The 230686-nt window shown below is 56.8% G+C and carries 187 protein-coding genes, 1 tRNA gene and 6 pseudogenes (3 of these 194 only partly in view); 93 read left to right on the top strand and 101 right to left on the bottom strand.

Features of this window, described 5'->3' with window-relative positions; genetic code table 11:
• On the bottom strand, window positions 1-4 hold the beginning of the coding sequence (locus tag ACOYW2_RS17130; protein ID WP_482767322.1) for a DUF748 domain-containing protein. Its footprint begins 1517 nt before the window's first position; the window shows 4 of its 1521 coding nt (coding positions 1-4); its start codon is at window positions 2-4; its stop codon lies off the left edge, out of view.
• A protein-coding gene (locus tag ACOYW2_RS17125; RefSeq protein ID WP_482767321.1) for a hypothetical protein crosses the window boundary here: on the bottom strand, window positions 1-491 show its 5' portion. It extends 31 nt beyond the left edge of the window; only the first 491 of its 522 coding nucleotides appear in the window; the start codon lies at window positions 489-491; its stop codon lies off the left edge, out of view. The genes ACOYW2_RS17130 and ACOYW2_RS17125 overlap by 35 nt, the downstream gene beginning before the upstream one ends.
• Entirely contained in the window at window positions 430-1008 is a 579-nt protein-coding gene (locus tag ACOYW2_RS17120; protein ID WP_482767320.1) for a hypothetical protein, read from the bottom strand. The genes ACOYW2_RS17125 and ACOYW2_RS17120 overlap by 62 nt, the downstream gene beginning before the upstream one ends.
• A 44-nt stretch (window positions 1009-1052) precedes the next feature.
• The gene (locus tag ACOYW2_RS17115; RefSeq protein ID WP_482771047.1) at window positions 1053-1523 is read right to left on the bottom strand and encodes a type II secretion system F family protein; all 471 of its coding nucleotides are present in this window, start codon (window positions 1521-1523) and stop codon (window positions 1053-1055) included.
• 225 nt (window positions 1524-1748) lie between these two features.
• Window positions 1749-2085 (bottom strand): annotated as a pseudogene (locus ACOYW2_RS17110) (type II secretion system F family protein); the annotation flags it as partial.
• Between ACOYW2_RS17110 and ACOYW2_RS17105 the strand changes: the two are divergent.
• Entirely contained in the window at window positions 2006-2173 is a 168-nt protein-coding gene (locus ACOYW2_RS17105; RefSeq protein ID WP_482771109.1) for a hypothetical protein, read from the top strand. The pseudogene ACOYW2_RS17110 and the gene ACOYW2_RS17105 overlap by 80 nt on opposite strands.
• Before the next feature lie 407 nt (window positions 2174-2580).
• Here the strand turns inward: ACOYW2_RS17105 and ACOYW2_RS17100 are convergent, their stop codons facing one another.
• The 23 genes from ACOYW2_RS17100 to ACOYW2_RS16990 all read right to left on the bottom strand — a co-directional run bounded on the left by ACOYW2_RS17100 (window position 2581) and on the right by ACOYW2_RS16990 (window position 26591).
• Window positions 2581-3195 carry a CPBP family intramembrane glutamic endopeptidase gene (locus tag ACOYW2_RS17100; RefSeq protein WP_482767319.1) on the bottom strand — a complete coding sequence of 205 codons (615 nt, stop codon included), beginning with the start codon at window positions 3193-3195 and terminating at the stop codon, window positions 2581-2583.
• A complete protein-coding gene (locus tag ACOYW2_RS17095; RefSeq protein WP_482767318.1) occupies window positions 3192-4604 on the bottom strand; it encodes a HEAT repeat domain-containing protein in 1413 nt (470 codons plus the stop codon). The genes ACOYW2_RS17100 and ACOYW2_RS17095 overlap by 4 nt, the downstream gene beginning before the upstream one ends.
• Before the next feature lie 197 nt (window positions 4605-4801).
• Window positions 4802-6067, bottom strand: coding sequence for a prolipoprotein diacylglyceryl transferase family protein (locus tag ACOYW2_RS17090; protein WP_482767317.1), 1266 nt, complete (start codon window positions 6065-6067; stop codon window positions 4802-4804).
• Window positions 6058-6294, bottom strand: a complete 237-nt coding sequence (locus tag ACOYW2_RS17085; protein ID WP_482767316.1) for a hypothetical protein — start codon at window positions 6292-6294, stop codon at window positions 6058-6060. Before ACOYW2_RS17085 ends, ACOYW2_RS17090 begins: the two co-directional genes overlap by 10 nt.
• The gene (locus ACOYW2_RS17080; RefSeq protein WP_482767315.1) at window positions 6291-6857 is read right to left on the bottom strand and encodes an eCIS core domain-containing protein; all 567 of its coding nucleotides are present in this window, start codon (window positions 6855-6857) and stop codon (window positions 6291-6293) included. The genes ACOYW2_RS17085 and ACOYW2_RS17080 overlap by 4 nt, the downstream gene beginning before the upstream one ends.
• Before the next feature lie 166 nt (window positions 6858-7023).
• Window positions 7024-7989, bottom strand: a complete 966-nt coding sequence (locus ACOYW2_RS17075) for a hypothetical protein (RefSeq protein WP_482767314.1) — start codon at window positions 7987-7989, stop codon at window positions 7024-7026.
• Between the two features lie 290 nt (window positions 7990-8279).
• A complete protein-coding gene (locus ACOYW2_RS17070) occupies window positions 8280-8684 on the bottom strand; it encodes a hypothetical protein (protein ID WP_482767313.1) in 405 nt (134 codons plus the stop codon).
• A gap of 6 nt (window positions 8685-8690) precedes the next feature.
• Window positions 8691-9908: a DUF6519 domain-containing protein gene (locus ACOYW2_RS17065; RefSeq protein ID WP_482767312.1), complete on the bottom strand. Its 1218-nt coding sequence runs from the start codon at window positions 9906-9908 to the stop codon at window positions 8691-8693.
• 13 nt (window positions 9909-9921) lie between these two features.
• Complete coding sequence (locus tag ACOYW2_RS17060) at window positions 9922-10449, bottom strand: hypothetical protein (protein ID WP_482767311.1); 528 nt, start codon at window positions 10447-10449, stop codon at window positions 9922-9924.
• Complete coding sequence (locus ACOYW2_RS17055; protein WP_482767310.1) at window positions 10437-12776, bottom strand: hypothetical protein; 2340 nt, start codon at window positions 12774-12776, stop codon at window positions 10437-10439. The genes ACOYW2_RS17060 and ACOYW2_RS17055 overlap by 13 nt, the downstream gene beginning before the upstream one ends.
• Window positions 12776-14350 (bottom strand): baseplate J/gp47 family protein, encoded by a 1575-nt coding sequence (locus tag ACOYW2_RS17050; RefSeq protein WP_482767309.1) that lies wholly within the window; start codon window positions 14348-14350, stop codon window positions 12776-12778. Before ACOYW2_RS17050 ends, ACOYW2_RS17055 begins: the two co-directional genes overlap by 1 nt.
• A 285-nt stretch (window positions 14351-14635) precedes the next feature.
• Window positions 14636-15001 (bottom strand): GPW/gp25 family protein, encoded by a 366-nt coding sequence (locus ACOYW2_RS17045; protein ID WP_482767308.1) that lies wholly within the window; start codon window positions 14999-15001, stop codon window positions 14636-14638.
• Complete coding sequence (locus ACOYW2_RS17040; protein WP_482767307.1) at window positions 14998-15396, bottom strand: hypothetical protein; 399 nt, start codon at window positions 15394-15396, stop codon at window positions 14998-15000. Before ACOYW2_RS17040 ends, ACOYW2_RS17045 begins: the two co-directional genes overlap by 4 nt.
• Window positions 15397-15809: 413 nt before the next feature.
• Entirely contained in the window at window positions 15810-16574 is a 765-nt protein-coding gene (locus ACOYW2_RS17035; protein WP_482767306.1) for a phage baseplate assembly protein V, read from the bottom strand.
• A gap of 13 nt (window positions 16575-16587) precedes the next feature.
• A complete protein-coding gene (locus ACOYW2_RS17030) occupies window positions 16588-17694 on the bottom strand; it encodes a phage late control D family protein (protein WP_482767305.1) in 1107 nt (368 codons plus the stop codon).
• Between the two features lie 45 nt (window positions 17695-17739).
• A complete protein-coding gene (locus ACOYW2_RS17025; RefSeq protein WP_482767304.1) occupies window positions 17740-18291 on the bottom strand; it encodes a hypothetical protein in 552 nt (183 codons plus the stop codon).
• Window positions 18292-18294: 3 nt separating this feature from the next.
• Window positions 18295-19002, bottom strand: a complete 708-nt coding sequence (locus ACOYW2_RS17020) for a CIS tube protein (protein ID WP_482767303.1) — start codon at window positions 19000-19002, stop codon at window positions 18295-18297.
• Entirely contained in the window at window positions 18999-21029 is a 2031-nt protein-coding gene (locus tag ACOYW2_RS17015) for an AAA family ATPase (RefSeq protein WP_482767302.1), read from the bottom strand. Before ACOYW2_RS17015 ends, ACOYW2_RS17020 begins: the two co-directional genes overlap by 4 nt.
• A 183-nt stretch (window positions 21030-21212) precedes the next feature.
• Window positions 21213-22052 (bottom strand): Pvc16 family protein, encoded by an 840-nt coding sequence (locus ACOYW2_RS17010; protein WP_482767301.1) that lies wholly within the window; start codon window positions 22050-22052, stop codon window positions 21213-21215.
• Window positions 22053-22064: 12 nt separating this feature from the next.
• Window positions 22065-22307 carry a hypothetical protein gene (locus ACOYW2_RS17005; RefSeq protein WP_482767300.1) on the bottom strand — a complete coding sequence of 81 codons (243 nt, stop codon included), beginning with the start codon at window positions 22305-22307 and terminating at the stop codon, window positions 22065-22067.
• Between the two features lie 920 nt (window positions 22308-23227).
• On the bottom strand, window positions 23228-24112 hold the full coding sequence (locus ACOYW2_RS17000) for a T4 family baseplate hub assembly chaperone (protein WP_482767299.1): 885 nt from the start codon (window positions 24110-24112) through the stop codon (window positions 23228-23230).
• Between the two features lie 6 nt (window positions 24113-24118).
• A complete protein-coding gene (locus tag ACOYW2_RS16995; protein ID WP_482767298.1) occupies window positions 24119-24619 on the bottom strand; it encodes a phage tail protein in 501 nt (166 codons plus the stop codon).
• A gap of 37 nt (window positions 24620-24656) precedes the next feature.
• Window positions 24657-26591 carry a phage tail sheath subtilisin-like domain-containing protein gene (locus ACOYW2_RS16990; protein WP_482767297.1) on the bottom strand — a complete coding sequence of 645 codons (1935 nt, stop codon included), beginning with the start codon at window positions 26589-26591 and terminating at the stop codon, window positions 24657-24659.
• A 760-nt stretch (window positions 26592-27351) separates the two neighbouring features.
• On the opposite strand from ACOYW2_RS16990, the gene ACOYW2_RS16985 reads away from it, so the two are divergent.
• Window positions 27352-28443 carry an endonuclease/exonuclease/phosphatase family protein gene (locus ACOYW2_RS16985; RefSeq protein WP_482767296.1) on the top strand — a complete coding sequence of 364 codons (1092 nt, stop codon included), beginning with the start codon at window positions 27352-27354 and terminating at the stop codon, window positions 28441-28443.
• A gap of 101 nt (window positions 28444-28544) precedes the next feature.
• Here ACOYW2_RS16985 and ACOYW2_RS16980 read toward each other — a convergent pair whose 3' ends face one another.
• Window positions 28545-29363: a crotonase/enoyl-CoA hydratase family protein gene (locus tag ACOYW2_RS16980; protein WP_180143862.1), complete on the bottom strand. Its 819-nt coding sequence runs from the start codon at window positions 29361-29363 to the stop codon at window positions 28545-28547.
• 296 nt (window positions 29364-29659) lie between these two features.
• On the bottom strand, window positions 29660-31669 hold the full coding sequence (locus ACOYW2_RS16975) for an oxidoreductase (RefSeq protein WP_482767294.1): 2010 nt from the start codon (window positions 31667-31669) through the stop codon (window positions 29660-29662).
• Window positions 31670-32075: 406 nt separating this feature from the next.
• Between ACOYW2_RS16975 and ACOYW2_RS16970 the strand changes: the two genes are divergently transcribed.
• The 4 genes from ACOYW2_RS16970 (at window position 32076) to ACOYW2_RS16955 (ending at window position 38043) form a co-directional block, all read left to right on the top strand.
• Complete coding sequence (locus ACOYW2_RS16970; protein ID WP_482419210.1) at window positions 32076-33569, top strand: SDR family oxidoreductase; 1494 nt, start codon at window positions 32076-32078, stop codon at window positions 33567-33569.
• 509 nt (window positions 33570-34078) lie between these two features.
• Window positions 34079-35662, top strand: a complete 1584-nt coding sequence (locus tag ACOYW2_RS16965) for a class I adenylate-forming enzyme family protein (protein WP_482767293.1) — start codon at window positions 34079-34081, stop codon at window positions 35660-35662.
• A gap of 33 nt (window positions 35663-35695) precedes the next feature.
• Complete coding sequence (locus tag ACOYW2_RS16960; RefSeq protein ID WP_482767292.1) at window positions 35696-37363, top strand: AAA family ATPase; 1668 nt, start codon at window positions 35696-35698, stop codon at window positions 37361-37363.
• Window positions 37360-38043 (top strand): hypothetical protein, encoded by a 684-nt coding sequence (locus tag ACOYW2_RS16955; protein WP_482767291.1) that lies wholly within the window; start codon window positions 37360-37362, stop codon window positions 38041-38043. The genes ACOYW2_RS16960 and ACOYW2_RS16955 overlap by 4 nt, the downstream gene beginning before the upstream one ends.
• An 87-nt stretch (window positions 38044-38130) precedes the next feature.
• Here ACOYW2_RS16955 and ACOYW2_RS16950 read toward each other — a convergent pair.
• Window positions 38131-38207 (bottom strand) — tRNA-Met (locus tag ACOYW2_RS16950).
• Window positions 38208-38427: 220 nt separating this feature from the next.
• Here ACOYW2_RS16950 and ACOYW2_RS16945 point away from each other — a divergent pair.
• From ACOYW2_RS16945 to ACOYW2_RS16925, 5 genes are all read left to right on the top strand, one after another.
• Window positions 38428-39354: a transposase gene (locus ACOYW2_RS16945; protein ID WP_482767290.1), complete on the top strand. Its 927-nt coding sequence runs from the start codon at window positions 38428-38430 to the stop codon at window positions 39352-39354.
• Window positions 39355-40180: 826 nt separating this feature from the next.
• Window positions 40181-41008, top strand: a complete 828-nt coding sequence (locus ACOYW2_RS16940; protein ID WP_482419206.1) for a hypothetical protein — start codon at window positions 40181-40183, stop codon at window positions 41006-41008.
• A complete protein-coding gene (locus ACOYW2_RS16935) occupies window positions 41009-42895 on the top strand; it encodes a helix-turn-helix transcriptional regulator (protein WP_482771046.1) in 1887 nt (628 codons plus the stop codon).
• A 318-nt stretch (window positions 42896-43213) separates the two neighbouring features.
• Complete coding sequence (locus ACOYW2_RS16930; protein WP_482767289.1) at window positions 43214-44659, top strand: amidohydrolase; 1446 nt, start codon at window positions 43214-43216, stop codon at window positions 44657-44659.
• A 71-nt stretch (window positions 44660-44730) separates the two neighbouring features.
• Window positions 44731-45843 carry a linear amide C-N hydrolase gene (locus ACOYW2_RS16925; RefSeq protein WP_482767288.1) on the top strand — a complete coding sequence of 371 codons (1113 nt, stop codon included), beginning with the start codon at window positions 44731-44733 and terminating at the stop codon, window positions 45841-45843.
• 288 nt (window positions 45844-46131) lie between these two features.
• Here the strand turns inward: ACOYW2_RS16925 and ACOYW2_RS16920 are convergent, their stop codons facing one another.
• Both ACOYW2_RS16920 and ACOYW2_RS16915 read right to left on the bottom strand, forming a co-directional pair.
• Window positions 46132-47346 (bottom strand): glycerophosphodiester phosphodiesterase family protein, encoded by a 1215-nt coding sequence (locus ACOYW2_RS16920; protein ID WP_482767287.1) that lies wholly within the window; start codon window positions 47344-47346, stop codon window positions 46132-46134.
• 586 nt (window positions 47347-47932) lie between these two features.
• The gene (locus ACOYW2_RS16915) at window positions 47933-48757 is read right to left on the bottom strand and encodes a hypothetical protein (protein ID WP_482767286.1); all 825 of its coding nucleotides are present in this window, start codon (window positions 48755-48757) and stop codon (window positions 47933-47935) included.
• Window positions 48758-49264: 507 nt separating this feature from the next.
• On the opposite strand from ACOYW2_RS16915, the gene ACOYW2_RS16910 reads away from it, so the two are divergent.
• From ACOYW2_RS16910 to ACOYW2_RS16875, 8 genes are all read left to right on the top strand, one after another.
• Window positions 49265-50125, top strand: coding sequence for a DUF4474 domain-containing protein (locus ACOYW2_RS16910; protein ID WP_482767285.1), 861 nt, complete (start codon window positions 49265-49267; stop codon window positions 50123-50125).
• A gap of 283 nt (window positions 50126-50408) precedes the next feature.
• Window positions 50409-50981 (top strand): flavodoxin family protein, encoded by a 573-nt coding sequence (locus ACOYW2_RS16905; RefSeq protein ID WP_482767284.1) that lies wholly within the window; start codon window positions 50409-50411, stop codon window positions 50979-50981.
• Between the two features lie 58 nt (window positions 50982-51039).
• Window positions 51040-51384 (top strand): VOC family protein, encoded by a 345-nt coding sequence (locus tag ACOYW2_RS16900; protein ID WP_482767283.1) that lies wholly within the window; start codon window positions 51040-51042, stop codon window positions 51382-51384.
• Window positions 51381-51911 carry a DUF1287 domain-containing protein gene (locus tag ACOYW2_RS16895; RefSeq protein ID WP_482767282.1) on the top strand — a complete coding sequence of 177 codons (531 nt, stop codon included), beginning with the start codon at window positions 51381-51383 and terminating at the stop codon, window positions 51909-51911. Before ACOYW2_RS16900 ends, ACOYW2_RS16895 begins: the two co-directional genes overlap by 4 nt.
• A 194-nt stretch (window positions 51912-52105) precedes the next feature.
• Window positions 52106-53248: a S41 family peptidase gene (locus tag ACOYW2_RS16890; protein WP_482767281.1), complete on the top strand. Its 1143-nt coding sequence runs from the start codon at window positions 52106-52108 to the stop codon at window positions 53246-53248.
• 252 nt (window positions 53249-53500) lie between these two features.
• A complete protein-coding gene (locus tag ACOYW2_RS16885; protein ID WP_482767280.1) occupies window positions 53501-54079 on the top strand; it encodes a Crp/Fnr family transcriptional regulator in 579 nt (192 codons plus the stop codon).
• Between the two features lie 247 nt (window positions 54080-54326).
• On the top strand, window positions 54327-54677 hold the full coding sequence (locus ACOYW2_RS16880; RefSeq protein WP_482771045.1) for an SDR family NAD(P)-dependent oxidoreductase: 351 nt from the start codon (window positions 54327-54329) through the stop codon (window positions 54675-54677).
• Entirely contained in the window at window positions 54568-54930 is a 363-nt protein-coding gene (locus ACOYW2_RS16875) for an SDR family NAD(P)-dependent oxidoreductase (protein ID WP_482767279.1), read from the top strand. Before ACOYW2_RS16880 ends, ACOYW2_RS16875 begins: the two co-directional genes overlap by 110 nt.
• Here ACOYW2_RS16875 and ACOYW2_RS16870 read toward each other — a convergent pair.
• Together ACOYW2_RS16870 and ACOYW2_RS16865 are read right to left on the bottom strand one after the other, a co-directional pair.
• Window positions 54916-55389, bottom strand: a complete 474-nt coding sequence (locus ACOYW2_RS16870; RefSeq protein ID WP_482767278.1) for a hypothetical protein — start codon at window positions 55387-55389, stop codon at window positions 54916-54918. The genes ACOYW2_RS16875 and ACOYW2_RS16870 overlap by 15 nt on opposite strands.
• A 50-nt stretch (window positions 55390-55439) precedes the next feature.
• Window positions 55440-56294, bottom strand: a complete 855-nt coding sequence (locus tag ACOYW2_RS16865; protein ID WP_482767276.1) for a rhodanese-like domain-containing protein — start codon at window positions 56292-56294, stop codon at window positions 55440-55442.
• Window positions 56295-57102: 808 nt separating this feature from the next.
• On the opposite strand from ACOYW2_RS16865, the gene ACOYW2_RS16860 reads away from it, so the two are divergent.
• The 3 genes from ACOYW2_RS16860 to ACOYW2_RS16850 all read left to right on the top strand — a co-directional run bounded on the left by ACOYW2_RS16860 (window position 57103) and on the right by ACOYW2_RS16850 (window position 60166).
• Window positions 57103-58443, top strand: a complete 1341-nt coding sequence (locus ACOYW2_RS16860) for an MATE family efflux transporter (RefSeq protein WP_482767275.1) — start codon at window positions 57103-57105, stop codon at window positions 58441-58443.
• Window positions 58444-58679: 236 nt separating this feature from the next.
• Window positions 58680-59444 (top strand): substrate-binding periplasmic protein, encoded by a 765-nt coding sequence (locus tag ACOYW2_RS16855; RefSeq protein ID WP_482767274.1) that lies wholly within the window; start codon window positions 58680-58682, stop codon window positions 59442-59444.
• A gap of 2 nt (window positions 59445-59446) precedes the next feature.
• A complete protein-coding gene (locus ACOYW2_RS16850; protein ID WP_482767273.1) occupies window positions 59447-60166 on the top strand; it encodes a class I SAM-dependent methyltransferase in 720 nt (239 codons plus the stop codon).
• Between the two features lie 271 nt (window positions 60167-60437).
• On the opposite strand, the gene ACOYW2_RS16845 is transcribed toward ACOYW2_RS16850, so the two are convergent.
• The 24 genes and pseudogenes from ACOYW2_RS16845 to ACOYW2_RS16730 all read right to left on the bottom strand — a co-directional run bounded on the left by ACOYW2_RS16845 (window position 60438) and on the right by ACOYW2_RS16730 (window position 85459).
• Window positions 60438-61916, bottom strand: a complete 1479-nt coding sequence (locus tag ACOYW2_RS16845; protein WP_482767272.1) for a hypothetical protein — start codon at window positions 61914-61916, stop codon at window positions 60438-60440.
• Between the two features lie 342 nt (window positions 61917-62258).
• Complete coding sequence (locus tag ACOYW2_RS16840) at window positions 62259-63575, bottom strand: hypothetical protein (protein ID WP_482767271.1); 1317 nt, start codon at window positions 63573-63575, stop codon at window positions 62259-62261.
• 210 nt (window positions 63576-63785) lie between these two features.
• Window positions 63786-65030: a tetratricopeptide repeat protein gene (locus ACOYW2_RS16835; protein ID WP_482767270.1), complete on the bottom strand. Its 1245-nt coding sequence runs from the start codon at window positions 65028-65030 to the stop codon at window positions 63786-63788.
• Between the two features lie 3 nt (window positions 65031-65033).
• A complete protein-coding gene (locus ACOYW2_RS16830; RefSeq protein ID WP_482423756.1) occupies window positions 65034-65240 on the bottom strand; it encodes an energy transducer TonB in 207 nt (68 codons plus the stop codon).
• 429 nt (window positions 65241-65669) lie between these two features.
• The gene (locus ACOYW2_RS16825; protein WP_482415423.1) at window positions 65670-66089 is read right to left on the bottom strand and encodes an ExbD/TolR family protein; all 420 of its coding nucleotides are present in this window, start codon (window positions 66087-66089) and stop codon (window positions 65670-65672) included.
• A complete protein-coding gene (locus tag ACOYW2_RS16820) occupies window positions 66086-66682 on the bottom strand; it encodes a MotA/TolQ/ExbB proton channel family protein (RefSeq protein WP_482415424.1) in 597 nt (198 codons plus the stop codon). The genes ACOYW2_RS16825 and ACOYW2_RS16820 overlap by 4 nt, the downstream gene beginning before the upstream one ends.
• 3 nt (window positions 66683-66685) lie before the next feature.
• Window positions 66686-68110 carry a MotA/TolQ/ExbB proton channel family protein gene (locus tag ACOYW2_RS16815; RefSeq protein ID WP_482767269.1) on the bottom strand — a complete coding sequence of 475 codons (1425 nt, stop codon included), beginning with the start codon at window positions 68108-68110 and terminating at the stop codon, window positions 66686-66688.
• Window positions 68107-68916 (bottom strand): DUF3450 domain-containing protein, encoded by an 810-nt coding sequence (locus ACOYW2_RS16810; protein ID WP_482767268.1) that lies wholly within the window; start codon window positions 68914-68916, stop codon window positions 68107-68109. Before ACOYW2_RS16810 ends, ACOYW2_RS16815 begins: the two co-directional genes overlap by 4 nt.
• A 156-nt stretch (window positions 68917-69072) precedes the next feature.
• A complete protein-coding gene (locus ACOYW2_RS16805) occupies window positions 69073-69438 on the bottom strand; it encodes a hypothetical protein (RefSeq protein WP_482771108.1) in 366 nt (121 codons plus the stop codon).
• A 601-nt stretch (window positions 69439-70039) separates the two neighbouring features.
• Window positions 70040-70108, bottom strand: a pseudogene (locus tag ACOYW2_RS16800) (hypothetical protein); the annotation flags it as partial.
• Window positions 70109-70180: 72 nt separating this feature from the next.
• Complete coding sequence (gene feoB / locus ACOYW2_RS16795) at window positions 70181-71539, bottom strand: ferrous iron transport protein B (RefSeq protein WP_482767267.1); 1359 nt, start codon at window positions 71537-71539, stop codon at window positions 70181-70183.
• Window positions 71540-71552: 13 nt separating this feature from the next.
• On the bottom strand, window positions 71553-71768 hold the full coding sequence (locus ACOYW2_RS16790) for a FeoA family protein (protein ID WP_482419181.1): 216 nt from the start codon (window positions 71766-71768) through the stop codon (window positions 71553-71555).
• Window positions 71769-71918: 150 nt separating this feature from the next.
• On the bottom strand, window positions 71919-72812 hold the full coding sequence (locus ACOYW2_RS16785; protein WP_482767266.1) for a DUF4198 domain-containing protein: 894 nt from the start codon (window positions 72810-72812) through the stop codon (window positions 71919-71921).
• An 8-nt stretch (window positions 72813-72820) separates the two neighbouring features.
• Entirely contained in the window at window positions 72821-73153 is a 333-nt protein-coding gene (locus ACOYW2_RS16780) for a hypothetical protein (RefSeq protein WP_482767265.1), read from the bottom strand.
• A 182-nt stretch (window positions 73154-73335) separates the two neighbouring features.
• Complete coding sequence (locus ACOYW2_RS16775; protein ID WP_482767264.1) at window positions 73336-73734, bottom strand: MMPL family transporter; 399 nt, start codon at window positions 73732-73734, stop codon at window positions 73336-73338.
• A 166-nt stretch (window positions 73735-73900) separates the two neighbouring features.
• A complete protein-coding gene (locus ACOYW2_RS16770) occupies window positions 73901-75757 on the bottom strand; it encodes an efflux RND transporter permease subunit (protein WP_482767263.1) in 1857 nt (618 codons plus the stop codon).
• A gap of 21 nt (window positions 75758-75778) precedes the next feature.
• Window positions 75779-76978 carry a DUF1302 family protein gene (locus tag ACOYW2_RS16765; RefSeq protein ID WP_482767262.1) on the bottom strand — a complete coding sequence of 400 codons (1200 nt, stop codon included), beginning with the start codon at window positions 76976-76978 and terminating at the stop codon, window positions 75779-75781.
• Window positions 76975-77709 (bottom strand): outer membrane lipoprotein-sorting protein, encoded by a 735-nt coding sequence (locus ACOYW2_RS16760; RefSeq protein WP_482767261.1) that lies wholly within the window; start codon window positions 77707-77709, stop codon window positions 76975-76977. Before ACOYW2_RS16760 ends, ACOYW2_RS16765 begins: the two co-directional genes overlap by 4 nt.
• A gap of 262 nt (window positions 77710-77971) precedes the next feature.
• Entirely contained in the window at window positions 77972-78424 is a 453-nt protein-coding gene (locus tag ACOYW2_RS16755) for a hypothetical protein (protein ID WP_482767260.1), read from the bottom strand.
• On the bottom strand, window positions 78421-79125 hold the full coding sequence (locus ACOYW2_RS16750; protein ID WP_482767259.1) for an MFS transporter: 705 nt from the start codon (window positions 79123-79125) through the stop codon (window positions 78421-78423). The genes ACOYW2_RS16755 and ACOYW2_RS16750 overlap by 4 nt, the downstream gene beginning before the upstream one ends.
• A 207-nt stretch (window positions 79126-79332) precedes the next feature.
• Window positions 79333-81066, bottom strand: a complete 1734-nt coding sequence (locus tag ACOYW2_RS16745) for an ABC transporter ATP-binding protein (protein WP_482767258.1) — start codon at window positions 81064-81066, stop codon at window positions 79333-79335.
• A 1-nt stretch (window position 81067) separates the two neighbouring features.
• A complete protein-coding gene (locus ACOYW2_RS16740) occupies window positions 81068-82801 on the bottom strand; it encodes an ABC transporter ATP-binding protein (RefSeq protein WP_482767256.1) in 1734 nt (577 codons plus the stop codon).
• A gap of 328 nt (window positions 82802-83129) precedes the next feature.
• Complete coding sequence (locus ACOYW2_RS16735; RefSeq protein WP_482767255.1) at window positions 83130-84227, bottom strand: ABC transporter substrate-binding protein; 1098 nt, start codon at window positions 84225-84227, stop codon at window positions 83130-83132.
• A gap of 233 nt (window positions 84228-84460) precedes the next feature.
• Complete coding sequence (locus ACOYW2_RS16730; RefSeq protein ID WP_482767254.1) at window positions 84461-85459, bottom strand: helix-turn-helix transcriptional regulator; 999 nt, start codon at window positions 85457-85459, stop codon at window positions 84461-84463.
• Window positions 85460-85977: 518 nt separating this feature from the next.
• Here ACOYW2_RS16730 and ACOYW2_RS16725 point away from each other — a divergent pair.
• From ACOYW2_RS16725 to ACOYW2_RS16560, 34 genes and pseudogenes are all read left to right on the top strand, one after another.
• A complete protein-coding gene (locus tag ACOYW2_RS16725; protein ID WP_482767253.1) occupies window positions 85978-87945 on the top strand; it encodes a TonB-dependent receptor in 1968 nt (655 codons plus the stop codon).
• Window positions 87946-88058: 113 nt separating this feature from the next.
• Window positions 88059-89006: a FecCD family ABC transporter permease gene (locus tag ACOYW2_RS16720; protein ID WP_482767252.1), complete on the top strand. Its 948-nt coding sequence runs from the start codon at window positions 88059-88061 to the stop codon at window positions 89004-89006.
• Window positions 89007-89129: 123 nt separating this feature from the next.
• On the top strand, window positions 89130-89909 hold the full coding sequence (locus ACOYW2_RS16715) for an ABC transporter ATP-binding protein (protein ID WP_482767251.1): 780 nt from the start codon (window positions 89130-89132) through the stop codon (window positions 89907-89909).
• 370 nt (window positions 89910-90279) lie between these two features.
• A complete protein-coding gene (locus ACOYW2_RS16710) occupies window positions 90280-92064 on the top strand; it encodes an ABC transporter ATP-binding protein (RefSeq protein ID WP_482767250.1) in 1785 nt (594 codons plus the stop codon).
• Window positions 92058-92909: an ABC transporter transmembrane domain-containing protein gene (locus tag ACOYW2_RS16705; protein ID WP_482767249.1), complete on the top strand. Its 852-nt coding sequence runs from the start codon at window positions 92058-92060 to the stop codon at window positions 92907-92909. The genes ACOYW2_RS16710 and ACOYW2_RS16705 overlap by 7 nt, the downstream gene beginning before the upstream one ends.
• Window positions 92899-93807, top strand: a complete 909-nt coding sequence (locus ACOYW2_RS16700) for an ABC transporter ATP-binding protein (protein WP_482767248.1) — start codon at window positions 92899-92901, stop codon at window positions 93805-93807. Before ACOYW2_RS16705 ends, ACOYW2_RS16700 begins: the two co-directional genes overlap by 11 nt.
• A 423-nt stretch (window positions 93808-94230) precedes the next feature.
• On the top strand, window positions 94231-95304 hold the full coding sequence (locus tag ACOYW2_RS16695) for a methyltransferase family protein (protein ID WP_482767247.1): 1074 nt from the start codon (window positions 94231-94233) through the stop codon (window positions 95302-95304).
• A gap of 14 nt (window positions 95305-95318) precedes the next feature.
• Window positions 95319-96338: a helix-turn-helix domain-containing protein gene (locus ACOYW2_RS16690; RefSeq protein ID WP_482419163.1), complete on the top strand. Its 1020-nt coding sequence runs from the start codon at window positions 95319-95321 to the stop codon at window positions 96336-96338.
• Between the two features lie 335 nt (window positions 96339-96673).
• Window positions 96674-98800 (top strand): TonB-dependent receptor, encoded by a 2127-nt coding sequence (locus tag ACOYW2_RS16685; protein ID WP_482419162.1) that lies wholly within the window; start codon window positions 96674-96676, stop codon window positions 98798-98800.
• An 893-nt stretch (window positions 98801-99693) separates the two neighbouring features.
• Window positions 99694-100962 (top strand): annotated as a pseudogene (locus ACOYW2_RS16680) (acyl carrier protein); the annotation flags it as partial.
• Window positions 100958-101113, top strand: a pseudogene (locus ACOYW2_RS16675) (hypothetical protein); the annotation flags it as partial. The pseudogenes ACOYW2_RS16680 and ACOYW2_RS16675, both read left to right, overlap by 5 nt.
• Window positions 101114-101188: 75 nt before the next feature.
• Window positions 101189-107554: an SDR family NAD(P)-dependent oxidoreductase gene (locus tag ACOYW2_RS16670; protein WP_482771044.1), complete on the top strand. Its 6366-nt coding sequence runs from the start codon at window positions 101189-101191 to the stop codon at window positions 107552-107554.
• Window positions 107555-107594: 40 nt separating this feature from the next.
• Window positions 107595-107954, top strand: a complete 360-nt coding sequence (locus ACOYW2_RS16665; RefSeq protein WP_482767246.1) for an AMP-binding protein — start codon at window positions 107595-107597, stop codon at window positions 107952-107954.
• Between the two features lie 96 nt (window positions 107955-108050).
• Window positions 108051-108659 carry a phosphopantetheine-binding protein gene (locus ACOYW2_RS16660; RefSeq protein WP_482767245.1) on the top strand — a complete coding sequence of 203 codons (609 nt, stop codon included), beginning with the start codon at window positions 108051-108053 and terminating at the stop codon, window positions 108657-108659.
• Window positions 108656-110326, top strand: a complete 1671-nt coding sequence (locus tag ACOYW2_RS16655) for a condensation domain-containing protein (protein WP_482767244.1) — start codon at window positions 108656-108658, stop codon at window positions 110324-110326. Before ACOYW2_RS16660 ends, ACOYW2_RS16655 begins: the two co-directional genes overlap by 4 nt.
• The gene (locus ACOYW2_RS16650; RefSeq protein WP_482767243.1) at window positions 110248-112359 is read left to right on the top strand and encodes an amino acid adenylation domain-containing protein; all 2112 of its coding nucleotides are present in this window, start codon (window positions 110248-110250) and stop codon (window positions 112357-112359) included. Before ACOYW2_RS16655 ends, ACOYW2_RS16650 begins: the two co-directional genes overlap by 79 nt.
• A complete protein-coding gene (locus ACOYW2_RS16645; protein WP_482767242.1) occupies window positions 112271-113410 on the top strand; it encodes a phosphopantetheine-binding protein in 1140 nt (379 codons plus the stop codon). The genes ACOYW2_RS16650 and ACOYW2_RS16645 overlap by 89 nt, the downstream gene beginning before the upstream one ends.
• Window positions 113411-113424: 14 nt before the next feature.
• Window positions 113425-119733 (top strand): amino acid adenylation domain-containing protein, encoded by a 6309-nt coding sequence (locus tag ACOYW2_RS16640; RefSeq protein WP_482767241.1) that lies wholly within the window; start codon window positions 113425-113427, stop codon window positions 119731-119733.
• Window positions 119734-119972: 239 nt separating this feature from the next.
• Entirely contained in the window at window positions 119973-122408 is a 2436-nt protein-coding gene (locus tag ACOYW2_RS16635; RefSeq protein WP_482767240.1) for a type I polyketide synthase, read from the top strand.
• A gap of 105 nt (window positions 122409-122513) precedes the next feature.
• The gene (locus tag ACOYW2_RS16630; protein ID WP_482767239.1) at window positions 122514-123800 is read left to right on the top strand and encodes a GMC family oxidoreductase N-terminal domain-containing protein; all 1287 of its coding nucleotides are present in this window, start codon (window positions 122514-122516) and stop codon (window positions 123798-123800) included.
• A gap of 391 nt (window positions 123801-124191) precedes the next feature.
• On the top strand, window positions 124192-125583 hold the full coding sequence (locus ACOYW2_RS16625) for an FAD-binding oxidoreductase (protein WP_482767238.1): 1392 nt from the start codon (window positions 124192-124194) through the stop codon (window positions 125581-125583).
• Complete coding sequence (locus tag ACOYW2_RS16620; RefSeq protein ID WP_482767237.1) at window positions 125584-126750, top strand: (Fe-S)-binding protein; 1167 nt, start codon at window positions 125584-125586, stop codon at window positions 126748-126750. It abuts the gene before it with no gap.
• A gap of 640 nt (window positions 126751-127390) precedes the next feature.
• Window positions 127391-129406 (top strand): TonB-dependent receptor, encoded by a 2016-nt coding sequence (locus tag ACOYW2_RS16615; protein ID WP_482767236.1) that lies wholly within the window; start codon window positions 127391-127393, stop codon window positions 129404-129406.
• Between the two features lie 617 nt (window positions 129407-130023).
• Window positions 130024-131040, top strand: a complete 1017-nt coding sequence (locus ACOYW2_RS16610; RefSeq protein ID WP_482767235.1) for a methyltransferase — start codon at window positions 130024-130026, stop codon at window positions 131038-131040.
• Between the two features lie 286 nt (window positions 131041-131326).
• The gene (locus tag ACOYW2_RS16605; protein ID WP_482419149.1) at window positions 131327-132466 is read left to right on the top strand and encodes a Gfo/Idh/MocA family oxidoreductase; all 1140 of its coding nucleotides are present in this window, start codon (window positions 131327-131329) and stop codon (window positions 132464-132466) included.
• A gap of 201 nt (window positions 132467-132667) precedes the next feature.
• Window positions 132668-134128, top strand: coding sequence for a DHA2 family efflux MFS transporter permease subunit (locus tag ACOYW2_RS16600; protein WP_482767233.1), 1461 nt, complete (start codon window positions 132668-132670; stop codon window positions 134126-134128).
• A gap of 52 nt (window positions 134129-134180) precedes the next feature.
• Entirely contained in the window at window positions 134181-134978 is a 798-nt protein-coding gene (locus tag ACOYW2_RS16595; RefSeq protein WP_482767232.1) for a thioesterase II family protein, read from the top strand.
• Between the two features lie 217 nt (window positions 134979-135195).
• Entirely contained in the window at window positions 135196-136137 is a 942-nt protein-coding gene (cysK, locus tag ACOYW2_RS16590) for a cysteine synthase A (protein ID WP_482419146.1), read from the top strand.
• A gap of 332 nt (window positions 136138-136469) precedes the next feature.
• On the top strand, window positions 136470-137012 hold the full coding sequence (locus ACOYW2_RS16585) for a transcription termination/antitermination NusG family protein (RefSeq protein WP_482419145.1): 543 nt from the start codon (window positions 136470-136472) through the stop codon (window positions 137010-137012).
• A 110-nt stretch (window positions 137013-137122) separates the two neighbouring features.
• The gene (locus ACOYW2_RS16580; protein ID WP_482767231.1) at window positions 137123-137878 is read left to right on the top strand and encodes a 4'-phosphopantetheinyl transferase family protein; all 756 of its coding nucleotides are present in this window, start codon (window positions 137123-137125) and stop codon (window positions 137876-137878) included.
• A gap of 207 nt (window positions 137879-138085) precedes the next feature.
• Complete coding sequence (locus tag ACOYW2_RS16575; protein WP_482767230.1) at window positions 138086-138940, top strand: methyltransferase; 855 nt, start codon at window positions 138086-138088, stop codon at window positions 138938-138940.
• A 2-nt stretch (window positions 138941-138942) separates the two neighbouring features.
• Entirely contained in the window at window positions 138943-139110 is a 168-nt protein-coding gene (locus ACOYW2_RS16570) for a hypothetical protein (protein WP_482767229.1), read from the top strand.
• A 296-nt stretch (window positions 139111-139406) separates the two neighbouring features.
• Complete coding sequence (locus tag ACOYW2_RS16565) at window positions 139407-140174, top strand: helix-turn-helix transcriptional regulator (RefSeq protein ID WP_482767228.1); 768 nt, start codon at window positions 139407-139409, stop codon at window positions 140172-140174.
• Window positions 140175-140506: 332 nt separating this feature from the next.
• A complete protein-coding gene (locus tag ACOYW2_RS16560) occupies window positions 140507-140818 on the top strand; it encodes a hypothetical protein (protein WP_482415461.1) in 312 nt (103 codons plus the stop codon).
• Window positions 140819-140938: 120 nt separating this feature from the next.
• Here ACOYW2_RS16560 and ACOYW2_RS16555 read toward each other — a convergent pair whose 3' ends face one another.
• The 12 genes from ACOYW2_RS16555 to ACOYW2_RS16500 form a co-directional block, all read right to left on the bottom strand.
• Complete coding sequence (locus ACOYW2_RS16555; protein WP_482767227.1) at window positions 140939-141934, bottom strand: hypothetical protein; 996 nt, start codon at window positions 141932-141934, stop codon at window positions 140939-140941.
• A gap of 189 nt (window positions 141935-142123) precedes the next feature.
• A complete protein-coding gene (locus tag ACOYW2_RS16550; protein WP_482423754.1) occupies window positions 142124-142294 on the bottom strand; it encodes a 4Fe-4S binding protein in 171 nt (56 codons plus the stop codon).
• A gap of 795 nt (window positions 142295-143089) precedes the next feature.
• On the bottom strand, window positions 143090-143371 hold the full coding sequence (locus ACOYW2_RS16545) for a hypothetical protein (RefSeq protein WP_482767226.1): 282 nt from the start codon (window positions 143369-143371) through the stop codon (window positions 143090-143092).
• Window positions 143372-143986: 615 nt separating this feature from the next.
• Window positions 143987-144958, bottom strand: coding sequence for a hypothetical protein (locus tag ACOYW2_RS16540; protein WP_482419140.1), 972 nt, complete (start codon window positions 144956-144958; stop codon window positions 143987-143989).
• 271 nt (window positions 144959-145229) lie between these two features.
• A complete protein-coding gene (locus tag ACOYW2_RS16535; protein WP_482419139.1) occupies window positions 145230-146036 on the bottom strand; it encodes a class I SAM-dependent methyltransferase in 807 nt (268 codons plus the stop codon).
• Between the two features lie 243 nt (window positions 146037-146279).
• A complete protein-coding gene (locus ACOYW2_RS16530) occupies window positions 146280-147389 on the bottom strand; it encodes a hypothetical protein (RefSeq protein WP_482767225.1) in 1110 nt (369 codons plus the stop codon).
• A 46-nt stretch (window positions 147390-147435) separates the two neighbouring features.
• The gene (locus tag ACOYW2_RS16525) at window positions 147436-149040 is read right to left on the bottom strand and encodes an ABC transporter ATP-binding protein (RefSeq protein WP_482767224.1); all 1605 of its coding nucleotides are present in this window, start codon (window positions 149038-149040) and stop codon (window positions 147436-147438) included.
• Window positions 149037-150071, bottom strand: coding sequence for an ABC transporter permease (locus tag ACOYW2_RS16520; protein ID WP_482767223.1), 1035 nt, complete (start codon window positions 150069-150071; stop codon window positions 149037-149039). The genes ACOYW2_RS16525 and ACOYW2_RS16520 overlap by 4 nt, the downstream gene beginning before the upstream one ends.
• Before the next feature lie 249 nt (window positions 150072-150320).
• Window positions 150321-151424, bottom strand: coding sequence for a microcin C ABC transporter permease YejB (locus ACOYW2_RS16515; RefSeq protein WP_482767222.1), 1104 nt, complete (start codon window positions 151422-151424; stop codon window positions 150321-150323).
• Between the two features lie 326 nt (window positions 151425-151750).
• Entirely contained in the window at window positions 151751-153589 is a 1839-nt protein-coding gene (locus tag ACOYW2_RS16510) for an extracellular solute-binding protein (protein WP_482767221.1), read from the bottom strand.
• A complete protein-coding gene (locus ACOYW2_RS16505; protein WP_482767220.1) occupies window positions 153586-153900 on the bottom strand; it encodes a hypothetical protein in 315 nt (104 codons plus the stop codon). The genes ACOYW2_RS16510 and ACOYW2_RS16505 overlap by 4 nt, the downstream gene beginning before the upstream one ends.
• The gene (locus ACOYW2_RS16500; RefSeq protein ID WP_482767219.1) at window positions 153893-156472 is read right to left on the bottom strand and encodes an insulinase family protein; all 2580 of its coding nucleotides are present in this window, start codon (window positions 156470-156472) and stop codon (window positions 153893-153895) included. The genes ACOYW2_RS16505 and ACOYW2_RS16500 overlap by 8 nt, the downstream gene beginning before the upstream one ends.
• Before the next feature lie 455 nt (window positions 156473-156927).
• Between ACOYW2_RS16500 and ACOYW2_RS16495 the strand changes: the two genes are divergently transcribed.
• The 6 genes from ACOYW2_RS16495 to ACOYW2_RS16470 all read left to right on the top strand — a co-directional run bounded on the left by ACOYW2_RS16495 (window position 156928) and on the right by ACOYW2_RS16470 (window position 166132).
• The gene (locus ACOYW2_RS16495) at window positions 156928-160131 is read left to right on the top strand and encodes a hypothetical protein (RefSeq protein WP_482767218.1); all 3204 of its coding nucleotides are present in this window, start codon (window positions 156928-156930) and stop codon (window positions 160129-160131) included.
• Between the two features lie 123 nt (window positions 160132-160254).
• On the top strand, window positions 160255-162882 hold the full coding sequence (locus tag ACOYW2_RS16490; RefSeq protein WP_482767217.1) for a TonB-dependent receptor: 2628 nt from the start codon (window positions 160255-160257) through the stop codon (window positions 162880-162882).
• On the top strand, window positions 162882-163505 hold the full coding sequence (locus tag ACOYW2_RS16485; RefSeq protein ID WP_482767216.1) for an ATP-binding cassette domain-containing protein: 624 nt from the start codon (window positions 162882-162884) through the stop codon (window positions 163503-163505). Before ACOYW2_RS16490 ends, ACOYW2_RS16485 begins: the two co-directional genes overlap by 1 nt.
• Window positions 163490-163783 carry a hypothetical protein gene (locus ACOYW2_RS16480; protein WP_482767215.1) on the top strand — a complete coding sequence of 98 codons (294 nt, stop codon included), beginning with the start codon at window positions 163490-163492 and terminating at the stop codon, window positions 163781-163783. Before ACOYW2_RS16485 ends, ACOYW2_RS16480 begins: the two co-directional genes overlap by 16 nt.
• 454 nt (window positions 163784-164237) lie before the next feature.
• Entirely contained in the window at window positions 164238-164903 is a 666-nt protein-coding gene (locus tag ACOYW2_RS16475; protein WP_482767214.1) for a hypothetical protein, read from the top strand.
• Window positions 164903-166132 carry a DUF4857 domain-containing protein gene (locus ACOYW2_RS16470; RefSeq protein ID WP_482767213.1) on the top strand — a complete coding sequence of 410 codons (1230 nt, stop codon included), beginning with the start codon at window positions 164903-164905 and terminating at the stop codon, window positions 166130-166132. Before ACOYW2_RS16475 ends, ACOYW2_RS16470 begins: the two co-directional genes overlap by 1 nt.
• A gap of 97 nt (window positions 166133-166229) precedes the next feature.
• Here the strand turns inward: ACOYW2_RS16470 and ACOYW2_RS16465 are convergent, their stop codons facing one another.
• A complete protein-coding gene (locus tag ACOYW2_RS16465; RefSeq protein WP_482767212.1) occupies window positions 166230-167036 on the bottom strand; it encodes an MYG1 family protein in 807 nt (268 codons plus the stop codon).
• Between the two features lie 440 nt (window positions 167037-167476).
• Here ACOYW2_RS16465 and ACOYW2_RS16460 point away from each other — a divergent pair, with 440 nt between their 5' ends.
• A complete protein-coding gene (locus tag ACOYW2_RS16460) occupies window positions 167477-168907 on the top strand; it encodes an MORN repeat-containing protein (protein WP_482767211.1) in 1431 nt (476 codons plus the stop codon).
• Window positions 168907-169080 carry a hypothetical protein gene (locus ACOYW2_RS16455; RefSeq protein ID WP_482767210.1) on the top strand — a complete coding sequence of 58 codons (174 nt, stop codon included), beginning with the start codon at window positions 168907-168909 and terminating at the stop codon, window positions 169078-169080. The genes ACOYW2_RS16460 and ACOYW2_RS16455 overlap by 1 nt, the downstream gene beginning before the upstream one ends.
• 60 nt (window positions 169081-169140) lie before the next feature.
• On the opposite strand, the gene ACOYW2_RS16450 is transcribed toward ACOYW2_RS16455, so the two are convergent.
• Window positions 169141-169836 carry a transglutaminase-like domain-containing protein gene (locus ACOYW2_RS16450; protein ID WP_482415484.1) on the bottom strand — a complete coding sequence of 232 codons (696 nt, stop codon included), beginning with the start codon at window positions 169834-169836 and terminating at the stop codon, window positions 169141-169143.
• A 444-nt stretch (window positions 169837-170280) separates the two neighbouring features.
• Here ACOYW2_RS16450 and ACOYW2_RS16445 point away from each other — a divergent pair, with 444 nt between their 5' ends.
• Entirely contained in the window at window positions 170281-171159 is an 879-nt protein-coding gene (locus tag ACOYW2_RS16445) for a flagellar basal body-associated FliL family protein (protein ID WP_482767209.1), read from the top strand.
• Window positions 171160-171172: 13 nt separating this feature from the next.
• Here the strand turns inward: ACOYW2_RS16445 and ACOYW2_RS16440 are convergent, their stop codons facing one another.
• A complete protein-coding gene (locus tag ACOYW2_RS16440) occupies window positions 171173-172090 on the bottom strand; it encodes a hypothetical protein (RefSeq protein WP_482767208.1) in 918 nt (305 codons plus the stop codon).
• 214 nt (window positions 172091-172304) lie between these two features.
• Between ACOYW2_RS16440 and ACOYW2_RS16435 the strand changes: the two genes are divergently transcribed.
• Window positions 172305-173348 carry a PAS domain-containing protein gene (locus ACOYW2_RS16435; protein WP_482767207.1) on the top strand — a complete coding sequence of 348 codons (1044 nt, stop codon included), beginning with the start codon at window positions 172305-172307 and terminating at the stop codon, window positions 173346-173348.
• Between the two features lie 66 nt (window positions 173349-173414).
• Here ACOYW2_RS16435 and ACOYW2_RS16430 read toward each other — a convergent pair whose 3' ends face one another.
• Window positions 173415-174035: an FmdE family protein gene (locus tag ACOYW2_RS16430; protein ID WP_482415488.1), complete on the bottom strand. Its 621-nt coding sequence runs from the start codon at window positions 174033-174035 to the stop codon at window positions 173415-173417.
• Window positions 174036-174297: 262 nt separating this feature from the next.
• Here ACOYW2_RS16430 and ACOYW2_RS16425 point away from each other — a divergent pair, with 262 nt between their 5' ends.
• The 9 genes from ACOYW2_RS16425 to ACOYW2_RS16385 all read left to right on the top strand — a co-directional run bounded on the left by ACOYW2_RS16425 (window position 174298) and on the right by ACOYW2_RS16385 (window position 182930).
• Window positions 174298-174882 carry a helix-turn-helix domain-containing protein gene (locus tag ACOYW2_RS16425; RefSeq protein ID WP_482415489.1) on the top strand — a complete coding sequence of 195 codons (585 nt, stop codon included), beginning with the start codon at window positions 174298-174300 and terminating at the stop codon, window positions 174880-174882.
• Between the two features lie 146 nt (window positions 174883-175028).
• Window positions 175029-176213: an aconitase family protein gene (locus ACOYW2_RS16420; RefSeq protein ID WP_482767206.1), complete on the top strand. Its 1185-nt coding sequence runs from the start codon at window positions 175029-175031 to the stop codon at window positions 176211-176213.
• Complete coding sequence (locus ACOYW2_RS16415) at window positions 176210-176734, top strand: 3-isopropylmalate dehydratase small subunit (protein ID WP_482767205.1); 525 nt, start codon at window positions 176210-176212, stop codon at window positions 176732-176734. The genes ACOYW2_RS16420 and ACOYW2_RS16415 overlap by 4 nt, the downstream gene beginning before the upstream one ends.
• Window positions 176735-176838: 104 nt before the next feature.
• A complete protein-coding gene (locus tag ACOYW2_RS16410) occupies window positions 176839-177279 on the top strand; it encodes a phosphoribosyl-ATP diphosphatase (RefSeq protein ID WP_482767204.1) in 441 nt (146 codons plus the stop codon).
• A gap of 56 nt (window positions 177280-177335) precedes the next feature.
• Window positions 177336-178187: an ATP phosphoribosyltransferase gene (hisG, locus tag ACOYW2_RS16405; RefSeq protein ID WP_482415493.1), complete on the top strand. Its 852-nt coding sequence runs from the start codon at window positions 177336-177338 to the stop codon at window positions 178185-178187.
• A gap of 88 nt (window positions 178188-178275) precedes the next feature.
• Window positions 178276-178665, top strand: a complete 390-nt coding sequence (locus ACOYW2_RS16400; RefSeq protein ID WP_180143703.1) for a hypothetical protein — start codon at window positions 178276-178278, stop codon at window positions 178663-178665.
• Window positions 178662-179468: a bifunctional hydroxymethylpyrimidine kinase/phosphomethylpyrimidine kinase gene (thiD, locus tag ACOYW2_RS16395; RefSeq protein ID WP_482767203.1), complete on the top strand. Its 807-nt coding sequence runs from the start codon at window positions 178662-178664 to the stop codon at window positions 179466-179468. The genes ACOYW2_RS16400 and thiD overlap by 4 nt, the downstream gene beginning before the upstream one ends.
• A gap of 224 nt (window positions 179469-179692) precedes the next feature.
• Window positions 179693-181087 (top strand): 23S rRNA (uracil(1939)-C(5))-methyltransferase RlmD, encoded by a 1395-nt coding sequence (rlmD, locus tag ACOYW2_RS16390; protein ID WP_482419111.1) that lies wholly within the window; start codon window positions 179693-179695, stop codon window positions 181085-181087.
• Window positions 181088-181595: 508 nt separating this feature from the next.
• Window positions 181596-182930, top strand: a complete 1335-nt coding sequence (locus ACOYW2_RS16385) for a KamA family radical SAM protein (protein ID WP_482767202.1) — start codon at window positions 181596-181598, stop codon at window positions 182928-182930.
• 100 nt (window positions 182931-183030) lie between these two features.
• Here ACOYW2_RS16385 and ACOYW2_RS16380 read toward each other — a convergent pair whose 3' ends face one another.
• The 3 genes and pseudogenes from ACOYW2_RS16380 to recJ form a co-directional block, all read right to left on the bottom strand.
• A complete protein-coding gene (locus ACOYW2_RS16380; protein ID WP_482415497.1) occupies window positions 183031-183456 on the bottom strand; it encodes a hypothetical protein in 426 nt (141 codons plus the stop codon).
• A 343-nt stretch (window positions 183457-183799) separates the two neighbouring features.
• Window positions 183800-184363, bottom strand: coding sequence for a hypothetical protein (locus tag ACOYW2_RS16375; RefSeq protein WP_482771043.1), 564 nt, complete (start codon window positions 184361-184363; stop codon window positions 183800-183802).
• Window positions 184302-185522 (bottom strand): annotated as a pseudogene (recJ, locus tag ACOYW2_RS16370) (single-stranded-DNA-specific exonuclease RecJ); the annotation flags it as partial. The gene ACOYW2_RS16375 and the pseudogene recJ, both read right to left, overlap by 62 nt.
• Window positions 185523-185845: 323 nt before the next feature.
• On the opposite strand from recJ, the gene ACOYW2_RS16365 reads away from it, so the two are divergent.
• The 5 genes from ACOYW2_RS16365 to ACOYW2_RS16345 all read left to right on the top strand — a co-directional run bounded on the left by ACOYW2_RS16365 (window position 185846) and on the right by ACOYW2_RS16345 (window position 189497).
• Complete coding sequence (locus ACOYW2_RS16365; protein ID WP_482415499.1) at window positions 185846-186082, top strand: DUF4911 domain-containing protein; 237 nt, start codon at window positions 185846-185848, stop codon at window positions 186080-186082.
• A gap of 64 nt (window positions 186083-186146) precedes the next feature.
• The gene (gene miaB, locus ACOYW2_RS16360; protein WP_482767201.1) at window positions 186147-187484 is read left to right on the top strand and encodes a tRNA (N6-isopentenyl adenosine(37)-C2)-methylthiotransferase MiaB; all 1338 of its coding nucleotides are present in this window, start codon (window positions 186147-186149) and stop codon (window positions 187482-187484) included.
• A gap of 355 nt (window positions 187485-187839) precedes the next feature.
• Window positions 187840-188109: a bifunctional nuclease family protein gene (locus tag ACOYW2_RS16355; protein WP_482767200.1), complete on the top strand. Its 270-nt coding sequence runs from the start codon at window positions 187840-187842 to the stop codon at window positions 188107-188109.
• A 135-nt stretch (window positions 188110-188244) separates the two neighbouring features.
• A complete protein-coding gene (locus ACOYW2_RS16350; RefSeq protein ID WP_482415501.1) occupies window positions 188245-188889 on the top strand; it encodes a histidinol phosphate phosphatase domain-containing protein in 645 nt (214 codons plus the stop codon).
• Between the two features lie 215 nt (window positions 188890-189104).
• Entirely contained in the window at window positions 189105-189497 is a 393-nt protein-coding gene (locus ACOYW2_RS16345) for a response regulator (RefSeq protein ID WP_482415502.1), read from the top strand.
• 196 nt (window positions 189498-189693) lie between these two features.
• Here ACOYW2_RS16345 and ACOYW2_RS16340 read toward each other — a convergent pair whose 3' ends face one another.
• Together ACOYW2_RS16340 and ACOYW2_RS16335 are read right to left on the bottom strand one after the other, a co-directional pair.
• Complete coding sequence (locus tag ACOYW2_RS16340; RefSeq protein WP_482767199.1) at window positions 189694-191100, bottom strand: ABC transporter substrate-binding protein; 1407 nt, start codon at window positions 191098-191100, stop codon at window positions 189694-189696.
• Window positions 191101-191218: 118 nt separating this feature from the next.
• Window positions 191219-191992: a type 2 periplasmic-binding domain-containing protein gene (locus tag ACOYW2_RS16335; protein WP_482767198.1), complete on the bottom strand. Its 774-nt coding sequence runs from the start codon at window positions 191990-191992 to the stop codon at window positions 191219-191221.
• 253 nt (window positions 191993-192245) lie between these two features.
• On the opposite strand from ACOYW2_RS16335, the gene ACOYW2_RS16330 reads away from it, so the two are divergent.
• Window positions 192246-192563 (top strand): hypothetical protein, encoded by a 318-nt coding sequence (locus ACOYW2_RS16330; protein ID WP_482767197.1) that lies wholly within the window; start codon window positions 192246-192248, stop codon window positions 192561-192563.
• Window positions 192564-192776: 213 nt separating this feature from the next.
• Window positions 192777-194138: an adenylosuccinate lyase gene (gene purB, locus ACOYW2_RS16325; protein WP_482415506.1), complete on the top strand. Its 1362-nt coding sequence runs from the start codon at window positions 192777-192779 to the stop codon at window positions 194136-194138.
• Window positions 194139-194212: 74 nt separating this feature from the next.
• Here the strand turns inward: purB and ACOYW2_RS16320 are convergent, their stop codons facing one another.
• Window positions 194213-195643, bottom strand: a complete 1431-nt coding sequence (locus ACOYW2_RS16320; RefSeq protein WP_482767195.1) for a sigma-54-dependent transcriptional regulator — start codon at window positions 195641-195643, stop codon at window positions 194213-194215.
• Window positions 195644-196004: 361 nt separating this feature from the next.
• Between ACOYW2_RS16320 and ACOYW2_RS16315 the strand changes: the two genes are divergently transcribed.
• The 3 genes from ACOYW2_RS16315 (at window position 196005) to ACOYW2_RS16305 (ending at window position 199231) form a co-directional block, all read left to right on the top strand.
• Window positions 196005-196673: an NUDIX hydrolase gene (locus tag ACOYW2_RS16315; protein WP_482767194.1), complete on the top strand. Its 669-nt coding sequence runs from the start codon at window positions 196005-196007 to the stop codon at window positions 196671-196673.
• Between the two features lie 334 nt (window positions 196674-197007).
• Window positions 197008-198279 carry a phosphopyruvate hydratase gene (gene eno / locus ACOYW2_RS16310; RefSeq protein ID WP_482415509.1) on the top strand — a complete coding sequence of 424 codons (1272 nt, stop codon included), beginning with the start codon at window positions 197008-197010 and terminating at the stop codon, window positions 198277-198279.
• Window positions 198280-198361: 82 nt separating this feature from the next.
• Window positions 198362-199231 (top strand): hypothetical protein, encoded by an 870-nt coding sequence (locus ACOYW2_RS16305; protein ID WP_482767193.1) that lies wholly within the window; start codon window positions 198362-198364, stop codon window positions 199229-199231.
• 13 nt (window positions 199232-199244) lie between these two features.
• On the opposite strand, the gene ACOYW2_RS16300 is transcribed toward ACOYW2_RS16305, so the two are convergent.
• A complete protein-coding gene (locus ACOYW2_RS16300; protein ID WP_482767192.1) occupies window positions 199245-199514 on the bottom strand; it encodes a hypothetical protein in 270 nt (89 codons plus the stop codon).
• A gap of 92 nt (window positions 199515-199606) precedes the next feature.
• On the opposite strand from ACOYW2_RS16300, the gene ACOYW2_RS16295 reads away from it, so the two are divergent.
• Both ACOYW2_RS16295 and pepN read left to right on the top strand, forming a co-directional pair.
• Window positions 199607-201247 carry a CTP synthase gene (locus ACOYW2_RS16295; protein ID WP_180143667.1) on the top strand — a complete coding sequence of 547 codons (1641 nt, stop codon included), beginning with the start codon at window positions 199607-199609 and terminating at the stop codon, window positions 201245-201247.
• An 812-nt stretch (window positions 201248-202059) separates the two neighbouring features.
• On the top strand, window positions 202060-204687 hold the full coding sequence (gene pepN / locus ACOYW2_RS16290) for an aminopeptidase N (RefSeq protein WP_482767191.1): 2628 nt from the start codon (window positions 202060-202062) through the stop codon (window positions 204685-204687).
• 464 nt (window positions 204688-205151) lie between these two features.
• Here the strand turns inward: pepN and ACOYW2_RS16285 are convergent, their stop codons facing one another.
• The 3 genes from ACOYW2_RS16285 to ACOYW2_RS16275 form a co-directional block, all read right to left on the bottom strand.
• Window positions 205152-206147 carry an aldo/keto reductase gene (locus tag ACOYW2_RS16285; protein ID WP_482767190.1) on the bottom strand — a complete coding sequence of 332 codons (996 nt, stop codon included), beginning with the start codon at window positions 206145-206147 and terminating at the stop codon, window positions 205152-205154.
• A 216-nt stretch (window positions 206148-206363) separates the two neighbouring features.
• On the bottom strand, window positions 206364-206870 hold the full coding sequence (locus tag ACOYW2_RS16280; RefSeq protein ID WP_482767189.1) for a MarR family winged helix-turn-helix transcriptional regulator: 507 nt from the start codon (window positions 206868-206870) through the stop codon (window positions 206364-206366).
• Window positions 206871-206947: 77 nt separating this feature from the next.
• A complete protein-coding gene (locus ACOYW2_RS16275) occupies window positions 206948-207580 on the bottom strand; it encodes a GntR family transcriptional regulator (protein ID WP_482767188.1) in 633 nt (210 codons plus the stop codon).
• Window positions 207581-208240: 660 nt separating this feature from the next.
• Here ACOYW2_RS16275 and ACOYW2_RS16270 point away from each other — a divergent pair.
• The 4 genes from ACOYW2_RS16270 (at window position 208241) to ACOYW2_RS16255 (ending at window position 212417) form a co-directional block, all read left to right on the top strand.
• Window positions 208241-209620 (top strand): FAD-dependent oxidoreductase, encoded by a 1380-nt coding sequence (locus tag ACOYW2_RS16270; RefSeq protein ID WP_482767187.1) that lies wholly within the window; start codon window positions 208241-208243, stop codon window positions 209618-209620.
• Between the two features lie 131 nt (window positions 209621-209751).
• Window positions 209752-210585, top strand: coding sequence for an enolase C-terminal domain-like protein (locus ACOYW2_RS16265; RefSeq protein WP_482767186.1), 834 nt, complete (start codon window positions 209752-209754; stop codon window positions 210583-210585).
• Window positions 210537-210845 carry an enolase C-terminal domain-like protein gene (locus ACOYW2_RS16260; protein ID WP_482767185.1) on the top strand — a complete coding sequence of 103 codons (309 nt, stop codon included), beginning with the start codon at window positions 210537-210539 and terminating at the stop codon, window positions 210843-210845. Before ACOYW2_RS16265 ends, ACOYW2_RS16260 begins: the two co-directional genes overlap by 49 nt.
• 9 nt (window positions 210846-210854) lie before the next feature.
• Window positions 210855-212417, top strand: coding sequence for a BCCT family transporter (locus tag ACOYW2_RS16255; RefSeq protein ID WP_482767184.1), 1563 nt, complete (start codon window positions 210855-210857; stop codon window positions 212415-212417).
• Between the two features lie 88 nt (window positions 212418-212505).
• On the opposite strand, the gene ACOYW2_RS16250 is transcribed toward ACOYW2_RS16255, so the two are convergent.
• Both ACOYW2_RS16250 and ACOYW2_RS16245 read right to left on the bottom strand, forming a co-directional pair.
• Window positions 212506-213477, bottom strand: coding sequence for a sensor histidine kinase (locus tag ACOYW2_RS16250; protein ID WP_482767183.1), 972 nt, complete (start codon window positions 213475-213477; stop codon window positions 212506-212508).
• A complete protein-coding gene (locus ACOYW2_RS16245; RefSeq protein ID WP_482767182.1) occupies window positions 213417-214949 on the bottom strand; it encodes a transporter substrate-binding domain-containing protein in 1533 nt (510 codons plus the stop codon). The genes ACOYW2_RS16250 and ACOYW2_RS16245 overlap by 61 nt, the downstream gene beginning before the upstream one ends.
• Before the next feature lie 678 nt (window positions 214950-215627).
• Here ACOYW2_RS16245 and ACOYW2_RS16240 point away from each other — a divergent pair.
• Window positions 215628-216236: a class I SAM-dependent methyltransferase gene (locus ACOYW2_RS16240; RefSeq protein ID WP_482767181.1), complete on the top strand. Its 609-nt coding sequence runs from the start codon at window positions 215628-215630 to the stop codon at window positions 216234-216236.
• On the opposite strand, the gene ACOYW2_RS16235 is transcribed toward ACOYW2_RS16240, so the two are convergent.
• The 14 genes and pseudogenes from ACOYW2_RS16235 to ACOYW2_RS16170 all read right to left on the bottom strand — a co-directional run bounded on the left by ACOYW2_RS16235 (window position 216188) and on the right by ACOYW2_RS16170 (window position 229927).
• Window positions 216188-216961 (bottom strand): hypothetical protein, encoded by a 774-nt coding sequence (locus tag ACOYW2_RS16235; protein ID WP_482767180.1) that lies wholly within the window; start codon window positions 216959-216961, stop codon window positions 216188-216190. The two genes, ACOYW2_RS16240 and ACOYW2_RS16235, sit on opposite strands and share 49 nt — an antisense overlap.
• 243 nt (window positions 216962-217204) lie before the next feature.
• Entirely contained in the window at window positions 217205-217582 is a 378-nt protein-coding gene (locus ACOYW2_RS16230) for a pyridoxamine 5'-phosphate oxidase family protein (RefSeq protein ID WP_482419081.1), read from the bottom strand.
• A 511-nt stretch (window positions 217583-218093) separates the two neighbouring features.
• A pseudogene (locus tag ACOYW2_RS16225) lies at window positions 218094-218964 on the bottom strand (DUF2860 family protein).
• Between the two features lie 253 nt (window positions 218965-219217).
• A complete protein-coding gene (locus ACOYW2_RS16220; RefSeq protein ID WP_482767179.1) occupies window positions 219218-219997 on the bottom strand; it encodes a hypothetical protein in 780 nt (259 codons plus the stop codon).
• Window positions 219998-220626: 629 nt separating this feature from the next.
• Window positions 220627-220833, bottom strand: coding sequence for a hypothetical protein (locus tag ACOYW2_RS16215; RefSeq protein WP_482767178.1), 207 nt, complete (start codon window positions 220831-220833; stop codon window positions 220627-220629).
• Window positions 220834-220942: 109 nt separating this feature from the next.
• A complete protein-coding gene (locus tag ACOYW2_RS16210) occupies window positions 220943-221359 on the bottom strand; it encodes an ExbD/TolR family protein (RefSeq protein WP_482767177.1) in 417 nt (138 codons plus the stop codon).
• A 268-nt stretch (window positions 221360-221627) separates the two neighbouring features.
• A complete protein-coding gene (locus ACOYW2_RS16205) occupies window positions 221628-222212 on the bottom strand; it encodes a MotA/TolQ/ExbB proton channel family protein (protein ID WP_482767176.1) in 585 nt (194 codons plus the stop codon).
• The gene (locus tag ACOYW2_RS16200; RefSeq protein WP_482767175.1) at window positions 222130-223650 is read right to left on the bottom strand and encodes a CobW family GTP-binding protein; all 1521 of its coding nucleotides are present in this window, start codon (window positions 223648-223650) and stop codon (window positions 222130-222132) included. The genes ACOYW2_RS16205 and ACOYW2_RS16200 overlap by 83 nt, the downstream gene beginning before the upstream one ends.
• Before the next feature lie 675 nt (window positions 223651-224325).
• The gene (locus ACOYW2_RS16195) at window positions 224326-225054 is read right to left on the bottom strand and encodes an MBL fold metallo-hydrolase (protein WP_482767174.1); all 729 of its coding nucleotides are present in this window, start codon (window positions 225052-225054) and stop codon (window positions 224326-224328) included.
• Entirely contained in the window at window positions 225042-225497 is a 456-nt protein-coding gene (locus ACOYW2_RS16190; RefSeq protein ID WP_482767173.1) for a twin-arginine translocation signal domain-containing protein, read from the bottom strand. The genes ACOYW2_RS16195 and ACOYW2_RS16190 overlap by 13 nt, the downstream gene beginning before the upstream one ends.
• Window positions 225494-226948, bottom strand: coding sequence for a hypothetical protein (locus ACOYW2_RS16185; RefSeq protein WP_482767172.1), 1455 nt, complete (start codon window positions 226946-226948; stop codon window positions 225494-225496). The genes ACOYW2_RS16190 and ACOYW2_RS16185 overlap by 4 nt, the downstream gene beginning before the upstream one ends.
• Before the next feature lie 308 nt (window positions 226949-227256).
• Window positions 227257-227484 (bottom strand): hypothetical protein, encoded by a 228-nt coding sequence (locus ACOYW2_RS16180; RefSeq protein ID WP_482767171.1) that lies wholly within the window; start codon window positions 227482-227484, stop codon window positions 227257-227259.
• Between the two features lie 28 nt (window positions 227485-227512).
• The gene (locus ACOYW2_RS16175) at window positions 227513-228196 is read right to left on the bottom strand and encodes a FadR/GntR family transcriptional regulator (RefSeq protein ID WP_482767170.1); all 684 of its coding nucleotides are present in this window, start codon (window positions 228194-228196) and stop codon (window positions 227513-227515) included.
• Window positions 228197-228634: 438 nt separating this feature from the next.
• Window positions 228635-229927 (bottom strand): PAS domain-containing protein, encoded by a 1293-nt coding sequence (locus ACOYW2_RS16170; RefSeq protein WP_482767169.1) that lies wholly within the window; start codon window positions 229925-229927, stop codon window positions 228635-228637.
• Between the two features lie 456 nt (window positions 229928-230383).
• Here ACOYW2_RS16170 and dbpA point away from each other — a divergent pair, with 456 nt between their 5' ends.
• Window positions 230384-230686: the 5' portion of an ATP-dependent RNA helicase DbpA gene (gene dbpA, locus ACOYW2_RS16165; protein ID WP_482767168.1), read on the top strand. It continues 1077 nt past the right edge of the window; 303 of the gene's 1380 nt are visible here — the first part of the coding sequence; its start codon is at window positions 230384-230386; its stop codon lies off the right edge, out of view.

Below are 230686 nucleotides of genomic sequence, written 5' to 3'. Positions count from 1 at the left end.
TCATGGCGAAGGCGGATTCCCCCTTCGGGGTAGGCGATATCAAGCTTGCCGTTGCTCAGGGAACCCAGGGTGCGAAGGTCGGTGAGGGAGCCGTCTTTGTCCAGGGCGACCCAGACATCCCCAAGCCAGGTGATCCCCGCATCCCGGAGGGTGACAGCCGGGTCTGTAAGGTGGCCGCCGACATGGGAGAGGGAAAGGGTCCCGGTCTGGCTGAGGGTGGTCCCGGCTTCAGGGGCTTGGGTGATGGTAAAGCGGGTGTCAACGGTCAGTTCGCCTTCAAGGGCGGCGACCCGGGGTGCAGCCAGCCCGGAAAACGGTGAAAGGGCAAAGTCGGTGAGCTGGACCCCGCCCTGCACAGATGTTTCAGGGCCAAAGGGGGCAAGATCCAGGGAGGCGAGCAGGGGGCTCTTGTTGAGGGTGCCGGTGATCTCAAGGCGTGATACCTGCTCGGGCTTCCACGAAGGCGGTGAGGGAGGCGTCCTCCAGGGCAATGGCCAGGTCCAGTTTGGGAAGGGACAGGTTCACCGAGGTGTTTCGTGCGGTGAAGGTATCCACGCCCACATGCCAGGGTGTTTTGCTTTCTTTGTCGTCACTGGCCGGGGGCTCGGCATGGGGTTCACCGGTGGAAATGGGGAACCCGCCTGCCATAAGGGACGTGTCCTGTCGAACCGTAAGGTCCAGCCCATCGATGTGAAGGGATTGGATGCGCAGCCGTTTACGCACCAGGTTCGTTATGGCAAGGTTCACGGCAAATCGATCCAGAGAAGATGCTTCGCCGCTTTGGGCGCGCAGGTGCACCCCTTCCACCACCAGGGTGCCGGCAAAGAGGTTTACGTCCACATTATCGATGCGGGCCTCCATGCCTTTGGACGTGAGCCAGAAGAGCGCTCCATGCTTGATGGCAAAAGGCACGGCGGACACGAAGAGAAGGATAACAAGGGCCGACACGGATGTGATGATGCCGCCCCGGGATTTGACGGTGGATTTGATCTGGCGCAATTGTTTCAATGTCTTACCGTTTGAGTCTGTGGCTTGGTTTGGCTGTGTCCGCCCTATCCGATGAGCTGGTTCATGGAAAAAATGGGCAGGCAGATGGAGAGGACAATGAATCCTACGGTGGCACCCATCACCAGGATAATCACCGGCTCGATCATGGAGGTGAGGCTCTCCAGGGACGACTCCACTTCTCCTTCGTAGACATCGGCTACCCGCCCCAGCATCTCTTCCAGCTTGCCGCTTTTTTCCCCCACCTTGACCATCTGCACGGCCAGCAGCGGAAAGACCCCGGACTGGCCCATGGCGTCTCCCAGATCTCCTCCCTTTTCAACTTCCCCGGCCGCACCGGCCGCTGCTTCGGCAAGGACCAGGTTGCCCGCCACGTTCCGTGCCACGTCCATGGCCGTGAGCATGGAGACACCGTTGGTGAGCAGGGAGCCTAAGGTGCGCGAGAAACGGGTGACAGCCACCTTTCGCACAAGGTCACCGGCAACGGGGAGGCGAAGCAGGCATCTGTCGATGAGCATGGCTCCCTTTTCCTTTTGCTTGAATCGTCTGAAGGCGGCGACCGTAAGGATCAACAGCAGGGGAAAAACCCACCAGAACGTACCGAGGATCTCCCCGCTGCGCAGGAGAATGCGTGTGGGCAGGGGCAGGGCCTGGCCCATGTCGTTGAAGATCCCCGCCATCCTGGGCACGATAATCGTCATGAGAAAATAGAGGATAAGCACCCCGATACAGGTCATGAGAAAGGGGTAGGTGAGGGCGGCCCGGATGCGGTTTGTCAGGGAGAGCTGGCGTTCGCCGATCTCGGCCAGGCGTTCCAGGACAACGTCCAGGGTGCCCGACGCCTCTCCGGCCATGACCATGTTGATAAAGACGGGGCTGAAAAATGCCCGGATAGGAGGAGAGGGCCTCGGCAAAGCTGCTCCCTTCCTCGATGCTGTCCTTGATGCGGGAGAAGACCTGCTTGAGGCGGGGTGTTTCCACCAGGTGGATAAGGGTGTCGATGGCAGAGACCAGGGTAAACCCGGCGTTGATGAGGGTGGCAAGCTGGCGCGTGGCCAGGGTGAGGTCCCTGGGGCGCACCCGGCTGAAGAGGGCGCCGATGCGGTTCAGGTTGAACCGGCCCGAGGCGATGCTGCGGTCGGACACTTCGGTGACCTTCACCGGATAGAGACGCCTGGCTGGAGTTGGTGGCAGCCTGGCTTGTCGCAGTCCATGATGCCCGTTGTTGTTTTTCCCTTGTCTGTGAGGGCGCTGTATTCAAAAAGTGGCATGGCTCAGTACTTGGATCACCTGTGATCGTTGTGACGCCTTTAAAAGGCGAGGTTGCACGACGTTAAGGCCGTTGTGTCACCGTGACGGGGGAAAGGGGGCCGGGTAACGGCGAATTGCTGCATGTCGTCTCAACGGTGATATGTGTCGGTATGTGGGTTTGGGTTGCGTTTTTTTAGTCTGACAGGTGGTCTCCTGCAACCCGGAACCCTGATTATTGTGGTTCTCCGGCCCGCTCTTTGAACTGACCGTAATCTGCGTATAGGCCCCTTTTTTTAGGGCCCGACAAATTTCGTCCATGATGCCTTATATAAGAGAAAGAGTAAAGAGCGCTGTGTTTCCCGCCCCATGGATGATGACGGGCACGGCCAGGTGACCCTCTTTTTCAAAGGCGACGGCAAAGAGAATCCCCCCGGCCAGTTGTGTGACGGGAACCACCCCATGCATGGCGTGGGCCGCAGCAAAAACCAGGGTGCTGATGAGGACCGCCGGGATTACCCCCATGGGTCGAAGCAGGCGGTACACGATGCCCCGGAAGAACAACTCCTCGGCCAGGGGGGCCACCAGGCAGCCCGTGACAAAGAAGAGGGCCAGGGTGGACGGATTCCGGGGCAGGTGCATCCTGACCAGGTGCAGGGGGTTGATGCCTGCAACAGCGAGAACCAGGGCGACTGCCCCCACAACGGCACCGAACCCCAGGCACCATACGGCGCCCCGTTTTGTGGCCTGGGTGAGGCCCTCGAAAGAGAGGCGCCCTAAGTCGCCCCGGACAAACCGGTCCCTGAGCAGGAGAACCATGATCGTGCCCTGGACGATTCGGAGAACAAGGATGAGAGCAAGGGGAGACGCCATGGGGGCAAGGCTTTGCCCGGCCGCCTCCAGCAGGAGTACAAGGGAGGCGGCAACAAGGCTTCTGGTCATTTGGGGCTCTGGTGCCATCCCAGCCTCCCCATGGCTCGGTAGCCATACCATTGAACGTACCATTGCGGGCGGCTGCCCACGGCCTTTTCCAGGGGGATGAGGTACCCCTTGTCCTTTGTCTGCCCCATGGCTCCCAGGGCCTGGCAGACCACGTTGGTGTCCGGGTCCCGGGAGAGTGTGGTGAGGATGTGTCGCCTGAGGCGGGGATCACGGATGCGGGGTGCTGCCAGGGCGGCCCGGTACCTTACAAGGGCGCTGGGGTGGGCGGCCGCCCGAAAGATCACCTCTCCGGCGGTGGCTTTGTGCGTTTTTGTCCGGGCCAGGGCGTCAAGGGCCCGGGTGGTACTGTCCGGCTGGGAGAGCCCCACGGCAAGGAGGGCCACGAACAGAAGCGCGCAGGATGCCACCGTCACGGTGGCTGCGCGCGCTGCCGTGGGCAACGGCAAAAAGAGGCCCAGGGCCAGGGTTGCCGAGGTGTGAAGGACAGAAGAGAGGGGAAAGGCCGTGAACAGGGAAAACCAGGTGAAGCTGCGCAACGGCCCAAAGGGATCGGCTGTTGCCGAAAACGCCCGGAAGGCCTTGGCGGGCTCGCGGAAAAAGTCCCGGGCCGCAACGGTTCGGGTCGCCCCGGGCGCTGCAAGGGTTACGGTGTCCCGGCCACGTTTCAGGGTGTAATCCGTGGGCCCTCCGGGCAGGGACAGGTGCCCCAGGCGCCTGATGGCGGAATGGGCCTTTGGGCTCTCTCCTTCGACGTTCACGGTGACCTGGCTCTTCTGGGACATGCCTTTAAAGGCCTCTGCGGGAAAGAGGGTGTAGGTGTAGTAAAAGTGACGCACCGCGTTCCCTGCCGGGTTGTCGAAGAGGAAGGCGTCCCGGAAGCCGCTGAACAACCCCCTGGGAAGGACCAGGTGGGTGCCTGCGATACAGAGGGCAAGGATGACGGGAATCAGGGCATGGAAGAGAAGGGGCTTAAAACGGGGCCCGGTGGCTTGTTGTCCTGCGGGCAGGAGCACGAGGTAAGCACCGACGGAGCCCAGGAGAAGGGGAGAGGTTTCAGAGCGGATTCCCAGGCTGAGAAGGCAGCCCACCAGAAAGAGTCCGTGGAGGCCTGTGGCTGTTTTTCGGGAGAGAACCCCTTGTCGGTAAAGGAATGGGGCCACCAGGGCACTGGCAAGGACAAAGGCACCGGAGGTGACCGTGAAAAATATCGCCCCGCACAGGGCCGCCTCCCAGCTGGCAAGGGGCGGCTGGGTGACCGGGTTGGGCAGGGCAAGGAGCCCTGCTTCTGCGATGGCCCTGGTTTTTTCCAGGAGAAAGAGGTTGCTCCTCCGGACAAAGACACTCGCCCCCAGATGGAACAGGCCAAGGGCCAGGATGCATGAGGCTGCGGATGTCAGGTATCGTTTCATCGCTATCCGGTGTGTTTGAGGTCGCTAACTTAAGGATGGCCATGGCCGTCGGCAGAGACTGGAAGGCGCCGATGACCTACTATGGCACGCTTTTTCGCGAAAAAAAAGGCACGTTCCCCCATCGGCTCATGGTGTGCCGATGGCGGTCGTGCCCATGGGGTGCCCGGAAAAGAGACGAAAACCGGTCGCTTTAGCCTTTACGGGTGTTTTGCCCGGGTGTTCTGGCGAGACGGTTCGGTGAGGGGGATCCTGCTGGTGTCGGCCATGGTTGAAATGACGGCAAGATTTCCAGCCAGCAGGTGAAAGATTCCCGGCCGTCCCTCGAACAGGAGGGCGGCGGGCTGTTTGACCAACCTCAGGCAGAGGCGGGCGAGCCTGCGGGCGTCATGATGTGAGAGAACGTGGTCTTGGGAGGAGAAGGCGATGTAAGAGATGGGGTTGCCTTCGTGGGCAAGGGATTCGGTGGAGATCCGGATACCGGAGCCCGTGGCTGTCAGCACGATGGCGGGCTGGCTCGTCCCGTCGGACGGGGAGGGGGCCTTTGCCTCCTCGCCAAACCATGAAAGACGTGCGGCCAGCTCCTTGACGTGGGCCGGGCGAAACAGGCGGGCTGTCTGGCGGTGCGAAGGGCTTACGGCCAGGACGCACCCTGCAGAAGCCGGCCCGGCACAGGCCAGGGCGTGCCAGGAAAAAAACGGGATGGCCTGGGTGGCTGCCGCAAAGAGGACGCCGAGCATGAGCAGCATGCTGAGGCACTGGGCTTCGGAGAAGGGGCCCAGAAAAGCCCGCGCCGTATCCCCTCGGTAGAATTCCAGGAAAAACCGGCCCAGGCCGTAGAGCACGAGGTAGGAGGAGAGGCCGCTGCCCGGGGGGAAACCGGCCAGCAGCAGGCCGGAGCCTGTGGCCACGCACAAAAAGCCCCAGAAGGCCTCCACCGCCTGGACCGGAAAGAGTCGGACACCCCTTAAGTATGCAGGAAATCCTGCGGCAACATGGGCATCTCCGTAACAGATGCCCCAGCCATGGGGCCTGCCGTGGCAGCACCCTGCCATGAAGCACCCGAAGCGCCCCGTGGCCTGGAGCAGGCCCACGGCCAGCATGACCACCTCGGCATGTGCCAGGGAATAGGAGAGGCCCAGGGCCATGCCGGAGAGGAGAAGGACGGGCACCAGGGTCACCACATGGCGCAGGTAGACGAAGGTCTCTTTCAGGGTCAGGATTTTTACGGCGAGGCTGTGGATCCAGAAGCAGAAAACCGCAAGGCCCATGAGAAAGAGGATGGCGTTCAGGGAGAGGCCGAGGCAATGGGTCAGCCCCGTGGCAAGGAGGAGGGCCGCACCGGCCCCCAAGGTCCCGAAGGCATGAAAAACCGGGATGCGTTTGCCGAGGACGGTGAGGGTGGGCGAGACGCGGCGGTCCCAGGAGGCAAGGCACGGCTCGGAGGGTTCAATGATTACATGCATTGGTCGTAGATGCGCTCCCAGTATATGCGCTCCTCGTGGGTGAGGTCATTTCCGTGCCGGGTCAGGAGTCGGACGATCTCCCTTTGGATCTGTGCACGGACAATGACGGGCACCGCGGCAACGGCTTCGGCCTGCACGTCCAGGGGGTACCCACCGGTGGCCGCCACCTCAAGGGGCGTGCTGGTGAACAGGGTGACCAGGGGCCCGGCCACCAGGGCTTTGTTCAACCAATCCCCCGACTCGATGATGTCCTTGATCGGCTTGGGCGCCTCCCGGTGAGTGGGGCCCGAACAAAGGCGGGCGGGTTTGGAGGGGCGGGTGGAGCTCTTGTGCATCGCTGGAGCCGGATGCCGGAGCGAACGGTTGGCCCTGCGTGGCGAGCCACATGGGACGAGATATCCCGGACACCGTGCCAGAGGGTTTTCAGGGCGCCGAAGGCATGGCGGTTGGCCTCGGCCTCCACGGTTGCCTCATTCCTGGTGGGGAGTGGGTGCCTCTTGGGTTCCGGCTGTGACTCCCGCTGGAGGGTGTGGGCCAGCTCATGGGCCAGGAGCACCTTTCCTGCCGGATGTCCGGGGAGGTAGGTGCCGGTGTCGAAGACAATGTCCTGCCCTGCGGTGAGGGCAAAGGCGTTGTGGGCTTTTGCCACTCCTGCGGCCCGGGCGCTGGTGTGGACGCGCACGTTGGAAAAATCGGCGTTGAAGGCTGACTCCATGCGGGCCCTGACCTCTCCGCTCAGGGGAGCCCCGTCCCCCAGCTCAGAGGCAAGGGGATGGCTGTGGTGGGCCATGGCCTCCATGGTTCTGTTTCCGAGGCATCGTCTTACCTGTTCACGGGTATCGGTGGGGCCGTGAGCTGCAACGAGTGGTTGCGTGTCTTTGGCATGGCTCGGGGAGCGTGTGCCCTTGGAACGGCGGCGTGTTTTGGGTGCCAAAAGGATCTCCCTATGGACAGGATCAGTCCCCTGACGGGGGTGTCAGGTCGTTGATGGTGAGGGCTCTCAACGCATCGTCGGTCATGGCCACCTGAAGGGACATCAGGGCCTGATGCAGCTCCAGGGGCTTTCCCGGGGTGTTTTCGGACGTCTTCAACAGGGTGCCCAGGGCCTCGGGGGGCCCGGCTATGAGGTCGCCCAGGGGGCGGCTGGCCGTACCGGAGAGAGCGGACAGAGACGGGGGAAAGTTCAGGATCATGCGCGCCTTGGTGCGGAACTCCAGGAGCTTTCCCGAGGGGACGGCATCGGTATGCTCGCCGGGGACCACCCGGGCAAGGTCGGAAAGGGTGCGGATCCCCCTGGCCGTGAGGGCCGCCTCATAGGTCTTGCCGATGCCGTCGATGCCCTGGAGGGGCAGAGACGCCCCGAAGGTCCCCAATGCCTTTTCCTGGAACGATTCTCCGGAAAAATCGAGGCGGAGGGTGCGGACAAGGGTGGTGCCGGGGGCCAGGTCGATGCGGGGGTGGATCGCCCGGTTGATCATCACCCCGCTGTCTTTTTCGTCCGTGGCGTCTCCGCCGAAGAGGGCAAATTCCCTGAGGCGGAGTCCGTTTTTGCCTCCCACCTCCCCTGCGGTGAAACGGACGCTGATTTCAAGGCAGCTTGTGGGTTCGGACACCGGGCAGTTGTCCGGATCGAGGAAGGCGAGGTCCGACGGGCTGAGGGTTTTTCGGCAGCACTCACGGGCAAGGCGCGTGTCCTGTGGGGACGGGACAGGCTGTTGCCCGTCCCAGCCTTTGTCCCCGGTGCCCACGGCAAGGCTGAGGATTCCCCGCGCCTGTTGATGCCCCTTCATGAGGGCGGCAAGGAGGGTGAAGCATCCGGACACGATCTGGTTGGACCGCCAGCCGCCGTCAAGCAGTACCCGGCGCCCTGCGTCAACCAGCGTGTCCCGGTAGGTTCCGCGGATGGAAAACACAGAAGACATCAAGGCTCCTGATCCATTGATCGCCTTTCGTTCGGGGCGCCAGCGCATCGTCCCTTCGGAGGATCCGGGGAGCCGGGGACCTTCCCCCCGCACTCCCCATCCCCTCCTAACCCTGTACTTCCGGGTGGGTACGGGAGCCCGCCTTTTCCCGCGGCGGCACGAGCCAACGGCCACGCGACGGCGGCGCCCCGAACGAAGGGCGATCAATGGAGAATAAACGTGATTGTGGTAACTATTCAGCTCAAAAAAGGCCTCCGACGGCCCTGCCGGAGGTACGCTTTTGGGACCGACTATTTTGAAATCAACGAGGCCAGGGGTGCAGGCAGGTTTTTGCGTTGCAGGCGCCTGCTGGTTTCCGGGTCGTTGAATCGGGCGAGCTGTTTGATGAGGGTCGGGTGGCGTTCCGGGTCCACGGCATCGGCCATTTTTCGGACCAGGGCACGCTCCCTGGGCTGGGACATGTCCGCGTGTTTGACGAGGACGCTCTGGATCAGGGGGTCGTCTATCTCCACCAGCACCGGCACAATGGCGTCAAAGCACGCCTCGTGGTCTTTGCGGAACTCGGGGATCACCTCGATCCAGCAGGACGCCGGGGTGTGCTTGAGAAAATCGAGAAATTTAAGGATCTTTTCGTCTTTGGAATCCAGGATACCAGCACGCTCAAAGGCTTTCCAGATCAATTTTTTTTGGGGCATGGGGTGTTAGTCCTCCGCAAAGGTGTAGACGTACCACATGAGGTCGACCTTTTCGTTGCTGGGCCCGTTTCGGATGTTGGTGAAGCGGATGTTGACGTCGTAGGCATTCTGGTCCTCCCGGGAGGTGTAGATGAACTCGCTGCTCACCTCGGCTTTGCCCGCCTCCGTGACATCGGTGATGGCCACGCACTGCATGTAGAGTTTTTTGATGCCCACAAGGGGGTCCACGTTGGCTTCCACCAGCTGGGTGACGGATTGCTCGGGCATCAGGTCCATGACACTGCCGCTGTTCACCAGGTCGATGCCCAGCTTTTTCCGGGTGACCGCACCGTTGGCAAGCCCTTCGGTGCCGATGGGCTTGCCGTTGTCTTCGCCGCTGTGGTCGTGGCCGCCTGCGGCAAAGGCGATTTTGGACTCATCAATGGCCGCGTCGGACCGGACCTGATCGTTGCCCACCACATGGTGCCGGAGCTGGCCTCCCTTGGTGAGGGACTCGTCAAGGCGGTTGCCGATGTTGCCCTTGATGCCCCGGGCGTCCCGGATCTCTTCGGAAAGGTTTGTCAGGCGAATCCCGGTGGCCCGAAGGTCTGCGATGTGATCTCCGGTGATGGTGGCCCTGCCCGCCGGGCGGTTGAGGCGGGCTATGGGGTAGAAGGCGTGGCCTGCGGCAGGGTTGGGCGGAAAGATGCTCCCTTCGGCCACGCGCACCGCCCATTCGCGCTTCAGGCGCACACAGGTCTCCAGGCCGATGGCGGGGTTGACCAGGGCGCCGTCCTCGTCGCTGTCCACTTCCCGTTCCCACACGTCCAGGTAGACCGTGTCGGTGCGGGTATTGCGGGGGGTGGTCAGGGGGGCGACGGGGTCGACCCCCCACTGATCTGCCAGGGACGGGGCGTTGAACAGGGGCTGGTGGGAAAAGCGCATGTTGGAGACGTTGATGATGTCCATGCCCTCCACCAGGCAGCGGCCCGCGCCTTCTGCGGTGCCGTCGCCCCCCCGGATAACAAAATCGTTTTGCCTTCCCGAGGCCGAGAGGATTTCAAAGCCGTCGTTGCCCTGGGGAACGCCGTTGCCTGCGAACCATTTGAGAAAGGCCTGGAGCTCGTATTTGCGGATATCCTCCTGCTCGTTCCAGTCCGCGTCCACCAGGGGAACCCCCTGCTGCAGGCGGACCCCCACGTAACGGTTGAGCCGATCAAAGGTGTCTCGTGAAAAATTGCCCATGCTCGCATCCTCGTTAGAAGTGTAATCGGATCTTTCGAATCAGCGTCGCTGATGCGTCTTTGTGGATGACCGGGTGCCGAATGGAGTTGATCATGAAGTACGTCCCGTCAAAGGTCCCGAACAGGCCGAACTCACGCAGGGGGCACGTGCCCTCCGGAGTCCCGGGGGCCGGGTACCCCGGTTCCAGGATGGCGGTGATCTGCAACCGGCTGGTGGGTGTGGCCACCTCGTTGTTGTCCTCGTCCAGATAGATCAGGTTCAGGGCGTTCAGGGGCATGGGGTGAGGACAGGGGGCAATGAGGTTCGTTGCCGACGGATCGGGTGCCGGGGGACCGTCCTGGTCCCATGAGGCCCGGCCCGTGCCGAAGGCGAGATGGTGGATGCCCCCCGAAGCATCGCCCTTCATGAACCCGGCCAGGAGAACCCGGCACTGCCGGGCGATGGTGTTGGAGGACCAGCCGCTGTCCGAGAGGACGCGTCCCTGGCCGTCCTTGAGAATATCGCGGTAGATACCCTTGAGTTGACCGCCTAATTGTTCCATGGGTCGTCGTCTCCTGTGAGGCCGGTGTGCCAGGTCCTGATGTGGATGTTTTCCTTCGGGGGCGAGGTCTTGACGCTTCCGCCACCGGGGGCTTTAGGGCCCCAGGATCGCAGCCTGCGCCATTGGGGGATTCTGTCGGTATGGTGATCCGTGACCCCCGGAAGGTGCTCCCGGCTCACCGTGGTCAGGCTGGCCTCGGTGCCGTCGTCGATGACACGGGGCGTTTCTGCCGTGGGGTCGTCGTAGGTGTAGATGTGTTCCGCGTACACCGCCGGTTCGATGATGAAGACATGGCGTGCCTGGATGGGGAGAAACCGGTGGATCACCCCGTCCAGGAGGTTGCGGTTTGTCAGGATGTGCTCGGGGTCTTCCCGGTCCGGGGTGAGGTAGATGCCCAGGGTCTCCCGGGAGTACCAGGTGGTGTCGTCCATCCTGCCGTTTGTACCGGTGTCGCAGGTGTACGTCTGAAAATCCTCGAAACTGCCGTGCCGTGCGTTTTTTGCCGTGTGTCCGGCCACGGCCGCCACGCTGCCGCAGCAGCGCAGATCCCGGGTTTCCGTGGCCCTGTAGACGGTACTTCTGTGGTTCAGGGGCTTGCAGGCCCGGTACAGGACCGTCAGGGTGCCTGAAAGGTTCAGAGGGCAGGGAAACCGTTCCGTATAAGGGGAGGCGGGGGGGCCTTCGGATTCCACCCAGCTGCCGGTGCCCCCATGGAATGTTGCCTGTCGGACGGAGCGGTCGCCCCCATGGTCCGAGCTGAAAAAGAGGTGGAGGCGCCCTGTGTCGTCCACCAAAGGGGCGGGGTCGGACTCCCCGGTGCGGTGCGGGGCGCAGGGCTTGCAGAGAACAGGGCCCCAGTCCGAGGTGTCATGGGGATCCATGCTTTCCTTGAACCGGTACATGACGCGCCATCGCTTTAGGGCCTCTCCCGGGCCGTGCACTCGCTCAGCCCAGAAAAGCCCTATACGCGGGCCGGTGTCCCCGGGGAGGCAACAGGCCGTGGGGGGATGGGCCAGAGGTGCCGGGGTGTCGGGCATACCGGGCATAACGGCGGTGGGGCCCGGTTTCCATGCATGTCCGTCGTGAAGGGTGTACCGGGTCTGCCACCTTTGGCGATGCTCCTCCTGCCAGAAGAGCCAGAGCCTGGTGCCGTCCGACACGGCCACAGGGTGCCTGCGCTGGCTGCGGGTGTCCATGAACACCTCGGCATCGGACCAGCGGCCGTTGCAAAGCCTGCGGAAGCAGATTCGCCATGTGCCTGAAGGGGTGTCCAGGGAACTCCAGAAGAGCCACAGGGTGTCCCCCAGGCGCGCCGTTGAAGGGTCCCTGTCTAAACTGGAGCCGCTGCTTAAAGGGAGACTCGCCCCCCAGCCTGTTTCCGGGTCGTGGCGCTTTCCCCAGATATCGCAGTGGTTTTTCCTGATCACATGGGAGAAAACCCAGGTGGCGTGGTCTTCATGCGTGGTGGACACGGGCCTGCCGTCAAAGGCTGCGTTTACGGAAAAAGGGGCCTCCCCCTGCCGCCATCTGCCCGAGGCATCGCGCTCGGTGTACCAGAGCATGAGCTGTTCCGGGGTGTTGGACAAAAAGATGTTGTGGACAAACTCTTTGGTGCGGCTCTCCCAGCCGGTGAGCCGTTTCACCGTGGCTTCCACCGTGGGAACCAGCCCCACGGTCTTGTAGAGGTGGGGGGCGCTCCTCACCTCGTTGCGCTGGGTGTCGAGTTCCTGGCGGTAGTCGGGCTGCCAGCCGATCCACCGGGCCAGCAGGGGCAAGAGGTTGCCGTCGATCCTGTCCCGGTTGTGAAGGTCCAGGCTGGCCCTGGCGTGGCTGTGGAGCTGGTCGAGGACGCTGCCCGGAAGTTCCAGAAAGCGCCGAAGCTGCCCGGCATTTTTAAGGGCTGTCGGCACACCTGCCGAGGCATCGGGTACGGTGGTATCGTAGCGGTGGGTGATCCTCGGGAGGAGGTCGTACATCATCTGGGCCGAGCCAAAGGGCGAGGTGGCCATGGCGTGGCAGCGGTTGCCGGGGGCTTCGGCATATCGGGCCGGAGAGCCCCCAAAGGGAAAGAGGCTGTAGTAGTGAACAGTCTCCCCCTTCAAGGGGGCGTCGGTAAATGCGTGCCGGAGTTTTCCGCCCTGTTCGGGTTGGGCACCGGGGGCAGGGCCGTCAAAGATCACTTCCCCGTCATCGGGGGCCACAGGGTAGGTGCCGGTACGGCGCACGATGCGGACACCGGCATGGCCGGACGGATCCGGGTTGGTCCAGGTGAGGCGGATGCCGTTGCCCTCGGCGGTGGCTTCGCCATGGAGGTCTTCAAGGCGCATTAGCGGCTCCCGTCCACCCGGAGACGCATGCCGTGGGCGTAGTCGGCGTTGCCGTCAGGTACCACGGGGATCTCGTGGTCTTCAAGGATGAGCTTGCCCGAGGGCGCCACCGTGCCGGGCGGTTCATCCTCCCGGCGGAACTCGTCGATGCTCACAAAGGCCACCCCTTCCACGGCCTCCATGGCCTCGTAGAACTTGCTGAGGTAGAGGGTCTGGCCGAAGTCCACCCGGGGCAGGGCCAGGAGCGCCCCTGCGGCGGCAAGGGTTTTATCCCTGACCTCTTCACGGGGGTAATGGCTTTGGATCCCGATCTCGGCAGAGATCCAGACGGGGACATAGGTGACATCTTCAATGCGAATCAGGGTGGTCACGGGCCGCTTGTCTTCGAAATAGGCCAGGAGGCTCTCTTCCAGCACATCGCTTACCCGGCCTCCGCCCTCCGGGGCCACGTGGAGGGTGACCCGGTTCCAGCTGTCGGCCACGGCCTTGACCTTGGCCACTCCCTTGAGGTTCAGGGCCAGGGCCTTGTAATCCTCTTCGGTGACGGCCCGCTTCAGGGAGCGGAAGACCGAAGGCGCGTGCATAACGGCATGCTCGATGCTCTCCCGGTTCGCGCCGCCTGTGGCTGCCTCATTTTGAATGACGATGACCACGTTGATCCGGGCAGCGTGGAGATGCCGGATTCCTCCAGCGGGCACGTTGCCCATGATGCCGCCGCCAACGCGGTAGGTTGCCGTGATTTCGGCCCCGCTCTCGGGCACGGCCCCGAAGGCCCCGTCCCCAAAGAGAATGGTGGCCCGGTCCCGGTCATCGATTTCGATGACATAGTCCTTCTGGTTGTTCCGGCTGAAGGCAAGGCTCTCCTGAAGAGTCCATTCGGTGACGGCGTCCCCCAGACGGGTGGTGACGAGGATGTCCCGGTGTCGCTTGCCGGAGGTCCCGGTCGCACGGAGGATCAGGCCGGTGCGGCCCAGGGGGAATCGCTGGTTCCGTCCCCCGTCGGAGAGTCCCAGGTGCTCCTCTTTCACAAGCCTGCCCTCCTCCACGGGGACCCCGCCCGTGCCGGTGACCGGGTCTTGTCGGAGGTGTTTCCGCTGGGTGGACGGGTCCACGGCCAGGGCGCCGCAGTCGATGACAAGGGGCGTGTCCCGGGTGTATTCGAAGCGGACGCTCGGGGTGCCGCTGTCGCTGGCCGTGGTAAATGCGTGGCCCTTTTCTATGGCGATGACGGCCCGGCAGCTCGCCGGAAAGGAGAGCTCCAGGGTGCAGGAGGCCGGGGACGCCGTTGCCAGGCTGTACCCGATGAGCTTCAGGTGGTCGATGACGCTTCGGCGGGTGCGGGCCGTGGAGAGAAAACTCTCGGTGGCCACCCGGTCCTGGTAGTAGCTGAGGATGTCCCCCATGTGGGCAAAGAGCTCTAAAAGGACGTTGCCGAAATCCGCCTCGGACTCACCCGGCCGCCATTCGGGCAGCCTGGACGAGACAAGCTCCTGCATGGCCCGCAGAAGGGAGTCGTAGTCCCGGGCCATGTAATCCACCACCTGGTGTTGTCCTGTGACCTTTATCTCTGCCATGTCGTTTCCCGAAGTTTTTTTTTGAAAGCGATCCGCCGGAGTTCTCCCTTTTAAAGTCAAGCAAATCACCAATGCCCTTCATCAGGCTTTCAGGAGAATGGAATGGGTCTCTCCTGAAAAGTCGATTGCCATATGCCACACCCCACGCGAATGCCCCGAAAACCTTTGCATGATGTCGGCCGGTCCACGGCATTCGTAATGCCTGTTTGTCAAACTTTTTAAAAGTTTGGCCCCCGGCAGGGCCGCCGGAGGCTGCTTAGGGCTGAATTGTTACTCGTTTTTTTACTATTTAAAATGAACGCGCACGGCCTGGCGGGTCTGGTCCTGCTTTTGGGTGTAGGCCACCTCGATGGTGACGGTTTCGTCCTGGTGGGAGACGTTGACGCCCTCCACGGTGATCTCATCGCCCATCCACCGCATGAGGGCGTGGCCGATGGTAAACTCCACGGCCGCGGCCAGCACCGGGTTGTTGCCTTCGAAGACGAGGTTGAAGAGCCCGCAGCCGAATTCGGGCAGGCGAACCCGCTCGCCGGGGGCCGTAAAGAGGACCTGGATGATCTTTCCCCGGATGGCTTCGTCCCCCCCTGTGGCGGTGATGCCACCGGCCTTGGTGACGGAAAAGGGAAACCCAAAGGCGGTGCGGGCGGTCATGCGAGGCGTCCTTTAAGGGCTGTGGGGGGAGCCGGGAGCTCACCGGGCTGGGGGAGGGCAGTCAGGTCGGCCTTGAGCTGAAGGTTTGCAGGCGTTTCTGCGGCCCATTGGTCCACGGCCTCAGCCACCCCTTTCTGCCACTGGGCCAGCGACTGCAGCCAGCGGTGGGTCTGGTCCACCCACTCCCAGAACGGGGGATCCTCCTGGGAGGATGAAACCGCGTCGGTGTGGGCGGTGACAATGCGGTAGACCGCCTCGGCCAGGGCTCCCATGTTTTCACGGACCGCGGGCTCGTCCATGTTCTTGCCCAGGCTCTCGTCTTCCCGCTCCAGGCGGGCGCGCATGGCGTTGATGAATTCGGTTGTGGCAATCTCATGGTTGGGCCCGAGCCCCATGGCACTCTCCTTAAAACATAGAAAAACGTGAATGACCTGGTTTAAACAAGCCTCCGGCGGCCCTGCCGGGGGCTAAACTTTTAAAAAGTTTAACAAACAGGTTTAAAAAAACAGATTCAGGTCAATTGACATCAAAGGCACATATGATTTCCCCCGAGGAATCCGCCTGCGCCCGTTTCGGCCTGTCACCAGTCAACCAGCGTTACCGGAGGCGCGACAACGTATCCTGTGACGTCGAAGCTTGTGAGGCAGCCCGCACAGAGCATCAACGTTTATGTCGGGCGTAGCCCGAGCCGAAGGCCATTGCGCTTTGCCCTGAGGAACGAAGGGCACAGCGCAATGGCAATATGCTTTCGAGGTGGCTCACCTCGCCGCCGGAGGCCTGCTTTTTAACCGGCTCGCTACGATGCACTTCAAGCAAACACCTGGGTGTTGCCGGTGACGCCCATGACCACCGGGGCGCCCAGGTTGCCGATGCCACTGTCTCCGATGCGGATCACGGGTGCCGATGCGGAGCCGAGTCTTACGGCGCTCCCCTTGACTTCCACGGTTCCGGCTCCGGCGTCCACGGACACGCCGGACCGGGTGAGGGTCACTGTTGCCCCGGAGGCAGTGGTGATGCTGATGTCGCCCTCGGCCAGGGTGATGTTGTGGCCTCCTGTGCCGTGGGTGATGGCGATGCCATTGCCGTCCATGGTGAGGACATGGTTGTGCCCGGCCTCCACCAGGGTGACCCGTTCGTCGCCGTCCCGGTCTTCAAACTGAAGGGTATGGCCCTTGGTGGTCTTGATGATTTTGGCCGTGGGCGGGTCCTGTACCTCGCCTTCTTGGGCGCCGTCGGTGCCGACGGGTTTGGGAGCCTCGCTCTCCCCGCCGGGCTTGCTCCAGTAGGTGCCCACCCAGATGGGAAACTCCAGGTTCCCTTCCTCAAACTCCACCCAGACCCCGGCCCCCACCTCCGGCACAAAGAGCAGGCCCTGGTTCGCGTCCCCGCCAAAGGGCACGCAGGCCGTGGCCCACCCTGTGACGGTGTCCGGGCCCAGTACGCTGGGAACCCTGATTTTTAGACGTCCGAGCCCCTCGGGGTCCCGATTGTCCACCACCAGGCCCCGGTACTTGCCGTAGTGGTGGTGGTCTATCTTGTCCGACAGCACGGATATCATCTGTTCAAGGGACACGGATCCTCCTTGGCTACAACCCGAAGGGGGCGTCGGAAAAGCTCTCCGATCCTGTGGGTTCCAGGGCATTGCGTGTGGCCGTGAACCTCTGGGTGTAGCCGTCGTCGGTGAAGGTGTGGGTGACGCGGGTGACGGCGTAAAGGCCGCTGAAGGTCTCGCCGATGCTTTTGATGGGGACCGTTTGGCGTGGTTTGAGCACGTGGCCGTAGTGGTTTCCCATGACTTCGCCGTGGCCGGTGACGAACCAGTGGGCCCGGCGGTGGATGGCTTGGGCGAAGAGGTCCATTTCGGGTTGGCCGGTGGTGACCTTCCGGTCCAGGTGCAGGGTGGCCGCCTGGATCCCGGAAGGGGCAAGGGCCGAGGCATCCAGGCGCCCCAGGGACGGGACGTCGTTGGATTCAATCGTTGTTGAAAGGACCTTTTTGTTCAGGCGGTCTACCTGGGCCATGGAGACGCGGCCAGGGCCCAGGGCGTTTACCGAGAGGGAGAAGCTGCGGACAGTGGTCTCGTCACCAAAGTGGACGGCAAGGACAGGCTGGGGTGCTGCGTTGAGGGTTGGCTTTTTAAAGCAGCCGGTGCCTTCGTCCATGTAGCAGTCACAGCCGTTACGAAGGGCCAGACGCCTGAGGAACTGGAGGTCGGTCTCCCGCTGGATGATGGTGGAGACGGCCTCGCCATGGACCACCCCGGTCTCCTCCACGTCTGCACCAAATCCGTGGCTTTCGAAAATTTCCCGGGCAATGTCGCTGTCCTTTTTATCGGGCCAGGCCTTGAGGGCTTCGTCCCTGTCCATGAGGACCGAGGCGTCCATGCCCCGGATCTCCAAAACGCAGGCCGCTGGGTCCGGGGCAAAGATGGGGGCCATGTGGGTGATATAGCCGCTTAACAGGGTGTCGTCGGCAGAGCCGAACCCGGCCCGGAGGGTGATTGATTTCCAGGGCCTGAGCCTTTCGTCTTCCAGGAGTTCCCAGGTCCCCTGGTGATCGCAGGAGAGGGTCAGCTGCATGGCAAAGGTGTCGGTTAGCCCGGTCTTTTTATCCACCTCCACCGAGACGAGGTGGGGGTAGAGGTCGTCGGCCTCTTCCCCTTGGATCTCTATGGCAAGGTGCTCGTTTTCCATGGCGGCTTTGTGACCCTTTATGGGTGAACCTGTTGCGGTGGCCCCTTACAGGTCCGCAAGGACAATGGATTTGCCCGTGCGTTCCACGGGTTGGGCCGTTCCCGCAATCCAGCCCGCCTCGGTGACGGCGGCGACCAGCTCCTCCGGGCACGTGGTGAGGCGGTTGTAGCAGATGATCAGGGTAGCTTCCGGGGCGTCTGCTGCTTCTGTGGGCAGGGGATCTTTAGCTTCGTCCATGAGCACGTCCTCAACCCCGGGAAGGGCGGTGAGCCTGCGGAGCAGGTCGCTTCGTCCGGGGGGGGGCGCTGCGTTGCCAGAGCCCATGGGGATGCGCACCGTGCGAAAGGGGCCGTCGCCCATGAGTTCCAGGGGGGAGAGGAACTCGGGGTTGGCGTCGGCGATGTGCCACCAGAGCTGCGGGGTGCGGTAGCAGGTCCAGGAGAGATGGTCCAGGCGGTCTGCGTCGGTGAGGGTGTGGCGAACGGTGCCGGTGGTGACCGGGGTGAGGCGAAGGGACACGGACGAGAGCTTTCGGCCCCTGGCGTCCGGGACCACCTCTGTCTCCTGATTTTTGTATCTCGAATGCTTGAAAAACATGGATTATCCCGGGATGACCACGTCGGTGATGCTGGCGATGTTGGCCAGGTTCAGGGCGGACATCACCTCTTTCATGGCCTTGGTGTAGGTGAAGACCGGGTTGGGCCCCTCGATGACGGTGAGGGAGACGGAGAGGGTGGCCCGGATTGGGTTGAGGTCGGTGCTGAACTCGGTCTCGGTGATGTTCATGCTGTTGATGTTGACGGGCAGGACCCGCTTTCGTCCCCAGATAAACAGGATCATGGGGGGATTTTCTCCCCGTGTGAACCGGAAGCCCAGGTCCGAGGCAAAGAAGCTCTCTTTTTTGGGGTAGAGCATGAGTTCCAGGGAGGAGAGCTGGGGCATGATCCCGAACTGGCTGGCCAGGGGGTCTCCCTCGTTCATCTTTTCCGTGGCGTCCAGGCGCATCTCAAACTGGATGGTCTCTTCCTGGACCGTTACCTTCTGGTCCCGCTGAAGCTCCAAAAGGTCCGAGTAGGTATCCTGTTGGTGGAACTGCCTCAGGGAGGGACCGGCTGTGGTGGTCCCTCCGGTTGCGGGGTTTCCTGTCACGGGAGACGCGGCTCCGGGGCCGGAGAAGGTGAGGGTTCGGTTCCGTTTCAGGTCCACGGGGTTGAACTGAAAGGGCACGATAAGGGGAGGAATGCTTAAGCCAAACTCCACAAAGGCCCCGCGCAGGATTTTGGGTGTGTTGGGAAAGCCGCCGCTCATTGTTCGGCCTCATCGGTCCAGAGTTTGCCCATTTTTTCGAACTCGCGCCTGACGCCGTGGAGGATGTGGCGTGTGGCGATGGCTTCATCTGCTTCGGCTGCCAGAAAAGCGCTGTTCAGGACAATGTTCTTGATGGTGCCCCCGGACACCTCGAACCTGCGGGCCAGGCTCTCAAAATCAAGGGACTCGGCCAGGGGGGCGCTTTCCGGCACATGGTTTCGCCAGATTTTTTCCCTGAGGCCCGCATCGGGAAAGGGGAACTCCACGATAAAGCGCAGCCTGCGCGTAAAGGCCTCGTCCATGTTGGAACGGAAGTTGGAGGCCAGGATCACCACCCCTTCGTACTCTTCCATTTTCTGGAGGAGGTAGCTCGTTTCGATGTTGGCGTATCTGTCGTGGGCGTCTTTGAGTTCCGTGCGTTTGCCGAAGATGGCATCGGCTTCGTCAAAAAAGAGGATGGCGTGGCTTTTTTCCGCTTCCCGGAAGATGGTGGCCAGGTTCTTTTCGGTTTCTCCGATGTATTTGCTCACAACGCCGGAGAGGTCGATTTTGTACAGGGAGAGCTGAAGGTCCCGGGCGATGACCTGGGCGGCCATGGTTTTTCCCGTGCCCGGAGGGCCGGAGAACAGGACGCTCAGACCTTTGCCGCTGTGCACCCTGGTGTCGAATCCCCAGTCGGAGAACACACGCTCCTTGTGTTTGACCTGGGCGCAGATTTCGTGGAGGAGCGCGGTTTTTTCCTTGGGCAGGACAAGGTCATCCCAGGACGAGCCTGGTTTGACATGGACGGAGAGGGCCGCCAGCCTGTCGCCGGACTGCTGCCTGCATCCGGCAAAGAGGTCGGGCAGGGTCAGGGGGGCCTCCGGGCTGTTCATGCGGGACTGCATCTCGGCAAACCGGGCGGCATCCCGGATCTGCCCGGGGGGCAGGGCGAACCATCGGGCAAGAAGGGCGGCCCACGGACCTCGGTTTTCAGGGGTAATTTCTTCAAGGGCTCGCTGCCAGGCCGTTTCCCGCACGGGCACGGGGGGGATGGGCAGGGCCAGGGACGCAAAGGGGAGGCCTTCAAGGGCTGCTTCGCGGGTCCAGGGGGCTTCCCCTGCCATAAAAACAGGCGATGCGAATTCGGTGATCCGTTGGGCGATTTTTTTTAGAAAGGACAGGGCCTCATCCGAGGAGAGGAGGGCCTGCATGTTGTCCAGAAGCAGAAGGGCCCCGGTGAGGAGGCCTTCTCGAAAAGCCAGCCACATGAGGTGGTCTGATTCCGGGGTGGCTGGGGCCACAAGGGAGAGATCGACGCGGAGCATGGGGCAGCCCAGCTCCCGGCAGACGGATCGGGCAAGGTGTCTCTTTTCGGCCCCCTTTGGGCCGTGGAGGTAGAGGACAGATGGGGTGCCCGCCTGCCTGCCCATGAGGTGGAGGGCCCGGGCCTTGACGTGGGGCGGGACCAGCACGCGATCTATAGGGTCTCCCTGCTCTTCGACTCGGGCAAATGCGTGGATGCGGGGATCCGGTGCGTTGTGGCCCAGGAGAAAACCGGTGATGCGGCGGTCGACCCGGAGGAAGGTGGCCAGGTCGCTGGCGCCCGAGGGGCTGTGGGGGTCTTCCACCGGTTGCAGGATGCCCCGCTGCAGGAGACGGGACTCCCGGGAGACGATGGCCCTTAAGCTCCATTTCTGGGCCGGGGTGCGGCAGAGCAGGGAGAGGATCAGGTCCATGCTGGGCCGCTTGCGGGTGATGTCGTCCTGGAGGTAGGCGTAGAGGGTGTCGTATTTTCGGTCCAGCTCCGGGGCCAGGCAGATGATGACCGTCTGGATCTCGATGGGGGAGAGGTCGTAGAGCCCGGCAAGGAGGGGCAGTGCCAGCGGGATGTTCCGGTCAAGGCTCGCCGACACCTTTCGGGCGATCTCCTGCCCCATCTTTTCCAGGTGGCCCGATAGATCGGAGAGGTCGGGGGCGCTCTCCGAAGGGACGCTTTCTTCTGCGAGGAGTCGGTCCACGTGGGTGTCGGAGATGTAAAGGCCCATGCTTGACTGGGCATCTTCCGGATCTTTGAAGGCTTCATGGCCGTGCCTCAGGGTGAGGACCCATCGCGGTCAAAATCCCACGTTGTCGTTCATCTGCCAGGTGGTCTGCGTTCCTGGCGTACCCCGTTTCCTCCGGGCGGGGTGATGATGCTGTCCCTGATATGGGGGAGGCCCCTTGGATAATCACGCCGTCACCTCGAAAAAGAGGGTTTTCCGGCAGAGGTGGGAGATGTCGATGCGCATCTCGTAGAAACCGGGGGCCAGGTCCGCCGGGATGGTAACCGGAAAGGCGTCGGAGGCCAGAGGCGTGCCGGAGTCGATGGCCCTTCGCATGACCGAGACATAGGCCCTCCAGCCCGTAAGGTGCCTGCCGGTGACCGTGACCACGGTTCCTGCCGGCGCGGCCGCGGGGGTGATGCCCGTGACCTCGGGGGGATGAAAGGGGGCCTTTACTTCGGGGACTCCCACGCGAAGGACGCGCTTGCCCACGGGGCGCTCCCGGGTAGCTGGCATGTCGATCTGTACCACCGAGACCTCATAGGCCACGGAAAGGCGGTAGGGTTGGGCAAAGGTGCTCCAGATGGAGCCCATGGACTCCAGGTCCACAGGCTCCTGCCGGATGGTGATCTGCTCCCGGGCGCTTTCAAGGCCCTGGCTGAGGTAAGGGGCGGGCACCACGGGGTTGGCGTGGAAGACCCGCATGGCTTCCCCCAGGATTTTGTGGGCATGGACGTTGCCGGTCTGGGGATCGGTGAGGGCCTTGGGCGTCATGAGGTAGAAAAGGTGCAGGGACAACGGGGGCGGCACAAGCCGGGCCGGGTCGTCGGCCCGGGGTTGCCAGTCCAGGTTCTTAAGGGACGGGCTCTCTTCCACGCGGTAGAGAAAGAGGTTCACGCGCCTGTCGCTGCCGGGCTCGTCCGGGGCAAGGAGGGTGACCCCGACTTTCGGGGTGAGGGTCATCTCCCCGAGCAACAGGTTGCGCAGGGACTCGCTGACCATGCCTATGGCGGTGGATTTACTCACGGTCCTCCAGGGTTATCGGATCATGTTCAACAGGGCCCGGCGCGTCCCATGGCTTCGCTGCCAGGTGGCTGCCCGGTTGGGGCCCTTTGGTGCCGCAGGCGTCTGTACCATGATGACGCGGGTGACGGGTGGCGGTTCCATGGGGGGCTCTTGCGGGGTCTCTGGGGCCGGAGTGACGGAGGCCTCTTGCCGGGGCGCCGGTGCCGGGGGCCCTGGGGCGGTGAGGCCTGGGAAGAGCCGACGCAGGCGATCCATGGGCGCTTCATCTTCTCCTGAGGGGGTGGCGGGCACCGGGGCGTGAGGGGGAGGGGAAAGTTCCCCGCACGCCCCATGGACCGGTGGCCGGATAGGGCCTTCCGGTGTGCCCGCCGTATCTGTGTGCTGTTTTGCCGGGGGGGCAGAGGCAAGCAGCGAAGCTGGTTCGTGAAACCGGTTTTTTTCTGCGTCTCTTTTGGGACTCGGCAGCTCAGGGGGTGTGTCCGCACAGGGCGTTGTGGATGGGGCCAGTTTTTTGTCCGGCACCGTGGGGACCTCTGTTGTGGGGGCGACATCTCCGGGGCCACGGGACAGGCCGGGATTCAGTGTGACGGAGGCGTCGGCGGCCTCGGGCCCGGTGCGGTGGAGCGGGGCGGGCCCTTCATTACATGGGCTTGGCCCTGGGGCTGACGGGGCGAGGCCATCTGTGGCGTCCATGTGCGGGAGGGGCTCGTTATGGAAGGCTCCGTCGTCCGGTTGCGGTGTGGCCTCTTTTTGTTCGGGCGTCGCCGTCCGGTGGCGAGTGGTTTGTGTCCTGGGTGCCTCCATGCCCGTCACCGGTGCGGATGGCTCCGGGAAGGTTGAGGGGATTATCGTCTCAATCCGCTCCCCAAGGCGGGGAGAGGTGCTCTCTTCACCGTGGGAGGAAGGGTTTGCCCCGAAGGTTTCGTGGGTCTCAATGGGCAATCTGGAAATGCGTGGCGACGTGTTCCAGGGGGGCCGGTGGCTCGGGCTCTGACCCTTGACGGCCCGGGAGGGCATCTTCGTACCTGAAGGTACCCGGGGGGGCAGTAAGGCGGCCCTGGGTTGTGGGAAGCGTGGGGTCGGGCAACCCGAGGAGGGCGTGGATCCGGTGGGCCGGTGGCTCAGATTTCTGGGGTGTCGGAGCCTGAGAAGCGCGCCTTTCCCGGGTGGGCGAATCAGACTGCATGACGGGCTCGTTCCACGGCCTCGGACAGGATATCGATGTACCTTCGCCGGTCTGTGCGGGTCATGCCGAGGATCTCTTTTTCGCTCCAGTGGTAGTGGTAGGCCAGGTAGTGCACCTCCTGAAAGAGGAGGTCGAGGCGGGTGCCCATCTCTTTGAGCACAAAGGCCTGGAGGTCGAAGGCCACGGAGAAGTTCCGTCGGCATTCGGGGCAGAAGGCCTCCATGGTGGTGACCACCTTGGGAGCAAAGCGGTCCATGGCTTCTTCAATACAGGTTTTGGCCTGCTGGGATAGGGCGTCGATCTCATCCCGGGCCGGGGCGTTGCCGTGGGGGCCCATGGTACGAATACAGCGGGTCAGGAGCAGGGTGGCTGCCAGCACCTCGTTTTCCGCTGCCAGGTGGGCGAGGTGCTCCTGGTCCTCGCCGTTGGGCAACCTGAAAGTAACGGTGCGAGGATCTTCGGCTTCGGCCGGGAGTTCCAGGGGCATGTAGCGGTGCGCCTGGGGGGCCCGGATTACGGGGACGGTATCCGTTGTGAACTCAATGTCCAGGCGTTCCCCGCAGTCGGGGCGGGAGCAGCGGGTGGTGACGTGCACCCGGGGGCCGAATGTGATCTCCCGAAGCTTCAGGAGGAGAAACTGCCGGTCTCCCACCAGGAGGCGGCGGGTGTGTGCGTCTGTGATCTTTTCCAGGGTGCCCATGCGCCGGATGCAGGCGGCGAGAATCCCTGTGACACGGGCGTCCGGCGAGGCATTGTCCTGTTGTGCCAGGGCTTTTTCCTGGTCGCCCGTCAGGGGGCCCAGGATCACCTCCCGGTGGATGCTTCCGTCTTCGTCCACATAGCCGCCGGGCAGCTCACAGGCAACGGTTTCCATGGGGCGTTACGCTTCCGAAGGCTCGGCAACGGAGGTGTCCCGTTCCCACCCTTCGTTTTCCAGCTTGATGGTGCGGATCATCACGGCGTCGGCCCCGGCGTCAAGCTCGGGCAGGGCCTGGTACTCGGAGACCCAGCAGCGATACACCTTGTAGGAGAGCACTTTGGTGCCCTGCATGTTGAAGACGTCTATGACCACGTCCTTGCGGAAATTCTTCAGGGACATGGAGGCGTCCCCCTGGAAGTTGTTGACGAGATTTGCCCACTCCTCAAAGGTGGTGTCGTGGGTGATGCCTGCCTCCAGGGTGATGCTCTCGTAGGATGTCTTGCCGGGGAGCTTCCTGCCGGAGCTGGGGTCGCCGCCCTCGCGCCAGTCCGTCACCGCAGTGGTCTTTTTCAAGGGGCTGCACTTGCTGAGGCCTGCGATGTATTTTCCGTCCCATTTTACCTTGAATTTAAAGTTGCGGTACGGGTCAAACCGGTGGGTGTTTACAGTGAACTGTGCCATGGGGGATCTCCCGTTGGAATAGGTGTCGGAGGTTGAGCTATCGTTGCCCTGCGGCCTGGCTGAGCTTGACCACCACGAACTCCGCGGGCTTGAGGGGGGCAAAGCCCACCAGTACGTTGACCACGCCCCGGTCGATGTCGGCCTGGGTGGTGGTTTCGCCGTCGCATTTGACAAAGAAGGCCTTGGACGGCGTGGCGCCCTGGAAGGCACCCTGGCGGAAGAGGGTCATCATGAAGGAGTTGATGTTCAGGCGGATCTGGGACCAGAGCTCCTCGTCGTTGGGTTCGAAGACGGTCCACTGGATGCCGTTGTAGATGCTTACCCTGAGCATCATGGCCATGCGCCGAACCGGGATGTATCGATACTCCGCATCGGAACTCAGGGTGCGGGCACCCCAGAGGACGATGCCGGAGCCCGGGAACTTTCGGATGACGCAGACGCTCTTCTTGTGCTTGTTGAGGTTGCCCTGCTGGGGATCCGTGAGGTCGGCGGCAAGGCCCACGGCGCCGCTGAGCATGGCCTCGGTTCCGGCCGGGGCTTTCCAGACGCCCCGTTTGGCGTCTGTACGGGAGTAGATGCCCGCCACGTAGCCGGACGGGGGCACGGTGATGGGTTCGGGGCTGAGCCCGGTGGGGTCCAGGGCTTTGAGCCAGGGGAAATACACGGCTCCAAAGGAGTTGGGGGTGTTGATGGCGTTCCTGTAAGCCATGGCGCCTTCAAGGGTGGTGGTCTCGATATTCATGTCCGCGATGTAAAAGCAGTCGCTTAACGGGCGGTTCCGGCAGTAGGCCATGCCCGCGTCGGCCACGGCCGGTGTGCCGATGCCCGGGATGGCGATGAGGCTGACGTCCAGGACGGTGTCCAGCCAGTTCAGGGCCTTGATGTAGTCGATGTCGTTCAGCGGGAGGGTGCCGTCGGTGCCCGGACGGATGGCGGTGACTGCACCGGACACGGTGTCGTCCCCCAGGAGGTAGGGGGTATCCGGCCTGGGGCGCATGGCCGAGGACCCCTCCGCCTCGATGCCTCCGTTGCGCGTGCCGAGGCGGAGGGCAGCCGAGGCATTGGTCAGGGGATCGGGTCCGTCGACCACCTCCACCCGGGAGTCCGCCGAGGTGTGGCCGGAGGTGATGCGAATCCGGTCGGTCTGTTCCACGGAGACCGTTACCTGGTAGGCGTCTGCCGGGGTGGAGTCCCTTAAGGGAACCAGGGCCCGCAGGGCAGCCTGCATGGCCGCGGCAACAGCGGGCAGGTCGGTGAGATCGGCTTCTTCCAGGGCTTCGGTGAGGTCCACGGTGCGGTACCCGTCGTTGTGGATGTTGATGCCGATCTGGCGCTGGTTTTCCCCCAGCAGGGTGCCTTCGGCAATGGCACCGCCCTGGCTGTAGCCCGGGATCTGGTTGCTGTTGGCCTCGTTGACGGCCACCCGGAGCACGCCGGACCGGGCATTCACCGCGGTTTGCACGTATTGCGGCGAGGCCGGGTTCATGGAGAGGTCTTCGTGGGTTTCGAGCCGTACGGCCGGGCCGTCCGGGATGTCGTTGTCCCGGTAGATGGCGAGGGTGAAGGCATTGAGGGGATCGTCGGAGGCGTCGCTGTCCACGACAACCATGAGCCGGTTTCCCCAGGCCCCCGGGGAGACGGCGGAAAAGGTGAGGCTCTCCTGGGCCGTGGTGCCCTGGTCCTGGACCGTGACTCCGGCTGTATCGGCACCTGCCGCCACCCTGCCCACATAGCACTGGCTCCCTCCGTTGTTGAAGAACTGGTAGACGGCGTGGGCAAGGAAATACCCCTTCATGAAGCCGCCGTAGGTGGCCTGGAATTCGGTGAAGTTAAAGATCTTTTTTACGGACCCGATGGGGCCCTGCTCGGCGACGCCGAAAAAAGCCGCCGTTGAGGTGCCCGCTGTTTCGATGGGCTTGACACCGCTGGACACCTCTTCCATGTAAACACCTGGATACGTCAATACTGCCATGGGATTCCTCCTGAAGTGAAAGCGTAGGGAGCTCGGACGGAGTGGGGGGCTGCTGGACCATGTGACGGCTGTGGCCGGGCATAGCTCCGCCTCCTGGGCTACATGCAAGGGAGCCCTGTCAGGCAACGAGGTCGGCTATATGAAAAAAGACCCGTGAAAAGCGCCTTGGTGTGATGGATCGGGGCTTGAGAACGTATGCGGTCAGTGGATTCGTATCGCCCCGTGCGATTCTCCCCGACGGGTGTCGCGGTTTATGAATCATGGGGTTCATGACCGCTGCCATGTGCACAGGCAGGCCGGAATGCTGGCGAGCCCTTTTGTGATGCCATCAATGAGCGATTTTAAGACAAAAAAGAAGTAGGCATGTAAGACGTGTACAACTTCTCATATGCGAGAATTGTCTATTGTCTATAGTCGCGGTTAGAGAGGATGTCAAGCGGCATTTGGTGTCAGTGAGTCAAAATTAACTTGTCGAGTAATCAGCGTTTTTTTGCGCAGGCTTTCCGGGGAGGCCGTTTGGGTAGGAAAGGGCTGAGTCGTCTGGAAGGGGATGTCATGCCGGGGGGAGACGGGGGGTGCTCTTTTACGATTCGCAGGGGCGATGGGGACGTCATTGTTTCGCAAGGCGTCAATACGAGACGCTGTCTTTTTTTCCGTTGGGGGGGTATGATATGCGGGAGCACGAAAAACCAGAACACAGGCCTGCGGGCGATGCCGGAAGGCCGGGTGCCCAACGCCCATGGAGAACGGGGGAGATGCGATGTACGGACTGATGAAATGCCTTGGCATTCTGTGTGCCGGAAGTCTCGTGATGCTTCTCGTGGCCGCTGTCTGGGTGTATCGGGGCGGGGAGCGTTTTGAGGCGGTGGCCTCGGCCAGCCTCACCGCCGGAGAGGGGCCTTCCCTTTCGCCCGGCCAGAGCCTTAAGGTCATGAGCTGGAACGTGCAGTATTTTGCCGGGAAGAACTATGTGTTTTACTATGATCTTCCCGGGTTTTCCGGGCCGGACAAACGTCCGTCACCACAGGATATGGACGCCACCTTTGCCGAAGCGGCCCGTGTCGTGGATGATGAATCCCCGGATATCCTCCTGCTCCAGGAGGTGGACCACGGGGCTTCCCGTACCGACGGACAGGACCAGGCCGCGAGGCTGGAGAGCCTGTTAAAGACCCGTTACCCTTTCAAAGCCGAGGCCTTTTACTGGAAAGCCCGCTTTGTACCCCACCCGAAGATCATGGGGGCTGTGGGCATGAAGCTGGTGATTTTTTCTCGCTACCGCCTGGAGGTCCCCGTCCGCATCGCCTTGCCCGGGGCTGGGGGCAATTTTTTCACCGAACGCCTCAACCTCCAGCGGTGCCTGCTGACCGCCGAACTTCCCGTTGCGGGCGGGGGGCGCCTGGCCCTGATCAATCTTCACCTGGAGGCCTTTCCGGTAACGCCGGACCTCCTTGCCCGCCAGCTTGGTGCCCTGGAGCATGTGATCCGTGTGTTCGAGCGGCAGGGTGCCTCCGTCATCTCAGGGGGGGACTTCAACCTGCTTCCCCCGGGCCAGTACGAGACCCTTGACGAGGAGCAGCGGGCCCTGTTCAACCCGGAAGGGGAGATGACGCCCCTGTTCAGCCGGTACACGGTGGTTCCCGGCCTTGACGACACCGACCCCGGAGGGGCGTCTCCCCACTACACCCACTTTCCCAACGACCCCGGCGTCTCCACACCCGACCGGACCCTGGATTACCTGGTGTGCTCAAGAGAGCTTGCCGTGACATCGGCCCGGGTCCGGTCCGAAGATACCCTCCATATCTCCGATCATCTTCCCGTGGTGGCGACTCTGACGGTCCCGGAGCAGGACTGACATCGCTTCGCAAGCATTCCGTTGTTTTCCATAAAAAACCCCCTGTTGCAGTCCACATAACTCGCAACAGGGGGCTTGGGGTGCCGGTGTGTTGAAACGGATCAGGTGCCGGTGAATTTGGGGGCACGTTTTTCGCCCATGGCGGTCACCGCTTCCATGAGGTCGTTGGAGGGGACGATGTTGCCGCTGATGGCGGCCACGTAGTTCAGGCCCTCGTCGATCTGGGAGGCAATGGCGTTGTTGAGGACGTCCTTGGATGCCTGCACCGCGATGGGGGCGGCTCCCAGGATCTCCTCGGCCAGGGCGCGGGCACCGGCGTACAGGGCGTCGACGTCTTCGAAGACCTCATTGACGAGGCTCACGTCGCGGGCCCTTGAGGCATCGATGAACTTGGCGGTGAAGGCCATCTCCCGGGCAACACCCTGTCCCACGATGAGGGGCAGGCGCTGGAGGACGCCCATGTCCGCCACCATGCCCACGGCAGCTTCCCTCAGGGAGAAGGTGGCGTCGGCAGAAGCCAGGCGGATGTCGCAGGCGCAGATGAGGTCCAGGCCGCCGCCGATGCACTTGCCCTGCACCGCGGCGATGACGGGCTTGCGGATCCGCTCGATGACGGTGAGGCCGTCCTGCATAAGCTTGAGTTTGCTGAGCAGGGGCCATTTCACGCCCCCTTTCTGCTCGGGGTCGAGGAGCTCGGGGAGCATGCCGATGATCTCAAAGAGGTCGATGCCCGCACAGAAGTCTTTTCCCTTGCCCGCCACGATAATGACCCGGACCTCCGGGTCTTCGTCCAGCTCTTTGAACACCCCCACGCTGTCAACCCAGGCAGGCGGGTTCATGGCGTTTTTCTTGTCCGGCCGGTTGAGCCACACCGTGGCGATGGGCCCCTCTTTTTCCACCAGATAGTAGTCGCTTTGCATTGTACTCTCTCCTTATATGATTCGAGTCCCTGTGGAACTTTTTACCCTTTGCTGAACCGCGATACGGGGTGGTTGAGTTGTTTATGTTGCATACTACATAATGACCTGCCAAGTCAATCTGACTTGTGGTGGCGGTGTTTTAATGTGGGAAAGCTCTAAAATTCGATACTAAATGGGTGTGTGGTGACTGGGTACGGTTATGCGGTGGGGTGGAGAGATATGTTGTAGACGTAGTTTTTTGTCGGGCCAGACAGGTGGGGACGGTGGGTCGTTTTTAAAAACGACCCACCGAAAGCTCAGTTCCCGGCATCCAGCTGAAGGGCGGCAAGGAACCCGCCGTGGATGGCGTGGTTGAATTTTCCGGGTGCCAGGCCGTCTCCAATGACGGTGAAGGGGACGCCGAGGCCGGGCAGGGCGGACGAAAGGGCGGTCACGGACCGGGAGCCCGTGGCCAGGATGACGGTGTCGAAATTTTCAGTCTGCTCGGCTTTGCCGTCGTCCCAGCAGATTTGATCGCTTGACAGCCTGGTCACGGTGGCACTGGTGATGAGGCGAACCCCGTAGCGTTTGAGGTTGTCCATCATGATCCACCGGGTGGATCGGCCCATGTCCCCTCCGGCCCGGGGGGCCATTTCAAAGACCGTGACCCGGTGGTTGCCGGTGAAAAGCCCTTTTTTGAGCCGATCCGGTGGGGCCGCGTCGTGGGCCGCGAGGAAGTGGAACATCTCCGGGGAGAGGGTGCCTTTGACGGCAATGTGCAGAGCGGTTTCAAGGCCCACGGCACCGCCGCCGACGATGGCGACGGTTTTGCCGAGGGGGCGGTCCTTTTTCAGGACATCCCATGATGAGAGGACTTTTTCGTTTTGGGCTCCGGGGATGGGGGGACGGGTGGGCTCAGCCCCTTCGGCCACGAAGACATGGTCGGGGTTCTCCTGCCTGATCAGCTCCGGGGTGACCGGGCAGGAGAGGGTGACGGCGACCTTGTGTCGGGCCAGCATGGCACGGTAGTAGCGGATGTATTCCAGGAGCTCTTCCTTGTGGGGCGGGGTGGCGGCCAGGCTGATCTGCCCGCCGATGGTGTCCCCAGCCTCAAAGAGATGCACGTGGTGGCCCATTTGTGCGGCGGTGACCGCGGCTTCCAGTCCTGCAGGGCCTGCCCCTGCCACCATCACCTTTTTTGGGGCGGTGGTGGGCCGGACAATGCGCTCGGCTTCGTATCCGGCCCGGGGGTTGCCGATGCAGGTGACGGGCATGCCGCTGAAGATCTCGTCGGTGCAGCCCTGGGAGCAGGCCACACAGGGGCGGATTTCGTCGACGCGTCCTTGAAGGGCCTTGGCGGGCCAGAAGGGGTCGGCGATGAGGACCCGTCCCAAGTTCACCATGTCGCAGTAACCGTCGTTCAAGAGTCGCTCGGCGTCCATGGGGGTGGTGATGCGGTTGGAGGCCATGACGGGAACAGAGACCGCCTTGCGGACCGTGGCGGCCAGGTAGGCGTAGCCGGTGCGGGGCAGCTCCATGGGGAGCTGGGGGACCTTGGACTCGTGCCAGCCGCCGGTGACGTTGATGAGGTTTACCCCGCTTTTTTCATAGGCCCGGGCAATGGCAGGGGTCACCTCGTCGGTGTTGCTCATTGGGACGAAGTCGTTGCCTGCCATGCGAACGGACAGAGGAAACCCTTCCCCCACGGCCTGCCTGCAGGCGGCGACCACTTCCGTGGGAAACCGGAGCCGGTTTTCAACGCTTCCCCCGTAATCATCGGTGCGTTTGTTGGTCTTGGGAGAGGAACTGGGTCGGTGAGGAGCTGCTGATGCGATGATCTCCACGCCGTCAAAGCCAGCCTTTACGGCCCGTGCCGCCGCGTCTGCAAAGGCCTGTCGCACCGTGTGGATGTCGTCGGGGCTCATCTCCCGGGGGGTGGTCTTGGAGTAAGGGGAGTAGACGGCGGAGGGAGCCATGGGGGCCTCACCGTTGATGAGCAGGGGGTGGGTGTAGGCACCGGCATGGAAGAGCTGGGTCCAGGGAGAACCCCCACGGGCCCGGATGGCATCGGTGACCCGGAGAAAGTCCGGGATGGCTTCGTCCGTGTCCAGGCCGAGGACCGCCAGGCCGGATCCGATGAAGTCCACGCCCACGGGCCCCACGGTGACGATGCCTGCACCGCCCCGGGCGATTTCGGTAAAGTAGTTTACGTACCGGTCGTTTAACTTGCGGTCCCAGCTGTAGAGAAGGCCGAGGGACGGGTAGGCGATGCGGTTTTTAACGGTGAGCGAGTTGATTGCGATGGGCGAGAACAGGGTGTCAAACATCGAGCCTCCTTGGCATGGGATATTCCGTAAGAGAAACCGAACGACGTTCCGTTGACGACGACATGGGTGCCTGGCGGGAAAATTCTCAAACCGGGCGCGTTTTTCGGTAAAATGCGTTTCGGAAAAAACGATGAGTGATGCGTGTGTTCCTGCGATGCACGGGCCGGGGAAACTGATGGACCCGATGAAAACGGTCTCAGCCTATCACGGGTTTTTCGGTTTTGTCCACAGGGAGTCAACCCTTTGGGACAAAACGACTTTCTGATGGGGTGAGGTGGTGTATAATGGGGGCTAAGGGCTCAAGGTTGAGGGCTAAAGGGTAAGGGGGTAAGGGGTAAGGGGTAAGGGGGTAAGGGGTAAGGGCTGGTGTGGGCGATGAGAGACCATTGAACCCAGGGAGTGAATTATGGATGAACGTCCGTTGATTTTGCTGACCGGAGCCACGGGGTATGTGGGGGGACGTCTGCTTCGCGTCCTCGAAGGGGAGGGGTTTCGGGTGCGGTGCCTGGCGAGGCGCGCGGCTTTTCTGAAGCACCGAACGGCGGAAGGCACCGAGGTGGCCAAGGGGGATGTCTTTGATGTGGCCTCCCTGGACCAGGCAATGGAGGGTGTTCACACGGCCCTGTACCTGATTCATTCCATGGGTGCCACAGGGGCCTTTGAGGAGATGGACCGGAAGGCGGCCACGAATTTTGTGGGGGCTGCCCAGCGTGCCGGTGTCCGGAAGCTTATTTACCTGGGGGGACTGGGGGAAGGGCCGAACCTGTCGGCCCACCTTCGAAGTCGCCAGGAGGTGGGCAGGATTTTCAGGCGCTCTTCGGTGCCCACGCTTGAATTTCGGGCTTCCATCGTCATTGGGTCTGGAAGCCTCTCCTTTGAACTGGTGCGGGCGCTCACGGAGCGGCTTCCCGTGATGCTCCTGCCGCGCTGGGTCAAGGTGATGGCTCAGCCCATCGGCATCGAAGACCTGATCCGGTACCTTACGGAATCCGTGACCCTGCCTCTGTCCGAGAGCCGCGTCGTGGAGGTGGGGGGCTCCGAGCCTCTCTCCTATCAGGACCTCATGGAGGCCTACGCAACGGAACGGGGGCTCTCCCGGCTCATGATCCCCGTGCCCATCCTCACTCCGGGGGTGAGCAGCCTCTGGCTGGGGCTGGTGACCCCTGTTTACGCCCGGGTGGGGAAAAAGCTCATCGAGGGGGTGAAAAATCAGACCGTGGTGCATGACCCGTCTGCCCGGGAGCTGTTCAGCGTGGTGCCCATGAGCGCCCGGGAGGCGATCCGGCGGGCCCTGATGAACGAGGAGCGGGCCTTTGCCGAGAGTCGGTGGACCGACGCCGTCTCTTCGGCGGGAGTCAAGCCGCCGGGGCCGGAGACCTCCTGGATGGGGGCCCGGTACATTGACCAGCGGAGTCGCCGGGTGAGCACCACCCCGGGCCGGGCCTTCTCCTCCATTGCCCGCATCGGGGGGCGAAACGGCTGGTACGCCTTTAATTTTCTCTGGCGGGTCCGCGGTGCCGTGGACTATTGGATGGGCGGGGTCGGGGTGAGGCGCGGGCGGCCCCACCGGCGGGAGCTCAGAAGCGGAGATCACCTTGATTTCTGGCGGGTGGAGCGGTTTGAAGAGGGCCAGCTCCTGCGGCTGATTTCGGAGATGAAGCTGCCCGGGAAGGCGTGGCTGGAGTTTGAGGTGAAGACCGAAGGCGACCGGGTGTGGATCCACCAGACCGCGATTTTCTACCCTTCGGGCTTTCTGGGGCGTCTTTACTGGATTGCTGTCAAACCTTTCCATGAGCTGGTGTTCCAGGGGATGATCCGCAACATGGTGCGCTGGGCCGAAGCCGAGGTGGACTCTCCCTTTGTAAGGGAACGTCGTCGCTTTCGGGGGCTCAAGGGGTGAGGTTCGTTTGTCAAACCCAACGGTAACCCTACAGATCAAGTAAGCCTTCCTTGGAGTCGTCTTTCCCCATTCAAAGGCAACTGAATAGCTGCATCCAACGCATAAATCGGGCGAACGTTTGGCCACCGGCAGCTTGTATGGGCCGAATCGACAGGATGAGACCAAGGCTAACCGTGACGCGCAGCCCGATATTGGAACGGTGGTCAGGGCCTTGTTTTCGGTGGCGGGATCCGTATGCGGATCTCCTTGCCTTCCCGTTATCAGGGGTAGAGGTTCTGCAGGGGCTGTGGTATGTGATAAGTTTCAATCGGCAGGCCCTCTTTTCTGGGCCGGTTTGATCACGGTCCCGTTGCTTTTGGTTTTTATTTTGACGGCCTTCGGAAAAAGTCGACCACGTGGTGCCTGCGGGCATCCGGGACATACGGGCTGGCGGCAGCGACAAGGCGGGACGGGGAATGTCGCGTGCGGCGCCGACTTTTTTTCGCCGGCATTTTTTACAGGGTTGCCTTATGTTGATTACGGATATACTGGCTGAAAACGCCTCCCTCTACGGTTGCGAAATCTCACTTATCGAACGCGAGCCCGCCAAGAACCTCCGGCGGGAAATCACCTGGGCCGGGTTCGACACCTACGCCACGGAGCTGGCTGCGGTCCTCCAGGGGCTCGGGGTGAGCAAAGGGGGGCGCGTGGTTCAGCTCATGAGCAACTCCCTGGAGTGGCTTCCCATCTATTTCGGCATCCTTCGAACCGGGGCCTGGGTGGTTCCCCTGAACTTTCGTTTTGACGCCGAGAAGATTGCCCTGTGCACCAACGTGGCCGAAGCCGAGGTGTTTGTTTTTGGCGAAGAGTTCATCGGTCGCCTGGAAGAGGTGAGGGGAGAGCTCTCTTCCAGCGTGAAACACTGGATCTTCGACGGTCCCAAGCGCTGCTGCCCGGACTGGGCCATGCACCTCGGGAGCCTTATGGATACGGATGAGACAGCCTTTGTTCCCGTTTCCCTGTCCAAGGCCGACACCGCGGCCCTCTACTTTACCTCCGGTACCACCGGAACCCCCAAGGCCGTGCGTCTCACCCACGGCAACCTGGCCTTTGCCTGCGAGGTGGAAAACGCCCACCACGGGCAGACCCACCTCGACAACTTTCTCTGCATCCCTCCCCTGTATCACACCGGCGCCAAAATGCACTGGTTCGGAAACTTCAAGGTGGGGGCGCGTACCGTTATCCTCAAAGGGGTCAAGCCCGAGTATATCCTGCGGGTGGCATCCGAAGAGCAGGTCTCCATTGTCTGGCTTTTGGTGCCCTGGGCCCACGACATTCTCATCGCCATCGAAAACGGCGACGTGGTGCTCACCGAGTACAACCTGGACGCCTGGCGCCTTATGCACATCGGTGCCCAGCCCGTGCCGCCATCCCTTATTGACGAGTGGAAGAAACTCTTTCCCCACCACGACTACGATACCAACTACGGCCTCACCGAGTGCTCAGGCCCCGGCTGTGTTCACTTGGGGCTTGAAAACGAGCACAAGGTGGGGGCCATCGGGCTGCCCGGGCACCAGTGGGCGGCCAAGGTGGTGGACGGTGCCTTGAACGAGCTTCCCGGTGGGGAGACCGGCGAGCTGATCATCAAGGGGCCCGGGGTCATGACCGAGTACTACAAAAACCCGGAAGAGACGGCCAAGTGCATCGTGGACGGCTGGCTCCGCACCGGGGACATGGCCCGGAAGGACAAAGACGGTTTTATCTGGCTCGTGGACCGGAAAAAAGACCTTATCATCTCCGGCGGGGAGAACATCTTCCCCGTGGAGATCGAGAACCACATCATCACCCACCCGGATGTGCAGGACGTGGGCATCATCGGTTACCCGGACCAGCGCCTGGGCGAGGTGGTGGCCGCCGTGGTGATGATCAAGGAGGGGCGCTCCATGACGCGGGACGCCCTGGAGGCCTTCTGCGAGAACCTTCCCCGCTACAAGCGGCCGCGAAAGATCTTTTTTGGCGAGGTGCCCCGAAACCCCACGGGAAAAATCGAAAAACCGAAGCTCAGGCGTAAGTATATCCGTACCAACCGGGACTTCCGAAAACTGTACGAGTAACATGCTTGTTTTCAAGCATACCCAGGGCAAGACATGTATCGACGACACTTTCATCTCAAGGAGCGGCCCTTTCAGCTGGTGCCGACGCCATCGTACCTGTTTCCTTCCCGGTGCCATCAGGAGGCCCTGGGCCACCTGACCTATGCCCTTGAAACCGGCGAAGGCTTTGTGGAGGTGACCGGCGAGGTGGGCACGGGCAAGACAACCCTGTTGCGCACCTTCCTTGGGGGGCTGGATGAGACGGTGTCCGTTGCCTGCATCTTCAACCCCACCTTGAATGCCGTGGAGCTGCTCCAGTCCATCAACCGCGATTTCGGCATCGACGCCGGATCTTCCAGCCGGTCGGACCTGACGGCGGCCCTTCAGCGGTTCCTCATTGAAAACCGGGAGATGGGGAAAAAGGCCCTGCTTGTCATCGACGAGGCCCAGAACCTTTCCATCGAAGTCCTGGAGGAGCTTCGCCTTCTCTCCAACCTGGAGACCACCCGCGCCAAACTGCTCCAGACCGTCCTCTGCGGCCAGCCCGAGCTCGGAGAGATGCTGGAACGCCATGAACTCCGCCAACTGGCCCAGCGGATCTCCCTGGCCTGCCGCCTGCAACCCCTCTCCTCCGAAGAGACCCATGACTACATTGTCCACCGTTTGAAACGGGCCTCCCTGGGGGCCCGGGGCGATCTCTTCACCCCCCGGGCCAGGGCACAGGTGTACCGCTATTCCGGGGGCACGCCGCGCGTCATCAACATCTGTTGTGACCGGGCCCTGCTTTGCGGGTACGTGGCGGGCAAGGACCGGGTGGACGCTGGCGCAGTAAAGAAGGCCGTGGCGGAGCTTGCGGACCGGCCCTACATGGATCGCACCCTTTTGGGGCGGCCCTTGCCGGCGTGGGGCGTGGCGGTGCTGGGCGTTGCCATTGTGTTCATGGCCGGGTTTCTGGTCTTCGGCACCTCCCTGTGGCATCCGGAGGCGACACAGACGGCTCCGGTTGCGGTTACGGATGGCCAGGGCAGTACAGCCCCTCCGGCCACCTACGGCCTGTTTGACCTGTTTGACGAGGCGGGTGTGGCAGAGTCCGTCCCATGGGGCGTTCGCCGGATCATGGGTGCGTGGGGGCACACGCTTTCCTCCTCCGAGCTTCCGGCCATCGGGGATCCCTACCTTCTTCTCTCTGCCGTGGCCGCGCCCCTGGGCATGGAGGTGATGCCCATGGACGGGGATCTGGATCGGGCCATGGCCTTCGGCCTGCCGGTCCTGATGCTTTTCGGTTCTGGCGGCCAGGGGCCTCTGGTGCTGGTGTTTGAAGGGGAGGAGGCCGGTGGGCTGTTGCGGTTTCAATCCCCCAAAGGGATCGTGGAGCTGTCTAAAGACGATGCCGACAGGCTCTGGTCTGGTCGGGCCCTTATCGCCTGCACCAATCCCCTGGGGTTCTCCGAGGTGGTGACGGAGCGCTCGGGCCTTCAGGAGGTCATCGCCCTTGAAGCGGCACTCTCACGGGCCGGGTTTCACGGGGTGAGCGTGGACGGGCGTTTTGACGTCGAGACCCTTCGGGCGGTGCATGCCCTGCAGGAGGCCTACGGCATTCTCTCTGACGGCATGGTGGGAGACCTTACCCGCGTGGCCCTTGCCGCAGCGCTGAAAAGTGGATTGCCCGATACCCCGGAGCGCGTAGCCGCCCATGACCGACAAAAAGGAGAGATCCCATGAGTTCGGTTTTGGAAGCCTTGAAGCGAATGGAAGAAGAGGAAAAATACGCTGAAAGCGTTGGGTTTACAAGGGCGGAGCCACGGCAAAAGACAGGCTTTGCCCGCCTGCTTCCCTTTGTGGTCGTTTTTGCCGCAGGCGTGGGGCTGGCCGGAGCAGGGTTTTATCTGGCCTATGGCCGGGGGCAGGCTGTGGTGGCCGATGAGGCGCCCCTTGGTGTGACCTCGGTTTTTCGCGTGGTGGCCCCGAGTTCTCCGGCCACCCAGAACTCTTCCGGTACCGGGCCGCAATCGCGTTCGGCTTCTTTGGTGGCTTCATCGCCTGGTGCGACGGCGTCTTTATCAGAGCCGGATTCACCAGTCGGACCCGCTGTGGAGCCGGAACCTGTTTTCGAATCAATTCAACCGTCCCAGGGGCAGGGCCAACCTGTTGCAGCGTTGACTGATGCGCCAGCATTGTCCCCGGACGAGTTGCGACAGCTTCCGGCCGCCGATTCCGGGACCTATCGTCTCCAGGGGGTGCGGTGGTCACAGACACCTTCCCGGCGTATCGCGGTTATCAACAGCCAGATTATCCGAGAGGGCGCTTCCGTGGACGGGGCAAAGGTTCTTTCTATCTCCAAAGAGGGCGTGGTGCTGGACATTGCCGGCGTGGAGATGTTTCTTGCCTTTGTGGGGCGCTGACGACGGGGCCTTGCGTCTCTGTGATTCTCCATTACCAACAAAAAAAGGCCCGGAAGATGACTCTTCCGGGCCTTTGTATTTTTTAAGTGGTAGCGGGAAGCGGATTTGAACCACTGACCTTCGGGTTATGAGCCCGACGAGCTACCAGACTGCTCCATCCCGCAACAACGAAGCGCACACTACAGCCCGAGCCGCATGATGTCAAGCTCAAAACCAACTTTGGGGACAGGTTCTTTATGCTGGACCCATCACACCGTCCTGTGAGATAGTAGCCTGTAACGTAGTATCATCCTCAAATTTTGGTGTATTTTAGTTTTTCTTCCCCCCATCCGTCACACAAACCATCCACATCAATGATTCTGCACGACCAGAGAGGAGGGTGTTATGCCGCGAGTTCCCCGTATGGTCATAACGGATGCCGGACAAAAAGCCGCTTACCATGTGATCAGCAGAACCGCCTTGGACGGCCTTCCCTTCGGGGCGGTTGAAAAAGACGAGTTACTGCGCATCATCCAGAGGTTCTCAGCGATTTATTGTGTCGAGGTTTTTGGGTTTGCGATTATGGGAAATCACTTCCATTTGCTCATCGAGGTAGCCCCGGAGGACATGGTTTCCGATGATGAGGTTCGAAGGCGCTTTCACCTTCTCTATGGGGAGAAGACGGTTTTCCCCGAAGGGAGACTGGCGGAGTACCGGGAGCGTTTTTGCAGCCTGTCGGCGTACGTCAAGGACATCAAGCAACGGTTCTCCTGTTTTTACAACAAGCGGAAAGAACGAAAGGGAACCCTGTGGGGAGAGCGTTTCAAGAGTGTGATCGTCGAGCAGGGAACCACATTGATCCATTGCCTGGCGTATGTCGACCTCAATGCGGTTCGGGCAGGAATCGTGAAGCGGCCGGAAGAGTATCGCTGGTGCTCCATTGGTTACCACGTCCAGACGGGAAACGGGAACGGGTTTCTCTCATCTGACCTGGGGACATCGGCATTCGGCGTTTCTCATCCTGCTTCGCAGCTCAAGACATACCGGGAGTACCTGTATCACGTGGGGGCTGTTGAAAAGAGGGGCAAGGCGAGTATTTCGCGATGGGTTTTGGATGAGGAAGCCGCCCAGGGGTTTGAGCTGACCCGAGCGCAACGGTTTCGGTACAGGACCCGCTATTTTACGGATTCAGGCATTATCGGGTCCCGCGCGTTCGTTGAAGCGGGCTATGAAAGGTTCAGGGATCGATTTCGTACTACGCGGGATAAAATACCGAGGCGCGTCAAGGGAGTTCAAGGGATGTATTCCCTAAAGCGCCTCGTCGATGCCTGATATGTGGCTGCCTCGTTTTTGAGGTCCTTGAGCCAACGAACTCAGCGGTGGGCTGAGAGCGCAAGGGCGGGGTGCGTCCGGAGGTGAGTGACGTCGGGCGGTTTTGAGGAGCTGGGCGCTCATTTGACTGATGGGTGGGGGATTCGAGTTGTAAAATAACATGGTAGTTGCCCGGTGGGTTATTTTTGGGGGGCGGGGAAACATCGCAAAGGAGAAAACCGTGTTGTTTTTGCATAAAGAGCCTGTCCCCTGTCCCCAAAATGTTCAATATTCTCTGTGGAGGTAGGAATTGCTTGTGAAACAGCAATGTCGCCAACATCTACTTGACCTAATCCCTTCACGTGTGAAATGGTCAATACGTTAATGCCGTAGTATCAATAACATGCCAGTTCCCTTGCAGCGCAACACGCTTTGCTGAACGCACGGCCCGTGCATGAAAGCAACAGGTTGCAGGCCTCCTGTTGCCGCCTCCCGTTTTCGAGTAATAACGCATTGTAACGATAATATCCCCTTCAGAGAAAGATAGAAAACTCGATCAGCAGGAAGGCGTGCTCATGCTGTCTGAAACCACCGGGTGCCCGGTGTGAACACTACCGATTCAGCCCGTCGGGCCGCACCACGGTAATCCGGTGTACGGCCTTGCCATTGTCTTCGGCCCCGTTGCCTGTACAACGTATCGCCTGTGTTTGCTCTGCGAAAAACATATGGCGTCCATATAGTACCCGGTATACGCCGGTTGATTAATGCATGCGACAAAGGGGAGGGTAACCTTGAATGGTGTGAGGGGGCCTGCATTGTCGCTACCAACCCATAGCTGACGATATCAATGAAACACGCTCTGCTTCATACCAAACTCCAGATACCTCCCGTGGCGCCCGACATTGTGCCGAGGAATCGATTACTGACCCTCCTGGACGAAGGGGGGAGACGGCCGCTGGCGTTGATTACCGCACCGGCAGGATACGGAAAAACGACCCTGGCCAGCTGTTGGGCCAATGCCTGCGGTTGCCCGTTCGGCTGGGTCTCCCTGGACAGGGAAGACGATGATCTGCGACAGTTCCTGGCCTATTTTCTTGCCGCCGTTCAGAAAGCCTTTCCGGGCATTGCCCTTGGTACCGAAGCCCTGCTGGAGGCCGGGCAGCTCCCGCCGGAGCCCGTCCTGTCCCGGTACCTGCTCAACGACCTCTACGGGTTGCCCGAACCCTTTGTCCTTGTGCTGGACGATTTTCATCGCATGACCGACCCCTCCATTTATGGGCTGGTATCTGATCTGCTCAAGCATCCTGCCAGGTTTCTGCACCTCGTTCTTTTGTCTCGGACAGATCCCCCGCTCCAAGTAGCACCCTTTCGGGGCCGCGGCCTTGTGACCGAGGTACGGGCCTCGGATTTGAGGCTGACCCTTGCCGAAGCCACAGCCTTCATGGACAAGCTGCTACCCGTAAACGTCGATGACGCCACAGCCTCCGTTCTGGAGAGCAAAACCGAAGGGTGGGCTGCCGGACTGCGTCTGGCCGGGCTCTACCTGCAAGGGGGGCAGGACCCCAGAAAAAAGGCGATGGAGCTGAGCGGCATCTCTTACCACATCGCCGACTACCTCCTGGCCGAAGTGGTATCCCGCCTCGATTCGGACACGGTCTCATATTCCGATCTGTAAATACCGCCGTCGTACCGTTTTTGCGCGCCCTTGTGCCGGTATATGCACCAGAGGCGATCTTTTTCCCATCGAAAGGACAGCGCGGAGGCTTTTATTGACAGGCTGGTGGAAAGCAACCTGTTTACTTTAGGCCTGGACAGCGACGGGTATTGGTTCCGCTTTCACCACCTTTTTCGGGACCTGCTCAACGGCATGCTAAAAAAGGTGAAAACCTCCCAGGAGATAGCGGATCTGCATCGTACCGCCGGGGCCTGGTTTGCAGAAAATAGCTATATTGAAGAGGCCCTTCATCACTTTTTGGCCTCCGGGGACACCGCGGAGGCCGTTCAGTTGGTGATGGACAACCGCCACGATTTGCTGAACAGCTCCCAGATTATCCGATTGGAACGGTTGCTGGCCATGCTGCCCGAGGGCGTTTCATCAGAGCACCCCCTGGTGGCTACGACGCATGCCTTCATAACCATCGAGCACGGGAATTATGCAGGGGCTCTGGAGTGGGCTGTCCAAGCCCAGAAGATGTTGGACGGGCTTTCGCCCGGGGCAAGGGGCCTAAGGGAGTTGAGGGCTGAAGTGCTTGTCCTGAACGGGCTCATGGCGCTTTTTTCCGGCTCACCGGACGGGGGCAGGCTGTATTCGGCGGAGGTGTTCGGCCAGCTCCCTGAACAGGCTGTTTTCATGAAGGCCTATGAGGTGGGCGTCTCGTCCTGCTTTCACCAGATGCGGAGAGACCGGGGGCATGTGGACGCCATGATCAAAGAGGCCCTGTTCAACCCGGAATGGCCGACCAATATCCAGGCCAGGATCTACTTCCATCTCTGTATCGCGCTCTATATGGACGGCGACCTGCCCGGGGTAATGCAAACGGTTGCTGCCTGCAGGCGGTTTGTGGGCGTTGCCCCCTTTCATCATACCAGGGCCTATGCTCACTATTTCCAAGGGGTCGCGGCGTATCTGCAAAATGATCTCAAGGGGGCTGAGGGGCACATGCTGAAGGTTCTGGAGATTCTGCATACGGCCAATGCCTCTTATGTCGCCGAGGCCGGGTTTGTCCTCTCCTGTATCTACCTGGCCTGGGGGGACGAGACCACCGCCGAGCTGGTACGCGAACAGGTCATCACCCACTGCCGACAGAATGGCCACGCCGTTGCCGAGGCTGTTGCCATGGCCTTTGAGGTAGAGGCCGCGGTCCGAAGCGACGACCTCCTCAAGGCAAAACAGCTCTGCGCCCGTGCGGATTTCAACCGTCGCCCGCCGTTGTGGTTTTTTTACGTCCCTCAGCTCACCCCCATCAAGTGCCTGCTGCAGGACGGCTCCAAGGAAGCCCTGCATCAGGCCCGTTCCAGGCTCCGGCTTCTGGACGGGCGCTTGCGCGAGATCAACCGCATCAATGTGCGTATTGAGGTTTCGGCTCTCCTGGCCCTTGTCTGCGGGAAGCAAGGAGACGAGGTGGCTGCGGCGGACTGCCTGGAAACCGCCCTGACCCTTGCCGAACCCGGGAATTGGATCCGAAGTTTCGTGGACCTTGGAGAGCCTATGGTTACCCTGTTGGATCGACTGATCGGCGATGGGCCGGTCAGGCCCTTTGCCAAGCGGGTCCTCGAAGCCTGTGGGGCCCGGAGCCCGGTACTGGCCCCTTCGGTGCCACGGGCCCCTGCCAAGCCCCAGGCCCTTGACCAGGGGGATGTCGAATTTCTTACGCGACGCGAATCCGAGATCGTCCCGCTCCTGGCCGAGGGCATGAGCAACAAAGAGATCGCCGGGATACTCTGTGTGTCCGAAGGGACCGTCAAGACCCACCTGAAGAACATATTCAAGAAGCTGGGCGCAAACAGTCGGATCGACGCATTGAATCGCGCTCGGGAATCGGGTCAGTTCATCGCCAACTAATATAAACAGGGCTGTTGTTTGCCTTCTCATGGGTACCTTTTTTGGGGGGGAGGCCATGCTGCTTTCTACCCCAAAAGGGGTAGACGAATTCGTGAAAAATACCCCTTTTGGGAGATTTACACCGAGGGGCCGTAACGCTAAGGTGACTGTTTCCTACTGATCCATTTATCACTGAAAAAAGGGAGGTTATCCATGTTGCGTGAGGTGCGGTTGTTCTCCGGGGGCTTTGGCTTGCCCGCAATGCGTTTTGTGTGTGGTGTGTTGATTCTGGCGTTGTGCATGCTTTGCATGCCGCCAACGGTTCGGTGTGAAGCAGGGGTGTCGCAGGCAGAAACCATCGAAGCGGTGGACAAGGTTTCGGATACCATCGAAAAGGTCGGGCTGAAACTCTGGGAGCTCTCGGAAGTTTCCCTGATGGAGTTCGAGTCCTCAGCGTACCTAAAAACGCTGCTCAAGAAAAACGGGTTCAAGCTGACCAGCGAGGGGACCAGCGGTGTCCCCACGGCCTTTGTGGCCGAGTTTGGCTCAGGGAAACCCGTCCTCGGCATCATGCTGGAATACGATGCCTTGCCCGACCTGGGCAACGAAGTCGTCCCCTTTAAAAAGCAGAGAGAAGACGGTGTCACCGCAGGCCACGCCTGCGGACACAACCTCATCGGTGCCGGAGCCCTGGGGTCTGCCCTGGCCATCAAGGACCTGATGAAGAAAAAAGGGATCAAGGGAACCCTGAGGGTGTACGGCGGAGCCGCCGAGGAGACAGAGGGCGCCAAGGTCTATATGGCCCGCGATGGTCTGTTTGACGATGTGGATACCATGCTGCACTGGCATCCCCTGGACAAGGCCGTTGTGGCCAACATACGGACAACGGCCATCACCCATGTCTATGTCGAGTTCAACGGAAAAACCGCCCACGCGGGGATGGCCCCGTGGGAAGGCCGAAGCGCCCTGGACGCCGTGGAACTGTTTCTGCACGGCGTAAATCTGATGCGGGAGCATGTGCTGCCCACCTGCCGCATTCACTACATTGTCAAAAACGGCGGTCTTGCCCCCAACATCGTCCCAGACAAAGCCTCGGTGGTGATGACCTTTCGCGGGGAGTCCAGGGATGTGGTGAACGACGGCGTTGCCTGGATCAAGGAGATGGTCGACGGGGCTGCGCGAATGACCCAGACACGGGGCATGGCCGTGGATTACTACGGCATGTACGATACCCTGCCCAACACCCCCCTTGCCGAGCGGATGCAGGGGTACATGGAGGCTGTCGGCTTACCCCGGTACACCAAGGAAGAGATCCGTTTTGCCAAAAAGCTGCAAAAAGAGGTGGGCCTGGAGCAGGCCGGTATGGCGTCTGCGATACTTCCCCTGCCCAACGAGGTGATGGTGGGAGGGAGCACCGATGTGGGGGATGTCAGCTGGAACACGCCGACCATGGGACTGCTCTTGCCTTCCAGCCCGTCGGGCATCGGGGTGCACACCTGGATGGCCACGGCCAGCCACGGGTCGAGCATCGGTATAAAATCCGCGGTGATGGCAGCAAAGGTCATGGCGATGACCGGCATGGACGTCTTGACGGATGATGCATTTTTAAAGGCGGTAAAGGCAGATTTCAAGCGGCGGACCAAAGGGAAAAAGTACATCTCCCCCATTCGGGGTGAGATCAAGGAACCCATCGGCCTGCCCGACGAAATGCGGTCCCACGGAAGCATCATTGAGTTAAAGGAGGATTTTTACAAGCAGGCTGGTGACGACGCTTTTTTTGACTGATCCAGCGGGTATGTCCGACGTCGGGTTGGCTCTGGTAGCTATATGAATCCATAAATATGGGAGAGCGACTGATGATTGAAAAGAGATTGACGGGATGGCTGGTTGGTGCGCTGCTGCTGGTAACTTTCTGTTTTGCTTCGGCTGAAGCCTGCACCGGGATTCGGTTGATGGCACAAGACGGCTCGTGCGTTTATGGCCGCACCATGGAGTGGGGGAACTTTGACCTGGACTCCAGGGTCGCCATTGTTCCCAGGGGGTATGCGTTCAAGGGGACGACGCCGGACGGGAACAACGGGAAAGAGTGGAAAGGGAAGTACGGTGTTGTTGGCCTGGACATGCTTGAAAAGGACCTTCTTGCCGACGGCATGAACGAGAAGGGGCTTACGGTGGGGCTCTTTTACCATCCGGGCACCGCCGAATATGCCGCCTATGAACGGACCAAGGCAAAAAACACCATCACCGCCGTGGATATGGTGTCGTACATCCTTTCACAGTACGCCACCGTGGACGAAGCCAAAAAAGGGCTGGAGAAGGTGCGCGTTGTCCCTGTGGTGGAAAAAGCCCTGGGCATTCCCGTGGATGCCCACTGGGTTGTCACCGAACCTTCGGGCAAGTCTGTGGTCATCGAGTGCCTGAGGGGGCAGGTCCGGTTTTTCGATAACCCCCTGGGGGTGATCACCAACTCACCCACCTACGACTGGCACATGACCAACCTGCGGAATTATGTGAACCTGTCCGCTGTTGCCATCCCGAATAAGACCATAGAGGAACTTGACTTTCGTCCCTTGGGCGGGGGCAGTGGCATGATCGGGCTTCCCGGTGACTTCACGCCGCCTTCCCGCTTTGTAAGGGCCGTGGCCTGGACCCAGACCGCCCGGCTTACCAAGGACTCCCAAGAGACGGTTTATGAATTGTTTCGGATTCTCGATAACTTCAACCTGCCCCTGGGTTCCGCCGAAGGCTCGGACAGTGAGGGCGTCGATATTAAAGGCATGAGGAGCGCAACCCTCTGGACCACGGCCTGGGATCAACATGATAAAATCCTTTATTTCCACACGCAGCACGACCGGCGCGTGCGAAAAGTCGATCTGGATCGCATCGATTTTACCAGGAAGAAGATCTGGCACATCACCCTCGATACCAAAAAAGAGCAGGATGTCAAAGACATCACACCCTCTGTATAGGGGCTTCCCCGTGGGAAGGGCATGTGACCGGCCACTTGCCGGGGGCCTTTCTCGTGTAGCCTGAGGCTCGTGGACAGCGTGGCAACAGGGCGATGGTTTTTCGCCCGGTTGCCACGTTTTTTTATGTCAATGGCAAAAAGAGCCTGTCCCCATTTGAAGACCCATCATCTGAACGCTTTGAATAACGCCGGGGCACAAACGGGTTACGTGAGGCCCCGGCAGGGTTTTACGGGTGGTTAAAGGTATTTGACGATGGTTGACATTAAGAGCCTGTCCCCCTTGAATTAGTTATTTGTGGAACCCGTGGACCTCGAACTGGGAGTCGTCCTGGGTGGCACGCCTGAAGAGAAGGGAGTAGGGCTCCTCATCGAGGACCTCATCCATGCGGTCCGGAAAGTTGGTGATCACCCCGTCGACTCCGTAGTCGAGGCATGACCGCATGGAGGCCTTTCGGTTCAGGGTCCAGTAGTAGCTTTTCTTGAAGTGTCCGTTGGCGTCCCGCATGTTGGTCATGGCCTGGACCCAGGCCATCCAGCTGGGCATGGACGAGGGGTGGACGCTGCTGGCCCCCACCCCGATAAAGGTGGAACCGATGGCCTCTACCTTTTCGGCCCAGGTATCGGGGGTAAGGCCTGAGTAATCCTGAAGGTAGGAGTCGATACCCGCATTGTAGAGAATGTGGCCGTCCGCATCCTCTTTTTTAAGCACGTCGTTAAAAATCGCAGCCTGGTCACGGGGCACGGAGAACACGGCGAGGCGTGCGGGGATGCCTGCGTCCATAAGCCGTCGGGCCAGGGTCCGGGCGTAGTCTGCCGGGTCAATATCTTTGTCCTGCTTGCAGTCGAGCTCGATAAGGGCGATGTTCCGTTTGTCGATATGGGCTTTGAGGTTCAGGAGGAAGTCGTCAAAGCGCGACGCAGGTGTAAAGCAGATATCGCCGGAGTGGTACACCTTGAAGCCGATGCTGCCGTCTTCCTCCACCGGTGTCAGGTCAAACTCAATGGCATTGGCGTTTTTATCCACCATGCGGTTGACCTTGTCGATGGTGCTGCACCGGTGGGCGATGTTGTAAAAGGGACGCCGGGTTTCAATGGCGTTGAGGTTGACTGTTCCTGTCCAGATGTAAGTGTTTCCGCCCCCGTAGTAGAGCTCAAAGCGGACATCTGACGCGGGCTCTACCAGGTCCACCTCAAGGATGGCTCGCTGAAATCCGCCATCACGGTACGAAGGGAATTCCCGGCTGATGAGGGGAGTGGAGGCGATCAGCTCCGAGCCGGACCACGCCCGCAGTTCGCCCAGGCAAACCCCGTCATATTCTTTGTGCCATACCTGGAACAGGACCGCATATTGCCCTTTGGCGAGGTCAATGGGACAGGTTTCAAGCATGGAACCCGGTGCCTGATCTTTCTCCACTGTCCAGGTCGGGATCCAGTTGAGCCCACCATGGGAAGAGAGGTAGCCGATTTGATGGCTTTGGCCGGTCTCAGGCATCCAGGTTGTCATGGCGGGGGACGCCATCCTTTCTTCAGCAAAGCTCGTTATTGAAGAGAGCAAACATGCCAGGCAACACACCATAAGAATACTACATGATTTTCTTCTTTCCATAATCTACTACTCCTTTGAAAATTAAGTTAAAGACCTATTGGCATAAGGAGAAATAGCGGTCAATAGTAAACGGTGTTAGATAATGGCTCCGTGGTTTTGGCTAAAGAATGGGTGGCAAAGAAGCTTCACAGGACGCGGCGGGTGACGGAAACTTCGTGATGTTTGATATGCTATAAAATTGTAATAACATGGGGCCCTACGGGTTTTCTCCCGAGGAACTTGAAACGGAGCTTTCAAGGTATGTGAGCAGTAACTAAGGGCTATGCCCTAAAAGAATAATATATAACGATATTCCGCCTTAAATTCGTTGTGTGCCGAAGCAACGATCAAAAAATCATGCTGAGGACTTATGGGATGATCCCGTCATGTGTAAGTTGTTCTTGGTATGGCCCTAATACAGCCACGGCCGGATGAGTCCGTTACCTGACCCGGGGCAGCTCCCACCCATCTTGGAGCTGCCCTTCGCTTTCCGACAGGGGCGCTGCTACAAGAGGTCGTAGTGCCGGAAGAGCCCCGAGCGAATTTTCAGGGCAGTGAGCCCGGCTGTTTCGTATGGCGAATACTCGAGGGTCCGAGAGTATTGCCTGAAGAGGTATTCTCTTCCCTGGAGGGTAAAGTGGACGTCGCAGGAGAGATACTCCTCCCGGGGACCACGGCTGCTGTAGCTGATCGAGCACTTGTCGCTTTGGATGTTTTCCATGGGGATGACGGTTTCCGAAAGGGGCCCGAAGTTCTCGTAAAAGGCAAGGCCGAAGGTGAGGACTCCCACTGCGGTCATGATCCGGGCCATACGGGGGGATTTATCCATTTTTATTGCCAGGGCCCCTGCACCGACCATGAAGGCGATTGTCATGAAGGTCAACGCCCAGGTTGCAAGGGGCAACTCACGGAAAAAGAGGGTATCCTGAAGGCCGGTGCAAATAAGGCTGTTGGTGACCACGGCAAACCACAATGCCTGGCCCCAGACCCGGGCTTCGGCTTCCCTGGCGAAAAAAGCCGTCATAAAAAAGCAGCCTGCAAAATAGGCCAGAGCAAGCCCCAGGGGAACTGTTAAACAAGCCGTCAGAGCTATGAATACCAGTGCAGAATCAAATCCTGCCCGGGTCCCATGGTGCCATCCTGCCGCCGCAACGGCTCCGAACAGTCCCAGGACCACCCACCAATACCTGATGCAGAAAATCATCAGGTGGGCCACGACTGTGTTGATCGCCCCCGAGAGGATAGAGGCCGGGTAGATGAGGCCTAGATCCGAAGGGGTGGCTTGTTCCTCCTGATGTTCATCATCGTTCAATTCTGCTTCGTCACACATCTATTCGTTATCCTTACGTGTAAATACAGTCATAACCAAGGCATCCCGGGGCATGGGCTCCTTGCTTTGTGCCCAGGCCCGCTTTTCCTGCGTCTTTGACATCGGTGGGGCTTGAAAGGCAATAACGTCCCTTTCCGTTTGCTTTTCAAGCTGACGCTGTCTTACGCCAAATTCCTCGTGGGGGCAAGTCATGGTTGATAATGGAAAAGAAGCAAAGGGGACAGGCTCTATGCCTTATATGTTTTCATCGACGACTGCCTTGACATATGCAGGCATTTGTTGGATAGAATTGAATTATTCATGTAGTAATATTGGGGCGCAATGCTTTGCGGCTGTTTAGTAATTTTGCGGGTGGGCTATCGTTTTTGTTTTAGGGGTAAACGATACAACACGTTGTAAAATAGAGCTAAATCGTATGGTCTGTGTGCTGCTTGTGTTTGTGTGTTTTTCTCTATGTGTGGTTTGGTTTTAATTCTATTGTAAATTTCAGAGCGTTAACCTGTCCTGATGAAACGGTTTGCGTCGATTTGCCTGTTTGCGGTGTCTGTTCTTCTGGTACCTGTTATTTCAAGCGCCGGGAACTCAGAGTGTACTTATAAATTACTGGCCGGTACCGTGCATGCCGCCGGGTTTGAATACAATGACGATCAAGATATCTACATGACGCGGCACCATGCACTCCAGCGTAAGTTCGGTTACAACAACATTTACGACAAATGCGCGGCGCCCCTGGGCATGGTTATCGATGTGGAACCGGTGCGGTTTGAGTACGACGGCCAGAGGTATATGGTTGAGCTCTGGAAAGGGCAGTATTTTTCGGCCATCGGAGCGGAAATCGGGTTTTACGTGGGAACAAAGCTGAATATCGCCGGGGAGGACCATTACCGGTGTGCGGATACCGAAGAGGAACTCGATATTGTCTTTACCATGAAGAACCAGGGTGTCCCGGAATACTCGGTGAGCGGACGGCACTGGTGGCTCACAGGGTTCAAGCCCGGCGTGTTCGCCCGTCCCGACCAGCTGACCCTTGAAGACATCGAGATCACGTTTCACTCCCAAGGCATGGCCGAAGCTTTTGCAGAGGCACTCTACAGGCTGGGATACAGTGATGCCGGAGACCGTGTGTGGTGTGAGGGAAGAACCGTGGGCTTTGTTTTTTCGACCCCCAGAAACCCTCAACCCTGGGATCAGGACAAGCTGGATATCGTTCTGGCCGCAAACAGGGTCCGGGTTGACGTGGTGCTGGACATCCAGGCGTCCCTGGGATTTGAGAGTTTCAGCCCGGAGAGCATTGCCGAGGCCCTGAGCAGGGATTTCTGGTCCGGTATGCACCTGTACAACCAGCTCAAAAAGATTGTTGCTGATTAAAAATCAGAAAACCGCCCAGGCGTTACCATAGGAACGAGGCGCGTCAAGCCGTGGCACGGGGTACCGTGCTGCGGCTTTTTTGGTTGGCTGCAAGGGTATCATGGGTGTCAATGCCTCCTGATATTCGGTTTTTATCAAGGATAACGGCTTTTTTGATGAGGAATCATTTTCTCCTATGAAAAAAGTGCATGACGTGTATCTTGGTGAGCAGGCTGATGCATTATTTACTCTGATGCCCACAAGAACCGTTTTTTTCCATAAGCGCCTGAAAGGAAAATACCACATGAAAATTGTCTGCCTGACGGGAAGTCCGAGGTACCGTGGAAACAGTGCGTCCATAGCAAAACGATTCATGGAGACAGCAACGAACCGGGGTGCCGAAACCACGACGCATGCCCTCAACAAGCTCACGTACAAGGGATGCCAGGCCTGCATGGGGTGCAAGACCACATCCGATACCTGTGTCCTGGATGATGATTTGAGGCAGGTTCTGGAGGATGTCGTAACAGCTGATGTGCTGGTCATGGCATCCCCGATTTACTACGGGGATGTGACATCCCAGATGAAGGGTTTTATGGATCGGACCTACTCATTTTATGTCCCAGAGTTCCACTCCAAGGCACGGCCGAGCAGGCTGGCCCCCGGTAAAAAATTCGTCATGATCACGACCCAGGGCCAACCGGATGAAAACATGTTTGCCGATGTGTTTCCCAAATACCATTTCTTTTTTCAAACCCATGGGTTTAAAGAGGGGTACTCGATTCGGGGGTGCGGCCTGACCCGCCCGGACGATGTGATGAACCGCCAAGAGATCCTGGCGAAGGCCGAAGAACTTGTCGGGGTGTTGGTGGGTTGAATCGATGACATCGATTTTTTAAAAGAATGGTTTCGGGAGGGGGCGAACGAGGAGGAAGATGAAATTCAATCATGTTGGAATACCTACGGAAGGCAGGTTTGAAGGCGAAATAGATTTGCCTCATCTGCACATGACAGTCTCTGATCATGAGAACAATCCCTATGGCATCCAGTGGCAACGCTATTGGGAGAATGCCCCGTACCCGGAACTGGTCAAGACCGTTCCCCATGTGGCCTTTGAAGTGGATGACCTGCAGGCAGAAATCAAGGGCAAAAAAGTGATCATCCAGCCCAATTCGCCCAGTGAAGGGCTGATCGTGGCCTTTATTGAAGTCAATGGAGCGCCGGTGGAGTTGATGCAATACACAAGCGAATCGGTCTGTGACCGACCCGGAACAGCATGATGGGTGGTATTCGTATCAAGACATATCTTGCGGCTTTGTTTTTATCCCTTGTCTTTATAGCAGACGGCGTTGCCGGTCCCGTGGACGACATGGTGGCGGGCGCCTATGGAGAGATCGCAAACAAGACGGCGTACAACACGGAGATGCTGAGCCGCTATTTTCCTCCCACCTACAAGGGGGGAGAAGACACGGGGGCTCCGGTTTACCCGGGGGGCGACGTCAACCCTCGGGAAGGCGTCTGTGCGGATCTGGTGGTGCGGGCCCTTCGGTGCGGGGGCGTTGACCTGCAAAGGGCAGTCCATGAGGATGTGGTGGCCCACATGGGGGCCTACGGCGTCAAGACCCCCGACCGATACAGCGACCACAGGCGGGTCTGGATCCTTCGGACTTTTTTTAAGCGGCAGTGGGCATCCCTTTCAACGGAGCTGAAAGACCCCGGCGACTGGCAGGCCGGGGATATCGTGATCTGGCACACGGGCTCAAAGAAAGAAAAGGCACCTCCGGACATCGGGATGGCCGGGGCATAAAATGCTGGGATGGGTTTCCGTTCGTTATCCACAACATGCGATACGTCCCCTGTGTTTCTGCTGGTGTCACCCTGGAGGAAGATGTCCTGGAGGGCCTCTCGGTTCTGGGGATTTCGGTTCGAAAGTGGCAGGTTATCGGGCATTATCGGCTTAAGTGACGGCATTTACCCTGACACAAGGGGCGAGAAACCATCATGACACACCCTTGGATCCATGGACGATTTCAGCTACTACTCACGAGCCTTGCTGTTTTATTCTGGGCCGGGGCCGTTCAGGCCGGGAACGCCCCTTCGCAGGGCCAGCTGTTCGGGGAGATCACCGGTATCGTGGAGACGCATTTTTTTGATCCCCACCGCATCAAGCAGGCGTTTCCGGCAATCAAGGAGCAATACCGGCCGCAGATCCTGGGGGCTTCCCCCGAGGCAATTCCCCGTCTTGTCAACGCCATGCTGGGCGAACTCAACGCTTCCCATACCTGTTACGTAACGCCGGATGATCCCGAGTATTACTACCTGGCCGCCCTTTTTTCCAGGATACCGGAGATCGGGGTCCTGTTTCTGAAGGGGCTGCGCATTACGGTTGGTCTTTACCCGGATGGATCAGGGGGGCGGGTCCATGTGGCGAGCCTCCTTGCCGGGGGCGCCGCCGAAAAAGCCGGGATCTTAAAGGGCGACGAGATCCTCTCCGTGAACGGCAAGCCGTTTACCCCTGTTGCCGCGTTAAGGCCCCTGGTGGGCACCGATGCGGTGTTCGAGGTGAGGCGAAAAAAATCCACGGCGCCATTTTCGGTGACGATGCAGCCGGTGCTCATGAACCCCAAAGAGGAGATGCTGGAGGCGCAGAAGGCCAGCGTTCGCGTGATGGAAAAGGGTGGCCGCCGCATCGGTTACATCCATATCTATTCCTACGCCGGGGAAGAGTATCACAAGGCGCTGCGAGACGCCCTGGCCTGGGGCCCGCTGAAAGATGCCGATGCCCTGATCATCGATCTGCGTTATGGCCTTGGGGGGGCGTGGCCCTCGGATCCCACACTGAACTGGAACATTCCGGTGCTGGAGGTTATCGACAGGGAGGGGAATAGAAACAGGGTGGACACCCAGTGGCGCAAGCCCGCAGTCTACCTTGTGAACGGTTACACCCGCAGCGGCAAGGAGCTCTTGGCCTTTGGCGCCAAAAAATACGGCGCGCCCACGGTCATCGGAGAGCGCACGGCAGGCCAGAGACCTGGCAGGACGATTGTTCCCGCTCTCCCCAACAAGGCCCTTCTTTTCTTGCCGTCCAGGGGTGCCGCATCGACGGGGTGGATCTCGAGGTATCCTGGGCTGGTGCTGTATTGAGTCCCCTTTGAGGTTCCCTACTGTGGCGGGCAGGACGCCCAACTCCACAAGGCCGCAGAATACCTTTTGAACCAATTGAAGGTTTTATAATATTTAGGTGTCACGTTGCCTTCTGTCATGTTGATTGGCCTGAATCTGTTATTTAAAAGATGTTTGTCAAACGTTTCAAAAGTTTGGCCCCCGGCAGGGCCGCCGGAGGCTTTTTTTATCTGCATCAAACCATTGATGGCTTAACCGTTGCAGGCTGAGGTCATGACATTGCCCCATTTTCCCATGCCATCACTTATCGATACATTGACAGAAGCCCTGGGCGATGCCCGGCACCTCCCGGCCCATGGAGCGGAAGAGCTTTCAAGCCTGTTTATCCAAAGGCGTTACCCACGCAGCACCATCCTGGTTTTGGCCGGAGATTTATGGGATCGGGTGTATTATATCCGCAAGGGGATGATTCGGCTGTACTATACGGACAGCCAGGGGCGTGAGTTTAACAAGGGCTTTTTTCGGGAAGGACAGCTTCTCTGGCCGGTGGCGCCCTATGCCCGGAAAGGTGGCACCTTTCATCCTCGGCTGAAGATCTCCAGGTCTCTGTTCTGCGGGTTTCAAACGCCTTTTATCGGTGGCTCTCCACGTACTGTGCTGGGACATTTTGCCCTGCCCTATGCCTATGCAGGGGCTTCTCCGGGCACCAGGTCCCCACGAAGGTTGGAGCCGGTGCAGCTTCGTTGCCACCATCCCGACCTGACCGAGCGCATTCCGGATTATCACCTGGCCTCCTACCTGGGCATGACCAATGTGTCCCTCTCCCGGATTAAAAAAAAATATTATGCTTAACCTATGTTAATGATCGTTTTTCTCTTTTCGTTATCCTGCCCGTGCAGTTCGCATGATTCACGATAGCAAAAAAGAGGAGGCGATCCATGGAATCGTTACGCGGTAAAACAGCCCTTATCACCGGAGGGAGCGACGGCATTGGTTTTGCCATTGCCACGGAAACTTTTGCGGCCCGGTGATGCGTCGATTGGAAGGGACCCGGAGAAGCTGAGCGGAGGAAAAAGGGCCTTGGGCAGAACCCGTGGATATGCGCTCGCGGTTGTGGGTAGCATCAGATAACAGGGATGAGGTGACGGGTGTTGCCGGGTTGGTGGCTGACCATGGCTTGAGGATTGACATCATCGTCAACAATGCAGGGATCGCCCGGTTCGTTCCCTTTGAGGATACCGATGAATCCCTGCTCGCATATCACCTTGCGCTGAACGTCTGTGCCCCGTATGCCATCTGCCAAGTCTTTCTGGAGGACCTGCTGGGCGTCCCGGAGCATTATGGATGTTGTCGGTATATTTTTGCGCGTCGATATGTTCCGGACAGGCCGTCCACGGCGTATTCCCTCACCAAGGGGGCCGCAGTCCTTCACCAGGGCCCTTGCCTTTGAACTGGTTAGGGCTGTCTGGTTTAATGCCATTGCCCCCGGCACCGTCACCACGCCCCAGGTCGAGAAAAACATGGAGCGCCTTGACCAGGGGGCAAAGGATCGGTTCAAGGCCATGGTCCGGTCGATCTATCCCATGCAGGCCCTGGGCGACCCGGAAGATGTCGCCCATCTGGCTGCGTTTCTGGCGTCGGATCAGGCCCGGTGGATTACCGGGGGGATCTTCCCGGTGGACGGGGGCTTAACGACGAACTGACGACGCGGTGTTTTCCGGCAGGCCGGTTTCAACGGGGTTGCCCGGGGTGTTGCTCCAGCCAATCCATCCGTCGCTGAAGATGCCGATGTCCTTGAGCCCGATGACATCGGCGTCGTAGTAGATCTCGGCCACACGCCAGCCGCTGCCGCACATGAAGGAGAGGCGGGCGGTGTCGACCGTCCTGGCCCTTCCACAGGGCCAGGATTTCGTCTGCGTTTCGCATGGTCTTGTCCGGGTTTTGTAGTACTCCAGCGTCGTAGGCGCTCTTTTTGCCTGTGCATAGCCAAAGACCTCAAATCTGGGAATTCCACCCTTTTTCTTGTGATAGGCATAGCCGGAGGATTCGCCGATGTGCTCGGCCCAGGTCCGGTTGTCCACCAGGGTGAATGTCTTGGGGGTACGGAGTCCGGCCCGGGTCTCTTCCATGGTGCTGATGACGTCCGGGTTGCCGGGGGACACCACCTTTCAGCTTGAGCCGTAGTCGCCGTCGCTGGCGACGGGTTTCCAGGTCAGCCTGGCCAGGGTCCAGGAGAGGGTCCCGCCGTCAGAGGACGCACACCCTGATGCTGCATGTATTCCAGCACCGTGGCCACCCGAAAGGCGGCCAGGGGTTCCTCGGAAGTAACGATGACGGTGTCATCCCGGGTGAATCCGAAGGAGAGGGCCATCTCTTTCAAGGTCTGGTCATCGGCCAGCATCCACATAACGGGCTCGGTTTCCGTGGGCGGCTCCACGCGATCCGTGTTGATGTGAAAGGCCCCCGGGATATGGCCCTTGGCATAGGAGTTTTTCTCTTCTCCCCAGCTTGCCTCGGCCACGATGATGCTTTGGCTGTTTTCAAAACTCTCCGGTCGGTTTCCGTCGATGATCTCCTTGAGTACAACGGCCGGCACCAGCAGCTGGTGGTTGGGATAGCGTTCCAGGGGCAGTTTTTTGTCCTTTGCCCAGGCGGTGATGTCGTAGCGGTGCAGGCGGGTGTAGCCCCTTGAGGTGAGGTAGGCTGCCACAGCGGAGGCGTCCTGTCCGTTGGCATCGTAGAGAAGCACGTTTTTGTCGGCATATGCTCTTTGTCCAGAAAGGATCTCTTTCAGGGTCGCGTCACGCTGGTCCCCGCCCACCTTCAGCCAGTTGGCAGAGAAGTCCGTGGCACCCGGGATGTGGCCGCCCCGGCTTACGCCGCCCAGCCTCCAGCCGTTGTAGGCGCTGTTCAGTCGGGTGTCCACGATAACCCAGTCGTCAGCGCCCATGGCGGCAACAACCTGGGGGGTGTCCATGACGGGTACGGCCTGTTCCGCCCGGATCTCGGCGGTCAGCCCACAAAGGAAGAGCAGCAGGGCTGCTAAGCTTGCGCATCTGTTTTTCATCTCAAATCTGTCTCCTGCTGTGTGGATAGGCCCCAGGTGAGGGCCTTCAGTGGCAATGTCCTTAAAACCTGTGATGTGTAGTCCTGACGGGGAACGAAGTCAAATTGATCCTGTGAATGCAGTGGCTTGTTTCTATAGGCTGTTTCTCTATCTGGTATCATGGCTGCTGATACCCTTACCAGGCAGCTCTGTCGGGGCCGAGCGTTTGCCTGGACTAGAATACGGATTTAACAAAGGTCTTCATGGTTCATTTTTGTAATGCGAAAAAATGGAAATTATTTCGTGGAGCCCAGGCTCTCCGCCAAACCTGTTTGTCAAATTTTTTAAGGTTTTGGCCCCCGGCAGGGCCGCCGGAGGCAAAAAAATCATGAAAAATCGGCCAAAACGGAGCGCCGCACTCCGGTGCGGCTTACTCGTCCGTCGTTATCCGTGCCGCACAGGAGTGCGGCGCTCCAGGGGGAGAGGGAGGAAGAGGCCGGCCTTGATCACCGGAACGTTTTTGCGGGGCTTTTTTCAAAAAGCGACCCGCCGGAGGCCACTGAATGTTTAAATGCGGTGGCCCTGCGAACCAGGGTGATTTTCGTTGACAAAAAAACAGCGGTGCGTGTAAAAAGAGGCACTTCAAAAAAATGGAAACGATGTGTTGTTAAAAGAGGTTACTTTTGGATTTCTTCCTCCTCTTTTAGAAAGTGGCTGCGTTTTCCCGAAGGAATCCTGATAATCATCCAATTATCGGGACCCTTCAACCCACCTTTATGTGCTCCCGATGATTGATTTGTTTCCCTTATGTTTTTTTGAAGGAGCACACATGCCTGCCTTTGGTCGATCCTTAAAGGAGATCTTCCTTTTTTCACTTCCCATTATCGCAGGGCAACTGGGCCAGATGCTGTTCGGCATCGGGGACATCGTGGTTGCCGGGCGTTACTCCACCGAGGTTCTCTCCGCCCTCGGCATCGCCACCGCTATTTTTTCTCCCTTTCTGCTCATCGGAACGGGGATTACCTTTGCCGTGAGCCCCCTCAAGGCACGGATGATCGCCGAGAAGCGGGACGTCAGCGCAGTGCCCGGGACCACCCTGGCCCTTGGGTTTTTGGCCGGTACGGTGCTTGCTTTGATGGTTGTCGCCTCGGGCTTCTGCGTGTCGGTCCTGGGGCTTGCTCCCGCCATTGAGGAGCTGGTGGTGATTTACCTTATGATCTGTGCGGGCTCTATGATTCCTGTGATGATTTTTCAGGTGCTCAAGGAGAATCTCCAGGCCCGGGAAAAGACCCTCTTTGCCAACAGCCTGATCCTGTTTTTCAACCTCGTGAATGTCGGGGCCAACGTCTTTTTTATCTTTACCCTGGACTGGGGCATTGCCGGGGCGGCCGTGGCAACAACCCTGTCCCGGACCCTCATGGCGGTGATCCTTTATGCCCATGCAGCCCGGCAGCTCACCATCACCCGGCAGGTCTCCTTTCCGATCATGGGGCATCTCCTTAAAAAAGGCCTTCCCATCGGCCTCAACGGGCTGCTCATCGGCCTGATCTTTTCCCTGGTCACGGTGCTGGCCGGGAAGATGTCGGTCACGGCTTCAGCGGCAAATAACATCCTCATCAACATCTCGTCCCTTACCTACATGGTGCCCTATGCCCTGGCCGGAGCCGCTTCGGTGAAGGTTGCCGGGGCGTTCGGGCGCAGGGATTTTCACGCCGTGACCTCCTATGCCCTGGCCACCCTGTGCCTGGGGTTTATGTCCGCCACGGTGATGGGCTCGTTGTTTTATGCCGTTCCTGAAGCGATTCTTTCCCTGGTCACGGCAGATCCCCGGGTGATCCGTTACGGTGTGGGCCTGCTTCTTGTGGGGGCGTTTTATCAAGTGCCCGACGCCATTCAGGTGACGGTCCAGGGATGCCTGCGGGGCCTTGAGGTGACCTTTCGACCCATGGTCTATATTTTTCTCGGTATCTGGGGCGTGGGGTTTCCCGTGGGGTGCTTTTTCGCCTACGCAAAGGGCATGGAGGCCGCAGGACTCTGGATGGGCATGGCCGTTGGGCTGACCGCCGTGGCCGTTGTAAACGCCGCTCTTTTTGTGCGGATCCTCATGGGGTACAGGCGCTCTCCAGCCGCTGAACCGCAGGCCTTGGTGCCTTGCGCGATACAGCAGTGAACCGTGAGAAGGGTCGTACCGCAATCGTTCCTGTTTTGATATAATCCAAGGACCTGTCCATGTCGGTGGTGTAACCCTTCAGCTTGTTGTTATCAACGACAGTTTGAGCTGAACCCTTACCCGTGGCCTGGACACAGGCAACATCCCGGAAACAGAACGGGGACGATGTGATGTGTCGGTGGTGTGTGTATATTGCGGCGGCCTGTATCCTCTGGTTTGCAGCCTGGCATGATTCCATGGCCGCGACGAATGTGGTGGTGTTCTGTATAGACAATTACCCTCCCTACAGCTATGACGTGAATGGCCGGGCCATGGGGATCTATCCCTCTATTTTCAGGCGGGCCTTTTCCCGGATGGACGGGTATCGGGTGACCCTGCTCCCCATTCCCTGGAAACGGGGGCTGCACTACCTGAAAAACGGACAAGGTTTTGCCATTGTGCCCGTCTATTTCAAGCCGGAGCTTCGGCCGTACATCTGGCCGTACAGCATCCCGGTGCTGCGGCAGGAGGAGGTGCTTCTCTGCCGTGAACATGTCCTTGCCACCCGAAGCAGCCAACGCTGGCCCGAGGGGTTCTACGGGCTGACCATCGGTAAAAACGCCGGGTATGCAACGGGAGGAAAGGCCTTTAACGAGGCCGTGGCCCGGGGGGATGTTTTTTTGTCCGAGGCCAAAAGCAACCGGATCAACCTTTTAAAGCTCGGGCTCGGGCGAACGGATTGCTACCTCAACGATCGCCTCTCCATTGCATGGGAACTTGGTCAGCTCATGGGTGAGGGGCTTTACGACGAGGGCGGGACACACGCCGTCCTCGGCGAGCCCATTTCCATTCACTGGGAGTGGGGGCATTTGGGAGTGACCCGCATGGATTTCGGGCGGTACCATTTTAAATCAGATTTTCTGGAGCAGTTGAACGGGATTCTTTTGGCCATGCAGGCCACAGGAGAGATTCGGGAGATTGTGGAAGGCATCATGGGGGCTCCTTGCCCCAAGGGGCCGTAAGGATGACGATGATTTACGACAACGATGCGTTTTTTGAGCAGTACAAGCGGTTGCGGCTTGAGGACACAGGCCTGAACGGAAAGATGGAAGAGCCCTGCATGCGGCCCATGCTGGGGGATGTCTCCGGCCTGAGGGTCCTGGACATCGGGGCAGGCTTCGGCCACCAGGCCGCCTGGCTGAAGGAGCACAACGCGCGGTCGGTGGTGGCCCTGGACCCGTCGGCCAACATGTTTGCCCACGCCACGGCCCGACATGCGGGCAAGGGGATTGCCTTTGTGCACGGCTACTACGAAGACCAGGTGTTTGACGACCCCTTTGATCTCATCGTCAGTTCCATGGCCCTCCATTACGTGGAGGACCTGGCCCCGTTTTTTGCCAAGTGCCATGGCGATCTGGCCGAGGGCGGCCACCTGGTGTTTTCCATGGAGCACCCGGTGTGCACGGCAAACCCCACGGGGTACAGCGAGGATGAGGGCGGGAAGTTCTGGCGCCTGACGGATTATTTTCGCGAAGGCGAACGGGTCCAGACCTGGTTCGTGGACGGGGTGAGGAAAACCCACCGCACGCTCTCAACGGTTATCAACGCCCTCATTGCCGCAGGGTTTACCATCCGGCAGGTGGAGGAGCCGGTCCCCATGGACAGGGAGTACCCGGAAGGCGAAAAGACAACGGACTACTTCTGGATACGCCCCTCCATCGTGGTGATTAAAGCGGGAAAGTAAACACGAAAGTAGCTAGTCAGGTTGCCTCCGGCGGGTCGCTTTTTGAAAAAAGCTCCGCAAAAACTTTCCGGCCATCAAGGCGCTTCTCCTCAGTCCCTACGGGACTGAGGAGAAGCGCCTTGATAAAAGAAAAAATGAGAGGGGCTGTGCACTGTTGCTGGGTGGCCCAAAAAAATGAAACTTGTTTGCCAATCGTTATGAGCGTTTGGTCCCCGGCAGGGCTGCCGGGGACCAATTATTCATATGCGTGTGCCCGTGCCTCACCGGGCAGCTATTTTGAAAACGCCATTTTCATGGAGAGGGAGGTTGTGTGAAGTTTCACCGCATCGGTTTTTGCCTCCATGGAGATGTTGACGAACCGCTTTTCCTCTCCTTTTCCCACGTAAAAATAACGCCTCAGCAGGTCGGTGACCTCCTTGTCCTCGGAACGCCTGAGTTCCGCAGGGATTTCAATGGCGCCTTTTAAGTCCACGAAGTCGCCGTCTTCCCCGGGGTGTTCCCGGACGGTGTTTCGCAGGGTGAAGTGGTGGTGGAGCGGGAGGGTGATCCAGGTGCCGCCCTCTGTCTTGAGCCTGAGTTCGGCAGGGGAGGCCACCAGGCTGAACCCGGTGAGTTCCGCCTCCACGTTTCCGTGGATGAGGTTGGTCATGGTGCCGGAAAACGCGTACTCCGGCGCGTCCCCCAGGGTGAGGTGGGACATGTTCTCCGGCGGGTTCTCAATGAAATCCTCTTCGGGGATGATCCGTCCCGGGGTTTCCACAAAGCGCCAGAAAATTCCTTCCAGGTTTTTTTCAAAATACCCGGGCTTTCCTTCCTCGTTAACCCCTTCCACCCGTAAAATCCGATCGCTTTCTCCCGGAACCCCGTCTTCAGGAAAGAGGATGGTGATGTTTTTGGTGATGCGTCCGTGGATTTTGGGCTGGTTGTACCACACCTGATCCGGGACCCTTCGTTTTCTTACCAGGCTAAAGTTGAGAATGGCATCGTTGGTGGCGTAGTGGACGTCGTCTTCGTAGGTGTAGTTGAAAAAGGGGTTGCCGCCGCCGATATCAAAGTCGTTCTGGTGGGTGTACATATCCCCGTAGCGGTTGATGACAAACAGGGTTGAGGATGCAGCGCTTAAGTTCTCGGCGATGAATCGGTCCCTGAAAGGCCCTGCGATGCGGTAGCCCCAGTCCGGCGGGGTCCAGGGGTCGGTGAAGTGGATCTCCCGGCCGTTTTCAAACAGGGCGTAGATGGTGGTGACCATGCAGGGGTAAGCGTTGCCGTTCTGGTCGTAGTAGAACTTGTTGCGCAACAGGTCGTCCTGGGACAGGGCCCAGCCCCGGATGTTTTCCGGCAGGGAGATCCCTGCGCCGACCCCCAGGGGCGTTCCCCAGTGGTCCGTCCACGAGATGGAGCCCGGGGACGCGTACCCGTTTTTGCAGTAGAAAATCTGCCGTGTCTCGGAGACGGCGATGAGGATGGGGCCGTCCACGGAGATCTCCTCCATGGCATCGGCGGTGATGGGGTTGCCCAACAGGTTTTCCGGGGACCCGGTGTTCCCGAGGAGCTGCCACGAGATCCCGTCGACCCGCTCTTTAACGTAGATCAGGCCGTCGTGGATGGCAAAATAGTACACTTCGTTGAATGCCCGGGTGGACGATCTCAAGCTGATCACGTCGGGCAGGTCAGGGAGCTGGGCCGTCGCCGGAGCGACGCAGGCGAGTAGAAAAAGGAACATCGACACCAAAAACACCTTCGTTTTCATGAATCCTCCATACAATTGAAATGAACACTATCGGGATTTCTCAGGTAAGGATACGCTCTTATATCGAAACACGAGCAATGTGTTGTAAACGAGTGTTTTAGTCACTGGGTTTTTACACCACACCTTGATTCATTTCAAGTCGATTCCTCTTCTTTGTTAGTTATTCTTGATTGCCGTGCGATAACTATGCAGTTGCCTCCGGCGGGCCACCGGAGGCTTTTTTTATTTGGATTGCTAGTTGTGGCGTGTCATTGGGTCCCTTACACGCACGGCTCCGGGCTGCCCATCTCTTCGTAGAGGGCAAGGTAGTCGATGAGTCCCCGGGTGAACTGGGCATGCGCATCACCGGCGGTTGTGGGGCAAGGAATCTTGGCCCTCAATGCGGACCAGGCCGGCATCCGCCCAGCAGTGGAGCAGGGGCAGAAGGGCCATGGGGGAGGATTCGCCCGCGTGTCGGCCCAGCCCGGCCAGGTCGAGGGCCAGGGTCTGCATCTGCGATCTGATGAGGCTGGCGAGACGGTGATTGGCCACCGGAGCAAGGATCATGGCCACGGGTTTCTCCCGTCCCGCGGTGTTGAGGTAGTCATCCAGCCGGTCGGTCATGAGAACGCGATGACCGTCCACAAAGCCTTCCGCTCCGCATCCAAAGGGGATGCTGGGGGCCTGCTGTGACGCCAGAAAAGAAGAGAGATTTCGTTCCCTGGGGGTGCATGCCCAATGCCCTGCTGAGATGCGGCGGCAGGTGGTGGCGGCCAGGGTCTCTGAGCCCTTCTCGAAGAGGGCATACTGTTCCCGGACAAGGGCGGTATCCCGGCCATGGAGGGGCACGTGGGGTACGAGATCGATGCCGTCGGGGTTTAAAGACACAAGGGTTTCCAGATCCTGTTGAAACATGTCGGCGCTCTGGCCGGAGAGACCGTATGTCAACCCCACGCTCACGGTGGCCTGGCCGGTGCTGATAAGCTCCGATAAGCTGTTTGAAGCCTTTTCACCGTCGGCCCGCCGCCCCATGGCTTGCCGGAGCGGGGTCTGGAAGCTGAGCATGTCCAGGGAGACTCGGTTGACCCCTGCGCGTGTGATGGCGCGGGCCATCTCCGATGTCATGTCGGCGATGCGCCCTTCAACCGTTATTTCGCAGTCGTTGGCCAGGGGGAGGTTGCGGCGAGCGGCTTCAATGATACGGGCAAGGTCTGAAGGGGCCAGGGCAGTCGGGATACCACCGTTTACGAGGAACGCGTGGATAGGCTTGCCCTGGGTGCTGAGTCGCGTTCCGTCACGCATGATGTCGCAAATGACAGCATCAGCGTAGGCCGTACTGAGCTGTGCGTCCACCGGGATCTGGCTTGGGATCTCATCCCCTGCTGTGCCCGTGCCGAAGGGGACGCGGAGGGTCGCCGCCTGCCTCGGATGGAGAGGGGCTTCTGACAAGGAGTGCCAGAGGCTTCGGGCTCCGGGCCCGGTGACGGGCGCCAGACCTCCTGTTGCATAGGGTTCGGGCTCTTCATTGCCAAAGGCGCAGGAGGGCGACGCGTTTGTTGGGCGAGGGAAGCATCCCAGGGACTTGGCTTTTCGGAAAAAACGGGTAAAGGCATCCACGGGGGTGTCTTCCGGAGCCATATCGCGGGTCAAGGGCGGTACGGGAACCTGAAAGGTTGGCATGGGGGGCCTCCTGTCTGTTTTGTTTTTGGGTTGTGGTAAAAAATTTGGCATTCCGAATTTGATGGCCAAAAAAATATATGAGTATTCCGTTATGCCTCAGGCGGACCTGCCCGAGGCATAACGGAATGGTTACCAAAAAACAAAAAAGGGGAGTTGCAAGGCGGGTGAATGCTTTCCGACTTCAGAGGGGCCGGGGCGCTCTTTATCGCTTCAGCCCCTCACTGCCGGGGGCTGGCTTTTGGTTTTGTTGCGCTCTGCAAGGAGTTTTACCACGTGGTCCCTCAATCGTTTTGCCTGGCATTTGGGGGCGCGTTTAACGGCCTTGTTCAACCACGGCAGGGCTTCTTCGGGTTTTTCCTGCTGAAAGAGCACATAACCCAGCATCATGAGGGCATGGCCCTGGTTCGGGGTGAAGGAAAGGACCTTGCGGAAAGCCTCTTCTGCCCCGTTGAGGTCGTCTGCCTCGAACCGCAGCTGGCCGGTGAGGAGCCAGAGACGCTCTGTGTCCCATGTGACAACGCCCTGTTCCAGAACTGCCAGGGCCGCCTCGGGTTTGAATCCTGCCATGAGGGCCTCGGCCTCTTTTCGGGTGAGCTCGGCGGTGCCTTTTCCTTTTTCCGTCAGGCGCCGGTAGCAGGCGGCGGCATCCAGGGGGAGGTCTTCAGCCCGGAAGAGGTCCCCTAAGGTGAGAAGCTCTGCGTCGGTGATGTCCCCCAGGTGATCCAGGTTTCGGAGCTGGACCATGGCCTCGGGATAGCGCTTTTCCTGAAGGAGAAGGCCTGCAAGGCTCCTGCGGAGTTTGGGTTCCCCCCCCATGATGGGCAGGCGATCCGTAAGGGCCTTGATCACGGCCGGACGTTTTCCTGCCTGGGGAGCCGCGGCTGCTGCCAGTTCAACCCACCCCACATTCCGGCAGTCCGGGAACCGGGCAAACAGATCCAGGCAGAGGGTGACGCAGGTCCCCCAGGATTTTTCCCGGTACCGGGAGAGGGCTTCAAAATAGCGAAGGGCAGGGCGGGTCTCTCCGGTGAGGACAAAGGCTTTGCCCAGTGCTTCGGCAGCTTCTCCGAAGTGCTCGGTTTCGTAGGCGACCCGGCCCAGGTTCTGCCAGGCCGGCGCAAAGCTGTCGCAGAGGGCGGTGGCGTTTCTGAAACGCTCCAGGGCTTTGTCAGGCTCTTCGGCCTGGACCAGCTGAACGCCCAGGTGAAACTCCAGGAGATGGTGGCTTCGTTTGCCCGCGCGTTTTGCTGCCTTGGTAAGGGTGGCCAGGGCCTCTTCCGGGCGTTCGTTCTCAATGGCCTTGGACGCTTTGGTCAGGGCCATGGCCACCGAGGGCGAGGGCTGAGAGTCGCAGGTCCCTGCCAGGCTTTCCGTTGCCAGGGCCATGAGCCCGGCGCAGAGGAAGACCCCTATAAGGCGTGCGGCAGACAGTGGAGAATGTGTGATGGGTCCCATGGGTCAATTCTCCAGGTTGAAGTTGATGGTTTTGGTAACGCGGACCCGCACAGGCTCTCCGGTGATCTCCCCCGGGGTAAAGGTCCAGCGGCCGATGGCATCCATGACCGCCCTGTCGAAGACGCCGGGCGGGTTGGACCCCGTGATCTCCACATCGTGGATACGGCCGTCTTTTTCCACGAGGAACTTCACGGTGACACTTCCCGAGATTCCCCACGTTGCGATCGAACGGGTAGATGGGCGCCACGTTGTGGGAGGGCATGGGCAGTTTGTCGAGTTGTGCCTCGCCGAAGACCATGTCCACCGGACCCGGTTTGAAGGCTGTGGTGTCCAATTCCGGGAGCGCCGGTCCCACCTTGAGGGTGGGGGCGGCGGCCGTGTGTACCGGGGTGGGGTCGATGGGCAGGTCCAACCTCGGTTTCATGGGTTTTTCCTGTTTCACCGGTTTCTCTTGCGGCTTTACCGGGGGCGGCGGCGTCAGCTCCTTTAATTTCACCATGGTCACGGGCCGCAGGCGAAAGGTCTCATCGCTCCTTGCCGGGGCGGTGCGCATGCCCGGCAGCAGGGCAAAGAGAAAGATGTTCACCCCCAGGGCCAGGAGGCCCGCAAGGACCATGGGGTTTCGGGGGCCGGTGGCGATCATGCATCCCCCTTGTTCTGGGTTGCAACGCTGACCCGTGAAGCTCCGGCCAGACGGCACTGGTCCATGACCCGGATGAGGGTCCCGGTGGGGCAGGCTTTGTCGGCGATCACCACCACATCGGCGTCGGGCTTGTCGGCCACGGCACGCGCGATGTGGAGGCGAACGCTTCGGATGTCAATGGGTTTTCCGTCGTAGTGGACCGAGCCGTCTTCGGCGATCCCCACGAGGATGGCGTTCTTCTTGGACACCACGCTGGTCTCTGCCTGGGGCCGGTTGATGTCGATGCCGGTCTCTTTGACAAAGCTGGTGGTGACCATAAAAAAGATGAGAAGCAGAAACACCAGGTCGATGAGGGGAGAGATATTCACCTCCGGTGTGCTGCTGTTGCGTCTCAGGGAGTCCCGGACCCGTATCACGTCATGCTCCTTTGAATGATGCTGATGGTTTCGTCGAGTTTGGCGGAGAGGCGATGGGCCCGCCGCATGAGAAGCACGCCCATGAACATCCCGGGGATGGCCACGGACAGGCCGCTCTGGGTGGTGATGAGGGATTCGGAGATCCCTCCGGCCATGGCACGGGCGTTGCCCGTGCCGAAGAGGGCGATGACGTCAAAGGTGGTGATCATGCCGCTCACCGTGCCCAGAAGCCCCAAAAGGGGCGCCACAGCGGCCAGGGTGGCGATGAGGCCGATGCGCCGGGTGAGGTGGGGCCGTTTCTGGAGCCGGTATTGGTGGAGAAGGCCCCGGTTCACCTTGGGGGAGTCGGTGCCGTATTCGGCCATGAACCGAACCAGTTCCCGGCGAAGCCCGGGAAGGTTCGGCCCGGGATCTCCCTTTCGCACCAGGGCAAGGGCCGCGCCCAGGTCGAGGTCCTGCTTTTCAACCTGCCGGTAGACGAGGAGCCGCTCGAAGATGAGGGCCCAGAGAACCAGGGAGCAGATCATGATGGGAACCATCACCGCGCCGCCGCTGTCGATGTAGCCGAAAATGGCCGTGAGGAGATCTCCCATGGATCAGGCCCTCACCTGTTTGGCGCAGCCCTGTGCGCAGCACCCGATGGTTTCCCGGTGGACGATGTTGGTCAGGGCCACGGCTTTTTCTTCCATGTCGCCGATGATGTGCTCCACCCGGCGGTTCAGCACGGTGTGCAAAAGCATGATGGGTATGGCCACGGCAAGGCCCAGCATGGTTGTGATCAGGGCCGTGGAGATGCCCCCGGACATCATGCGCGGGTCGCCGGTACCGGCGATGTGGATCACTTCAAAGGTATCGATCATGCCGGTGACCGTGCCTAAAAGGCCAAGCAGGGGAGCCACGGCCCCGAGCATGCCGAGGAAGGGGAGGAACCGCTCCAGGCGGGGAAGCTCTTTTAAGATCGCCTCCTGGAGGATGGTCTCCAGTACCTGGCGTCGTTCACCCCTGGCCTGGAGCCCTTTTCTCAGGACGTTGTACACCGGCGTGGTTTTCTGCTCCTTGACGATGAGATCGCACTCTTCCCACTGCCCGTAGCCTGCCAGCTCGTTGACCTTGCCCATGGTGTTGTCCGTGTTGTCGTGGACCTTTTTCAAGAACAGGGTGCGCTCGATGCCGATGAAGAGCCCGGCCAGGCCGATGAGGACGATGGGCCACACCAGGGGACCCCCGTTGCGGACGCGTTCGGTAAAGCTCGGGGTGCGTCGCAGGTGGTCCAGGGCCGCTCCGGAGCTCAGGTCCAGGGGCAGGGTGTCTGTTTTGCCCTTGACGTACCGGTTGAGACGCCACCCGACGATGCGTCCCGGCGGTGCGGGAAGCTCGGTGAAGGAGAGGGTGGCTGGGGCATAGAGAAGGGGTTCTGCGCCCTCGTCCTTGACGGCCAGGGTCATGAAGGGCCCTGCCGACAAGAGGGGAAGCTCCCGGGAGATGCCGTCCCGGCCGGTGACGGTGGCGGTGCGCATGGCCACTTCGCTGCACCGGGCGATCTCGTCGGCAAAATACCCAAAGAGGGCTTCCAGGTCCGTGATGCCGGGGAACTGGGTGCCGTCGGCCAGGGTCTCCAGGTGGGCCAGTCGCTCGGGGGCAAAGACGGAAAAGGGTGAGGCCATGCAGAGATCCCGGAGGTTTTTCGCTGCCGTGCGCACAATGGCCACGATGCGTCCCACCTCCTTGTCCAGGCGGTTCCGTTTTTCGGTGAGGGCGGTGACCCGGGTCGTGAGTTCGTCGCCGCGTTTCGTCTCTGTCACAACCTGGGCCTTGAGCCGTTTGATGTCGGCGGCCAGGCGGTTGATTTCACGGGTAAGGCTCTCCCGGTCTCCGGCGATGCGGGTGCGGGATTCCCGGTCTGCGGTCTGTCGTTCGATAAGGGCTGTTTCCGCGTTTTTCATGGCCTGCCGGAGGTCTGCGGACCAGGCCGCGGTGGCCGTCGCAAGGCAGAGGACAGCAACAATGAGTATGCGTTTCATGGGGTCACGATCCTCCCGATGGGCAGACTGACAAGCTCGGCACTTCGCTCTCGCTGGGCAAGGGCGATGGCTTTCTTGAGGTGGGGAGCACAGTTGGCGGGAAGGGGCTCATAGGCACCTTTTTCCGGACTGAAGACCCCGCACCCCTTTTCGTCGAGGGTGAGGTAGTAAAGGGACAATCGGCCGACCTTGAGGAGCTGGACGGTGATGGGCTCGCCCTCCACCTCAATCTCTTCCTGCCAGGCTTCGCTGGTGTGGCCGAACTGGGTCTCGATGGTGAACAGCTCCAAAAGCCGCTCCAGCTTTTCAGCCTGCTTGGTGGCCGGTGCCTTGACCCAGTCGGTGAGGGCGGCAAGGCGCGTATCCCGTTCGTTTTTCAAAAAGGGGAGGCTCTGGGTAACCACCTGGGCCGCGCGCTGCGCCTGATCGGCGATGAGCGGGGAGAGCCCTTCGGTGAGGTGAGATGCCTTGGCGATCTCCCCGTCTAGGCGGGCGGCCTCTTTTTCCTTTCGGCCGTTTGCCCAGAGAAGGGCGTTCACCTCTTCCTGAAGGCTTCGTTGTGTGCTCTCCAGTTGGGAGATTTTCGCCTCCAGGGTGCGGCGCTCTTTTTCCCAGGCCCCCTCCCGTTTCTGGGTGGTGTGGGCAAGGGAAATGTCCTGGCGGACGGTTTCATCCAGTGGAAGGGAGTCGGACCATGTGAGGCCTGGTCCTGTGAAACCGACCGCCAGGGACAACAGGAGAAGCGTTCCGACCCGTTTTGACGTACGGCGCCTCTGGCGTTTCGTGGGTGTGGGATGATGAACCATGGGGAAATTATCTTTAGGTTGATGAATAGTGAAAAGAAAAATAACGCAACAATGACGGGCGACTCAGGGCCTGAACACCCTAAGTTTTTAACGGCTGACAAATTGTGTGTCAATACATTTTTTAAGGTGCTGCTAAAAAGTTTGGGATACCTAAATCTATGGGGCTCCTTTGGGTCGCAATGGAAAGAGCCCCGCGGTAACGGTGACAAGGAGGGCCACTAGGTAAAACCCGGCCATGGCTTCCATACCCGTGAGGCCAAGGACCGAGCCCAGGGTGAAGAGTCCCGAGGCGATGGCAAGGGCAAGAAACGCCGGGAAAACAATGGAAAAACCCATCCATGCAAAGGACCCTGTCTGGAGCTTGACCATCATGGCCGCGGGCAGGCATGGGGGGTAGAGGGCCATGAAGAGCATCAGGGTCAGGGCGTGCAACGGGGTAAACCCTCTCTCCCGGTTTTTCATGCCTTCGGAGATGCTTTGCCCGCCGCTTTCCGGCTGGTAGAGGGCGCCTAGGGTGGCCACGCTGTTCTCCTTGGCCATGAGGGCGCTGAGCAGGCAGTGTCTGGAACTGCCAGGAGAATCCGGCGTGACGGGTGACAGGTTCCAGGGCCTTTCCTGCCATGCCGATGAAGCTGGATTCCATCACCTCCTGTTGCATGGTGTGTTTCAGTTTCTTTCTGCTGCGAATCAGTTTTTTCAGGTCTCTCCGGATACGTCTGCCGTCCGGGTTTTTCCCGGGATTGACCATGGTGAAAAATTCAGGAGAGAGGTCTGTGAACCGAGCATCGACTTTTTCCCTGGCTGCCGGGGTTGAGGCGCCGAAACGGGCAGATTTGTAGCTGTCGGCATAGCGGACCAGGGCCTCGACCCTCTCGTCGGTCATGCCCACGGCCAGGGGATTCTCTGCGACCTTTTCAAGAAAGGCTGCCTTGATCTCATGGGCCTTGCGGTCAAAGTGTGCGGTGCGTTCGTCGCTCAGGCCGGGAAATTCGATGAGCACAAAGACGATGACGGCCACGGCAGCCACCACGGTGACGATTTTTTTGACGAAGAGCCACACCTTGGAGACTGCGCTTTGGATGACGCTGCGAACCCTGGGGAGGTGATAGGCGGGCATCTCCATGATAAACGGTGCCACAGGCCTTCGGGCCAGGGCCGTTGCCGTGAGGAGCCTGGAGACCGGGAGCACCATGAACAGGGTCACCGTGGAGATGAAAAAGAGGGCTGCACCTTTATGTTGCGGGAAATTATGACTGATCGGAGGTCAGAGGGGGATTTTTGCGAGGCAGTTGAGCATGGGGATGATGAGGATGGTTGCCATGCGTGCCCTGTCGTCGGGGATGCCCCGGGTGGACATGATGGCCGGAACGGCGCAGCCCCCTGCGTAGACCCCGCCCAGAACCATGGGCAAGGTGGATTGACCGTGGAGTCCGTATCGGTGGAAAATCTTGTCCAGGATAAAGGCCATCCTGGGCATGTACCCGCTGTCTTCCAGGACGGCGATGAGGGCAAACAGGATCAGGAAAATGGGAATGTAGTTGAGAAGGGCCAGGATGCTGTCGGCGACCCAGAGGCCCAGGGCGCGGGCCATGGGATCATGGATGAAGCCTGCATCGGGCAGCAGGGTCGTCAGGATGGTTTTCCCCTTGAGGAGCAGGGGCCAGGTGAGGCCGGTGAGGCGGTATCCCTGGACAATGGCCAGCTGGTAGAGGAGCCAGACCACAGCCACCAGAAGGATCGGGCCGAAGATACGGTGACAGACCACGGCGTCCACGCGGTCGGACAAGGGGCGCTTCGGTTTTGTTCGGGTGGACAGGCACGCCTCGGCAATCTCCGAGGCCTTTTCCCTCCTTTTTTCGGCAATGTATCGGGACGGGGCCATGCCCGTGTCGGAGCGAAAGGCGATGCGGTGCCCGTCTGCAAGGGAGAAGAGAGAGGCAAACTGCAAGAGGATCCGTCCCGGGGTGGTGTCGGCCCGGTGGTCCCCGGACAGGAGCTTCAGGGCCACCCAGCGGTGTCCAGCAGGATCCAGTGCCATCTCCATCACCTTTTTGGAGAGGTCGGCGATGGCCGGTTCCAAGGCCCCGTAGTGGACAAGGTGCGTGTCAGCCGTGGTGTGCTCATGGACCATGCGTCGGGTGATGGCGCTCTCAAGGGCGTCTTTGCCGGTGCCTTTTTTAATGGCCGTGGGGATCACCTCAAGGCCCAGGGCACGTCCCAGGGCATCGGTGTCGAGGCGAATTCCCCGTGCCTCGGCCGCATCCATCATGTTGGCGTTGACCAGCATGGGCACGCCGAGCTCCATGAGCTGGAGGGTTAAGGGAAGGCTGCGTTTGAGGTTGGTGGTGTCCAGGACATTGATCACCAGATCTGGGCGGCAGTCCACCAGAAAATCGCAGGCCACCTGCTCTTCCAGGGAGTAGGAGGTGATGGCGTAGGTTCCTGGCAGGTCCACCAGCGTGGTCCGGGTGCCGTTGGCGGACAGGGTGCCGGAGCGTTTTTCAACGGTGACGCCGGGGTAGTTGGCGATGTGCTGGTTGGCCCCTGTCAGGGCATTGAACACAGTGGATTTCCCGCAGTTGGGCTGACCGGCCAGGGCCGCCAAGGGCGTGCATTGCTTCATGTCTTTTCCATTCCTACGCAGGTGGCTTAACACTTTTCCTGATGCTCAGGTAAGGCATCAGCCGCTCTACTTCAATTTCGATGGGGTCCTTTAAGGGGGCGCTTCGGATTACTTTGATCACCGCACCCCGGCAGATGCCGATGCCCGCAAGGCGCCTGTCCAGCATGCCCGATGCCGTGATGGTGGTTACCCGGCCGGTTTCCCCGGGCGGGATGTCGTTCAGGTTCATACGAATGCTCCAAATAAAAAATAAATACACACCTTACGACTAAATGCCGCTGCGCTTTAACCCGAGAAACGAGGGGTAAAGCGCAGCGGCAACCGGCTCACCTTGCCGCCGGAGGCATCGCTTTTGTAAGGTTGATTTTTGTACCGCCCCTTAAGGCTTGGCCTTCAAGGTCAGGGTGGAGCTGTAGTAGACCGTGGTGCATTTGCCTTGCAGGTCCTTGAGCTCATTGTCGGCGGTGACTTCCTTGCGTACCATGGTGCTGATGCGCCAGGCTCCGGCCGCGGGGATGCGGAACTGGGCCTTGCCGTCCATGATGTTGGAGGCGAGGCAGAAGTGGTCGGGGCCTCCGAAGGCGTTGCTGCTGGCATTCAGGATGTTCATGCCGTCCATGTCGCAGTTGAGTTTTTTCCCCTTAAGGGTGACCTCAAAGGTGACAAGGTCGCCGACGCGGACATTTGAAAGGTCGCAGGTGGGTGTGATCTCCAGTTCGTGTCCGGCCTTTCCGGGCTGGCTCCACTCTCCGACAGTCATGTAAGATTTTGCTTCTGCCTTGTAGCGGGCACTGAAGTTGAAGGAGGCGGCGCCACGGATGGTGTCCATGGGTTTGGTGGCCATGTTCACCTTGCCCTTTTTGTCCACGTACTGGGTGAAATAGGTGACCTTGGAATCGGTGACCACCTGCCAGGTCCCTTTTTTCGTTTTGTCGGTGAGGGTGAACTTGCGGAGGCCCAGATCCCCGCCCTCCAGGTCCATGCCCCCGTTGCTGCGGGTTGCCTTCTCTTTTTTGATGACCGGAAGGGGAAGGTCCGTTGCCTTTGCATCGGGGCTGATGAGCACATACCGGCCAATCTCCACATTTCCCCAGTCTGATGCCAGAAAATCGTCCAGGGGCATGGTGTGACCCCAGCCGATAGAGGACAACGCATGGCCCGGCGGGTGGGTAAACGAACTGTCCAGGTTGACCCACAGGGAGTGGGCCATGGCGTTGGCGCTGATGAGAAGGGTGGTTGCTGCGGTGGCGATGATCGCCAGTTGTTTTTTCATGGGGTACCTCATTTAGCGTGTTTGTCCTTGGGCTTTTCCGGGCCGGCTTCCCGGACGATATGACCGGGCCCGGCATCCAGAACGATGTCGTAGGTTCCCGACGGCTGGGCGAAGGTGTACTCCCCCAATTCGTCGAGTTGTTTTTTTAAGAGAACCTTTCCGCTGGGGTCTTCAAGCCGGATTTCAACGGCCGAGGCAGCAGATCCGGTGGAAAAGACCCCCTCCACGGTGACCGTGCCGTCTTCGTTGTCGTAGACGGACATGAACAGGGTGTGGGCCGAGGCGGTGGTCGCAAGGCAGAGCGCCAGAGCCCATGCAAGAAGAATGGATCGAAATGTCATATCGGGGTTCCTTTCATGGCCATGGTTTGGTTGAAACCTGCCTCCGACGGCAAGGTGGGCCACCTCGAAAGCAGGTTACGAATGTGATGTTGACTGGCCTGTATCTGTTATTGTGAATGTGTTTGTTAAACGTTTTGAATTGTTTGCCCCGGCAGGACCGCCGGAGGCACCTCGAACGTTGATTATCGGGTTTCACGGGCGCAGCCCGTCAGCACAGGCGCCCCACCTGGAGCGCGAACATCGGGAGCCTTCTCGGCCTTGGCGTCAAGGGGCTGTCGCTCTTTGCCGAAGGGCTTTGTCCACAGCAACAGGGCCGGGGTGACAAAGAGATCGGCGGCCAGGGCCGTGAGGATGCCGATGCCCGTCAGGAGCCCCAGGTGCACGTAAACCTTGGCCACCGAGGTGGTATAAACCGAAAAGTTGGCGGTGATGATCACCGAGGTCATGCAGATAGCCACCCCGATGGTGTTGAAGGTGCGGCGGATGCTTGTGTCGTAGTTGCCCGTCCTTTGGAACTCCAGGCGGCAGTGGTTGATGAAGTGGATGGTGTCGTCCACGGCAAGGCCCAGAAGCATGGGCATGATGGTGATGGTGGTAACTGCTCGGGGAATGTCTCCCAGCCCATGAGCCCGCCGATGGCAAGGGCCGGGGCGATGTTGGGGATCATGGCAATGAGGCCGATTTTTATGCTGCCGAAGACCAGCATCATGAGAAGGGTTACCACGCCCAGGGCGATGGCAAAGGAGATCAATTGGCCGTTGGAGACGATGGCCTGCATGAAGGTGAACTTGGCGATGGATCCGGCCAGGCCGATGGTGGCATGGGGAAAGAGGGTCTGGGCATGGGCCTTGAGGGATTCGAGTTCCCGTTTGGCTTGCGGGAACTGTGCTGATTCCCCATTTCGATCTGCATGCGCAGGCGCTGGTAGTCGTAGTCCACCCATTTTTCCGCCTCGGCACCCCCTGCGTTTTCATAGAGCAGGAGTAGCTGGGCCACCATCTGCCGGTTTTCCGGGATGGTGTGGAAGGCGTCGTCCCCGCTGTGGAGGGAGCGGTTCATGTCCTTGATGATGGGGATGAGGGAGGTGACCCGCTTGGTGAGTTCGTACCCCTCGGCCTCCCGGATCAGCTCTGCAAAGGTCTCCAGATTGGCCGGCAGCTTGGCATCGCCGGCTTCGGGGAAGGTGACGGTGAGGTCGTAGGAGTAGAGGGAGCCCACCTTGGAGTTGGCCACATGATGGATTTTGGCCACGTAGGGAATTTTCAGGCCGAAGCTCTTGATGATGTCAAAGGAGACCTCGAACCGGGAGATGCCCGCTGCGCACAGGAGAAAAAGCGTCATGAATACGGCAGCCGTTGTGGTGGGACGTGCAAGCACCCTGTGACTGAGGCCCTCCAGAAGCCCGGTGGTGTGGTGGTGGGCGCGCCTGGCCTTGGGCTTTCGGTCTTTTCCGAAGCTCAGTACCGACGGAACGAGGAAGAGGGTGAGAACAAAGGTGACGGCCACCAGGGCCGAGGCCGTGGACCCCACCCATCGGATGGTACGGACCGGGACAAAGTGGAAGGAGAGCAGGGCGCCCATGGTGGTCAGGGCGGTGAAAAAGACCGGCCAGCCGCATTCTGAGACGGCAAAGAGCACCGACTCTTTCCGGTTGCCGGTTTCGGCAAAGTGGCGGTTGAAGAACCCGAAGAGGTGAATGGCATAGCCGATGGCCACGGCAAGGCCTAAGTAGACGGGGACCAGGATCATGGAGGGGTCGATTTGTGTGCCGAGGAACCCCTGGATACCGAAGGTGATGACAAAGGCGGAAAAGGCCATGAGCATGGGGAGCACCACGCCGGTGATCGTCCGGATGGCAAGGGCCAGGACGATGACCGTGGCAATGATGGACAGGCGCATGTTCCGGACGGTCTCTTTTTTGAAAAAGGCGGTTTTGTCAAAGGCAAGGTGCGGCAGGCCCGCCCCCCTGGGGTTGAGGATTTTGTATTTTTCCTGGGTGATGATCCGGCTGGCCACCTCCCCGGCCGCGATGTCCGGGCCCACATTTTCGGCGTTTCGCCATTTTTCGGGGTAGGTCTTCATGCGCAGGAGGATCCAGGTCTGGCGCGAGTCGTCGGAGACGATGCGGTTGACAAAAAGATCCCGGGACAGGGCCTTGGCGCGGATGACATCAAGCTCTTCAGGGCTCTGGGGGACCGGATCGGGGACCAAGTCGGAGATGGACAGGCCCACGTCGTTGCCTTCGGTAAACTCGCAGTCGGTGATGGAGAGCACATCGTCGGAGAAGGGCACCTTGGCCTTGAGCTCTGCCCCGAGCTCCCGGATGGCGGTGAGCACCTCCGGGGTGAACACATCATCCACCTCTACGAGGACGGCCACGTATTCGTTGTTGCCGAAGATGGATTTGAACTCGTCGTCGGCAATTTTCATGGGATCGTTTTCCAGGAACCAGTTGTCCCAGGAGGTGTCGAACTGAATGTGCTTCATGCCGCTGACGCAGAAACCTGTGATGAGGAAAAAGAGAAGGATGCTGACCCACCTCAGGCGGAGGATTGTCTCCGCCATGCGGTGGAACGCGTGGTTGATCTTGATAAGGTTGAGCATGGGATAATCTCCTGAGGTGAGTTAGAAACTGTACTTGGCTTTGACCCAGACCTGAGTGTTGTCTTTGTACCGACCGTAGATGCCGCTTCGGGTGCCGGCAAAGATATCTGCGCCGGCCATGGCGTGGAATCCGTCGGTGACCTCAACGTCTGCTTCGAAGCGGTTAAAGAGGTCTCCGTCGTTGAGGGTGACATAGCCCATGTCCGAGAGTTCCAGCTTTTCCCTGAACAGCTTTTTTGCCACCCTGAGGGTGACAAGGCCCCGGTCTTCATCCTGGGTGGTGTCCCCGTTGTGGCGCACAATGTGTTCCCCCAGGGTCTGGACGGTGAAGGTCCAGTTCTCCCCCGGGTACCAGTCGCAGCCCGCAATGGCCTTGATCAGGGGCTTTTCTATATCCGGCGCCCCTTGCTCTGCCGCAGGAAAGGAGGCGCTGGAGAACCAGGCCGCCTCCCCCCTGAGCACCAGGGACCCCAGGGGCACCGAGACGGTGGTGCCCGCAAAGGAGGTGCGGCGATAGCCCAAAGGCTCGGGGTCGGTGTCTGCGGCGACCTGTGCGGGGAGGTCGTTCCAGAGGCGGGCCCAGGAAAAGGTGAGGTCTACCCCGGGAAGGAACCAGCTCGCCCGAACCCCCACTTCGCCATTTTCGAGCGTGTTGTCCGGCTCGGTGGGGGTGGGGTCGGGACCTGTGCCCACGCGCCATGGGCTGTCCGCTTCGGGGAGCTTCGCCGGCTCGAAAAAAGGAATCAGAACGGTTTCTATGGTGAGATCACCCGAACCCGTATACCGGAGGTTCACGGCGTCGATGGGCATGCGGATCTCATCTAAGTCTCGAGTTGCGTATTCGGTTAAGTCCGAGGGGCAGAGAACATCGGTTACCTGGAGGCCGTCGGAGTTGCCCCAGATGATAATCTGGCGTCCTGCCCGGACATCCCAGCCATCCCCTGCGTAGTCCACGTACCCTTCGTGGAGGGTTACCTCCGAAGACTCCTCATCGATGTGGTTCTCCGAGGCGTTGATGGATGCGAAAAAGGCGGCGTCGTCCCGGCTGCCCTCGGTTTCCAGCCTCAGCCGCGTCTCCGAGGCGAGGAATTCATGGGGGGATTTCACCTGCACGGCGTGACGGGTCTCCAGGTACCCTGCAAAGGGCAGCTGCTCTGCCCCTGCCCATGTGGCGGCCAGGAGGAGAGCACAGGCGGCTGCAGCCAGGGGAACTACCCTCATCGACGCAGCCCCCGGGTCAGGGCGTTGACCTTGAACTGGCTGTCTTTCAATCCGGTGTCATAGCGCACATCCCGAAAGGTCATGAGGGTTGTGTGGTGCTCCACGTTGTTTTCCATGCGCATGGCCGTGACGGTCCAGAAACCCCCGATCTTTTCCACGGTATCCACGGTGTACGTTTTTAAGTGCCCGTCCTTGTCGTAGTACTCTGTCTTCAGGGGCAGGTCTTTTTCCTTGTCGATCCAGTTGATCTTTTTTGTGTACATGTCGGTGGGATCCACGGGCACGGACTCCACCACCCAGCAGTCAACCCCTTCCAGGGTTTCCTCCCTGAGGAGACGGTGAGTGTCCTCGTCCACGTTTCGATCCCCCATGTCGTCATAGGTAAAATCGGTTCCCATGAAGTAGTCGTTGGTGGCCTCTCCGCTGATGCGGCGCGTGTTTCTCAAGGCAGGCATGTAGAGCCACCTGTCGTCGTCTTTGTCCGGGTCGTCATAGTCCCAGCTGAGAAAGGCGGTGCCCGCCACATCGGCAGGCTTTTTGAAACGCATGAGCTTTCGGGTGTCTTTGCCGTAATCTTTGCGCCAGGAGACAACCTGGCGGATACGCTTGCGCCCCCTTCGGTTGATGAGGGTCATGGAGAGCTCGGAGATGCGGTCGTCCCCGTCGGGGCACTCATCCACCAGGACCATGATGTCCCTGCCCGAAATATCCTGGGCATGTACCCAGGACACTGAAAAAAACATGCCCATAAGGAGAGTGCAAAGGGGTATCGAAAGTTGTCTGACGCAGCGTCTGTTCATGTTGTCACCTTAGCTTTTGCAATCTAAAGAAAATTAGGGTTGACGAAGTTTGATGAAGAAAGAGTCTTAGCAGGTAGAAAAAATGCCCGTCAACACGCGGTGCCCTGATATGTCGCCTTGGGGTATCCAAACACCTTGGGGGGGTATTTTTGTCCCCGACAGCCACGGTGCGGGCTGATGTTTCATGCTCGGGTTACGGGTGCTGAGGGCCGCCGGCTGTCACGTGGCTGCGCATGTCCCGAAGGGCCTTCAGGAGAAACACCAGGGCAGCGGCCCCTGCAAAGCCTGCGGCACATCCGAAGATGGTGGGAATACCCGGGGAGGGTGTCAGGCCCTCAAGGGCTCCGAAGAACAGAGGGGAGAAGAACTGGCCGGAAAAGAGAAAGATGCTGACCATGGCCATGGCTTTGGTGTTCTGCGCCTTTGGAACGCCGTGGACCACCATGAGGAGGATCATGGGATAGAGGTTCCCGAAGCTTGCGCCGATGAGGGAGACCGCGAAAAAGAGAAGGGGGAGGGTGGGCGAGCCGGAGAGAAGGAAGAACCCTGCCCCCATGAGGCCCATCTGAACGGGGGCCATGAGGTGGTTCAAGACCCCTTTGGTTTTGGCGAAGAGGGACCCGGAGACAAAGGCAAAGCCTGTCACCAGGGCCAGTGCCAGGCCGCATTCCCCAAGCCGCTCTCCTTTATAAACAGGGCGATGTTGGTGGGAAGGACGTAAAAAAGGGTCATCATGGCAAAGGCTGCGCCTGCGGCAAGGTAGGTGACGGAGGGCAGTTTGTCCCCCTTCTTCTGGATATGCGTCTGCCGTTCGGGCTCCGGGAGGAAACATGCCACAAAGAAGGCGGCCACCAGGGCCAGGAAGTAGACGAAAAAGGAGTATCTCCAGCAGAAGGAGGCGAGCCACCCGGAGAGGATCACGGCGATGATGCCCCCAAGGTTGTTGGAGGCCGTGACCCATCCGGTCATCTTGGCGGCCTCTTCGCCTTTGAAGAAATCGGAGACCAGGGCGGTGGATACCGGCATGAGGAGCCCCACACCGATTCCCAGGAGGCCTCGCATCCACAGGATCAGGTCCATGCTCGATACCAGGCCACCGCCGACGCCGCCGGCCATGTAAAGGGCAAGGCCCAGAAACAGGATGGTCCGTTTTTTCATGACCCGTGTGAGCCTTGCGGATAGAAGGGATGCCGGGATGATGGTCATGGAGGGCAGGGTTACGATGAGCCGGATAAGCATGGCATCGGCATGGGGAAATGCAGCGGCAATGATCCCCAGGGCAGGGGAGATGGCCGCGCTTGCCATGATGGTCAGTAACGAGATGGACAGGATGGCTGCTTTGAGCATGGATGGTCTCCTTATGGTTCAACACTGTTTTTCGCCTGGAGTAATGATTCAGCTTGCCTCCGGCGGGTCGCTTTTAGAAAAAAACATCCGTCAGGTCAAAGCGGCAGGCGTAGCGATAACGTTCGCGTGAGCCGAAACCGTTCGTAAAACCTGTTTGGCAACCTTTTTAAAAGGTTGGCCCCCGGCAGGGTCGCCGGAGGCGTCATTTTAATTGTTCACAGCCCACGCCTGCCCCTGTTGCTGGGATTCCCACAAGCTGTGATAGAGGGATTTTTTCCGGAGAAACTGGGCGTGGGTTCCCTCCTCCACCAGGGTCCCTTTGTTGAAGACCACGATTTTGTCGGCGTTGGCGATGGTCTTCAGGTGGTGGGCGATGGCCAGCACCGTTTTGTTCTCGGCCATGTTGCTGATGGCCTTCTGGATTTGCCGCTCGTTGACGGGGTCCAGGCTGCTGGATGCTTCATCCAGAATTACAATGGGTGCGTCCCGGAGGATGGCCCTGGCGATGGAGATTCTTTGCTTTTGCCCGCCGGAGAGGCCCACCCCGTTTTCGCCCACGAGGGTGTCGTAGCCTTGGGGCAAGCCCATGATAAAGTCATGGATCATGGCTTTGCGGGCTGCGTTGTGCACCTCCTCCGGGGTGGCTGTGCGGTTGCCGATTTTGATGTTTTCATAGATGGTGTCGCCAAAGAGGATGACGTCCTGCATGACGATGCTGATGCAGGAGAGCAGGGTGTCGTAGTCCATGTCCCGGATGTCGGTTCCGCCGATGGTGATGCGGCCGCCGTCGATCTCCCAGAAGCGCAGCAGCAGGTTGGTGAGGGTTGTCTTTCCGGAGCCCGAAGGACCCACAAGGGCCGTGAGGCAGTTGACCTCGGCCGTAAAGGAGCAGTTTGAAAGGGCAAACCCGTCGCGGTCGTAGGCAAATTGCACATCCTCAAAGGCGACATCGAACCTATCGGGTTTTTCGTGTTTGCCGGAGGAGGCCACGGCAGGCTCCTGTGTGATGCCCAGGATGCGGTGGTAGCTGTCCCTGCCCTTGATGTAGTACAGCCAGTACATCTCCGCGTTGGCAAAGGGCTTGTAGAATTCCCGGCTCAGGATGAGGAAGAGGGCGTACTCCAGAATGGAGAGCCGAGCTCCCAGCACCATGAAGGCCCCTCCTGCGACGAGGACCGCCAGGCTCATCTCCACGAAAAACTGATACATGCAGATGACCCCTGCGGCGGTTCTGGCAGAGGCTTTGCTGCTCATGCCGAAGCGCTCAATGCTTTTTTCGAGGCCGGTGCGGATGGCGTCGTTGTCGCTGAAGGCCTTGATGACGGGGATGCCCCGGCCATACTCCATAAATCGGCTGACCATGTCGGCCATGTCGTCACGGGTTCGTTCCATGCCCTTACCCCCGGCCCGTGCCCCGGCCACCAGCACGATGAGGCCCACGGGAAGAAGGGAGACCATGTACAGGCCCAGGGCCGGGTTGACGGCAAAGAGGATGCCTCCGGTGATGAGGGCCACGATGAGGTCGCTGATGAGTCGGCTGCCGATGTGGGCCACGACCATCTCCACGCTTTCGATGTCCTGATGGATGATGGTGGTGACGTTTCCCAGACGCTCCCGGGTGTAGTAGCCCAGGGAGAGCCGTTTCATTTTCCGTGTGATCTCCTCCCGGAGCCTTGCCACGATGCCGTATCCTGCGAAGTGCTTGGCAATGTCCGCCCCGGAGAAAAGGAACCCCTTGACTATGATGAGCACGGCGAGCCCTGCGGCATGGAGGGCAATGGAGCCGGTGGAGGCGTCCGTCATGACCCCGTAGATCATGTGCATGATCACCGCCAGGATGGCGATGCCGCTAAGGGACCAGAGCACCCAGAGGAAGGTGGCAAGGGCCATGAGCTTCAGGTGGTGTCTGGCAATATCCGATAAAAACGGTGGTCTGGTCATGTCAATGGGCCTCCTTGATGGTCCATGTGTCCGCGCTGGACTTTTCGTTCCACAGGTGTCGGTAGAGGGCGTTGTCCCGGTAAAGCTCGGCGTGGGTGCCCTGGCCCGCGAGTGTGCCGTTGTCGAGGAGGAAAATCCGGTCCGCGTTGACAATGGTGCTGAGGTGATGGGTGATCATGATCACGGTCTTGTCGCTTCTCAGCTCATTGACGGCTTTCTGGATCAGGGTTTCGCTCATGGCGTCTACCGAGGAGGTGGCCTCGTCGAGGATGATGATGGGGGCGTCCTTGAGCAGGGCCCTGGCAATGGCTATGCGCTGCCTCTCCCCTCCGGAGATCCGGGCCCCTTTTTCCCCGGTGAGGGTGTCGTAGCCGTCGGGCAGGGCGCAGATGAAATCGTGGATGCGGGCCCTTTTTGCGGCAGCTTCCACCTCGGCATCGGTGGCTTTGCTTTTTCCAATTCGGATGTTTTCCCGGATGGTGGTGTTGAAGAGATAGACGTCCTGCTGCACGATGGAGATCATGGCTGAGATTTGTTTCTCGGTGAAGGTGCCTATGTCATTGCCGTTGATGAGCACGCGCCCTTTGGTGGCCCTGAAGAATCCCATGATGAGGTGGGCCACGGAGCTTTTTCCTGCCCCGGACACCCCGGTGAGGGCCACCAGAGAGCCTCCCGGAATGGTCAGGCTGACGTCCGACAGGGCGTTTCGGTTGTCTTCGTAGGAAAAAGAGACCTGCTCCAGCCGGATATCCCCGGGTTCCCCGTCGGCAGGGAAAAGGCATTCCCTAGGTCGCCCGTTAAGGATCTTCGCGATGTTCATTGATGAATTTCTGAAGACGATGCCGAAGTGTTTGGACAGGGAGAGGCGGGCCAGGGACGCGCAGAATGCCGAGGCGAGAAAAACGGCCAGGACCAGTTCATATAAGGTGATCTCGCCTTTGCGAAGCAGCAGGCAGCCGATGACGGCAAGGACGGCGATGCCTGCCTCGAGGATCACCCCGGAGATGCCCGCTGGCACCACCATGGACAGGCTCATTTTTCGGACGTAGTCGTTGTATGCGTTCATGGTCCGCACCACCTTTTCCGTGCGGTTCTCGGTTTTGCCGAATGCCTTGATGGCCGGAATGGTGGCGATGTACTCCATAAGCTCTTCGGACATGGTCTTCAGGCTGAGGAAATAGGCGGCGAACATCTCTTTCCAGTGGCGCTGCAGAATTCGGTTGGTGATGATGACAAGGGGTACAATGCCCATGAGGCAGAGCCCGAGCCGGTAGTCGATGAAGGTGACGATGGCTGTGGCGCAAAAGGAAATGAGGATGGCTGAGGCAATTTCCGGAAGCCCGTGGGCAAGGTAGAGCTCCACCTGTTCCACATCAAAGTTGAGGGTTTTCGTGAGCTCCCCCATTTTGTGCTTGTGGAAAAAGCCGATGTTCATGCGCTCCAGGTGCCGGACCAGTCGAAGCCGGATGGTTGCCAGGACCCTGAAGGCGGTGGTGTGGGCCAGCACATGGGCTGCACCGTAACACACCGCCTTCACCGTAAGGACGGCGACAATACCCACGAGGAGAAGCACTACAGCCTGCCGCTCCGGGGCGGGACCCGCCAGCTCGCGGACCAATTCCATGACAAAGACAAAGGGGACGATGCCCGCTGCGACGCTGAGCGAAAGCATGAGGCCCGCCAGAATCAGGGTGCGCCTTTCGCCGGACGCGAGAAGGCTTTTTTGGTTATCCATACATACCTCTTATTGGTGTGGGTTGTTCATGGTGCCAAGATAGCGGGGTGCCCTTTTTCGTGCTTTGCATGGGCTCTTAAAAAGTGTGCTTTGGTGCTGTTGAGAGTGTTTTCGATGAATAAAACAGGAAAAAAAGTTTTCGGCGGCAAGGTTGAGCACCTTGAAACCCTATGGCGAATACCATCGCCATGGATGTGGTTTCTCCGCGAATTTCAAAGCATCGGCTCCTGTAGGATGGGCAAAGGTAGTGCCGTGCCCATCGGGCGCGGGAGTAACCGGTTTCGCCGGGGGCACGGTGTCGCTTCTCCTGATCGTTAATTCGGACATTTTATGGGTAGGTAAACACACCGGTCTCATCCAGGTTGATGTCGGTTTTTAAAAACCGATGCAGGTATTCCTGGAAGACGGCCTGGGGGTTTTGATCTTCAAAGAGCTTCGGGTGGAGCCATTTGGCCAGATAGGCATTGGCCACGGTGATGCGGGCCGTGCCGAAAAATTCCCCGGAGATCATGTGGACCCGGCCGGTTTGTGCCGCACGGGTGACGGCCACATAGGGAAGGTTCATGAAGTTTTGCCGCTGGGTCGCGACGATGCCTGGGGCAGAAATATGGGCTCCGTAGCCGTTTCTTACGGGTTCGCCGCAGATAATCACATCGATCTCCTGGGCCGCGAGCCACTCCGGGTTCACGGACTGGACCCATCCGCCTGTGGCCCGGATGTCTGCGGCCACATTGATTCCTCCGATAATGCGGTTTCTCTCCTTGATGCCTTCAAAGTCGTTGGTGAAGGTCATGATGTCGTCGTATTGCCCCCACCCGGTCTTGAAAAGGTATCGCTGCTTCCGGGTATCGTCCAGCGCCCCTGTCCTGTCGGTAATCCGTTGGACGAGGCTCCGGTGCCACCGGGTGAACGCCCGGGTCTCTTTTTCTTTTCCAAGCACTTTTCCCAGGAGTTCCATGTTCTCTTCAAGGGTGGAGATGCGGTTGAGTTCCACCACAAACACCGGGATACCGGGGGAGAGTTTTGCCTCCATCTCTTCAAAGCCCCCCATGGAGATATCCGCGCACAGGAAGAGGTCCGGCGCGGTGTCAAGGACCAGTTCATGGTTGAGGCTGTAAGGCCCTCCCGATTGCAGCGTGATCACCGGGACGTCCTGCAGGTTGTTGAATACCAGGGCATCTGTGGTGTGGTGATCCCGGGCCACCACCCGGTCCCAGCATCCCAGGATTTTCAGGGCCTCGGAGATACTCACGTGGTTTAAGGCGATGCGTTTTATCGTTGAGGGAACCTCCACGTGCCTGCCTCGGTTGTCGGTGATGGTGCGGGCTTCCTTTGGGACGGCCGAGGTGGTGGGGAGGGCCAGGCAGTCCCCGGGAAGGGATGCCGCGATGAGCAGGGACAGCGACAGAAGAAAATGTTTCATCATGACCTCAATGTGGGGTGGAGGAAATTATCCTTTGGGCGGCATCTGCCCTGACTGAGAGATGTCACCCCCGGCTTTGGGGTCTATGCGTATCATTTTTCGGGGGGAGGGCACGTTGCATGGCGACAGAAAAAAGGTGCAGCCCTGCGTTGGCAGTGTTGGAAGCGCGTTGTGTGGGGAAGGGAACGACCGGACAAGGTGGGCAACCCGCTGGAAAGCAGGTTGCCGTCGGAAATTCAAAGCTCAGCTGAGACCCGCCGATGGTAGGCCTTGGGGCTGATGCCGTAGAACTGCTTGAACGCACGGGAAAAGGTCCCTGGCTGGGAGTAGCCCACGGTGTAGGCCACCTCCGTGACGTTCATCTCCCTGCTCTCCAGCAGTTTTTTGGCCTCTTCCATTTTTTGTTGTCTGAAACATCCGAATACGCTGGTTCCAAAGACTTTGTGGAATCCCTGGTTGAGTTTGTCCTTGTTCATGCCCACCCGCCTTGCGAGTTCATTGAGTTGGGGCGGGTTTTCAAAATCTTGTCCCAAGATGGCTTTGGCTTCATGGATTTTTGCGATGTCGCTTGTGGTGAAAGCCGGGGCGGTGAAGTGGAAATCATTTTGGGTGTGTTGCAGGGCTGCAAAGTACAGGACAATGAGCTCAATGGCTTTGCTTTCTAAGTAGACCCTGCGGAAGGCTTCTGTATACGGGCAGCCGAGGATTTGGATGATGGCCATTTTCATGTCCGAAGTCATGGGGATGTTGCTGATGATGCTTGTGTCATCCGTCAGGCTTCGGGGGGCGGTGATCTGGGGAGGGAGGACCTTTGAAAGGCCCTTGATTTCGGTGCACAGCACTTCCGGTGAAAAGCGGATGGTAATGAGCTTTAAGGGGTCATCGGATGAAATAACGGTGGCGCACTCAAGCTTTGGCGCCAGGAAAAAACTGGCGTTTCCCGCATCAATGGTCAGTTGTTTGTCAAGCCTGTCCACATGGCCTTGGAGGGAGCCCGAGATGCAGAAGAAGATTTCAATGGGCGACGGCTGAACTTCCATGGAGGCGGCCACGGGTTTACGGAACTCGAAGTTTTCGATGAGAAGGTTGAGGCCCGGTCGGATAGGCATTTCGTTGACTGTACCACGGCCTGTTTTGGACTCCCAGGCTTTCTGGTTCTCGTGGTAGGAATCACAATTCTGTATCAATTTTTCTGTGAGGAAATCGTCAAAATCGTTGATGGAAATGGTGTGCATCCTGCCACGTCTCCTGGTCTTTTTTACCGGCAGCCCTGTCGGGGATAAATATTGAAAGGTCAGCTGCATTTGGTTTTGACTTGTCACCCGATTACGCTCGATTGGCGTTTCCTTTACATAAAGGTGGTCAGTCCGGGAATAAGAGAATGATTTTTGCTGATCTTAGTGCTTCCTTGATATGTTAGGTTAGGCTAAATCAAAAATCAATGGTTTTTATTTCATGGCAGGAAGGAGAAAAACGAGGTTAGATGCAAATCTCGGTAGGGCTAAATTTATTAGTGAATATGCAAAAAGCAATGACTCTCACCTGGTGTATGGTCGGTAAACTCCCAAGCGTGCAAGGGTGTGTTGTGTCATCGTCTCCATGGGCCTTAAGCGCGTTAACAACACAGCAGCCGCTTTTTATGAACCGTCGCCGACCATCCATGGAATAACGAAATTCCCGTGTCGGGCGGCTCCTGACAGAAAAGAGGAATTGTTATGCGTATTCGTTTATCTGTTTTTTTGTTTTTTTACTTTTGTTTATCGGCACGGCCGGAGCGGAAGAACCGCTCTCTCTGGAAAACCTGACCGTCACGGCGGAAAAACAGGAAGAGGATCTCCAGAAGGTCCCGGTGAGCGTCACGGCTTTAACCGGTATGGAGATTGAAGACAGGCGTATTCACTCCATATCGGATGTGGCGGATTTTACACCCAACTTTATAAACTTCGACACCGGAATCGTGGGTCTTTCGACCCCTTCTATCCGAGGGATACATCAGGAGTCCAGTGGAACGTCTCCTGTGGGGCTCTTTGTGGACGGTGTTCCCATTCTTACGGCCACGGGGTTCAATGACCAGCTTTTGGATATCGAACGGGTTGAGGTGCTCCGCGGGCCCCAGGGGACACTCTACGGGGGAGGCACCGAAGCCGGTGCCATCAACGTCATTACCCGCCAGCCGGACAATGAGGTTAGGGGAAAGGCAAGCCTCGAGGCGGGGGAGGACGACAAGCTGAGGCTCACGGCGAGCCTGAGCAGCCCGATAAAAAAAGACGTGCTCGCTTTCAGCCTGTCCGCCCTTCACTACGAAAAGGACGGCTACATCAAAAACACCAACACCGGGAAGATGGGCAACAACCGGGACTACGATTACGGCAAGGCCATTCTTCGGTGGACGCCGAGTTCTACTCTGGATATTTCGCTGATTGCCAGCGGGCTCAAGCATGACGACGGAGCACAGGGACTGGCACTGGGACCGGAAAGTATCAACATGTTAGGGCTGACCCCTAAGGAACGTGAGGTTGATTCCGACCTCCAGGGATGGAACAAGAGCGAGTCCAACATGCAGGCCCTGAAGGTGGCCTGGGATATGGGTGAACATTGCAAGATTGAGTCCGTCACAACCCGGAGGCGGTATCGCAGCCACTACCAGAACGACTGGGACTTTACCCCCTATGCCGTCATGCATAAGGAGATGGACAATACCCTGCGGAATGTATCCGAAGAGCTGAAGTTTTCCTGGAAAGGCGAGGGGGCCAGCGTGGTGACCGGGGTGTACGCCGACATGGATGACAACGATTTTACCGATATCAATTTGGTGGACGGTAAGGTGGAGGAAAATCACAACACCTCGGGCAAAGGCCTGGGGCTGTTTGTTCACGGCGAAAAATCACTCACGGACAAACTTTCCGTGGTGACCGGCGTGCGTTACGACTGGGCCGAAGGAGAGTTCGACGACTCAATACGGTCCCGTGAAATCGATGAATCCTGGTCCGAGATCTCCCCGAAGCTCAGCTTCAAGTACGCGGCAACCCCTGAGATGATGGTGTATGCCGGGGCGTCCAAGGGGTATCGAAAAGGCGGGTTCAACGACCATGCAGGCGCTACGGACCCTGAAACCTACGATGAAGAGTCCCTTATTTCCTATGAGATCGGCACGAAGAATCAATGGCTGGGAAACCGGCTCAGGGTGAACGCATCGGTGTATTACATGGATATCAGCGACATGCAGGTGCGTGTTGATTCTGGCGGTCCTGGGGAAAACTATACAGAGAACGCGGCCGAGGCCTACTCCACAGGTGCCGAGGTGGAGGTCACCGGGCGGGTGACCACCGGCCTGACCCTATCCGGCACCTTTGGCTACAACCGCACCGCCTTCAAAGACTACAGCGATGCGGAAGGCGATTACGACGGCAACAAGAACCCCTACGCCCCCGATTACACTTACAGCCTTAATGGATTGTACCGTCACCCCGTCGGTATCTTCACCAACCTGTCTTATGTGGGCACAGGGGAGATGTACCTGGACAAGAAGAACGTCTACAAACGCGATGCCTACGGCGTGGTTAACGCCAAGGTAGGGTACGAAACGGATCACCTGGATATCTATGTCTACGCCGACAACCTGTTTGACGAGGAGTACAACGCCATCGGGTATTTTGGCGGGTTCTACAATGTGTACAGCCCCCCGCGGGAAGTGGGCGTCAAAGTGGCCTGCAGGTTCTGATCGGCTTTCGACAGGGCCGCCGGAAGCGTTTTTCGATTTGAACCGTTAAACCTGAATTTTTTTCTGGGGTTTCATGCCGATGGTGTGTGGAACCCCGATGGAGGAGGTCTCACGTGGATAAAACCATGGCCGCCCGAATGGAGCGTGCCTGTATCAACAATGCGTACCTGGTGCACAGGGGGCGGAAAAAAATGTTTATCGTGGCCGCTGTTCCCGTGTTGTGCCTGATGGTCCTTTTTTCTGTTGCCTCGGGATGTGTGTCCCTCTCCCCCGGCGATGTGTTCCGGAGCCTGTCCGGGGTGTTGGCGGCAGGGGCCGGGGGCGTCTCTTCCCAGGTTGACCTCATCGTCTGGCAACTGAGGCTTCCCCGTATTTTTATGGGGCTGTTGGCGGGGATGGCACTGGGGGGCTCCGGTGCCGTGATGCAGGTGGTGCTGAGGAACCCCCTGGCCGATCCGTACATGCTGGGCATTGCATCGGCTGCAGGGTTCGGCGCTTCCCTGGCCCTTATCTTTGGGGTGGGGGTCCTCGGGGGGCCTTACATGGTTATCGGCAACGCTTTTCTTTTTGCCCTCATGGCTTCCGGTCTCATCATGGTGTTGTCCGGCGGTGGTTCGGCCACCCCGGAATCCATGGTGCTCACCGGCTTGGCCCTTCTCTTCTTTTTCCAGGCACTGACCACCATCGTTCAGTACTTCGGAGATTCCGACGCGGTAAAGGCCTCTGTGTTCTGGAGCGTGGGAAACCTGGGTCGGTCGGATTGGGGGAAGTTGACCGTGCTATTCCCCCTGGTGTGCACCGGGCTGGTGCTGCTCTTCTGGCGAAGCAGGGATCTCAATATCATGAATGCCGGGGACGATGCTGCCATGAGCCTGGGGGTTCCGGTGGCGTTTACCCGGGCTTTCTCCATGGTGGTCTGTTCCCTGCTTGTGGCCGGGGTGGTGAGTTTTACCGGGACCATCGGGTTTGTCGGGCTCGTGGCCCCCCATATGGTGCGTCTTGTCATCGGAAGCGATGTCCGGTTTCTTGTTCCGGCGTCTGCCCTGGTGGCTATCTTCTGACTGGCATCTGATACCTGGTCGGGCCGCCCTGTCGCCGGTGATCCTGCCTGTGGGGGCGGTGACGGCTTTTCTCGGGGTGCCGCTTTTGATCTTTCTGATTCGCAGGGAGCGGGGAGGGGCAACATGAAGATAGAGATAGAAAACCTCACGTTTTCCTATGGACGGCGGAAGGTGCTCAATGGGGTGGATATGGTGGCGCAACCGTCGCAGGTCACCTGTGTGGTGGGGCCCAACGGAAGCGGAAAGAGCACCCTTGTAAAATGCATCGAGGCCCTTGTGACCCCTTCGGGAGGGACGGTACTTTTGGGCGGGCGTGACCCACGGAACATGACGCGAAGCGACATTGCGCGGCGTATCGGGTATGTGCCCCAGCGGTTCCACCTGGCATTTCCCATGTCGGTGTTTGATCTGGTTCTCATGGGGCGAAGGCCCCATGTTTCATGGAAAAGCAGCGCAAAAGATATGGATATTGTCATTGATACCCTGATTCAGATGGGGCTTGAAGAGATTGCCATGAGGCCTTTTCAACGATTGTCCGGAGGACAGCAACAGCGGGTCATGGTGGCCAGAGCCCTTGCCCAGCAACCTGAGTGCATGCTCCTGGACGAACCCACGTCGGCCCTTGATATCGCCCACCAGCTGGACCTGATGGATACGGTGTCTTTTTATGCTCGGGAAAAGGGGCTTTCGGTCTTCATGGTGATGCATGATTTGAACCTTGCCGCCAGGTATGCTGACTCCATTGCGATGATGAAGGGGGGGCGGGTTTACGTCCAGGGCGAACCTGAACGCGTTTTGACACGGAAAAATCTGTCGGCAGTGTATGGGGTGAGGGCGTTGGTCGGTAAAGAAAAAGGAAGGGTTACCGTTGTTCCTGTGGCAAGGGACTTAAATCCGTCTTAGCCGGGATATTTCACGAGCCGAGTGCACCCCTATTCAAGGCATCAAGACATTGGCTCGGCCTGGGCGGTTTTTTCAACAATCCGGGTTAAGCTCTGTTTGGGCCGTCATGACAGCAAGGCCCCCTGTGATCTTTCAGGGGGCCTTTTTTGCATGTTGATAGCAGAGCATTGGCGGTTTGGATGCTCCGTGGCGATGTATTTGTACCCCGAAACGGGGAGATCTTCCCTTTGAGTTGACAAGCAATTACGCTGAGCCTAAATAATTTGGCCATCTACTATTTTGTATTGCCCCGCTAAATTTTGTCTGGGGTTGTGTGTGCAGCTCGGCTGGGGCCCTCAGATTCACTCGTCATTATTTGGGAGAAATGGTTATGAACGCTAAAAACCGGGCGGGATTCGGCAGGCTCTTGGCCATTGCCGGCCAGAAAAAGTGGCACCTGATCGTATCCGTCCTGCTGGCGGGTCTCAGCTCGCTGTGTGCGATGGTTCCATACATCACCATTTATTTAAGCATCATCAAGCTGCTGGACCCCACCTTCGGTCCTCAGGACTATCCGTATGTCACCCGTCTGGCATTGTGGGCGGTGGCCGGGGTGTTGGGGCGTTTTTTTCTTTTGCTCGCTTCCACCATGTTTTCCCACGTGGCGGCGTTCAATATCCTCTACGGATTGCGTGCAGCCCTTGCGCGCCATTTGGGAACGCTTCACATGGGCTATTTCAGCGAGACACGCAGTGGTGAGATCAAAAAAATACTCATGGAAGACGTGGAGGAGATTGAGCAGTTCATCGCCCATCATGTGCCCGACCTGGCCAGCGGGGTTGTACTTCCTGTTGTAACGGTGGCCTGTCTTTTTGCCGTGGACTGGCGAATGGCCCTGGTGGCACTGATCCCCTTGCCCCTGGCCCTGTGCCTTCAGTACTTCGCCTTTGGGAGCGGAGACCGGGATGAGCTGATGAAAAACTACCACGATTCCCTGGAAGCCATGAACGGGAACATGGTCGAGTATGTTCGGGGCATGCCGGTTGTGAAGGTGTTCAACCAGAGTGTGAACTCCTTTTCAAGGCTGAAGGCGTCTGTGTATGCGTACCGGGATTTCGTGAACCTGTGGACGGAAAAGGCTGCGCCACCCTGGGCTGCGTTTACTGTTATCACCACCTCGTCTCTCTTTTTTATCCTGCCGGCCGGCATCTGGTTTTATATGAAGGGGAGCCTCTCTCTTTCCGCACTGCTCCTTTTTTTGATGCTGGGGTCGGGGTACATGTTGCCCCTATTAAAGGTGGCCCTCATGGGTGGCACCATGAGCCGCATCGTGGAGGGGGTCTCGCGGCTGGATGCGATTCTTAAACAACCCGGAATTAAAGACGCTTCAACACCTGTGTTACCGGAACGGCATTCCATTGAGTTTCGGAATGTCTCCTTCGGATACGACGAGCGACTGGTGCTCCGGAATACGTCATTTTTTGTTGAAGAGGGGTCGGTCACAGCGTTGGTGGGTTCCAGCGGGGCCGGGAAAAGTACCATCGCCCAGCTCCTCTTGCGCATGTGGGACGTGCAGGGTGGAGAGATTCTAGTGGGAGGTGTCGATATACGTGAGATTCCCCATGAGCGCCTGATGAATCTTTTTGGGTTCGTGTTCCAGGATGCGTTCATGTTCAGCGATACGGTCTATGAAAATATCCGCATGGGCATGGAAGGCGTGACGGAAGGTGAGGTGTTAAAGGCTGCGGAAGCGGCCCAGTGCATGGACTTTATCAATGCGCTTCCCAAAGGCCTGTACACCCGCATCGGGGAGGGCGGAGAGGTTCACCTCAGCGGTGGGGAGAGACAGCGGCTTTCACTGGCCCGTATTTTCTTGAAAAACGCCCCCATCGTCATTCTGGACGAGGCCACAGCCTATGCTGATGCGGAAAATGAATCGAAGATCCAGGCTGCATTTTCCGAGGTCATGACAGGTCGGACCGTGATTGTCATTGCGCACCGCCTTTCCACCATCACAGATGCGGATACCATCTTGGTCATCGATGACGGCGGTGTGGCCGAGAGAGGTCCCCACGAAACCCTGGTGGAACAAGGGGGGCTGTACCGTGGCATGTGGGATGCCCACACAGCGGCTAAATACTGGAGTTTTTCTATTAATGGAGGTGAGTCATGTTGAAGTCCCTTAAGGTCATTGCGGGGAACATGCGTCCTATTTATGCGGCCACGTGGATAAATACCCTTCACATGATGCTGAACGGTGCGCCATACGGTTTTCTTTTTGTCGTGCTCATGGAGCTGTTGAAACCTCGGGCCGAGATTAACTTTGTTCGTATCGCCTGGTTGTTCGGAATAATGGCGGTGATTCTCGTTTTCAATATACGTCTTGCCATGAAGGCCCACACCAAATCATATAAGACGAGCTATACCCTTGCTGCCGAGGCACGCCTGAGGCTTGGCGATCACTTGAGAAAGCTCTCCATGGGTTTTTTCAAAAAAAGGGACCCCGGCGACATCACTGCCCTTCTCCTTCAGGACATGGCGAAGGTAGAGCAGGTCTTCAGCCACCTTTTTGTCGATGCCCTGGCTTGTCTCATCATTCCGGGGATCATGGCGCTGGTTTTTTTTGTTGCCGATGCCAGGATGGCATCCTTTATGGTGGCGGCGGTGATCCTGGCGGTCCCGGCCTTGATAGCGGGACAGAAAATCATCGCCTGGTTTGGGCGGGAACATATCCTTACCCGCAACCGTGTCAGCTCTCGCCTGTTGGAGTACCTCCAAGGCATCAAGGTCTTAAAGGCCTTCAACCTTACCGGCTCAAGATTCCATCGCCTTGACGACGTGCTTGCGAAATTCAAATCCGACAGCATCAGGTTGGAGGCCGCGGCAGCAGGCCCGGTTATGGTTTTTCTGACCGTCCTGGAACTTGGATTTGTCGGTCTTTTGCTTTTTGGGGATGCATCTTTACGTGCATGGGAGCATCACCATCCCCATTTTGATGATATTTCTCGTCATGGGGTATAAATTTTTTGAGCCCTTGAGTAACTTCGGGCTGTTTGTCTCGGAGATGCGCTACATGAGTCTTGCCGCATCTCGGGTTACCGACGTTTTGGACACTCCCCCCCTTCCCGAACCGGTCTCAGGGAAGGTTCCGGACAACCATGACATCGCTTTTTCCAACGTGAGCTTCGGTTACGATGGCACCGAGGTGCTTTCGGGCATCCATGCCACCTTTCCAGAACAGAGCATCACGGCCCTGGTAGGACCTTCCGGGGGCGGAAAAACCACGATGACGAGCCTTGTCTCCCGTTTCTGGGATGTTGACTCCGGCTGCGTCTCCATCGGCGGCGTGGATGTCAGGGAGATGAAAACCGACGACCTCCACAACATGATCAGCATGGTTTTTCAGGATGTCTACCTCTTTCAGGATACGATTTTCAACAATATTCGTGTGGGCAAAAAGGACGCTACCCGGGAAGAGGTTATGGCCGCTGCCAAGGTGGCCCGGTGCCATGAATTCATTGAGCGGCTTGAGGATGGATACGACTCCATGGTGGGAGGGGACACTGTCTCTCCGGGGGGAAAGACGAAGATATCCATCGCTCGGGCGATCTTAAAGGATGCACCCATTGTTCTTCTGGATGAAGCCACCGCGTCCCTTGACCCGGAAAATGAGATGCACCTGCAACAGGCCATTGGCGATCTTGTCAAGTCAAAGACCCTTGTTGTGATCGCTCATCGCCTGAGCACCATTGTGCATGCCGATCAGATTCTTGTCCTCGACAAAGGACGGATCATCGAGCAGGGGACCCATGACGACCTTCTGGATGGGGACGGCCTGTATGCGACGCTCTGGAATGAGCAGCAGCAGACCAAAGGGTGGAAGTTTGGGGCCAAGAGGCGGCTTGGGCTGGCAGGCTGACGGTGGCGTTTCGGGTAGCCCACGAGGCGAGTTCGATCCTGCTCAAGCCATGGGCGCTCCCGGTTGCCTGGCCTTCTTCCAAGCGTCAGGTAAGGTGACTGCTTTCGCCTCGCCGGGTCGAAACATTTACCCGCAAACGGTGGGTTGCCGTTTGGTTTTCATGAGCTAACCGGGCCAAGCGCTCTGCCACGGGGGGGGAGATAGGATGGAGCATGCCTTCCGTTTTTCGAGGTATTCCGGGAGCTGTTAGACTTCAGCCTGTCCGCCCTCCCGGTTTATTTGTTCACCTTGTTGAAACGGTTGTATCTGTTTCAGGTTGAAGCGTTTTGAGTCAAAGAGGGAGATGGCGGAAGTAGGGCTGCCTCTAAAAGTTAGTATCCCCAAAAATAACTTGACATGCCATTCGGTGTTTGAATAGCATGCGTGGAAGTGAAAGATTATATCTTCTCGTTTCTTGTAAAGGAATGTTCCATGATTGCCCCAAAGCTTAATGTAGATTTTAGAGAAACTGGCAACATGCTGTTTACTTCTTACATTCCTCAGATTATTCGGCTGGCTGTGGATCTTGGGGTGTTTGATGCTCTTGCCGATGGGCCCATGGACGCGGAGGGACTTTTCGTTGCATTGGGAACCGATGAAGAGATGACCATGGCCCTTCTGGGTGTTCTCAATGAAAGTGGCTATTTAATCAAGGAAAAGTCGGGATACGCCTTGACCCCGGTTTCGCAAACTTTTTTTGTCTCCTCTTCTTCGGCCTTCCAGGGGCGGGTGCTGACGTCCATGGGACATGTTTCCAATCTTTTGGGAAAAGCTGAAAAGATCATGACCCAGGGAGCCCCTCCCCGGGATGAGAAGAGCTGGGCCAATGCTGAGATGGTGGAGACCATGCTCCAGAGTGGAAGGGGGGGAAGCATCCAAAGCGCAGTGACGTTTATTGCCTCTTTACCCGAATTTTCCTCTATGCGGAGGATGTGCGATATTGCGGGGAGTTACGGTTATTATTCCATGGGAATCCTGGACCGCAACCCGCTTCTTTCAGCCGTTGTGTGTGACCTGCCGGAGGTGGCGGCGTTGGCTGCCCCATATATTGCCACCGAGGGGTACGGGGATCGGATTGAGGCGAGGGGGGTCGATCTTGAGGCCGGTGGTGATTTCGGGACGGGATATGACCTGGTGTTTGTCTCCAACTATCTCTATTCGTGGAGCCTGGATAACCGCCTCGTCGATTTTCTGAAACGGGTTCGTGCTGCGTTGAACCCGGGCGGTGTGATTGTTTCCCGTCACATGTCCTTGGAAGTCAAAGGAGAAGCTCTTAAGGGCCAGCTGGTTATGGAGTACATGTCGCGTTTGGGGGGGTACCCCACCCATGTGATCTCAGAGAAATGCCTCACCGAGGCACTCTCCAAGGCAGGCTTTTTTGATTTTGCCATCACTGGGCCGGAGTCCGAGTCGTATGACAACACGTTGACGATCGCTGCACGTGTGGCAGTATCTTAAAAAAGAGAATCGCGATGAGTCGGGACATTCAGCAGGAGACCACAGACAACGTTCAAACTTTTTTTTCCAGTGACTATCGAAAGACCTCCGAGACCGAGCCCTATGGAGAAGGCGTCAGCTCCCTATCGGGTCTGCCGGAAGATACCTCTTTCTATAAAGTGATCCCCATTCGCCAGGGACTTACCGTCACGGTGGGCCGGTTTTGCGGGAGCTGGCGCATGGTGATGGACTTTGAAATTGCCGGTGCTCCCATTGAGTTTGATTACTGGCTTAGCGGTTCAGGGCAATGCGATATCGTGGGGTTGGGGCCTTCCCCATCGGTGTTCTGGAATGAGGGCAAAACCATGTCCGCGCGCTACGCCCCTGACATTTCGGGGCGGTGTACTTCTGTCTGTACGTCCGAGATGTGCATTGTGGGGCTTCAGGTCGATCCCATTCTTTTTCATGCACTGGTGGGGGATGCCGTTGCGGACTTTCCGGATCGCTTCAGGCTCACCTCAGAAGGAGAGATCAAAGACAAGTTTGTCTTGAAAGAGACTCTCTCTCCGTCCATTCAGTTGGCTTGCCACCAGCTTCTCACCTGCCCCTTTACCGGGGGGTGCCGGGATCTTTTTTTCGAAAGCAAGGCCCTGGAGCTTCTTTCACTTCAGACAAGCGCCCTTTCATCCTCCCCTTGCGGCTCAGAAAAGGGGCTTACCCGGCGGGATATCGATCGAATTCATGAAGCACGTGACTGTCTGGTCGCCGACTTGAAAGAGCCTCCCACCATCGCACTTTTGGCAAGGCAAACGGGCATCAACGAAACAAAGCTCAAAGCAAATTTTCGTACCGTTTACGGTACGACGATTTTTGACTACCTGAGGCGTTACAAGATGGAAGTGGCCCGGACGTGGCTGGAAGCGGGGGCGAAAAACGTCAGTGAAGCCGCCTACGATGTAGGTTACGCCAACGTCAGTCATTTTATCAGGGCCTATCGCACCATTTTCGGTGTCAACCCGGGGGTCTTTGTCAGACGGAATCGAGCGGTGCTGTAAGCTTGGTACTACCAAGCCCGTCCATGGCCTGATTTTAAGTCATGCTCGTTTTTTTTTGCAGGCTTTTGGATATTCGGCTTTTCCTTTTTCTGCTTGGCGATTATTCAGATTTTCTCTCGGATGTTCGTTTTTTCCACGTATCATCCACCATTTGAATTAGGCCGAAGACCCTCTTCCACGTTAGCACATCTCGGATGTTTCACGTCTTGGAAATCACGTTAAAAATCAAAAGGAGCTTCGTTGTGTCATCTATCGGGGCAAGGGCTCTGTAAATGGAGTGATAACGATTTATCATTGTAACAGAATTGTAGTATTTGGATGGGGACGTATGAGACATGATGAAATGTAGATGGGTTTTTTGTGCGGTTTTGTTCGCAGCTGTTCCACTCTTTGTTCTACCGGGTCTGTGTTACGCCGAAAAGGATGATGCGCATGGGCTTGAATCAATGACAGTCACGGCAGACAAGCGGGAGGAAAACATTCAAGACGTTCCGTCGGCAATTTCCGCCTTTTCGAAAATAGATCTGGACGATTCCGACATCGAGGACGTGGGGGATCTTGTAGGGTTTGTACCGAATATGTATTTCGGGTCTTCCATGCAGGGCTATAACGAGATCAATTTCAGGGGGATAAGCATCAGCCAGTTTACGGGGAAGAATCCCGTGGTCATTTTTATTGACGGTATTGCTCAGGATCATTACTCCAATTATGCGGTCGACATGACAAATGTGGAGAGAGTCGAGGTGCTTCGAGGCTCTCAGGGGACGTTGTACGGAAAAAACGCCATTGGCGGCGTCATAAACGTCATTTCCAAAAAGCCGGGCAATGAGTTTGAAGGCGAGGTGACGGCACAAGCCGCTGAATACGACTCGTATGGTATCAAGGGGTTCATGAATACTCCTCTCATCAAAGATAAGCTTTCGCTCTCACTTTCGGGAAGATACTATACCACGGACGGCTTCATGGAAAATGATCATCCCGATGGCGGCACGTTTGATGACGAGGAAGTCTTGAATTTGAGATCTCGTTTCAGGTGGCTTTTGACGGACCGGTTGGAGGCTAATCTTCATGCCGGAATGTCCCAAAGATGGGATGGCAGTGGTGTACAAAATGCCGCGAATGCGGGGGTGACTGAATACCATGCGTATAAAAATCCCCACGATAAATCGGAACCAAGTACCTCAAATGCCGCGTTGAATATTACCTATGAAGGAGATTCGTTCGATTTTACATCCATTGGGACCTATAGCTACGATAAAATGGATGCATGGATGGACCAGTGCTATGTCAGCAAGACGAAACCCGTCAGTCTGTGCAATTCTGATAATCGCATCTTTTCACAGGAGTTTCGCCTTCAATCACCGAGCAAGAATGAGGGTATTAAATGGCTTGGTGGTGTTTACTATTCGAGTGATATCCTCGACTATGAAAATAACGCGATGCTTTTTGATACCAAGGCCTGGTACGGCTATGACGTAAAATACAACTGGGCAGATGAAACACAAGAAGATACCGTGGCGGCCTTTACCCAGATGACATTTCCTCTTCCGGGCAGTCTCGCATTAACTGCGGGCCTGAGGTATGAAAGGGTCAACAAGTCCATGGATTATCGCTACGAGGTGACCCGAAACGATACAGGTGAGATTTTAGCGGCTGATCCCTTCAGCACGCCCGGGGCGCCAAAGCCAGCCCTTGTAACCTACACCATACAGGACAACTGGGATTCTCTTCTTCCAAAGGGGGTTCTCTCCTGGAAACCAACGGAGGATGCCATGGTCTATGCAAGTGTTACCAAGGGCTATCTTGCCGGTGGGTTCAACCTCTGTGAAAACATCAAAGAGCAGGCCAAATTCGAAGAGCAGTCTTCAATCGATTATGAACTTGGGGTGAAGACCTCATGGTTTCGCAACAAATTGGTTTGCAATGCCAATATTTTCTATATGGATATCAGCGATATGCATGTCTACTATGCGCCTGATCCCCTTACCTATATTACCTCCAATGCCGGTGAAGCTCACTCCCAGGGCGTTGAGCTCGAGCTCAATGCAAGGCCCGTCAAAGGTCTTGACATCATGGCTTCATTTGGCTTGGTCGATGCAGAATACGATCAATACACAAACACTGCCGGAATTGACTGCTCGGGTAAAAAGCTCGTTCGTACCCCAGACTACACCTTGAACCTGGCTGTTCAGTACAGGCATGCCACAGGGTTCTATACGAGAGTAGGCATGCAGGGCTATGGCGAGAATTATTTTGATGATGTCAACACCGTGAGTCAGGGCGCCTATGAAATATACAATGCTAAAATAGGGTACGAAGGCTCAATTGCAGATATCTATCTATACGGAACGAACTTATTTGATGAGGAGTATTTCAGTTTTGGCCGAACCAATTCAATCGGGCTCATGGCCAACGTCGGGCAACCGCAAACTTTTGGGGTCATGGCGACCGTCCGATTCTGAGGCGTAAAGCAGGCCGAAACACCCGCAAATGCCGCAGCGACTTACCTCTTATTTCACGTGGTAAATCATTGCGGCATTTTTTTTGTTTTGGTGGTTGGCGTTTGAGGTACAGATTCTATTCAATGGCATCACGATTTTACACAGGCGATAACATAAGGGTGGACACTGTGGTACAGATAGTTTCTCGGAGATTCAATACGTTTTCGCATGTACGATTCCTGTGATGTTCTTCGAGAATCCGGGGCGTTTCAATGCTGGTGGCATGGCTTACGGCGTGTGGTAACTTGTTTGATTTTTGTCGAAAAATATTGGGGTTCTAAAATAAGTTTGGAAACCCAAAAAAAGTATTGACACCCATTGCGAAAGGGACTATTCCTAACTGGGGTCAAAAAAGTAATAACCTACATAGCGAAGTAAGTCTGCCATAGAGCGACAACACACTTCTTTCTATTATTGTCTATGGATATCTTTATTTTCTTCACCATGTGAGGGCCGTCAACGTCCTTTCTGTCCAGGGGTGAACGAATGCCGTGCGTGCATTTATTTGAGATATCCTCCTTCCTTAAAAGAACGACAATCCTGAAAAATAATCTGACTCAACGTTGCCATCCGTATGGCGGTGTACGGCAGTTTCCCTGAGGTTTTCAGCCTCCGCTCATAAGGTGCGGGCCACCGAAAAGGGGGAGGTCGCGTTGGGCTCCTGATTGATTCCAGAGCCGTTTGTCTCCCTTGAACAGTGGGAGAAGGGATAAATTATCGTATCACCTGCCATGCTTTTCCTGTTCAAGAGAAAAAGCGGTTTTTTGCGGACATGTCCGCAATAATGACTAAAGTCCAATAGATCATTGGCACTGACGCTAAGATTTATTTCATGCTGTGACACATTGATTAAAATGGAGAACAAGATGAACACCCCTCCTGCAATGATCCAATCCGTTTCTGAGTGGTTGCATAATCAGGTAGCGCTAAAGAGTGATCGAGAAATCAATGAAATTGATATTCATGCATCCTTTTCATCTATTGGGCTAAAATCGAAAGACTTGTTGACCCTTGTGGAGGAGCTCGGGGACTGGTCAGGTTTAAAGCTTGCCCCCACACTCGGCTTTGACTACCCGACTATTGATGCATTGGCACATTACATTGCCAAGACGCCGAAACCCAATGCAACGGCGACATCAAGCAAAGGCTCCGTGGAATCCTATGCGGAGACGCTGTCTGACCCGAGTCGTTACGTCGCTGGCTCTTCCCGTGAGCCCATTGCCGTTGTCGGTATAGGTTGCCGGTTTCCCGGGGGCTGCAATACTCCTGAGGCCTATTGGGAATTTCTTGAAAACGCAGGGGATGCCATTTCTGAAGTGCCTGCCGACAGGTGGGATATTGATTCCTTTTATGATCCGGATCCGCTGCTCCCTGGAAAAATGAATACCCGGTGGGGCGGTTTTCTCGATCATGTTGACCAGTTTGAACCCTCCTTTTTCGGCATTTCCCCAAGGGAAGCCAAGGGAATCGATCCCCAACAGCGCCTTGTTATGGAGGTCGGTTGGGAAGCATTGGAAGACGCCGGTGAAATACCGGCTCATCTCAAAGGAAGCGCAACCGGCGTCTTTATTGGTATCAGTGGCAGCGACTACGGTAAACGCCTGTTCAAGGACCCTGCAAGACTTGATCTGTACAGCGGGACAGGGAATTCCACGTCCATCGCAGCCAATCGCCTGTCATACTATCTTGGACTGCGTGGGCCCAGTATGGCTGTTGACACGGCCTGCTCATCGTCCCTTGTTGCCATTCATCTTGCATGCCAAAGCCTCGGTAACTCGGATTGCAACCTGGCGTTGGCGGGGGGGGTGAACCTTATCCTCTCACCTGAAATGACGATTATTTTTTCAAAATCAAGGCTCATGGCCCCCGACGGACGATGCAAAACATTTGATTCGTCTGCAAATGGATATGTTCGCTCTGAGGGGTGCGGTATCGTCGCATTGAAAAGATACTCTGATGCCGTGAAAGACGGCAACCAAATTTACGGGCTGATACGGTCTACGCACATCAATCATGACGGGGAAAGCAACGGGCTTACCGTCCCCAACGGATTTGCCCAGGAACTCTTGATCAGAGACAACCTGAGCAAGGCAGGGGTGGCGCCATCGCAAGTAAGTTATGCCGAAACCCATGGAAAATACAGCTATTGGCGATCCTATCGAGGTGAACTCCCTTGGTTCTATTTTTCGGGAAAACCGGTCCCCAACGAGCCCTCTTGTCATCGGATCCGTAAAAACAAACATAGGCCACTTAGAGCAAGCCGCAGGGGTCGCTGGGCTCATAAAGGTCCTTTTGTGCCTCAAGCACGAGAAAATTCCGCCTCATCTCCACTTTAACACGATCAATCCATTGATTGCCCTTGATGAGATCCCGGCGGTCATTCCACTGCAAACGCTTCCATGGGGGGCGGGACACGAGAAGCGAATTGCAACGGTCAGTGGGTTCAGTTTTGGCGGAGTCAATGCCCATGCTGTGATTGAAGAAGCACCGGTGGACGATGTCGTGAACGATGAATGCCAACGCACCTCCCATGTGTTGACGGTCTCGGCCAGAGACGAAAATGCCCTTCGGGAAATGGCCGCCCAATACCAAACATACCTCACGTCCCACCCTGAGACCGATGCCGGCAGTTTTTGCTACACAGCCAACGCCTGTCGTTCGGATTTTCCATGGCGGCTGGCAATTCCCGGGAGGAGTCCAAAAGATTTGGAAAACGGCCTGACAGCGTTTTTGACGAATACGTATTACCCCGGGATGCATGCAGGAGAAGGCAAGCCCGGTGAAAAGCCGGTGTTTTTATATACAGGCCAGGGCTCTCAATATGTGGGAATGGGCCGTGAATTGTACAGGTCACAGCCGGTATTTCGTAAAGAGATGGACCGGTGCAATGAAATCCTTGAAGCAACGTATCAGATCCCTCTTCTTTATGGACAACAGGATGAGGCCCTGCTGAATCAGACCGCAAACACCCAGCCCCTCCTGTTTAGCCTGGAATATTCAATGACCCGTATGTACCAAGCGTGGGGCGTTGAGCCGTCGGTTGTCATGGGACATAGTGTCGGAGAGTATGTGGCAGCATGTATTGCCGGGGTTTTCAGCCTGGAAGATGGGTTGAGGCTCATTGCCACGCGAGGCAAATTAATTCAGAGCTTGCCCTTGAACGGCAAAATGGCCGTTCTTTTCACAGGCGACAGCCATGCCGAATCCGCCATGTCTTCTTTTCAGGGCAAATTGTCCATTGCCGCTCTCAATGGACCTGAAAACACGGTGATCTCCGGTGACGGGGACGCCGTTGACAAGGTCGTCGATCTTTTATCCTCCGAAGGCATTCAATGTGTCGGCCTCCCTGTTTCCCATGCCTTTCACTCTGCACTCATGGATCCTATCCTGGATGCGTTTAGACACGTGGCAGAAGACATTTCGTACGCCCCTCCGAAAATCCCATATGTTTCCAATGTGACCGGGCAGGTAATCAAAGACGACGAGGTCTGTTCTGCAGAGTACTGGTGTCGCCACATTCGTTCAACGGTTCGGTTTGAATCAGGCATTCGGGCGATTTACGAGGAAGGGCACCGCTTGTACCTTGAGATAGGCCCCAATCCTGTTTTGGCGGGGATGGCCAGCTCGTTTCTCCCCAAAGATGAGGTGTTGTTTGCTTCATCCCTCAAAAAAGGAGGCGAGGATTGGCCGTCTGTGATGGAGGGTCTTGGGGGGCTTTATACCCGGGGGGCCTCTGTGAACTGGGGACAACTGGACCGGGCTCATCACAAAACGGTGCTCTCCATCCCAACGTATCCGTTTCAGCGCCAGAGGTGTTGGTACAAAGAGGATGGACAAGCCCCTTCCGCCTTCCACGCCTTCGAAGCCAACGCCTCTGAGTTTCATCCTTCAAAGGGAACGCGGCTGCCCATTTGCCTGGACCAGGCTATTTATCATTATGCATGCAATACAAAATCCTATTTTTTGAATGATCACCGGGTCTACAACCACGCTGTGATGTCGGGTTCAACCATGGCATCCATGGTCCTGTTTATTATGGAAGAACGGTTTGGACGTGGCACGTATCATCTGGAAAACATGTTTGTGCGCGAAGCCCTTTATGTCCCGGAGGAAGAGACGGTCAGTGTGCAGGTGGTATTTACCGATGGCGGAGACCGTTTGGGATCATTCAAACTGCTCAGCGCTGTTTCGGACGGGAACCGCTCCGACGTCCGCTGGAAACTGCATATGGAAGGTGAGGTTGACTGCACACAGGCTGTTAAAGACCTCTCCACGTCAGAGCTCGTGTTCTCTCCTGACACGATAAAGAAACGATGTCATCAGCAACTCTCCGGAGAGAGCCTTTATGGAGAAATCCGGGCCGGAGGGCTTCAACTGGCAAACCATTTCACATGGCTTGAACACATCTGGAGAAGAGACGGCGAGGCTTTGGCTGAAATGCGGTTGCCCGGTCCCGGGGAGGGGTATGAGAAAGGTCATCTTCCTCCGGGGTTGATCGACTCGTGTACCCAGCTTCTTTTTGCCTGCTTTGGGCTGAACGCTGACTCGGCATATATGTTCCTGGGGTTCGACAGGTTTACCTACTACGGATATCCGTCGGGAAGGCTTTATTGTCACATGGAGCTTCAATCGGATGTGTCGGAAACAGATCTGATTGTTGGAAACTACCGGCTATGGAGTGAAAACAACGAACTGATCGCCGAGGCTGAGGGCGTTCATCTGAAGCAGGCTCCCCGGGAAGCGCTATTATCCGGCTTTGAAAAACCAGAAAAAGCCCCGTTTTTTACCATGGCATGGCAACCTTCGGATCAAAAAAGGATCCGGCAAAATACCCAGAGCATCGATCCCGGCAAATGGTTGATTGTTGCCGATTGCCATGACACCGGCGTCTCCCTGTGCGAGGCGTTTGAAACCGAGGAGCTTCAGCCCCGCCTTGTCTGCCGGGAAACCGGGGCCACAGAGGCTGAACGGGATTCTTTGTCCCTTGAATGGACTCAACCCGATGAACTTGAACAGCTACTCACAGAGCTCCTTCGTCAGGAAACCTTTTCCGGGATCGTGAATATATGCGGCATCAGCAGTCCCATGCCGGATACCTTTCTCCACGGCACATCTGATGGTATCGCGAGTATCGGATGCCATACCACCCTTGCCCTTGTCCGGGCCCTTGCCAGTTCCTCACATGGAAACTCCCCGAAATTATGGTTGGTCACCGGCGGTGTTCAACGGGTCGGTCATGGTCATCACCCGATAAATCCTGCGCAGTCTTCGGTATGGGGGGTAGGCAAAGTCATTGCGTTGGAGCATCCGGATTTTTTCGGGGGAATGGTGGATCTGTCACCGGAAAACGGGCAGTTCGAGTTCTCACGGCTTATACAGGACCTGACGCACTCTGACGGGGAGACAATGGTTGCCCTCCGAGGAGACACGCGGTACCTGGCACGGCTTCACCCCCTTGACGACAAGGATTCAGGCGTTACCCCGCATACCTTTTCCGGCGACGCAACCTATCTCATCACCGGGGGACTGGGGGGCCTTGGCATGGGGCTGGCGCAGTGGCTTTCGGCCAAAGGGGCCGGCCACCTTGTCCTCATGGGGCGGCATGCCCCATCGGCCGAGGCAGAAAAGAGCATTCAGGCAATGGAGCGGAAGGGCACCCATATTTTTGTGGCGCAAGCCGATGTTGCCGATGGCGTTGCTTTGGAAAAGGTGTTCACCGATTTGACGGGAACCATGCCCCCTCTGAAGGGTGTTTTTCACTTGGCGGGTGTGCTTGATGACGGGATGTTGCATCAGCTTGAATGGGATCGCTTTGCGCCGGTAATGGCCCCAAAGGTGATGGGCGCCTGGAATCTTCATCTGCTTACGAAAAACATGCCGCTGGATCACTTTGTCCTTTTTTCTTCTGTGGCCTCGCTGCTTGGCTCCACAGGGCAGGGGAGCTACGCAGCTGGAAACCAGTTTATGGATACACTCGCGGAGTTAAGGCGCGGGGAGGGGCGTCCGGCCTTAAGCATCAACTGGGGACCGTGGTCCGGTTTTGGAATGGCGGCCTCTTTAGATGCAGCAGACATGGAACGTTGGAAAAAGGGGGGAATGACACCACTGGCGATGGATCAGGGGTTTGGCTTTTTGGACACCCTTATTGGGGCGAACCACAGCCAGGTCGGTGTATTCAACGTCAACTGGCAGGCATACGTTCGTTACCACCTTAATAATACGGTCCCACCTGTTTTGTCCCGCGTTGCGTCACAACCTGCCAATGAACCGGAAGACTCCCAATTAGCAGGTGTTCCTGCTCTCGATCAGCTCAGAAATGCTGAACCCGAAGAGCAAAAATTGCTTGTTTCCGAGCAAATCGGCACTGATCTGAGGGACGTGATGTGGCTGGACAAAGGGACACGGTTTGACCCTGATGTATCTCTCTTGGAGATGGGCCTGGACTCTTTGATGGTCATCGAGCTCAGGAACCGCTTCAGGAAACATTTTTCAGTGGATATTTCCCTGAGAGACTTCTTGAAAAAACCCACAATCCGTAAAATCACCGACATGGTTCTGGCACGGCTTGTCGAATCAAAGGCAGGCGAGCTGAACGATGTCGTTTATCCGGCAATCATCCACAAACCGGATGAGAGATTTGAGCCTTTCCCCTTAACGGACATCCAGCATGCCTACTGGATGGGAAGGAGCGGTGGGCTCAGCCTCGGGAACGTTTCCTGCCATGTCTACCCGGAGGTTGAGGTGGCTGACTTGGACATTGACCAACTCAATAAGGCCATCGCAAAACTTGTAAATCGCCACGAGATGTTGAGGGCGGTTGTGCATCCTGATGGCCGACAGCAAATACGCGAGCAGGTTCCGGCATATGACATGAAAATTCAGGATTTGAGGGGGGGCGATCCTGATGACGTACAGGCGAAACTTCAAGAGGTCAGGGTTCAGATGTCTCACCAGGTTCGTCCTTCAGAGACGGGACCTTTGTTTGAAATCAGGGCCTCCCTTCTTGACGGAGGTATCACCCGCCTTCACATCAGCTTTGACCTTCTTATCGGCGACGGTTGGAGTTTCAATATTCTTATCAGTGAACTCTATGAGTTCTACCTAAACCCTGATGTGGATCTGCCCCCCCTGGAACTTACGTTTCGGGATTATGTTCTCGCTCAGGAGGCCACCAAAGAGACGGACCTGTATCATCAATCCATGGACTATTGGAAAAGGCGGCTTCCGGGGCTTCCTCCCGCTCCGGAACTTCCCCTTGCCACAAACCCCGATGATCTAAAAGACCAGCGGTTCATTCGGCTGCAGTCACGGATGGAAAAAGAGAGGTGGAAACGGCTTAAAGACCATGCAGCCAAATCGGGATTAACAGCTTCCGGTATCCTTTTGTCCGCATTTTCAGAAATCTTGGCCGCCTGGAGCAAATCCCCTGATTTTACGATCAATCTCACCATGTTTAACCGGCTGCCACTTCATGAAAAGGTCAATGAGATTGTTGGGGACTTTACAACGCTGACCTTACTGGAGGTCAACAACGATAGCAGTCTTCCCTTTGAAACGCGGGCCCGCACTATTCAGGAAAGGCTGTGGGAAGACATGGAATACAGACATGTCTCCGGTGTGGAAGTGCTGCGGGAGATTGCCAGGCAACGGGGCGAAAGTTCGAGTGTCCATTACCCCGTTGTCTTTACAAGCGTGCTTCCATACAGCGGGCAAGCAGATGATTCTACGGCCATCAGCCTTCCCTCCGAGTTGCCCATCGATTTGGTGTACTGCATTTCCCAGACGCCGCAGGTCTGGCTGGACCATCAGATTTTTGAGCAGAACGGTGACCTGACATTTAATTGGGATGCGGTGGAAGGTCTTTTCCCGGACGGGATGTTGGAAGATATGTTTGGCGCTTACTGCAAGCTGATCAACCGATTGGCAGACGACGATGATGCCTGGCACGAAACACATCTGCAGGTAATTCCCGAGACGCAAAAGTATATGCGTAAGACGGTAAACGCCACAGGTGCGGACCTGTCCGAAGAGCTGCTCCATACGCTGTTTCATCAACGGGCACTCCTGCAACCTCAAGACGATGCTGTGATTACGCCTGAACGGCGGATGAGCTACGAAGAAGTGGCGGGGCGCTCCGAGGCGATCGCTCAGATTCTCCGCAGCGAAGGGGTGCTGCCCAATACCCTTGTTGCCGTTGTCATGGAGAAAGGCTGGGAGCAGGTGGTCGCTGTCCTCGGTACGCTCTATTCGGGTGCAGCATATCTGCCCGTTGATCCGTTTGTTCCAAAAGAAAGGCTTGGTCATATTCTGGATAGCGGGGACGTCCACTTTGTTCTTACCCAATCGTGGCTGGAAAACGACATTGACTGGCCGGAGGGCACGACGAGAATCTTTGTCGACCATGGCGGATGCTCGGATCGTCGGATGCCCCTTGTTCCGGTGCAGACGAAAGATGACCTTGCCTATGTCATTTATACGTCAGGTTCGACCGGGCTGCCCAAGGGCGTGATGATTGACCATAAGGGTGCAGTCAATACCATCCTCGATATCAACGATCGTTTTTCAATCGATGCCCAGGACAAAGTGCTTGCCCTTTCAGAGCTGAATTTCGACCTGTCCGTATACGACATATTCGGGACACTTGCCTCCGGTGGGGCACTTGTCATTCCGTCAGCACAGCGGAAGCATCGAAGTGGCACAATGGCCTCGAATTGATGAACGACAAAGGGCTACTGTCTGGAATTCCGTTCCGGCAATGATGTCCATGATGGTCGAACATCTTTCGAATGGGACGAGTGACACGATGAACGAGTTAAGGCTCGTCCTGTTAAGCGGTGACAAGGTCCCTGTTTCACTCCCTGAAACAATTGAAGCGATTACGGAAGACGTTGAGATTGTAAGCCTTGGGGGTGCCACGGAAGCATCTGTATGGTCCATCTGCTATCCAATAAAAGAGATGAAACGTATCTCAAAATCAATACCCTATGGTTGCCCTATGCGTAACCAGAAGTTTTATGTGCTGAGCAACGGAATGGAGGACTGCCCGAACTGGGTTCCCGGCGGGCTGTACATAAGCGGAACCGGTCTTTCAACAGGTTACTGGAATAGCATTTAAACACAGAAGAGCTTTATTACACATAAACTGACCGGTGAACGACTGTATAAAACCGGAGATATAGGGCGTTATCTCCCTGATGGGAATATCGAGTTTTTGGGGAGGGAAGATCATCAGGTCAAAATATCCGGACACAGAATTGAGCTCGGTGAGATTGAAGAGGTTGTGAAAGAGTGCCCCAGCGTCCGTGACTCTGTTGTTTTGGTGCAAGCCGAAAAGTATCTGGCGGCCTATTTCACTGGCTCAGGTGATATGGCGATAAATTTCCGGACGAAGGCAAGGGACCATGCACAAAGTAAACTACCGGAATACATGGTGCCTCAGTTTTATATTCAACTGGACTCATTTCCTTTGAACCAAAATGGCAAAGTCGACAGAAAACGTCTTCCGCCCGTCGATTACAGCGAGATCAACCAAGACAGCGATGTTGTTCCACCGGGAACATACATAGAGCAAGAGCTCTTTGACATATGGAAAAAATGCCTGAAAACAGATCAATTCGGGATCTATGAGAATTTTTTCCATCTTGGTGGTGATTCCATTTTGGCCGTCAGACTTGTGAATAAAATCAACGATAAGTTTCTTTTGGATTTGACGATAAAAAACCTGATGCAACATTCCAATATAAAAAGGTTAGCTCATTTTATTGAGATGATTTGTGTCGATACGGAACGGGACGCCGAAATAGAGGAGGGTGTTATATGACCGCTTCACAATTATTGAAAAGATTATCGGAAGAAGGCATCAGATTGTGGGAGAAGGAAGGCGAACTTAAATTTCGTGCACCCAAGGGCGCTCTTAACGATGGTCTAAAAAATGAAATTTCGAGCTGTAAACATGAAATCATTTCATTGTTGAGACATTCCGACCACTCCGTTCCCGGTGAATTACGAGCTGAACCTGACCTGGAAAATCGCAACGAGCCTTTCCCGTTATCAGATGTCCAAAGTGCCTATCTCATCGGGAGAGGAGATGCGTTTGAACTGGGGAATACATCATGCCACTCGTACTATGAGACAGAGCAATCTGATATTGATATCGATCGCTTGAACCTGGCTTTAAACAAGCTGGTTGCAAAACACGAGGCCCTGAGGCTGGTTTTCATGGATGGCGGCGAACAGAAAATACTTAAAGAGGTGCCGCCCTACAACGTCACGGTCAATGATTTCAGAGGTCTGGGAGAAGCGGACGCAGCACGCCGTCATGATAAAATCCGTGAGGGCCTATCCCATAAAACATACGAAGCCGGAACATGGCCTCTTTTTGATGTCGGGGTGAACCGTTTCAATGGGTTTGTGTCTTTGTACTTCAGTCTTGACCTGTTAACCGCAGACTTTTACAGCGCCTTTATCCTGTATAGAGACCTTGTTAAATTTTACGAAGATCCGGACCAGCCATACGAGGTGCCTGAATTTTCCTTCAGGGATTACGTCCTGAAAGAGCATGAACTCATTGATTCAAAGCAGTTTAAAAGGGCAAGAGATTACTGGATGGGTCGTATTCAATCTTTTCCCGCGGCTCCTCAACTCCCCCTTGCAAAGGATCCGGGCTCCATCAAGCGGCCGACATTTGTACGTAAAGAGTCCACCCTTGATGAAACATCCTGGCTGAACCTCAAAAAAAGAGCTGCTCAATATGAATTGACTCCATCGGTTGTTCTGATGACAGCCTATTCTGAAGTTCTCTCAAGGTGGAGCAAAAATGATCATTTTGCCATCAACCTGACCTTGTTCAACCGGCTTCCCGTTCACCCTGATGTGATGGATATTGCCGGAGATTTTACGTGCGTCAACCTCCTTGAAGTGGATACGAACAGTGGCGAATCCTTTGGGGAAAAAGCCAACGTCATTCAAACTCGGCTCTGGGAGGACATGGACAACAGGCACTTTGGCGGTGTGAAATTCATCCGTGAACTTGCCAGGGACCGCAATGCAGAGGGCAAAGCATTAATGCCTGTGGTGTTCAGCAGCACCATTGGAGTGGAAAACAAAAACCTGACAGATTTCGATGTCACACGGCTTGGCGTTCTCAAGTACGGCATCACCCAGACCCCCCAGGTGTACCTTGACCATCAGGTAATCGAACATGAAGGGACGCTTTATTATAACTGGGATGCGATAGACGAGCTTTTCCCGGACAATGTACTCGATGACATGTTCGAGGCTTACACAGAGCTCATCACGCTTCGCGGTGATAATTACAAGCCTGGAGTGCACTGGAGGGGGATCTTGTCCCTGTCAAAACGCCGGGAGTCTTTGCCGGTGTCGCAGATGAGGAGAGCCTTCCTGCAGGCATGCTCCATACCCTGTTTGATGAGCAGGCGGCTAACCACCCGGAAAATGAGGCTGTTATCACCTCCGACAGGCGATTGAGCTATGGAGAGCTTAAAGAGATCTCTGATACCATCGGAGGGCTCCTCCGGAGGGAAGGCGCATTACCTCAAACCCTCGTCGGCATCGTGATGGAAAAAGGGTGGGAACAGGTTGCCGGTGTCCTCGGTATCTTAAAGTCCGGGGCGGCCTACTTACCCATTGACCCGGAGGTGCCGTCGGAACGTCTGGATCACCTGTTGTCAGACGCTGGGGTCGGTATCGTCCTTACGCAGTCCAAATATGCGGACCGCCATGCGATCGAGTGGCCCGGGCACCTCAACATTATTGCCGTAGATGAGATTGATCAATGCGCCGGTCCCACGGATGGTGCATACCCTGTTCAGAGCCCCGACGATCTGGCATACGTCATTTACACTTCAGGATCAACGGGTGCTCCCAAAGGGGTCATGATTGATCATAAGAGCGCCGTCAATACCATTCTTGATGTGAACAGCAGGTTTTCCATGACGCCTGAGGACAGGGTCTTTGCCCTTGCCGCATTGAACTTCGACTTGTCTGTGTTTGACATATTCGGAGCCCTTGCCTCAGGGGCGGCAATCGTGATTCCGGATCATAAGGGTGCCAATGACCCTTCCCACTGGTTAAGCAAAATAAACGGCGAGAAGATTACTGTCTGGAACTCAGTCCCTCAGCTGATGCAGATGCTTGTGGAGTATGCAGCGGATGGGCAGGGGCTGTCTTCCCGTTCGTTAAGGCTTGTGATGATGAGCGGAGACTGGATTCCCCTTGACCTTCCCGGTAAGATTCGGGCTCTTTTCAAAGATATTGAAATGATAAGCCTCGGAGGGGCAACCGAGGCATCGATATGGTCGATTTATTACCCGATCCATGGAATTGAACCGGAATGGAGCAGTATTCCATACGGGCGACCGATGAAGAATCAAAGTGTTTATGTGCTCGATAAAAAGCTTCAGTTCTGCCCGGCATGGGTTACCGGGGATCTCTACATCGGAGGCGCTGGGCTTGCACAGGGGTACTGGAACGACAAAGAGAAAACAGACAATTCATTTTTCATACACCCTGTAACCAAAGAGCGTTTGTACAAGACCGGGGACCTTGGCAGGTATTACCCTGATGGGAATATCCAATTTGAAGGAAGAGAGGATTTTCAGGTCAAGATCAGCGGCTATCGAATCGAGCTCGGTGAGATAGAGGCGGCCATTGGCGCCCATCCGGGGATAAAAGAATCGGTTGTCTCGGTGTGCGGTAACGCCGCAGGTGAAAAGCAGATTGCCGCTTATGTCGTATTAAATGAAGACCCGGATTCTTCTCTGCTCCATGATGCAGACCCTTCGATTGTTGATTCTTGTGCATTGCAGCATTTTATTGAAGAGAAACTTGATCCCGATGTCCTAAGCGGCTTAAGTCGTTCTGAACTCGAATTGTTTTATCGCTATATGGAAGAAGTAAGCCTCGAATCTATTTGCGATGCATTTTATTCCATCGGTATTTTTACTACGCCTGAAGAAGAGGTCTCGGTTTCCGGGATCATGGAAAGAGGCAACGTCGACCAAAAATACGAACATCTTGTTTTGCAATGGATAGAGTTGCTTCTGGATAGGGGGCTGTTGAATCCCACGGCACCCGCCACGTATTCAATTTCCCCTCAATACCCAAATAAAAAGAACGTTGAATCCATTTTTTCAAAGATCGAGAGCAACCCATCTTTACTCAAGGCTGTTGAAGGGATCCATACCTACCTGACGATGCTCAAAGCGAGCTTTAAGACCATTATTCAGGGTGAGCGAGACGCACTTGAGTTGTTCTTTTGCGATGACCACCGGATTTCACCGGAGAGACTCTCGCGTATGATGCCCGGAACGGATGCAATCGACCAAACAATCGGCGGGTTCCTTAACTTTCTCTGTGAGAGGGGAACCGATGCAAGGCCATTGAACATCCTTGAAGCAGGAGCTCGAACCGGTGAAGCAACAGCCTCCCTTCTTCCCTACCTGCCTCATCGTCATGTTATTTATACGAGCCATACCTCGTCGTTTTTTAACAAAAAATAGGCTTTCGGAAAAAAACAACGGCTACCCGTTTGTGCAGTCTGTCGTATTCGATATCGATCAGGAGCCGTTGGTGCAAGGGTATCAACCTCATTCATTCGATGTGGTCCTGATGTTGAATTCTCTCCACAGGTCCACAGACGTAAGGAGAGCCCTTCAACATATCAAAACGCTCTTATCGCCCGGTGGGATTCTCATCGTATCGGAAAATACAATCAACAGCAGCCTCCAAAAAGTCAGCGTTGGATTTATTGAAGCCGGATTCCAAGGTCTTGAAGATGAACGGGCAGGCTCGGGACGTCCGCTTCTTTCCTCGGAGAGGTGGCTGGCGATACTCGAAGCCGAGGGATTCGAAACGCCATTTTCCATGTTTGGAGATGCCCCTCAAATGATGGCCCAGGACATAATCATTGCAAAAACACCATCCGTCCAGAGATATTTCGGGCCAGAGACATTAAGTGGGTTTCTTAACACGAAGCTTCCCCAGTACATGATCCCATCGTTTTATATCCAACTGTCATCCATTCCTCTTACCGGTAACGGAAAAGTTGATCGCAAAGCACTGCCGGTACCTTTCAGAGAAAATTCAAGCAATGAAAAGGAATTTATGTCCAGCTCACCGGAGATCTTTTTGGCTCAGATATGGGAACGTATTCTGAAAACAGACCACATAAGTGTCCATAGCGGTTTTTTTGACTTGGGCGGCGATTCCCTGTTGGGAACCCGCATTATCGCCAAGGTGCGAGAAAAATCAGGCATTGATATCACACTTCGGATGTTGTTCGAATTTCCCACGATAAAAGAACTGGCAGAACAGATTGACGGCGTGTCGGGTGCGTCCGAACAATCAGGCAACGAGCCTGCAGGTCTTTCCCGGATTCGCCCTGATAGAGACAACCGATTCGACCCCTTTCCTATCACGGATGTACAACATGCTTATCTGGTTGGACGAAGCGGTTTGTATGAACTTGGAAGGTTGGAGCCCATTGTTACTTTGAATTTGATGGGGTTGATCCCGATATTGACAAGCTGTCCCGTGCCATCAATCGCCTGATCGGACACCATGATATGATGCGATCTGTGTTTATGCACGATGAGATGCAGCAGGCCATCATAAAGGACGTCCCTGCCTATGGGGTAGAAACCTATGATCTAAACACCCTGTCCCCCGAAGATGCAGACAATGAATTGCTCCACATTCGGGACATGATGTCCCATCAGATCATTGCCACAGATACGTGGCCTCTTTTTGATATTAGGGCATCGCTGTTTAATGCCAATTGCTTTCGGGTTCACATCAGTTTTGACAATTCGGTCTTCGACGGTTGGAGTATGTTTCATTTAATCAGCGAAATGTCGAAGCTTTACAGTGAACCCGATGCGCCACTGCCGGAGCTTGATCTGTCATTTCGCGATTATGTTGTGGCAATGGAAAAAATGAAGGGCTCCCATCTGTATCTTAGAGATCAGGAGTACTGGCTGGATCGCTTGCATGAGCTTCCGCCTAGTCCCGATCTTCCGATGGTCAAAAAACCTGAATCCGGTGTCCACTATCCTTTCACCCGATTTGAATTCAAACTAGAAAAGAGGACCTGGGATAAGCTTAAAAAAAGGGCAAAGGGGATAGGCATCACGCCGTCTGCGTTGTTGCTTTCCGCATATGCCGAGATTCTGAACTCAAGGTCATCGAATGATGAATTTACCATTAATTTAACCACCTTCAACAGAATACCTCTCCATGGGCAGGTCAACGAAATAGTGGGTGATTTTACGTCGTTGACTCTGCTTGGCGTCTCTTCGTGCAGTGGCATGACGTTTCTGGATAGGGCCAAGAACCTTCAAAAACAATTGTGGGAGGATATGGACCATCCATACTTCAGCGGGGTTCAGGCTCTGCGGGAGCTCGCCAAGTTAAAGGGGGGAGCGGAACACGCCAGCATGCCATATGTGTTCACAAGTGCGCTGGGCCTGAATTCCTCTGAGCAGAGGGCCGTTGGAGATAACAGCATCGGGCGGTTAAACTACAGCATTTCACAGACGCCGCAGGTCTTGATCGACCATCAGGTATACGAAACATCGGAGTATCTTGTTTTAATATGGGATACGGTCAATGAGTTTTTTCCGGAAGGATTTATCGCGGATATGTTTGATGTTTACTCATCGTTTGTCATCGGCTTGGCCGATGAGAATGAATTGTGGGAAACTCAACTTCTTGAACTCATGTCTGAAGACCAGCGCAGGCACTTAGATGATGTCAACAACACACGCTATGAATATGCGCCCCGCTTGCTTCACACGCCCTTTGAAGAGCAGGCCCTGGCAAACCCGGACCGTGACGCTGTGGTCTCGTTAAATTCAGTGGTGAGCTATGGCACATTGCACCGTATAGCCGGCACTGTCGCCGGTATCCTCTCGGCAGAATGTGTAAGGCCGAATACGCTTGTCGGCATTGTGATGGATAAAGGGTGGGAGCAGGTAGCTGGTGTGCTGGGCATACTAATGTCTGGCGCGGCCTATCTGCCCATGACGCCGGATACCCCTGAAGACCGACTGCACTATCTTGTTTCCGAAAGTAACGTAACGCACATCTTGACCCAGTCATGGCTTGAACAAGAGGTACCGTGGCCTGAATCGGTGACCTTGCATTTTATCGATCAGATAGAAGGGGACCAAGATCCTCATATCTCTGTGCACCAGGCTCAAACCCCTGATGATCTGGCATATGTCATCTATACATCAGGGTCAACAGGGGTGCCCAAAGGTGTCATGCTTGACCATAAAGGGCCCTTAAATACCATCGAAGATGTCAATGAGCGATGTTCGTTGAGTTCTGAGGATCGGGTGCTGGCCCTTGCCGAACTGAACTTTGACCTTTCTGTTTACGATATTTTCGGGACGCTTGCAGCCGGCGGGACAATTGTCATTCCGGAACCGCATCGGCGAAAAGATCCATCACATTGGCTGGAGTTGGTGAACCAATTTGGTGTGACCATTTGGAACTCTGTCCCGCAACTTATGCAGATGTTTACCGACCATTTTATGGTTACAAAAGAGAACGTATCTGAATCGCTGAGATTGGTCATGATGAGCGGTGACTGGGTCCCGACCGACCTTCCGGCGAAAATCCGTTCTACGTTTGAGGGGGCAGAGATTATCAGCATGGGCGGTGCTACCGAAGCGTCTATCTGGTCAATATTATACAAAGTCGGACGCGTGGACCCAGGCGCGAAAAGCATTCCTTATGGCCAACCCATGCAGAATCAAAGATTTTACGTTTTAAACGAAAAGATGGGCAATTGCCCTGTATGGGTTACCGGTAATCTGTATATTGGTGGTTTGGGCCTTGCCAAGGGGTATTGGAAAGACACACAAAAGACCATAAACGCCTTTGTCCATAATCCGCATACGGGCGAGAAATTATACGCTACAGGCGATCGAGGGCGTTTTTTACCTGATGGCAATATCGAATTTTTGGGACGAGAAGATTTTCAGGTTAAGATCAGGGGGTATCGGATTGAACTTGAGGAAATCGAAGTCACCGTCAAATTGCTATGTGACATTTCAGAGTGCATCGTCACAGCTGCAGTTGATGATTCCGGAAATAAAAGGCTGGTTGCTTATGTGGTACATGATGAACCCATCTCAGGGGATGAGGCTCGTCGCAAAGAGGTGACGGCAGAGATATTGGCTTTCATACGAAAGAAATTACCCGAATATATGGTCCCGTCAGGCATTGTGTTTCTCAATGAACTGCCTCTGAATGCAAACGGTAAAATCGACAGGAAAGCACTTCCCGAGCCTTCAGATCACATGGTGTCGGATACCAAAGTCAGCGCCGAACCGGAGAGTTACCATGAAAAAGAGATTGCAAAGATCTGGGAAAAGGCGCTGTCTATAGAACATATCGATATTCATGCTAATTTTTTCGAAATAGGCGGTGATTCGTTAATTGCCGTTCAACTCGTGAATGAATTTTACGAACGATTTGAGGTGGATGTCCCATTTTCAGAACTGTTTGAATTTCCGACCATCGCCGGCATGGCAGAGACGGTTCTTAAAGCCCTGGGGGAGTCAACGGGCACCCCTGGGATGAAAGAAGAAAAGCTTCCGCAAATCGAGCCTGATGCGGCTAACCGTTATCAACCATTTCCGCTCACAGACGTTCAGCACGCCTATTGGGTTGGGCGAAGCAACGCATTTGAGTTGGGGAATGTGGCAACACATTCCTATTTTGAAGTAGAAAATTCTCATATGGATATTGAACGGCTGAATCGGGCATGGCTGAAAGTTGTTGAACGCCATGAAATGCTGCGGGCGGTCGTGTTGCCTGATGGTAAGCAAGTCGTTTTAGAACATGTGTTACCGTATGAATTCAAAAAGTATGATTTACGGACCGAGGCGCCCGAATCCATTCGGTCTGAACTGGACCGCATCAGAAAAGAGATGGAACACCAGATGTTGCCGGTGGGGGAGTGGCCTCTCTTTGATATCAGAATTTCCACATACGATTCCCATGTGGTTCGGATACATCTCAGTTTTGATGCCCTCATCGTTGATGGGTGGAGCATGGGGGTGATATTTGATGACTGGTATCGTTTCTACATGGATGATGACCTCCCCGTCGAACAACCTCATCTTTCCTACAGGGATTATGTTTTAGCCGAGGGCGTGTTCCGGGATTCTGAGTTGTACAAGCGCGACAAAGAGTATGCGTTCAAGCGCTTACCCACCTTGCCATTGGCCCCGGAATTGCCCCTGTGCACCGAAATTGCGGCCATTTCCAAGCCGGAGTTTCGCCGGTTAAATTTCACCCTTGATAAGAGAAAGTGGCAGCAATTAAAGAACCGGGCAAAACAACATAATCTGACACCCTCAGGTATATTGATTGCTGCCTACGCCAAGGTGCTGGGAACATGGACCAAAAACGCCGATTTTACGATCAACCTCACGTTTTTTAACAGGCTTCCCCTTCACCCGGAGGTCAACGATATTGTCGGTGATTTTACCTCACTTACCTTGTTGCCTGTAATCAATCAGGGAGATCGATCCTTCGAGCAATGGGCAGAGGCGATACAACATCAATTGTGGCAGGAACTCGAGCACAGGTATTTTAACGGTGTCCGAACCATTCGTGAGTTTGCCCAGCTCAGGGGAAATATCCAGTCGGCCGTTATGCCGGTGGTCTTTACGAGCTTCCTGGGGCTGGAGTCCAAAGATAACGAAACCTCTCCGCTCTCTAAAATGGGCAATATCATCTACAACGTCAGCCAGACCCCCCAGGTCATTTTGGATAACCAGGTTGGTGAGAGAGATGGCGCCCTTTCCGTAAACTGGGATGTGGTGGCCGAACTCTTCTCTCCTGGCCTGTTGGAAGACATGTTCGACACCTATTGTTTGTTGCTGGAAGCGTTGGCCGATGGGGAAAGTGCCTGGGGCCTTACACATTCATCCTTGATTCCTGAAAAACAGCAGGAGCAGCGAAGAGCATACAACGCGACAGCCGTTCCCTCCTCTTTGAGGACATTGCTTCCTGACTTGTTTTTAGAACAGGTCAGAATTCATAAAGACAAGAAAGCCATCATTACGACAGATCGCTCATTTACCTACGGCGAATTGTCGGGCATGGCAACACATCTCGGTCACCACCTTCAAAAAATGGGGGTCGGACCGAACCGACTTATCGCCATTGTCATGGAAAAGGGGTGGGAGCAGGTCACCGCAGCGTTAGGCATCTTGATGTCGGGCGGAGCATATCTTCCCATTGCTGTGGATACGCCCACGGAAAAATTGAAACACATTCTCCGTGACGCCGAGGTTGATATTGTCTTGACGCAGTCCTGGTTAGAGGACGATCTCGCATCCTTTGAGGGTGTTATCACGCTCTCTGTGGATACAATAGATCCGGTGGACGATGGGCTGGCACGGCTTGATGTGCCGAAAAACAATGAAGATCTGGCCTATGTGATCTACACCTCCGGATCAACCGGTGTTCCCAAAGGGGTGATGATTGACCATAAAGGGGCCGTCAATACACTGATGGATATTAATGGGCGCTTTGGTATCAGCAGTGAGGACCGCGTCCTTGCGATTTCAGCATTGAATTTTGACCTTTCCGTGTTTGACATCTTCGGCACCCTTGCTGCAGGGGGGACGATTGTGATGCCCAACCCGGCATACCTGAAGGATCCGGAGCATTTGCTGGGCTTGATCCGACAGGAAAAAGTGACGGTTTGGAACTCGGTCCCGATGCTGATGAGAATGCTGCTTGAGTCTCTTTCAGAGACGGAGAGTTCCGCAATCCAGAGCCTTAGATTGATTCTGCTGAGTGGCGACTGGATTCCTACGAATCTGCCGGACCGAATCAAACATCATATCCAGGATGTTCAGGTTGTCGGCTTGGGAGGGGCAACAGAGGCTTCGATATGGTCCATTTTATATCCCGTTGATGGCGTTAATCCTGAATGGAAGAGTATTCCCTATGGTCGTCCTATGTCAAATCAACAGGTTTATGTTCTGAACGAAAATCTTGAGGAGTGTCCCGATCATGTTGTCGGCGAATTGTACATTGGAGGGGACGGACTGGCAAAAGGCTATTGGAAGGACAATGAAAAAACGGATTTTCACTTTTTCATTCACCCTCGAAATGGCCGGAGACTCTACCGGACCTGTGATTTCGGCAGGTACATGCCTGAAGGGTATATCGAGTTCATGGGACGGGAAGACCTTCAGGTGAAAATCAGCGGGTACCGTATCGAGCTGGGCGAGGTGGAGTCTGTCGTTCACAGGTTCCCTGATATCAAGGAGGCCGTTGTTCTTGCTGTAGAAGGGACGGAAAAGGAGAAGTTTCTATCCGGGTATGTGGTGCCTCACCCTGAGCACGACGTTTCCATTGAAGCTCTCCAGGCGTTCTTAAAAGAGCGTCTCAACGACTACATGATACCTACGACGTGGACCGTATTGGACAAGCTCCCGCTGAGCTCCAACGGGAAAGTCGATCGCAAGGCTTTGGTCAACTCAGAACGTAAATCCGTCAACATGTCTACCTCGTATGTCCCCCCGAGAAATGAGCTGGAAGAGGACATATGTTCCATCGTTAAAGAGATCCTGGGCGTCGACAGGGTGAGCGTCAACGAGAAATTTTTCAATTTGGGCGCAACCTCGTTGGATATTGTAAGAATGCAAAACAAACTGCTCAGTGCGTTGAACCGCAAGATTACGGTCATGGATTTGTTCGAATATTCGACTGTTGAGGCGTTGGCTCAACACATGGTTCAACGGGACAATGTAAATCAACCTGAAAAGAGCGTACAGAGTCGGGTACAAAACCGCAGGCAAATGATCAGCAAACGAAGAAAACGTGTTCTGAACGATCGATAATACATGGCCGGAAGAGATTCTGGGAATAAAGGCTGTCCCGGTTATGTTGCGGCATGAAACAGCCGGGACAAAGCCTTTTGTCTCCAGAACGCACAGCCCGATGACACACACCCTTCCTTCTCCGTTCCGCCCCTGGATCCGGAGTATCACTTTACAACGCTTACTGATGGCATACGCAGTGTGTATGGTCCCATTGATGTTCATTTCTTATGCGTTTACTCATAACGAGGAGATAAGCAGTGGTAAACACCGATGAGTATGAGGATATTGAGCCCATTGCAATTGTCGGCGCAAGTTGCCGATTCCCTGGTGCAGATACGATAGATCAATTTTGGAGTAACCTCTGCAATGGCGTGGAGTCCGTCACTTTTTTTGAAGAGTCCGAGCTTATTGAGGCAAATATTCCATCTCATATTTATAACGACCCTGACTATGTCAATGCAGCCTGTGTCATTGATGACATAGATAAGTTTGATTTCTCTTTTTTTGAGTACTCCAAGGAGGAAGCAGAACTCATCGACCCACAACAGCGACTTTTTTTGGAATGCGCCTATGAAGCTGTTGAAGATGCAGGGTATTCGATTCGGGCATATGACGGAGTCACAGGGGTTTTCGGGGGCACGCGAACCAGTGGGTACACCAAGCTGTTAAGTGCCCCCTTGATGCGTCCGGGATCATTGAAAAGTTTTGAAGTGATTCTTGGTAATGCGGTGGACCAGACCTGCCTTCGCGTCGCCTATGGTTTGAACCTCAAGGGGCCGAGTATTGGGGTTCAGACGGTATGCTCAACATCACTGGTTGCCGTTCATATGGCCTGTGAAGCCCTTCAAAACGGAGAATGTGACATGGCTTTGGTCGGTGCCGCAGCCGTGCATGTTCCGAGAAACCAGGGCTATTTGCATGAAGACGGAATGGTTCTTTCCCCTGATGGGCACTGTCGAGCTTTTGACATAAACGCTCAAGGGTCGGTGCCTGGAAATGGGCTGGGTGTTGTTGTGTTGAAGCGTTTATCCGATGTGGAAGTTGACAAGGACCATGTCTATGCTGTTGTCAAAGGAACGGCTGTCAATAACGATGGGGCCTCCAAAATCGGGTATCGTGCCCCAAGCATTGAAGGGCAGGTTGCCGTTATTGACGAGGCCTTTCAAGTGGCGGGTGTTGATTCGAGCACCATCTCCTATGTCGAGGCCAATGGTACCGGGACGTATCATGGGGATTCTGTAGAAATCGAGGCCCTGTCACGGGTTTTCAAGGGCCAGGGCGACCGGCAGTCGGTTTGTGGTATTGGGAGTGTAAAGACAAACCTTGGTCATTTGACGCACGCCGCAGGAATAGCAGCCCTGATCAAAACAATGCTGTCGTTGAAATACAAACAACTGCCACCAAGCCTGAATTGTGAGGTGCCCACTCCGCAGTTGCAGGACACTCCTTTTTACGTCGTCAGGGACCTTTCCAAGTGGAGATCAAACGGCCTTCCCAGGCGCGCCGGGGTTAATGCATTTGCCATCGGGGGTAGCAACGCACATGCGGTTCTGGAAGAGGCTCCGCCAAGCCCGAGGCAACATGAACAAAGGCTGGGGGAATATCAAATCCTCACCCTTTCGGCAAAAACCGAAAACGCGTTGGCCCGCATGGTCAAGCGGTATGACCTTTTTTTCAAAACGCATGAAGATGCATCTTTTCACGATGCGTGTTTTACCTCCAATGTCGGAAGAGACCATTTTCAACATCGTATCGCACTTGTTTCACACTCCACGGATGACTTGTCAGGACAACTCTCAGCCCGAAATCCGGCGTCAAAAAAGGTGGCGGAGCCGCTACCGTCTGTCCGCAACGACAGGTTGATTACGGCATTTCTTTTTTCCGGTGAAATGGAGTCGGTGAAGGGAGCATACGAGAATCTTTACGCATCGTACCCACAGTTTAAGGATAGTTTGGATTTATGCGGGGAGCTTGCGAAAAACTACCAGGATGCCCCTTTACTGCCATCTGTCGTGGGCGGGAAACCATCAGGTAATAATACCTATTCGCCGGTTGAAGTCTTTGCGTTGGAATATGCGATAGCCATGGCGTGGATAGCTTGGGGAATAGTCCCTTCTGTGGTTGTGGGCCATGGCGTGGGCATTTGCACGGCTGCCTGTGTTGCAGGCGTCCTCAGCGTAGAAGATGGCATCAAGCTTCTGGTGGCAAGGGAACGTTTTATTGAAGGCAGCACGGAGGACTCTTCTGACTTGCTCGAGGACACAATGAGAACTCTTACGTTGTCACCATCCCGTATCCCTATTGTTTCGCCTTTTACCGGGGTTGTTGATCACCCGGAAGAATGGATTCGTAACGAATATTGGAACAGCAAGATAGACGAGGGCGTTCACCCACTGAAGATTCCTGAATACCTCAAAAGCTGCAGGGTGAATAGCGTTATGGAGATGGGGCCGGACTCATCGTTCTTCGGCTCATGTCGAGAGGTATTTTCGAAAACAAAGGGTCCGGGGCACGATGCAGATCACCGAGACATGAACCTCGAATTATCACTTTTAAAGCGGCTGGGCTCGCTTTACACCAGCGGGGCAGACGTGAACTGGAAAGCGTTTCATGCTGGGGGCTCCTCTCACCGAATGTCACTTCCGACATACCCATTTGAGCGAACGAGATGCTGGTTTGAAGGGCAGGAATAAAAGGCAGAAAGCGCGGTGTGGATTGGCACGATGGAGAAGGCTTCATCGAGCTACTCGCCACAGCGGTCAAGTTTAACCAATGGTCACAATAGCAAAGGGACTCATATGAAAACCGACGCAATCGTTGTTGGATCAGGGGCTGGGGGGGCTACCGTTGCACGGGAGCTTGCACGAAAGGGAAAACGTGTCGTCATACTGGAATGGGGGAAGGACAATCCCCCCAATGGTGGTTTTTTTGCGCATCCATTGAGGTTCTTCGGCGGAATGCAGCATAAAACAAAAGCGTTTTTGAAATCATCCGACGATCCGTTTATGGAAATTGTTCGCTGCATCACAACAGGGGGGGGGACCCTTGCTTACGGGGGCGTCTCCTGGGATCCACCCTATGAGTTGTTTGACAAGTTTGAGATAGATTTAAAGAGCGAGGTAGAAGAGATAAAGCAGGAGATCACAATAAAACCTCTAAAATTAGGACAAATGGGGCCGGCTGCAAAGCGTATCAATCAATCTGCCTTAGACCTGGGACTGAAGTGGGAAAAAATCGACAGGTTTTTCCTTTCAGCTGATAAATTCAAGCAAACATCTTATCTGTTCGGTGATAAAACCGGGGCACGGTGGGATGCCCGTCAATGGGTCATGGAAGCTGTCGACAACGGAGCCACCTTATACAACGAAACTTTTTGCGACGAAGTTCTTATAGAAAATGGGAAAGCGGTAGGTGTCGTGGCTTTGGATAAAGATGGCGAGAAAACACGGATGATGGCAGATACTGTTGTTGTTGCAGCAGGTGGGCTCGGATCACCGGAAATTCTAAAGAAAGCAAAAATAAACGAAGCAGGCAACGGCATTTTTGTCGATCCGTATTTTGTCGCCACCGGCTATCTGGATCATAATGTGTCCGGTGGCCAGGAGGTTACAAGGCAAGCTGGCCTCCTTCTTAAGGAGGATGGCTTGGCTCTGGGTGATTCTGCTTTACCGACACCAGCCTACAGAAAACTGGCCCTGAGCCATAAGAAGTTCAATAAACTCTTTAAGCAAAAGAAAGCGTTGTCGATTCTTGTTGAAATCGACGACAATTTAAGCGGGTGTGTTGATAACGACTATAAAATAGTCAAACCTCTTTCTCAAGAGGATCTTGGGAAATTAGAAAAAGGAAAAGGGATCGCTCGGAAGATCCTTGAAAATGCAGGGGCGAAAGATATTTGGTTTACACGGATTGCGGGCGTCCACCCTGGTGGCTCATGTAAAATTGGAGAGGTCGTGGATTCAAATTTACAAACACAGGTGAAAAATCTGTACGTATGTGACGCAAGTGTTATTCCTGAATCCATGGCCATTCCCCCTGTGTTGACAATCATGGCACTTGCCAAGCGGCTGGCTAAGACATTGTAGTTTCCATGGGCCTGCATGCGGCTTTATGGTATTCACACGTCGAGCGTGTCCATGATCGGGGCTTCCGAGTTGCAGTTGTCGTTGTTTGCTTCAACACTCTGAAAAACGGAAGATGGATACGCTCGACTCCCTTGAGGGGGGAGAGCGATGCGTTGTATTGTCATCGCTCCCATGTTTTTCATTCGGCTCATAAGCCAGAGCCAATACCATGAGAGTACTCCTGTAAGGTTGATTCAACGAAACACAGGGATGATACGCACAGATCGGCATGTTAACCGTGTCCCTGGTCATTTGATCATCTATCCATCCTGTTTTCATATCGTCCCCGGCACCATTTACTTGTCGTTTTGACTAACCATAATGAAACATTTCTACGTTCAGGGATTTTCGCATGCAACGTAACATATATGATGCTTTACAGCAGGTCGTTGGGCATGAGTTTGTCTCCAATCGGCAGGAAGAGCTTTATTTATACTCACGTGATCTGGGCTCATCCAAGCCCGGCCAGGTCGATTATGTGGTGATGCCGGGTACGGCAGAGGAGGTTCAGGCCATCATACGAATCGCATGCCGGCATCGTATCCCGGTAGTTCCCATTGGAGGGGGCTTGAATTTGTCCGGCTTAACCATTCCGAAGCGCGGTGGTATCGCACTGGACATGAAACGGATGGATTCAATTTTAGAGGTCAATGAAAATAGCCGGTTTGCATTAATAGAAGCCGGGGTAACCATTGGCAAACTGATTGCTTACCTGAACTCTCATCATCCCGATTTACGATTTTCCATAGCAGATGCTCCCCCCATGGCAACCGTTACAGGGAATTTTGTGTTCAATGGGTCCGGCCATCTTTCAAAATATGGTGTGCATCCGGACATGATCAACGGGCTTGAGGTGGTTCTGCCGACCGGCGAGATTTGTACTCTCGGATCGTGTGCTTTGTCTGCTTCCTGGTTTGGAAAAAGCCCACTGCCGGATTTAACTGGACTGTTTACCAATTGGTTCGGAACAACGGGTGTTGTAACGAAGTTATCTTTGAAGCTTTATCCCAGGCATCGTATCAGGGAGATGTGTATCTTTGCGTTGCGTAATCCGGAATCAATACCCGATGTTGTCAGGAAGGTCACAGCCACGGAAATGATGGAAGACCTTCTTGTGCTTGTTTTTAGAATGGAGGGACGACGTAACCTGACCCACCTTTTGTTTATCTATATTACGGCGGATTCACAAAAAGAGTTCGATTTAAAAGTGGCGCTTTTCAAGGAGATGTTTATGCAGCACGGGAAGCCTGCCTCCGATATAGCGCATTTCCCCAAAGAGATGCTTCCGCCGGAATTTATAGCCAACTACATGGCAGAGCCCAAGTACGGAATGGAGGTGGCGGATATAAAAAAAGGTGGAGGGTTTGAGTATTTGGGTGTGAACTTTCCCCTTGATTCGATACCGGAAGCCTACCGCCAAGGGGTTAAGATTGCGGATAAATATGGTTTCGATGGCCCCCTTCTTACCATACGGAATATCGGTGTGGGCCACAGCGTGATTTTTACGTTCATGTATCCATTTAACAGGGCTGATGAGAAGAGCCTTGAAGCCTGTCGACGTGCTTTGATGGAAACAACAGAGATGGCCCTTAAGATAGGGGGGGTGCCCTGGAAACCAACAGTTGAAGAGCAGCAACGGGTTCTCGAGAAAATGAATCCTGAAACCGTTGACGTGATGAACAAAGTAAGAGCTCTTCTGGATCCCAGTGGGATCATGAATCCAGGACATTGGGAGATTCAGTAAATGGGTTTTGACGACTACAAAGATATTCTCCACAGATGTTTCAGGTGTGGATATTGTAAATTTCCGTCAGAATATTCGGATTTCAATTGCCCTTCATATAAAAAGTTCAAACTGGAGTCCTACTCTCCCGGTGGCCGTATGTGGTTGATCAGGGCCGTTGTAAATGGGGATATGCAGTTATCAGAGCACTATTCAGAAATTCTTTATTCATGTTCCATGTGTGGAAATTGCAAAGAGAATTGTTGCCTTGATTTCAAAGATGAAATTTTGAATATACTCACATGTGCCAGAGCCGAAGCTGTCAATGAATCCATCATGCCGTCCAAGGTTCAAGAATATTTTGAAAACATCCTTGCCTTTGGCAATCCATGGAAAAAGTCGAAAAAAAAACGGGGTGACTGGGCAAAGGGTCTGAGTATCAACCCTTTTGAAGGCGATGAATACCTATACTATATCGGTGATGTTGGCTCCTATGAACCCCGATGCCTTGAGGTAAGCATGGCCCTTGGAAACATCTTACTGATGGCCGGTATCTCGTTTGGGATATTGGGTTGTGAGGAGATATCTGACGGCAATGATGTCAAGTGTATGGGCGAAGAAAGCCTGTTTGATTATATGATGCAGAGGAATATAGGGGTTTTTCGGAAAAAAGGTGTGCAGAAAATTATAACCCTTTCTCCTCATGCATATAACGCCATGCACAATCATTACCGAAAAATAGACAAATCAATAGAGGTATTTCACTACCTTGACATCTTGAAGCTTGTCTTGGAAGAAGGAAAGCTTCACATGGAGACGACTGATCCGATTCGAGTAACTTACCACGATTCATGCTTTCTTGGCCGCTGGAACGGGAAGTATCAAACCCCCCGGGAGGTCCTTGGCCTGATTCCCAATGTTGATTTGGTTGAAATGGAAAGGAACAAAGAAAATGCCTTCTGCTGTGGCGGCGGGAATGGGAATTATTATACGGATATGCTCGGTGGCGGGAAAGACAGCCCAGCCAGGATTCGAATACGCGAGGCCATTGCAACAGGAGCTGAGATCTTGGCTGTTTCCTGTCCCATATGCCTTATGATGTTTGAAGAAGCCATTGCAAGTGAAAAGGCTCAGAGTGTGATAAAAGTCCTTGATATAAGTGAGATTATGCTCAAAAGAGTTTCTTGAAAATAGTTGCTGGGTGAACGCCCATGTCACCCAGTATATCCATCCCCCGGATTGATCAGGGGGGGGGAGTCGCCTGCCCTATTCCACTTATTCGCCAGAACTGCAGATGTCCAGTCTTGCCTCAATGCACTGGTAACGCCGTAAATGTGTGAAATCATCTCACCCGAAGGTTGAAAAAATCGAGCAGAAAATCGTGAATTACATTTAGTCTTTTTGAAATGCCTGGTTTTTTTACAAAGGTATCATTTTTCCATGAAATATCCAGACTAAGGTGGACAGGGCTTCCCTTACTCTCATGTTAATCTGCTTTTAGATAACTTTCCTATATATCATTGATTTTCCCAATCTTCATGTTTGGCCAACCCGAACGCCATGTAGCCAGGTCATAAGATCTATGGTGTGGCATCCAATGTCCATACACCCGCAGCTCGGAATATTCTGGGAACGTAGCTGTGTAAGCACCGTATGAGCATGAGGATAACACATTGTAAGTGGATAGTAATAATCAATATTAATGCTGTTTTTGAACAAGAGGGGTAGGATCATACTCGGGCTTTTGTGCGGGAATTGGTTATGTTTTTTGACCCTTCCAGTCCTTGTGTATGTAAAACAGGGCAATATCTAACATTTGTTAGAATCAATGACAGTTACGGCAAACAAGCGAGAGGAAAACATCCAGGATGTTCCGTCCGCCATTTCGGCATTCTCGAAAATGGAGCTGGATGATTCCGACATCGAAGATCTGGGGGACCTTGTGCAATTTGTCCCCAACATGTATTCCGGTTCTTCCATGCAGGGATATCAGGAGATAAACTTCAGGGGGATAAGCATCAGTCAGTTTACAGGGAAGAACCCTGTGGTTATTTTTGTCGACGGCATTGCTCAGGATCATTACTCGAATTATGACGTGGACATGACCAATGTGGAGAGGGTGGAAGTCCTTCGTGGCCCCCAGGGGACATTGTACGGTAAAAACGCCATTGGCGGCGTGATAAATATTATCTCAAAAAAACCAGGCAATGAATTGGAAGGGGAGGTAACGGCGCAGGCTGCTGAATACGACACCTACGGTGTAAAAGGGTTCGTAAATACGCCTCTTGTCAAAGATAAGCTCTCGCTTTCACTTACAGGGCGATATTACACCACGGACGGGTTCATGGAAAACGATCACCCTGCCGGGGGCACGTTTGATGATGAAGAGGTTTTGAGTTTGAGGTCTCGGTTTAGATGGATCTTCACGGATCGCCTGGAGGCCAATTTTCATGCAGGAATGTCCCAACGATGGGATGGCAGTGGTGTACAGACCAAGGCAACACCAGATAAAGTTGAGTACCATGCCTATAAAAATCCCGATGATAAATCAGAGCCCAGTACGACCAGTGCAGCGCTGAATATTTCCTATGAAGGCGATTCGTTTGATTTTACCTCCATCGGTACGTATAGCTACGATAAGATGGATGCCTGGATGGACCAGTGCTATGTCGCATTGTGGAAACCGGTCAACTTTTGTAATTCCGACAACCGCATTTTCTCTCAGGAATTTCGAATTCAGTCCCCCAGCAAGGATGATGGAATCAAATGGCTCGGTGGGGTCTACTATTCCAGCGATCTCCTTGACTATGAAAACAACGCGCATCTGTTTGATACCAAGGCGATGTACGGCTATGATCTAAAATACAACTGGGCTGATGAAACCCAGGAAGACACCGCAGCAGCTTTTACCCAGATGACATTTCCACTTCCGGGAAAGCTGGCCTTTACAGCGGGTCTCAGGTACGAGCGGGTCAACAAGTCCATGGACTATCGCTATGAGGTAACCCGAAACGACACAGGGGAGATTTTACCGGCTGATCCCTTCAGCAAGCCAGGATCTCCCAAGCCGACCCTGGTAACGTATACGATCCAAGACAACTGGGACGCGATTCTTCCCAAGGGCGTTCTCTCCTGGCAGCCAACCAAGGATGCCATGTTTTATGCCAGTGTAGCCAAAGGGTACCTTGCAGGGGGATTTAACCTGTGTGAACACATAAAGGAACAGGCCAAATTCGACGAACAATATTCCATTGACTATGAGCTGGGGGTCAAAACGTCATGGTTTCAAAACAGGCTGATTTGTAATGCCAATATTTTCTACATGGATATCAATGATATGCATGTGTATTATGCCCCCGACGCGTTTACCTATATTACGTCCAATGCCGGCGAGGCACACTCCCAGGGCCTTGAACTCGAAATTGATGCAAGACCGGTGGAAGGGCTCGACATCATGGCCTCTTTTGGTTTGGTTGATGCGGAATATGATGAATACACAAACACTGCCGGGATTGATTGCTCAGGGAATAGACTTGTGCGTACACCTGATTACACCATTAACCTGGCTGTCCAGTACAGGCATCATTCAGGGTTTTACTCACGCATCGGTATGCAGGGATATGGCAAGAACTATTTTGATGATGTCAATACCGTAGGGCAAGATGCCTACGAATTATACAATGCAAAAATCGGCTATGAGGGGGCTGTCGCAGACATATATCTTTATGGAACAAATTTACTCGATGAGGAATACTTCAGCTTCGGCAGAACCAATTCAATGGGGCTTATGGCAAACGTCGGTCAACCCCAAACCTTTGGCGTCATGGCGACGGTCCGTTTCTGATGGAAAGAGAGCAGCCGGAACGATGACATCAATGCCAGGTTTTATAAGTTCAAGTGTTTTCGTTTTGCGTAACTCTTGAAATCAAATCGTCCTACTTAGCCCGAATACTTCACGAGTCGGGTGCACCCATATTCAAGGCACCAGATCCGCAGATGCAGTTGTCTGCCTCAACGCTCTGATAACGCAGAAAATGGGTGTGCTCGGCTCGCCCGAAGGTGAGAAACACGGCCAGAAAAAGATGAATGACATTTTGTATTTTTCATATACCTGAATTTTTCAGGTAACAATTCGTTATGATATCTTATTGGCTTGATCTGGCCGCTTTCTCGTGAAATATTCGGGTTAGGGCTTGGGCCCGCTTGATCATGACACGAGTATATCCTGAGCAAAAAAAACGCCTACCCGTCGATATCGTGTCCGGCGGCTGTCAACTTACCCTAAGCCTGATCTGGCTCATTCGTACCTCAGCCATATCGCATTTCCCTTCAGCAAGTGAACGATCAAAGAAATGACATGTGACGTGCTGGATCCATTCACCGCGGTTTGGCCTAATTTGAGGCCTGTTATGGCCCTGTATGACATTGGTCATTTCGTAAAAGAAGCATATTGGAGATACAGTGAAAAAATTACAAGTAATTGAGGAGTCGTGGCGTGATATTTATGAACTTAGCAAGAGAAAAGTTCAGGGTGATATTCTTATCTCTGCTCTCAACTGGCATCTTTTTGATTTGATGAGAGAGCCCTGTCCTGTCTCTGGAATTGCTGAAAAATGTCAGTTTAACCAGAGAAATCTTGAGTTGTTTCTCAATTGTCTCGCCGGTATGGACCTCATAAATAAGTCCGAGGGGCTTTTCTGGAATACCAAAAAAAGCGATGCCTTTCTGGTCTCTTCAAGCCCTTCGTACATTGGTACATTTTTGAATTTTATGAATGCATGGCATGGTAATTTTGCGTTGAACTTGGAGGAGCTTGTTAAAAATGGCCCTCCTTCCAGTCAAAAAGCCCATACTATCTCAGATGCATCATTATGGGCAAAGAGTGCTCGTGACTCTGCTGCATGTCAGTTCGGTGCAGCGCAGAACATGACGAAAATCATCAGTGCCTTGCCCGAATTCCCAAAGATGAGGAAGATGCTTGATTTGGGTGGCGGTGCCGGCTTTTATACAATTGGCATTGTTTCTGCTCACCCAAGCCTGAAAGGCGTTGTTTTTGATCAACCTGCGGTAGCTACGGTCACTCGGGAATTCATTGAAGAGTATGGGGCCGAAGATCGAATAACCGTTATGGAGGGTGATTACAAGACAGATAACTACGGGGACTCCTATGACCTTGTTTTTGCGAGTGCAACGCTTAATTTCGTAAAAGGCTCATTAAGCGAGATATGCAAAAAAATCTATGATGCCCTTAACCCCGGCGGGATTTTTATTGCTCATCAGGATGGTATCACACATGAGCGGACAAAGCCCGTATACCATGTAGCGGATAACCTTTCAGCTGAGCTGAAAGGGATGGATCTTCTGCTTCCCAGGGGAATGGTTGCCGCTGCAATGCTTGATGCTGGTTTTAGATCAGTCCAAAGCTTTCCCATTGAATCCAACACAGGGGATATGGATGTAGATATTGCAAGGAAATAACAGCCCACTCTTTTTATAACAGAAGATCATTTCAAGGCCGTATGTTGTAGGCCTTCTACTCGAAAGCCGCCCTGCCTGTCTCCGGGTGCCAAAACCCCCTTTAAATCATTTTTGCTGCGGTTGAATCGAGGATTGTTCTGGCCTTCGGTCACAAGAAACCCTCGACGCTATACACGTTCACAAGGGACTTCCTTGCTGTTTGCAGGCGTTCATATGCTTCCTTGCGGCTTTTTTTTGAACCATGTCTGGTTACCCGTAAAAGATAAGATTGCTGAATAGGTGGAAAATGAAGAAATATAACGTTCTTGTCTGTGGTACGAATTTTGGGAAATTTTACCTTTCGGCCCTTTTAAGCGAGAACTCAGGCTTTCGCCTGGGTGGTATCCTTGCAAAGGGAAGTAAGCGTTCTGAAACAATTGCGAGTGAACTGGGCGTTCAATTATACACGTCTGTTGATGAGGTTCCCGAAACAATCGATATTGCCTGTGTTGTCGTCAAGTCAACATTGCTTGGCGGTCAAGGGACAAACCTATCAATGCAATTGCTGAAGAGGGGGATCAACGTTATCCAAGAGCACCCTGTGCACCCCGGGGACATCAGGCAGTGCTTTAAATGCGCCAGGGAGAGCGGGAGTCACTATCACATCAACAGCCATTTTGTTCATGTAAAACCCATCAAGGTCTTTATCGATTACGTCTCCAAAACCATAGGGTGTGAGCGTCCATTGTTTGTGGATGCTTCCACGGCACTGATTTATTCAACCATCGATATTATCGGGCAGGCCTTGGGCCGGCTTGAACCTTATCAATTCACCGACCCGGTTGAGTGGACGGATTCGGTATCCTCTGTGATGGAAACAGAGTTTCTGCCATTTAAATGCCTTCAGGGGGTCATCGCCGGGGTACCGGTAACCTTTAAGCTCCAAAATTATTTTGACCCCGGTAATTTGGATCAAAACTACCTGATGATGCACAGGGTGACCATAGGTTCAGAAAGTGGCAACACAACCCTTCTCAGTTCCCATGGACCCGTCGTGTGGACTCAGGGGTATCCGGTGCCGACCAAAGGCGCACATGCGCGTGCGACATCGGAGAGTGGCCATATCTCTTTCGAATACCATAAATCAAAATACGAACACTACACTCAGCCAACCTCCGTTGTCTTTTCCGACACGACAGGGCCCTCATTCAATGAGGTAACAAGTCTCTACTGGCCAGATGCCATTTTATCGGCGTTGGAGCTGATGCAAGAGCAAATAGAAACCGGAGTGACAGGGAAATATCAAACCGAGGGGTATCTGAAGGGGATAAGTGACATATGGTTGGAGATGATGAAACGCTTTGGAAAACCCAATTTTATCAAGATCGACGAATTGGTCAGCAACATTCCTGACCCTTGTGAGTATGGGAATTTTGTCAATGCGTAGAGACTCGTCAGCATGACGCGAAGTGAGATGAAAGCAAAGCCTCCGGATAACTCTTTGTTTTTGAGCTGGAGCAGCTCTTTTTGCCATCCACGATGGAGGACCCGTATCGTGTGGTGTGCCGTGTCGGTGATGCTCATTTTTGCGAAAAGATAAAGAACGGATTTAACGAGTGCAAGCCTAAATTTACCAATGAGGTTAACCATGCTTAAGGAAAACCAAAATGTTGTCCAGAAGTGGCGTATTTTATTTGCAGTGATGATCGGGGGCTTCATGGCCTCTGTCGACGGCAGTATCGTAAACCTTATTTTGCCGACGCTTGTGAAAGACCTCAAAACCGATTTTGCAATTGTTCAGTGGGTTGTCGTAAGTTATCTCCTTACTGTCACAACACTGATACTTATTATGGGCCGCCTCGGTGACATGGTGGGGAAAAAAAAGATTTATCTTTTGGGCTTCGTCCTTTTCACGACAGGCTCTGTTCTGTGCGGGCTGGCCACTTCGGTTCATTGGTTAATCGGGTTCCGTGTTCTCCAGGGGCTCGGGGGCACAATGATCCTTGCCCTTGGTTTTGCTGTTGCAACAGAAGCCTTCCCACCTGCAGAGCGCGGGAAGGCGATGGGGCTGCTTGCATCGGTTGTCTCTTTGGGGGTCATTGTTGGCCCTGTTATTGGTGGTTTCTTAGTAGACTTTCTTTCCTGGCACTGGATCTTTTTTGTCAACCTCCCCATTGGTATTTTTGGCAGTATCATGGTTGTGAGATACGTCCCTGACAACAGCACGCCCCTAACGCCGACATTCGATTTTAAGGGGGCAACAGTTTTTTTTCTGTGCATGTTTTCCCTTCTTATGGGCCTGACTTTTGGGCAACGATCCGGTTTTGACAAAATTGATGTATTGAGCATGCTTGGTTTCTCCCTTGTCTGTGCATTCGTATTTGTGGTGGTCGAACTCAAGAGCAAAAGTCCTGTGATGGACTTGAGGATGTTTAAACATGTTTTTTTAAGCGTTAACTTGTTGATTACTTTTTTCTTCTATTTGGCTATCAGTGGGGTTTTTCTCCTTTCGCCTTTCTATTTTCAGAACATCCTTGGCTATATGGCGAACCAGGTGGGATTGCTGTTTGGCGCCATGTCCTTGATGATGGTTCTGTTTTCTCCTGTGTCAGGTGTCTTGTCGGATCGGTTTGGCGCATCCACAATGATCATTGCGTCGCTTCTGCTTATGGTTTTTTCCTATGGGCTGCTTGCCGTGGGGATTAGTCCAAATACCAACACCCTTCAGTGTATCGTTGCGATGCTGTTTCTTGGAACAGGTATGGGGCTTTTCATGTCTCCCAGCCACAGTGCTGTCATGGGGACGATACCGAAAGAATATCTCGGTATTGTTTCAGGCCTCCTGATACTTGCAAGGACCCTTGGGCAGGTCGTCGGGGTATCGATTCTTGGCGCAATCTGGAGCAGCCGTGTCAGGCTTTACAGTGACGGCGACTTCCATGGTGCTATCACCATGGCTCCTGTAAATGCCAGAATTCATGGGTTTCAGGATATCTCTTTATTTGCCGTGGTTGTTACAGGCTTGTCCCTTTTGCTTATTGTATGGGGGGCAGTTCATGAAAGGCGCAACAAAACCATGGAGTCGGCACATGCCATGACAGCGGAGTAAATTTCACTGCTTGGGGCAATACATAAATACAAGATTGGTTTGTTAGGTGGAGATGGTGCATAAAATGATTTGTTCCCAATGGCTTATGCCTGGAAAGAGACGTGGTAGCGAGCAGCTTCGGCTTTTCTGTTTTCCCTATGCCGGGGGTGGTGCGTCAATATATCGGCTGTGGGCAGACTTATTGCCCGAGAATGTGGGCGTTTACCCTGTTCAGCTCCCAGGCAGAGAAAACCGGATTGCCGAAACGCCTGTAGACAATATGAAGGAGCTTGTTGATTTGCTTTCACGCGAGCTTGTTCCCTATCTGGACCGTCCCTTTGTTCTATTCGGGCATAGCATTGGCGCAAGGATAGCCTTTGAACTGGCTCAGAACCTTCGTGCATCGCTGGGACTCAGCCCATGCAGCCTGATCGTTTCCGGAAGCCGTGCCCCGCATATCCCGGAGCCGAATCCCCTCCATCACCTTCCGGATGAAGAGTTTATGCGTGAGTTGCGTCGTTTTTCAGGAACACCTGAGGCCGTTTTGCAAAGCAGGGAACTCATGGAGATGTTCATACCGATTCTACGTGCTGACTTTTCCATCGACGAAACATATGTCTTTTCGCATTCAGCACCCCTCGATTGCCCTGTTTTTGCGTTTGGCGGGACAGGGGATATCGAGGCGAAAACAGAGGAACTCGAAGCATGGGCGGATCATACGTCCGGTGATTTCCGTCTCGAAATGATCAGGGGAGATCATTTTTTTCTCCATACCGAAAGGGAGGAGCTTTTGCGATTTATTTCACGAATAATTCTCAGATCTCTTGAAGAGACCGCCAATCCATCCGAGCAGGCCTTCAGCCCTGCCTGAATTAATCGACGGGGTTCCCTTCGTGGCGGGACAACGATGTTGACCTGGCCCTGAGAACTCGAATCTGTTTCCTTATCCATAATATGGCATTCACAAAATAAGCAGGTTGCTGGGCCGCTGGCGAGCCGTTTTGTGCTCGGCTCTGCCCGTGGATATGTCGGTGCCGTCACGGCTGAAACATGAACGTATGATTCGTATCTAAATGGAGGTTCATCACATGATTTCAAAAGGTATTTTAGAACAGATAGGGTCTACCCCAATGCTTCACATCGGTCTTGGGGAAAGCGATAGCATGAATATCTATGCCAAGGCTGAGTACCTGAATCCCGGCGGTTCAATCAAAGACAGGGTCGCTCTTTATATTATAGAAGAAGCTGAAAAAAGAGGAGAGTTGAAAAAAGGTATGGTCATAACGGAAGCCACCAGTGGGAACACAGGGATTGCCGTTGCCTTGGTTGGTTCGGTCAAAGGGTATGCTGTTAAGATTATCATGCCGGAAAATATGAGTGATGAGAGGAAAAAGATGATCAGGGCTCTCAATGCGGAGCTTATTTTGACCGCTTCGGAAAAAAACGTCCCGGGAGCTGTCTCGATGCTGAATGATATCAAGCTGAAAAGTGATAATATTTATGTCCCCGATCAGTTCGAAAATCATGACAACAGCAAGGCGCACTATCTTTCCACTGGCCCGGAAATATGGGCCGCCATGAACGGGCAGGTGGACGTATTCGTTTCGGGGCTCGGAAGCGGAGGAACGCTTATGGGAACAGGCAGATACCTTAAAGAAAAAAATCCTGACATTAAAATCGTTGCGGTTGAGCCGAAGAATGTTTCAGCCCTTTTGGGGCATGAACCGGGGCTTCACAGGATAGAAGGGATAGGCGACGGATTTGTCCCTTCCATTGTGGACACGAATCTCATCGATGCAGTTATCGAAGTTGATGATGATGATGCCGTTGACATGACACGGCGTCTTGCAAGTGAAAAAGGCTTTCTTGTCGGGATTTCCTCCGGCGCCAACATGTGTGCGGCGCTGAAAATGAGGCGGTTGTTTGGACAGGGTAAAAAAATTGCGACCATTTTCCCGGATGGTGCGGAACGATATTTCAGCACTGGGCTTTTTGTAGATCAGCGTCGCTCTTTTTCTGTTGCCATATAAACACCTGCCGCTATGAATCAGGTCGACATTGATGCGATCCGAATAGCTTTCGGGTTTTTTCTATAACGGTTTTTGATAGAATATCCTGAAACGTCTTTTTAGTGCTCCGAGTGGGTGAAATATGCGTTCCTGCGCCTGTTGATCTTGTTGTGGATTAAAAAGTTTGTTAAAGCAAAAAAAATAAGTTTTGGCGTAGCAAGCAGGCTTGCCTGGGCATGCCGTCTTGAGGTGGCTGTTGCGCCCATAGTGGCCAGGTGTCGATTAGGTATTCGACCATGCTTAACGACTTTTTTCTTCACTGACAAGGCAAGTCGAACTCTCCCGGGGAAACAATGAATCAAGCCCATGAATCCAGTAACTGGTATGTATTGCACACAATGGCTGGCCGCGAACAAACCGTTGCCCTTAAGTTAAATCAGTTCTTGAGTCAGGATGTGACTTTTTACCTTCCAAGGAAAGAAGTGATTCATACCTTCAAGGGCCAGGAAAAACGGGTGCACATGGCCCTTTTCCCGGGGTACCTGTTTGTTCAGAACGATATTGAAATACTTGCTCACCACCTGGCACAAAAGGAGTGGGTCGGGACGGCCGCCCCTCTTAAATTCCATGATCGGTTTGTCAGTGTTTTTCCCCATGAGATGGAGTACCTTTTTTCCATGGCAGGGCCGGATGGGGTGATCCCTGTCTCAAAGGGGGTGTGTCAGGGTGGGCGGGTTAAAATTGTCCATGGGCCACTCAAGGAACGCGAGGGGGATATCTTATTTGTCAATCGGAGAAAAAAAAAAGCCCGGGTGCGCGTGAGCTTGGTGAGCCGTTGCGTTGACGTGACCCTCGGGCTTGAGCTGGTCCGTGAGTCGCAGGGTGTTGAGGCATAAGGTTTAGCGCTGGGGATCGATTTGAGCGACCTTTAAGCTTGCAATACACCGATTCATAATCGTGTTTACCTTGCGGACGAGTGAATCGATACCGTGAAGGAGCCCATTTAATGATCGTGACGTCTGCATTTCACCCGCCTCCTTTAACCCTTGTGACACACACTCTCACCTCTGATCTTTGCAAATCGTTTTGCCCTCCTCCTTTAAAAAAGCATCAGGTACACCTGTGGGTGGCGTCACTGCCCTTTCTTTCTCCCTTGATTCCACAGATGCTTCAATTCCTGTCCCGTCGGGACCACCAAAAAGCCCAGCATTTTTTTCGTGATGAGGATCAACGGCGTGCCCTTGTTTCACGGGGTGTGCTCCGTTGTCTTTTGGGTGGCTATCTCGGTTCAAGCCCTCGGCAGCTCCACCTGGCGGAGGGCCCATACGGAAAGCCCGGGCTTCGCATGGCGGAGGGGGGCGCCTGTCTTTCCTTTAACGTCTCGCATAGCAGCAATCTGCTCCTTTTCGCCTTTTCGCGTTACTCCTGCGTAGGGGCAGACGTGGAGCGTGTGAGGTTGATGGATGATGCTCTGTCCGTGGCGGATGCTTTTTTTCACCCAGAGGAATCTGCATGGCTTCGCAGGGTTCACCGCGGAGGGCAATTGGCGGCTTTTTTTGACCTCTGGACGAGAAAAGAGGCGTACGTAAAGGCTACGGGTGAGGGGCTGAGCTGCTCGTTGGAGTCCTTTTCTGTGGGAGAGGGGACAGATGCGGACGGGTATTTTCGGGTGAGTCTTCCCGACCGGGGGGACGGGGTGTGGGCGACTGGTTTGTCATTTGCCCCTGCGCAAGGCTACTCAGCGGCCGTTGTGGCCTTTTGACAAACGTGTCGGTCTGGAACAGGGGTCCCGGCCTTTCTTCTGTAGTAAGGTAAGGCGCCTGGCAGTTGGGGTAGGGATTATGGATGGAGCCTGATGTAAAAAAAAAAGTTTGGCATGCCTAAAATAGCTTGACATGCCTTCCTTTTCTTCTTAGCATGATCGCCAAAAGGGGGATGATACCTCTGACTTAATAATAAGGAACAATAGATGAAACTCCCAAAGCTTACCGCTGATTTTAAAGATACTTTCAATATGCTGTTCACCGCCCATATGCCCCAGATTATTCAAACGGCCGTTGGATTAGGCGTTTTTGACGCCTTGGAGAGTGGCTCCATGGACACCCATGGCCTTTCCGGGGCTCTTGGGACCGATGCGGGCATGACCCAGGCCCTTCTTGAGATTCTTCGCGAAGGAGGATACCTTTCCGGAGAGGATGGGACGTATGCCCTAAACTCGGTATCCCGTGAATTTTTCGTCTCATCTTCCCCGGCATTTCAAGGAAAGGTGCTGACAGCCATGGGAAACATGTCCAATCTCTTGAGCAACGCCCAACAGATCATGACCGAAGGGGGCGCTGCCCATGATGACAGAGCGTGGGCGAACGGGGAGATGATGGATACCATGCTCCAAGGGGGCCGGGGTGGGAAAATTCAGAGCGCGACGTCGTTCATCGCATCGTTGCCAGAATTTACTTCCATGCGTCGCATGTGCGACATCGCCGGAAGTTTCGGCTATTTTTCCATGGGGATCCTGGACCGGAACCCGGACCTTTCGGCGGTTGTGTATGACTTGCCCGAGGTGGCGGAGGCTGCGGGGCCGTATATCTCGAAAGCGGGTTATGAAGGGCGCCTCGAAGCGCGGGGCGTGGACCTTGAGTCCGGTGAGGACTTCGGGACGGGGTATGACCTGGTGTTTGTCTCCAACTACCTCTACGAGTGGAGCCGCGATCATCGCATCGTTGATTTCCTGAAGCAGGTTCGTGCTGCCTTGAACCCCGGAGGGGTGTTCGTCTCCAGGCACATGACCCTGGACGTCAGAGGGAAAAGGCCTGGAAAGGGTTGATCATGGAATTCATGACCCGCCTGGGCGGATATCCCACCCATGCCATCTCCGAAGCTCGGTTAACCGATGCGCTGAAGCAGGCAGGATTCTGTGACGTAACCGTGAGACAACCCGAAGACGGGTCATATGACAACACTCTGGATATCGCCGCTCGCGTGGCCGTTTCCTAATCGACACATTTCCACAGAACCCACGTGGTGTTGACGGGATTACCAATGGAACGAGAGATGCTTCAGCAGAGATCGGAAGATGGCACGGCTTTTCTTTTCAGTGATTACAGAAAGACGTCGGAGGCTTCACCCTATGGGGAGATTGCCAGTTCCATGGCCGGGCTTTCGGAAGAGTATGCCAGTTACGAGGTGATCCCTATTCGCCGCGGTCTCCATGTTACCGTGAGCCGGTTCAGTGCCCGCAGGCCGCTGGTCCTTGGTTTGAATGTGCGGGGAGCCCACATCTCGGCGGCTTGGTGCTGGCTGACGATAAGGGCATGGCGATCCTGGACATGACCCGATCCTGGTGTCGAAGCAGCGCCGGCGCTGCAAACGCCAGCTATGCCCCGAATACCTCAGGACGCTGCGAGGCGGTGGGCGATACGGATATCTGTATTGTGGGGCTCTCTGTGGACCCGTCCCTTCTCTACTCCCTGGTGGGGGAAGATGCGTCCTGCCTGCCGCCTCGGCTTCGTCCCATCGCCGAAGGAGAGGGGAGGGACAAGGACAAGTTTACCGTCACCGGAAGCCTCCCTCCCGCCATGCAAGCCGCCTGCCATCAGATACTCTCCTGTCCCTTTGACGGTGAGTGTCGGGAGCTTTTCCTCGAGAGCAAAGCCCTTGAGCTTCTCTGCCTCCAGGTGAATGCCCTGGCGCCAGCCCACAGAGAGATAGGCCGGCCTTTTACCCCACAGGAAACCGACAGGATCCATTCCGCAAGGGATTACCTTGTGGCGGACCTGAAAAATCCCCCCTCCATTGCCACGTTGGCCCGTCAGACGGGCATCAACGAGACAAAGCTCAAAGAAGGCTTCCGTCGCGTCTACGGAACCACTGTTTTTGGTTATTTGAGACGTCACAAAATGGAGGTGGCTCGTGCCTTTCTGGAGGCGGGGGCGAAAAACGTCAGTGAAGCTGCCTACGACGTGGGGTATGTCAATGTAAGCCACTTTATCTGCGCCTACCGGAAAGCCTTCGGCGTGAACCCTGGTGAGGTTGCCCGGCAGTGTCGTTCTGCTTTTTAAATGCAGAGCAACTGGGTTCATCCGGGGTAACTCAATGACGTGTGCAGTGCTTTATAACCAAGGTGTTGATAAAACACCAGACTGAGCCCCAATCTCAGGCTGTTAAGCGGGTGGTGCACCGTCATGGGGCTCTTTTCTTTTTTCTGTTTTTTTAACCCATGTCCAACATAAAGACAGGCTATTTGGGCAATATTTTTTAGGCTCCACTAAAATTATTGCCCATGATCAAAAAAGTGATTAGGATGAATATGGTGCGGTTGTGCCTTGAAATGATGAGATTTAATTTTTGCCTGCCCGGCAGGTCTAACCTTTAATCTAAAGGAGAGAAACACATGGAACCCAACCGATTCGGAACAAGCCGCGAGATGGTCATCGATGAAATCGAGGTGCACGGTATGAGGCAGGTAATGGCCATTGACGAAAAAGGCCTCTACCTCACGACCCCGGATAAGGTGGGCCGCAACCTGGCCGACGTCAACCGCTATGGGGGGCAGCGAAAGCAGTGTATCGAAACCCTGGAGTCCCTGGGGTACGACACCGAAAAGATCCGTAACGAGAACCACCATATCGTGGCGGCCCTTGCGTCAAACGGGCCCGTTGAAAAGAAACTTAACCCCATCAAGGCCTCTAAGCGCGGGGAGTGATGTCTCCCTCAATGTGTTTGGCGAATTACGGCCCCGGTATTTCGGGGCCATTCTCGCCAGTGCTTGCCAGTTTTGGCCGACGTATTTGCAGACGTGGCTGCAAGGTTACTGTGTGCGGATTCAGGGTTCTCTTGTTTCAACTCTATCGGCAATGTAGCGAACAAGTGCGCTAACGTCGGGATGTGTTTCTGATTTTGCTCTGGCCATTTCAAGGTGACTTTCGTTGAGCACAAACCCCTCTTTTTCAAGGGCCTGGATGTAGCTCACAGGTTGCGAGGCTTCCACGGCAATATCCATCATGGTTTGGTCGAATATGCGGATTTCAGTGAGATCGGATGTGTGGGCTTTTAAAAAGTCAAGGGAACCGAGAGAACCGTATTTGGCAGCATCGTAGTAGTTTCTCTCTTTGATGGTGAACCCCGTGTCTAACAAGTAGTTTAACGTGTCTGGCTCTGCCCTCGTCGTGGTGATGGCCCAGTCCAGGGCATCTCTGCCGCGTAGAGTTTGATGGCTGATGATGTCCAAATCTTCGAGCCTTTTCAGCATGTCCATATTGCCATACAGGACCCCATCAAAGAAAAGATTTTCTTCCCTTGCGTTCGTTTTGGTGATGGGAGCTCCAAGTCCAATGATCCAGTCCAAGGTTTCCACCGATCCGGACATGACAGCGGCTGACAGAATATTCGGATGGCGCGTAACGTCCACTAAGCCCGCATCAACCAGCCGTTTCGCATCAGTTAGATTACGTCGTACGATGCTGTGGAATAAAGTCACATGGTTTCGTGTGTTTAATGGTCGGTTGATATCAATGTTATGTTTCAGGATATAGGCGATCAATGCGTCGATGTCTTCAGTGTTGTAAATATCGAATAACTGACGTGTGACCTTCCTTGGCAAAGACGTGGAAGAAGCAGGCACAAGGTCCGAAGGCACGACCTCTGTGTCGGTTTTTGGAGAGCTTTTTGCCGGTGAGGTAGTGACGTGATTTGTTTGGGGTTTTTTCGAATAGGGAGGAGGGATCATGTCCGTCTTTTGTTTATGGCTTTCTTGCCTGTTTATTTGGATAGGAGCAGATGCATGAGGCTGAGTATTCTCAAACCGTGTTGGGATCACCATATAGGTCACTATTGATAGTAATATACAGAGGCTGCATACGATTACTTTTTTTTTGTTAAGCATAAGCATTGTTGCCGTTTTTAAATGGTTCTGCGGTTTTTGGGGCGTATCCATGGGGCAAAGTCGGTGTGGCTATTACAATTTTAGGTGATAGTTGGTTTTTGATACTGTTTTTGAAAGGGGGCGCTACTATCTTTCAATGATAGCATCTGTGGGGCATACTTTTACACATTCACCACAACAAATACATTGGTCTGGATCTATGACCGCACATTCACTATCGTTCCACTGATAAATAGCAGACACGGGACATTCATCCTCACAGGCTCGGCAGTTTATGCATTTATCACAGTCAATCATGTAGCAAGACTCTTCCCACCAATTTCGTGAGGTTGTTTTATTCATGACAGCTATTGGTTCTGCTTCAAGGCTCTTTTTTAAAGGTGATAGGAGGGTTGGGTAGGTTGTGAGTGTCGAAATGAATAAATATTTGATGAATTTGCGGCGATCCATGTTTCTCTCTTCTATGTAGGAAATTTCATTAGGCTTGCTAAATAAAATTTGTTTCAGCGAAAATATATTTAAAAGCAAGCCTGAGGTCAAGTTTTTTTATCTTGTTGTTTGGTTGGTAGTAATTGTGTGGGGGCATTGGGCTTTATGGCGGTTTGCTGTGACCTGTTTATCAGTTCTTATTGTTAGTTGGGGGCAGCGTTTAAATCCACAGTTCGATATCTCTAATCATAGGAGGGTCGACATAGCCAGGTGTGGTTTATTCGGCAAGCGGCTCGGGGCCTCTCCGGGCATGAAGAGGGGTTGAGGTTCGGGGAACGCTTCAAGACTACGCAGTCCTTGTTCTCAAGGGGCTGCACCCGTTGGTTGTAATCCGCAAGGGGACCTGGTAATCCCTTTCCTTATGGAGGATGAGAAGGGGGAGGGTCATTTTTGCAGGCCGGTAGCTTTTGAGATCGAGCCAGTAAGAGGCAGGCCGTCCCATGGGAAGTCGTTGAGCTGACGTGCCTGTTGTGAGCGAGGCACTTTGCCGAAATGTTTTCGGCTTAGAGCAGGCCAGTGGGCTCCATACCTATAAGGGTTCTGCGGGCAGGAACCGCAGATCCACGATGGTTCCCTTTTTATCCGTACTGAGCTTAAAGCCTATCACCTGTTTTTCAAAATGGCAGCGAAGTGTCGCAACCGTATGAGAAGCATTTGTTTCGTGTTTGCTTTTAATTGTTTTTCCCAATGGACCACCCTGGGAGAGAATGGATAGCCAGGCTGCTTTAAATCTTTCAGGAAGGCCTGCCTCAACTCATCGGAAAACGATGCCTCCAACTTTGTATACGCCTCTTCCAACAGGCACCCGAGGGCTTCCTCTGCAGCTTGAAATGGGTGCTGATCTGCCGCGGATGTTTTTTCACCGGCCACCCCTGTCGTTGTCATGCATATCGCCATGGCCGTTAGTGTGGGTATCATTCGCATGTGTCGATTCTTCATAACGGTGAAGTAACTACTCAGCTGCTCCCGGCAGGACCGCCGGCGGCTTTTATTCTGAACGTTTTTTATTAAATGTCCGGGATAGAGAGCAGAAACGCAAGCGCCTGTGTCGTCGATAAATCAGGATACCGGCGTGCCGGGACGGGCAGAGACTGAAGACGATGTGCTGGCCCATACGATCCCGCAGATGGAGGTTAGTTCTGCCACTTTGTTTTCCGGTATGATGACAAAACTGAACGATTCTGTAGGCTGTGTCCTTCTGGTTCGCGTTTCATAGACTTCATTTGGAGGTAACGATGAGTGGGGGCCATTCTCCCTCAGTTTTCGAAAAGGAGGTGGGCTTCCACGCAAAGTGGCGCAGGGAACAGATGCACTGGGGAACAGCTCAGTACTGTTGGAAAAGATCAAGCTCGCACAGGAGCTGGACTGTCAGAGTCTTCAATTGAGGTGGGACGTGACTATCTCTGGCCTTACAAAAAAAGGCCCCGAAATTCGGGGCCTTTTTTTGTGGCTACATGGATGATTTATTTTATCGTGAAGGGGTGGGTAGGGGTGTGCCCGTTATCCTTCGCACTGTTTTTCAAGCTCATCGAACTTGTCGGGATCTGAAAAGGAGAGGTCCACAATGGCCTTGGGGATGGCGCTCTGCTCGCACATGGTGCGGATCTCTTTTTCCACGTCACTGAAGTACTGGATCTCACGGATGGCATAGATGTGTTCAGCCATCTGGTCCATGGGAATGTCTTCGAGGGCCGGGCCTTCTGCCTCGGCTTTTTTCTTGGCCGCGGCTTCTTCTGCCAGTCGCTGCTGCTCTTTCAGCTCTTCTTCCATGGCTTTTTTGGCTTTGTCGATGTCTGCCTGAGCGATCTGAGCGACCTCAATGATGAGTTCTTCCGGGATATCATTGCTGAAAAGGAATTTTACCTTTTCATGGTCGGGCTTGCCTTCGACGGTTTCAAGCAGAGACAGTACATTGTTTCTTGCCGCGATTTCTGCGGCGATATCCGCATGTACCTGATCCAGTTTTTCCTGGGGAATACCCATGCGCTCCAAGATCACCGGGCTTTCCACGGTCTCTTCAATCAAGAGCCGAATGCCCAGGTCGCCGTCCAGGCCCTTGGCTTTCTGGACAAGCAGATCCAGCTTGGCCTCTTCAAACATTTGGAGCAGGGCGTCTCGCCTGTCCGTTTTCTGGATCCTTTCCCAGGTTTTGCCCAGGTTATCCGTGACCCTGTAGGATGCATGGCAGGGGTTGGCAAGGTCTTCAAGGGTCAGTTCGGAAAGTGCCTTGGTCAGGTCCTTGAGCATGGGCCTTCCAACCTTCAGCATGTCCTCCAAAGCCCATCTCAGTGCCATCATTTTAATTCCGGATTTCGAAACCGCATACCCTTTACCGTCCAGCTCCCCAACTATCTTCTGGACAGTTTTTTCCTTGTTCTCTTCGGTGATGTTCTGTCCCTCAAGGGCAAGCAGATTCTCTTCAATGGCCAACCAAAGGGGCGTCATTACAATCGTCTCTTCATTTGTTGTCATGTTTCTTTTCCTTTTTATCTGGGATGAATCCCCATGGTCCTGAAGTCATTAACAGACACAACATGCTGCCGAATAAAACGCCGGAGGCGTGTCATGCGGGCTCTTGTTTGTGCCAAGCTAACATTATAGGCCCTTTCAAACAAGAGGATTGTACGATGTCATCATTGAAATGAATGATGACATTCAAAGGAACGTCCCTGCACGTTTGACAAAATGTTTCCTCCGTCTGAGGTTAAGGCGGATGAGGAGCGGGTCCCGCGCTGTCGTGACCTCATAACCTCACATGGACAATTTTCATGGCCTTTCTGAAAAACGGCAGCAGGGAGAGGCATCGGAACATTGGAGAGTGCCTGTTCCTGTGGCGGTCAAAGTAGTACCACTCTTTCACAAAACGCAGGCCCAGGCCCCAGGTCTCCAGCTCTTTGCCGGAGACAATGCCCCATTTGAAGGTTGCGTCGTAGTTTTTCACGTCCGGGTGCGCGTTTGAGCTTCTGGCGATAAAGGGGGACATGGCCTCGAAAAGCATGGCGGCATTCGGCACATTTTTTTGGATGGCTTCAAAGAGGGGTTTGATTTCGTCTTCCGTGAAATACATGAGGAGGCCTTCGGCAATGAACAGGGTGGGCCTGTCTTTGGGAATATCGTCCAGCCAGGATATGTCCAGGACGGATGTGCCGATAAAGCGAAACCGGTCTGTCTCCTGGAAGAAACTGCGCCGGATGTCGATGACATCTTTCATATCCAGGTCAAACCAGGTTACGCGGCCGTTATCCAGGCGCAGGAAGCGGGTATCCAGCCCACACCCTAAGTTGACAACCACCGCCTCGGGGTTGGTATCGAGAAATCGGCGTGTCTGCTCGTCAAGGATTTCGGTGCGGATGGCCACCCCGGTCTGGGACATGTCCGACACCTCTTTTTCTCCCGAAAAGTCATGGCCGATTTGCTTCAGGATGTCACACGATAGGGGATCGTGAATGATTCCGTCCGGTCGCTGGGTTTCAAGATACCTTGCCCTTAAGGGGATCAGTAAGGTCTCCGAGACATTTTTCAGCTGCGGTTTTGAGAAAGGGGCGTTCATTGTGTCTCCCTGAACTGGCGTGGGGGTGTTTTGCGATGTGAAATCTTTATAGGGTGCACTTTTTCTTGGCTTGCCGTACTACTTTCAATAAGGCGTATGCAGGTCGGTTGTCAAGGGGAATAGATAAAGCAGGAGGTGGATCTTGTGCTTTTCGGAGAGAAGCCTCTGCGCCTTTAAAAAAGAATCGTCATCATCGCGGTAATCCGCGTAAGTAAATATTTGTGTTTTTTTTGCCAGGGCGAGTCATTTCTGACGTGATTTCAATCTCATATAATTCAGAACCTCTTTTGCAAAAGGGTACCCGTCGGAGGAGGCGGAACCGTGTAATTTTTCCGTCCCTCCTTCAAGGGTAAGGACTCCGTCAAATGCAACATTTTCTTTCGCTTTCTGGAGGTGTTTCGGTTGAATGGCGAGCCCCTGCTCCAGGAGAAATGCAACGGTGCGTGTTGTGGTTCTCGGGCTTAAAAGGGCGATATCCAGAGCATCTTTATCATCGAACTCTAATTCGGACAGGGGCAAATGTCGGGCATGGTGGGCCAGGGATTCCAGGCGACCGTGCATGATGGCGTTATACACCGCACGCTTTTCGAACCGGATGCCTGCCTCTTCGAGAATGACAAAACACTCCGGGTCCCAGCACTTCTGTTCAATGGCAATAAGCTCCTTTTCTGTGAAATCATCTGGGGTGATAGTAACACCTTCCTCCTGCAACTTTTTCATGATGTCGGGGCTGCCGGCATAAGCCTGCAGCTTGAATGCCTCTACGCCATCGCGGGGAATAAGGTGTGGGTATGCTTCAACGAGAAAACTCAGAATCTCTTCGTCCCGACTGAGGAGAAGATAGGAAAATAGATCACGGCCGGGCTCATCAAGGGCGGCTCCGGCATCCATCAACTTTTGCAGTATCTCGACGCTGACAGGTTCCGTGGAATGGGTAATCCAGCGTTCACACAACCGAAGGGCATGGGGATCATCTGTGAAGGCGTTTATATCAAGATTATGACGTGAAATATAAGCCAGGAACCCTTCCAGATCGTTGCCTTTGATCAGGGCGTCAAGGTGTTCGGCATGGTGCTTCGGGATCATGCCTTGCACGTGGCTTTCGATCTCATCTTTTGCTGACGTCACCGTGGGGGAGGTCGATGGCTCTTTTCGGGGCTTCGGAACCATAGCTTCACTCTGGATAGCTGAATAATGGTCTGCTGATGTACTCTCAGGCTTCTTTTCGGGATATTCTGTCAATATTGAGCTTGTCTCTGATTTCGGTTCTGAAACATCAGCATGCTGGCTGTGAAACAACCAGGCAAAAAGAGAGACGCATAGAATGGTGGCAACAAGAATCGATTTATTCAACGAAACCTCCTCGTACGCATGAGCACTTCATGTGAACCATGACATCTTAGCGTTCACCCACTGGGGTATTTCTGTGTGCCGCCATGGTTTCCCCTTTCAGCAGCATCCGTGTGTAGTCGTGTGAGGGCGAGGCAAAGACGGTGTCTGCTGGTCCCCATTCCACGAGTTTTCCAGCCTTCATCACCGCGATGTCGTGGCTGATGGCACGGATCACGTCCAGGTCGTGACTGATGAAGAGGTAAGAGAGGCCCAGTTTGGCCTGGAGCTCTTTCAATAAGGAGACGATCTGGAACTGGATGTTGCGGTCCAGGGACGAGGTGGGCTCGTCCAGAATCACCAGCTTGGGGGAGAGGGCAAGGGCCCTGGCAATGGCGATGCGCTGCTTCTGCCCCCCTGAGAATTGATGGGGGTACTTCTCCTTGTCTTGGGGGGCAAGGCCCACGTCGGTGAGGCATCGGTCTACCACTTTTTCGGTGTAGGGCCCCGGGTGGTTGAAGGCGCGCAGGCCTTCGCCCACAATATCGCCCACGGTCATCTTGGGGTTGAAGCTGCTGTGGGGATCCTGGAACACCACCTGGATGCTTCGGCGGAGCTGCCTTAGGGATTCCCCTGTGAGTTCGGATAGGGGCTCTCCGTCAAAGCGCATGGTGCCGGTGGAGGGGATGAGACGCAGGACGGCCCGGGCCAGGGTGCTTTTGCCGGATCCGCTTTCGCCGACAATCCCTAAGGTGGTGCCCTCGGTGAGGGTCAGGGAGACACCGTCCACCGCCTTCAAAGGGGGCTCTTTTTTGAACCGGGACTGGCGGGCATAGGTGACGCCGATGCCTTCGAGTTCAAGGAGTTTTTTCTTCTCCCGGGGCGCTTTGACGGGGCCCCCGTGGCTTTTGTTCAGGAGCATCCGGGTGTAGGCGGTTTTGGGGGCGCCAAAGAGTTCGCTTGTGGGGGCGCTCTCCACAATGCGCCCCTCTTTGGCCACCACCACCCGATCGGCATGGGACCGCACCACGGCCAGGTCGTGGGTAATAAGGAGGATGGCGGTGCCGTAACGGTCCCGAACCCCGGTGATGAGGGTGAGGATCTGTTCCTGGAGCGTTGCATCCAGGGCCGTGGTGGGCTCGTCGGCCACGATGAGTTTCGGGTTTCCCATGAGGGCCATGGCGATCATGATGCGCTGTTTTTCTCCGCCGGAGAAGGTGTGGGGCAGATGGCCGATGCGCTTCTCCGGGTGCCTGATCCCGGCATCGCCCAGGAGCTGTACCGCCTTTTCCATGGCTGTTCTGGTGTCCGTCCCTTCCACGATGCGGGCCCACTCCGTCATCTGTCGGCCCACGGGGTGCAAGGGGTTCAGGGAGGTCCCCGGCTCCTGGAAGATGTAAGCGATCTCCCGGCCCCGGTAGCTGCGAAGCACCCGGTCTGATAGGCCGGTGAGCTCGGTGCCGTCAAAGGAGACGGAGCCCCGGACCTGTGCCGCCAGGTGCTTCTGGAGCTGGACAACGGCATGGGAACACACCGATTTGCCGGAGCCGCTTTCCCCCACAAGGGCCACCACCTCGCCCTGGCCCACATCAAAGCTCATGTCGTGAACCGCGGGGCTCAAGCCCTGGCTGGTTCGAAAATCCACGGCCAGGTTCTGGATGGAGAGAAGTGTCATGATGCCTCCTTTTGGATGTGCTTGGGGTCCATGGCATTTCGGACGCCTTCTCCGATGAGGACCAGCAGGGTGAGCATGGACGCTACGATGGCAAAGGCTGAAAGGCCCAGCCAGGGGGCGTGGAGGTTGGATTTTCCTGCGGCGAGCAGCTCGCCCAGGGAGGGTGATCCCGGCGGCATGCCGAACCCAAGGAAGTCCAGGGAGGTGAGGATGCCGATGGAGCCCGAGAGGATAAAGGGAAGAAAGGTCATGGCTGCCACCATGGCATTGGGCAGGATGTGGCGGGTGATGATCTCCCGGTCCTTCACGCCCAGGGCCCGGGCCGCCTGCACATAGTCAAGCTGCCTCCCCTTGAGGAACTCGGCGCGGACCACGCCTACGAGGCGCATCCACCCGAAGAGGACCATCAGGGCCAGGAGCCACCAGAAGCCCGGGGTCATGAAGCTGTTCATGATGATGAGAAGGTAAAGCATGGGAATACCCGACCAGATCTCCATGAGCCGCTGGCCCCACAGGTCCACCCGGCCCCCGTAATACCCCTGGATGGCCCCTGCGGCGATGCCCAGGGCCGAAGTGACAAAGGTGAAGGCAAACCCGAAGAGAACCGAGAGGCGAAACCCGTAGAGGATGCGTGCAAAAACGTCCCGGCCCAGATCATCGGTGCCCAGGGGGTTGGAAAGGGAAGGGGCCGTGGGCGGCGGCACGGGCAGGTCGTACCGAATGGTGTCGTAGCTGAAACGCACCGGCGGCCAGAGGATCCAGCCGTCCTCTTCGATGGCATGGATCAGGTAAGGGTCGGAATAACAGGCCTCGGACGGGAGAAACCCTCCGAAATCCCGGTCGCTGTAGGAGACCACCAGGGGGAAACAGTGCCTTCCTTTGTAATGAACGTAAAGGGGCGTGTCGTTGGCGATGAGCTCTGCTGCCAGGCTCATGGCAAAAAGAACGCCGAAGACCAGCAAGGAGATAAAGGCGCGCCGGTCTCTCCTGAAGACAGACAGGCGCTTGCGCGTAAGGGGCGATAATTTCATGATGCAGCGTGTATCCATGTGCATGGTTTGGGTGCACGGTTTGGGTCGATGGGTGGGTAAAAAGCTGCCTCCGGCGGCAAGGTGAGCCACCTTGAAAGCTGGTTACCTCAGCGATTTACCCTTCGTTCCTCAGGGAAAATCACTGAGGTGTTCGTGGATTGTCTCTTTGTTTCTAACGAGTAACTATTCAGCTTATGTTTGCCTCCGGCGGCCCTGCCGGAGGCAGGCTTTGAACATGGCAAGCTTTGATCAGTTCCCCGACGACCCGAAGGAGATCCTGGGGTCCACCAGGGTGTAGGTGAGGTCACTGACGATGCTCAAGGCCAGGCCCATGAGGGTGAAAATATAGAGGGTGGCGAACATCACGGGGTAGTCGCGCCCCATGGCCGCCTCAAAGCCCATGAGTCCCATGCCGTCCAGGGAGAAGATCACCTCGGTCATGAGGGAGCCTGTAAAGAACATGGAGATAAAGGCTGCGGGAAACCCTGAAATGACGATGAGCATGGCGTTTCGGAAGATGTGTCCGTAGAGGATGCGTTTTTCCGTGATGCCCTTGGCCCGTGCGGTGGTGACGTACTGGGCGCTGATCTCGTCCAAAAAGGCGTTTTTGGTGAGCATGGTCAGGGATGCAAAACCGCCGATGACCATGGTGGTGATGGGCAGCACCATGTGCCAGAGGTAGTCCAGGATCTTTCCCCAGGTGCTCAGCTGGCCAATGTTGTCCGAGACCAGGCCGCGCAGGGGGAACAGGGTCAGGTAGTTGCCCCCGGCCAGAAAGATGATGAGCACGATGGCAAAGAGGAACATGGGCACGGCATCCCCCACGATGACGGCAAGGGAACTCCAGAGATCGAACCGGCTGCCGTGGCGCACGGCCTTGGCGATTCCCAGGGGGATGGATATGAGGTAGATGAGCACCGTGCTCCAGACCCCTAAGGAGATGGAGACGGGCAGCTTCTCCTTGATGAGGTCCACCACGCGCTTGTCCCTGAAGAAACTCTCGCCGAAGTCAAAGCACGAAAAATCCCTCAACATAAGGAGGTAACGGGTGAAGACAGGTTTGTCGAAGTTGTAGAGGCGCTCAATCTCCTGGATCACCTCGGGCGGAATGCCGTCGGCCCCTTTATAGGGCGACGACGACTCCCCCAGGGCCTCCTCCGTGTCCGAAGGGCCGCTCGTCTCTTGAGTGCCCGTGGCCCGGTCCACGGCCGAGACCTCGGTGCCGCTGAGCCGGGCGATCATGGTCTCCACCGGCCCCCCCGGGGCCGCCTGGACCAGAAAAAAATTGATGGTGATGATGCCCAAAAGGGTGGGGAAGATCAGAAACACCCGTTTGGCGATGTACTCTTTCATAAGGACTCCGAAAAAAATATGCCTTCGGCTCGGGCTGCGCCCGACATGAACGCTGATGGTTTATGCGGACTGGATCGCAAGCTTCGACGTTACAGGATACGTTGTCACCACTTGCCCAGTGTTGATTTAACCGCACGGCCTCCGGCGGCAAGGTGTGCCACCTTGAAAGCACGTTGCGAATGCGCTTTCCCCTTCGTTCCTCAGGGGAAGAGCTTTCGCGAAGCTTTTTGTGAAATTGAGCAAAACCTGTTTGTCAAACTTTTCAAAAGTTTGGCCCCCGGCAGGGCCGCCGGAGGCATTTTTAACTTGGCTGCAGGGGGCTTTTATTAGCTACGTGTTTTAGAGATCAGGCAGTCGGGCATGGCTGCGTCTTTTGCCGGGTCAATCCACCAGGCATTGATGCTCAGGCCGTGGGTGGGCAGTTTGTTGGGCCTGCCGAATCGGTCCCAGTAGGCGATGCGAAAGCGGTCGCTGTAGCCGTCGGGGATGATGTAGTACCCGTTGAGCAGGAGCCGGTCCAGGGCCCGGGTGCGTGCCACCAGGGATTCGCGATCCGGGGCGGCGATGATTTTTTCCACCAGGGCATCCACGGCCGGATCGGCGATGCCGCAGAGGTTGCGGCTCCCTTTGACACCTGCGGTTTCGCTGTGCCACATGCCCCGCTGTTCGTTGCCCGGGGAGAGGGACTGGCGGAACCGGGAAAAGATCATCATGTACTCTCTGTTTCGAACCTTTTGGGTGTAGTGGGTGGAATCCACCAGGTGCAGGGTGAGCTCGATGCCAAGGCGCTTCAGGTTTTGCCTGAAGGGAAGGAATCTTTTCTGGGTGGCCTTGGAGCCCATGAGGATCTCCAGCTTCAATGGTTTGCCGTGTGGGTCCCGCATGGCCCCGTCCTTGAAGGCATACCCTGATTCGGTCAGGATAGCTGCTGCCTGGCGCAGCCGGTTGCGGTCCATGCCCGAGCCGTCTCCTTTGTAGAGGGAAAAGGGGGTGGTGAAGACCTCCGGGGGCACCAGGTCCCTGATGGATTCCAGGGTGTTCAGCTCTTGCCCGGTGGGCAGGCCGCTGCAGGCAAATTCCGAGTTGGAGAAGTAGCTGGTGTGGCGCTTGAGCTGGCCAAAGTAGATTTTGTTGTTGACCCAGTCGAAGTCAAAGGCCCGGGTGAGGGCCCGCCGGACGTTTCGGTCGTTCAAGGGGGGCACCTGAGTGTTCATGATGACCCCTCGCATGCCGGTGGGCATGCTGTGGGGGATTTCTTCTTTTTTAATCCATCCCGTCTCCACGTTTTTTCCGGTGTATCCGCGGTACCAGTTTTTGCCCGCACTCTCCCCTTGAAGATCGTAGTGCCCTGCCTTGAAGGCCTCAAAGGCCACGGTCCGGTCCTTGAAGTACTCAAACACCATGCGGTCGAAATTGTAGCGCCCCTTGTTCACGGGCAGGTCCCGGCCCCAGTAGTCGGGAACGCGTTCGTAGCTGATGCGTTTGCCCGGCTCCACGGCGGAAATGCGATAGGGCCCGCTTCCCAACGGGGGGGCCAGGGTGCTTTTGGACAGGTCCCTGTACTGCCAGTAGTGGGCGGGCAGTACCTTGAGCTGGCCTGCGACATAGGGAAGCTCCCGGTTGCGGTCCTCTTTTTTGAAGTGGAACTTGACGGTGTGGGGGCCCAGGGCCTCCACGCGGTCGATCCCTTTGAAGTAGTTTTTGTAAAAGGGGCTCTGCTCGGTGACGGCATTAAAGCTGAAGCAGACATCCTCGGACGTCACGGGGTGCCCGTCGTGGAATGTCGCCTCTTGTCTCAGGTGGAAGATGGCCCATGCGTTGTCGTCAGCCACGGTGAGTGTTTCGGCCAGCAAGCCGTAGGAGGTGGATGGTTCGTCCCTGGATGACTCCATGAGGGTGTCGTACAGGAAGGTGATGCCTGCGGCGCATCGTCCTTTGACGGCCACGTCGTTGATGTTGTCGAAGGTGCCCACCATGCCCCGACGGTAGGTGCCTCCCTTGGGGGCATCGGGGTTGGTGTAGTCAAAGTGGGTGAAGTGTTCCCCGTATTTCGGGGTGCCGATGAGGGCAATGGCGTGGCTTGTCTGCTCCCCGGCCGTGGCCGGCAGGGTGCCGGCCAGGAAGAGGAGAGCTGCCGCGCTAACATGTATCAGGCGGCGCTTCATAAAGCCTCCTCGGTGTCGGGGGCGTAGACGGTGATGAACCCTTTGATGCCGGTTAAGGTCTCTTTGGCCAGGGCGTTGAGGTCGTCAACGGTTGTGTTTTGAAGCATCTGTTTTCGGCTGAGCACCTCGCCCAGGTCCCAGCCGTGGTCCAGGGAGGTGGCGACGGTGTTGAGCCAGTAGCGGTCTTTTTTCTCGACCTGGGCCAGGGTGGTGAGGCTCTGCTTAACGGCCAGTTCCATCTCCTGCTGCGTGACCCCTTTTGTTCCCATGTCCCGGATCATGCTTTCGGTGAGGGGGATGAGTTCATCCACGCGGTGGGGATCGCAGGTAAAGGAGACGGATGCCTTGAGAGGGTGGTGGGGCTCCGGCCTGGAGGCGAGGGGCGCCGTGGATGGAGTATAGCCCGCTTCTTTTCACCTGCACCGAGAGCCTGAGCCTTCGTGAGAGGATGCGCCGGAGGACGGAGAGCTGAACGCTCCGTTTGTGGGAAAAGGGTGCTTCGGATTCGTAAAAGGCGGAGACCGAGGCCCGGTCCGTAAGGTCTCCCTTGCCGGTGATGCGGATGCTTTCGGGACTGCCTACGGCTTTGAGCCGGAGGCCCCGGTCCACTTTGGTTTTTCGGTTTGCTGCGGCGGGCAGGTCGCCCAGGTAGCGCGCTGCCAGGGTGGCGATCTCCTCGGGGTTCACATCCCCCACCACGGTGAAGGTAAAGGCAGAAGGGGAGACGAAGAAACCTGTGTAGTCGGCAAGGAGGGCTTTGGGGGTGAGCCCCTCCAGGTCCTCAATGGCAAGGGGCTGGTCCCGGAATTTGTCGTTGTGGCGGGCCTCGGCAGCGTCTGCCGTAAAGCAGAATTTTTTGTCATGGGCCCTGGCGTTGATGGCCTGGGTCGTCCGAGCTTTATGGATGGCCAGCGCCTTGGCTGAAACATTTGGGGCGGTGAAGTAGAGGCGAAGCATCTGAAAGAGGGTCTCGGCTTCTTTGGTGGCGCCTCCGCCTGTGAGAGAGGTGGTGTTGGCTTCGATGGAAGGGGAGATGTTGATGTTCCGGCCTGCGAGGAACCGGTTCAGCTCGGTTTGGGGGATGCCCGCAAACCCGCTCTGGTTCACGAGGCCGGCGGCCATGCCCACGCGCTTGTAGTCGGCATCCGCCACGCCGGAGAGCCCGCCAGTGGCCGTGCCTCTGATCAGAAATTCACCGGGTGCGTTGGTTGTTGGTTTAATAACGAAACGGGTCCCGTTGGAGAGGGTGACGGCCTGGCCGCCGATGACGGGCATTTTTTCGCTGACCACGACGTCTCCGCCTTTAGGGGGCGCAGCGACAAGGGCGGTGATAGCCGGTGCTAGGGTGTAGGGCGCCAGGTCTTTTTCATGAACTCTGGTGACCAGGTTCATGATCGCCTGTTTGGTAAGCATTTCGGTCTTTCGTTTCTCAGGAAAGGTGAAGATGACCGAGCGGCTGTCGGAGGCAAGGAGTGTGTTGAACGCCCGGTTGAGGTCGGCTGTGGTGATGGTGTCGGCCACCTTCAGGTAGAGGGCCAGATCCTGATCTGGGTCGGTGAGGGCCCCGCCGTAGGTGTCGAATTCACAGATGGCTGTGGCATGGTCCGATGACTCCACGCGGCGATCGGGCCGGGCTGCCTCGGTGAGGGCTTTTTCAAAGGCGGTTTTCTGCTCTGCCAGCTCCTCGTCCAGGAAGCCGAAGCGTCGGACCCGTTCCATTTCGGCGTAGAGACCGGAAAGGCCCTTGGAGACGCTTCCTTTGACGGGGCGAGCCATGAACCGTGCCGTGTGCAGCTCGCTCTGAACATCTGTTACGCGGGCGTAGGCGCGCAGCAGGGGCAGCTCTTGATCGGTGATTTTTTTTCGAACACGCCGGTTAAAGGCGGCAAAGGCCAGCTGCTCGGTGAGGTCCCGCTTGAACCCTTCGACAGTGGTGGTGGGCTTGCGCAGGAAGAAGTGGTCAATAGCCACGGTTCCTGCGGTGAGTTCGGGGTCGGTGATGGTGGTGACGCGCAGGCCAGGGGTAAGGGGGACCTCCTTTGATGCGGCGGCACGGGCCTTGCGGGGTGCAATGCCGCCCATGGCCTTTTCAATGCGCTTCTGCATGTCGACTGCGTTGATATTGCCCACAACCACTACGGCCATGCGGTCCGGGGTGTAGTTGGCGTCGTAGTACCCTTTGAGCAAGGCGCGGTTGGCGCCTTTAACCACGGTCATCAGGCCGATGGGATCACGCAAGGGGTAGCGGGATCCGGACAGGAGCACGGCCCGGCTTTTGTCGCCCACGCGCTTTCTTACCCCGTCTCTCATGCGCCACTCTTCGACAATCACACCCTTTTCTTTTTCGATTTCGCCCTCATCAAAGAGCAGGCCGTCTGCCCAGTCACCCAGGACCAGGAAGGCTTTGTCCAAGAGCTCGGGGCGGTCCAGTGGGATGCTGAGCTGGTAATTGGTGACGTTGGTGGCGGTGTAGGCGTTGGTGTGGGCTCCGAAGGTGAGGCCCGCTTCTTCCAGGAAGGCGATAAGCTCGTTGTGTTCAAAGTGACGGATCCCGTTGAAGGCCATGTGCTCCACGAAGTGGGCGAGGCCTCGCTCTTCTTCGGTTTCGTTAAGGGAGCCGGAGCGGACGTTGAGCCGCAGTTCCACCCGGTCCTTGGGGTAGGGGTTTTGCCGAATGTAGTACCGGAGGCCGTTGGCAAGCGTGCCGGTGATCACCTTCTCGCTCATGGGCAGGGGCACGGTTTCTTGATGGGCGGGTTTGAAGGGCCCGCAGCCTCCGCCCAAAACCAACAGGGCGATGAGAAAGAATAGAAAAGGGGCTTTGCGTCTCCCGCCGGGGGGCAGGGGGGCGCAGGGGCGTTCCGTTTTGGGGGTGCACTTCATGGGCCGTTTACTCCGTAAAAAATGAATCATAAGGGCTCGGGAAAAAACAGATTCCTGCCTGTTGTACCGATGTTTCCCGGTGTTGTTTGCAGGATCTTGTTTTGACTTCCGTTCTTTTTTAGGTAGTCCAAAGGAAAGATTCTGACTACTGGGGTTTGCGCGGATTGTCAATAGATTTTAGTTTTATTGAATTTAGCTTGTTGGAATAATTTATAAATAAATATAGGCATATAGATTTTGTTGGGTGTGCCTAAAAAATGATTTATTCCCAAAAAATACTTGACATACATCCTGTTGGTTGTAGTAGTTCTTGTACCTCTCTGAAAAGTTAGTCTTGCCGAACTTCGTCTCTCGGAAGCCCATGGCTTTACCGGGTGGATCGGGGCGTACGAACGTCTGTGATGAACCATGGCGTTTCCAGATAGTGAACCGTTTGCAACACGAAGGATGTATCGATGAAGTATGTGATGTGGATCAGGCTGCTCCTGGCAGCCGTGACAACCTTGAGCCTTTCTGCCTGCGGCGGGTCGGGCGGAGGAGGCGCAGCCCCCGGACCGGGGATTACCCTTTCCGGCGTCGTGGAAGACGGTCCCGTTTCCAAAGCCACGGTCTATGCACTGAACAGGGACGGCAGCGACGGGCTTTACGGACCCTGTGTCACCGATGAGCAGGGCCGCTTTACCGTGACCGTGGGCGCTGGTGTGGACCTTAAGTCGCTCATGCTTTTTGCCCGCGGCGGCAAGGATGGCACCACCGGGCCGGACGGCCTTAATTTCAGGGGGATGGTGATGATGGCTCCCCTGGAGATGTATGAAGGCAAGACTCGGGCCGTTGTGGTGAGCCCGGTGACCACCCTGGTGGGCCTTGATGTGGCAAACGGGGCGTCCCTGAGCGCCGCCCGCACTGCTGTGGCCGGCAGGCTGAAGGTCTCGGAAGACAAGCTCACCGCCCGGCCTTCGGTGGAAGGGGGCCACTTTCACGCCAAGACCATGATGCTCTCTTTGGTGGCAACGACCCGACGGACCAAGGGATGTAAGGGAAGCGCCTTTGAGGGGCTTACTTTTTCAGCGGACGGGCTCCCCGATACCTCCGAGCATCCCGAACTTGATGAGGCGGTCACTGCGATCAAGGAGGCCGTGGAAAAGGGAGAGGCCCCCGGTGAGGTGTTTGTGAGACGACGGCTTTTGTCGTGCCTGACTGAGGTGCTGGACGCCAACAGCCCCTCCTCATTAAAGGATGATCCGTTGTTTAAAACCCGCGCGAGGGATCTCATCGGCGATATCCTGGCTGCGACAGGTGGTCGGCCCATCCATCTGGAGAGTATGGCCCCGGAGCGTGTCATCCGATGGGTGCTCAGGACCTCCGGTATCGCGACCTACGATACCTTTCTGGGGGATACCTATCCGGTCCTTATCGGCTGGGTCAGGGACAACACGGAGATCGCATCCATCATCACCCCGGTGGCTGCAAAATACGACATCAGGGAGCCGTTGTTTGCCAGCGAGCTGCTGGGTGACGACAACGCTAAGCGCTTGGATTACTATTTCAATTCCGATGCCTCCCATCTCTACAAGGCTGAAAAACTCGTTGAGACGGTGCGGGATGATACGGTCAATGACTACATTCTGGAGCGTGTCGCCCATGGCTTGGCCGAGGCCGGCCTTTTTTTAGAGGCCAAAACCATCTTGGACACGAAGGTTTTTTCAACCATGGTACGAGCTGAAGGGTTCCGTCGGTTGGGCAAGACTTTGATTTCCTTCAATGAGCGCACAGGAGGTATTCCACAAGAGAATATTCTTCAAGCCCTTGAGAAGGCTGAATCTCTGTACAAGAAAAAAATCGAGGCAGTGGGTAAGGCCTATTTTGATGATAAAGACGCTGCCGCATTGAATAGCCTTATCAACCAATACAGGGAGGCCGGGGAGATGGATAAGGCCGACTCTGTGGTGCGGTATGTCAAAGAGTGCAGTGAGGCGATGGCAGAAGTAAATACCTCATCGCTGAACCGTCTTGTCGTCTCCATGAAAAAAGCGGGAGACAGATTTGTGGAAGATGGCAACGAAGCCCAGGCCGCTTTATACCCGGGTATGATGCTCTCTTTATCAAAAAAGGTCCCTGCGGACGATGCGGTCAACCCGGATTATCCAAAGAAAGATGATGATCCGCATACGGTTGATTATTATAGAAAAAGGGTGTTTTGCCTTTCGTGGGTTGTCCAGCTGTACGCCTCAATGTACGAAACATTTGGGGACGAAGCATACAGACTCGGTGGGATGAATGCATATGAAGAGATCAGGGCGCTGTGTGATTCATATCCGTTTACGAAGTCTTCTACGTGGTTTTACGTTGCAACTTATGTGATACCGGTCCTTTGCACCTTTGGTGAGATGCCCCTGGTCGATTCGTTGATCAGTGAGGCTCCTGCGGCGTACAAAAATCGGGTTTATGCCTTTTTAGCAACTTCAAAGGCTGTAACCTCAGAAGACATAGATGACGCTTTGGCCGTGGTGGATCGAATCGTCAACAAGGATAAGGTTAAGGAAACTAAGGAGAAGATTAATGCTCTGACTTACTTTGCCCAAAACAAAGGCTCGAAGCGAATGGCTGCAACCCTGATCGCCCTGGGGCCCGGTCGGTATGCCGATGCTGTCAAAGCCTTGGAAAAGGCCCAAGCGATTTTGGACGACTTTACGACGGATGATAAAGAGGCGGCTTTTACTGTCAAAATTCTACAAGGTTACCCAAAGCTGGCGTACCTTTATAGCCTGATGAATAAGAAGGATACACAGCTTGCTTTCTGCGAAACCACAGAAGCCGTTGCCCGGGATCTTTCCGGGGCTCTGTGGAAGGTAAGAGGCCTTTGCGAAGCCTCTTCTTGTTGGATCTCGGTTGGCCGTCTTGACCGCGCCGCTCAATGCCTTGTTGAAGCTCGGTCTGCGGCGGACGGTGTTGTCGGGAAAGGAGCCGACGCCTCAGAGGTGGCCGAAATGTATCTTTGGTTGGCGAGGTCCCAGGTCGCCTTGGGAGATAAAGGGCGGCTGCTTGAGGTGGTCAGTACATTTGCGACCAAGAGTGTCCTTATCTTCGATGAGTCTATCACCGATGAGCAGTGGGCCTCAGGGCAGTACGGAGAACACGACGAACTTCTCACTCTTCGGGGTGGGTATTTGATCCGGGCCGCCAAGGTTTTGATCTCCTTAGGTTATACCGATGAAGCCATAAGTATATTAAATAAGGCGATTGCCACGAAAGCGGCTTTCTATGAAGACGATGAATGCGTCAAGCTTTGTGTTGGCAGCTCCACCATTTCAACGACGTCATTAACCCTTGCCAATGCGTACACGCTCGCTGGTGCCGTTGACAAATCCGTTGCGTTGTCAATGTCCATGGGGAACCGTGCGGAGATCAATAGGGGGATTAAATTAACGGCTGCCACCATGGCTGAGATCGACGATTTTTCGGAAATGCCGTTTTGGAGCCCGGAAAAGCCGGAAAACTGGGTCGCCCAGGTCGATACCGACGGCGACGGTCTGCCTGACTTTTTCAGCCCATTGGCTTCCCCTGAGGACATCGCCGCATCGGGCCTGGCCCTGGACCCGGACAGCGACGGGGACGGCATACCGGATACAACGGACACCCGGCCCCTGCATGCCGATTAAGATCCCCTGTCGAGTATTTGTTTGGATTCAACCGCATAATCGTGAATGCAGCGAGGCGGTTTACGGGACGTACCCAAGGAGTCCTTCCCATGGAGGGCCCCTTTCAGATGGAAGAGTGATGCAATGATACGAAGGTGTGTGAGGCGATGCGTCGGCCTCGACGGAGGGTGTCGTTCGGGCAGCGGGCGTGCCGCCTGGCTGGGGGTCGCCATGGCCCTGATGGTCGCTGGTTTTGCGGCAACGGCATGGGCTGAAGAAGGAACAGCAAAGTCTCCGGTTGAGGTTGCGGTCTCTGGAAATACAGACCGGGACGTGGAAAAAACAGCGGTGGAAAAGAGCGACGAGGTGGCGGTGAAAGGGGATACCCTCACCGTGACGGGTACCATGGAGAGCAAGGCCTCCGGGGTTTCCATTCTTGATTATCAGATGCTTCGGCATCTTTCCGGTGGGAACGGGGATTTAAACGAGCTTCTGCTGGTGCTTCCGGATATCCAGCCGGATGACTCCTGGCGCTCTGCCAAGACAGCCGGGGAGATCCTGCCTGTGAATATCTCCATTTCCGGCGGCAAGGCCTACCAGAACAATTTTTCCGTGGACGGGATTTCCAACAACAGCCTCCTGGATCCTGGCTCCGAACGCCACCAGGTGGTCAACGACGTTCCTGGCCATCCCCAGGAGATTTTCCTGGATTCGGACCTGGTGGAGGAGGTGGCGGTTTACGACAGCAACGTGCCTGCCCGGTTCGGTGATTTTTCCGGCGGGGTGGTGGACGCAAAAACCGTCAAAGCGGGCATCAAGCCCAAGGGTAAGGTCTATTACCGGACTACCCGGAGCCAGTGGACCCACTTTTTCCAGTGGGAGGAAGAAGAGGACGATGAGGCCTCCCTTACCCCACCGTCTTCCGACGATGAGGTAATTGAAGACCCCCGGTTTGAAAAGCATATTTACGGCGGAAGCCTCAGCATGCCCCTGGGTGATACCCTGGGGGCCTTGGGTTCCGTCAACGAGGTGCGGTCCACCATCTCCAAACGGCATTTCAAGGGGTGGAAGGATGAAGAGCGGCACCTGAGAAATATCATGGCCAAGCTCTCCTGGGACCCGGATTACCTGAATGCCTTTGAGTTGAGCCTGTTTCACTCCCCGTATGAGGAGGAGCGTTTCCTCTCGGATATCAAAGACAGCGACTACACCATCAAGGGGGGCGGGGATCGCATCCAGGGGCGGTGGAACCGGGGGCTGGGCTTCGGGGCCCTGGAGATCACCGGGGCATTTCGAAGGAGCGTAAACGAGCGGGAGGCCCCGAAGGATCTTCGTCAATGGGCCGCCACTGCCTCCAAACCCTGGGGAGCTGATGCGGGGTCTGCTTACTCCAAGGAAGGCGGGTACGGGGATATCTCCAAGACCCAGGAGAGTTTCACCACCCGTGCCGATCTGTCGGAGATCTCCTTTAACGGGTGGGGTGGGCGCCATACCCTGAGCACTGGCATTGCCTACGATTTGACCAAGGGCACCTTCGACCGCAAGGAAACCTCCATGATCTACACGGACCCGGTAAAGTCCGATACGGTGATCTCCCCCGGCAACAGCTACGACTGCGAAGACAACCAGCAGTACTTCAGCATGCGCAAGGTCTTTGATGCCGACGATTCCTCGGCAGTTGTGAATGCCTTGAGCCTCTATGGCCAGGACGAGATGGTGTGCGGCAGAGTCACCCTGCGGCCGGGGCTCCGCGTCGCCGCCAACGACTTCATGGACAACCTGGACGTGGCCCCGAGGATGTCGGCGTCCTGGGACAGCTTCGGGGACGGCCGCACGGTGTTCACCTCGGGTTTCAACCGGTACCACAGCGCCACCTTCATCACGTACAAGCTTCGAGAGGCCAAGAAACCGTATCGCACCGAGGTGCGAAAGCCCTATCTGGATATGGTCTTTTCCGGCAGCGATCCCTCCGGGACCCTGGGCGGTTTCTGGTGGCCGGTGTCGGACGCCGGGAACAATGTGGAGACCTTTTCCTCCCTGAAAACCCCCTATGCCGACGAATTTCAGATCGGTGTCGACCAGAGGGTCGGGGGCGGAACCCTGGGGTACAAGTATGTGCGCCGAAAAGGGCGGGAGCAGTTTGCCCGGACTTACGGGGCCATCCAGCCCGACGGGTTGCGCTATTACACCATGACCAACGACGGCTTTTACGATCACAAGAGCCATCGCGTGGCCTGGGGGCGCCGCTTCGGTGCCCACAGCCTTAACCTGAACGTAACATACCAGGATACTGACTCCTCCAACGGCTCCTACGACAGCGAGGTGGACGATGACCGTGTCTGGTACGGAGACAAGGTGATTTATAAAGCCGAGCTGCCCAGGAGTACCTTTAACAAACCCTGGATGGCCAATGTCACGGCCGTTGCCTCTCTGCCCGCGCGCATGACCCTGACCACCATCGCCCGGTACCGGGGTTCCTACACCAAGGTGGAGAGTACGGGCAAGACCAAAGAGGTCCCCGACGACCAGGCCCAGACAAACCCTCTGACCGGGGAGAAGGTCTCCGAAGAGCTCCCGGTCTACGCCGAGCGGGATCGCTCCTCCAGTGTGGTGGTGGATTGCAAGCTCCGCTGGAAGCTTCCCTTGTGGGGGCAGAGTGTTTTTACAACCACCCTGGAGGTGAACAACCTCTTTAACAAAAAAGTCCTGGCCGATGGCAAGAACTACGAACTGGGCCGCCAGTTCTGGCTTGGCGGCGAGGTGAGTTTCTAATGAAAAGGAGCAATGAGATCATGTCGGACGCGGTGATCCAGGTGGACAACCTGTGCCACAGCTACGGGGGCAAGGATGTGCTCAGGGGCCTCAGTTTTGAGGTGAAAAAGGGCCGTATTTTTGGACTCCTCGGGAAAAACGGAGCGGGAAAGAGCACCACCATCAACATCATGATGGGGTTTCTCTCCCCCAAAGGCGGGGTGTGCCGGATTTTCGGTGAGCCCTCCCACAGTCTGCGACCGGAGACCAGGGCCCGCATCGGCCTGCTGCACGAAACCTTTCTCCAGTACGTCTTTAATTCATCCAGGCTGAGTATTTACGCCTCTTTTTATCCGATGTGGAACCACGGGGTGTTCAGAGACCTCATGGACCGTCTGGGGCTCCCGGACAATCGCAAGATCCACCGGATGTCCTGCGGCCAGCGGTCCCAGGTGACCCTGGCTCTGATCCTGGCCCAGATGCCCGAGCTGATGATCCTGGACGATTATTCACTGGGGCTGGATGTGAGGACTGTCGCCTGTTTCTCGACTACCTCCTGGATTATGCGGAACGTTACGGCACAACCATTCTCATTACCTCCCACATTGTTCAGGACCTGGAGCGGTTTGTGGACGATATCGTGATTCTGGATCAGGGCCGCACCCTTGTGAGCTCCAGCCTCCAGGGCTTCACCGAAGGGTTCCGCTGCTACGGCCTTCCCCGCAACGGGGGAAAAGAACCGGTACAGGACGGGATCATAGCCCGGACGGAGTGCCTCGGCGATCGGCAGTATCTCTACAGCTTTGAATCCCAAGACGTCGTGCGTGAGCACCTGGGTGCCTCAGGCATGGATGCCTCAGGGCTTGTGCCGGTCTCCATGACCCTGGAAGACGCCTTTATCGGGTTGACCGGCAAATATTGATGGCAGGTAACGTTTAAACGTATGGATCCGGCGGCTCTGTTGGCGGTTAAGTTATCTTAACGTCAAATACATAGTCCTTAACGGATCGTTTTGAATGACGCTTGGGTTTTGGTCATCGTTTGGGCCGCGACCTTCGAAAAAAACGATAAAGAATGACCGAAACGGAGCGCCGCACTCCGGTGCGGCTTTTTAGTCCGTCGTTACCCGTGCCGCACAGGAGTGCGGCGCTCCAGGGGGTAAGGGGGCTCAGGCGGTTATGTAAATATGCCGATGGTCGAAACGATGATGAAGGCCGACGTTTGATTTAAAGGCGGATGTGAGTTGACCCGAGGAACGAGGGGGAAAGCGCATTCGCAACCTGGGCCCCAGAGGATCAGCCCCTGGCTGCCGGAGGCAGGCTTATCCATGCGCCTTAAGCATAGAAGGCATCAACAAAACAAGGATATGAAAACACATGTACAAGGCGATTGTATATAAGGAGTGGATCAAGCTTCGCTGGTTCCTCCTTGTGTTGCTGGGGATCACCCTGGCGGTTTATGGGAAGATTTTTATCATGCTCAGGTCGGCCGTGCTTGCCAAGGGGGCGTACCACCTCTGGTACATGGCGGCGATCAAGCAATCCGTTTTTTACGGGGACATCATGTGGCTGGCACCCTTTGTGGGGCTGGTGACGGCTCTGGTGCAGTTCGTACCGGAGACGGGCAAGAGGCGCCTGCGCATCCTTTTTCACCTTCCCCTGCCCCACACCCTGTCCCTGGTGTGCATGCTGGGGGTGGGATGCCTCTGTGTGGCAGGCCTTTGCGGGATCAGCGCCGTGTGCCTGGCCCTGATCATGGGATGCTATTTCCCCGCGGAGATCGTGTCGGGTGCCCTGTTAACGGCGGCACCCTGGTGCCTTGCGGCGGTGCCTGCCTATTTCGGGGCTGTACTGGCCCTGGTGGAGACGGCCTGGTGGCGCAAGGCTGTTTACGGTGTCATCGCCTTTGGCACGGTGTTGCTGCTGGTGAAAAAAAGTTTTGGGGTTTTTGACGTCTCTTTGGACTGGTATGCCCTGGCGTGTGCCCTTTATCTGCCCACGGTTCTGTTGCCCGCCCATCGATTTAAAAGGGGGATTGTCTGATGCTCAAGGTTTCGCGATGTGCCATTGTTCTTCTGATAACCCTGGTGTGTGCCATCTACGTTCCGGAGCAGGCAAGGAGGCTGCTTGTGGAGAGGTCGTTTTCTCCCTTTATCCTCTACAGCTCATCTTTGAAGACATTCATGGTCAATGACAGGGATAAAGAGACGGGGCAGCGCCGGATGACGGATCTTTCCGGGAAGGAGTACACCAGACGAGAGTTTGAGACGGCCCTGCCCATGTTTTTTTATAAAGATCTGGCCGCCTGGGGCTGTCTGCCCGAATCCCTGGACGGTGTAGAAGTGACCTATAAAAAGGTGGCCATGAACCGTCAGGTTCTGAGCCTTCGGCCGCGCACCTTAAACAGCCCGGTGGTGCCCCTGTATCCCCTGTACGAGTCCGCTTCGGGGTTTACCCAGCTGGAGGAGCCTGACTCTATGTTTCGGGTGACAGACGCTTTTGAGTTTTTGGACGCCGAAACCAACGCCGTGGATGCGGACCGGTCCGATCGGTTTACAAAGGCGTTGACCCGCAAGGGGTTTGTCTTTCCGGCCCAGGGTATCTTCGGCAATCCCACAGCCCGGAAGCCCTTTGACGAAGGCTATTTCATTACCGATGCCGGGGGGACCCTTTTTCACCTGAAGATGGTGCGGGGAAAACCCTGGGTGAAGAATACGGGTCTGGCCCCGGCCAGCGGCATCCGTTACATCGGCATGGACGAAAATCCCCGGCGGGAGTTTTATGGCCTGATGATCGAAGGGGACGGCACCGCAAGCCTTCTCTCCTATGACGACTACAGGCCCATTGCCCTGCCCATGGCGGGCTACGACCCGGACACCATGAGCCTTGCCGTGTACTGTGACCTTCTCAAGCGGACCTTTGTGGTGACGGACAAAAAGAGTGTCCGGGTGTGGGTGACGGATCGCGCTTACCGCCCCATCGCCTCCCATACCCACGGGCTGGAAGCCAAAGGAGGGCAGAAGATGCTCAAGCAGCTCTTCCCCCTGCGGGTTGTCCGCGCCAAAGGAGAGACCGCCTATGCGCTGCTGGATGTTTCCTTTAACCCTGAGGGCTGGATGGTCTCTTTGATCTGCTTTGCAGGGCTTCTGGGCTGGCGCATGAGGCAGCGTCGGGCGGGGCGTGATCCCGAAGACTATCTGGTTGTGCTCCTCACGGGGGGCTGCGGGCTGTTGGCTGTGGCTTTGACAGGGTGCCTGCCGGAGGCAGATTGAGCGTTACGTCGGTACCAATGACAAACAAAAAAAGCCGCAGCTTGTGCTGCGGCTTTTTTGTCTCTGAGTATCAGACCCCCAAGGGGTTGTAGTCGTTCTACTGTTCCGGCAAGGCCAGGCGCACCAACTCCAGAACCTCGGCCTCGGGAAGGCGTTCGTTGGTCTTGGCCACGAAACCGGTTTTGTGGGTGAAGCGGATATCGGGGCGTCCCTGGAGCTTGGCAAAGTTCACCTCCGGGGCGTTGTCAAAACGCATGAGCTTCCAGCCGTCCCCACGGCTGTCCCGGGTGATGCAGACTGCAGCCGGGTCTGCCTGGCGGAAGTTGAACTCCTGGGCGCCTTCGGAGTCGTCGGTGTCGCCGATGAGGATGCCGTAGCCGTTGATGGTCACGCGTTTGGCGTTGGACCACAGCTCCAGCTGGTCCGTGAGTTTCCGGGCGCTGTCCAGGGCCTTGCGGCCGAATCGGCGCATGATGGGGATCAGGGAGTCGGGGTCGGCGGCGAACATGTCGAGCATCCACCCTTCCATGGGGCTGTAGGTGGTGCGCAGCTCGGTGGTGCCGATCTCGGCGCCCACCTTGGCCGGGCCGAATCGGTCGATGCGGTCTTTAAAACGCCACCAGGGAAGGGATGACAGGGAGGCGGCGCAGCCCAGGGCCTCAGCCACCAGTACAAAGCTTGCGGAGAGCTCGATGTTCTGGTGGTGGTCATAGTTGCGTTTCTCCGGGTCGTACTCTTCGCCGATGTCCACCACCCATATGGCGGGGTCTGCCACCTCTTCGGCCGTGGGCTCTCGTCTTTCTATGGTAAAATCGGTGTCCGGGTGGGCGGCCAGGATAAGGCAGAGGGCGAAAAATTCGTCAAAATGTGAGGAACCCGGGTGGGTGATGATCAGCTCGGTCAAAGCGGTCTCCCTGTGTTTCGTGTATGGGTATTTTGGCGGCGTGTGGTCGGGTCGGGAATCGTTCGGGCGAAGGGGTCTGGCACGGCGCATACCGGTGTCGGTCCGTTCCGTCGGACTCAAACGGTTCGTTTCCAAGCCTCCAAAGATTGTCATGGATTTCAGGCCTTGCAGGCCGGGCGCATTGCTGATTGGAATGCTCGTAAAAGAGTTGATGTTATCTTATATGGCGGTGGATGGCAATAAAAGAATAGATGGTGCGTGACGTAAAGGGTACTGGAATTGCATGGATACCGGGGTGCCGGGGTGATGGCTGGTTTGACAAACCCTTTGCCTATGGGATATTAAAACAAATTTACTTGCGCCTGTCCGAGGGCATGCATGGCCTTGATGGCGGCATGCGGGATGTTTTTTATGGCAGAACCTGAAAAGGGTAACGATTGATGATAAAAAAATTGACGGTGAACGCGCTGGCCTTCTGGGTCATTGCCGGTCTCTCCGCCGCATACGCCGATGGGTCCGGCTCCTGCGAAAGCGGTGATTGTGAAAACGGACAAGGGGTGTACCACTACGCCGACGGCGGGAGTTACGAGGGAGCCTTCAAGTCGGGGGTTGCCTCGGGAAGCGGAGTGCGCGTCTACCAAGACGGGACCCGTTACGTCGGGCAGGTAAAAGTCGGCATTCCCGAAGGCGTGGGCGAGATGATTTTTCCCGACGGCACCCGGTACATGGGGGGCTTCGGCGAGGGGCTGCAGAAGGGGCACGGCACCGTGGTCTACGGAGACGGACGACGGTTTACCGGTTCCTTTGACGATGGGCGGCCCAGCGGTCACGGGACCCTCTTTTTCAAGGACGGCAAACGCCTTACCGGAACCTTTAAAGACGGAGTTCCCCAGGGGCCGGGGGTTCTTTTTTTCGTGGAAGGGGCTGTGTACACCGGTGAATTTCGCAAGGGACGCATGGAGGGCACCGGGACCCTGGTCTATGCCGACGGCCATGTCTACGTGGGATCCTTTACCAACGATACCATGAACGGGGAGGGCACCCTCACCGCACCGGACGGCAGTACCCTCAAAGGGGAGTTCGTGGACGGGCACCTGGAAGGGGAAGGGGAGATCGCCTTTCCCGGAGGCACCTTGTACACCGGCAGCATCGTCAATGAGAAGATGCAGGGCAAGGGGATTCTTGTGGAGCCTGATGGCACCCGGTACGAGGGCATGTTCGAGGAGAACCGGTTCCACGGAAAGGGCACGGTCACCTACCCGGACGGCGCTACCTTCACCGGTCCCTTCATCGAAGACAAGATCGCGGGCAAGGGCCAGTGGACCTTTGCCGACGGAGCCCGGTTCTTCGGGTACATGAAAGACGCCCGGATCATGGAGGGCAAGGGTGTGTACACCTCGCCGGACGGCACCCGCTACGAAGGGCGGTTCCACGAGAATCTTTTCGAAGGGGAGGGCATTCTCACCACGGCCGAGGGCGTGCGGTTCGAGGGCTCGTTCCATGAGGGCCTGATGCGGGGACCCTTCAACGTGTTTTACCCGGACGGCGCCCGGTACTCAGGGGAGGTCAAGAGCCTGAAGCCCCATGGGACCGGTACCATGACCTATGAAGACGGGAGCAGCTTTTCCGGTCTTTTCAAGGAGGGTCTTTTTGACGGGCGCGGAACCCGCAAGCTCACCGACGGCACCGAGCTTCGCGGAACGTGGGTCAAAGGAAAGCCCGACGGCAAGATGGTGACACGGGCGTCGGACGGGACCACCCGGGTTGTGACTTACGCAAACGGACAGCCTGTGACGGCTGAAAACCAGGGCTCCGGGGCGTCCGGCGACGCCCCTCGGAAGAGCGACACCAACACACCGGAGGGAAGCTGATGAAGATGGCATCGACGGATGAGCAGATCCTGCGCGCAGCCAAGGAGATCGTCGTAAAATTTATCGAGGTGGGGCGCGTCTCCCCCACGGGGTTTGACGAGGCGTTCAAGCAGATCTACAGCTCGGTTGCCTCCGCAGTGAAAAAGGAGGAGCCTTCAGCAGAGGGCGAATAACCCCGCGTAAAGGCAGGAACATCTATGACGCCCTGCAGGACGGATCCTGCAGGGCGTTTTTTATTTGTTCTCCGAGGCGGCTTCCCGGGCAAAGTCTCCGAGTTCTTTTCCCCCTAAGCTTTCCAGGGTTTTAAAGAGATTGGGGTAGGCGGCCAGGGACGCGTTGATGATCTCGTCCACGGGGATGTCGTCGTAGGGGCCCCGGTCCAGGACATACTCCATGTGTTTGCGGCCTTCGGCGTCAAAGGGATGGAAGAGGCAGTCGGTCTCCCCGTCGAACTCCAGGGGGTGGACGCCGAACTTTTCGCACAGGGAGGCGTTGAAGGTGGGGGTCACCTTGATCCATCGCCCGCTGAGGAACACCTCCGAGTAGCCGTGGTAAACAAAAAGGTCGGTACCCATAAGCTCCCTCAGGCGCCGGGTGCTCAGGTGGTTTTTGACATCGGCGAACCCCAGGCGTGCCGGTACCCCTGCGGCCCGCACGGCAGCGGTATACACCAGGGCCTTGGCCACGCAGTAGCCCCTGCCCTTTTTCAGGACGGAGCTGGCCCGCATCCCGTCGGGGCTGAGGTCGTAATAGTACGGGTCGTAGAGGACGTCGTCGCGCACGGCGTTGAAGAGGGCCATGGCCTTCTCCTTGTCGGAGGAGAGTCCTGCAATGCGGGGTGCGACGTAGGCGGCGATGGCCTCTGAGTCGCAGTCGATGTGATGGGTGGGGGCCAGATAGCGGGTGCGTTCTTCGTCGGAGAGTCTCATGTCGGTCACCATTTTTCTGTGTGATGTGTGTGGATTCGATCCCTGACTGTGTTGCGCCTTGGCCGTGGCGGGGCTCCCTGGACGGCCGGTTCCACCAGTATTTCATAGTGGGCGGTGCCGGTGGAATCGTCTTTTTTGTCTTTTTTTAAAAAAGCGATGCGAGGGGTGTGGGTATGGTCTTGGAAAAACAAGCAATTTGCTTGTGGTGTGTGGGGTTTGTGTTCCTCTGTGGGGAAGGCTGGAATATCTGGATGTCATCTTCTGTGTTTCTTTTGAAGGAACGATGAGGCCGCATAGGGTCCTCTCCGGGGGCTCTCGGTGTTTTTATGCGTTTTATCAGGGCCCGGCCAAGTCGTTAAAGTTTTATGCGGGATGGGCGATAGAAGGAAGAGCGGGGCATATGCCCCCACAACAGATCAGGATGCCTTGGGAAAGGGTAAGGGTATGAGAAACGGATTCAAGCAAGGGGCAAAGCGGGTGGTGCTGGTTTTGCTGGCCCTTGCTTTTTTGGCCTGCGACAAGGAACCCCCGGAGCGAGAGATGGTTGTGGGGCCGTGGAAGGACACCATTGCCAGTTACCATAACATCATCTCTTTTCGGGCCAACGGGACCTTCGGTATCCTGCGGCTGGTGGAGGGGCAGCACTCCAAAATTGACGAGAAAGCGGACAGGGCAAAGGTGGAAGGCAAGTGGAAACTGCTGCCTCCGGAGATGGAAGGGGACCCCCTGCTCCTGATCATGACCCCTGAAATGGTTGTGGGCGATACGCCCTGGGAGGTGGACACTCCGGTAACCTATCTGATCGAACGGTTGACCCGCAATAGCATTTTCCTGCGTCCCTCAGGCGGTGAGCGCATTTCCTGGGATCGGCTGCGCAGCACCAAGGCGCCTGAGGAGGAGGGCGGGGTGCCCCTGACACAGATTCCCACCGGCCCCCTGGTGGTGGGGCTCACCAAGGAGCGCATCAATGAAGAGAGCCGGTACCTGTGCGTGCAGTTGAACTTGAGCGTCAACGACGTGGAGGTGTTGCCCTATGTGGAGCCCGATGGCGAGTCGGCTGACGGAGCATACCGCCTGCATCCCAGCATTCTTGAGGCCCTAGTGCTTCACATGAGTCGGCTCACCTATAGAGAGGTGCGCAGTTTGAAAAGGTTTGAAACCGTGTTGGCGGATTTTAAACGGCTCCTCAAGCCGTATCTCGGTTCCCACCTGCAGGAGATCAAGGTGATCCGGGTTCAAATTACCTCGACCCGCGAGGGCGTAAGCGAGTTTGTGGGCAAGTATGCCCCGAAAAAGGTGGCACCACCCGAGGCCGGCACCTGATCCCGGTGCATCCTCATTCTTTCTTTTCGGAAGGCGGCTTCATCCCCGCCATGGCATTGCCCATATCCTGCATGATCAAAAAGAGGGCGTCGTCCAGGCGCTCGGAGATCATGTCCCGGGGTGCGGGACGAGCTTCTTCCGGCTTTTCACCGGTCCATTCGGACAACACATCCAGCACTTCATGTTCCCAGAACAAGACGATTTTCCAGTGGAGCTGCTCCTCGTAGAGGCTCACCTGGTCCACTGTTCGCTGAAGCAGGGTGTTTATGACCCCTGGATAGGCGGTGCACATCTGATCCACGATGGTATGGCCTGTGTGGGTGTCCACGCAGGTGACCTGGAGATTCGGGCCCCCGGGCACGGCGCTTCGCATGGGCGTACAGGTAATCTGGAGGCGTTCGGTTCGCCAGGCCAGGGCGTCGGCAACGGATTGTTCCGCATAGGCCGCGTAGGTTCTGGCGGTGCCGTTGCACAGGGACCAGAGGTAGGCCGCCCCGGGGATGCTGGTGGCGTAGGCCATGGCGTGCAGCTGGCCCAGGATGGCCAGGTGAAGCACGGCCATGGGGGCAAACAGGGGCAGGCGTTCAATCCGTTTTTCGGCTGTGGCGTCGGGAAGAAAAAAGAGGGGACGGTTTGCTTCAAGGATGTCCAGGGCCTTGAGGAGCCGCGTTGCGTAGGGCTCGGTCTCATCCTTGCCTGAGCCCAGCAGAAGGGATCCCATGGCCTGCAGGGCAGGGGTGAGTTCGTCGAGTTGACGTGAGGCGAGTTCCTCGTTGAGGATGCCTTTCATGGGGCGCTTCATCGCGTGCCAGAAGGGCAGGGCTTTGTCCGCGAAGAGGGTGTCCGTGAGGCGGGGCAGGGCAGACGGCGCCAGCCCGGAGCCATCCGAAACGGAACGGGCCAGGGTTTTTAGAGATGTTTCGACGGGCATGGAACCTCCTTGGGTAAGGGGGTGCACGAAAGAGGGGGAAGGGGGGAAGCCGCAGGGGGCTTCGGGGCGCATGGCAGGGGGTGGGGTTTTTTCAGGCTTATGGATTATGTTACTGTATTGGTCACCCGATGTCCACTGCCCCGCATAGCGGAAACAGATGGGGGCGCATCGGTGGGTGCCGCCCCTCTTGGCGGGCAACACATGGGAGGTGGAGATGATGAGCTCGGCTCTGTTTCATCTGTTTTTGTCATTTATGTCGGTGGTCTTGTGGCTGCTGATCCTGGGGATTTTTCTTCGGAAGGCGGCGGCGCCCAAACTGAAGGGGCGTTTTTTTCTGTTTCTGAACGTCATTTTGATCATCGACGCCGCGCGGTCCGTGTTCGAGAGCTTTTACTTCGGGATGGTGCACACGTCCCGGGCCGGCCTGCTGCCACCGGGTGTGGAGGCATATCTCATGGCCCCGGCGCACATTACGATTCCCAAGCTCGTAAACCTTTCGGCCGCAGCATCCATTCTTTTGCTGCTGGCCTTTCGTTGGTACCGCGATGAAGAGCGGGAGGCCCGGAAGCAGGCCCTTCAGATTGACCGCCTGAAGAGCATTGAGGAGAAGTACCGGAACCTTTTTGACAACATGACCGGCGCCTACGCCATGGGGGAGATGATATACGATGGGGCCGGTGCCCCCGTGGATTTTCTCTATGTGACTGTGAATCCTGCTTTTGAAGCGATGTTTTCCATGACAAAAGACGCGGTGGAGGGAAGGCGGCTTTCCGAGGTGTTTCCCGGCGTGGACCAGGACGAGTCCGGGTGGCTGGCCCACTTTGCCGAGGTGGTGAAAACGGGAGAAGGGAAAACCCTCAAGGAGTATTCGGATGCCCTGGACATGTGGTTTTACATCAACGTGTTCCATGCCGGTGGCGAGCAGTTCGTCACGGTGTTTACCGACATCACGCCGTTGATGGAGGCCGAGCGCCTCACCGGGGCCCTGGCCCTTGCCGGGGCCGCCAGCCATGAGCTGAGCCAGCCCCTTCAGGCGGCCCTGGGGTATGCGGAGCTCATGGAGCTCAAGGCAAGGGGCCTTGAGGGCGGCGAGGCCCTCTGTGAAACCGCGGACCGGTTTTCGGATCAGGTGGAGCGCATCAAAGAGATCGCCGCCCAACTTCGGGGTGTCTCCAGATACCGGACCAAGGGGCACGCCGGAGGCACCCCCATCCTCGACCTGGCAGGAAGCGTGGAGTCCGGGAAAGACGATGGGTGAGGGCTCCTGGCGGATGAGGCCGTCTCTCGATATGATGGCTTAAGGCTTTTCTGACCTGAATAGTTCTTATAAGGCCCCCTCGGCGCAGGGGCGGCAGAGGAGCGTCTCTCCCCTTTGGACCATCTTGGTCTGCATGGTGAGCTCGCCGCATACGGCACAGGCCACAGACGGGGCCAGCTCCGCAAAGGCCGGCTCGGGGATGGCTGCGTCGGTGATCTCAAAGACCTCGCCCACGGGCTTTTGGAGGAGGTCCACGGTTTTCATGAGTTTCTGCTGTTTTTTTTCATCTGCCGTGGCCGTCCCTTCCGCAAGTTTTAGCTCCAGTTCCTCAAACACCTCCGGATCCCGTCCCGTATAGGCATACGTGCTTTTGCGCGAGAACCGGAACCCTTTGCCTGCCTGGCGTGAAAACACGGTGTACACATTTTTCCCGATGTTGGTGATGGTGAGGTTGCCCTTACCGGCCGTGGTCCCCAGCAGCACCTGCAGGGCGTCCACTGAGCAGGCGTCGTTTTCGCTGATGGCCACCAGTTCTTCGTCTTCACTGCGGTCCTCGCCCAAAAGGCGAAGGGATTCCACGGCCACCAGGTAGCCGTAGACAAGGCCCGGGCAGAGGTGTCCGTGAAAGTCGATGCAGGGCTTCAGGGTGTCGGGCAGGGGCAGGTGGGCGTAATGGGTATGGTTCATGGGGGCCTCGCATGATGGGTTGGGTGCGCCGCGCGGCGCATGAAGGTCATGGTTGAAAAAGTACTTAAGCACCGGGTGGGATCCCAGAGGGAGCTGCCCGCTGTGCATTTGACACTATACTCAAAGGCTGTCTGGTATGTCAAAAGCGGTGCTGAGCCACACCGAAAACAGGTGGACCTTAAGGGCGTTGCATGGGGCCTGCCCGGAAAAGGGTTGACAGGTTGGGTGGGGTGACTTTATAAATGCTTCAGGAGGTGCAGTATTGATAAAGTCAGAGCCTAAACACCAATTCGGGGGCAAGTTGCGAGCGGTCAGGGAGCGTCGGGGTGTTACCCTGAAGCAGGTGGCCGGCCGGGCCGGCGTGAGCGAGAGCCTGGTATCCCAGATTGAGCGCAACAAGGTCTCCCCGTCCATCGACACCCTTCTTTCCATCGCCGACGTGCTGGGGGTGGATTACGAATACCTTTTCAGCGACTACCGCAAGAAGGGCAAGGTCGATATCATCCGTGCTGCAGAGCGCAGCGTCACCCGGGACGGCCAGGTGACCATGAGCCGCCTCTCCGTGCGGGAGGAGATCCCCGGGGAGCACACGGTGGAGGCCTTTATGCTGGAGGTTGCGCCCGGTGGCCAGACCGGGGACCTGGAATACGGCCACGCCGGTCGGGAGTTCGGAATCATCCTCGAAGGAGAGGCCGAGCTTCTCTACGGGGACGACACCTACACCGTGGCCAAGGGGGACACCGTCTCCTTTGCCTCACGGATTCCACATATATTAAAGAATCGCGGCAACGCGACGCTGAAGGCTGTCTGGATCGTTTCACCGCCCAGGCAGGCCTCGCACAAATAAGAGATCGCATATGAACCAGACATCTTCCGGAGGAGATATGGGAAAGACAATCGCGGAGAAAATTTTTGAATCGCATCTTGTGGACAACCCGTCCGGCGACATCCAGGTGATCTGCCGCACGCGCCGCTGATGAAATCACCACGCCCGTGGCCATCACGGACCTTGAGGCCCGCGGCATGGATCGCGTTTTTGACCCGTCCAAGATCAAGGCGGTCATCGACCATGTGACCCCGGCCAAGGACTCCAAGACGGCCATGCAGGGCAAGATCCTGCGCGAGTGGGCCCTGCGCCACGGGATCATTGATTTCTTCGACATCGGTGACAACGGCGTCTGCCATGCCCTCTTTCCGGAGAAGGGGTTTGTGCGACCCGGGTACACCATCATCATGGGAGACTCCCATACCTGCACCCACGGTGCCTTCGGTGCCTTTGCCGCCGGTGTGGGCACCACGGACCTGGAGGTGGGTATCTTAAAAGGCGTCTGCGCCTTTCACGCGCCCCAGACCATGAAGGTCACCATCACCGGCGACCTGAAGCCCGGTGTCTACGCCAAGGACGTGATCCTGGACGTCATCGGAAAGCTCGGGGTTAACGGCGCCACCAACCGCGTCATTGAGTTCACCGGGCCGGTGGTCTCCGCCATGAGCATGGAGGCCCGCATGACCCTGTGCAACATGGCCATTGAGGCCGGGGGCACCTGCGGGATCTGCGCGCCGGACATGACCACGGTCTCTTACCTCTGGCCCTTCATCAAAGACGAATTCCCCTCAAAGGAAGCGGCCCTGGAGGCATACAGCACCTTTACCGCCGATGCCGACGCCGAGTACGCCGAGGAGATGGTGGTTGACGTGAGCGAGCTGGTTCCCATGGCCACCTTCGGGTACAAGCCCGACCAGGTGAAGCCCATCGCCGAGATGGCATCGGAAAAAGTAGACCAGGTCTACATCGGTTCCTGCACCAACGGGCGTATCGAAGACCTGCGCGTGGCCGCCGAATGCGCCCGAAGGGGGCACATCGACAAGAGCGTGCCGTCGGTCTGCCACCCCGGCCGTGTACAAGCAGGCCTTGAAAGAGGGCATCATCGAGATCTTCATGGACGCGGGCTTTTGCGTGACCAACCCCACCTGCGGGGCGTGCCTGGGCATGAGCAACGGGGTCCTGGCCGAAGGGGAGGTGTGTGCCTCCACCACCAACCGCAACTTCAACGGCCGCATGGGCAAGGGCGGCATGGTGTACTCGACTGCGCAAGCTCGCATCGGCTGAACTGGCCACGGCCCTTACCGGCGTTATCACCAATTCACACATCTTTACGGGCGGGGAGTAAGCCATGAAATCATTCAACGGAAAAGTCCTGTTTCTGGATCGGTCCGATATCAACACCGATGAAATCATACCGGCTCGGTACCTCACCGAGATCACCAAGGAAGCCTTGAAACCCTACCTCCTGGAGGACCTGGAGCTGGAAGGCTTTGACCCGGAAAGGGACGTTACGCCCACCGGCGCGGTGGTAACCCGCGCCAACTTCGGGTGCGGCTCCTCCCGCGAGCACGCTCCCTGGGCCTTTGAGGTGAACGACATCAACATCGTCATCGGGGAGAGCTTTGCCCGGATCTTCAAGCAGAACATGTTTAACTGCGGCATGATGGCCGTGGAGCTGCCCGCAGAGGTCCTGGACGATCTCATGGCCCGGTTTGCCGGCAAGGAGACCGACCTGGTCACCGACCTGGAAAAGGGTGTGTTCCGGTTCTCCGCAGACGGCGAGAACCTTGAGGTTCCCTTTGAGATCTCCGAGTTCGACCGCGCCCTGGTGGGAGCGGGCGGCTGGGTCGGCTACGCGGATACAAATTACTGATCCGTGACGCTCGGTTCCTCTTTTGAGGCATCGGGTACCTTTTTTGAACGATAAGGGGAGGGCTGCCCTAAGGGCGGCCGTCCCCTTTTGTTTGGGGAAAAAAGGTGCTATGGTCTCAATTTGCCGGAATCCGCAGGGGAAAGAGCCCCTCAGGCGCCATGTCCGTGGTGGCTGACTGCGGAAAACATGTGCTGAATGCCCGTCCCCCCATGCGCTGGTCGGGAAGTGTTCCGGCCTTTTTCATGCGCATCATCATGACAACAGATCACGAGATACACTCCATGAAACGATTTGAAGAGCTCTTTGCGGAGCTGAAGAAGAAAGTGGCGGCCGGCGATCCCGATTCCGGGACCGTCAAGGAGCTCCATGCGGGAAAGCACGCCATCGGAAAAAAGGTCATCGAAGAGGCCGGTGAGGTCTGGATGGCCGCCGAGTACGAAGGCAAGGAGAAGACTGCCGAAGAGATTTCCCAGCTCCTCTACCATCTCCAGGTAATGATGATTGCCTGTGACCTGGAACTGGAGGATGTCTACAAATACCTGTGATGGCCTTTCCGCCCGCCGGAGCGCATCACGTCAGTTGAGTTAAGGAAAACCGTCAGATGTTGAAAATAGCACTTCCCAACAAAGGATCCCTGTCTGAAGAGTCCCGGGCCCTCATTTCCGAAGCCGGGTACAATTGCCGCCGTTACAGCCGCGAACTCAAGGTTACGGATGTGGAGCACCAGGTGGAGTTTATCTTCCTGCGTCCCCGAGATATTGCGGTCTACGTGCAGAGCGGGATCATTGACCTGGGCGTCACCGGCCGGGACCTGGCCATGGACAGCGAGTCCGAAGTCGATGAGCTGCTTCCCCTGGGCTTTGGCCGTTCCAAGTTCTGCTACGCCGTGCCCGAAGAGAGCCTGCTGACCCCGGAAGGGTTCAACGGCAAGCGCATCGCCACGTCTTATCCCGGCATCGTGGGCCAGGACCTCAAGCGTCGCAATATCGATGCGGCCATCATCAAACTCGACGGCGCCATTGAAATTTCCATCAACCTCGGGGTGGCCGACGCCATTGCCGATGTGGTGCAGACAGGGCGTACCATGGCCGAGGCCGGGCTCCGCATCAGTGGTGAGGCCATCATGTCCTCCGAGGCTGTGCTGGTGACCCGCAAGGGCCGTGAGGAGACCCTCACCTCCCAGGAGATGATGTTCATCGAGCGTCTCAAGGGCATTGTGGTGGCCCGTCAGTACGTCATGGTGGAGTATGACGTGGCCGGTGAGGCCCTGGAGAGCGCATGCGCCGTGACCCCCGGTATCGAAGCCCCCACCGTGGCTCCTCTCAGGCGGGAAGGGTGGTTTGCCGTTAAGGCCATGGCCCCCAAAAAGGACCTCAACACCATCATGGATCACCTGGTGGAGGTGGGCGCCAAGGGCGTCATCGCGACGGATATCAGGACCTGCAGGCTTTAGGGCCTGCTCTTAAACACTTCGTGGATGCCGCTCATGGGTGGTGGGGGCCGAACACGATTCTCATGTACAAGCAGACAGGACGTGCGCAATGGTCTTTATCTCGACAATGCTGGCCCTGCTCGTGGCGTCTCATTTCGGACGGCAGGGGTTGATTTACGGGTTTATCCTCGGGATCTCCATGGAAGTGGTGAACCTGGTGGTCTCCGCCCGGGTGGTGCGCAAGGCCGAAGAGAACACGCGGACCCGCTACATGGGCCTCCTGGAAAAAAAGAAAGACCGGGAGAAGCTCCTGGAGGGGAAGTGTGAATCCCTGACCCGTGAGATCGACACCCTGGACCGCCAGGTCAAAGAGCTTGAAGAGAAGACCAACGGCTACATGCACCAGGTGACGGAAAACGAAAAGGTCATCGACAAGCTTCGCCGGGAAAACGAGAAGCAGGCCAGGCTCATCGACGCCGCCGGGAACCGGTTGCCATGACGCCGCTCAGGGTGCTTACCATTGCAGGCTCCGACAGCTGTGCCGGGGCGGGCCTCCAGGCCGACCTCAAAACGTTATCGGCCCTGGGCTGCTATGCCATGACCGCCGTCACCGCAGTGACGGCCCAGAATACCCAGGGGGTGAGCCGGGTGATGCCGGTTCCCCCGGACATGGTCCGGGCCCAGGTGGAGGCGGTCCTCTCCGATGTGGGGGTGGACGCCGTTAAAATCGGGATGCTGGGCACCCCGGGGAACGCCGGGGTGGTCGGAGAGATCCTTGAGACGATCAAGGGGGTGCCGGTGGTTCTGGACCCCGTTATGGCCGCCCAGAGCGGAGACGGGCTCAATGCCCGGGAGACCCCCCGGGCCCTGGTGACCCATGTCATGCCCCGTGTGACGGTGATGACCCCCAACATTCCCGAGGCCGAGCGGCTCACCGGCCTTGAAGGCGGCTCTTCAGGCGGCATGGAAGAGGCGGCCCGAAGGCTTGTGGACATGGGGTGTGCCAATGTGCTTCTCAAAGGGGGGCACTTTGGCGGGGGCGTGTGTCCGGACCTTCTTTTGGAAGGGGCCACCGGTGCGGTGACCCGATTTGAAGGACCCCGCATCGAGACCCAAAACGATCACGGCACCGGCTGCACCCTGGCCTCGGCCCTCGCCGGGTACCTTGCCCGGGGCCTCTCCCTTCCCGAAGCTGCGAGACAGGCCAAAGCCTATATTACCGGTGCGTTGAAGGGCGCCGTATCCCGGCAGCTCGGGTCAGGGCACGGGCCGTTGTACCACTTCTTTTCCGGGGCCCGGTGAGGTGTCCTTTCTGGGGAGCTGTTCGGTTCCCCGTTGCTTCGATGTTCCCATCACGATCCCTTTCGGATCGAAAAAACTTGCCAACATTTGATGACATCGGATAGTATATCCAGCTTCGCACTCGGTACGAAAGGGTGACGTGTGCCCGAAATTTGCTGGGGGCTCGTCTGAGTATCGGAATTTTCAGGGCTTTTGTGAAAGCCAAACAAGGGTAGTGTTGCATTATGGCGGTAAAAAAAGGTGAAGTGGTCGACATAGCGGTCACCGATATGGCTTTCGGTGGGCGTGGTCTTGCCAGGGTGGACGGCATGGCTCTTTTTATCGACGGCGCCGTGGCCGGAGACAGGGTTCGGGCGCGGGTCTTCAAAAAGAAGAAGAGTTTTGCCGAAGCGCGGACGCTGGAGCTTCTGGAGCCGTCGGAAAACCGGGTGGAACCCCGGTGTGAATACGCTTCCTGGTGCGGCGGCTGCAAATGGCAGTTCCTGGACTACGAGACGCAGCTTGCCTACAAGCGCGACCACGTGGTGGAGTCTTTGGGGCATATCGGCAATATTCACGACGTGACGGTGCACCCCACCCTGCCGTCCAAGCACCTGTTCGGGTACCGCAACAAGATGGAGTTCTCCTGCTCGGACAGCCGCTGGCTGCTGCCGCACGAACTCAACGACCCCGACATTGAAAAGGGGCTGGGCATCGGACTCCATGTCCCCGGCACCTTCAGCAAGGTCATCGACATCAAGCAGTGCCATATCCAGCCGGAGACGGGAAACCGCCTGCTGGAGAAGGTGCGGCAGTACATCAAGGCCTCGGACCTGCCTGTCTACGGCCTGAGAAGCCACGAGGGGTTCTGGCGGTTCGTCATGCTGAGGCACTCCTACCACGAAGATCGCTGGATGGTGAACATCGTCACGGCCGAAGACCGTCCCGATGTGGTGCAGCCCCTGGCCGACGAGCTTGTGGCGGCATTTCCCGAGGTGGCCTCCGTGGTCAACAACATCACCAGCCGAAAGGCCGGGGTGGCCGTCGGGGAGACCGAAAAATGCCTGGCGGGCCAGCCTTTCATCACCGACCGGTTGGGCGAGTACACGTTCAATATTTCGGCCAACTCCTTTTTCCAGACCAACACCCCCGGGGCAGAGGCCCTGTATGCCACGGTGGAAAAATTTGCAGGCCTTACGGGCACCGAGCGGGTCATTGACCTCTACAGCGGCACGGGGACCATTCCCATCTGGCTCTCCAAGGGTGCCGCCGAGATCACGGGCCTTGAGATCGTGCCCAGCGCCATTGAGGACGCCAACGAGAACTGCCGCCGAAACGGGGTGGAGAACTGCCGGTTTGTGCTGGGTGATATCCGTGAAGCCCTTCCCGGGGTGGATGTGGAGCCGGATGTGATGATCATCGACCCGCCCCGTGCCGGTATGCACAAAGAGGTGGTCCAGCGCGTCGCTGAGTTGAGCCCGGAGCGTATCGTCTATGTCTCCTGCAACCCGGCCACCCTGGCCCGGGACCTTGAGATGCTCAAGGCACAGTACGAGATCTGCGAGGTACAGCCCGTGGATATGTTTCCCCACACCTTTCATATCGAAGCGGTGGCCCGCCTGGAAAAACGACGGAGCTAACCGGGAAAACGGGAGCGTGCCCACCTTCACGTTTCAGGGCCCTTTTTGACGGGCAGGCGTTCACGGCGCCTGCCCCGACCGCAGGGGTTACCCGTTTTTCCCGGCAATAAGATCAGGACATTGAGTGTTGGGCGTCATCTGGTCGCCCGTAACGACCCGGCTGAGGTGTATGCCTCAATTTTTGCCGTGAAGCCGCCGTTTGAAGCTGTGCCCGATTCCGGAAAAGGATGGGTGGGCTATTTGTTTTCGGGGCGGTTGGGTCGGTGATTCGCGACGCCGGGAATCGCGTCGCAAAGGGCTTTCCGCCGATAGCGAGGCGATGGGTCGGAGGAATTGACAAATTCCTTAAAATTTATTATATTATGGCGTTTACGAGAAAAAATAAAATGAATTGCGGGGTGACGGGAGGTAGTCATTAAGCGACTATGTTTGATTTCCGTTAACACACAGAAAAAGGAGGATAAACTTCCGAACTTCCGCAGGAATAGAGTAGGCATAAGGAGGTCTATTGAGCAAACTTACTATCAAACCCAAAAGCTATAAAGCGTTTACGACCCGCAATATCGATACAATTCCACAGTTTGAAGCGCTTCCCTCCGAGATTCACGACGCCGTTCAGGTCGTTTCGCGCGTGATGCCCTTTCGGGCAAACAACTATGTGATTGACGAGCTCATCGATTGGAGCAACCCGGAAGCGGATCCTATCTTTAAGCTGGTCTTTCCCCAGAAGGGGATGATGGCCGTTGACGATTACGACGCCCTTGCCGCGAAATGCGCAGCCGGTGAGCCCGAAGCGGCCCTGCGGGCAGCGGCCAGGAGCATTCAGCTGAAGATGAACCCCCATCCCGCGGGTCAGATGGAACTCAACGTGCCCAAGTGTGATCTCGGCCAGTCCATCAACGGCATCCAGCACAAATACAAGGAGACCGTCCTCTTTTTCCCCACCCAGGGGCAGGTGTGCCATGCGTATTGCACCTACTGCTTTCGATGGGCCCAGTTTGTCGGGGTGGATGATCTCAAGTTCGCCTGCGGCGATCCCCAGGCCCTGGTGGACTATCTCAACGCCCACCCCGAGGTTACCAACGTCCTGTTCACCGGTGGCGATCCCCTCATCATGACCAGCAAGATCCTGCGTCGCTACGTGGAGCCCCTTCTTACGCAACGTCCCGGCAACGTTCGGTCCATTCGGTTCGGTACCAAGGTCCTTGCCTACTGGCCTTACCGATTCCTGACGGACAAGGACGCCGATGACGTCATGGCGCTCTTTGATGAAATCATTGCCGCCGGCTTCCACCTTGCCATCATGAGCCATTTCAGCCATTCCAGAGAGCTGGAGACCGATGCTGTTGAGGCCGCGATTTCACGCATCCTTTCCACCGGCGCCAACATCCGTTGCCAGGCTCCGCTGATACGTCATATCAACGACGACCCCGAAGTGTGGCGTGCCATGTGGGAAAAGCAGGTTTCTCTGGGGGCGATTCCCTACTACATGTTCGTGGAGAGGGACACAGGGCCCAAGGAATACTTCAGCGTGCCCCTGGCCGAGGCGTACCAGATCTTCACAGAGGCCTACAGCAAGGTGTCGGGCCTGGCCCGTACCGTGCGGGGCCCCTCCATGAGCGCGACCCCCGGTAAGGTGCTTGTGGATGGCATCGCCGAGGTAGGGGGGCAGAAGCTCCTTGCCTTGAAGTTCATCCAGGCGCGGGACCCCGAGTGGGTCAACAAGCTCTTCTTTGCCGAGTACGATGAAAAGGCCGTGTGGCTCGACGGGCTCAAGCCTGCCTTCGGTGAGCAGCGGTTCTTCTTCGAAAAAGCAGGGTTAAGCTCACTGCGCATCGCTTAAGGGCTATGCCCTGATAAAACAAAAAGCCGATCCCCATCGCCTGAAGGCGATGGGGGTCGGCTTTTTTTGTGCAAAAATCGGGGGCCCGTATTTCCGGTAATTAAATATTGGGCATGAATTTTTGGACCTGGGCGTTGATGCAGTGATAGATTTCGTCGTCGGAGCCGTAGATGTCGATGACATCCTTGTGGTCGATGAGGGTCTCCAAGACAAAGGCCGTGACCACCAGGCTGATGACATTGGGGTTCTGCACGAGCTCACGGAACGGGGCGATCTGGTAGTCGATCTCGAAATCATCGAGCTTGACCAGCTTTTCGAGCTTCTTTTCGATCTGTTCCTGCAGGGAGTTCTTGCTTGTGGTCTCCACAAGGCTGTTTTCCACAAGCTTCTGGGAAATGGCATTGCTCATGGGTTCAAGGTTGTCGCGGGCAGTTTCGATGGAAATGCGCCGCTCTTTCTCCTTGGACGACTCTATGCGCGAAAGGAGCATGGACTCCTTGTTGTTTGTTCGGAATACTTTTCCCATTCACCCTCCTGTCTATGGTTGATGGATCCGATGGGGTAGCGATGGCGCAGGCGAAGGCACGCTGACCGGGGGCGCGGAGCCATCATGAATTTACTGTGTTGCAGATGCTCTCGGGCGCATGGCCCCTTGCAAGGGCCGGGCAAAACTGGGATGCGCAGTACGCGCAGCCACCCGTTTCGGCATCCGGGCGGGCTTGGTCCACGGGGCCGGAAACGTAGCGGCTCCTGGTGGATTCGGCACAAGGATCATAGCTTTCATCCCTGAAGAAATCAAGGGAATTGTCAGGCCGTTCGGCGGGGTTGCCGAAGGGGCCCAAGGCCCGAAAACAGAGGCTTTCCAGACGTCAGGACTCCATGTCGTGGATCTGCATCTGTGGGCTCTTGCCGCCGTTCCACCGGTTCCAGCGCAGGGAGTAGAGGCAGCGCGCAATGCGTTTTTCCGGTGGCCCCCCGGGGTGGTTGAAGCGGATGGCCATGCATTTGGCCAGGTGGGGGTTGCCCTCGGCGGCCAGGACGTACCTTCGGTGGCATCGCCCCACCTCCATGGAGGAGAGGACCCGGATATCCTCGGCGATGAACAGGGGCTCCCTGTTGCCTTCGCCGAAGGGTGCCAGAGATTCCAGCTCGTCGATGAGGGCCGGGCTGATTTCGGAGAGGGGCAGCCGGGCGTCGGCGGGAATGGCGGTGACGTAGTCCTCCGGGGTGGTGGCTGCCCCCAGGTGGGATTCGAGCTCTCGGTGAAAATCCCGGATGCGATCCGCTTTGAGCTGGAGGCCCGCGGCCTGCCGGTGCCCCCCGAAGCGCTCCAGGGTGTCGGCGGTGGCGGAAAGGGCCTGAGTAGAGGTCCACCCCGGGGATGCTGCGGCCGGAGCCTTTGCCGATGCCCCGCTCGTCCACGGAGATGACAAAGGCCGGCTTGCCGTATTCCCGGACCACGCGGGAGGCCACGATACCAAGGACCCCGGGGTGCCAGCCGTTGTTGGCCAGGACCAGGGCCTTTCGGTCCAGCAGGGCCGGGCTCTCTTCAATGTACGAGACGATTTCGTCGAAGATGCGGGCCTCGGTCTCTTGACGATGGCTGTTGAGGCGGCAGAGCTCTTTGGCGATGGGTGCGGCCTGGGCCTTGTTGGGGGCCAGCATCAGGTCCAGGCCGGTCTGGGCATGGTCCATGCGGCCTGCGGCGTTGATTCGCGGGGCCAGGCGAAAGGCGATGTCTTCGGAGTCCACGGTCTCTTTGTTGGCTTTGGCGGCGGTGAGTAGGGAGGCGATGCCGGGCCGTGCGCTCCGGTTGATCATCTCCAGGCCGGCCCGGGTGAGGATGCGGTTCTCTGCGGTGAGGGGGACGATGTCGGCCACGGTGCCCAGGGCCACGATATCGCAGAGGGCCTTGAGGTTGGGCTCTTCCCCATTTTTCCAGTGGCCTGCAGCGCGAAGGGCGGTGCGAAGGGCCGCGGCAAGGTAAAAGGCAACCCCCACCCCGGCTAGATTTTCCATGCCGGATTCACAGGCGGGTTGCTTGGGGTTGATGACGGCCAGGGCGTCGGGGAGGGCCTCGCCGGTGGTGTGGTGGTCGGTGATGATGACGTCGATGCCGAGGCCCTTGGCCGTATTTACCGCCTCAAAGGAGGTGGAGCCGCAGTCCACGGTGACGATGACCCGGGCACCTGCAGGGGCCGCGTGGTCGGTGACCTGTGACGGGTGGAATCCGTATCCGTCGTCCACCCTGTGGGGAAGATGCCAGGCCACGCGGGCTCCGGCGCTTCTCAGGAAGAGGACCAGAAGGGCCGTGGAGGTGATGCCGTCGGCATCGTAGTCGCCGCAGATGAAGATCACCTCTCCGTCGGTGACGGCACGGACCAGGCGCGTCACGGCCGTGTCCATGCCGTGCAGCCGCTGGGGCGGGCGGAGCCCCGAAAGGGACGGGGCAAGAAAGGCCCGGGCGGCTTCGGGGGTGTCGTGGCCCCTTGCCATGAGGAGGCCTGCCGTCACGGGGGAGACCCCGAGGGCTTCTCCCAGGTCTTTGGCCCGGGAGGCGTCAATGTCGGTGGTGGTCCAGTCTGTGTGCATACATTCGTGTCTCTGGTGAATCGGACATGTCCGGATGGGGTGAAACGGCGGCTCGGCACAGGCCGGGCGAGCGTTACGCCAATCGCATCGAGGTGGCTGCATGGGCGGTCTCCCCGAAAGGAGGGCGGGCTTTTTCCGTCGGTTGGGGAGACCATACACCATCCGCCGGGAGGGTTCAAAGGGTTTCGAAAAGGGGCGGCGCGTACAAAGGGGTGGTACCGGGGAAACCGATGTGGTAAAGGATAACGTTTTCCAATGGTTTGGTTTTTCGGTCCGCGGGCCGAAGGCCGACAAGAGCCCGTCATGAAAGGTAAGGAGCGCAAGTGGGGTGCATTGAAAGATATTTCAGGCTCAGGCGAGGGGATATCGTCTTTGTGAAGTACACCTTTGAGGCCCTGGACAACCTGGTGGTGGTCACCACTGTCAACAGGGATCGGGATATCATCGTGCTCCGCATTGCGCCGGGGTGTGAGGATGAGGTGGAGAAGGTCCTTGAGAGTTTTGAGGGCACGGTTTGCCTGGAAGAGATTGAGGCCCCGGATAACCAAGAGCGCCTTTGAGCCTGCAATGCGAAGTGATCAGGGCCCCCGCATGGGGTGTCCCTCGAGAGGTAAAGAAACCAGAATGAATGTAAAGTCCGTATACATATACACCATCGGATGCCAGATGAACGTCTACGACTCGGAGATGTTCAAGAAAGTGCTGAGACCCCTGGGGTACATCCCCACCGACGAGGTGGAGGATGCCGATCTGGTCATCGTCAACACCTGCACCGTCCGGAAGAAAGCCGAAGAAAAGGCCTTCAGCTTCCTGGGCCGGATGCGTGCATTGAAAAAGAAGAACCCGGAGCTCATCGTGGCCATCGGGGGGTGTGTGGCCCAGCAGGAAGGGGCCGCCATTCTCCGGCGCATGCCTTACGTGGATCTTGTCTTCGGCACGCGGGCCTACGCCCGCCTTGCGGCCATGGTCAAGGCCTTTGAATACGACCGGATTCCCGTTGTGGATGTGGAGATGACCATGGGCGTGGCCGACGAGATCCCGACCCCGGCCATGGACGCCGAGGTGGAGGTCTCCAGGTTCGTCACCATCATGCGGGGGTGCGACAACTTTTGCTCTTACTGCATCGTGCCTTACGTGCGCGGGCGGGAAGAGAGCCGGGACCCCGATGCCATCGTGCAGGAAGTCACGGAGCTTGTGGCCCGGGGCGCACGGGAGATCACCCTGCTGGGTCAGAACGTGAACTCCTACGGCAAGAAAGAGGACCTCTGCGATTTTCCCGAGCTGCTCCGCCGCGTAAGCGACGTGGAGGGACTGGAGCGCATCCGGTTTGCCACCTCCCACCCCAAGGACCTTTCCCCTGGCCTGGTGGAGGCCTACCGGGACCTGCCCAAGCTCTGCAACCACATTCACCTTCCCGTGCAGTCCGGCTCCAACGCCGTGCTCAAGAAGATGAACCGCAAATACACCCGGGAAGATTACATGCAGCGCATCGAGCGCTTGAAAGAGGTGCGGCCGGACATCGCCCTGACCTCGGACATGATCGTGGGCTTCCCCGGAGAGACCGAGGAGGATTTCGCCGAGACCCTGGACCTGGTAAGGGCCGTGGGCTTTTCCGGGATCTTTGCCTTCAAGTATTCGGACCGGCCCAATGCCCCGGCCGTGGGCTACGAGGGCAAGGTCTCCGAAGAGGACAAGAGCCGTCGTCTGGCAGCCCTTCTGGACCTTGAAAAAGAGCTCTCGGAAAAGCGCAACCTCTCTTATGCGGGTACCACCGTGGAAGTTCTCGTGGAGGGGCGCAAAGAGGGGAAGGGGGGCCTGCAGTGGACGGGCCGCTCCTCCTGCAACCGGGTGGTGAACTTTACCGCCGCCAAAGAGGGTTCCGATGCAAACCTTGTGGGAAAGGTGGTTCCGGTTTATATTGAAGAAGGATTGCCGCACTCATTAAGGGGGGTGCTGGTCTAAGCGTTTTACGTGCGGTTAACGGTTCATGGCATCTGACCCGGCCATGAGTGATGTTGTCGGGTCCAACCCCCGCCGCCCGGTTTCGGGCGGCACCGAAGCGAAGCGATGTTTGTTGCTTCGCCCAAGGGAGGTGAACCATGACACACGAAATGACCATTGCCTCCATCTCCATGGACAAGATCACCAGGACCCCTGTCCTGGTGCTCAAGTCCGAGAAAGATGGACGGCTTCTACCCATCTGGATCGGCCTTCTCGAGGCCTCATCCATTGTCTTCGGTCTCCAGGAGACCCCAAGGCCCTTCCACGCCCTCTTGTCCAGTTCCTCAGTCACACCGATACATCCGTTGAGCGGGTGGTGGTGTCCGATCTTGTGGAGAATACCTACCACGCACGCATCATCTTTACAGCCGGTGGGCAGCACTTTGAGCTGGACTCACGCCCCAGCGACGCCATTGCCATGGCCGTGCGGTTCCGCGCCCCCATTTTCGTGGAAGACCATGTGCTGGAAGAGGCGCGCAAGGAGTCGGAGTCTGTAGAGGTGGCCGACGAGACCAGTGAGGGGAAACGCTGGGCCGAATACCTCGAGGGGTTGTCCCCGGAGGACTTCGGTAAATATAAGGTGTAGGGCTGATCGGTGGCGGTTTCGGGGCATTTTTTTCATGAAATGCCCCACCTGACGTGGTATGGGTAATGTTCCTGTTCCCCCGCTTTTGTCACGAGGCGGGCAACCTGAGTACCCGTGAGAAGGAGCCCTGCGACCATGATCGATCTTCACTCCCATACCTTTTTCAGCGACGGCGTTCTCGTGCCTTCGGAGCTGGCCCGCCGGGCCGAAGCCAAGGGGCTTACCGCCCTGGGGATCACCGACCACGGTGACCTGTCCAATATCGACCACATCGTTCCCCGCATCGTTGCCGTGGCCGACAGGCTCAATGAGGTGATGGCTATTGAAGTGGTCCCCGGTATCGAACTGACCCATGTGCCCCCGGCCCATATCGCCGAAGCAGCGGCCCTGGCCCGTAAGCTGGGGGCCCGCATCGTGGTTGTCCACGGGGAGACCGTGGTGGAGCCCGTGGCCCCGGGGACCAACCGCGCCGCCATCGAAGCCAAGGTGGATGTCCTGGCCCACCCGGGCCTCATCACCGACGAGGAGGCGGCCCTGGCCGCAGCCAACGGGGTGCTTTTGGAGATCACGGCCCGCGGCGGCCACAGTCTCACCAACGGCCATGTGGCCCAAAAGGCCCTTAAGGCCGGTGCCTCCATGGTCATCGACACGGACAGTCACTCCCCGGGGGATCTCATCGACGAGGCCTTTGCCCGCATCGTCATCGCAGGGGCGGGGCTGCCCGAGTCGGCCTTTGAGCAGATGCAGACCAACGCCCGTGCCTTTCTGACACGGGGCTAAAGGGTTTATGCCTGGGCCCGCCACCGTGCGGGCCGACCCGGGCCGGGGGGGATTGCTGAGATGCCCGGTTGCCGTGGGGGATGCGTATATTTCTTTTGCTTTTCGCACGTATTTGTGTGATACTTGTAAACATGTCGAAAACATTGATTTTTTAAGTGGTATTCAGTTTATAACATAAACGGTTGTTCTACGTTGTTACTAGCAACGGGGTGAGCATGGTATCACTTCTCGTGATTGATGATGATGAGGCCCTCCTGAACCTGTATCGGTTGATGCTCAAGCGTCAAGGGTACCGGGTCCACACGGCGGCCAGCGGAGAGACCGGCATCCGCATGTTTGAAAACGGCGACTACGCCCTGGTGATCACAGACCTGATCATGGGGGGGATGAGCGGAAACGGTGTGGCCGAGTACATCCGCCGGTCGGACAAGGGGGTGATCCCCATCATCGGTGTGTCGGGGACTCCCTGGCAGGTCGATGCCCGGCATTTTGACGCCGTGATGGAGAAGCCCGTCTCCATGAAGGATCTGGTCACAAGTGTCCGGCTCCTGGTGGGGCCCGCCTTTGAAGAGGGAGGGGCAAGTCCCGGTCGCGCCCTCCGGGGATGACGATTTCGTTTGCACCTGACGGGTTTTGTTCTCCGGGCTGTTTGATGGGGGGCAGAGCCTTGCTGTGTGTCTGGATGGCAAAAAAAGAACGGGGCCTGTCCGCGGTGTGCATCCGCGGGGCAAGCCCCGTTCCTTGAGGGTGGATCGATGATTCAGCCCCGCAACCTTAACGGTGCGGGGCTTTTTTTGTCTGAAATCAGGCGGCGCCGGAGGCGGCGTCTCCCCGGCCCGTGGCCTTGTCTGCAAAACGCAGGTCCACGAATTTGTTGAGGTCGATGAGCTTGCCGATCCCCATGTCGTGGTACATGTAGTTCTGGATTTTATCGAGGTCTTCGATGGAGGGGTAGAGGTCGTCCATGGTAATGCCGTTTTTCTGGCCGAGGACCTGAAGGAGGACGGGCAGGGAGAGGCCCAGTTTGCCTTCGGGGTCCAGAAAGGCGAGGGCGATCTCTGCGGCGCCTTTTTTGTTTTCCGAGACGTAGCGTCCGGCTTTGACCAGAAGGTCTGTGAGTTCCTGGACGGCATCGGGGGCCGTGTCGATGAGCTCCTGCCTGAGGGCCACCACGCAGCAGGGGTGGTCGGGCCACATGCCGCCGGAGACAAACTCCATGGAACCTAAGCCGGAGGAAGCGGCCCGGGTACAGATGGGTTCGGCCACGATGAAGCCCCCGACAGACTCGTCCTCTTTCATGATGGGGGGCATTTTTACCGGCGGAACCACCTCAAAACGAACGTTGATGGCCTTCTGGCCGGGAACTCCGGGCTTCAGGCCCAGGCCGGTGAGGTACTTGTGGGCCAGCATGTTGTGGATGGACATCTTGTGGGGGATGTTCACCACCTTGTATTTATAGAAGTCCGCCTTGTCGCTGTAGGGGCCCTCTTCGTATCGTGAGCTTCGGACAAACCCGCTGCCGTTTTTGTGGGCAAAGAGAACCAGCTTGATGGGCACGTTGTAGGCATACAGGTCCATGGCGATGGGGGCCAGTACCATGGCGCCGGAGACTTCGCCGGTTTCGAGCTTTTCCTGAACGGGGTTCCATCCGGGGAGGCGGTCGGTCTCAAGGATGAATCGCTCGGGGTTGACCTCGCCCGTGTCGATCCAGTGCTTGAGGATACCTAAGGCCAGGTGGTCGGTGATCTGGATGTGGCCCAGGCGGATCACCACCTTTCCGTCTCGGATCTCGGGTGTGTGCTTTTCTGCGGATGAGGCCTCTTCTGCGGGGGCAAAGGCCTTTTCAATGGCGTTTTTGAGTTCCACTTCATCAAAGGGCTTGGGCACGTGGCCGTTGCTCCCGGCCTCGCGGGCGACCTCCTGCTGGGTCTTGTCCCCCTGGGCCGTTGCCATGATAAAGGGAATCGCTTTCAGCGCCTCACGCTTGCGGACCTCTTTGAGCAACTCAAGCCCGTCCATGGTGGGCATGTTCCAGTCGCTGATGATGAGATCAAAGGGCCCTTCGTTTTCGAGTTTTTCCAGGGCATCCACTCCGTTTACAGCCAGAGAGATTTTGGTGAAACCCGCTTTTTCGAGATACTGCCGGAACATCACACGCATGGTTCCGGAGTCATCCACTGCCAATATGTTCATATCCATATCGATAGACATTTATGTCTCCTTTTCCAACCAAACCAGGTCAACTTTTCTATACCATCGTCACTTTTTATGGAATATTTAAGCCTTTTTTGGGGCGGCAGCCCAAAAAAAGCCCCGGGGAAAATTTCTCTCAAAGAAGGGAGGCGATCATGGGGGAGAGTTGTTCACTGTCCAGGTAACGTCCTGTGGTCAGGAAGTCCGCCCGGCAGGGGGGGATGAGCCTCGGGGCATCCGGGATGTCCGGGTGGGGCCGGGTGTTGATAAGGGCCCCTGCCAGCTGTTCCAGAAGCTGAGCCCTGGAGGCGCCTTCGGTGTTTCTTACCACAAGGACCGCGCCGGTGTATTCGGGCCAGAGGTCCCGGCACTGCATGAGCTCGCTGGTGCTGCCTTCCTCAAGCATGGCCGACAGGGAGGGCTCCTCCAGGACGGCGGCACCGATGGCGCCGCTGGGGTTGATGCGCAGGGCGTCCGGGATCATCTCCGGGGCCATCTGTTCCGCCTGGATCCCATCGGGTCCGGCATCGGGGCCCAGGGCAAGGCCGCATTCCCGAAAGAGGCGATGGGCCAGGAGGTACTCCATGGAGCCGATGCAGGAGAAGAGCATGCGGGTACCGGCAAGGTCCCGGATGTCCTGAAGGGGGGTTGCACCGGGCGTCACAAGGGCGCTTCCCGTGTTCTGAACCGCAGCCAGGACGCAGATTCCCTCCTGCCAGCGTGCCAGTACATGGGCAAAGGGGAGGGGAAGGAGGCCGCCGTCGAGCCATCCTTTGAGGATACCCCTGGCGATGCGCCGGGTACTGCCGGATTTGATGGGGCGAAGATGCTTGGAGAGAAAGGGATCCGAGAGGATCATCTGATGCAGGGTCCCATGGGAGGAGAGGTTGAGGTATCCAATGTGAAGCACTGCTCTTTCTCCCGGTTGCCTGAAAATTGCAATTGCGTTGTGTGACGGGCCTTTCACTGGAAAGGGGTTAACAGAGTTGACCTCATTTTTCAAGTGTGGTTTTCTGGTGGAGCCCTCAAGGAAGATGGCCGGGCTCCGATACATGGAAGGAGGACTCCTCACGTGTGAGGGACCGGTCGCTCGGGCTGTGGTGCAGCCGCCACGGGTAAGAAAACGGCTTCCATGGGGGAGGTCGGTGAGCCAAGGAGGGAAGATGGGCGCGGCAGCAGATCCTGCTGAAATAAAAATAGGCGAAGAGGCCATGATTGAAAGGGTCCGGGAAGGGCTGGACGGAGATGCCCTCCAGGGGCTCCTGGCCCATGGCCTGTCCCTTCGGTCCTTTGACGTGGAGGATGTGGCCCTTGCCGCCCATAACGGGCAGCTTGTGTTCCAGGTGGACCTTTCGGTCTGGGTGGAAAGCTCCGTCACCGTGGAACTGGGCCTGCCACATCTCTGCCAGGACAAAGAGGAGCTTGCCCTTCGCAGCCGCCGTTTCTGGCGGGAACTCAAGGAGAGCTGCCTTGATGACTGACCTCTCCGGGCCGAAACCGGTTGTCTCCTCCCTGCATCCTGTGATAGGACATCCCGCGTAATCCTTAAAGCTTCAGGCGTAAAACATCAGCCCCGGCAGCAGGCTTGAAAACGATCACCCTGTCATCGCAAAGAGGTTCCATGGCCCGACCCATGGTTGCCATGAACGGATCGAGTATTCCCAAACAACAACACCACAACAGGACAACGCACCATGGATCAAGTGAAGGCATTGACCGTTCTTGACGGCAGGTACAAAAGACTCACCGAATCGCTCCGGGACATCTTTTCGGAGTACGGACTGATTCGTCATCGCGTGCTGGTGGAGGCCAGGTGGCTGGAATTTATCATCGATGACCTGAAATTCGCTTCCCCCGATGGGGAGTGGAAGACAGCGGTTCGCGAGATCACCGACTCCTTTAATGAGGAGGGTGCCCTGCGCGTCAAGGAGATCGAGCGCACCACCAACCATGACGTGAAGGCCGTTGAGTATTACATCAAAGAGAAGCTCGACGAAAAGGGCCTGGCCGATATCCGTGAGTGGACCCATTTTGCCTGTACCTCCGACGACATCAACAACACCGCCTACGCCCTGATGATCGAAAAGGGGCGCGAAGAGGTTCTTTCCGTGATGAAAGACCTCCTTTCCGACGTGGAGACCATGGCCAAAACATGGCGCGACAAGCCCATGATGTCCCGCACCCACGGACAGCCCGCCACCCCCACCACCGTGGGCAAGGAGCTGGTGAACTTTGCCTGGCGCATCCGCCGGGAGATGGACAACCTCGCCTCCGTGGACATCGGAGCCAAGATGAATGGCGCCACGGGCGGTTACAACGCCCACACCGCGGCTTTCCCCGAGGTGGACTGGATCGCGGCAGGGGAGCGCTTCGTCAGGGATTACCTCCACATCAGCCCCTTGTACTACACCACCCAGATCAACCCCAACAGCTACATCGCAGAGGCCCTTCACTCCATGGTGCGGGCCGCCTCCATCATCATCGACCTGGACCGCGATATGTGGGGTTACGTCTCTTTGGGCTACTTCAAGCAGAAGACCGTGGCCGGTGAAGTGGGCTCCTCCACCATGCCCCACAAGGTCAACCCCATCGATTTTGAGAACAGCGAAGGCAACCTGGGGGTCGCCATCTCCATGATGGACCACCTGGCGGTCAAGCTCCTCAATTCCAGATTCCAGAGGGATCTCACCGACAGCACGGTTCTCCGCAACATGGGGGCCCTTTTCGGGTACGTGATCATCGGCATGAAGAACACCATCAAGGGGCTGGGCAAGATGGAGCTGAACGAAGCAGCCCTTCTGGCCGATCTCGACGCCAACCAGGAGCTCCTGGCCGAGCCCATCCAGACCGTCATGCGGGTCTACGGCGAAGAGAACCCTTACGAAAAACTCAAGGCCCTCACCCGGGGCGTGCGCATCACCGAGGCCGAGCTGGCAGCCTTCATTGATTCCCTGGAAAAGGTTCCGGCAGAAGCCAAGGACCGCCTGAAGGCCCTGACCCCCGCCCGTTACGTGGGGCTGGCCGCCGAGCAGGTGGATCACTACTTTGCCGGATAGGCCGACGCCTTCGGTGCACAGATGATTTTGTAAAACATGAAAACCCCCGTATCCCTTTGGATGCGGGGGTTTTTTTATTGTTTTTTCAGGTGAGGTGTCAGGTCAAAGCGTTTGAGCAGGGCGTAGAGGTGGGAACGCGACAGGCCCGAGATGTCGAGCATGCGGCGAACATCTCCTTCGGCGTAGCGGACCAGCTCGTTGAGGTAGCGTTGCTCCAGGCGTGTTTTGGCTTCTTTCATGGAGGGTTCGTCTTCGGCGAAGAAGTGGCTGAGCCCGGCGTCGGGGGCTTTTTCATCCGGGGCATTGGATTCCCTGGCCACGGCAAGTCGGGCCAGCTCGATGCGGATCTCCTGGGGCAGGTCCATGATGCGGATGGTGGGGCACTCACCGGCGGCAAAAAAGGCGTGTTCGATGACGTTGAAGAGCTCCCGGATGTTGCCCGGCCACGGGCATCGCATGAGCGGGTCGAAGAAACCGGGCTCGAACTGTTTTTCTCCGACAGCGTAGCGCGCGGCGAGGCCGGCCGCGTGGTGAGCCGCCAGGGGCATGAGGTCCTCTTTGCGCCTGCGCAAAGGGGGCAGGTCCAGGGTAAAAGCACGCAGCCGAAAGAGAAGGTCCCGCCTGAAGCGTCCCTCCTCCACCATGCGGCCAAGGTCCCTGTTGGTGGCGGCGATGAGGCGGAAATCGCTCTCTTCCTCCGTTGCGCTGCCCACGGGCCGGAACCGTTTCTCCTGGAGCACCCGAAGAAAGCTCTTTTGCAGGGGCAGTGGCATCTCCCCGATCTCATCAAGGAAAAGAGTGCCTTTGTGGGCGGCCTTGACCAGGCCGGTGCGGTCCTGGTCCGCGCTGGTAAAGGCGCCCTTGCTGTGGCCGAAGAGGGTGCTCTCCACCAGGGTCTCGGTAAGGGCCGCGCAGTCCACGGTGACAAACCGGTTGCCCTTTCTCGGGCTGTTGTCGTGGATGGTGCGGGCAAAGAGTTCCTTGCCCGTACCGGTCTCCCCGGTGATGAGTACCCCGGAGTGGCATCCGGCGGCACGGGCCACCATGTCGAAACATCGGCGGATGGGAGCGCTCTGTCCGATGACGGCGTCCAGGCTGAGCTGGGGTCTTTGATAGTCGCGGATGGTCTTGCGGTGGGTCAGGGCCCGGGTGATGGCCAGGCGGGTGGCCTTCACGGACGAGGGTTTTACCAGGTAGTCCAGGGCCCCTTTTTTAATGGCCTGCCCGGCGGAGTCCGGGTCCCCTTTGCCGGTGACCATGATAAGCTCGGGGCGTGATGCGCTCTGTCGGAATCCTTCGATGTGGTCGATGCCCAGGCCGTCGGGAAGAAACAGGTCCAGAAGAACGATGTCCACGGACTCTGTCTCCAGGCAGGCATGGGCGTCGGCCAGACTCCCCGCCTCAATGGCTCGGTGCCCCATGCGGGTGATGAGGCTTTGCATGCTTTCGAAAAAGAGGTGGTCGTCGTCCACCACGAGAATCAGGGCTTGCTCTTGAACGTCCATATGTCTCCTGCCGGCGGTCATGTCCCGTAAATCCGTAAAAAAGTTGCCGACTGTGACGGCGCGTGAGGGGTCCCTTTGCGCTGAGGGCGCAAAACGGCCGTGCATGACACCGGAAAGCCTTGGCAGTCAAGGAGTGGGCGGTCTTTTTTACTGGATTGGCCTGATAAAAAATACACAGTGTTGCCTCAGATGGCAATGGGAAAAAAGGGAGGGGATGAGGAACGGGGAAGCATTTGCCGCCATGTGGCCCGAGGGTTTTGTGTTGACAGACCAAAGGCCGAGGACGTAGGCAACAAAAGGCAAATGAGACATGATACAATGCTTTTATGATATCTTGCGAGGCATGGAGATGAAAAAGAGTATGGATGACGTCGAGCAATTGAAACAGGCCTTTTCCGGTCGCCCCGGGGTGTTGGGGTGGGACCGGTTCATTCATTCGTCGGTTCTGGCCCCGGTGGTGAAGGTGGACGGGGAGCTTCACCTTCTCTTCCAGACGCGTACCAAGGGAATCCGCCAGGGCGGAGAGATCTCTTTTCCCGGTGGGGGATTCGATCCGGGCAAGGACGCGGACCTCAAGGCCACTGCCCTTCGGGAGTGCACCGAGGAGATGGGCATCCCCCCGGAAAAGGTGACGGTCATCGGAGAGCTGGACACCCTCATCACCTCGGTGGGGGTAACGGTCTCCTGCTTCGTGGGGGTGCTGGAGGACGGAGTCCTTGAGGCCATGACCGTCAATGAAGACGAGGTGGCGGACTGGTTTACCCTGCCTCTCTCTTTTTTCAGGGGGACAGAGCCCCTGGTTCACCACGTGCGCCTTATGGTGGAACCCCACTACGATCACCCGAAAAAAGGGCGGGTAACCCTGCTTCCCTCCGAGGCCCTGGGGTTGCCCAAGCGCTACCATAAACCCTGGGGCGGCCTGACCCGGGAAGTCTACCTCTGGGATACCCCCCACGGTACCCTGTGGGGCATCACCGCGGAGTTGGTCCTTGAGCTTCTCCGTGCCATGGCACAGGACGCGGCGACTTGACAGAGCGTAAGGGGAGTTGTAGGTTACTTTTGGTCCCATAAGGCCTCTTTTGAGCCCACGCGGAGCCATCATGAATACGTCCCGCCGGGAGATTATTACCCGCACGCAAAGATGCACTTGTAACAACGTCGGTTCCTTGTACGCCGGTACGGGTGGGGTGCGATCCTGCCCGGTTTGCTGCGTTGGGGACCATGGACTTGCCTTGCTGTAGATGTTCCTGAGGCTCGTGCAAACGTTGGATTTATTTTAATACATCGGCCGGCCCGTCACCGGGTGTGCCCGAGGTTTCTCAGCCCCTTCCAGGCGAAGGATGGGGCCATTTCTGGAGGAGAAGATGACCGCTATAGTTGATGTGAAGGCACGAGAGATTCTGGATTCACGTGGCAACCCCACCGTGGAAGTGGATGTAACCCTGGCTTGCGGCGCCACGGGGCGTGCGGCCGTTCCGTCCGGTGCGTCCACCGGCACCCGTGAAGCCCTGGAACTGAGGGACGGGGACAAAGGCCGGTACCTCGGCAAAGGGGTTACCCAGGCCGTTGCCAACATCATGGAGAAGATCGCCCCCGAGGTGATGGGCATGGACGCCGCCGACCAGGCCGGCCTTGACCACCACATGATCGAGATCGACGGCACCGATAACAAGTCGGCCCTGGGTGCCAACGCCATGCTCGGCGTCTCCATGGCTGCAGCCCGCGCTGCGGCCAACGCCTTTAGCCTGCCCCTGTACAAGTACCTGGGCGGGGTCAATGCCCGCAACATGCCCGTTCCCATGATGAACATCATCAACGGCGGCTCCCACGCCACCAACAACCTCGACATCCAGGAGTTCATGATCATCCCCGTGAGCGCCCCCACCGTTGCCGAGGCCGTTCGCATGGGCGCCGAGACCTTCCACAACCTGAAAAAACTCCTCAAGGACAAGGGCCTCACCACCGGTGTGGGCGACGAAGGGGGCTTTGCCCCGGACCTCGGTTCCAACGAAGAGGCCATTCAGCTCATCATGAAGGCCATTGAGATGGCAGGCTACGTGCCCGGCGATGACATCGCCCTGGCCCTGGACGCCGCCGCCAGCGAGTTCTTCGAAGACGGCAAGTACCAGCTCCAGAGCGAAGGCCGCAGCCTCACCGCCGATGAGATGATCGATTACTACGCCTCCCTCATCGAGAACTACCCCGTGGTTTCCATCGAGGACGGCCTGGCCGAGGGCGACTGGGAAGGCTGGATCCGCATGACCGAGCTCCTGGGAGACCGCGTTCAGCTCGTGGGCGACGACGTCTTCGTCACCAACCCCGCCATCCTGGAGAAGGGCATCATCGACTCCGCCGCCAACTCCATCCTCATCAAGCTGAACCAGATCGGTACCGTCTCCGAGACCCTGGATGCCATCGAAATGGCTGCCCAGGCCGGGTTCACCACGGTGATCTCCCACCGTTCCGGTGAGACCGCCGATACCTTCATCGCCGACCTTGCCGTGGCCGTCAACGCCGGGCAGATCAAGACCGGCTCCATCTCCCGAAGCGACCGCGTCGCCAAGTACAACCAGCTGATCCGCATCGAGGAAGAGCTGGGTGCCGCAGCCCGCTACAACGGACGTATCTTCGGGTAGGAAACCGCCTGATCTTAAGCGACATACCGAGCCCTGCGGACCTGTGACAAGGGCGCAGGGCTTTTTTTACAAAGGTGCCGTGATGACCCAAGTAACACGCAGGCGAGTCCTCTCTCTCTTCCTTCTTCTTTTCCTGGCCTTTGCCGGTTCGGCCGAGGCCTACCTTCTCTCTTCTTCACAGATCACCCGCCAGATGGTGAAAAAGCTGGGCAGGCCGGTGACGGCGACCCTGCAGCAGAAAGAGCTCTTTTTCAGGCGAGCCCAGAGCGAAACCCCCGATGAGGAAAACCTGGTCTTTAATGAGGTGGTGACCCTCTCCAAGCCCGACCGCTTTCACTCCGTGGTGACCGCAGGGGAGAAGAGGGTGGAGCAGTACTCCACCTTTGACACCTGGTTCCGCGTGGTGGACGGCGGGCTGGATCCCAAAGGTGTGGAGCGGGCCGCGGATCGCTACCGGGACCCCTTGCAGTTTCGCCGTGATTCCCTCATGGCAGCGCGCCTCACCGAGGCCGGGGTGGACCTTTCCGTCACCTCCCTGAACCGCCACGCCGGGCGCATCGCCTGGGTGATGGGGGCCAAGTCCACAGACACCTCTGTCCGGCCCCAGTTCTGGGTGGACAAGGAGAGTTTTCTGCCCATGCGCTGGATCCTTTTTGACAAAAAGAGCGCCCAGCAGGTGGAGATCTGGTACCACGGATGGTTCAAGCAGGGAAAATCCATGTACCCTGCGCGTATTGAGTTCTATGCCGACGGCAGGTTGTTTCGGGAGATTCACATCGAAAAGGTGACGGCGGCAAAACCCCTGGACGCCAAGCTCTTTGATCCGGCACGCTACGCAGAGAAAAAAGACGCTCCGTCCCAGGAGGCGCCCGCCGCCCCCGAGGCCTCGGAGAAACAGCGTCGGATGGAGGAGCTGGATCGGATCCTCTCCAACGATCCCCTGGCATTTTAGGGGACGTGATGCGTCAGCGAGGTGACAGAAAGGGCAGGGGGGTTGGTTTAAACTGAAGTTTGGTGCAGTTTTTGGAGTTATCCTGAAAATCATACGGGAAATCACGGGCTTGGGCTTTCAAACCTTGCGTTCCGACAGGTGATTGGATACTATCCGGTGCAACAAAACAAACCGGGTGGTATCCATGGCGGACCCTTTTTCCGTTGTGATAAAAGATAAGCAGGTGATGGTGATCCGCCGGTGGCTTATCTTTTTTTTTGATGCATCCGGTCATGCGGTACACACGATGTTCCGGGCCTGTCGGTGAGGCAGGCCGGGTTTCTGTTCGTATAATCCATATCCAACGCATCTCGTGCGATTTTTAGAGGTAACTTCATGGGGCATAACACCAAGTATATTTTTGTGACCGGCGGGGTTGTTTCATCACTGGGCAAGGGGCTCGCCTCCGCAGTGATCGGAGCACTTCTCGAAGCACGTGGCCTGAAGGTCACGATCCAGAAACTGGACCCGTACATCAACGTTGACCCGGGTACCATGAGCCCCTTTCAGCACGGTGAGGTGTTCGTCACCGACGACGGCGCCGAGACCGACCTCGACCTCGGCCACTACGAGCGCTTCACCACGGCCCGCATGGGCCGGAACAACAACTTCACCACCGGCAAGATCTACAACTCCGTCATCACCAAGGAGCGTCGCGGGGAGTACCTGGGCGGCACCGTGCAGGTGATTCCCCACATCACCGATGAGATCAAGCGCAGCATCCTTATGGTGGGGGACGACGTGGACGTGGCCCTCATTGAGATCGGTGGCACCATCGGCGATATCGAGAGCCTTCCCTTCCTGGAGGCGATCCGCCAGCTGCGTGCCGACCTCGGCAAAGAGAACGTCCTGTACGTTCACCTCACCCTGGTGCCCTACATCGCCGCCGCAGGCGAGCTCAAGACGAAGCCCACCCAGCAGAACGTCAAGGAGCTCCGGAGCATCGGTATCCAGCCCAACATCCTCATCTGCCGCTCCGACCGCGAGATTCCCAAAGAACTTAAGAAGAAGATCTCCCTGTTCTGCAACGTGGACGACGACGCGGTCATCACCGCCCGGGACGTGGACTGTATCTACGAATTGCCCCAGGTCTACCACGAAGAGGGGCTGGACGAGAAGATCATCAAATACCTCCAGATCTGGACCCGGGCCCCCCGCCTGGAGAACTGGGAGGAGTTCGCCCACCGCTTCAAGAACCCCAAAAAACGCGTCACCATCGCCATCGTGGGCAAGTACGTGGACCTCACCGAGTCGTATAAGAGTCTCAACGAGGCCCTCTACCATGCCGGGGTTCCCAATAACTGCGGGGTGGATCTCGATTTCGTCGACTCCGAGACCGTGGATGACGCCAACGCTGCAAGCCTCCTCGCCCATGCCGACGGCATCCTGATTCCCGGCGGCTTCGGGTCCCGGGGCACCGAGGGCAAGGTGGCGGCCGCGCGCTACGCCCGAGAGAACAAGGTGCCGTACTTCGGTATCTGCCTCGGCATGCAGATCGCCGTCATTGAATACGCCCGTCACGTGGCCGGCATGGATGATGCCAACAGCGCCGAGTTCGACGCCAAGACCGGCCATCCCGTCATCTATCTGATGACCGAGTGGATCAACGAGCGCACCGGCGAGATGGAGAAAAGGGACGTGAACTCCGAAAAGGGCGGTACCCTGCGCCTGGGCGCCTACCCCTGCACCCTTGCGGAAGGCACCCACGCCCGGGACGCCTACGGCACTGAGGCCATCTCCGAGCGCCATCGCCACCGCTACGAGTTCAACAACGAATTCAAAAAGGCCCTCACCGACAAGGGACTCATTCTCTCCGGGACCTCACCCAACGGCGAGCTTGTGGAGATTGTGGAAGTCCCCGACCACCCCTGGTTTGTGGGCTGCCAGTTCCACCCCGAGTTCAAGTCCCGCCCCATGGAACCCCACCCCCTCTTCGTGGAGTTCATCCGGGCGTCTTTAAAGAACGCCAAAAAGTAGAAGGGCTGGGAAATCCAGCCTCCGGCGGCCAGGGGATTTTTAGCCTAAGTGGCTTCGTCACCCCTGGACCCCAGGATTGCGAATGCTCCCGGCCTTCGTTCCTCAGGCCGATCGCATTCGCTGACGGGCTGCGCCCGTGGAAGGCCCGATGAGGTCTTGTTGCGATGTCGTTTAGCCCTGACCCGGATATGCTCTCGTCCCCAGGCTCTGCCTGGGGACGTTTTGAGGAAATTTTCCTCCACTCCTGACCCTCCCCCTACCTGAGAAAATCACCCCACGACATATCGTTCTATGCAGGCAAGGCTGAGCCATTGATGGCATCCATCGTCTCGAAAATGGATGGCAAGGGTGCTTTGGCGTGAAACCGGATTCGAAAGCAAGGAGTTTGTTCAAATAGAGCAGGGTGCGCTTGCGCACCGTGCTTGTCGACCCCCTGCGACCTCTAGATACGCGCCAACCCCAGCGTTGATACAGAACGTGCTTCCAGAAAAATGAAATGGGCCTCTCCGGAAAAAACGGTTGCCGCATATCACACCCCGCGCGAGTGCCCCGAAAACGTGTGCATGATGTCTGCCGTCATGCATTCGCCATAGCCCGGATATTTCACGAAATGATGTTTTCTTTTTGACTGGTTGTTTTCTCATGAAATATCCGGGATAGGGTTCTCAGGTGCCCCCACCTGGCCGCCGGAGGCATGCGTTGGTTTTTTTCTCTGAACCTTGAATTTTTAACCGACTCTCCTTATCTTTGGATCATTGAAGGCTGAAAGGCCCATCTGTTGATGATTCATTGCCCATCGAAAGGGAACCCCCATGACCGAACCTGTCGAAACCCACCTCAAGGACTACAAGCGCCCTGATTTTCATGTGGAGACCGTTGAGCTCCATGCAGATATATTCGAGACCGAAACCTTTGTGACCGCCAGCCTGGGCGTCAAGAAAAGCTCCGAAGCAGCCGACGGCGCCTCTTTTCTCCTGGACGGCAGGGAGCTTGAGTTGCTCTCCATCGAGCTGGATGGCCGTACTCTGACCGACGGCGAGTACACCCTTGAAGGGGAGGTCCTCACCCTGCAGGCGCCCCCCGATGTTTTTTGCCTTACAACAAAGGTGAAGATTCATCCCGAGACCAACACCTCCCTTGAGGGGCTTTACCTTGCCGACGGCACCTTCCTGACCCAGTGCGAGGCCGAGGGCTTTCGCCGCATCACCTTTTTTCCGGACCGCCCGGACGTGATGAGCAGCTACCGCTGCAGGGTGTCTGCCGATAAGGAGAAATATCCGGTGCTCCTGGCCAACGGGAACCTGGTGGACGAAGGGGAGCTTTCCGGCGGCCGCCATTTTGCAACCTGGGAGGATCCCCACAAAAAGCCGAGCTACCTGTTCGCCATGGTAGCCGGGGATCTGGCCTGTCGGGAAGATACTTTTACCACCGCCTCCGGGCGCGAGGTGGCCCTGAAGTTCTATGTGGACCATCAGGATGCCGACAAGTGCGGGCATGCCATAGAGTCCCTGAAAAAGTCCATGGCCTGGGACGAACAGACCTTTGGCCTGGAATACGATCTGGACATTTACATGGTGGTGGCCACCCACAGCTTCAACGCCGGGGCCATGGAGAACAAGGGGCTCAACGTCTTCAACTCCAAGTACGTGCTGGCAAAGCCCGAGACGGCAACGGACACGGATTTCCAGGGCATCGAAGGGGTCATCGGCCACGAGTACTTCCACAATTGGACAGGCAACCGGGTGACCCTGTGCAACTGGTTCCAGCTCTCCCTCAAAGAGGGGCTCACTGTCTTCCGTGACCAGGAGTTCTCCTCGGACATGGGCTCCCGGGCGGTGAAGCGCATCGCAGACGTCCGGGGCTTACGGGCCTCCCAGTTCCCTGAAGACGCAGGGCCCATGGCTCATCCCATCCGGCCCGAGTCTTACATTGAGATGAACAACTTCTACACGGCCACCGTGTACAACAAAGGGGCCGAGGTGATCCGCATGATCCATACCTTCCTTGGCCCCGAGGGCTTTCGCAAGGGCATGGACCTTTACGTGGCCCGTCACGACGGCAGCGCCGTGGCATGCGAGGATTTTGTCGCGGCCATGGAGGACGCCTCCGGGGTTGACCTTACCCGGTTCCGTCTCTGGTACAGCCAGGCAGGCACACCAACCGTTACCGTTACCCGCGCCTTTGACGCGGAGACCTCCCGTTACACTCTCACCTTCTCCCAGAAGGTGCCCGATACCCCGGGTCAGGTCAACAAGAAGGCCATGCAGATTCCTGTGAGGATGGGGCTTCTGGGTAGTGACGGGGCACCCATACCCCTCACCCTTGAAGGGGAGGCCTCTCCCGGTCCCCTGGAGCGCGTTCTGAGCCTCTCCTCGGAGTTGGAATCCTTCACTTTTACCGGGGTGGAGAAAGAGCCTGTTCCTTCCCTGTTCAGGGGGTTTTCCGCCCCCGTCAATCAAGTGACGGATTTGACCGAGGCCGAGTTGATCTTTCTCATGGCCCACGATCAGGACTCCTTCAACAGGTGGGACGCTGCCCAGCAGCTCTATGCCAACACCATCCTGGGCATGGTGGAAGAACTCAAAAAAGGAGAGCCTCTGGCCCTGAGCACCGACCTGGTGGCAGCGGTTCAAAAGACCCTCACGCATACAACCCTGGACAAGGCCCTCATCGCCCAGGCCCTGACCCTGCCGTCGGAGACCGAGCTGGGGGACCGCATGGCCGAGATCGATGTGGACGGGATCCACGCAGCCCGTGAGTTCGTGGCAGACACCCTGGCCGTGGCCCTCAAGGAGAGCTGGCGGTCCGTGTACGAGGCGTGCAAAGAGGACGGCCCCTATCGCCCGGACACCCAGTCCATGGCCAAGCGCCGCCTCAAGGGCCTTTGCCTCTCTTATCTCTCCAGGGTGGAGTCCCCGGCCTTTGTCATGGACGCCTTTGCTTCGGCCGCCAACATGACCGACGAGCTGGCAGCCCTTACGGTTCTGGCAGGCATGGATGCCCCGGAGAGCGATGAGGCCATGGACCGGTTCTACGGGGCGTGGAAAGGGGATACCCTGGTCCTGGACAAGTGGTTCACCGCTCAGTCCCTCTCCAACCGCCCCGGGACCCTGGAGCGGGTGGCCACCCTCATGGAACATCCCGATTTCGACATCAAAAATCCCAACAAGGTGCGCGCCCTCATCGGCGCTTTTTGCCAGGCCAACCCCTGGCATTTCCACAGACTGGACGGCAAAGGATACGACCTGCTGGCCGATGCGGTCATTGCCCTCAATACCATCAACCCCAGCATCGCCGCTCGCATGGCCTCCGGCTTCAACCGCTGGAAACGCTACGATGAAAAACGCCAGGGCCTCATGAAGGCCAGGCTGGAGCGCATCAAGGGCACCGAAAACCTTGCCAACGGTGTCTTTGAGATTGTCTCCAAGGCTCTGGCTTAGGGGCTACCAAAGAAACCATACAAAAGCCTGCCTCCGGCGGCCAGGGGATGATCCCCTGGACCCCAGGTTGCGAATGCCCTCTCCCTTCGTTCCTCAGGGTGAGGACATTCGCGAAGGTTTCTGGAAAATTGAGCAAAACCTGTTTGTCAAACCCGTTTTTATAGAGAAGGCAAAAGTTTGGTCCCCGGCAGGGCCGCCGGAGGCGTCTTTAACCTGGCAGCCTCCGGCGGCAAGGTGGGGGCACCTTGAAACCCGCCAACCGTTTCTGCAGGAGATGCTCGTTTCATTGTTCCCAAACGTTTGATGCGAGGCTTTTTTTTGGGGCGCCTCCCATGTTGGGAGCTCTTCGACATTCTCCATACGCTTTAAAAGGTTCCGGATTCGATTTATGCACGAAAGGCCGTTGCGGTTTGCAGCGGCCTTTCGTGTATGGAGAGTGTGCGTTTCGTTGAAAAGGAAAGAACTCAGGCGGAGAGGCCCTTCATTCCTTCCTGGGGGTATCGCTCTCCGGCAACGGCATCTGATGTGAAAACGTTGTCGAGAAAGGTGAGGTCCGAGGCTTCCAGGGTGACCTGAAGGGCGCCCGCGTTGTCCTCCAGATAGCGGGTCCTGCGGGTGCCAGGGATGGGGACAATGTCCTTGCCCTGGGCCATGACCCAGGCCAGGGCGATCTGGGCCGGGGTGCACTGTTTCTTTTGGGCAAGCTCCTGTACTGAGGCCACCAGGGCAAGGTTGCGGTCCAGGTTTTTGCCTTCAAAGCGCGGGGACATGCGACGGAAATCGGCGCTGTCCATTTCTTTGGTGTCCGTGATGGTCCCGGTGAGGAACCCGCGTCCCAGAGGACTGTACGGCACAAAACCCACCCCGAGTTCCCGGCAGGCGGCAACAAGGCCGTTTGCTTCGATGTCCCGTGTCCACAGGGAGTATTCGCTCTGCACCGCCGCCACCGGGTGGATGGAGTGGGCCCGTTGCAACTGTTCGGCCGAGACCTCGCTTAAGCCCACGGCACGTATTTTTCCTTCCTCCACCAGTCGGGAGAGTTCCCCCATCATGGCATCCAAGTCCTGCTCCGGGTTGAGCCTGTGGGCGTAATACAGGTCGATGTGGTCGACCTCCAGGCGCTTAAGGGATGCCTCGCAGGCCTTTCTCAGGTACGCGGGGCTGTTGTCGATGGTTCGTTCATAGGCGCCTTTTTTCTTGCGGACGATGCCGAATTTGGTGGCAAGGACAATGCGGTCCCGTTTGCCCTTGATAAACCGACCGATGAGTTTTTCGTTATGGCCGTGGCCGTACATGTCGGCTGTGTCGTAAAAATTAACGCCGAGTTCAAGGGCGCGTTCCAGCACGGTAAGGGAGTTGGCGTCATCGGATGGTCCGTAAAATTCGGACATACCCATGCAGCCGAGTCCCATGCGGGATACGCGGATGGATGTCTTGCCTAAGGGAACCTGTTTTATCATGGTGGGTCTCCTGTAGTTCGGGTGTAGAGACGAAAACGTCCCCACATCGGTTGGGGTATTCAGAAACACCTGCGGCGATTCTGTGAGTGTTATGTACAATAATATGATTAGGGTCCTAATTATTGGGGCAAAAAAATGCTGGCTGACCATGCTGCCCTGAACGCATGGGCTTCTGATGCAATGGTTTGCGTAGCGCGATACCGCTCGCGGCGTGCTTCAGGTGACCGGGGCTGCCGGTCGCATCAGCAGCTTGTCCAGCATGCCTGCAAGGGCTTTTTGCTCGGGGTTCGTCAGCGGTGCCATGAGCTCATTTACCAGGGTGTAGTACTCGGGCATGATGCGGTCCAGGAGGGCCTCTCCCTTGTCCGTGAGGATCACGGCGGCTTTGCGTCCGTCGGCGGGGTCTTCCTGTCGGCGGATGAGCCCGTCCCGTTCAAGTTGTCGGAGGAGGCCGGACATGGTGGCGCGGGTTACGCCTTGCTCCTGGGCCAGCTCAGAAGGCAATGCCCGGGGGCTTTTCCGGCGTCGCAGCTGGATCAGGACAAGCCATCTGCCGTGCATGATGCCATGACCGGAAAGGAGGGCGTCCAGGCGTCCGAGAAAGTCGCTGCCCGCAACGAGGAGGCGCAGAAACGCTGAGACAGCGTCCGGGGCCAGTTGGGGGTAGTCCCGCTCCATGCGGGAAAAGATATGGTCGTTTGGGAAGTCACGTAGGTTGAACATGGGATGATTATAGTTAGGTCGCTAATTATATGTCAATGGTTTTGTGCTTTGCCATCGGCACGCAAGGGGGCGAGGCCTTATTGAATCTTTCGGTAGGCGGACTCTGTCAGGTGTTCCATGAGGAGTTCGGAGTTTTTCAAGGCTTCCTTTTCGTTCCCAAAGGCAATGGCTTTCATGATGTCCCGGTGGATCAGGCTGCCCTTCATGTTGTCTGTTTCAATTTTGTTGGCAAACCAGAACCGGCGCGAAAGGCTCTGAACCTGCTCGATGGTGTTGTGGAAGTAGGGGTTCCCGGTGGCGTCTGTGATGATGGTGTGGATGTCCTGGAGGCATTTGAGCATGCCCTCTTCATCATGTTGTTCGGCGCAGGCCACCATCTGCTCCCCAAGGTGAAGCATCTCTTTTTTCTGGGCGGCCGTGCCGCGCAAGATGGCGTATCGCAGGCAGATGGGTTCGATCTGTTTGCGAACCTCCAGGAGTTGCACTTGCTGTTCTGGGGTGATGCTTAGGAACTCGATCCCTTTTCGTGGGTGGATTCGCAGCATGTTTTCATGCTCAAGCTTTTGCAGGGCTTCCCGTACCGGGGTGCGCCCCAGGTTCAAAAGGGTGGCCAGCTTGTTTTCCGAATAGAGGGTGGAGACGTTGATTTCACCGAACACAAGCATCCGTTCGATTTCAAGGCGGGCTGTTTCTGAAAGGGTTTTTGTCATGGTGACCTCGTATTTCAGCGGTGACAAATGGGTTTAACCGATTTGGCGGTCGCGGGGTTGTTGGGTAGCTGGTATGCAAGAGTGAAATTTAACTGGTATATCACAGGTCTGATTCGCCGGTAAATTCTGTTTCTTTGCTTGGGCGATGCTTACGGGTATATATCCAGATCTATTATCTTTATTTTTATCTCTTCTGTCTGGTTCTGTCCTGCACTTCGGTCTGTCTTGTGTATTAATATATCAGAAAGCATTTCTTTGTTTATACCAGCTGCCGGGGATCTATGCCATGAAATAATCAATGCACTTTAAATCTCTCTGGAGGAAACGTACCTACTGACACATCAGTTCTTTGTGATGGCTATGATAGGGCGCCTGAGGGGCTTTTCACGATGGTTGTGTCTTAGATGGGTCCTCTGTGGCGCTATTTTGGGAATATCTCGGGGGTATTCTTATCTGTACTCTTTTATTTCAGATAGTTGTTATAGTTTGGCGGTAATATATCTTGTGGGGAAAATGCTATTTTAAAGTGTTTGATCAGAGGGCTTTTGGATTAAATTTCGCGGTGGGTATTGCCAGAGTTTCATAATTGATATACAAGATGGTGTGTCGGTCGGTGATTAATTTTAAATTAATGATGAAGAAATATAAAATAAGAAGGTTATGAAATATACCACTGATACATCATTTATGGATTTCTGGAAAGAGACGGCGTTAACCGATGAGGAGGCGCCCCTTCTTCTGGAGGCGGATGTCGTTGTGTGCGGCGGCGGCCCTGCCGGTGTCGCTGCAGCAACGGTTTGTGCGCGGCAGGGGCTTTCCACTGTGCTGGTGGAGAAGAATGGATTTTGCGGGGGCGCTGCGGTGGCAGGGCTTTCCGGAACCATCTGTGGCCTGTACCAGGCCCAGGGGGAGATCGAGGCCAAGGAGCCAAAGCAGCTTGTCTTCGGGTTTGCCGGTGAATTCAAAACCCGCCTTGCCGAGCGGGGAGGGGTTACCGAACCCCAGATCTACGGGAGCACCCATGTGGTGACCTTCGATCCCTTTGTCTGGCGCGAAGTGGCCGATGACCTCTTGGAGGAGGCCGGGGTCCGGTGTCTTTATCATACCCTGGTGACTGCGGTGACCCGAAAGGGGGACCGGCTGACCTCCGTGCAGCTGGAATCCAGCGCAGGGAGAACCCACGTCAAGGCCGGGGCCTTTATCGATTGCACGGGCGATGCGGCCGTCATGACCAAGGCCGGTTGCGCCTATACCTTCGGGGACAACGGTGCCATCCAGAACCCCACCATGATGTTTCGTCTCTCCCATGTGGAGGAGGCGGGGTATTACGACTGCTTCGGCAGGAACACCATTTGCCCCGAGGGCCTGACCCGCAAGCTCACCGAGGCTTTTGAAAAGGGAACCTACGATACCCCGCGAAATCACATCTGGGTCTTTCCCACCCCCACGCGGTCCGTGTTTTTGATGAACTGCACCCAGCTCGCCGGTCAGGGGGGGGAGATGCTTAATGTTATCAACCCCGGAGACCGAACCCATGCGGAGATTTCAGGCCGTCGGGCTGTCCGCGAATACCATCGGTTTTTCAAGGACAATGTCAGCGGGTTTGAAGATTCGGAGCTCATGGATGTGCCCCCGGAGGTGGGGGTGCGCCAGACCCGCAGCATCAAGGGCGCGGTGACCCTGACCAATGCTCATGTGGCACAGTGCACCAAAGCCGCCGACGGCATTGTCCGTTCCTCCTGGCCCATTGAGCTTCATGCCGGGGAGGTCTCCAAGCTGCACTGGCTTATCGATGATTATTACGAGGTGCCCTATGGGACCCTGGTGCACCCGGAGCTGGACAACGTCATTGTTGCCGGACGCAGTTTGAGCGCGGAGCATGAAGCCCTGGCCTCTGCCCGGGTGACCGCCCAGTGCTTTGAATACGGCCACGCAGCAGCTGTTGCCACAGCGCTTCGCCTTGAGGCCGGTACCGGATACAAGGACGTGGATACCGACGAGTTGCGCCGCCGCATGATCGAAAACGGCAGCGCTCTTTAAATATCACGGGCCCGGAACAGACAACGGCGTTTTATTCGAACGGGCCCATTACGAACGCTGACACCTTGCTGTCATATAACGCGAAAAGGAGTGGATGATGAACAATTGCAGAATCAATCGAGTGGAGTTATATGCCGTCGCAGACCGTGAATATCTCCCTTATCCGACGGGCAACCCATCAGGAGCCCCTGCTTTACACCAATAACATTGTGCGCCTTGTCACTGAAGACGGTATCGAGGGCGTTGGGGCCACCATCAGTTACACTGAAAACGATTTTGACCGGTGCATCATCGAGGCTATGCGGACGGTTGTCCCCGGGCTTATCGGCAAGAACCCCCTGATGACCGAGGAGCTTTACTCCTGGCTTATGTCCCGTTGTACCTGGGGCGGCCTGCCCGCCAAGTCCCCCATCGACATCGCGGCCTGGGACATTAAGGGCAAAAAAGCCGGTATGCCGCTCTACATGCTCCTGGGTGGGGCGCGGACCAAGATGCTCTCCTACGCCTCCACCCCCATGTTCGACACCGTTGAAGAGTACATGCCCTACATCGACGAGTGCATCGCGCACGGTTTTACCGCCATCAAGCTGCACTGCTACTGTGTTTTCAAGAAAGACCTGGCCCTGGTCAACGCCGTGCAGGAACGCTACAAGGACACCGGGATCCGCTTTATGCTGGATACGGCCACCTTCTATTCTCCGGAAGAGGCCATGAAGATGGCCCGGCTCATGGAACGTTACGACTGGGAGTGGCTCGAGGCCCCGGTCTCCGATTACGATTACAAGACCTATCAGCGCCTTGTGGACAAGACAGATCTTGAGATCTCCAGCCATGGAAACTGCCTGCTCACTCTCCAGGAGGTGACCTACGCTCTCGGCAACGGTTTCTGGTCCGATGTGCGCCAGGACGCCACGGTGTGTGGCGGTATCACGCCTTTGAGGAAGGGGTGTTTTGCCATTGCCTGAGGCCACTGAAGCGCCTTGAGATCCAGAGCATGGGCTACACCATCACCCAGGCCGCCAACCTGCACGTGGCCCTGGCCCACCACAACTGCAACTACTTTGAGCAGTTCTACCCTTACGAAAGCTTTGAACTGGGGAGCAACACCCCCATCCGAACCGACAAGGAAGGGTATGTTCACGCCCCGGAAGGCAACGGCCTGGGGGTCGACATGGATTGGGATGCCGTCAAAGAGGCGTCCATCGCAAGCTACGTGTTTGAATAAGGAGCGGAGATGAAATTCAGTAAGTTTGAAGTCGACCTGAAGCTTACCCTTGTAAGCTTCTCCTGTGTACTGCTGCTGGGGGTGCTGGCTGTCCTTTACCCGGATTCCGTCAAGGGCACCATGGGCTCCATGCTCAACTTTACCGTGGTGAACCTGGGTACCGGATTTCTGTGGTACACCGTGTTCGCGACGGTTGTCCTGCTGTTCCTTGCCCTGTCCAAATACGGCAACATCCGCTTAGGGGGCGACAAGCCCGCCTTCAATAAGTTTCAGCTCTTTGCCATGGCCCTTTCTGCCGGCATGGGGGCCAGTACCATGTACTGGGCGTTCATCGAGAGTATCTACTATTACATGGATCCTCAGTTCGGCATTGTGGACAAGGCCATGGCCATGGAGTACGCGGCCGCCTACAACATGTTTCACTGGGGCGCCGCCGGGTGGTTTACCTACCTGATCGTGGCCATTCCCTTCAGCGTGGTCTTCTATATCAAGCGCAGCCGCAAGATGAGCTTGAGCGGTGTGGTGAACAGCATGTTCAACGACGCCTTGCCCCTGTGGGCCCAAAAGCTCATCGACCTTTTGTTCATCATTACGACCCTGGCGGCCACGGCCCTGACCCTGGGTCTGGGTATTCCCATGATCTCGGCCAACTTAAGCCAGCTCACCGGCATTCCCGACAACCTGTTTTTGGGGATCGGCGTGATCCTGGCTCTTTCCGTGGTCTTCTCCTTGAGCTCCTACATCGGTATTGAAAAGGGCATGGCCCGGTTGAGCAACGCCACCATCTATATCTGTGCAGGGCTTGTGTGCCTGGTGTTCATAGTCGGCCCCACGGCCCTTATTTTGAACAACACCACCAACGGTATCGGTGTGATGCTGAGTAAGTACATCCGCATGAGCACCAACACCGACCCCTTCGGCAGCTCTTTGTTTCCCCAGTACTGGACCATCTTTTTCCTGGCAAACTGGATCTCCTACTCTCCGGGTATCGGGGTGTTCATCACCAAGATCTCCAAGGGCCACAGGCTCCGTGACGTGATTCTCATCCTTGTGGGGGCAGGGACCCTGGGGACCTGCCTGATCTTTGGGGTGTGCGGCACCTTTACCATGAACCTTCAGAACACCGGCGCCGTTGATGCCGTGGGGCTGATCAACAGCGGGCAGCCCACAGAGCTTGTGAAGGCAGCCTTCGGGCAGACTCCGTTTCCGGGCCTGATGACCCTGATTTACCTTGTTACCATGGTTCTGTTCACCGTCACCACCCTTGACGGGACCTCCTATTCCCTTGCAGGGATCGCCACCAAGCGGCTGGACAACGACGCCAACGTCTCTCCCATGTTTCGCCTTTTCTGGTGCCTGCTTCTGACCGTTATTCCCATTGTGTTCCTCCTGATTCATGCCAACCTGAATATCCTCAAGTCCTTTCCGGTGCTGATCATCGTTCCCATGATGCCTATTTTCACCGTGCTGGCCTACAAAACCCTGGGGTATATCAAAGAGACCTTCGGCAGTATGAACGCCGAGGAGATCGAAAAGCATTCCATTTATCTCTCCACCACTGACGATCTGTAGCCCTTTTCCCCCTTCCGGGGTAGGTCGCAAAAAAGCCCCGCCGTCGAAAGACGGCGGGGCTTTTTTATTTCAGGTGGCGTGGTGTCGCTCAGGGGGCTTCTGGCGCGGCATCGGGTACGGCTGTGTCACGGCCCAGCTGCGCCCTGATTTTTTCAAGCAGGGTGCCGGTGTCCATGGGTTTCTGCAGGTAATCGGTGTTGCCGAGATCCGTCAGGAAGTCGTCCGGGGGGGTGGTGTACCCCGAGAAGAGGAGGGCCGGGAGTCCCGGGCGGATGGCGGTTATTTCACGGATCAGTTCCATGCCGGTCATCCCGGGCATGGTGACGTCGGTAAGGACCAGGTCGATGGTGTCCGGTGCCTCCCTGAAGCAGGCCAGGGCACGGGCACCGTCGGTGAAGGTGCGTGTTGCGTAGCCGTGCAGGCAGAGAAGGTCCGAGAGGCTGTCCGTGATTTTCTTTTCATCATCCACCACAAGGATGGTCTCGTTGGCGCCACCTGGCTGTGCCTGGTCGGGGGAGGAGAGGGCCGGGTCGCCTTTCTGGGGCAGGCGGGGGAGGTAGATTTTGAAGGTGGTGCCGTCCCCGGGCTGGCTTTGCACGCTGATGTGACCGTGATGCTCTTTGACGATGGCGTGGACCACGGAGAGCCCAAGGCCCGTTCCCTTTCCCTTTTCTTTGGTGGTGAAGTACGGGTCAAAGATATGCGCAAGGTGTCCCTGGTCGATGCCGCAGCCCGTATCAGAGACCTCAAGGAGGATGTATTCCCCCGGGGCATAGGGCGCGTCGGATATCGGGGCGTCGATACAAACATCCGTCAGGGACACGCGAAGGGTGCCCCCGGTGGTTTCCATGGCATGGTAGGCGTTGGTGCACAGGTTCATGATGACCTGGTGGATCTGGGTGGGGTCTGCGTGAATGAGGCTTTTGGATTGGATGACGCTTTCGATGCCGATGGTGGAGGGCAGGGACGGCCTCAGGAGTTTCACGGTTTCCTTGATGATCAACAGGGGCTGGAGGGATTGCTTTTCCGGCTCGGTTTTCCTGCTGAAGGTAAGCAACATTCTGGCAGATGCTTGCTTTGGGCCCTTAAGCCCCCCTGGGTGATCTGCTCCAGGGCCTCTTTGACCTTTTTCGGGGTGTTGAGGTGAAGCTGGGCCAGTTCGGTGTAGCCGAAGATCACCGTCAGGATGTTGTTGAAGTCGTGGGCGATGCCTCCGGCCAGGGTGCCGATGGCCTCCATTTTCTGGGCCTGGTAAAGGCTGGTCTCCAGCTGGCGACGCTGGCTGATATCGATGCCGATGCTCAGGATCTCCTGAAAGCGGCCCAGGTCGTCGGTAATGGCCCGGTTGCTCCACTGGATATAGACCGTGCGTCCGTCCTTGCAGGTGTTTTCATTTTCAATGAGGGCATGGGTCTCCAGCAGGTCGAAGGTCTCATTGTCGAGGTTGTTGATGTGCAGGGCCCGGGCCGCTTCCGGGGTGAGTATGGTGCCCAGAACGTTGCGTCCGTAGAGCTCTTCCCGCGTGTACCCGAAGAGCTCCAGGCCGAAGCGGTTGAGGAACAGGACACGGCCGTACTTGTCCATTCTGAGGATGATGCTGTTGGCGCTCTCCACCAGGTCCTTGTACAGTTTTTTCTGGTATTCCAGTTCCCGGGTGCGGTTCGTGACGGTGAGCTTCAGGGCCCTGTTCAGGTAGAACAGCATGGCCGATATCATGGCAATGGCCACCACCGCCATAAATGGCCAGCGGGGGACCACGGTTTTTTCATAGGCTGTCAGCCCTGTCCAGTTGGTAATGCTCTTGTCGTAAAGGGAGTCCGGCTTTCTCTTCCATTGAATGAGATAACGATCAATGGTGGCCAGGATGTCGCCGTGGAGACCCTTTTTGGTGGCAAAGTTGATGGTAAATGGGGAGAACTGGATGGCGCTGGCTATAAGGGAGGGGGTGTCTGATCGATGGAGCCCGTATAGCTTGCTGGCCACCCCTGCGTCAACCTCTCCTGAAGTGACCGCGGCAAACACTTCGTCGGGTGAGGTGTATTCCGTGATGGTGCATTTTATGCCGAGCCCTTCTACGGTTTTTCGGAAGTTGATGCCGCTGATGTCCCGGGCGGTGACGGCCACGTGTCGGTCGCCTAAGTCTGAGATGGTGTCGATGGGGCTCCCGGCTTTCAGGAAAACCTGCCCCCACTCTTCAAAGACCGGCTCCAGGTTGAAATCCATGGTGCGGGCACGTTCAGGGGAATGGGCGATGGTGCAGACCAGGTCGACCTCCTCGTGTTCAAGCCGGTCCAGGCCCTGCTCCCAGGTGCCGTAAACATAGGCGACGGTCCAGTTCTCCGACTTGGCGATGTGGTTGATGAGGTCGGGGTAGAGGCCCCGTGGGGTTCCCGATGCATCGACAAAGCAGAACGGAGGGGTGTCGCTTATGCCTATGCGCAGGGTGGTGGGAAGGTCTGAACCGTATCCAGTGGAGGAGGAGAAAAAAAGAAGGGTAGCAAAAAGGTACGCGGTACAAACAACGTATTTCATATTCTGGCTTTATACTGTTCAGTGACCGGCTGTCGAAAGGCCGGTGTGTTGTTTATTTTGCGTTGGGGGGCACACAGCGGTTCCGGTTTCATGTGACTTCATGAACAAAAACCGTTCCCCGACGGATGTTGTCGGTTGTCTATTTTCAGCAAACTATAGCTTGGCCGGTGGGGATGTCAAGGCCACAGAGGCAGGGGTGGTAAATTAAGCAGGTGAGATGAGGGAAGGGCAGGGGCTTGGGGAAAAATGGCCCACCGATCCTCTCTGCAGGAGGGGCTGATGTCCGGCATGTGACAGGGTGTAAAGTAGAACTTAATATTACTTTTTGTGAAAAGTTTAGATTAATTGCTGGTTCGTTTGACATGGTGTGGTTGAGCCTCGGAGGAACCAATGGTCGATGCCACGTCGCGTCGGGGATGTGTGCATTTGGATTGTGGGTAACTGTTTGGTGTCGCGGAGGATCCGGTGGGTGCCCATTGACGTGACGTGTCCGGGATACGCCCCGGATTCCGAAGATCACATGACGGGGCTATTCATTGGCTAAATACTTCCAATGGGTGTAGGGTAGATATAAGCGCAGTAACGGGCGATCAAGATCAGCGTGCTGCGTATTACCCATAAAGCAGGAATCTTATGACTTCGGTACGTGTTCGTTATCAAACCATGGAATTCGATGGTATGGATATTCATATACGAACGTTACGCGATAGACAGCAATATGAAGATGTCGGCGGGGTTGCAGAAAAACTGGGCATATCATCCGCCACCTGGCCACTGTTCGGTGTGATCTGGGCGTCCAGCGAAGTTCTGGCTCATTTCATGGTGGATTTTGAAATCGAAGGAAAGCGCATTCTTGAGGTGGGCTGCGGCATTGCCTTGACGAGCCTGGTGTTGAACCATCGCCATGCGGACATCACCGCCACGGACTACCATCCTGAGGTGTCTGATTTCCTTCTGGAAAACGTGAGGATCAACAACGGGCGGAAGATTCCCTTTGTCCGCACGGGGTGGGGGGACAACGATACGAGGCTGGGGACATTTGACCTCATCACCGGGAGCGATCTTCTGTACGAACGAGACCATGCCGACCTGTTGTCCCGTTTTATCGATCAGCATGCCAACCCTCACTGTGAAGTGATTATCGTGGACCCCGGACGAGGAGAGCAGGCCCGGTTCAGCAAGAAAATGGCCCTCCTGGGGTATTCCCACAGCCAGAGCAAGCCCGTCAATCCAGAGTCCTACCTGAAGAGCCCCTTTAAGGGGAAAATCCTACGATACAAGCGGTAGCCGATCCTTGGGGCCGGGGCATCAGTCCCTGGCCCTTGCGGCGTGATTGGAGGTGTCTCCCAGTACTGCTGGCCGGTGGACCTGTTGCTGATCATGAGCAGCAGTGAATAGGCCAGGAAAACGGAGAGAACCTGGCAAAGGACGGTCAGGACGCTGTCCATGAGGGGTTGGTGGAAATAGCTGGCGATGGGATCCCCTGTGATGGCGAAGACAACGCGGGCAAAAAAGACGGCTGCAAAGAGCGCAAAGGTAACGCCTGCGGGGATGCCATGGCTTTTCAACGCCCTGTCCGGACAGGAAAAGACAATCCAGGCACTGTAGGAGACCACGGGGAGCAGCATGCCCGAGAAGAGAACGATACGTACCCTGATGTCAGGGTGGATGAGGGCAAAGAAGGCGTAAAGCGCCGTGAAAAGAAGAATGTATAGGGCATAGGGCATGGCGCGGAGCCGGATCCTGAAAAATCGAGCCATGCCGAAGAGCATGAAGATGGTGCCGGAAAACATCAGGACGTTTGCCGCGACAATGGAGATGGTGTGGGGAAGGGTGTTCCGAAGGCAGGCCAGGGTCATTCCTGTGGATTTCAACACAAAATCAGCGAAAAAGAAGCCGATTCCCCAGCGGTGCGTTCGGCTCCGGTACCAGACGACTCCCAGTACCATGCTGTAAATGTGGTTGACGAGGATGTAGGTGAAGATGGACGTCTTCATGTCAAAGGGCATCATGGCAATCATCCGGTTTGGCGAACACCGAAAAGGATGTCGCTGTCGATATGGATCTCCCGCAGGGTGATCGGCGTTCGTGTCAATGGGCTTCATTCATACGTTGTTGCTGGGATAGATGCAAGGTTGTTCCATGGGCATGGATCACAATGGGGGGAATGAAAGAAGGAGAACACGTAAGGGGAAGGGTGCCCAACGGCAACGAGACCGTGCCGTTGGGGCTCCTGCGATTGGTGGGAAATATGGCTACAGAAGCTGTTCAGCCCCTGCAAAGACCGTTTCCACCTTGAGGGCTGTTGCTGCATGGCCCGGGTGTTTTTCCGGGTTCCAGGTCTTCATATCGTCAAAGATAGCACCTTCGGTGTGGTACTCAATGGAGCCCTTAACCTGGTAGGCCTTTCCATCTTTCGTGATGAAGAGCAGGGAACCGTTGCTGCCGGACTGGATGTTTTTCAACGTTTTGGAAAAGTAGTTGTTGGCCACCACCAGAGTCTCTTCATCGTATTTGGAGACGCAGGTAGCGTAGATGGCGTTGGGAGTCCCGGCTTCATCCACGGTGGTTAAAATGACGGGGCCCTGGTGGTCGTCCCAGGCTTTGCTGACTTTTTCAGGTAAAGCAGGCATGTTATGTCCTTATTTGCTGTAGGCGGTTTGATTGTTTCATCGAGATATCAGCGGTCCGAAGGGCCGTAAAACAACCCGGTAAGGCGTTTCAGGTTAGCATATCCGATGGGTCCCGAAGCAGGCCGAAAGGGGGCATGATTCGGGTTGATAATTAATTCTACAGGAACAAAGCATAGTTTTTTTGTGAAAGCAATAGCCCGGTTATTTTACGAGCCGGGCTCTCCCATGGTCAAGGCATCGGAATTTTCGGTGTCTTGATTTGCCTCAACGCTCTGATAAGGCAGAGATACCGTTACCGTAATGGTGTTTTATGGCTTGGGCTTGATCGATTTTCGCGACATATCAGGGGCAGGGAATGGGCAGGCCTGCCGAAGAAGGGGGCGAGGGTTACTGGCTGAACAGGGGATTGGATGCTCCCTGGGAGGAGGGCGCACCGGCCGCTCTGTTTCGGCCGGTGCGTCAGGCTATGCAGCGATGGTACGGTTTGTTACGGCGTTTTCCGTAAGAGGGGTTAAAATCTGTAAAGGACGGATACCGTGCCCATGGTGATGGTTGTGTCGTAAAAGTCGATGTCGGAGTCGCTGTCGTAGTAAGCGAGGGTGCCCACAAGGCTCATCTTGGGAACCCCGAGGAATTTTTTCCAGAAGGCGGAAATGGTTGCACCGGCGACATCGTCTTCCCGGGTTTTGTCGTAGATGGGGTTCTCTTCATCAAACTCGGAGCGGCCAACATAAAGGTTGGTGATGAGGTTTACTTTTTCGGTGTTGAAAAGATAGGAGAGCAGCAGGCCGTACCGGTCAAAGGCCATGGCGTCGCCATCAAGGTCGTAGATGGTGTAAGAGGATGTGGCGTTTTTCTTTGATCACGAAGGGGTAGGTAAGCTTGGTCACATAAACGTCCCCGTTTCGGTCCAGGAGCTTGGCTTGTTCGGCGGTGATGTCGCTTCCGACAAGCTGGGTCTGCCCGCTGTTTTCATCGTCCAGGCTCACGTCTCGCCAGGTGAATTCCGCCTCGAATTTGGTCCCCAGAATCTTGTCATACCCCAGGCGAAGGCCGTCGGAGGTTCGATCGGTCTCTTCCCGTTTCTGGTTGATCACGTAGGGGTCCTCCCACACCTCGGTGGGAAAGGATGTGAAGACATAAGCAATGCTGACAATGCTCTTGCCCTTGAGTTCCTGGCGGATACCGACCAGGGTGGACAGGTCGTACCGGACCAGGTCTTCGAGCCTGTTACCCGCAAAGATCTGGGTGCGGGACTCGGCGAAGGTATACGATGCTTCAAAGTTCAGCACCGGGGTGGCGCTGGATTCCGAGTCCGGGCTGTCTTCCAATGAGGTGATGACATCGTCACCGGTATCGCCGATGGCGTTGCCGGCGATCATGTTGGTTTCGAATTCCATGGCGCCGATGCCGACGTTAACGAATCCGGAAAAGCCGGTTTCTTCCGGGATGGGCTGAATGGCGTGGGCCGGCATGATGAAGGCTGCCAGGGAAAAGACCAGTGTGATCAGGAACCATGAACGTTTCATTTTTTCACCTTTTTTCCTTGGTTGTTGAGAGGGCCTGCATGAATCATGAGCACCTGAGAAAGAGGGGCGGGTGGGCCCCTCTTCGGTTTATGACTAAGTGGACGCCTTACCAGTGGAACAGCACGTTGGCTCCCCAGGTAAATTCATCCACATCATAACGGTACCAGTCGGTGTTTTCCCTGCCTCCGCTTTCATAGTCAACGGCTGTGAACTCTCCATATACCTCGGTGGACCAGTGGGCGTGAAAGCGCCAGGTGACGCCGGTGGAGGCAAACCAGGTCCCTTCCGAGCCCCCGAATCCCACATTGAACTTGTTGCTCCAGAGCCATTTTTCTGCAAACGGAACATCTGCCGATGCGCCGATCAGAAGGTCCAGCCAAGACTCGTCCGCTTCTGTCCGCTCGGTGTCGGTGCCTTGGGAAAGGTCCACCGAAAGTTCCTGGCGGTCGTAGCGAAGGCCCCCATGGAGCCCAAAGTCAACCCATCGACTTTCGTAGACGTTACGCCCCACGGTCAGTTCCACGGAGATGGTGTCGAACCCCATGTTGGAACGGATGGTGACGCCGTCGGACAGCAACTCCGGGGCATTGTCTTCAAGGTCGAGCAGGTCAAGGGAGAAATCCACCATCCATGTGCCGTCGCTGAGGGCGAGGTCGATGCCGAAGGAGGTGTCTGTCACATCATCGAAATCACTTGGGGAGAGGTCCACATCCACAAGGACGGGACCGAAACCCTGGGTTCCCAGCCCGAGGTCCCCGCTTCTCTGGGTCCGGGAAAAGCCTGTGCCGATGGAGCCGCTCCACCGGGCGGAAGCCGGTGACAAAGGGCCCGAGCAAAGGATTCCTGCAAGGATAAGTACCAGAATGCATGGTCGGTATGCTGTCATTTTGATGATGCGGTTCACGTGACCAAGGCCACAGAGATGGCGTTGTTTTTTCCATAGGTCGTTGGCCGTCATGGCCAAAAAGGTGTTCCCTGCCCATGGATTCGGTCCATGGCGGGGTGGCTTATGCAGATGCTTCGCACCGGAGGGCGTTTTCTGGATGCCCTTGCAAGGTTGCTGTAGATTGTTCCTGCGTCAGGGCGATCATGGTGGCCGAGGCTACGGGTCGGGTGAAGGATAGCCTCATTGTGGGCGCCCCGTGGGGGCTGTAGATCCTGGATGAATCCTGGCGGAATGTGGTTGCGGACTTGCGCTCTTGTATGGAAGGGTGTTGGGTAAAAAGCCTTATATGTTAATTTAAAGGATTATTTAATATTTCGATGGAAAGTCAATTGACCTACAGGAGGGCTTTGTTTTGGTAAGCCCGTGTTGTGGTTTTTGACAACCACGGATGTGATGATGACGTCACCTGCAGTACCGCCATCCACTTTTCCACTTGTGTGGCCACCGCTTTTTCGCCGTGTCGTCGAGGTTCAGGTATCCTCATGATACGGCTAACCATGATGTCGTCGATGCACGCGCTGGATGTAATGGAAAACTCAATGAGCGCGTTGATAGACGTTGCGCCATCTTTACCCGGTCAGGTAAAACTTGTTGTGCTCAATGGCCTTTCGGACGCGGGCCAGGTACTTTTTGACGAGGCCATGGCGATTGACGGGCCCGCTTTTTTCTGCGGGCTCCGAAGACTGGGGAGCAAGGTCCGGGGGGAGTGTATCCATGGCGGGGGGAAGGACGATGCCCTTTGTTGCCTCCAGAGGGGCATGGGGATCGTCGGGCATGTTCTCTGTCGTTTTATTGGGCGACCAGCTGCAGCAGAGCAGGCCGTGCAGGAGAGCACCACGCCTAAGGCCAGGGGCCGGTTGCCGGTTGCGTTCTTTGCACGCGGAGTCACTGTGTTGCCCTTTCCGATGCCAGGATCACGTTATCAAAGCCGGTTGACCTGACCGTGTCCATTACCCGGATCAGCTGACCCACGGACGTCTGTTTGCAGGCTTTGATGTAAATTTTCTCGCTGCCGTCCCACGTGGGGGCCTCGAGCCTTGCTGTGAGCATCGCTTTGAATTCGGGAAGAGGGCAGGCTTTCCGGTCCACAACGATGGCATCCTTTTCTGTGATGGTGATTTCAAACCGACGGGACGGAGCCGGCCGGGCGGCAGTGGTCTCCGGCAGGTTCAAGGAGATTCCTTTGGCGGTAAAGACCGCCGTGATCAGCAAAAAGATCATCAGGTTGAAGATGATGTCGATGAGAGGGGTCAGGTTGACCTCCGGGGCCGACTGGCTGGTGTGATGGGTGAATCTGATCAATGGAAAACCTTTCCGGGTTAACGCATAATGGATAAACCTTACAGGGTGAAGCCATCTCAATCGTGGAGGCAGAGCCTCCGTGTATCATTCCCAGGCAGAGCCTGGGAACGAAAGGTACCCTGGTACAGTTGACTGTCTTTCACTCCCGATATTCGGTGCGGGCGAAGCCCATCTGAGAGCATTCGCAACCTGAGGCCCAGGGAATTATTCCCTGGCCCCGGAGGTCTGCTTTTTCCTTCCACGTTAACCATCTAAGTCATTTCTGATGTCATTTCATCAGACCTGCTGCCGTCTGTTGCATGTGAAACGCGGTTTTTTTGACTCTCCGGCTGAAGTACCCGTGGGCGATGAGTACCGGCACGGCCACGGCGAGTCCGGCGGCGGTGGTGATAAGGGCCTGCCAGATTCCGTCGGCGAGCAGGGCGATATCGGCGGCGTTGCCGGCGCCTGCAACGTTTTCAAAAACGCGGATCATACCGAGGACTGTCCCCAGAAGTCCCATGAGGGGGGCGGTTGCCCCGATCATGGCTAAGAAATCGAGACGGCGGCCTAAAAAGAAGAGCACGGCGTCTCCGGCGTAGCCCACGGCGGCTTCGCGCTCCTCTTTCTCACCGGGGCCGACGGCGGCCAGGAGGAGGTCTGTGAGGATGTCCCCCTTTTCGTTGATGACGGTGGTCGCCTCGCTGCGTTTGTGGTCGCGCGCCAGCTCGGTGATTCGGTCCATGGCGGCCTCGTCGGGAAAGCCGAGGGTTGAAAAGGTAATCATCCGTTCAATGATGACCGCAAGCGCAGCCAGGGAAGAGAAGGCGATGGGGACCATCATGGGGCCGCCCTGTTGAATAAGATGCATCATGGAGAACTCCAGGCAGTTTCTGGGTGTGGATATCCCGGCCGATGACAATGAGAAAGCCGGGTTCGTCGTTTCGGCCGGTGTGCCGGGAAAGATCGAGGCGACCGCCGACGTACTGGCAGACTTCGGCCTGGTCGGTGCCTTTAAACCGGACAATGCCCTTGACCCTCAGGATGTCGGGGGGCAGCTCTGCAAGGGCTGCCGTGAGCGCGCCCCTCTCAACGGGGTGGGGCAGGGGGATCTTGATGGAGCCGATGCCCTCTTCGCCGTGGCAGACATGGTGGTCGGCCGTGGCGCTTTTTTCGGGGAGGGGGCCTTCGACAACATCGTCGTAGAGGAGGCCCGGGCTGATGTTTCCGTGGCTGGTCTGAAGGGTCACGGCACGGGTGTTGAGGTTTCTGATGGTGGCTTCGACGGCCTGTGTCTGTGTCGGTCCGGCCAGGTCCGTTTTGTTAAGGATGACGATGTCTGCGGCTAGGACCTGATCCTTGGCGACCTCGTAGGTCTCAAGGGAGGTGAGGGCGTTGGCGCAGTCCACTACGGTGGTGACCGAGTCAAACCGGACCAGCTCCTTGAGTTCGTCAATTTCATGGAGGAGGTTGAAGGTGTTGGCAAGGCCGGTGGTCTCCAGGATGATCGCCTCGGGCGTGAACCGGTCCAGAAGCTGGGTGATGCCGGCCGAGAGTTTTCCGGCAAGGGTGCAACAGACGCAGCCCTCGTCGATCTCCACCACGTTGCAGTTGGTCTCAAGGAGTTTACCGTCCAGGCCGGTCTCCCCGATTTCGTTTTGCACCACGGCCACAAACCGGTTCCGGCTGGTGTGGTACTCCACGAAGTTGTTGATGAAGGTGGTCTTGCCAGAGCCCAGGAAGCCGGTGAGGACGATGAGCTGGGGGCGCTTGTCCGTCAAGGGGATGTTGGTGTCCTCCATGTCGGCATCCGGGGAGGCGCCCTGCCAGATGAGGGCCGGGGCGCTCTGCGGGAGGGGTTCTCCCTGCCGCCAGGTTATTGTTTCCATCCGGTCGGTGTTCTCCGTGTTTTTCAGGGCTTTTTCCGTATCGGGAAGCGGTCCGTAGCCTGCGGTCTGGTGAATGAGGGGCCATTTGTCCGTCTCCCGGGCGGAGACCTCGCCGTGGGCGTTGTAAAAAAGAACCTGTCCCTTTGTGTGCGCCTCCCGGAAGAGGCACGGGGAAGCCTCCAGGGTATGGGAGACGGCCGCGCAGATGGCATGGAACAGGGCCGAAGCAAGGGCAAAGGCCGGGACATTTTCCTCGCAGTCGCCGGGGGCCACAAGGTACTCCCCTTCGGGGCTTCCCGGGCATCGGATGCCGTCCGCGGCAACCACCCGTTTTGCTGACGGAGCTTCCAGGCTGAGGAGGAGGGGCGAGTCTCCGCTGCCCAGGCGGAGGGTAAGGTGCCCTGCAAGAAAGGGCTCTGTCATCTCCGGATAGCGCGAAAATTCTGGTACCTTTCCAGGTAGTCCGGCAGCTGGGCCGTGGCGGCGGCGTGGAGGTTGACCCGTCGACAAGCCTTCATTTTCCCTGTCTGGAAAGTGGACAAGAAACCGCGCACATTGCCCGGGTCTCCGTTCCTTCTTCTTTCTCTTCGCATCCGAGGCCGAACTTCCCCCGGTGCCCCTTGAGTCTGAAGGTCCAGGATTCCCCATCGCTCTGGGTGGGGGCCATGCCCCCAGCCGGAGCGTTTCTTGAAGCCTTTGTCGTACAGGCCCCGGGCCAATGACGTTGATCAGGAGCCGGGGGTAGGGCCGCTGCCCGAGCCGTCGGCAAGGTCGGAAGGGCGCACATGGCACAGCTTGTTGTGACGTTGGGATTACGGTGTCTCGTCTTTTATGGTTTCAATGGGTGAAGAAGGCAAGCCTTCTATGGTCAAAATCGCCGGAAAAAGCATGCCTCCGGCGGCGAGGTGGAGCCACCTCGAAAGCTGATTGCCCTTGCTCTTTGTCCCTTGTTTCTCGAGACAAAGCGCAAGGGTGTTCGTCGTGGGCAGAGCCAGCCTCAATGGCTGGCGGTGGATTCACCTTTCGCCCAAGACCTGTTTGTCAAACTTTTTTAAAAGTTTGGCCCCCGGCAGGGCCGCCGGAGGCTGTTTTTTGCTTTTAAACGCCGAAGGCGATTTTGTCGCCGTTGCCGAGGTAGTCGGGGGACGAGGAGCGGAACCGGGCGGTGCCCCTGATCACGGGGTAGCCTGCCTCGATGAACTTCTTGGCGGTGAGGTGTCCCGTGCAGTGGTTGCATCCGATTTTCTCAAAGCCCCATTTCCCAAGGGAGATGACCAGGTCATCGTATTTGGGGTCCCAGTCTTCAAAGGGGGAGATGTGGAGGCCGCCGTAGATACCGTAGAACCGGTCGTTCTCGTATTTGAGCTCGGTGTGGGCCAGGTCGGCGAACTTCAGGATGCCCTGGTGGCAGCAGCCGCTGACCAGGACCAGGCCTTTGTCCTTGACGTTGAAGGCCAGGGAAATCTCCCCGAAGACCCGGTTGATGATGGGCACGTCGAACTTCAGGACAGCCATTCCGGGGATAAAGGGGTTCACCGCCTTTTTGTAGGAGGTCAGGGGCCCGGTGTGGCCGGAGTCCTTGATGTACTGGAGGCCCTCAGGGTAGAAGCCGTCCTGGATAAAGACCGGGATGGTGGGGTCGTACTTCATGGTCACGGGAAAGCCCCAGAAGTGGTCCCAGTGTTCATGGGATATGAACAGGGCTTCGATCTCATGGTTTTGGAGCATCTTATCGATGCCCTCCCGTTTGAAGGCGGCGTCGGTCCAGGTGTAGGACCAGCCGGTGTCCAGAAGGTACTTGTGGGTTTTGCCGTTTAGCTCCTCCACCTCGATGAGGCAGGCGTAGCCCCTCGTCTCCAGGGGTGCAGGGAGAAGCCTGCCCTGATCTTCCAGGCCTTTTCCAGATCTTTGGGGATCAGGTCTTTGATGGTCGCGATACCGCTCTCGTAGGAGCCCTGGGCGGTTCCCTTGCCGTTGCCGAAGGGAGGCCAGTTGAGGTCGTACTGGTTGACGAGGAGGCCGCCTGCCGCGTGGATGTCCCCGATGAGGTCGCCGTTGTTGAACCAGCTGGTTTCGGAGATGTTGGTGATCTTGACGCTTTTCAGCACCCCGAAGTCCTTCATGGCCCGGGTGGTTTTGGCCAGCCGCTTCTTGGCCATGGGGGAGTAGGAGTAGAGCCCCATGGTGGCAAAGGTGCCGGCGCATACGCCGGTGGCAGCCCCTTTCACAAAGTCACGTCGGGAAAGACCCGTCTGTTTTTTTTCAGTCATGACACACTCTCTTTTCTTGAATCGTCACAGGGGCGCGTTGGCGCCCGTGGTATCATTTGATGATGGTGTACACCTTGGAAAACCAGGGGATGAAGTTGATGACGGCAAAGTAGACGGCCACGCCGCCTGCAATACCGGGCGAAGGCGAGGGAACTTCGGGTTGACTTGACATCATGGGCGACGATCTCGGCTTCCACCTCGGCCAGCTCCTCGGAGGTCTTGGGCACGGCTTTCCAGCCGGGCCATCCGTCCATGAACCAGACGTTCACCAGAAAGAGGTTGATGAGCCAGATCATGGGAATCATGGGAAACTGCTGTGGATGGGAAAATCCCTTCTGGGTCCCCAGGAAGAGGTGGGAGGTTTTGTAGTAGACGATGTAAACGAGCACCGCAGCCACGGCCGTGAGAACGGTTCGAAGGAACACGTTGATGGGGCGGCTGAACTTCGTGGGCCAGTTGTTGCAGTAGAAGGTGAGAAAAAGAGTGGGGCAGAGCCAGAAGATGGCCATCTCACCCACGTGGAGCCAGCGCCAGTCCGGGGCCATGAGGCGCCTGGTCCCTCGGATGGCGGGGCCCCAGGCAAGCTCTTCGCAGTAGTAGAGGAAGAAGGCCAGGGCTACGGCAATGGTGATGATGCCGAAGAAAGAGGCGGTGCGGCGCAGCCAGTTGGTCTTGATGAGGTTAAAGGGGTAGCGCTCCCAGATGGTTTCATAGAGCCAGACTACCACGGTGCAGCACATGATCCAGGCGATGTGGAAGTTGCCGGAGACGGTGTTGGCGAAATCCTCCCAGTAAGGCGGGCAGATGGCGGTGAATTTCTGCCAGGGGTAGAAGAGGATGGCCATGTGGGAGTGCATGGTCAGGAAGTAGACGATCATGCTGAGGAAAAAGGTCACCGTGACGATGGTGATGCCGCGGGCGGGCTGGGGGAGGCTCTGCCAGGGAGCATTCTCGCAGGCCACGACCCAGCTGGGGCTCAGCCAGGAGGCGATGGCGGCAAACATCATGATGGCTTCGGCCGCATACTCGATGGAGTAGAACTCGGTGATGCCCATGCCGATGAGGCGCTCGGGGTTGAAGTAAGCGATGCCGAAGTTTCCCAGGATGTCCACGAAGAACACCTTGATGAGCAGGAACATGGCCGCCACGCTGAATCCCAGTAGGATGAGGCCCTTGACCACGGGGTGCGTGCGGTCGAGCCACGCCCTTTTGAAGGGCCAGAAATCAAAGATATAGGCCACCCAGATAAAGAGGATGAGGAGCCAGCGGCAGACCATGTAGCCCACGTAAGGGGTGTACATGCGCATGATGCCCCGGGGATCCTGGAAGATCCACCAGGTGATGTAAAAGACAATGGCGATAAACAGAGAGTTGGCCAGGGCGGGCAAGGGGCCCTTCCACCTTTTGACCAGCTTTCTGCTTTCAAGATAACTGACGTCGGTTCGTTCCATTACGTATTCTCCTGTATAACTATGGTTCTTTGTAACCGGCTGAAATCCTGAAAGATGGGTGCCTGCTGCCAAAGGGCGCACCACTGGCGTCTTCGGCAGCTCAGCCTTTTTTCGCTTCCGCCTGCTTTTGGCGGGGCAACAGGGGCTGTCGGCACGGAGTCCTTAAAGGGCTTCAGCTGGAACGTGTGTTTCTGTCAGGGGACCGGAGCGTTGCTGGCCGCTGGGCGCACCTCACCTGTCCCACGGGCGGTGGGTTCGGAGAAGGCGATATGCTCAAGGGGTTCGCAGGGCTCTTGGGTCGCGGGTTGCTATGACGGCGCAGCCCTTGGGGGTGGCGGGCTGCTTCGGTTGGCCTCCTGCCGTTTTCGGTTTACCGCTTTTTTCAGTTCGGCCGGAGAGAGGGTTGCCGGGTCGATTCCGTAGCCCATGGCCTCCATGAACAGCTCGGCCTCGGAGGGCTCATCGTCCTTAAGGCTGTCGGTAAGTTTTTTCAGTGGGATCTCCATGAGGCTTTTAAAAAAATCTCGTCTCTGCATGGCGGTATCGCTCCCGGCTCAAGACCAATCAGCGGGTTTGCTCTTCAAAAAACACGTGCCGCTCTTCAAGGCAGCTTTTGACAAGGTCGGCGGCCTTTTCCGAGTCGCGGGTTTTGAAGCAGTTGATAACCTCCACCCTGTTTTTGAACATGGCCTGGAGGGCCTCGCTCGTGTAGTGGGGCAGGGTGGCGGAGAGAATATATCGATCCAGGTTCATCTCCTGGAGGATGAGGTGGTAGAACCGGTTGCCGCTCATATGGGAAAGGCCCTTGCTGAAGTCGGTGAGGGCTTCGGTGATTTTATCGTTGTCCCGGTTCAGGATGGCGTTACTGAGGCGGATGATAACCTGCCGAAGGCCTTTGATCTGGCTCTCCGTGGCGCGTTCCACGGCCCTGGCGGCAACAAGGGGCTTGATGGCTTCAAGGGCCTCCATGTGGTCTTTCAGGACCTCGGGGCTGGTGTTGCCCCGCAGGCTCACCCAGTCGGCCGTGTCTTCGTGGCCTGTGACAAAACAGCCGCTGCCGGATTTGGCCTTGACGCGGCCCCGTGTCTCAAGCTCGCGGATGGCTTCACGGATGGTGTTTCGGCTGACATCGAAGAGCTCCGTGAGCTTGCGTTCCGAGGGCAGGCGGCTTCCTATCTTGAGATTCTCTTTTTCGATCAAAGAGATCAGTTCGTCGGTTATGACCTTTTTTTGTTGCTCTTTCTTCAATTGGTTGGGCCTCTTTTGTAAATGGTTAACCAATTATCCTCCTTTTTAGGGTGTAGCACAAGGGTTTTTTGATGTAACGGTGTGATTTTAAAAGTGGTTGGGCCAATTTTTGGGTGGGTCAGGCCGGTTGCTGGGATGGAAGCCCAAAAGGACTGGGGCTTTGCCGCAAGGGGGGGAGGTATCGCGGCTCAATGGTTAACCTGATACAGGGTGAAGCGATGCCGCGCGTGGAGGCAGAGCCCCCGTAGATCACTGCCAGGCGGAGCCTGGCAGCGGGAAGGTGGCCCTTGCCTATGGTCTTCATAATGGGCGTAGGCCATCAGCACATGCGAGGGCGAGGAACGAGCCCTGGAGCATGTGCAATCAGCGCTCAAGATGGCACACCTTGCCGCCGGAGGCTTTTTTTGTCTTTTTACCGGTGCCGTGCCATCAGTCCGGTTACCGCTGCGTTTTGCAGTGGGCCAGGCCTTTGAGGAAGGCCGGGTAGAGGGCACCCAGGGCCTTGACGTTCTCTTCCGTAAAGGTATCCGGCCTGGAGGCACAGAAGATGAGGACGGTGGTGAGGATTCCCCCCTCATAAAAGGGCATGGCAAAATAGGAGCGGACGCCCATGGGGATGAAGAGGGCCCAGTCGATGGGCTTGATGCTTTCGGTGGTCTCGTTGAGGATGAGGTTGTCCAACCGGAAGTCCAGGATGTTTTCGGCAATGGACCCTTCGTAGGGGTGGGAGAAGCCGGGTTCTAAGGCGTCAAGGCCCGCTCCTTCGCCGTAGACCGTGACCCGGTTCCCGGCCACGTCCACGTCGGAGTAGATCAGGGCGTCGGCCAGTGGTGGCTGGGGCTGGTTTTTCAGGGTGAGAGTAAGAAGCTCAGAGATGCTCTTGGCCTCACCGATGGCCGCCATGGGGCCTGGGGTCGAGGGGGAGGGGCTTGCGTCCATTGCGGGTTGGGCTGCATGGGCCTGGGCAGTTACGTTGTGAAGGGAGAACCAGAGCATGTTGTGTCCCAGGTCCGACACCGCCCGGATGGAGGCCCTGGCGGAAAAGGGGGCGTCGTCCCGGAATCGGATGGCGATGTTTCCGTCCCAGCGTCTGTCGAAGATAAGGCTTTCGTAAATGTTTTCCAGGCAGGGCCCTGCGTTGTCTTTGAGAAGCGCGTTGAGGGTAGGTTCCAGGGCCTCTTCTTCGTCGAGGCCGAAGGCTTCCAGCAGGGCGGGGTTCACCGCGATGAGTCTTCGGTCGCTGAAGCTGGCCACAAAGACGGGGTTGTCAAAGAGGCTGGCCTTGTCCCCTATGGAGGATTCATCACGGTCTGCGGCAAGGACGTCGCTTACCAGCCGGGTTTCATCGGAGATGAAGCCGAAGCAGCAGGAGGATTTGCAGGGGTCGGGCCAGCCGGCCATTTTCAGCCACCGCATGGTGCCGTCCTCGGCCTTGACCCGCACCAGGGCCGTCGCCTCCCTGCGCTTTTTGATCTCCTTCATGAAGGCTTCGAACCGGGGCAGGTCCTTTTCCAGGATCACCGTGCGGGAGTAGTGCATGTTTTGAAGAAGCTGGGCTGTTTTTGCTCCCAGGCCGGGGACCCGGTAGTCGTTTATGCACCGGAGCTTGTTTTTGATGATGTTGATCTGCCAGTAAAAGGCGGATGTGGTGTTGAGGTAGGGGTAGATGTACTCTTCGGCCCTGTCCGCCATGGAAGGGGTCCCGTCAGTATCGGTGGTGTTGTGTGTCATAGGTCCTCGTGCCTCGGAAAAGGCGTCAACAGGTTATCGCCGTGACAGGGTATAAGACAGGCTGCCATGTCTTGTCAAACAAGGGCCTCTTTTAACCGGTGAATGATCGTATTCCACGTTTTTTCGATGATCAGCGCTTTTTGCAGGCGCGGATCGAGCATGGCGTGGATTGGGTACCGGGGGCATGAAGGGCTCCATGGGCGCAGCTCCTTTTGTCTGGTCTGGTTGTGTCGTCACAGGGGTGTTTTTTCGGGCCGGGTCAGGACGAGGGGAGTGATGCCCTTGATGGCCGGAAGATAGAATAGACGAAATGATGAACGGTGGGCAAGGCGCAAGCGGTATTGGGATGGCTTTTTGTTTAAATCTGTGATTTACCTGCAAGGCTTTTAACCGGTGGCATCCTCGGGGTGATGAATTCCAGGGGGCCTTTGGATTATTTTTAGACAGGGATTTCCCATGAGCACATTTACGGCCTTGCCGTTGACCGAATCGATGATCAAGAACCTGGGGACCATGGGGTATGACGAGATGACCCCCATCCAGGCCGCGAGCCTGCCCCACGTGTTGAAGGGCAGGGACCTTCTGGCCCGGGCCAAGACAGGGAGCGGCAAGACGGCTGCCTTTGGCATCGGGCTGCTCCATAACCTTGATGTGGCACGTTTCAGGGTGCAGGCCCTGGTGATGTGCCCCACCCGGGAGCTGGCCGAGCAGGTGGCAGGCGAGCTGCGGCGCATCGCCCGCTTCAGGCACAACATCAAG

Source organism: Desulfoluna sp. CLI2B (genome assembly GCF_056847375.1).
The sequence above is the reverse complement of the archived record's forward strand: the minus strand, read 5'-3'. Positions and strand labels throughout refer to the sequence as shown.

Bases quoted from the DNA above. Each gene is read 5' to 3' on its own strand.
- ACOYW2_RS16920 (WP_482767287.1), bottom strand. From the start codon at position 47,346: ATGACAACCTGGATGCCTGAGACCGGCCAAAGCCATCAAATCGGCTAC.
- ACOYW2_RS16990 (WP_482767297.1), bottom strand. From the start codon at position 26,591: ATGGCAGTATTGACGTATCCAGGTGTTTACATGGAAGAGGTGTCCAGC.
- ACOYW2_RS16255 (WP_482767184.1), top strand. From the start codon at position 210,855: ATGAAATTCAGTAAGTTTGAAGTCGACCTGAAGCTTACCCTTGTAAGC.
- ACOYW2_RS17095 (WP_482767318.1), bottom strand. From the start codon at position 4,604: ATGAAACGATACCTGACATCCGCAGCCTCATGCATCCTGGCCCTTGGC.
- ACOYW2_RS16450 (WP_482415484.1), bottom strand. From the start codon at position 169,836: ATGAGACTCTCCGACGAAGAACGCACCCGCTATCTGGCCCCCACCCAT.
- ACOYW2_RS16475 (WP_482767214.1), top strand. From the start codon at position 164,238: ATGTACAAGGCGATTGTATATAAGGAGTGGATCAAGCTTCGCTGGTTC.
- ACOYW2_RS16650 (WP_482767243.1), top strand. From the start codon at position 110,248: ATGCTCCATACCCTGTTTGATGAGCAGGCGGCTAACCACCCGGAAAAT.
- ACOYW2_RS17115 (WP_482771047.1), bottom strand. From the start codon at position 1,523: ATGCTCATCGACAGATGCCTGCTTCGCCTCCCCGTTGCCGGTGACCTT.
- ACOYW2_RS16880 (WP_482771045.1), top strand. From the start codon at position 54,327: ATGCGCTCGCGGTTGTGGGTAGCATCAGATAACAGGGATGAGGTGACG.
- ACOYW2_RS16345 (WP_482415502.1), top strand. From the start codon at position 189,105: ATGGTATCACTTCTCGTGATTGATGATGATGAGGCCCTCCTGAACCTG.
- cysK (WP_482419146.1), top strand. From the start codon at position 135,196: ATGATTTCAAAAGGTATTTTAGAACAGATAGGGTCTACCCCAATGCTT.
- ACOYW2_RS16535 (WP_482419139.1), bottom strand. From the start codon at position 146,036: ATGAACGCCCCTTTCTCAAAACCGCAGCTGAAAAATGTCTCGGAGACC.
- ACOYW2_RS16605 (WP_482419149.1), top strand. From the start codon at position 131,327: ATGAAGAAATATAACGTTCTTGTCTGTGGTACGAATTTTGGGAAATTT.
- ACOYW2_RS16705 (WP_482767249.1), top strand. From the start codon at position 92,058: ATGTTGAAGTCCCTTAAGGTCATTGCGGGGAACATGCGTCCTATTTAT.
- ACOYW2_RS16240 (WP_482767181.1), top strand. From the start codon at position 215,628: ATGGATATTCATATACGAACGTTACGCGATAGACAGCAATATGAAGAT.
- ACOYW2_RS16750 (WP_482767259.1), bottom strand. From the start codon at position 79,125: ATGCTCAAAGCAGCCATCCTGTCCATCTCGTTACTGACCATCATGGCA.
- ACOYW2_RS16600 (WP_482767233.1), top strand. From the start codon at position 132,668: ATGCTTAAGGAAAACCAAAATGTTGTCCAGAAGTGGCGTATTTTATTT.
- ACOYW2_RS16690 (WP_482419163.1), top strand. From the start codon at position 95,319: ATGAGTCGGGACATTCAGCAGGAGACCACAGACAACGTTCAAACTTTT.
- ACOYW2_RS16180 (WP_482767171.1), bottom strand. From the start codon at position 227,484: ATGCAGAGACGAGATTTTTTTAAAAGCCTCATGGAGATCCCACTGAAA.
- ACOYW2_RS16855 (WP_482767274.1), top strand. From the start codon at position 58,680: ATGGCCGCGACGAATGTGGTGGTGTTCTGTATAGACAATTACCCTCCC.
- ACOYW2_RS16850 (WP_482767273.1), top strand. From the start codon at position 59,447: ATGACGATGATTTACGACAACGATGCGTTTTTTGAGCAGTACAAGCGG.
- ACOYW2_RS16575 (WP_482767230.1), top strand. From the start codon at position 138,086: ATGAAACTCCCAAAGCTTACCGCTGATTTTAAAGATACTTTCAATATG.
- miaB (WP_482767201.1), top strand. From the start codon at position 186,147: ATGAATGTAAAGTCCGTATACATATACACCATCGGATGCCAGATGAAC.
- ACOYW2_RS17020 (WP_482767303.1), bottom strand. From the start codon at position 19,002: ATGAGCGGCGGCTTTCCCAACACACCCAAAATCCTGCGCGGGGCCTTT.
- ACOYW2_RS16885 (WP_482767280.1), top strand. From the start codon at position 53,501: ATGACATTGCCCCATTTTCCCATGCCATCACTTATCGATACATTGACA.
- ACOYW2_RS16520 (WP_482767223.1), bottom strand. From the start codon at position 150,071: ATGAAATTATCGCCCCTTACGCGCAAGCGCCTGTCTGTCTTCAGGAGA.
- ACOYW2_RS16585 (WP_482419145.1), top strand. From the start codon at position 136,470: ATGAATCAAGCCCATGAATCCAGTAACTGGTATGTATTGCACACAATG.
- ACOYW2_RS16230 (WP_482419081.1), bottom strand. From the start codon at position 217,582: ATGCCTGCTTTACCTGAAAAAGTCAGCAAAGCCTGGGACGACCACCAG.
- ACOYW2_RS16735 (WP_482767255.1), bottom strand. From the start codon at position 84,227: ATGATGAAACATTTTCTTCTGTCGCTGTCCCTGCTCATCGCGGCATCC.
- ACOYW2_RS16500 (WP_482767219.1), bottom strand. From the start codon at position 156,472: ATGAAGTGCACCCCCAAAACGGAACGCCCCTGCGCCCCCCTGCCCCCC.
- ACOYW2_RS16200 (WP_482767175.1), bottom strand. From the start codon at position 223,650: ATGACAGAGCCCTTTCTTGCAGGGCACCTTACCCTCCGCCTGGGCAGC.
- ACOYW2_RS16270 (WP_482767187.1), top strand. From the start codon at position 208,241: ATGAAATATACCACTGATACATCATTTATGGATTTCTGGAAAGAGACG.
- ACOYW2_RS16815 (WP_482767269.1), bottom strand. From the start codon at position 68,110: ATGAAACGCATACTCATTGTTGCTGTCCTCTGCCTTGCGACGGCCACC.
- ACOYW2_RS17090 (WP_482767317.1), bottom strand. From the start codon at position 6,067: ATGCATGTAATCATTGAACCCTCCGAGCCGTGCCTTGCCTCCTGGGAC.
- ACOYW2_RS16440 (WP_482767208.1), bottom strand. From the start codon at position 172,090: ATGCCCGTCGAAACATCTCTAAAAACCCTGGCCCGTTCCGTTTCGGAT.
- ACOYW2_RS16840 (WP_482767271.1), bottom strand. From the start codon at position 63,575: ATGCCAACCTTTCAGGTTCCCGTACCGCCCTTGACCCGCGATATGGCT.
- ACOYW2_RS16865 (WP_482767276.1), bottom strand. From the start codon at position 56,294: ATGAAAAACAGATGCGCAAGCTTAGCAGCCCTGCTGCTCTTCCTTTGT.
- ACOYW2_RS17050 (WP_482767309.1), bottom strand. From the start codon at position 14,350: ATGGCAGAGATAAAGGTCACAGGACAACACCAGGTGGTGGATTACATG.
- ACOYW2_RS16945 (WP_482767290.1), top strand. From the start codon at position 38,428: ATGCCGCGAGTTCCCCGTATGGTCATAACGGATGCCGGACAAAAAGCC.
- ACOYW2_RS16430 (WP_482415488.1), bottom strand. From the start codon at position 174,035: ATGAACCATACCCATTACGCCCACCTGCCCCTGCCCGACACCCTGAAG.
- ACOYW2_RS16810 (WP_482767268.1), bottom strand. From the start codon at position 68,916: ATGGTTCATCATCCCACACCCACGAAACGCCAGAGGCGCCGTACGTCA.
- ACOYW2_RS16685 (WP_482419162.1), top strand. From the start codon at position 96,674: ATGATGAAATGTAGATGGGTTTTTTGTGCGGTTTTGTTCGCAGCTGTT.
- ACOYW2_RS16745 (WP_482767258.1), bottom strand. From the start codon at position 81,066: ATGACCAGACCACCGTTTTTATCGGATATTGCCAGACACCACCTGAAG.
- pepN (WP_482767191.1), top strand. From the start codon at position 202,060: ATGACCGAACCTGTCGAAACCCACCTCAAGGACTACAAGCGCCCTGAT.
- ACOYW2_RS16170 (WP_482767169.1), bottom strand. From the start codon at position 229,927: ATGACACACAACACCACCGATACTGACGGGACCCCTTCCATGGCGGAC.
- ACOYW2_RS16715 (WP_482767251.1), top strand. From the start codon at position 89,130: ATGAAGATAGAGATAGAAAACCTCACGTTTTCCTATGGACGGCGGAAG.
- thiD (WP_482767203.1), top strand. From the start codon at position 178,662: ATGACGCCGCTCAGGGTGCTTACCATTGCAGGCTCCGACAGCTGTGCC.
- ACOYW2_RS16545 (WP_482767226.1), bottom strand. From the start codon at position 143,371: ATGACAACGACAGGGGTGGCCGGTGAAAAAACATCCGCGGCAGATCAG.
- feoB (WP_482767267.1), bottom strand. From the start codon at position 71,539: ATGAAGCAATGCACGCCCTTGGCGGCCCTGGCCGGTCAGCCCAACTGC.
- ACOYW2_RS16460 (WP_482767211.1), top strand. From the start codon at position 167,477: ATGATAAAAAAATTGACGGTGAACGCGCTGGCCTTCTGGGTCATTGCC.
- ACOYW2_RS16630 (WP_482767239.1), top strand. From the start codon at position 122,514: ATGAAAACCGACGCAATCGTTGTTGGATCAGGGGCTGGGGGGGCTACC.
- ACOYW2_RS16250 (WP_482767183.1), bottom strand. From the start codon at position 213,477: ATGTTGCTTACCTTCAGCAGGAAAACCGAGCCGGAAAAGCAATCCCTC.
- ACOYW2_RS16190 (WP_482767173.1), bottom strand. From the start codon at position 225,497: ATGACTGAAAAAAAACAGACGGGTCTTTCCCGACGTGACTTTGTGAAA.
- ACOYW2_RS16860 (WP_482767275.1), top strand. From the start codon at position 57,103: ATGCCTGCCTTTGGTCGATCCTTAAAGGAGATCTTCCTTTTTTCACTT.
- ACOYW2_RS16700 (WP_482767248.1), top strand. From the start codon at position 92,899: ATGGGGTATAAATTTTTTGAGCCCTTGAGTAACTTCGGGCTGTTTGTC.
- ACOYW2_RS17005 (WP_482767300.1), bottom strand. From the start codon at position 22,307: ATGGATCGCCTGCGTCGGCTCTTCCCAGGCCTCACCGCCCCAGGGCCC.
- ACOYW2_RS16975 (WP_482767294.1), bottom strand. From the start codon at position 31,669: ATGTTTGACACCCTGTTCTCGCCCATCGCAATCAACTCGCTCACCGTT.
- ACOYW2_RS17040 (WP_482767307.1), bottom strand. From the start codon at position 15,396: ATGGGGCTCGGGCCCAACCATGAGATTGCCACAACCGAATTCATCAAC.
- ACOYW2_RS16320 (WP_482767195.1), bottom strand. From the start codon at position 195,643: ATGGACGTTCAAGAGCAAGCCCTGATTCTCGTGGTGGACGACGACCAC.
- ACOYW2_RS16580 (WP_482767231.1), top strand. From the start codon at position 137,123: ATGATCGTGACGTCTGCATTTCACCCGCCTCCTTTAACCCTTGTGACA.
- ACOYW2_RS16380 (WP_482415497.1), bottom strand. From the start codon at position 183,456: ATGGGAAAAGTATTCCGAACAAACAACAAGGAGTCCATGCTCCTTTCG.
- ACOYW2_RS16615 (WP_482767236.1), top strand. From the start codon at position 127,391: ATGACAGTTACGGCAAACAAGCGAGAGGAAAACATCCAGGATGTTCCG.
- ACOYW2_RS16340 (WP_482767199.1), bottom strand. From the start codon at position 191,100: ATGTCTATCGATATGGATATGAACATATTGGCAGTGGATGACTCCGGA.
- ACOYW2_RS16835 (WP_482767270.1), bottom strand. From the start codon at position 65,030: ATGGGACCCATCACACATTCTCCACTGTCTGCCGCACGCCTTATAGGG.
- ACOYW2_RS16445 (WP_482767209.1), top strand. From the start codon at position 170,281: ATGAGAAACGGATTCAAGCAAGGGGCAAAGCGGGTGGTGCTGGTTTTG.
- ACOYW2_RS16265 (WP_482767186.1), top strand. From the start codon at position 209,752: ATGCCGTCGCAGACCGTGAATATCTCCCTTATCCGACGGGCAACCCAT.
- ACOYW2_RS16970 (WP_482419210.1), top strand. From the start codon at position 32,076: ATGGATGAACGTCCGTTGATTTTGCTGACCGGAGCCACGGGGTATGTG.
- ACOYW2_RS16710 (WP_482767250.1), top strand. From the start codon at position 90,280: ATGAACGCTAAAAACCGGGCGGGATTCGGCAGGCTCTTGGCCATTGCC.
- ACOYW2_RS16205 (WP_482767176.1), bottom strand. From the start codon at position 222,212: ATGATGCATCTTATTCAACAGGGCGGCCCCATGATGGTCCCCATCGCC.
- ACOYW2_RS17105 (WP_482771109.1), top strand. From the start codon at position 2,006: ATGGCAGAGACCAGGGTAAACCCGGCGTTGATGAGGGTGGCAAGCTGG.
- ACOYW2_RS16995 (WP_482767298.1), bottom strand. From the start codon at position 24,619: ATGGCACAGTTCACTGTAAACACCCACCGGTTTGACCCGTACCGCAAC.
- ACOYW2_RS16495 (WP_482767218.1), top strand. From the start codon at position 156,928: ATGAAGTATGTGATGTGGATCAGGCTGCTCCTGGCAGCCGTGACAACC.
- ACOYW2_RS17065 (WP_482767312.1), bottom strand. From the start codon at position 9,908: ATGGGCAATTTTTCACGAGACACCTTTGATCGGCTCAACCGTTACGTG.
- ACOYW2_RS17100 (WP_482767319.1), bottom strand. From the start codon at position 3,195: ATGACCAGAAGCCTTGTTGCCGCCTCCCTTGTACTCCTGCTGGAGGCG.
- ACOYW2_RS16350 (WP_482415501.1), top strand. From the start codon at position 188,245: ATGATCGATCTTCACTCCCATACCTTTTTCAGCGACGGCGTTCTCGTG.
- ACOYW2_RS16560 (WP_482415461.1), top strand. From the start codon at position 140,507: ATGGAACCCAACCGATTCGGAACAAGCCGCGAGATGGTCATCGATGAA.
- ACOYW2_RS16940 (WP_482419206.1), top strand. From the start codon at position 40,181: ATGAAACACGCTCTGCTTCATACCAAACTCCAGATACCTCCCGTGGCG.
- ACOYW2_RS16955 (WP_482767291.1), top strand. From the start codon at position 37,360: ATGAGTTCGGTTTTGGAAGCCTTGAAGCGAATGGAAGAAGAGGAAAAA.
- ACOYW2_RS16305 (WP_482767193.1), top strand. From the start codon at position 198,362: ATGACCCAAGTAACACGCAGGCGAGTCCTCTCTCTCTTCCTTCTTCTT.
- ACOYW2_RS17000 (WP_482767299.1), bottom strand. From the start codon at position 24,112: ATGGAAACCGTTGCCTGTGAGCTGCCCGGCGGCTATGTGGACGAAGAC.
- ACOYW2_RS16275 (WP_482767188.1), bottom strand. From the start codon at position 207,580: ATGACAAAAACCCTTTCAGAAACAGCCCGCCTTGAAATCGAACGGATG.
- ACOYW2_RS16510 (WP_482767221.1), bottom strand. From the start codon at position 153,589: ATGAAGCGCCGCCTGATACATGTTAGCGCGGCAGCTCTCCTCTTCCTG.
- eno (WP_482415509.1), top strand. From the start codon at position 197,008: ATGACCGCTATAGTTGATGTGAAGGCACGAGAGATTCTGGATTCACGT.
- ACOYW2_RS16220 (WP_482767179.1), bottom strand. From the start codon at position 219,997: ATGACAGCATACCGACCATGCATTCTGGTACTTATCCTTGCAGGAATC.
- ACOYW2_RS16570 (WP_482767229.1), top strand. From the start codon at position 138,943: ATGGAATTCATGACCCGCCTGGGCGGATATCCCACCCATGCCATCTCC.
- ACOYW2_RS16540 (WP_482419140.1), bottom strand. From the start codon at position 144,958: ATGACAACAAATGAAGAGACGATTGTAATGACGCCCCTTTGGTTGGCC.
- ACOYW2_RS16490 (WP_482767217.1), top strand. From the start codon at position 160,255: ATGATACGAAGGTGTGTGAGGCGATGCGTCGGCCTCGACGGAGGGTGT.
- ACOYW2_RS16550 (WP_482423754.1), bottom strand. From the start codon at position 142,294: ATGATTGACTGTGATAAATGCATAAACTGCCGAGCCTGTGAGGATGAA.
- ACOYW2_RS16965 (WP_482767293.1), top strand. From the start codon at position 34,079: ATGTTGATTACGGATATACTGGCTGAAAACGCCTCCCTCTACGGTTGC.
- ACOYW2_RS16770 (WP_482767263.1), bottom strand. From the start codon at position 75,757: ATGCTCAACCTTATCAAGATCAACCACGCGTTCCACCGCATGGCGGAG.
- ACOYW2_RS16435 (WP_482767207.1), top strand. From the start codon at position 172,305: ATGATGAGCTCGGCTCTGTTTCATCTGTTTTTGTCATTTATGTCGGTG.
- ACOYW2_RS16485 (WP_482767216.1), top strand. From the start codon at position 162,882: ATGAAAAGGAGCAATGAGATCATGTCGGACGCGGTGATCCAGGTGGAC.
- ACOYW2_RS16640 (WP_482767241.1), top strand. From the start codon at position 113,425: ATGATGCGATCTGTGTTTATGCACGATGAGATGCAGCAGGCCATCATA.
- ACOYW2_RS16295 (WP_180143667.1), top strand. From the start codon at position 199,607: ATGGGGCATAACACCAAGTATATTTTTGTGACCGGCGGGGTTGTTTCA.
- ACOYW2_RS16315 (WP_482767194.1), top strand. From the start codon at position 196,005: ATGGATGACGTCGAGCAATTGAAACAGGCCTTTTCCGGTCGCCCCGGG.
- ACOYW2_RS16980 (WP_180143862.1), bottom strand. From the start codon at position 29,363: ATGCAAAGCGACTACTATCTGGTGGAAAAAGAGGGGCCCATCGCCACG.
- ACOYW2_RS16845 (WP_482767272.1), bottom strand. From the start codon at position 61,916: ATGAAAACGAAGGTGTTTTTGGTGTCGATGTTCCTTTTTCTACTCGCC.
- ACOYW2_RS16595 (WP_482767232.1), top strand. From the start codon at position 134,181: ATGGTGCATAAAATGATTTGTTCCCAATGGCTTATGCCTGGAAAGAGA.
- ACOYW2_RS16905 (WP_482767284.1), top strand. From the start codon at position 50,409: ATGAAAATTGTCTGCCTGACGGGAAGTCCGAGGTACCGTGGAAACAGT.
- ACOYW2_RS16900 (WP_482767283.1), top strand. From the start codon at position 51,040: ATGAAATTCAATCATGTTGGAATACCTACGGAAGGCAGGTTTGAAGGC.
- ACOYW2_RS16985 (WP_482767296.1), top strand. From the start codon at position 27,352: ATGTACGGACTGATGAAATGCCTTGGCATTCTGTGTGCCGGAAGTCTC.
- ACOYW2_RS16285 (WP_482767190.1), bottom strand. From the start codon at position 206,147: ATGATAAAACAGGTTCCCTTAGGCAAGACATCCATCCGCGTATCCCGC.
- ACOYW2_RS16740 (WP_482767256.1), bottom strand. From the start codon at position 82,801: ATGGATAACCAAAAAAGCCTTCTCGCGTCCGGCGAAAGGCGCACCCTG.
- ACOYW2_RS16415 (WP_482767205.1), top strand. From the start codon at position 176,210: ATGAAATCATTCAACGGAAAAGTCCTGTTTCTGGATCGGTCCGATATC.
- hisG (WP_482415493.1), top strand. From the start codon at position 177,336: ATGTTGAAAATAGCACTTCCCAACAAAGGATCCCTGTCTGAAGAGTCC.
- ACOYW2_RS16875 (WP_482767279.1), top strand. From the start codon at position 54,568: ATGGATGTTGTCGGTATATTTTTGCGCGTCGATATGTTCCGGACAGGC.
- ACOYW2_RS17015 (WP_482767302.1), bottom strand. From the start codon at position 21,029: ATGGGCCTTTACATCTCCGACACCCACGTGGACCGACTCCTCGCAGAA.
- ACOYW2_RS16960 (WP_482767292.1), top strand. From the start codon at position 35,696: ATGTATCGACGACACTTTCATCTCAAGGAGCGGCCCTTTCAGCTGGTG.
- ACOYW2_RS16280 (WP_482767189.1), bottom strand. From the start codon at position 206,870: ATGTTCAACCTACGTGACTTCCCAAACGACCATATCTTTTCCCGCATG.
- ACOYW2_RS16525 (WP_482767224.1), bottom strand. From the start codon at position 149,040: ATGACACTTCTCTCCATCCAGAACCTGGCCGTGGATTTTCGAACCAGC.
- ACOYW2_RS16775 (WP_482767264.1), bottom strand. From the start codon at position 73,734: ATGCCCATGCTTCTGGGCCTTGCCGTGGACGACACCATCCACTTCATC.
- ACOYW2_RS16555 (WP_482767227.1), bottom strand. From the start codon at position 141,934: ATGGTGATCCCAACACGGTTTGAGAATACTCAGCCTCATGCATCTGCT.
- ACOYW2_RS16245 (WP_482767182.1), bottom strand. From the start codon at position 214,949: ATGAAATACGTTGTTTGTACCGCGTACCTTTTTGCTACCCTTCTTTTT.
- purB (WP_482415506.1), top strand. From the start codon at position 192,777: ATGGATCAAGTGAAGGCATTGACCGTTCTTGACGGCAGGTACAAAAGA.
- ACOYW2_RS16455 (WP_482767210.1), top strand. From the start codon at position 168,907: ATGAAGATGGCATCGACGGATGAGCAGATCCTGCGCGCAGCCAAGGAG.
- ACOYW2_RS17025 (WP_482767304.1), bottom strand. From the start codon at position 18,291: ATGTTTTTCAAGCATTCGAGATACAAAAATCAGGAGACAGAGGTGGTC.
- ACOYW2_RS16785 (WP_482767266.1), bottom strand. From the start codon at position 72,812: ATGAAAAAACAACTGGCGATCATCGCCACCGCAGCAACCACCCTTCTC.
- ACOYW2_RS17045 (WP_482767308.1), bottom strand. From the start codon at position 15,001: ATGACCGCCCGCACCGCCTTTGGGTTTCCCTTTTCCGTCACCAAGGCC.
- ACOYW2_RS16620 (WP_482767237.1), top strand. From the start codon at position 125,584: ATGGGTTTTGACGACTACAAAGATATTCTCCACAGATGTTTCAGGTGT.
- ACOYW2_RS16330 (WP_482767197.1), top strand. From the start codon at position 192,246: ATGGGCGCGGCAGCAGATCCTGCTGAAATAAAAATAGGCGAAGAGGCC.
- ACOYW2_RS16400 (WP_180143703.1), top strand. From the start codon at position 178,276: ATGGTCTTTATCTCGACAATGCTGGCCCTGCTCGTGGCGTCTCATTTC.
- ACOYW2_RS17060 (WP_482767311.1), bottom strand. From the start codon at position 10,449: ATGGAACAATTAGGCGGTCAACTCAAGGGTATCTACCGCGATATTCTC.
- ACOYW2_RS16730 (WP_482767254.1), bottom strand. From the start codon at position 85,459: ATGCACACCATTTCCATCAACGATTTTGACGATTTCCTCACAGAAAAA.
- ACOYW2_RS16765 (WP_482767262.1), bottom strand. From the start codon at position 76,978: ATGAGGGTAGTTCCCCTGGCTGCAGCCGCCTGTGCTCTCCTCCTGGCC.
- ACOYW2_RS16820 (WP_482415424.1), bottom strand. From the start codon at position 66,682: ATGGGAGATCTCCTCACGGCCATTTTCGGCTACATCGACAGCGGCGGC.
- ACOYW2_RS17030 (WP_482767305.1), bottom strand. From the start codon at position 17,694: ATGGAAAACGAGCACCTTGCCATAGAGATCCAAGGGGAAGAGGCCGAC.
- ACOYW2_RS16925 (WP_482767288.1), top strand. From the start codon at position 44,731: ATGATTGAAAAGAGATTGACGGGATGGCTGGTTGGTGCGCTGCTGCTG.
- ACOYW2_RS17055 (WP_482767310.1), bottom strand. From the start codon at position 12,776: ATGCGCCTTGAAGACCTCCATGGCGAAGCCACCGCCGAGGGCAACGGC.
- ACOYW2_RS16780 (WP_482767265.1), bottom strand. From the start codon at position 73,153: ATGACATTTCGATCCATTCTTCTTGCATGGGCTCTGGCGCTCTGCCTT.
- rlmD (WP_482419111.1), top strand. From the start codon at position 179,693: ATGGCGGTAAAAAAAGGTGAAGTGGTCGACATAGCGGTCACCGATATG.
- ACOYW2_RS16895 (WP_482767282.1), top strand. From the start codon at position 51,381: ATGATGGGTGGTATTCGTATCAAGACATATCTTGCGGCTTTGTTTTTA.
- ACOYW2_RS16215 (WP_482767178.1), bottom strand. From the start codon at position 220,833: ATGCCCGACGATCCCCATGCCCCTCTGGAGGCAACAAAGGGCATCGTC.
- ACOYW2_RS17080 (WP_482767315.1), bottom strand. From the start codon at position 6,857: ATGGCCCACCACAGCCATCCCCTTGCCTCTGAGCTGGGGGACGGGGCT.
- ACOYW2_RS16515 (WP_482767222.1), bottom strand. From the start codon at position 151,424: ATGAAAGAGTACATCGCCAAACGGGTGTTTCTGATCTTCCCCACCCTT.
- ACOYW2_RS16235 (WP_482767180.1), bottom strand. From the start codon at position 216,961: ATGATGCCCTTTGACATGAAGACGTCCATCTTCACCTACATCCTCGTC.
- ACOYW2_RS16470 (WP_482767213.1), top strand. From the start codon at position 164,903: ATGCTCAAGGTTTCGCGATGTGCCATTGTTCTTCTGATAACCCTGGTG.
- ACOYW2_RS16790 (WP_482419181.1), bottom strand. From the start codon at position 71,768: ATGAACCTGAACGACATCCCGCCCGGGGAAACCGGCCGGGTAACCACC.
- ACOYW2_RS17075 (WP_482767314.1), bottom strand. From the start codon at position 7,989: ATGTCTTCTGTGTTTTCCATCCGCGGAACCTACCGGGACACGCTGGTT.
- ACOYW2_RS16185 (WP_482767172.1), bottom strand. From the start codon at position 226,948: ATGGAACGAACCGACGTCAGTTATCTTGAAAGCAGAAAGCTGGTCAAA.
- ACOYW2_RS16890 (WP_482767281.1), top strand. From the start codon at position 52,106: ATGACACACCCTTGGATCCATGGACGATTTCAGCTACTACTCACGAGC.
- ACOYW2_RS16915 (WP_482767286.1), bottom strand. From the start codon at position 48,757: ATGTGTGACGAAGCAGAATTGAACGATGATGAACATCAGGAGGAACAA.
- ACOYW2_RS17070 (WP_482767313.1), bottom strand. From the start codon at position 8,684: ATGCCCCAAAAAAAATTGATCTGGAAAGCCTTTGAGCGTGCTGGTATC.
- ACOYW2_RS16910 (WP_482767285.1), top strand. From the start codon at position 49,265: ATGAAACGGTTTGCGTCGATTTGCCTGTTTGCGGTGTCTGTTCTTCTG.
- ACOYW2_RS16655 (WP_482767244.1), top strand. From the start codon at position 108,656: ATGACCGCTTCACAATTATTGAAAAGATTATCGGAAGAAGGCATCAGA.
- ACOYW2_RS16625 (WP_482767238.1), top strand. From the start codon at position 124,192: ATGCAACGTAACATATATGATGCTTTACAGCAGGTCGTTGGGCATGAG.
- ACOYW2_RS16665 (WP_482767246.1), top strand. From the start codon at position 107,595: ATGATGTCCATGATGGTCGAACATCTTTCGAATGGGACGAGTGACACG.